Source organism: Microbacterium sp. SWDP-B6 (assembly GCF_059803615.1).
This window is the reverse complement of sequence record NZ_JAPFGV010000001.1, coordinates 339,985-568,276: the sequence shown is the minus strand read 5'-3', so window position 1 is coordinate 568,276 and position 228,292 is coordinate 339,985. Positions and strand designations below refer to the sequence as shown.

Genomic DNA, 228,292 nt, shown 5'->3' with positions numbered 1-228,292 from the left:
TCGCTGGTGCCTGCGGCGATGGTGGCATCGGCCCAGACGTCCGCGCGCGTGGGCTCACGGTTGATGATGATGAGCGGGATGCTCCGTCGTCGTGCGCGTTCGACGAGCCGCACGCCGGAGTTGACGACGAGAGACGAGCCGGCGACGATCAGAGCGTCGCTGGCACGGAGCAGGGACTCGGCAGCCTTGAAGCGGTCTTGCGGGACGTACTCGCCGAAGAACACGACGTCAGGCTTCAGCATCCCTTCGCAGACGGTGCACACGGGGACGATGAAGCCGTCGGTGCTCTCCGGGAGCACATCGCCGTCGGGGTTCAATGCCACGTTCTCGGGGACGGTGATCCAGGGGTTGCGCTCTTCGATCTGCACCGCGACGTCGCGGCGATCGAACACCTGACCGCATTTCAGGCAGAGGACCCTGCGCATCGTTCCGTGCACTTCGATCACATGAGAGCTGCCTGCACGCAGATGCAGGCCGTCGACGTTCTGGGTGATGACGCCGCTGACGTGACCTGACGACTCCATGTCGGCGAGCGACAGATGACCCGGATTCGGCTCGGCCCGAGCGAACGCCCGCCACCCGAGATGGCCGCCGACCCAGTAGCGGCGCCGTGCAGCCTCGTCGGCGAGGTACCGCTGGATCGTCATCGGATCGGACCGGTTGCGGGATCCTTCGCCGCGGTAGGCGGGGATTCCCGAGTCCGTGGAGATGCCGGCGCCCGTGAGCAGTGCGATCTTGCGACCACGCAGGAGTTCAGCGGTGCGAGCGATGTTGGCCGACAGTTCGACCGGACTCGATGCGCTCACAGGACCTCCCTGTGCGAGTCTACGACGTGCGCAGCGTGGTCGACGCGTCGCGGCTGACCGCGGAGCCGGTGGACCAAGCGATGGCAGACTGGGCCGCGTGGAACTGCTGAGTGTGACCGATCCGGACGACCGACGACTCGACGACTACCGCGGGCTCACCGACACCGCGCTCCGGACCGTGAGAGAACCGGCGGGTGGGCTCTACATCGCCGAATCGACGAAGGTGATCGCTCGGGCGGTCGGGGCGGGTCATCGTCCGCGTTCCGTGCTGGTGCAGGAGCGGCGGGTGGACGACATTCGGGGGATCGTCGGCGACCTCGACGTGCCGGTGTACGTCGTCCCCGACGAGGTGGCCGAATCGGTGACCGGTTTCGCCGTTCACCGGGGCACGATCGCGTCGATGCATCGCCCCGTGCTTCCGACCGTGCGCGAGGTCCTCGACGCCGCGAACCTCGTGCTGATCCTCGAGAACGTCGGCGATCACACCAACGTCGGTGCGGCGTTCCGTGCGGCCGCGGGCCTCGGGGCGGACGCGGTGCTGGTGTCGCCCGGGGGAGCGGACCCGCTGTACCGACGCAGCGTGCGCGTGAGCATGGGCACGGTGTTCCAGGTGCCATGGACTCGCATCACGGATTGGGAGTCTGCCGTGGCGGACCTCCACGCGGCGCGGTTCGACATCGCAGCTCTCGCTCTCAGCGATGACGCCGTGACGCTCGATGCCTATGTCGCGAACCGCCCCGAGCGAGTCGCCATCGTCATGGGTTCGGAGGGCGACGGGCTCTCCCGCACGGCCCTCGACCACGCCGACACGGTCGTGACGATTCCGATGTCCGGTGGCGTGGATTCCTTGAACGTCGCGTCTGCCGCCGCAGTGGCGCTGTGGGCGCTCACCTCGCCCTGACCGCTGGCCGTCGTCAGTCTGACTTCGGGAGGATGATCGGGGAGGGCTCGGGGCGCTTGGCCACGATGTGATCGCCGGATGACTGGTGGCGCAGACGACGCAGGACCCAGGGCACGAGATGCTCTCGTGCCCAGCCGAAGTCCTCGGTGCGGGCCTCGCGCCAGGTGCGGAGCGGGATCGTCTCGGGCTGCATGGCCTCGAGGTCGTTGGGCACGTTGAGCGCGCGCAGAACCATGCGGGCGACCTCGTGGTGGCCCAGCGAGTTGTAGTGCAGGCGGTCGTCGTCGAAGAACCGCATGTCCTGCACGACCTTGAGCGCCCACTGATCGGCGACGATGCAGTCGTGTCGCTCGGCGATCGCGCGCACGTTCTCGTTGTAGATGGCGACCTTGCCGCGGAAGGCCCGGAAGACCGGGGTGAAGGCCGTGTCGACTCCGGTGAAGAGCAGAATCGCGGCGCCCGTCGACGACAGACGCGCGACGGCGTCCTCGAGCTGGGCGGCGATCGCGTCGGGGTCGGTTCCCGGTCGGATCACATCGTTGCCCCCGGCGCAGATCGAGATGAGGTCGGGATGCAGCGCCACGGCGGGCTCGATCTGATCGCGCACGATCTGGGAGATCAGCTTGCCCCGCACGGCGAGGTTCGCATAGGCGAAGTCGTCGACCTGGCGCGAGAGCACCTCGGCGACACGGTCTGCCCAGCCACGGTGGCTGCCCGGCTGCGACGGGTCCGGGTCGCCGATGCCCTCGGTGAACGAGTCGCCGATCGCGACGAATCTCCGCCAGGGATGGGGATTCTCGTTGTCGAGCTCCGGGGTTCGGATCGAATCCTGATCTGTCATCCAGCTCTCCTTCACGACGAGCGCAGCCGTGCGGTGGAGGCCGCGCAGTGACCGAGCCTACCCGGGTACGAGCGTCCGGGCGAGACGCGCGCGGCGGAACTCGTGAGCGTGCCGAGTGTCGGCGGCAGCGATTATCGTTGTCTCGATGCTCTCTCCGTCCTTTCCTCAGCGTGCCCCTTGGGGAACCGCGAACAAGCTGCGTGCCTGGCAACAGGAAGCGCTGGAGCAGTACTTCCAGGCCGATCAGCGAGACTTCCTCGTGGCGGCGACACCGGGTGCAGGAAAGACCACGTTCGCCCTCACGCTCGCGGTCGAGCTCATGCGCATGGGCGAGGTCAACCGCATCATCGTGGTCGCCCCGACCGAGCATCTGAAGACGCAGTGGGCCGATGCCGCCGCTCGCGTGCACATCCGTCTGGACCCCCGGTTCCGCAACAGTCATTGGGCGCCGGCACGGCATTACCACGGCGCCGTGGTCACCTACGCGCAGGTGGCGGCGAAGTCGTCGGTCCACCGTCATCTGACCGAAGACGCGAAGACGCTCGTCGTGCTCGACGAGGTGCATCACGGTGGCGACGCGCTCAGCTGGGGCGACGCGATCCGCGACGCCTACGGACCGGCGAAGCGCCGACTGCTGCTCTCCGGCACCCCGTTCCGCAGCGACACCGCACCGATCCCGTTCGTCGAGTACCACCCTGACGAGTCCGGCGCGCGCATCTCCCGCACCGACTACAACTACGGCTACGGCCGGGCGCTGGCAGACGGCGTCGTCAGGCCCGTGCTCTTCCACATGTACGCGGGCAAGATGCGCTGGCGCACGAGCAGCGGCGACGAGCTCGAGACGCATCTCGGTCAGGACAACACGAAAGACGTCACGTCGCAGGCCTGGCGCACGGCGCTCGACCCCGAGGGCGAGTGGATGCCTGCGGTGCTCTCCGCCGCGGACCGTCGTCTGACCGAGATCAGGCACCACGTGCCCGATGCCGGAGGACTGGTGCTCGCGACCGACCAGACGGTGGCACGCGCCTACGCCAAGATCCTGCACAGCATCACGGGACAGCAGCCGACGATCGTCCTGTCCGACGACGCGACAGCCTCGGAGCGGATCGAGAAGTTCAGCAACAGCGAGGATCGCTGGATGGTCGCGGTGCGCATGGTGTCGGAAGGCGTCGATGTGCCCCGACTCGCCGTCGGGGTCTACGCGACGTCGTCGTCGACGCCGCTCTTCTTCGCCCAGGCGATCGGTCGCTTCGTGCGGGCGCGTCGACGGGGTGAAGCGGCGAGTGTCTTCCTTCCGCAGGTTCCGGTGCTCATGGGACTCGCGAACGAGATGGACAAGCAGCGCGACCACGCTCTCGATCGTCAGTCGAAGGACGACGACGGGCTCGAGGACTCGCTGCTCGAGTCGGCGAACCGCGAAGACGACGCCTCGGATGCGTTGACACAGGAGTTCAGCTATCAGGCGCTCTCGTCTGTTGCGCACTTCGACCGGGTCGTGTTCGAGGGTCAGGAGTTCGGCCAGCTCGCCGAGCCGGGCACCCCCGAGGAGGAGGAGTTCATCGGGTTCCCCGGTCTTCTCGAGCCCGAGCACGTGCACGAGCTGCTGATGCAACGCCAGGCACGTCAGACTCGCCTGCGAGAGACACGGGAGGCCGAGGCAGGGCCGACCGAGACGACCACGCTCCCGGCGCCGCTGCACCGCACGCTTCGCGAGCAGCGCCAGCTGCTGAACAGCCTCGTCGGCCTGTACGCCCGCCAGAAGGGCGAGCCGCACGGGGCCGTGCACGCGGAGCTGCGCCGGATCTGTGGCGGGCCTGCTGTCGCGCAGGCGACCGTCACGCAGCTGCAGTCGCGCATCGACGTGCTCCGCAAGCGCGTCCGATCCTGAATCGCGCCTTCGGTTCGGAGGCCCGAAAAGCTGGCAATCCTGCTCCCAGTGCCGCCGAGAGAGTGGCTCGAAGCTAGCGTTGAACGGTTGCCCCGTTCCCGGGGATCGTCGATCAGGAGACTTCATGACAGCCCCCGCTGCCGCCGAGCCGACCGCCGCAGACCGTCGCCGCTGGGCGCGCTACCTCGTGGAAGAACGCGCCGAAGGGCTCGTCTACCAGAAGCTCGCGAACCGTCGCACGGGCGAGGAGCGCGAGATCCTGCTCAGCCTCGCCGATGCCGAGCGTCGCCACGAGCAGCACTGGCTCGATCTGCTGGGCGCAGAACCGGCGCGACTGCCGCGAGCCGGCATCCGGTCTCGCCTGCTGGGCTGGATGGCCGGGCGGTTCGGATCCATCTTCGTCCTCGCACTCGCGCAGAGCGCCGAGGACAGATCTCCGTACGATTCCGAGCAGTACGCGACTCCTGCCATGCGCGCAGACGAGAAGGTGCACTCCGAAGTCGTCCGAGGTCTCGCCGCTCGTGGGAGGCGCCGTCTGTCCGGGTCGTTCCGTGCTGCCGTCTTCGGAGCGAACGACGGCCTGGTGAGCAACCTCGCACTCGTGCTCGGCATCGGTGCGACGGGTGTCAGCTCCGCCTTTGTCCTGTTCAGCGGGATCGCGGGTCTGCTCGCCGGGGCTCTGTCGATGGGCGCGGGGGAGTTCGTCTCCGTGCGCTCCCAACGCGAGCTGCTGGCGTCGACGGAAGCCAACGAGGATGCGGCGGCATCCGCCGCCGATCTCGACATCGACGAGAACGAACTCGCTCTGGTCTACCGCGCGCGCGGAATCGGCCAGCAGGAGGCGCTCGAGCGCGCACGGCGGATAGTGGACGCCGCGCGTGCCGGAGTCGAGCGCACGACGACGGGGCCGATCCACCTCCACGCCGGGGACGACCACGAGATCGTCGGCAGCGACTGGACGGCGGCCATCTCGAGCTTCCTGCTCTTCGCGTCCGGCGCGATCATCCCTGTGCTCCCGTGGATCTTCGGACTCGAGGGGACGACTGCGGTGGTCGTCGCGCTCGTGCTGGTGGGTGTCGCTCTGCTGTCGACCGGAGCGATGGTCGGCATCCTGTCGGGGGGACCGCCCCTGCGTCGCGCGCTGCGGCAGCTGGCGATCGGCTTCGGCGCTGCGGCCGTCACGTACGTGCTCGGGCTGGTGTTCGGCGTGAGCGCGCTCTGACGCGCGCGCCGGCCCGTGAGGCAGGGCTCGGGGAGTTCACCTCGGGTTCTGCCGGACGACACGTCGACACCGAAGGTACGAAGAAGGCCTCGGATATCGTATGGATATCCGAGGCCTGTCTGTGCGCGGAGGGGGACTTGAACCCCCACGCCCTTACGGGCACTACGACCTCAACGTAGCGCGTCTACCATTCCGCCACCCGCGCAGGTGTTGGATGTTCGTTGCCGAACGAAGATTTACATTAGCACGAGCTTCGAGGCACTCAGAAACCGGCGGTGACGCCCGGGCGCGCCACGACGTTTCGATAGCCTGGACCTCATGACTGACGTGGCTCTCCCCGAGGTGGTTCGCATCGCGAGCGACCTGATCCGATTCGACACCTCGAACTTCGGCGGAGGCAACGCGAAGGGTGAGCGTGAGGCAGCCGAATATGTCGGCGCCTATCTGCAGGACCTGGGTCTGGATGTCGAATACTACGAGCCGATCCCGCGGCGCACGAACGTGATGGCGCGCGTGCCGGGTCGCGATCGGAGCAAGCCGGCTCTCGTCGTGCACGGGCACCTCGACGTCGTCCCGGCGATGGCCGAGGACTGGAGCGTCGACCCGTTCGCGGGCATCGTCAAGGACGGCATGCTCTGGGGGCGTGGAGCGGTCGACATGAAGAACATGAACGCGATGATCCTCACGGCCGTCGCAGACCTCCTGCGTGCGCGGGAGCAGCCGGAGCGCGATCTGGTGCTCGCATTCTTCGCCGACGAGGAGAACGGCGGCGTCGAGGGCTCGGCGCTCGTCGTCCAGAACCGCCCGGAGTGGTTCGCGGGCGCGACCGAGGCCATCAGCGAGGTGGGCGGCTATTCGATCACTGTCGACGATCGCCGCGCCTACCTGCTGCAGGTGGGGGAGAAGGCGCTCATCTGGATCCGCCTCGTCGCACGGGGGCGTGCCGGCCACGGAAGCCGACTGCACGACGACAACGCCGTCACGAAGCTCGCAGAGGCTGTGGCGGCCCTCGGGCGCACTCGGTGGCCCCTTCGTCTCACTCCCACCACGGAGGCGCTGTTGCAGGGCCTGAGCGCTCTCACAGGCCGCTCCATCGACGACCCGGACGCCCTTGCTGCCGCCGCCGGCTCCGCTGAGGCGTTCCTCCGCTCATCGTTCCGCACGACGACGAACCCCACGGCGCTCACCGCGGGGTACAAGCACAATGTGATCCCCGAACGAGCCGAAGCGCTGATCGACGTGCGGGTCATCCCGGGAACCGAGGACGAGGTGCTCGCCGAGCTGCAGCAGATCGTCGGCGATGACATCGAGATCCAGACCGTCGTTCGCGACATCGGCATGGAGACGCCGTTCGAGGGCGAACTCGTCGAGGCGATGGTGGCGAGTCTGGGGCGGCACGACCCGGGAGTGCCGGTCATTCCGTATCTGCTCGGCGCCGGAACCGACAACAAGGCGCTGGCCTACCTGGGGATCACGGGGTACGGATTCGCGCCACTCCGCCTCCCTGCCGGCCTCGACTTCACGGGGATGTTCCACGGTGTCGACGAGCGAGTGCCCGTAGAATCGCTTGTCTTCGGTCAGCGGGTGCTGGCCGATCTGCTGCGCACGTATTGAGCTCTCTGCTCCACGTCCGCGCACCACGAATCAGAAAGCTCCTCCATGCACTTGATCGAAGCGCTCATCCTCGGCATCGTCCAGGGACTCACCGAGTTCCTCCCGATCTCCTCCAGCGCCCATCTGCGCATCCTCGGCACGTTCCTGCCGTCCGGCGAGGACCCTGGTGCCGCGTTCACCGCGATCACGCAGATCGGCACGGAAGCGGCGGTCGTGGTGTTCTTCTGGCGCGACATCGTCCGCATCATCGCGCAGTGGTTCCGCTCGCTGACAGGCAGAGTGCCGCGCAGCGATCCGGATGCCCGGATGGGCTGGATGATCATCATCGGCAGCATCCCGATCGTGGTGCTCGGCCTGCTCTTCCAGGATCAGATCGAGACCGTCTTCCGGTCGCTCTGGATCGTCGCGATCATGCTGATCGTGTTCGGCATCCTGCTCGGCGTCGCCGACCATGTGGGCGCGAAGCGACGCAAGCTCGATCAGCTCACCTATCCGCATGGCATCGCATACGGCTTCGCGCAGGCGCTCGCGCTGATCCCGGGTGTGTCGCGCTCGGGCGGGACGATCACGATGGGACTGTTCCTCGGTTATGAGCGCGCGGCAGCTGCGCGCTACGCGTTCCTTCTGGCGATCCCCGCGGTGTTCGGCAGTGGCTTCTATCAGCTGTTCAAGAGCTGGGACGAGCCTTCGTTCTTCTCGTTCGGCGACACGCTCGCAGCGACCGGCATCGCGTTCGTCGTGGCACTGGGCGTGATCGCGTTCTTCATGAATTACATCTCGAAGCGCAGTTTCCTGCCGTTCGTGATCTACCGCATCCTGTTGGGCACGGTGCTCCTGGTCCTTCTCGGCACCGGCGTCATCGCGGCATAGCAGCGCGGCACCGGAGACCTCCTGGCTCAGCGCTTGTGGTCTCCGGGGCCGTCGCCTCTGCGCTTCAGATAGCGCTCGAAGGCCTGAGCGATCGCATCGCCGGACGCATCGGGGGAGTCCCACGTGTCGCGGGTCTGCTCGAGCTGGCGGATGTACTCCGTCATGTCCTCGTCATCGGCGGCGGCGGCGTCGATCGACGCCTCCCACGCGGCGGCCTCGGTGCGAAGGTGATCGCGCGGGACGTCCACGCCGGTCAGCTCCTCGAGCCTGTCCAGAAGAGCGAGGGTGACCTTCGGTGACGGAGTGGCGGAGGCGACGTAGTGCGGCACGCTGGCCCACAGGCTCGCGGTCGGGATTCCGGCGCTCTCGGCGAAGTGCTCGAACACGCTGAGGATGCCGACGGGGCCCTCATAGAGAGACCGCTCGAGGCCATGCGCTGCGCGGACCTGCTCGTTCTGGCTCGACGCGAAGATCGAGATCGGTCGCGTGTGGGGCACATCCGAGAGCATCGCGCCGAGGGTCACGAACCCGGTGATGTCGTCGCGAAGAGCGACGTCGATGAACTCCGCAGCGAACGACTGCCAGGTGCGCGCGGGCTCGACTCCCGTCAGCACCCAGAACTCGGGACCGGGCCCCGGGTCGCGCGGGCGCCACAGACCGGCCTCGGGCCAGGTGAGCTGGCGGCGGCCTTCGGCGTCCGTCTTCGTGGCCGGGCGGGTGTACTGATAGTCGAAGTACAGCTCCGGGTCGATGGAGTGCACGAGGTCGTAGTCGTTCGCGGAACGCAGCGCGGCGATCGCACCGCTCGCGGCCTCACCCGCGTCGTTCCAGCCATCGAAGGCGACGATGACGATGCGTGAACCGAGGACATCCATCGTGGGCTCCCTTCGCCAATTCCGGATCGGTATCCCTCCAGGCTAGTCCGACCGCGCGGGGACCGGGCGGAGCCACGGGTAACATGGTTCGGTGAGCAGACAGCCCCGCGCGATCCTCTGGGACATGGACGGAACCCTCGTCGACACCGAGCCGTATTGGATGGCAGCCGAGACGGCGCTGGTCGAATCCTTCGGCGGGTCATGGACCCACGAGGACGCCCTTCAGCTGGTCGGCAACGGTCTCATCGACAGTGCGATCATCCTCCAGCAGGCGGGGGTGGATATGGACGCGGAGGCGATCATCTCGCTCCTCACCGATGGAGTGCAGGAGGCGCTGCGCACACAGGGAGTGCCTTTCCGCCCCGGTGCCCGCGAGCTGCTGCAGGACCTGAAGTCGGCGGGGATCCCCACCGGCCTCGTCACGATGTCGCTGCGCCGCATGGCGTTGAGCGTCGTCGACCTGATCGAGTTCGACGCCTTCGACATCGTCGTCGCGGGCGATGACGTGATCCACCCCAAGCCTCACCCCGAGCCGTACCTGCACGCGGCGTCGCTGCTCGAGATCGACATCGCCGAGGCGGTGGTCATCGAGGACTCGCCGACCGGACTCCGTGCAGGCATCGCCTCCGGCGCCGTCGCTCTCGGCGTGCCGCACATCGTCTCCCTCGACGACGTCGGCGCTCACGAGCTCTGGCCGACCCTCGAAGGCCGCACCGCCGCAGACCTGATCGAACTCTTCGACCGCAAGACCTCCATGACGGGAGCCACCCGATGACCGACATCACCTCACCGCGGCCGAGCGGGCCGTTCCGGGAGGGCGATCGGGTGCAGCTGACCGGCCCCAAGGGTCGTCTGCATACCGTGACCCTCCGCGAGGACGGCGAGCTGCACACCCATCAGGGAGTGCTGCGGCATCGTGACCTCATCGGTCTTCCCGACGGTTCGGTCGCCGCGAACAGCTCGGGGCACGAGTACCTCGCGCTGCGGCCGCTGCTGCGCGATTTCGCGATGTCGATGCCGCGCGGCGCGGCGATCGTCTACCCGAAGGATGCGGCGCAGATCGTGATGCAGGCCGACATCTTCCCCGGCGCGGTCGTCGTCGAGGCGGGCGTCGGTTCGGGCGCCCTCTCGCTCTCGCTGCTCCGGGCCATCGGTCCGGTCGGTCGACTGGTGTCGTTCGAACGTCGTGAGGACTTCGCCCAGGTCGCCCGCGGGAACGTCGAGACATTCTTCGGCGAGACGCCGGACACCTGGAACGTGGTCGTCGGGGATCTCGCCGAGGCGCTTCCAGCCGAGTTCCCGGCCGGCACGGTCGATCGCGTCGTGCTCGACATGCTCGCACCGTGGGAATGCATGGACGTCGTCGCCGACGCACTCACACCCGGCGGCGTCGTGCTCTGCTACGTCGCGACGGCCACACAGCTCTCGCGCGTCGCCGAGTACATCCGCGGTACCGGGCTGTTCACCGACCCCGAGGCGTCCGAGACGATGGTGCGAGGGTGGCACGTCGAAGGCCTCGCCGTCAGGCCCGATCACCGCATGGTGGCGCACACCGGCTTCCTCCTCACGGCGCGCCGGCTGGCACCGGGTGCCGTGGCGCCGCAGGTGAAGCGCAGGGCCTCGAAGAGCAGCTATGGCGATGCGGATGTCGACGCGTGGACGCCCGGCGCCGTAGGCGATCGGGAGATCAACGACAAGAACCTGCGCAAGCGTGCCAGGGAGGCCGCGAAGGCCGCCGAAGGGGCACGTCTCGCATCGGGTTCGCGCGAATCCGAGCCACCGACGGAATAGACTGGAGCGCGTGCGTAAAACGTCCGCCGTTCTGGCAACCCTCAGCCTCGCCGTCCTCACTCTGACCGGATGCGCTTCGGCGCCGTCGTTCGCCGGTGATGTCTGCGATCGTGCGGCCGCGTCTACCCCATCCATCAAGGATTCGGTGTCCGTGGAGGGCGATCTGGGTGAGGCGCCCGACGTCACGGTCTACAGCCCCGTGAAGGCGGACGAGACCTCATTCGCCGACGTGATCACCGGCGAGGGGAACACCCTCACCTCGACTTCTCAGCCCATGGTGCTCGACATCGCCTTCTACGGCGGAGAGAGCGGCGAGAAGCTGTACGAGTCCGAATTCAACGGCGACCCGAGCCGCGTGCACAGCATCTCGTACTGGGCCGAGCGGTCCGCCGGACTCGAGACGGTGCTCGAGTGCGCCACCGGCGGAAGCCGGATCATCGCCGTGCTGACCCCCGAGGACTTCGGTGAAGCCAATGCCGAGGCATTCGGACTCGCGAAGGACGAGAACGTCGTCGCGATCGTCGACCTGCAGGATGTCTACCTGGCCCACGCCGAAGGCGCATCCCAGTTCAACGACGCCCGTGGCCTGCCGACCGTGGTGCGCGCTCCTGACGGGACCCCTGGCGTGATCATCCCCGACAGCGATGCTCCGACGGAGGCTGTGACTCAGACGCTCATCAAGGGCGACGGTGCGAAGGTCGAGAAGGACTCGACGATCGTGACCAACATCATGGCCCTGGGCTGGGATGACAAGACCGTCACATCGAGCAGCTGGGGCGCGGAGCCCAACATCGGTCCGGCAGCGGAGGAGCTCGTCGGCGCGACCGTCGGGTCGCAGCTGCTCGTCGTCGTGCCCGAAGCCGACGGAAACCCGGCGACCGCCATCGTGGTCGACATCCTCGGCATCGTTCCCGTTCCGGAGCAGTGATGGCCGCCCGTATTCCCGCGGAAGAGCGTCTGACGAACCTCGTCGTGGCGCTCATGGCCACGGAGATCGGGCTCACCAAGCAGCAGATCCTCGACAACGTGTCGGGCTACCGTCAGCGTGCCGATGCGGGCGTGCGCTCGGATGCGCTCGAGAAGATGTTCGAGCGCGACAAGGACGAGCTGCGTACTCTCGGCGTCCCCGTCGAGACGATCGGCGACCAGGCTGATCCCAATGACCTCCGCGAAGCCCGCTATCGCATTCCGCAGGCGGAATACGACCTGCCCAGCGACATCGAATTCACCGCTGCTGAGCTCGCTGTGCTGCAATTGGCCGGCAGCGTCTGGAGTGCCGAATCCGCATCGGGCGACGCCAAGGCCGGCGTGCGCAAGATCCGGGCACTCGGGATCGACGGCGACGAGCCGATCATCGGCTTCGCGCCACGGATCACCGCTCGCGATGCGGCGTTCCCGCAGCTGCAGGACGCGATCGAGAAGAGCCGCGTCGTCGTCTTCGACTACCTCAAGCCGGGGGAGCACGCGCCGCGCCGCCGCAGCATCCGTCCGCTGGCTCTCGTCGACTACGAGGCGAGATGGCATGTCTTCGGCGTCGACGTGGACATCGAGGAGGACCGCATGTTCCTGCTCAGCAGGATCGTCGGGGACGTGAGGATCACGACGAGGGCCTTCGACTCCGCCCTGCGCGAGGGAGCGGGGGAGCGTGCACTGAGCGGTCTCGAGCGCGTCGCCTCTCAGAACTCGGCGCTGCTCGAGGTCACCCCTGGCACCGAGGCCTCGCTGCGTCTGGGCCGCCGTGCAACGCCTGCGGCGACCCAGGGAATCCTCGTGCCGTTCGTCGACCTGCATATCTTCGCCGACGAACTCGCCTCGTACGGCCCCGAGGTGCGGGTGGTCGAGCCGGTCGCGCTGCGCACCGCGGTCGTCGATCGCCTGAGCGCGGTCGTCGCGACCAACTCGGACGCAGGGGAGTCACGATGAGCGCTCAGACGAAGCCGCTGCTCGCCGCCGACCGCGTCCGCGTCTACCTGACGCTCGTGCCTTACCTTCTCGAGCACGGCCAGGTCTCGCTCGCTGAGGCGGCTGCGGAGTTCGGGGTGACTCCGGCAGAGATGCGACAGATGGTCGAGAAGCTGACCGTCATCGGCCTGCCCGGTGATTCCGGCTTCTGGCAGCAGCCGCAGGAGATGTTCGACATCAACTGGGACCTCCTCGACGAAGAGGACGTCATCGAGATCACCAACGATGTCGCCCTACGGCGGGTTCCGCGCTTCACCGCCCGCGAGGCCGCAGCTTTGCTCGCCGGTCTGCAGATGGTCGCCGCCGTGCCGGCGGTCTCCGACTCCGGACTCGTCAGCGGTCTCATCTCGAAGCTGTCGCGCGGTGCGGCAGACGCCCCGGCAGAGGTCGTCGTCGCGCCGAGCGCTGTCGACGAGGTGCGCCAGGTCGTGTCGCGCGGTGTGCAGAACGGTGTCGCCGTGTCGTTCACGTACCAGGCGCCCGATGCCGCACCCACCACGCGAACCGTGGATCCTGTGCAGGTGCTGATCACGAACGCACAGTGGTATCTGCAGGGGTGGTGCCACATGCGACAGGCGATGCGGACGTTCCACCTCGATCGGGTGAGCGATGCGCGTCTGACGGACATTCCGATCACACATGCCGGTGACCACGTCCCGGAGGCGTTCACCGCCGTCGAGGACGAGGGCGAGGTCAGAGTGCGTGTGCCCGAGCGGATGGCGCCTCTGCTCGGTGACTTCCTCACCGCGGACAACGCCGACGTCAGTGACGGGATCGTCACCGTGCGGCTGCACCTGGCCGACCCTCGGGGTGTGAAACGACTGGCGGCGAAGTTCGGCGGAGCCCTCGAAGTCGTGGATCCCGGCGTCGCCCGCACGGCTGCACGCGAGTGGGCCGCCGCAGGACTCGCGCTGTATCGCCGACCAGACGGCGACAACGCCGGTTAGACTGCTACTAAACGACGAAGGAGAATCATGGGCGCTTTCGGTTGGCCACATCTGCTGATCATCCTCGCCGTCATCCTGCTGCTCTTCGGTGCGGCGAAGCTGCCGGCACTCGCGAAGAGCCTCGGGCAGTCCGCCCGGGTTTTCAAGGGCGAGATGAAGGCGATGAAGAACGAGGACGCGACTGACGCCGCGGATCCGGCATCCCCGACTCCCGCGGCCACCACCGCGGACACCACGGTGACGGCTCGCGACACGGATCCGGGTCAGCCTCCTCGATCCGCATAGTTCGTGTCCGCTCTCGAATCCGCCGATCCGGGGACGCCGGGCCGCGACAGGCGGATGTCTCTCGGCGCGCATCTGATCGAGCTGCGTCGGCGACTGTTCATCGCGGCCGGCGCTCTCGTGGTCGGCATGATCATCGCGTTCATCATCACCGGACCGGTCATCGATCTCCTGTCGATTCCGATCGCTGCGATCGCCGAAGAAGAAGGTCGCGAGTACGTCGGCCTCAACTTCACGACCGTCACGAGCGGGTTCGATCTCCGGATGCGCATCGCGTTCGCGATCGGTCTGCTGATCTCAGCCCCGGTCTGGCTCTGGCAGGTCTGGGCGTTCGTGATGCCTGGACTCACGAAGAAGGAGACCCAGTACACCTGGGGATTTCTGGGAGCTGCCATCCCGCTGTTCTTCGGCGGATGCACTGTCGCATTCTTCGTCCTCCCGCACGTGATCGAGATCATGGCGGGCTTCGTGCCGACGGGAATGGCGCAGTTCTTCGACTACGCGACCTATTACGACTTCGTCTTCAAGTTCCTGCTCGTGCTCGGCATCGCCTTCGTGCTCCCGGTCTTCCTCGTCGCGCTCAACCTCGCGGGGGTCGTCTCGGGCAAGGAGATCCTCAAGGGATGGCGCGTCGCCATACTCGTGTGCACGATCTTCGCGGCCGTCACCACACCGCCCGCCGATGTCTTCTCGATGCTGCTGCTGATGGGGTCCATGATCGTGCTGTACTTCGCGGCCACATTGATCTCGATGCTCTTCGATCGGCGCAAGCGCAAGGCTGATGCGGCCGCGGGCATCGAACCCGTGAGCGCATGAGCTCGCCGGCAGAGCGATACGCCGCGGCTCGCGAAGCCGCAGGGCACCCGGCGACGGTCGCCTTCGCCGCGAATCAGAAGTTCGAGCTCGACCCGTTCCAGATCGAAGGGTGCCACGCGCTCGAAGACGGGAGCAGCGTGCTGGTCGCCGCTCCCACCGGGGCGGGAAAGACCATCGTCGGAGAGTTCGCGATCCATCTCGCGATGCAGACGCCGCGCGACAAGGCGTTCTACACGACGCCGATGAAGGCCCTCTCCAATCAGAAGTTCCGCGAGCTGGTCGACGTCTACGGCGCCGATGACGTGGGTCTGCTCACGGGTGACACCAACATCAACGGCAACGCTCGGATCGTCGTCATGACGACCGAAGTGCTGCGCAACATGATCTACGCCGATTCCGCAGCGCTGCGCGACCTTCGGTATGTGGTGATGGATGAGGTGCACTACCTCGCCGACCGATTCCGCGGGGCGGTGTGGGAAGAGGTGATCATCCACCTCCCGCAGCAGGTGCGGCTGGTGTCGCTGAGCGCCACGGTGTCGAACGCCGAGGAGTTCGGCGATTGGCTCGACACGGTGCGCGGAAACACCGAGGTGATCGTCTCGGAGATCCGACCGGTGCCGCTCGAGCAGCACGTGCTGGTGCGTGATGATCTGCTCCCGCTCTTCGACGACCGCGCGGGCATCGCGACGGCTCTGGTGAATCAGGAGCTGATGCGAATCCGCTCGTCCACCGGTTCGAACTACGACAACAACCGTGAGGCGCAGTCCTACCGCAGCAATCGTCATGCGGGACGGCAGGCGCAGCGTCCGCCACGCGGAGGACGCCGTGCGGTCCGCTCGGCGAACGTGCAGCGGATCGAGCGCATGGACCGCCCCGACGTGGTGCGGCTGCTCGAGGCGGCCAACCTGCTGCCGGCGATCTTCTTCATCTTCAGCAGGGTAGGCTGCGACGCTGCGGTGCAGCAGGTCCGCAGATCGGGTGTCCGTCTGACCTCGACCGAGGAGCGGGCCGAGATCCGCGCGATCGTCGAAGACAGGACGCGGACCCTGCAGGATGAGGATCTCGGTGTTCTCGGATACTGGGATTGGCTGGAGAACCTCGAACGCGGCGTGGCCGCCCACCACGCCGGGCTCCTGCCCGCCTTCAAAGAGGTCGTCGAGGAGCTCTACAAGCGCAAGCTCGTGAAGGTCGTGTTCGCGACCGAGACCCTGGCGCTCGGCATCAACATGCCCGCACGCACCGTGGTGCTCGAGAAGATGGAGAAGTTCAACGGTGAGGCCCGGGTGGCGATCACCTCGGGGGAGTACACCCAGCTCACCGGACGAGCCGGGCGACGGGGCATCGACGTCGAAGGCCACGCCGTGGTGCAGTGGACCGAGGGGATGGATCCGCAGGCGGTCGCCGCACTCGCCTCACGTCGCACCTACCCGCTCAACTCCAGTTTCCGTCCGACGTACAACATGGCGGTCAACCTGATCGACCTGTTCGGCAAACAGCGGGCGCGCGAGGTGCTCGAATCGTCCTTCGCTCAGTTCCAGGCCGATCGCGCGGTGGTCGGACTCGCCAGGCAGGTGCGTGAGGCCGAGGAATCCCTCGACGGCTACAAGGCGGCGATGGTCTGCGACCACGGCGACTTCTTGGACTATGCCTCGATCCGCCGAGAGCTCAGCGACCTCGAGAAGAAGAACCGTCAGGACTCGAGCGCTCCGCGGGCATCGCGCGACAAGCGCATGAAGCAGATCCAGAGCCTGCGCACCCGGATGCAGCGGCACGGCTGCCACCGCTGCCCCGATCGCGAGGCCCACGCCCGTTGGGCGGAGCGGTACTGGAAGCTCAAGAGGCAGAACGACCGCATCCGTCGTCAGATCGAGACGAGGACCGGAACGGTGGCTCGCGTCTTCGATCGTGTCGTCGAGGTGCTTGAGACGCTCGACTACCTCCACCGAGACGAGAACGACGAGACCACTCTCACCGAGGCCGGTCGGACGATGCGTCGCATCTACGGAGAGCGTGATCTCCTGGTCGCAGAATCCCTGCGGCAGGGTCTCTGGAGCGGCCTGGACGCTCCGTCGCTCGCCGCCATGGCCTGCTGCCTCGTCTACGAGCCGCGACGCGACGAGGCGAACGCGGGCGAGCGCGATCTGCCGAGAGGGGCTTTCCGCGCAGCCTACGAGAAGACCACGACTCTCTGGGCCGAGCTCGACGACCTCGAGAAGGATCACCATCTTCCGGGGTCCGAGCCCTTGGCTGCCGGTCTCGCGGGCGCAATGCACTCGTGGGCCCGGGGCGGGATGCTCGATCGCGTCCTGATCGACGCCGACATGGCCGCGGGCGACTTCGTCCGGTGGGCCAAGCAGACGATCGACCTGCTCGACCAGCTCTCGATCGTCGCGGAGGACGGCGCCCTGGCGCGCAATGCCCGCGTCGCTCTCGACGGCGTGCGCCGCGGCATCGTCGCCTACTCCTCGATGTGAGAACGGGACCGATGCCTGATTCCCCAGCGCGACAGCGCCCTCTTCTGCCGCTTTCGCTCGCCCTTCCCGTTGCGGCCCTGGCTGCGCTCCTGATGAATCTCTCCTACCCGGATGCCGCGGTGTGGGCACTGGCGTTCCCGGCCACCGCGTTGCTGCTCGTCGCGCTCATCGGCCGTCGGGTCGGAGGCGCGCTCGCGGTGGGGCTGGTCTACGGGGTGATCTTCTTCGGACTGCTCGTGTCGTTCACCTCGCGCTACCTCGGCCCGCTGCCCTGGGCCGCACTGAGCGTCCTCGAAGGCGTCCTCACGGCGGTGGCGCTGATCCTGATCACGCTCGCCTATCGATGGATCCCCACAGCCTTCCCTGGCGCCTGGGCGCGCCTCCTGCTTCTTCCGGCCGTCGTGGCCGCGCTGTGGGTCGGGCGCGAGGTGTTCGTCGGCTCCTGGCCGTACGGAGGCTTCCCGTGGGCCCGTCTGGGCATGAGCCAGGCCGAGAGCCCGCTGGCCCCGGTCACCTCGTGGATCGGCGTCAGCGGTCTCAGCTTCCTGATGGTGTTCCTCGTCGCCCTCCTCATCCAGGTGATTCGCGAACGTGCCTGGCGACGCCCGACCGCGCTGATCGCACCGGTCATCGTGACGGTGGCCCTGCTCATCACGCCCCTGTTCCCCACGACCGTCACCGGGTCGATGCGCATCGCCGCGGTGCAGGGGAACGGGCCGAGCGGGTATTTCGACGAGCGCCAGCCCTACTCGCTCATCGACGCGCAGACGGACGCGACCGAACCGCTCTACGGCGAAGACGTCGATCTGCTGGTCTGGCCCGAGGGATCGCTCGACTTCGACCCGTTCCAGTCGGATTCATTGGCGCGGAGGATGAGCGCGATCACCTCGCGAATCGGCGCGCCGCTGCTTGCCAACGCCGCGACGGAGCGAGAGGGCCTGTTCTACAACACCTCACTGCTGTGGACGGAAGACGGCGGGGACGGGCAGCTGCACGACAAGCGGCACCCGGTTCCCTTCGGCGAGTACGTGCCCGACCGTGCCTTCTTCAATGCACTCGCGCCCGATCTGATCGGACTCATCCAACGCGAATACACCCCGGGAACGAACCCGCCGGTCATCGATGTCGACGGCGTGAGGGTCGGATTGGCGATCTGCTTCGACGTCATCTACGACGACGTGATCAGCGAGGGAATGGCCGAAGGAGCCGAGGTTCTCGTCTTCCAGACCAACAACGCCGACTTCCGAGGCACCAACGAGAATCTGCAGCAGCTGGCATTCGCGAGGATGCGGGCGATCGAGACCGGCCGCAGCGTCGTGAACATCTCGACGGTGGGCACGAGCCAGATCATCCGCCCGGATGGGTCCACCGTATCGAGCCTCGACGCAGGAAAGGCCGGAGCGCTGCTCGAGGATGTCGAGCTTCGCTCCGGCCTGACAGCCGGTGTCGTCACCGGCCCCTGGATCCAGATGCTGCTGCTGTGGGGCGGGCTGGGCGCGCTGGCCTTCGGGCGGTTGCGCGCCCGTCGGCGCTAGGCGCCGATCTTCTCGCGGGTCGGGTCTTCACCTGCACCGCGGCGCGCGCGGATGAAGGCGAGTCGCTCTTCGAGCAGTTCTTCGAGTTCTGCGCGTGTACGACGCTCGAGAAGCATGTCCCAGTGCGTCCGGGCTGCCTTCTCGTCGGTCGCGTCGAGCGTGACGGCCTGGCCGTCGACGTTCAGGCGGGCGTCCGCTCCGCAGGCACGGCATTCCCAGGTCTGGGGCGGTTCTGCGTCCGCCGAGAACATCAGGTTCGTGACATGGCCGCAGGTGTCACAGATGTAGGTGGTTTCACGGCGCTCCATGAAAACGACGCCCTCTTCGCTCTGTAGGCTCTGGGCGCCGAGTCGGATGCCGCGTAGGCTGCGATCTGCCATTGTGTGGTCCTCTCGTCGCTGTCAGGTATAACGCTCCAGCCTGTGCGCTTCATCCACGCGGGCGGAATCTCGGCGCGATTCACAGCGGAATCCCAGCGCCACAGCGTAGAGGCGGCGTGGCGCGATCAGCGGCCGATCGTCGCCAGCGCGAGGTCCGCGCGGTCCGTGACGATCCCGTCGACACCTGCATCGACCAGCCGTCGCATGGAGTCGGCGTCGTTCACCGTCCACACGTGAACTTCGACGCCGCGTCGGTGCGCGGCGCTGATCAGAGGGGGAGTGAGAACCTTCACACCGCGGTGACGCTCGGGGATCTGGAGGACGTCGATGTCGCGCAGCGCGCGGCCGGGGGAGACGCGGACAGCCGAGAGGGCGCGAACTGCGGCGATGGTGCGACTGCCACCCGATGCGGCCGGTCTGAGAGCGGCACCGGCACGGAGCACCGATGCGATCGTGGCGCGACGGTCGGAATCCGAGAAGCTGGTGACGAGCACACGGTGCGTGTGATCTTCGAGAATCGGGCCGAGGGGCTCGGCGGCCTCGGTGGTCTTCACATCGATGTTGAAGCGCGTCGTCGGGAATGCCGACAGGGCCTCGGCGACGGTGAGGAGACCGCCGTGATCGGCGAAGATCGCGGCGAGCTCACGGGTGCGTACATCCCGCACGGGTCGGGGGTCGCCGGCAAGGCGCTGCAGCGTCGCATCGTGGAAGAGAACGACGTCACCGTCGGCCGTCATCCGGCAGTCCGTCTCGATGTACTCGGCGCCGGCGGCGTGAGCCGCGGCGAAGGCCGCTGCCGAGTTCTCCCAGACGCCGGAGTCCTCGCCCGCCGTGGTGATCAGACCGCGGTGAGCGAGGACTCGGGGGTGGGCTGCCTTCTCGAAGTAGGGGTGCGTCACGCGCCCGGGTGGTTCGTCGGAGGCTGTCCGGGCTTCGGCGTGAACGCGGTGCCGATGCCCTTGAGCGCCTCGGTCAGCTCGCTCGGGATGATCCAGAGCTTGTTCGACTGTCCCTCGCTGATCTTCGGCAGCATCTGCAGGTACTGGTAGGCCAGCAGCTTGTCATCCGGCTCACCCTGGTGGATGGCGGTGAAGACATTCTGGATCGCCTCGGCCTCACCCTGGGCGCGCAGCACAGCCGCCTGCTTGTCACCCTCTGCGCGGAGAATCTCCGCCTGCCGTGCGCCCTCCGCCTCGAGGATCGCGGACTGCTTGGTTCCCTCGGCCGTGAGGATGGCCGCACGGCGGTCACGCTCGGCGCGCATCTGCTTCTCCATCGAATCCTGGATGGAGATGGGCGGGTCGATCGCCTTCAGCTCCACTCGCCCGACGCGGATGCCCCATTTGCCGGTCGCCTCGTCGAGAACGACGCGGAGCTGGCCGTTGATGTTGTCGCGGCTCGTCAGAGCCTCTTCGAGGTTGAGGCCACCGACCACGTTTCGGAGGGTCGTCGTCGTGAGCTGCTCGACCGCACCGAGGTAGTTCGCGATCTCGTATGTCGCGGCGCGAGCGTCGGTCACCTGGAAGTAGACGACGGTGTCGATCGAGACCACGAGGTTGTCCTCGGTGATCACAGGCTGCGGCGGGAACGAGACCACCTGTTCGCGCATGTCGATGAGGGGCCGGAGGCGATCGATGAAGGGCACCAGGATGTTGAGTCCGGGCATCAACGTCTTGTGATAGCGGCCCAGGCGCTCGACCACGCCGGCTGTGGCCTGCGGGATGATGCGGATGGAGCGAGCCAGCGTGACCACCACGAAGATGATGATCGCGATGACGAGTATCCACCCGATCGCGGCGGGGATGAACGATGCATCGTCCAAGAGGTTCTCCTAGTCGTTGACGGGACGGACGGTCGCGGTCGCGCCGTTGATCGCGATCACTGCGATCGGTGAGCCCTGGGGGATCGGCACGGCACCTGCGGTGCGGGCGGTCCAGGTGTCGCCGTTGCTCAGCTTCACCTGTCCGGAGATCTGGGTGATGTCCTGCAGGGCCGTGCCTCGCAGATTCAGCAGGGCCTCGACGTTGGACTTGGTCGGGTCTTCGCCGCGATGCAGACGCTTGATCAGCGGCGGACGCAGGAAGAGGATGAACAGTGCGGCCGCCGCCGCGGCGATCAGCACCTGGACCCACACCGGGATGCCGAGGAAATCGGTGACGAGGCCGACTGCGCTGCCGAAGCTCAGCATCAGGAAGGTGAAGTCGAGAGTGAGCATCTCGATCACGAGGAAGATGGCGATCAGGATCAGCCACCCGATCCATGCCCATTGGTCGATGAACTGTACGAATGTCGCGAAGTTGTCCATGCGGCCTCCTTTGCGGTCAACCTATCACGCGGCACGAGCCGGTTCCCGGTTCGAAGGGGCCGGCTTGATAGTCTGAAAGCGCCGTGTCATCACGGCGATTCACGCATCAGAGGAGTCACCGTGACCGACGTTCTTCCCGCAGGTTCTCTAGAGGGCAAGGTCGCCCTCGTCACCGGCTCGTCTCGAGGAATCGGGGCGGACACCGTGCGCTACCTCGCCGAGGCGGGGGCGGACGTGGTCATCAACTTCCGCAACAAGGCGCCGCGCGCCGAGAAGCTCGCCGCTCAGCTGCGCGAGCTGGGGCGACGCGTGCTCGTCGTCGGCGCCGACCTCACCGACCCCTCGTCGGTCGGCGAGATGTTCGATGCGGTGAAGGCCGAGTTCGGTCGCCTCGATGTGCTCGTGCTGAACGCATCAGGGGGCATGGAATCCGGGATGGCTGAGGACTACGCGCTGACGCTCAACCGCGACGCGCAGCTGAACGTCCTCGACGCCGCTGCCCCTCTGCTCGGCGATGGGTCGCGGGTCGTCTTCGTGACGAGCCACCAGGCCCACTTCATCCGCACCACGCCGACGATGCCGGAGTACGAGCCGGTCGCGCTGTCGAAGCGTGCAGGTGAGGATGCGCTCCGCGAGCGCATCCCCGGTCTCGCCGAGAAGGGCATCGGGTTCACCGTCGTCTCCGGCGACATGATCGAGGGCACCATCACGGCGACGCTTCTCGAGCGCGCCAACCCCGGCGCGATCGCCGAGCGCCGCGAGTCCGCAGGCAAGCTCTACAACGTGTCGGAGTTCGCAGCGGAGATCGCACGTGCGGCAGTCGACGCCGTTCCTGCCGACAACACCCGGTTGGTCGGCGACGTCAGCGCCTTCGAGGCCGAGTGAGTCTCTGAGACCAACAGAGAGAGCCCCGTCCGGATGGACGGGGCTCTCTGCGTTTGGAGGCGAGTCAGATCGCGGAGTCGGCCTTCGCCGAGGCCACGAAGTCCTTCGCGTCCTTGCCGAGGGTGATCGCGCGGACGATCTGCACGATTCCGAGAACGACGAGCGAGATGCCGAGCACCAGCCAGAGCACCGCCGCCGCGTACAGCGGGGAGAAGAGCACGACGATACCGGCGATGATGCTGAGCAGTGCGTAGAGCAGCGTCCAGACCCGCGAGCCGTCCTGTCCGAGGAGGGACAGCGCCACCACTCCGTCGACGATCCAGCTGATGCCGATGAAGATCACGACGACGAGCGCGAGGGTCGCCGCGGCGACTCCGAGGTTCGCGAACGCGATCACGCCGGCGACGATGTAGACGAGGCCCAGCACGATGTGGCCGACTCGAGCCCATCCGCCCTTGACCTTGGAGAAGATGCCCAGGCCGATGTAGACGAGACCTGCGATCACGAGGTAAGTGGCGAAGATGCCTGTGACGATCACGGCGGACTTGAGCGGCCAGACGAGCAGGACGATGCCGGCGATGAGGGCGATGGCGCCCGAGACCGCCAGCACCACGCGAATGGACTTGAACAGTGACTTCGCTTCGGTTGCGAGTGGATCAGACATGGTGGGGGACCCCTTTCTGAGAAAATCCTGTGAGGGATGGTCACAGAGTAGCGCTGTCCGGGGCGGGATGGGGGGAGGTCGATATCGATATGTCGCGGACGTTCACACGCTGTTACGCGAGGTCATGCGAAAATCGGGGGGTGACCCCGGACGACGATGCGCGGCTCCGCGAGCTCGTCGTGATGCGCAGAGTGCGGGATCGCATCGATCGCGAGTACGCGACGCCTCTCGATGTCGAGGCTCTGGCGCGCGGCGCGCACATGTCGGCGGGGCATCTGAGCAGGCAGTTCAAAGAGACCTACGGCGAATCGCCGTACTCCTATCTGATGACGCGGCGGATCGAGCGGGCCATGGCATTGCTGCGCCGCGGCGACCTCAGCGTCACCGAGGTGTGCTTCGAAGTGGGGTGCTCATCGCTCGGCACCTTCAGCACACGATTCACCGAGCTCGTCGGTGTCTCACCCCGCGTGTATCGTGAGCGCGCAGCGGATGTCGACGGCATCCCCACCTTCCAGGCGAAGCACGTGATCAGACCGATCAGGAATCAAGAAGCGCCGCGCACGGGCGCGCACCTAACGTGAATCCCATGAGAATCAGCATCCACTACGCATTCCTTCCGCACACCGACGCCGATGCGGCCCTCGGCTTCTATCGTGACGCCCTCGGGTTCGAGGTGCGCAACGACGTCGGCTACGACGGTCTCCGATGGCTCACGGTCGGTCCGCAAGGGCAACCGGAGACGTCGATCGTGCTGCACCCGCCGGCCACAGACCCCGGGATCACCGACGCCGAGCGACAGACGATCCTCGAACTCATCGCCAAGGGCAGCTACGGCGCGCTGACGCTTGCGAGCGACGATCTCGACGCCGTGTTCGAGCGGCTCGTCGAGAGCGGCGCGGACGTGGTCCAGGAGCCCATGGACCAGCCGTACGGCGTGCGCGACTGCGCGTTCCGCGACCCTGCGGGCAACCTTCTCCGAATCAACCAGGCCGGCTGACCCCGGTCGCTACTCGAGGATCCTCATGACGACGCACCCCGCTGACGGCCACGACATCATCCGCGTGCAGGGTGCGCGCGAGAACAATCTGAAAGAGGTGAGCGTCGACATCCCGAAGCGTCGTCTCACGGTGTTCACCGGTGTCTCGGGGTCGGGCAAGAGCTCGCTGGTCTTCGACACGATCGCCGCCGAGTCGCGGCGCATGATCGATGAGACCTACAGCGCGTTCGTGCAGGGATTCATGCCGTCGGTGCCTCGCCCCGACGTCGATGTGCTCGAGGGACTCACGACCTCGATCATCGTCGATCAGGAGCGCCTCGGGGCGAATCCGCGGTCGACGGTCGGCACGGTCACCGATGCGAACGCGATGCTGCGGATCCTCTTCAGCAAACTGGGTCAGCCCTACATCGGGGGCCCCACAGCCTTCTCCTTCAACATCCCCACCCAGAGGGCCAGCGGGGTGATGACAGGTCCGGGGGGCGAGAAGAAGATCGTCAAGGACGCGATCTACCTCGGTGGCATGTGCCCTCGGTGCGAGGGCAGGGGAGCGGTGTCCGACCTCGACCTCACTCAGATCGTCGACGAGTCGAAGTCCCTCGACGAGGGGGCCATCATGGTCCCGGGGTACACCGCGGACGGCTGGATGGTGAAGGGCTTCTCCACGTCGGGGTTCTACCCGGCCGACAAGCCGGTCGCCGAGTTCACCGAGAAGCAGCGCCACCTGTTCCTCTACGGCGAGGTCACCAAGGTCAAGATCTCGGGAATCAACATGACCTACGAGGGGCTCATCCCCAAGATCACGAAGTCGATGCTGTCGAAGGACCTCGACGCCCTGCAGCCGCACATCCGCGCCTTCGTCGAGCGCGTGGCGACGTTCGCGACCTGCCCGGAGTGCGACGGCACCCGTCTCACCGAGGGTGCTCGGTCGTCGAAGATCGACGGCATCAGCATCGCGGATGCGTGCCGCATGCAGGTCACGGATCTGGCCGAATGGGTGCGCGGTCTGGAGCTCCCTGGCGCAGCTCCGCTCCTCGAGGCGCTGCGTGCCAACCTCGACGCATTCGTCACGCTCGGCCTGGGGTACCTGAGCCTCGAACGGCCCTCAGGTACGTTGTCCGGCGGAGAGGCGCAGCGCATCAAGATGCTGCGCCATCTGGGGTCGTCTCTCACCGACGTCACCTATGTGTTCGACGAGCCGACCATCGGCCTGCATCCGCATGACATCCAGCGCATGAACACGCTGCTTCTGCGCCTGCGCGACAAGGGCAACACGGTGCTGGTCGTGGAGCACAAGCCCGAGACCATCGTGATCGGTGATCATGTGGTCGACCTCGGTCCCGGCGCGGGAAGCGCGGGAGGCGAGATCTGCTTCGAGGGAACCGTAGAAGGCTTGAAGGCCAGTGGCACGCGCACGGGTGATCATCTCGACGATCGAGCAGTGCTCAAGGAATCGGTGCGCAGCAGCACCGGTGCGATCGAGATCCGCGGTGCCAACGCCAACAACCTGCAGGACGTCGACGTCGACATCCCCACCGGCATTCTCACTGTGGTCACCGGGGTCGCCGGTTCGGGCAAGAGCTCGCTGATCCACGGATCGGTGTCGAAGCTCGAGGGCGTCGTCGCGATCGACCAGGGGGCGATCAAGGGATCACGACGGAGCAACCCCGCCACATACACCGGCATGCTCGAGCCCATTCGGAAGGCGTTCGCGAAAGCCAACGGCGTCAAGCCCGCGCTGTTCAGTGCGAACTCCGAAGGAGCGTGCCCGACATGCAAGGGCGCCGGGGTGATCATCACCGAGCTCGGGTTCATGGACACGATCGAGACGCCGTGCGAGGACTGCGGCGGCAAGCGGTTCCAGGCTGCCGTCCTCGAGTACAAGCTCGCAGGCAAGGACATCACCGAGGTGCTGGATCTGCCTGTCGCCGAGGCGAGGGCGTTCTTCTCCGAAGGGGACGCGAAGCTGCCCGCCGCCGCCACGATCCTCGGTCGCCTCGAAGACGTCGGTCTGGGGTATCTCTCCCTCGGGCAGCCGTTGTCGACGCTGTCGGGCGGCGAGCGTCAGCGCATCAAGCTGGCCATCCAGATGGGGGAGAAGGGCGACACGTACGTGCTCGACGAACCGACCACGGGCCTGCACCTCGCGGACGTCCAGAACATCCTCGGCCTTCTCGATCGACTCGTCGAATCCGGCAAGACCGTCATCGTGATCGAGCACCACCAGGCGGTGATGGCTCACGCCGACTGGATCATCGACATCGGACCGGGCGCGGGCCATGACGGAGGTCGGGTCGTCTTCGAGGGAAGCCCGGCGGATCTCGTCGCGGCCAAGTCGACGGTCACGGGGGAGCACCTGGCGGAATACGTCGGCGCGTAGGGGAGGGGACGCTCAGGCCATGTCGGGGCGCGTCATGAGCGGCGACTTCAGGTGCAGGGTCAGATCTGAGGTCGTGAGAGGCACCGTCACCCAGACCGGGTGTGCCGTGCTTTTTCGGACAGTCAGCCGTACGCGGTGCGGCGAGGTGACCAGGTGCAGATCAGCGACGAAGGTGTCGCGTTGCCAGGCGCCGCTTGACACCACCGGTCGTCCCAGCGGGCGGCTCTCCCGCCACGAGTCGAAGCCCACCGCGATCTCGATGTCCAGCCCCAGGCGGATGATCCATCCGTGAGCCCGCTGTTCGACCACCACCGGCGTGCCCTCGGCGAGTGCCGAGCCCGATGGGGAGGCATCCAGCGTCGCGCAGATCGCTGACGATGCACCCCCGAGCGTGCCTTCCACCATCGGAAGAGAGAGGTCACTCATCCGCCGAGCCAGTGCTGCATCCTGGTCGTCGTCTCGTGCGCCACCGACCCCGGGCACGACGAAGCGTCTGACCGCGTCGAGCACATCCTGCGCATGGCGGACCTCGCTGTGCGCGGCTGTCAGCACGACCACGAGCTCCTGGTCGGGGACCACGATGCACTGCTGCCCAAAGGCGCCGTTGCCGTGGAAGCCATAGGTCGATGACCAGATCTGATACCCGTATCCGGCATGGAAGTCCACACCCGGGGCGCCGGGGGAGTAGTGGCGGCTGTCAACCTGCTTCCGGGTGGCTTCCGCCATCCAGTCCTGCGACAGGATCGGGCGTCCCTGCCATGCCCCGCCGCGCAGCATCAGCTCGCCGAACGCCGCGACAGACTCGGTCGTCAGATGCAAACCGTGAAACCCGTATACCGCACCGTCGCCTACGCGATCCCACTCGATGTCAGTGATCCCGAGCGGAGCGAACAGTCGCTCATCCAGAAGCGTCGGGAGAGGCGTTCCTGTGACACGTTCGACCATTCGCGCCAGAACGAAGGTCGACGAGTTGTCGTAGGTGTGGTGTGAACCCGACGCGGCAGTTACCGGCATCCTGAGGAACCCTCGCACCAGATCCGTCGGTTCGAGTGCCCAGGCGTCGCCCAGAGTGTCTTCGGCATGACCGGTGGTCATGGTCAGCAGGTGCTGAACGGTGAGTGCACGCGCCTGCTCGGACGCGTCGTCGGGAACGTGATCCGGCAGAATGTCGACGACGCGGTCATCGAGTCGCAACAGCCCGTCGTTCACCGCGATGCCGACCGCGACTGACGTGAAGGACTTCGTCAGCGAGTACAGCAGGTGCGGTTGATCAGCGGAGTACGGCGCCCACCACCCTTCCGCGACGATGCGGCCTCGGTGCACCACCATGAGCGAATGGCACTCGATACCCCGTTCCTCCAGGTGGTCGAGCAACGAACTGATCGCCGATGCTGAGAATTGCATCGACGAAGGAGTGGCGCGGGGCAGAAGCACGCGGTCACCCTACAGGTCGCACTGTTCACGCAGCACCGCTGCAGAAAAGCCTCAGTCCCGGCGCGCGACGATGGTGAAGGTGCAGGGGATGAGGTTGCGTTCCGCCTCTGGCCACGCGTAGCCGCCGGACACCTCGACCATCCGCGGGCTGAACTGCCAGGGGAGTGTTCGTCCCTCATCGAAGTGCAGGAGGCGGAGACCGGCTCTCAACAGCGATCCGAGGATCTCGGAGAGGGGGTGAGGCCACTCGTAGGTGCGCGGGTGAGCGACCTTGCCGTCTCCGGCGTAGGTCGACTCGTCGTCCCATTGCTGCGCACGGCCGTCGCCGAAGTACGGGTAGCGGGTCGTGAGTTCTTGGGCGCCCTCGTCGAGAGCCAGCAGCGCAGGATGGCCGTCGCGGATGAAGAACGTCCCACCCGGACGCAGCAGAGCGACGATCTGGGCCGCCCATCGGTCGAGATCCTCGAGCCAGCAGATCGTCCCGATGCTCGTGTAGACGATGTCGAAGTCGCCTGACACCACGTTGCTCGCATCGAGGACGTCGGTCTGGACCCACGTGGCCGAGACCCCGACGCGGTTCGCGAGTGCCTCTGCGGCTTGCAGCGCCGGCTCCGAGAAATCGACGCCGGTCACGATCGCCCCGGCACGCGCCAAGGAGATCGTGTCCGTGCCGATGTGGCACTGGAGGTGGCACACGTCCAATTCCGCGAGCGTTCCGCCGCGCACGAAACGGTTGAGCACCGGCAGGTCGTCGCTCACGACGTCGCTGATGTGAGTCGGCTCGTCGTACGCGTCCAGACCGTATGCCGCTTCGTGCAACGGGACGCGATCATCCCAGTTCTGTCGGTTGGCGTTTCGCGCCGCTTCCCAGTCGATCTCGACGTTGCTTCCGTTCACGTCACGAGCCTATCGAGCGCTCCGATCGCGGCAATGCAGTAACGCCGATAATGCACATTATGTCAGAACACGTCAGAATCGGCCTCCCCGTCGCTTATGGACCCGCGGTGTCGAAGCCAGTCACACTCCCATAGCTGTCACGACCAAACCCGCGCCCGCAGCGGTGAAGGCGCCTCCGAGCGCGCCCCGCAACGGAGCCGGCTGTCTGCGGACTGCATCTGGCTGTGGAACACGTGTCCGCCTCGTTACGGTCACCATGGAGTGCCTCGCAGGTCGATGTCACCCTCCGGCCATAGATCTGCGTCAGCGCCCGAGCCGGCCGAGAAGACGAGTATCGGCCCCGCCGAAGATGTCACCGTCTCGTTCGAGTCGATCATCGAGACATGACGTTCTACGGCGTTCACCCGTGACCAGCCGGTGCGCTCGTAGAACGGCACGACCTCCTCTCGGCACCCGAGGTAGCCGAAACTCACACGATCGTCGTCGCGCATCGCCTGCTGCGCGTGCGACATCACGAGGCGACCGAGTCCGTCGGAGCGGCAGTCCGGATGGACGAGGACTCCCCCGGTTCCGGCGACCGCGACCTCGCGTGCGCCGACGCGTATGAGGCGCCGTTGAAACCCGACGTGCGCGACAGCGATGGTGCCACGGAACACGATCGCGTGCACATCTGCGGGCGAATACCCGTACGGGCGATCGGGGTTCCACTCTCCATGCTCCGCTCGGTACTCACGATCGAAGAGTTCTCTCAGTGCCGCCGATTGCGATTCGGACAGGGCATCATGCTCGACGATGTCGACTTGGTGAGTCATTCAGAGCCCCCGTGCGTCGGATCGACGGCGGTGGGGGTCGCAGGCAGCGCCGTCTCGAGAGTCAGGTCGAGTCGCGGGTCGAGTGCGGTGCGGGTCATCGGTTCTCCTCCGGATCGGCCATCAGGGCGTCAAGGCGGTCAGTGCGGTCTTCCCAGACTCGCCGTTGCTCGTCGAGCCAGTGCCCCACGACCGCGAGGCGGTCGCGATCGAGTGTGCAGGTGCGCACGCGACCGCTCTTGGATGTGCGGATGAGTCCGCTGTCCTCCAACGCGTGGATGTGCTTCATGAACGACGGAAGCGTCATCGCGAAGGGCTGCGCGAGCTCGCCCACGCTCGCCGGGCCGCGACCTAGTGTGCGAACGACCTCGCGGCGAGTCGGATCCGCGAGAGCAAGGAAAACCGCGTTCTCGTCCTGATCGTTAGCCATGAAGATGAGTATTGATCACGGGAACAGTTAGCGCAAGGGCAAAGTTTCTGCGGGTCTCTCCATGCAGATGAGCCCCTCTCGGTCGTCCCACGACGCGACGCGTTCGAAACCGCGCGATTCGTAGAGCCTGATCGCCGGCGCCCGCCACTCCCAGACGGACAGCCGGACGCGTCCTGTTGTCAGCGCCAGTGCAGCATCCAGCAACGCGGATCCGAGACCGCGTCCACGGAGGTTCGGATCTGCCCAGAGTCGCTTGATCTCGGCCTCTCCCCCATCGACCCGTACGATCACCACACCGACGGGCCCCTGCTTGGTCATTGCGAGCAGAGTGGTGCAGTGCGCGTAGGCGGCGACCGGATCGGCCACCTCGCGCTCGTAACTCGGCGGCAACGCTGCCAGCCCTGCAGGCGATGCCTCGGCATACTCGAGCTTCTCCGCCTCGGTCTGCAGCAGATACGTGCGGACGAGTTCACTCACCGCGGTCGTGTCCGCGTCATCCCACGTCGATGCACGGACGCGGAGCGACCGACGGAGCTCGTCATACGGAGGATGAGGATGAGGATGAGACGTCACACACTCATTCTGGCGTCACCGCGCAGCCCAGACCCCGAGCTCGTTGCCACTCGGGTCGATGAAGTGCAGTCGCCGTCCACCGGGGAACTCGTACGGCCCCTGGACCACTGCGCCGCCCGCGTCGGTGATCGACTTCTGCGTGGCGTCGAGATCGTCGGAGTACAGCAGCACGAGCGGCCCGCCGGGCGGACGCCCCTGGTCGGAGAGAAGCAGACCGCCCACCTCCGTGCCGTCTCCGGTCAGTGAGGCGATACCCGCGTAGGCGGGACCGTAGTCCACGAAGACCCAGCCGAACGCGTCTCGGTAGAACCGCTTCGCCGTCTCGAGATCATTGACGACGAGCTCGACGTAGTTGATGGAGTGGTGCACGGGTACAGGTGTCATGCGGCCACGGTAGCGAGAGCGTCGGACATCCGGCACCCCCTGCTCGAGTGTCCTCGCGTCGGGAGACTCTCCCACGAGGAGTACCGTGGGAGGAGTGCAACAGGTTCCCCGCTCCCCCGTGACCACCCCGGGTTGGAGGGCCTGGCTCATCTGGGGCGTGGGTGTCGCAGCCTACGTTCTCGCCATCACCAACCGCACGTCGCTCGGCGCCGTCGGCGTGGAGGCCGCTGATCGGTTCCAGGCCGATGCGTCGACCCTCGCGCTGTTCGCCGTGGTGCAGCTCGCCGTCTACGGCGGGATGCAGATCCCCGTCGGAATCCTGCTCGACCGCTTCGGCTCCCGCCCCATCATGACGATCGGCATGCTGCTCATGGCAGCGGGCCAGCTCACGATGGCCCTCTCCCCCGGCATCGGGATCGCGATCTTCGCCCGCATTCTTCTCGGCGCAGGTGACGCGGCGATTTTCCCCGCCGTGCTGCGATTGGTGGCGACCTGGTTCCCGGCGCAGCGGGGACCGATCATGGTGCAGTTCACCGGCATCATCGGTCAGGCGGGCCAGTTGATCGCACTCGTACCGCTCGCAGCTCTTCTGCACGCCACCACGTGGACGGTCACCTTCGGCAGCATCGCGGGACTCGGCGTCCTGTTCACGATCCTCGTCGCGCTCGTCATCCGCAATCACCCCGCCGAGCGCGGCGCTGACGTGACGATCGACACCGACACGGGCGTGATCCGCGTCGTCACCTCGGCCATCGATACGGGCGTCGGCATCCGCGCGGCCTGGGCCCACCCCGGCACGCGTCTCGCGTTCTGGTCGCACTTCACGACGCCGTTCGCCGGCACCGCCTTCATCCTGCTGTGGGGAATGCCGTTCCTCACAGCGGCTCAGGGACTCGACACCGCGCACGCCGCGGGGATCATCTCGGTGTATGTGGTGGCCGGAATGGCGCTGGGTCCCATCATCGGCGACCTCTCTCGTCGTCTGCCCAACCAGCGCTCGCTCGCACTCGTCCTGCCTGCCGTCGGTGTGCAGGTCGTCGCATGGGTGGCCGTCCTCGCTCTGCCCGAGCCGGCTCCGCTCTGGCTGCTCTACCTTCTCGCCGTGGCTCTCGCGACGGGAGGCCCGGCGAGCATGATCGCCTTCGACCACGCACGCACGCACAATCCCTCGCACCGCCTGAGCACCGCGACCGGAGTGACGAATGCGGGCGGGTTCATCGCTGCTCTGATCGCGATCTTCCTCATCGGGCTCGCTCTCGACCTGCAAGGGGCGGGAACGCCGGAGACCTACTCACTCGAGGCATTCCGGGTCGCGTTCCTCATGCCCATCCCGCTCTGGATCCTCGGCGTCACCTTCATCCTGATCGAGCGCAAGCGCACACGCATCAGGATGGGCTTGGATCCCGAGAGGCGACGCTGACTGCTTCTAGGATGAGGCTCATGCCCACGAGCTTCACCTTCTCGAACGACCGCGCCCTGATCGATCGCGACCTGGTGCACCGCTGGCTGAGCGAGGAGTCGTACTGGGCGAAGGGCCGCAGCCGCGCGACCCAGGATGCCGCGATAGACGCGTCACGCAACTACTCGATCCGCGACGACGCTGAGCGGCAGGTCGGGTACGCCCGCGTCGTGACCGATGGAGTCACCTTCGCGTGGCTGTGCGATGTGTTCGTCGACGAGAGAGCCCGAGGGCACGGAATCGGACGGATGCTGGTCGAGGGGGTGCTGGAGGACCTCCGCGAATCCTCGACCGTCAAGCGCATCATGCTCGCCACCAGCACTGCCGGCGGTCTGTACGCACAATACGGCTTCGCACCGTCGGCCGACCCCGACCACTACATGGTGAAGCTGATCGACCGAGGGTGATGTCAGCGCCCCGGTCGCCTCAACGGTGTCCATCCGAAGGGCACGGGGCCGTCGACCGCTGCACGCTCACGATCTGCTCGCGCTGACCAGCCCTGGGCGTCATCCGATGAGTCGAAGCCTCCTCGGGCGACACGCATGCCGACGTCCTCGTGATGCACGCGGGGTCCTCCCCCGCGGCGCACCGACGCCCGGACGCTCCAGGAGTCGTCGGCGAATCCGCCGCCTCGGAACACCCGATAGTCGTCGTAGCGGGCCGGATCCAGAAGATCCCAGCACCACTCCCAGACGTTCCCGAGAGTGTCGAAGAGGCCGTGCAGGTTCGGCAGCTTGCCACCGACATCCTGAGGAGAGGAGACCGCGTCGGCGCTCGTCCAGGCGGCGTCGGCGAGCGGCGCGTAATGAGGACCGACCGAGCCCGCCCTGCAGGCGTACTCCCATTCGGCCTCAGTGGGCAGCCGATACCCGTCACCTGTCGCATCCCAGCTGACGTCTTCGCCGTTGAAGCGATAGACCGGATCGAGCCCCTCCCATTCGGAGGCGGCATTGCAGAAATGGATCGCCCGGAGCCAGCTCACGTCGACTGCAGGACGCCGCGGATGCCGTGATGCGATGGGGAGGATCTCCGCGAGCTGGTCCTCGGTGATCGGGAACACGCCGATCTCGAAGTCCTCGACCGCGACGGTGCGCTCGACCTTGCGACGCGCATCATGCAGAGTGACCGAGCCGCCTGTGATGCGGCGCATCTCGATGTCGGTCACGCGTGCGGAACCCTCTCGACCCAGTCCGGGTACTTCGCGGCGCGGCCGTCTCCGGAAGAGGTGCGTGTGACGCGCCGTCGGACCCAGGGGCCGACGAACTCACGGTAGTAGGCGAGACCGGCCGGGCCGCCTGCGGTGAGAGCGGTCGGAGACCACCACGTCGACGGCGGCTCGAACCCCAGGCCGTGGAGCACTCGCGCGGCGACACGATGGTGACCGGCGGAGTTCATGTGGAGCCGGTCCGCAGACCAGTACTTCGCATCGGCGAGTTCTCGGTCTGGCCAGTTGAGTGCCCGCACGACGTCGTCGCGACCCTCGACCCGGCGCAGCACTGCGTCGGAGAGCAGGTCGCCGCGCCGTTGCACGAGCGACCCCATCGGAAGCTGACCACTCGGATTCGCCCCGGAGAGCAGGATCAGGGTGACGCCCTCTTCGTCACACCGGCGCAGAACCCGGCTGAACGCGTCGGCGATGTGCTCGAGGTCGGTCCTCGGTCGGAGCATGTCGTTTCCTCCGCCGTTGAACGACAGATGCGTCGGACGCAGCGCGAGCGCGGGTTCGAGCTGCTGCTCGACGATCGGCCAGGCGAGCTTGCCGCGGATCGCGAGGTTCGCGTAGCTGATCGGGTGTCCGGCGGCATCGGCCCATCCCTGAGCCACGAGGTCCGCCCACCCTCGCTCACGGCCGTCGGGGAGATCATCACCCACTCCCTCGGTGAAGGAATCTCCGATGGCCACATAACGTACTTCTGTCACCTCGACAGCCTATTCCCGCGCGCGGACACTGAGGCGCTCACCGGTCGTCGAGCGCCATTCCCCCGCGATCGACCAAGCCCCACGCCGCTCCTGCCGCAACGATGAAGCACGCGCCGAACACCGCGAACAGCACCGGCGCCCCGCCCGCGACGAGCAGGATCGGCACGGCCAGCGGAGCGACGATCGACGCGATGCGTCCCACTCCCGCCGCCCAGCCCGCTCCTGTGCCCCGCAACGAGGTCGGGTAGATCTCGGGAGTCACGGCGTACAGCGCGCCCCAGGCGCCGAGGTTGAAGAACGAGAGGGCCATGCCCGAGGCGATGATGGCGGTCTCGGTCGTCGATGTCCCGAAGAAGACAGCCGACACCGCCGAGCCGACGAGGAAGACCGAGAGCGTCGTGCGCCTGCCCCACACCTCGATCAGCCACGCGGCGACCGCATATCCCGGCAGCTGAGCGAGAGTGATGATGAGCGTGAACCCGAAGGACCGTACGAGATCGAATCCCGCATCGACCAGGATGCTGGGGATCCAGATGAACGCGCCGTAGTACGCGAAGTTCACGCAGAGCCAGACGAGCCAGAGGCACATGGTGCGAACCCGGAACTCCGCGTTCCACAGTGTGGTCAATCGCGCGCGGGTGGTGACGGCGATCGCGCGCGACGCCGGCTCTCTCCTGATCGCAGGCACTGGTTCGACACCCGCGTCAGCCTCGAAGGTCGCCACGATCCGATCGGCCTCGGCGATGCGGCCGCGCGAGGCGAGCCACCGCGGCGACTCCGGGAGCCCCCACCGGACGATCAGGGCGTACACGGCGGGGATCGCGCCGAGTGCGAAGGCCCAGCGCCAGCCGTCGTCGGATGCGGGGATCACGAAGAAGCCGATCAGGGCGGCCGCCGTCCACCCCAGCGCCCAGAAGGCCTCGAGGATGACGATGAGCCGGCCTCGGATGCGAGCGGGCGCGAACTCGCTCACATACGTGGAAGCGACGGGAAGCTCGGCGCCGAGACCCAGTCCGACGAGGAACCGCAGCACGAGGAGCGCGGCGAGACCGCTCACGAGCGCGCTTGCTCCCGTGGCGACGCCGTAGATCAGCAGCGTCAATGCGAAGACCTGGCGCCGCCCGAGCCTGTCGGCGAGGAGGCCGCCGAGGGTCGCGCCGATCGCCATTCCGATGAAGCCGACCGATGCGATCCATCCGGCATCCGTCTTCGTCAGACCCCACTGCTGGGTGAGAGCCGCGAGGATGAACGAGATGAGTCCGACGTCCATCGCGTCCAGAGCCCAGCCGACCCCTGAGCCGGTGAGAAGACGCAGGTGACGGCGCGTGAACGGGAGCTCATCGAGACGTCCGGCGATCGACGCCCGGCTCGGCAGCGCGGTGTTGGCCATGGCTACATCGTAGATGTGACGCGCGCGCCGCCGAGCACGTGCGTCAGTCGCGGTCGGCGAGCAGCCGACGTACCCGAGGGATGACCTCTGAGCCGTAGAGCTCGATGCTGCGCATCATCGCGTCGTGAGACAGCGTGCCGGTGGCGTACTTCAAGTCGAAGCGGCCGAGTCCGAGCGTCGTGACGGTGTCGGCGATCTTGGCCGCGACCCGATCGGGCGAGCCGACATACAGAGCACCCGCAGGTCCCACGTCGTTCTGGAAGCGTGCCCGGCTGTACGGGGGCCATCCGCGCTCGCGACCGATGGTGTTGTTCATCGCCTCGAAACCGGAGTACGCGGCCTCCCATGCCTCCTCATCGGTGTCTGCGATGTGGCCCGGCGAGTGCACGGCGATCGGGTGCGAGGTCGTGCCGAAGGATGCCACCGAACGGTGATAGAGATCCACGAACTGACGGAAGCGACCGGCAGGGCCTCCGATGATCGCGAGCATGAGACCGAGACCGTGACGTGCCACCCTCACGACGGACTCAGGGCTGCCGCCCACCCCGACCCAGGTGCGCAGACCGTTCTCCGTCTTCGGGAAGACGTTCGCGTTCTCGAGCGAGGCGCGCATCGATCCCGACCAGGTCACCGGTTGCTCTTTGAGGAGTTCGACGAAGAGTTCGAGCTTCTGCTCGAAGAGGGCGTCGTAGTCGCGGAGATCGTAGCCGAAGAGCGGGAAGGACTCGATGAAAGAGCCCCGGCCGAGCACGACCTCGGCTCGTCCGTTCGAGAGGGCATCGAGGGTGGAGAAGCGTTCGAACACGCGAACAGGGTCATCCGAGGACAGCACGGTGACGGCGGTTCCGAGACGGATGCTCTTCGTGCGACCCGCGATGGTGGCGAGCACCATCTCCGGTGCCGACACGGCGAACTCCGTGCGGTGGTGCTCCCCCACGCCGAAGAAGTCGACACCGACGCTGTCGGCGCGCTCCGCCTGCTCGACGATGTTGCGGATCGTCTGCGCGCCGGTGAGCAGCTCGCCGTCGTCGCCTCTCGTGATGTCGCCGAAGGTGTCCAGCCCGAACTCGATGCTCATGTCAGCCCTTTCTATTCAGCTGAATGAACAGCGGATCCGGTCGGCGCATTCCCTCAGCGCGACAGAAGCGCGGTTCGGAGTGTGTCGAGTCCGACCCCGCCCATGTCGAGAGCACGCTTGTGGAAGTCCTTCACATCGAAGTCCGCGCCCCGCTCTGCCTGATACGCGTCTCGCACCTGCTCCCAGATGCGCTGACCCACCTTGTAGGAGGGCGCCTGGCCCGGCCAGCCGAGATAGCGGTTGACCTCGAACTGCACGAACTGATCGGACATGTTCACGTTCTTGCGCATGAAGTCGAGTGCGTAGTCGGCGTCCCAGGTGCCGTCGCCGTCGAGACGCGGCTTGCCGAGGTGCACTCCGATGTCGAGCACGACACGGGCCGCGCGCATCCGCTGGCCGTCGAGCATGCCCAACCGGTCGGCCGGATCGTCGAGGTAGCCGAGTTGCTGCATCAGACGCTCGGCGTACAGCGCCCAACCCTCTGCATGGCCCGAGGTGCCGGCAAGCAGTCGCCGCCACGAGTTGAGCTCGGCGCGGTTGTAGACGGCCTGCGCGATCTGCAGGTGATGCCCCGGGACACCCTCGTGATAGACCGTCGTCAGTTCGCGCCATGTGTCGAACTCGGTGACGCCCTCGGGAACCGACCACCACATGCGCCCCGGACGCGAGAAGTCGTCAGTCGGACCGGTGTAGTAGATGCCGCCCTCTTGCGTCGGCGCGATCATGCATTCGAGAGTGCGAATCGCCTCGGGGATGTCGAAGTGCGTGGCGCCGAGCTCTGCGACGGCGCGGTCGCTCGTCTCCTGCATCCACTTCTGGAGAGCGTCTGTTCCGACGAGCTTGCGAGCGGGATCGGCCTCGAGGTGGGCGACGGCCTCTTCGACCGAGGCGCCGGGGAGGATCTCGTTCGCGATCGCGGTCTGCTCGGCGACCATCCGGGCCAGTTCCTCGCGGCCCCATTCATAGGTCTCATCGAGGTCGATCGTGGCACCGAGGAAGCGACGGGAGTTCAGCGCATAGAGCTCTCGTCCGACGGCATCGACCTCCGTCGCGACGGGAGCGAGCTCCTCGGCCAGGAAGCTGCGAAGTTCGTCGTACGCGACCCGCGCCGCAGCGGAGTTGTCGGCCAGAGTGCGAGCGAGGGATGCGGGGAGGTTGCCCTCTTGAGGAGTCGCTTCGGCCACGAATGCGGCGAAGAACCCGTCGTCGGCCGTGTAGCGGTCGATCTGCGTGGCGACCTCCACCACGTGGCGCCGAGCGGGGGTGACTCCGGCGGCGATGCCCGCGCGGAGCGTCTCGGTGTATCCGCGGAGCGCATCGGGTACCGCGGCGAGACGCGTCGCGATGACGCTCCAGTCGTCCGCTGTGGCCGTCGGCATCAGATCGAAGGCCGACCGCACGTCCTGCGGCGCTGAAGCGATGACGTTCAGGTCTCGCAGGTGCCACTTCGCGTCGTGCAGCTCGAGATCCAGGCTGAGCTCTGCCGAGAGATCGGTCTTCGTGACTTCGTCGATCGCGTCGACCGGGTCGAGTGCCTGCAGCTTCGCGAGCGTCGATCGCGTTGCAGATGCGATCTGCTCGTGCCCCTCGGGGCTCAGATCGCCGAAACGGTCGTTGACCTCGTCTCTGCCGATGTAGGTGCCGAGCGTCGGGGCGAGCACCGCGATGGTGTCGACCCACTCATCGGCGACTTTGTCGATGGCAGACGGAGTGCGGGGAGCTGAAGTCATCCCTCCAGCGTAGCCCCGCACCCCCGGCGCAGGATATCGGTGTGCCGCGCAGCCGTGCTCTGCACCGTGGAAGTCACGACGCGTCGGCCAGCCTCAGTGCGCGGCCTCGTTCCAGTCGTGTCCGCGGCCGACCTGAACGTCGAGAGGCACGGTGAGGTCCGCTGCGTCGCCCATGCGGGTCCGCACGATCCGCTCCGCCGCATCCCACTCCCCCGGTGCCACTTCGACGACGAGTTCGTCGTGGATCTGCAGCAGTGCGCGCGAGCTGAGACCTTCTGACCTCAGGTCCTCGTGGATGTGCAGGAGCGCGATCTTCATGATGTCTGCCGCGCTTCCCTGGATCGGGGCGTTGAGCGCTGCGCGCTCGGCGTTCTCGCGAAGCACGCGGTTCGGGCTCGCAAGGTCGGGGAACGGGCGGCGGCGGCCGAAGATGGTCTCGGTGTAGCCGACCTCCTTGGCCTTCATGACGGATGCCCGCAGGTAGTCGCGAACCGCTCCGAACCGAGCGAAGTACTCGACCATCAGCTGCTTCGCCTCGGACTGCTCGATGCGGAGCTGCTTCGACAGCCCGAACGCCGACAGGCCGTAGACGAGCCCGTACGACATCGCCTTCACCTTCGTGCGCATCGCCGAGGTCACGTCGCTCGGCTCGACACCGAACACCCGCGCACCGACGAACCGATGCAGGTCCTCACCGCTGTTGAACGCCTCGATGAGACCTTCGTCGCCCGAGAGATGTGCCATGATCCGCATCTCGATCTGGGAGTAGTCGGCGGTGAGCAGAGACTCGTAGCCCTCTCCCACCTGGAAGGCGCTGCGGATGCGACGTGATTCCTCGGTGCGCACCGGGATGTTCTGGAGGTTCGGATCGGTGCTCGACAGGCGTCCGGTCTGGCTGCCGGTCTGCACGTACGTCGTGTGCACGCGGTGATCGTCCTGGATGGCGGTGTCGAGCGACTCGATGATCTGGCGCAGCTTCGTCGCCTCGCGGTGCTGCAGCAGCAGGCCCAGGAACGGATGCGGGTGGGACTCCTGCAGGTCGGCGAGCACTGCGGCATCCGTCGAGTACCCGGTCTTCGTCTTGCGGGTCTTGGGCAGCTGCAGGTCGTCGAACAGCACCTCCTGGAGCTGCTTCGGAGAGCCGAGATTGAACTCGCGACCGACGATGCCGAACGCCTCCTGAGCGAGACCCTCGGCGCGCGTCGCCAGCTCGCCGGAGAAGGTCGACAGTACGTCGTGCGACACCGCGACACCGGCGACCTCCATGTCGGCCAGAGTCAGCAGCGTCGGGAGCTCGATGTCGGTGAGCACGGCGGCGACGGATTCGGGAATGTCCTCACGCAGCGCGGCGGCGACACGGAGCGCGAACCAGGCCTCCTGCGAGGGAGTTGCGCCCTCGGTCTCCGGAACGAGCTGCGTCGGGTCTGCCTCCGGCAGCTTCTCGCCGAGGTAGCGCTCGACGAGGTCGCCGAGCGTCTTGTCAGGGAAGCTCGGGCGCAGCAGCCATCCCGCCAGACTCGTGTCATAGGCCAGGCCGCTCATTCGCACCCCCAGGCGGAGCAGAGCCTTCACCTGGGGCTTCGCGTCATGGAGCACTTTGGGGCTCGCGGACTCGAGCCACGGCCGCAGGACTTCGACGACCTCGTCGTTCCAGTCGAGTTCACGGAGCTCGTCCCCGGAGGCGGCACCGAGTCTCGTCGGAGCCCCGCCCTGCACGACGATCCGCACGGCGACGTCGTCGGTCTGCGCCCCGGCCCAGCTGATGAAGTCCGCCGCGGTGACCTCGGTCGGCTCGGGCAGCACCACTGTCGTCGTCGGATCATCGGCGACTTCGCCCGCGCCGACGGCCTCGAAGACGCGAGGCAGCAGGGTGCGGAACTCGAGGCGGGCGAAGATGTCTCGCACGGCCTGGGCATCGATCGGTGCGACGGCGAGGTCGTCAGGCGCGACAGGAAGTTCGACGTCACGCAGCAGTCGGTTGAGGCGGCGGTTGCGACGCACGTCTTCGATGTGATCGCGCAGATTGCCGCCCACGACGCCCTTGATCTCGTCTGAGCGCTCGAGCAGGTCGTCGAGCGAGCCGAACTGGGTCAGCCACTTCACGGCCGTCTTCTCGCCCACCTTGGGCACACCGGGAAGGTTGTCGCTCGTCTCGCCGACGAGAGCCGCGATGTCGGGGTACTGCTCGGGTCGGACCCCGTAGCGCTCCTGCACGGTCACCGGGTCGTACCTCTTGAGCTGCGAGACGCCCTGCACCGACGGGTACAACAGCGTGACGTCGTCGGTGACCAGCTGGATCGTGTCGCGGTCTCCCGAGACCACCAGCACGTCGTATCCCTGCTCCGCTCCCTGCGCCGCGAGCGTCGCGAGGATATCGTCGGCTTCGACCCCCTCTTTGGTGAGCACCGGGATGGACATCGCGGCGAGACAGTCCTGCAGGAGTGGGATCTGCCCCTTGAACTCCTGCGGGGACTCGGAGCGGGTCGCCTTGTACTCCGGGTAGACATCCGTGCGGAACGAGTGGCGCGAAGTGTCGAAAGCGATCGCCATGTGCGTCGGCTGCTCGGCCTTGATGAGGTTGACCAGCATCGACAGGAAGCCGTAGATGGCGTTCGTGTGCTGATTGTCTTTGGTCGTGAAGTTCTCGACCGGCAGGGCGAAGAAGGCACGATAGGCGAGCGAATGGCCGTCTACGACCATGAGGGTAGGCTTTGCGGAGTCCGTCACCCTGTCAGCCTAACGAGGACGACAGACACCCGCTGAGGAGGAACCATGAGCGACACCGCGACCAGTGCAGGACTCGACTGGGCGACAGCCCGGGGAATGGGTGCGCTCGCTCAGAAGATGGGCATGGAGTTCCTCGAGTTCACCACCGAGCGCTGCGTCGCGACGCTGCCCGTCGAAGGCAACACTCAGCCCGTCGGCCTCATGCACGGCGGCGCCTATGTCGTGCTCGGCGAGTCGCTGGGATCCATGGCCGCCAACCTGCACGCGGGTCCAGGGCGACTGGCCGTCGGGGTCGACATCAACGCGACGCACACGCGATCGGCGACGTCCGGCGTGGTGACCGGCGTGTGCACGCCCGTGCACCTCGGGCGCAGCATCACGGTGCACGAGATCGTCGTCTCCGACGATCAGGGCCGCCGATGCTCGACGATCCGCATCACCAACATGATCAAGGACGCTCCCGAGGCTCGCTGAGAGGTTCGTCCAGCAGCAGCTGGAACAGCAGGTGGTCCTGCCACTCCCCCGCGATCCGCAGATACTGCGGTGCGATGCCGATGCGCTCGAAGCCGTTGTCCGCGAGAACACGCTGAGAACCGGAGTTGTGCAGCAGTGTCGCTGCCTGCAGGCGATGCAGTCGCACCTCGTCGCGCGCGTAGGCCGCGACGAGGCGCACCCCGCGGGAGGCGAGACCGCGACGGAGCCGCGTGTGATCGACCCAGTAACCCAGATCGGCGTTCCAGAACGCGCCGCGCACGATGTTGTTGAGGTTGATCCGTCCGCGGATCTCGCCGTCGGACGACTCGATCACGAAGCGGATGTTCCGGCCTGCAGAGGCTTCGATCACGCACTGCTCGGCGTGGAACTCCTGCCACTCCGAGGTGAAGAACTCCGGTGACCTGAGTGGCTCCCACGGTGCGAGGTGCTCTCGGTTGGCCGAATACGCCCTGGCGAGTGCAGGACCGTCGCCGACCTGCACAGGACGCAGCAGATGCTCCGCGTCGAGCGGGAGCAAAGGCTACTTCTTCGGAGCGAGCTGCTCGATGATCGCCTTGGCGACATCCTGCATCGTGAGGCGGCGGTCCATCGATGCCTTCTGGATCCAGCGGAACGCCTCGGGCTCGGACAGGCCCATCTTCTCGTTCAGCAGGCCCTTGGCCCGATCGACGAGCTTGCGGGTCTCGAAGCGCTCGACCATATCGGCGACCTCGGCCTCGAGCGTGATGATCTGCTCGTGACGCGCAAGGGCGATCTCGATGGCGGGCAACAGGTCGTTCGGGGTGAAGGGCTTGACGACGTAGGCCAGTGCTCCGGCCTCGCTCGCGCGCTCGACGAGCTCCTTCTGGCTGAACGCCGTGAGAAGGACGACGGGTGCGATGTTGCCCTTGTGCAGCTTCTCGGCTGCGCTGATGCCATCGAGCTGCGGCATCTTGACATCCATGATGACGAGGTCGGGGCGGAGCTCGGTCGCGAGTGCCACGGCCGTCTCGCCGTCACCTGCCTCACCGACGACATCGAAGCCGTTGTCGCGGAGGATCTCGACGATGTCGAGACGGATCAGCGACTCGTCCTCGGCGACGACGACGCGTCTGGGTGCGGATGACGTGGGCTGTTCTGCTGCCTGTTCTTGCTCGGTCACAGACCCATCCTAGTGGAGACCACCTCTGAGGTCCCCCGATGGTGTGGCGGGTGACGGTGAGCACGGATCGCCTGCGCTAAAGTCGAAGACGCTACACACGAGCCGGCGTGGCGGAATGGCAGACGCGGAGCACTCAAAATGCTTTGTCCGAGAGGGCGTGTGGGTTCGAGTCCCACCGCCGGCACATCAGTTCAGATGCTGATCCATACCTGACCGTCGATCAACAGATATCGATCGAGGGCGGGGCTCATCGCCTCGAGGATCATCCGCTCAGCGACCGCAGGGTGGTCGGCGGTGACGACGTCTCGCGGAACCACGGACCGGATGATCGCGTCGAGGTTCTCATCGGTTGCATCGACGTGAAGTCCGCCGACCAGCACCGGTTCATATGCCTGCCCGTCGTGCACCCGGTGTCCGTCGGAGTCGAGGACGGTGTCGCATGCATGACTCTGCGCAAGATAGGCGGGGACGCACGCGACGGCCTCGTGGGTGCGGAAGCGACCTTTGAGGCGGAACCTGACGCCGATGCTTCCCGGCTTCCTCGAGAGGAGGGGCGTGTCGTCGGGCTCCGGGAGCGCGCCGGCGGGATACCGCTGAGGTGCGGATGGCGCTCCGACCAGCGGGCGGGAGCGGTCGGGTCGCTCGGCCACGGCGGGGTCGATGGTCAGGTCATCCATGTGTGCGGGTGCGGGCCTGCCGCCGTGCGGGCGGCCTGCGCCTGACCAGAGTACTAGTCCGCGGCTGAGAAGCCGCGGAGCCGTGGACGACGGGTAGGTGAGACCCGAGGGGTGACACGTCGTTCACCGCTCGGACAGCGCAGCGACCTCTGCGAGAACCCGGGGGTCCGCGAGAACCCGGAAGTGCCCGCCGGAATCGAGACGCACGTTCTTCATCGCGCCGCTGAGCTCGCTTCCCTCGGGGATGTGCGGGTCGAAAGCCGCGTAGATCGACACGATCCGTCGGTTGACGTCCACCTGGCGCGCGAGCTGCATGATCGAGGGGTCCGAGGGTGAGAACGCGCGGAGAGAGCGGCCGGGGAGCATCCGCGCATAACGGGAGCCGCCGAAGGGCGTGGCCACCGCCACCATGGCGCGCACGCGGAAGCCCGAGGGACCAGCCATCGCCATCTTGCCGGCGAGTCCGCCCTTGCTGTGCGCGACGATGAGCGCATCGGTGAGTTGCGCCGACTCGAGGAAGTCGGTCATGAGCTGGGCCGATTCGATGACGGGGCGGCGGTTGTGCCTGAGCGAATCGAGGACATGCACGGGGTGCCCCCGGGCGTGCAGAGCTGTGATGAGGGGCTGCATGAACCGCCACGTCTCGTACACGCCCGGAAGGATCACGATCGGAGCCTCGGAGCCGCTCGCGAAGGAAGCGGCGTCGCGTCGGTCGACGGCAGCGCGCACCTGCCAGTACACGGCATAGGTGTAGTCGGCGATCCACCAGGCGGCTCGTCTCAGCGTGCGGATGGCGCCCATCCTTCGATCGCTTCGGCGACTGCCTGCGGCGCCGAGAAGTGCACGTTGTGCTGCTGTCCGGGGATCTCGACGACCACACCGTCATGCGCCGCGGCGCCGAGAGCGTGGCTCCATTCCGACCCCGCGACCGGGTCGTCGCCTCCGCGGATGACCAGCACCGGCATCTGCAATGCCGGAACCGTCGACGCCGTCGAGTACTCGATCATCCGCCGTGCCTGCTTCAGATACCGGCGGATGCCGCAGCGCAGGTAGTCGACCAGGACGACGGCGTTCGCTGCCGGGGTCTCCCCCAGCGTGTCGACGACCAGAGCACGCGCCTGCGCTGCGAGCGTGCGGTGCCGCTCATCGACGACCGCGCCGATCAACACGACTCCCTCGACAGGCTCCGGACGCGCACGCGCAGCTTCGAGCACCCACTGGGCTCCCATCGAATGCCCGACGTAGACGACGCGTCCGAGCCCCAACACCGCGACGAGCTCTGCCAGCAGGCGCCCCATGTCCTCGACCTCGAGATCGCGCTCGGGCTGCGGCAGCCCGGCGAAACCGGGGAGGTCGATCGAGATCACCCGTGCACATCTCGGCAGGGCCGCGTGCAGAGGAGCGAAATACCGATGGGACATGCCGATGCCGTGGACCAGCACATATGTGACGACGCCTGGCGCGTGCGTCTCGGTGCTTTCGTGCAGACGGAAGGCGTGGCCCGCCACGACGATGCGCCGAGAGAGAAGGGTCATCCGCTCACCGTAGGTGCGACGCGCTCTCCCGCACCAGACGCTTGACATGGCCGCCCTGGAACACCGCCGAACGGACGACGAAGGGGCGGAACAATCGTTCCGCCCCTTCGCTGTGCGACCTGGATCAGATCGTGGCTTCCTTGTAGATCGGCGCTGCCCCGTTGACGGCGTCCCCGACCTTGTGGACGCGGATGTCGTTGGTCGAGCCCACGATTCCGGGAGGGGAACCCGAGATCACGACGACCTTGTCTCCCTCGACGGCGAGTCCGCTCGAGAGCAGATAGTCGTCGACCTGCAGATACATCAGGTCGGTGTGCTGCACCATGTCGACGAGCTTCGAGCGGATGCCCCAGGTGAGGGCCATGCGCCGACGGATGCTCGGCTCGGGGGTGAACGCGATCATCGGGATGCGCGAGCGCAGACGCGAGAGGCGGCGAGCCGAGTCACCCGACTGCGTGAACACGCAGAGGTACTTCGCGTCGACGAACTCTGCGACCTCGAGAGCGGCGAGGGTGATCGCACCTCCCTGGGTGCGCGGCTTGGTCGTGAGCGGAGCGATGCGCTCCAGACCGTGCTCCTCGGTGGACTCGATGATGCGAGCCATCGTCTCGACGACGACCACGGGGTAGTCGCCCACGCTGGTCTCGCCCGAGAGCATCACGGCGTCTGCACCGTCGAGCACGGCGTTCGCGACGTCCGAGGTCTCGGCGCGCGTGGGCACCGGGCTGTTGATCATCGACTCGAGCATCTGCGTCGCGACGATGACCGGCTTCGCCATGCGGCGCGCCAGTTCGACGGCGCGCTTCTGCACGATCGGCACGGCCTCGAGCGGAAGCTCGACGCCGAGGTCACCACGGGCGACCATGATCGCGTCGAACGCGTCGACGATCTCTTCGAGCGCATCGACGGCCTGAGGCTTCTCGACCTTGGCGATCACGGGGACCTTGACGCCCTCTTCGGCCATGATCTCGTGCACGCGGCTGATGTCCTCCGCGTTGCGGACGAACGACAGGGCGATGAGGTCGGCGCCGATGCGAAGGCCCCAGCGGAGGTCCTCCTCGTCCTTCTCGCTCAGAGCGGGGACGTTGACTGCGACACCGGGCAGGTTGATGCCCTTGTTGTTCGACACGGCACCGGCGACGATCACGCGGGTCGTGACGGTGACGCCGTCGGTCTCGACGACCTCGACGCGGACCTTGCCGTCGTCGATGAGCAGGAAGTCTCCCGGCTTGACGTCGTTGGGCAGGCCCTTGAACGTCGTGCCGGAGATCTCCTTGTTGCCGATGATGTCCTCGGTCGTGATCTTGAAGATGTCGCCGGCGGCGAGCTCGTAGGGGCCGTTCTCGAACTTGCCGAGGCGGATCTTCGGTCCCTGCAGGTCGACGAGGATGGCGACGGCGCGGCCCGCGTCGTCGGCCGCCTTGCGCACGTTGGCGTAGTTGTTCTCGTGCACGGAGTAGTCACCGTGGCTGAGGTTCAGGCGCGCGACGTCCACGCCGGCGTCGATCAGTGCACGCACGGTTTCATAGGTGGAGGTGGCGGGGCCCAGGGTGGCGACGATTTTCGCGCGTCTCAACAGATTGCTCCAGGGTAGTGGGGGATGGAAATCAGGCGACGGTGCCGCGGCTCAGCCTACGCGGGCTGGAGACCGATAGCGACTTCATGCGGTCGCACAGGCTCGGGCAGAACGGTCGTGCCCATGAGGAAGCGATCGACGTTGGCCGCGGCTGCACGGCCCTCCGCGATCGCCCACACGATGAGGGACTGCCCACGCCCGGCGTCGCCGGCGACGAAGACACCGGGCACGGTCGACTCGTAGGTGTCATCACGACGGAAGGCACCGCGGTCGGTGACCTGGGGAAGCGTGTCCTCGGTGTAGCCGTCCTGCTCAGGACCGGTGAAGCCCATGGCGATCAGCACGAGGTCTGCGGGGATCTCGCGCTCGGTGCCGCTCTTGGGCACGCGGCGGCCGTCGATGTACTCGGTCTCCGCGACGCGCAGAGCACGAACCTCGCCGACGTCGTTGGAGAGGAACTCGACCGTCGAGGCGAGGAAGACGCGCTCACCGCCTTCTTCATGAGCCGAGGAGACCTCGAAGAGCGTCGGCATCATCGGCCATGGCTGGTGTCCCGGACGCTCGGTGCCGGGCTGCTTGCCGATCGCGAGGTTGGTGACGCTGATCGCACCCTGACGGTGTGCGGTTCCGATGCAGTCCGCACCGGTGTCGCCGCCGCCGATCACGATGACGTGCTTGCCTTCGGCGCTGATCTGCTCGGGGACCTTGTCTCCGGCGACCGCATGGTTGGACTCGACCAGGTACTCCATCGCGAAGTGCACTCCGTCGAGGTCACGTCCCGGGATCGACAGGTCGCGCGGAACCGTCGATCCGGTGGCGATCACGACGGCGTCGTAGCGGGCGCGGAGATCGGACCACGAGATGTCCTTGCCGATCTCGACTCCGGCACGGAACCTCGTCCCCTCCTCCTGCATCTGGCGCAGGCGGGACTCGAGCTGCCCCTTCTCCATCTTGAAGTCGGGAATGCCGTAGCGCAGCAGACCCCCGATGCGATCGTCTCGCTCGAAGACAGCGACCGTGTGACCTGCACGGGTCAGCTGCTGTGCTGCCGCGAGCCCCGCGGGGCCGGAGCCCACGACGGCGACCGTCTTGCCGGTCAGACGAGCGGGAGGCTGCGGCTCGACCCAGCCCTTGGCGAACGCCTCGTCGATGATCGAGACCTCGATCTGCTTGATCGTGACCGCGGGCTGGTTGATGCCCAGGACGCAGGAGCTCTCGCACGGCGCAGGGCACAGCCGACCGGTGAATTCCGGGAAGTTGTTGGTCGCGTGCAGACGGTCGATCGCCGCCCGCCCTTCTCCGCGCCAGGTCAGGTCGTTCCATTCGGGGATCAGGTTGCCCAGCGGGCAGCCCTGATGGCAGAACGGCACACCGCAGTCCATGCATCGCCCGGCCTGACGCTTCAGGACCGCCTGATCGCCTGCCTCGTAGACCTCTTTCCAGTCCATGATGCGCACGGGCACAGGACGACGCTTCGGAAGCTCACGCTCAGTGACCTTCAGAAAACCTTTGGGATCAGCCACCGGTCACCTCCAGGATGCGGTTCCAGACGATGTCGCCGTCGGGGTCGATGCCCTCGGCGACTGCTTCTTCGCGCATGCTGCGCACTGCGGCGTAGTCCCGCGGAAGCACCTTCGTGAACTGGCCTGCGGTCTCATCGAACCGCGCCAGGATGTCGGAGCCGAGCGGCGAGGCCGTGCGCTCCACGTGTGCGACGATCAGGCTGCGCAGCACTTCGAGGTCGGCACGGTCGAGCGGCTCGAGCCTGAGCTCTCCGCTGCCGAGCGACTGGGCGTTGATCTTGGCGCTGTCGAGCGAGTGGATGTAAGCGACTCCCCCGGACATGCCGGCGCCGAGGTTGCGACCCGTCGAGCCGAGGATCACAGCGACTCCACCGGTCATGTACTCGAGCGCGTGGTCGCCCACGCCCTCGACGACCGCCGTGGCACCGGAGTTGCGGACGAGGAATCGCTCGCCCACGACGCCGGAGAGGAACATGGTTCCCGACGTGGCTCCGTATCCGATGACGTTGCCGGCGATCACGTTCTCGTGCGGCGCGATGGCAGAGCCCCGAGCCGGACGGATCGAGATGTCGCCGCCCGAGAGCCCCTTGCCGACGTAGTCGTTCGCGTCGCCTTCGAGGCGCAGCACGATGCCGGAGGGAAGGAACGCTCCCAGCGACTGACCCGCCGTTCCGTGCAGCGTGACGTCGATGGTGCCGCTGGGAAGGCCCGCGGCGCCGTGGCGCGACGTGACCTGGTGACCCAGCATCGTGCCGACGGCCCGCTCGGTGTTGGCGATGGGCAGCTCGACCACGACCGGCTCTCCGTTGAGGAGGGCGGGCTTCGCGATGTCGATGAGCTGCACGTCGAAGTGCTTCTCGAGCTCGTGATCCTGGGTGCGGCGGCTGCGACGCGGCTCGCTCGCGGGGAACGCGGGGCCCTCGAGCACAGGGCTCAGGTCGAGACCCTCCGCCTTCCAGTGCTGCAGGGCCGCGTTCGCCTCGATGAGCTCTGCACGCCCCACGATCTCGTCGATCGAGCGGAACCCGAGCTCCGCCAGGATCTCGCGGACCTCCTCGGCGATGAACTCCATGAAGTTCACCACGAACTCCGGCTTGCCCGTGAAGCGCTCGCGCAGCACCGGGTTCTGCGTCGCGACGCCCACCGGGCAGGTGTCGAGGTGGCAGACCCGCATCATGATGCACCCGCTCACGACCAGCGGGGCGGTGGCGAAACCGAACTCCTCGGCGCCGAGCAGGGCGCCGATGATGACATCGCGTCCGGTCTTCAGCTGGCCGTCGACCTGCACCACCACGCGGTCGCGCATGCCGTTCAGCATGAGCGTCTGCTGCGTCTCGGCGAGGCCGAGTTCCCAGGGCGTTCCCGCGTGCTTGAGGGAGTTCATCGGGCTCGCGCCCGTGCCGCCGTCATGGCCGGACACCAGGATGACGTCGCTGAGCGCCTTCGCGACACCCGCGGACACTGCGCCGATACCCGACTGGCTGACCAGCTTCGTGTGGATCCGCGCCTCGGGGTTGGCCCGCTTCAGGTCGAAGATGAGCTGCTTCAGATCTTCGATCGAGTAGATGTCGTGATGCGGCGGCGGCGAGATGAGGCCGACGCCGGGCGTGCCGCCGCGTGTGCGCGCGACCCAGGGGTAGACCTTCTGCGGAGGCAGCTGACCGCCCTCGCCGGGCTTGGCGCCCTGGGCGAGCTTGATCTGGATGTCGTCGGCTTCGGTGAGGTACAGGCTCGTGACTCCGAAGCGTCCTGACGCGACCTGCTTGATCGCACTGCGGCGTTCGGGGTCGAGCAGCCGGTCGGTGTCCTCGCCGCCCTCGCCGGTGTTCGACTTGCCGCCGAGTCGGTTCATCGCGATCGCGAGAGTCTCGTGCGCCTCTTTCGAGATCGAGCCGTAGCTCATGGCGCCCGTCGAGAAGCGCTTCACGATCGCGGAGACCGGTTCGACCTCATCGAGCGGCACGGGCTTGCGGGTGCCGGTGCGCAGCGTGAACATCCCGCGGAGCGTCTTGAGCTCCGCCGCCTGGTCGTCGACCATCTTCGTGTACTCGCGGAAGATGTCGTAGCGGCGCTCGCGCGTCGCGTGCTGCAGCTTGAACACCGTCTCGGGGTTGAAGAGATGCGGTGAGCCGTCGCGGCGCCACTGGTATTCACCACCGGTCCACAGTCGCTCGTGCGCACGAGCGGCTTCGTCCTCGGGATAGGCGTAGTCGTGGCGAGCCTGGTTCTCGATGAAGATCTCTTGGATGCCGATTCCGCCGAGCTTCGACTCGGTGCGCGTGAAGTACTTGTCGATGAACTCCTCGCTCAGGCCGACGGCCTCGAAGACCTGGGCCCCGGCGTACGACGACACGGTCGAGATGCCCATCTTCGACATGATCTTCAGGACGCCCTTGCCGAGCGCGTAGATCAGATTGCGGACGGCCTTCTCGGGGCTGATGCCCGTGATGTATCCGGTGCGCACGAGATGCTCGACCGTCTCCATCGCGAGATACGGGTTGACCGCCGAGGCGCCGTATCCGATCAGGGTCGCGACGTGGTGCACCTCGCGCACATCGCCGGCTTCGACGATCAGTCCGACCTTCATGCGGTTCTCGCGGCGGATCAGGTGGTGATGGATCGCCGAGACCATGAGCAGCGACGGGATCGGGGTCAGATCCTTGTTCGAGTCGCGGTCCGACAGGATGACGAACTCGGCACCCTGTTCGATGGCCTCGTCGACCTCGTCGCACATCTCGGTGAGACGCTTCTCGAGCGTGTTCGACCCGGCGTCGAAGTGGTAGAGACCCTTGATCGTCACGCTCGAGCGATCCGGAAGCGCCTTGTCGATGTGGCGGATCTTCGCGAGCTCGTCGTTGTCGATGACGGGGAAGTCAAGCGACACGGTGCGCGTGTGGTCCGGGCCCCACGTGAGCAGGTTGCTCTCGGGGCCGAGACCCAGCTTGAGGCTCGTGACGACCTCTTCGCGGATCGAGTCGAGCGGCGGGTTGGTGACCTGCGCGAACTGCTGCGTGAAGTAGTCGAAGAGCAGACGCGGGCGCTTGCTGAGCACCGCGATCGGAGTGTCCGATCCCATGGCACCGAGGGGCTCGACGCCGGTCTGACCCATCGGGGTCAGCAGCAGACGCACCTCTTCTTCGGTGTAGCCGAAGGTGCGCTGACGCCGGGTGATGGACGCCGGCGGGTGCACGATGTGCTCACGCTCGGGAAGGTCGGCGAGACGGACGGATCCGGCATCCAGCCATTCCTGCCACGGGTGCAGGGTCGCGAGATCGCGCTTGATCTCCTCGTCCTCGATGATGCGCTGCTGCGAGGTGTCGACGAGGAACATCTTGCCCGGCTGCAGGCGTCCTCGACGCTTGATCCGCTCGGGCTCGAAGGTGAGCACGCCGGTCTCCGAACCGATGACGATCAGGCCGTCGGTCGTCTCGGTCCAGCGCCCTGGGCGCAGACCGTTGCGGTCGAGGGTCGCTCCGACCACGGTGCCGTCGGTGAAGATGAGGGCGGCCGGGCCGTCCCACGGCTCCATCTGGTTCGAGTGGTACTCGTAGAACGAGCGCAGCTCTGGCGAGATGTCCGACTGCTTCTCGTAGGCCTCCGGCACCATCATCATGATGGCGTGCGGCAGGCTGCGACCCGTGAGCGTGAGCAGCTCGAGCACTTCGTCGAACGATGCGGAGTCGCTTGCGCCGTCGGTGCAGATAGGCAGCAGAGGTGCCATGTCCCCGAGCAGCTCGGACTCGAGCTGCGACTGACGCGCACGCATCCAGTTGCGGTTTCCGCCGACCGTGTTGATCTCACCGTTGTGCGCGAGCATGCGCAGCGGTTGAGCCAGCGGCCAGGACGGGAACGTGTTGGTCGAGTAGCGCGAGTGCACGACGGCGAGCTCCGACATGAAGCGCTCGTCCTGCAGGTCGGGGTAGAAGGGCTCGAGCTGGAGCGTCGTGACCATTCCCTTGTAGCCGAGCGTGCGCGCGGACAGCGAGACGAAGTACGCCCCCAGCTCGTGGCCGGCGCGCTTGCGCAGGCGGTAGGCGACGCGGTCGAGCGCGATCCCGGTGAGCGGCGCGTCGGAGTGGGTCGCTCCCCCGGCGCTCACGAAGAGCTGCTCGAAGGCGGGGCGGGCTTCGTCGGCGAGCTTGCCGAGGTTGTCGTTGACCGTCGGCACCTCGCGCCAGCCGAGGACGCGCAGGCCCTCGGCGCGGGCGATCTTCTCGATACCGGCCTTCTGCTGACGGCGCTCGCTGGAATCGCGCGGGAGGAATGCCAGACCCGCGGCGTACTCGCCGACCGGGGGCAGTTCGAAATCTGTGACCGCGCGCAGGAACGCGTCCGGCATCTGGGTCAGGATGCCTGCGCCGTCACCCGTGCCGGCATCCGAGCCGATGGCGCCGCGGTGCTCGAGGTTGCGCAGCGCCTCGAGCGCCAACGCGATGATGTCGTGGCCGGCTTCGCCACGAAGTGTCGCGACCATGGCGAGACCGCAGGCGTCCTTCTCGAACGCCGGGTTGTACATGCCCTGCTTCGGGGGGTAAGCGCCGGAAGCGCCGTAGGGAGGCTGAAAATACACCAGTACCGTCCTCAGATCTGCAGCTGACCCGGGGGCGTCATTGGCCGGGTGGATGTGATGGGGTCCGCACGGACCGGTCGGCTATCGAGCGCCTTCCGTGTCCGTGGGAGCGGTGCTTGTGGCGCTGGCTCCTGCGGCGACTTCTTCGGACGGAGGCTCACTCAGGTCCACGAAGTCGGAGGGATTGTTCTGCGATTCTACATCAGCGTCCAGGTCGGTCCGGCCGCGACCGGGCTGGTACGGCGACGGCTCGAGTCCGGGGTGACGGCGCGACTGCACGATGAGGATCGCAAGGCCGACGACGATGCCGAAGATCGCAGCCCAGACGTTGCTGCGCAGGCCGAGGAAGATCTCGCTCGGATCGATGCGGATCGACTCCCAGACCACACGGCCGGCGCTGTACCAGATGAGGTAGATCGCGAAGAGCCTGCCCCACTGGAACGCGGTCGCCTTGCGGCTCAGCCACAGCAGAACGATGACGCCGAGACCGTTCCACAGCACCTCGTAGAGGAAGGTCGGGTGGAAGAGCGTGCCCTCGGGAAGCCCCGGGGGGAATGCGGAGTTGTCGGCGGGGATCTCGAGACCCCACGGCAGGTCGGTGGGGAGTCCGTAGAGCTCCTTGTTGAACCAGTTGCCGAAGCGGCCCATGGCCTGCGCGAGCAGGAGTCCGGGCGCCAGCGCGTCGGCGAAGGTCCAGAAGCGGATGCCGGTCCAGCGGCAGCCGAGGTATGCACCGACGGCTCCACCGATGAGGGCGCCGAAGATGGCGATGCCACCCTCCCAGATAGCCCAGACGGAGCCGGACTCGAACGGGTTCCAGGTGTTCCTGCCCTCGCCGAAGTAGAAGTTCGGGTGCGTGAGCACGTGGAAGATGCGCGCGCCGATGATCGCCAGCGGAACGGCGAGGATCGAGATGTCGATCACGACCCACGGCTCTGCCCCGCGCCTCGTGAGGCGGTGGTTGGTCAGCAGCACCGCGGCGATGATGCCGGCGATGATGCAGAGCGCGTAGAAGTGGATCCGTAGCGGCCCGAGGTCGATGTAGGAGACCGGGGGGCTCGGGATGCTGGCGAGCACGCCGCCGAAGGTGCTGTGAAGCGCGAGGGACATGAGTGCGATTCTAGTTCTCGTGTGTGGGGCGTGCCGACGACGTGCCGACTGCCAGGTTTCGGGTGACCTCTGCGAGCGCGGGGATGCCGCCGTCGCGGAGAGCGCGGACCAGCGCGGTGCCGACGATCGCGCCGTCCGCGTATTCGGAGACCCCGGCGATCTGCTCGGCGGTCGAGATGCCGATGCCGACGCAGGCGCGGACATCGCCGTGCTCGCGCAGGCGGCCGACCAGGGTGCGCGCAGCCCGGTCGAGCTCGGTGCGCTCACCGGTGATCCCCATGGTCGAGACGGTGTAGACGAAGCCGGTCGATGACTTCACGACCAGCTCGAGGCGTTCGTCCGACGAGGTGGGAGCTGCGAGGAAGACACGGTCGAGACCGGTGCGCTCACTCGCTGCTATCCACTCCCCCGCGACCTCCGGGGTGATGTCGGGGGTGATGAGTCCGGCGCCGCCGGCTGCGAGCAGGTCGTCGGCGTATCGATCGACGCCGTACTGGAACACCGGGTTCCAGTACGTCATGACCAGCACAGGCACGTCTGTGGCTGCGGTGATCGCGCGCACAGCGGTGAAGAGGTCCTTCATCTTGAACCCGTTCGCGAGCGCCGCGGTGGTCGCCTCCTGGATCACCGCGCCGTCCATCACCGGGTCGCTGTAGGGCGGGCCCAGCTCGATGATGTCGACGCCGTTCTCAGCGAGTGCGATGGCCGCCTGGATGCTGGTCTCGAGGTCGGGGAACCCGACCGGGAGGTATCCGACGAACGCGCTGCGGCCGGCCTCATGGGCTGCGGCTATCGCCTGTTCCACGCGGCTCACAGTTCCGGCTCCCCCTTCGACGCGGCTGCCTCGGCGTCGCTCTCGTCCTCGACGTCGTGCGCGAGCGCCTCGGCGTCGTAGAGGTCGAAGTACCGAGCAGCCGTGTCCATGTCCTTGTCGCCGCGGCCGGAGAGGCAGATGGCGAGCACGGCGTCAGGTCCCAGCTCACGGCCCAGGCGCAGAGCCCCCGCGAGGGCGTGAGCCGACTCGATCGCCGGGATGATGCCCTCGGTGCGGCTCAGCAGGCGCAGTGCCTGCATGGCCTCGTCGTCGGTCGCAGGGATGTACTCGGCGCGGCCGATGTCGGCGAGCCAGGAGTGCTCAGGACCGACGCCCGGGTAGTCGAGGCCGGCGGAGATCGAGTGGGATTCGACCGTCTGACCGTCTTCGTCCTGCAGCACGTAGGTCTTGGCGCCGTGCAGGATGCCGGGGCGCCCACGCTCGATCGATGCGGCATGCCGCGGAGTGTCGACGCCGTCTCCGGCGGCCTCGACGCCGTAGAGCTTCACGCCCTCGTCGTCGAGGAAGGCATCGAACATGCCGATCGCGTTCGAGCCGCCTCCGACGCAGGCGATGACCGCGTCGGGCAGACGTCCGACCTCGTCGAGGAGCTGCTGTCGAGCCTCCTCGCCGATGATCTTCTGGAAGTCCCGGACCATCGCGGGGAAAGGATGCGGGCCTGCAGCGGTGCCGAAGATGTAGTTGGTGGTCTCGACCGACGCGACCCAGTCGCGGTAGGCGTCGTTGATCGCATCCTTCAGGGTGCGCGAACCCGAGGTGACGGCGACGACCTCTGCGCCGAGCAGTCGCATCCGAGCGACGTTCAGCGCCTGGCGCTCCGTGTCGACCTCACCCATGTAGATCGTGCACTCGAGACCGAAGAGGGCGGCAGCCGTCGCCGTGGCGACGCCGTGCTGACCCGCGCCCGTCTCGGCGATCACGCGCTTCTTGCCGAGACGTTTCGTCAGCAGCGCCTGACCGAGCACGTTGTTGATCTTGTGCGAGCCGGTGTGGTTGAGATCCTCGCGCTTGAGGAAGACGCGCGCACCACCGGCGTGCTCGGCGAACCGCGCGACCTCGGTGAGCGGAGACGGGCGGCCGGCGTACGAGCTGAGCAGAGACGCCAGCTCGGCGCGGAACGCCGGGTCGACGATCGCATCGGCGTACGCCGCTGAGAGCTCGTCGATCGCGGCGATCAGCGACTCGGGCATGTATCGCCCGCCGTACTCGCCGAACAGGGGACCATGCTGATCTCGCAGGCTCATCACGCCTCCAGGAAGCTCTTGAGAGTGGCGACCGGGTCGCCCGTGACGAGCGCCTCCCCGATCAGGACGACATCAGCACCCGCGGAGCGGTAGTGCGTGACGTCTGCAGGTGTGAGGACCGCGGACTCGGCGATCTTGACGGCTGAGTCCGGGATGCGGTCGACGAGACGGCCGAAGAGGTCGCGGTCGAGCTCGAGTGTCGTCAGATCGCGGGCGTTGACGCCGATCAGCGGCGCACCGAGATCGATCGCGACCTCGAGCTCGTCGGCCGAGTGGGTCTCGACGAGCGGAGTCATGCCGAGCTCCGTGATGAAGCCGAACAGATCACGGAGCACGTGCGGATCGAGTCCGGCGACGATGAGCAGCACGAGGTCGGCACCGGCTGCTCGGGCTTCGAGCACCTGGTAGCGGTTCGCGATGAAGTCCTTGCGCAGCACAGGCAGCGACACCCGGGCCGTGACGGCCTCGAGATCGGCGAGACTGCCGCCGAATCGACGCTCCTCGGTCAGGACGCTGATCGCAGACGCACCGCCCGTCTCATACAGGGAAGCCTGCAGTGCCGGGTCGGGGATCTCGGCGAGAGCACCCCGCGACGGACTCGCGCGCTTCACCTCGGCGATGATCTTCACGCGCTCGGCGGGAGCGAGGAACGCGAGCGCGTCCTTGGCGGCGGGGCGTGCTAGAGCGTCGCGCTCGACGTCGGCCAGAGGCCGGGTCAGAGCACGACGTTCAGCGTCTGCGACTGCGCCGGCCGTGAGGTCGGCGAGCACCATTAGTGCGCCTTCGGCGAGTACTTGGGGCCCTTCACGCCGTAGCCGGCCCTCGACAGCAGCCAGCCCACCAGCGCACCGATCGGGATGATCGCGGCGCCCACCCAGATCAGCGCGACCCAGACGGGGCTGAACTCGGCGAGGCAGAACGCCAGCGTGCCGATCGTGAAGCCGGCGAGCATGATGATGACGCCCGTCCATGCGGCAGGCGAGTGTCCGTGGCCGGGGTCAGCGATCGGGTTGGTCATGGTCTCCTCCGGGGGACGACGTGCTGGTTCGGATCAAGTCTATCGGGGTCATCGTGTCGGGTCGGTTCCGCGCGAGAGGTCGTCCCACGAATCGATCGCGTCCACGGGCCCGGCGGTCGAGTCGACATGTGCGGCATCGGTGCGGTAGCGGCGTCCGCCGCGCTTCCATCGCCGCCACGTGAGGAGCACGACGAGGGATGCCGCCAGCAGGATCACCCAGCCGATGAGCGTCATCACGGGCCACGCCGAGAGCTCGATACCGGCGACGACGTCGGCGATCGCCGTGCTGCCTGCGAGCCCGGTCGTCTCGGTGACGGTGGGACCGACAGCGCTCAGCGGCTCGGTCAGGAGCAGCTGCAGGGTCGTCCAGCCGAGGAACAGCGCTGCTGCGGTGGAGAGAACGCCGAACACGAGTCGCATCACCGGGCCGACGATCGAAAGGGCGATGCCGAGCGCCAGGACCGCGAGGCTCAGAGGAGCGAGCAGCGGCAGCGCGGACGCGCCTGGCACGAGGATGGCCGCCCCGGCATCCGCGCGCTCGACGGTGAGCCACGTCTGGGTCGACGAGATGATCCCGACCGCTCCCGCAAGGAGGAAGCCGGAGACGGCGATCGAGCGACCTCTGCGCGCGAGAGTCACTCGGCCGAGCTCCCCTCGACGGCGTGCAGGTCCGTCGTGTCGAAGCAGGTGCGGGTGCCGGTGTGGCAGGCAGGGCCAGTCTGGTCGACCCGCAGCAGGATTGCGTCGCCGTCGCAGTCGAGTCTCGCCTCGTGCACCACCTGGATGTGTCCGGAGGTGTCTCCCTTGCGCCAGTACTCCTGACGCGAGCGCGACCAGTACACCGCGCGACCGGTGGTGAGCGTGCGGCGCAGGGCCTCGGCATCGACCCACGCGAGCATGAGGACCTCTGCCGTGTCCCACTGCTGGACGATCACCGGCGCGAGGCCGTCGTCGTTGAAGGCGACCTGAGCGATGCGCTCCTCGATATCGTTCATCGGACGAGCACTCCCTCCGCGCGCAGCGCGTCCTTGACGTCGCCGACCGTGAGCGCGCCCGTGTGGAACACGCTGGCTGCCAGCACCGCATCCGCTCCGGCCTTGATCGCGGGAGCGAAGTCGGATGCCTTGCCCGCGCCACCTGAGGCGATCACCGGCACTGAGGCGGCCTCACGCATGAGCTTCACCAGTTCGAGGTCGAAGCCGTCTCGCGTGCCGTCGGCGTCGATCGAGTTGACCAGCAACTCGCCTGCCCCGCGCTCCGCCGCCTCACGCGCCCAGTCGAGCGCATCGAGGGTCGTCTGGGTGCGTCCGCCATGGGTGGTGACGACGAAACCGGAGGGAGTGCCGGGTGCCCGCTTGACGTCGAGCGACAGCACCAGCACCTGTGCGCCGAAGCGGTCCGCGATCTCGCCGATCAGCTCAGGGCGAGCGATGGCCGCCGAGTTGACCCCGACCTTGTCGGCGCCGACCGAGAGGAGCCGCGCCACGTCGTCGACGCTGCGCACTCCCCCGCCGACCGTCAGCGGCACGAACACCTGCTCAGCCGTGCGCTGCACCACGTCGTACGTCGTCGCGCGAGCATCGACGGTCGCCGTGACGTCGAGGAAGGTGATCTCGTCTGCGCCCTGCGCCGCGTAGTGGCGCGCGAGCTCGACGGGGTCGCCCATGTCGCGCAGGTTCTCGAAGTTGACGCCTTTGACGACGCGACCCGCGGCGACGTCGAGGCACGGGATGACGCGACTCGCGAGCGCCATCAGAGCCTCGCGTTGTGGATCGCCGTGACGAGGATCGCGCGAGCGCCGAGCGCATACAGCGCGTCCATCACGGGGTTGACCCGCGCACGCGCCACCATGACGCGGACGGCGACCCACTCCGGATCGCGGAGCGGTGAGACCGTGGGCGACTCGATGCCACCCGCGATCTTGACGGCGTCGTCGAGCAGAGCCAGCGGCAGGTCGTAATCGATCATCACGAACCGCCGAGCGACCATGACTCCGCGCAGGCGGCGAAGAAGCGTCTCGGACCCCTCGGCATCATGCGGGCCGGCGATCAGCACGGCCTCGGACTGCAGGATCACAGGGCCGAAGACGTCGAGCCCCGCCTGACGCAGCGTCGTTCCCGTCTCGACGACATCGGCGACGGCGTCGGCGACGCCGAGGCGCACGGCGGACTCCACCGCGCCGTCGAGCGGCACGAGGTCGACGGCGATGCCCCGCTCGTCGAGGAACGCGTCGACGAGGCCGGGGTACGACGTCGCGACGCGCAGCCCGTCGAGCTCTGAGACGTCGGTGTAGCGCCCCGATGGCGCGGCGAAGCGGAACGTCGACCCGGCGAAGCCGAGCGCCTCGATCTCGCGCGCGCCCGGCATGCGGGCGTCGAGGAGCAGATCGCGTCCTGTGATGCCGACGTCGATGGCGCCGGACCCGACGTAGGTCGCGATGTCCTTCGGGCGGAGATAGAAGAACTCGACGTCGTTGTCGGCATCGACGACGTGAAGCGTCTTGGGGTCACGACGACCGGCGTAGCCGGCCTCCGCGAGCATGTCGGCGGCCGTCTCGGAGAGAGAGCCCTTGTTGGGAACAGCAATGCGCAGCATGGGAAGCCTTCAGATCGAAGCGAGTGGGGCGGAGCGCTTCACAGATGTCGGTAGACGTCCTGCAGGCTCAGGCCCTTCGCGATCATCATCACCTGGACGTGGTAGAGCAGCTGCGAGATCTCCTCCGCAGCGGCCTCGTCGGATTCGTACTCGGAGGCCATCCAGACTTCGGCGGCCTCCTCGACGATCTTCTTGCCGATCGTGTGCACGCCGCCGTCGAGCTCCGCGACCGTCCCCGATCCCTCTGGACGGGTCTCGGCCTTGACGCTGAGCTCGGCGAACAGCTCGTCGAAAGTCTTCACGATTCCAGGCTAGCGGCTCTGGCGCGGTCTCTGAGCCGGGTGACGGCCGTCTCGACGTCGTCGGCGCCGTAGACCGCCGACCCGGCGACGAACGTGTCGGCGCCCGCAGCGGCTGCCGCCTCGATGGTCGCGTCCGAGATGCCGCCGTCGACCTGCAACCAGACGTTCGATCCGCGACGCTTGGCCTCGTCGGCGAGAGCGCGCAGCTTGGGCATGGTCTCGTGCATGAACCCCTGCCCGCCGAACCCGGGTTCGACCGTCATCACGAGGATCTGGTCGAACTCCTCGAGCACGCTGTAGAGCCCCTCAGCGGGGGTGTCCGGCTTGATCGCGACGCCGGCCCTCGCCCCGATGCTGCGCAGGGTGCGAGCGAGCGAGATCGGATCCGCCGCCGCTTCGAGGTGGAACGTGACGCTGGCGGCGCCCAGCTCTGCATAGGCGGGTGCCCAGCGCTCGGGCTCGGTGATCATCAGGTGCACGTCGAGCGGTATGGGGCTGGTCGCCTGGATCCGTTCGACCATCTGCGGCCCGAACGTGAGGTTCGGCACGAAGTGGTTGTCCATCACATCGACGTGAGCGAAATCAGCGGTCGCGATCTTGGCGAGATCGCGCTGCATGTTCACGAAGTCGGCAGCGAGAATGCTGGGGTTGATGCGCGGTGCGCTGGGGAGTTCCACGTCTCTAGTCTCTCTCTTCGGAGTTCGCGTCGCCCTGCTCGGTGGCGGTGCGCTGGAGCAGCGCGAGGAACATGGCATCGGTGCCGTGGCGGTGCGGCCACAGCTGCACGCGACCGGAGCCGTCGCCGGCGAGGTCGATCGGTGACGCGGAGACGCCCTGGAGCACGCCACGCGCATCGAGCTCGGTGATGTCTGTGCGGCCGCGGAGGACCTCCTGGACGACGCCCGTCGTCTCGGCGAGATGCGGCGAGCAGGTGACGTACGCGACGATCCCACCCGGCGCGAGTGCGTCGAGCGCGGAGCTGAGGAGCTCGACCTGCAGCGGCACGAGCTCTGCGACGTCGGCGGGGGTCTTGCGCCAGCGCGCTTCCGGCCGCCGTCTGAGCGCGCCGAGGCCCGTGCACGGCGCGTCGACGAGGATGCGATCGAATGCACCGGGATGGGACGCACCGAACGAGCGCCCGTCCTCCTCGTGCACCACGACCTCGCCAGGCACCGCACGCAGGGCGTTGCGCACGAGACGTGCGCGTGTCGGGATGACCTCGTTCGCCTCGAGCGTGACGTCGTGCTCGCGGGCGATAGCTGCGAGCAGCGCGGTCTTGCCGCCCGGGCCGGCGCACAGGTCGAGCCACCGCTCGCCCGACGTGATGGGCGCGGCGGCCGCCAGTGCGAGCGCGACGAGCTGCGAACCCTCGTCCTGCACGCGGACGGTGCCGCCTGTCGCGGCGATCACGCGATGCGGGTCTCCCCCGGGCGAGCCGAAGGCGGTCGGCGCGTACGGACGCCGTGGCTCACCCGGGTCTGCGAGACCGGGGAGCGCGACGAGCGTCACCTCCGGCGAGGCGTTGTCGGCGTCGAGGAGATCATCGAGCTCGTCTGCCCGGCCCTCGGCCGCCAGCGCACGTCGCAATGCCCTGATGACCCACACGGGATGCGCGGAGCGCAGTGCGAGACGCTCGTCATCGGACCGTGCCGAGCTCTCGATGCGGTCCTCCCACTCCCCCGGTGTCTCTCGGGCGATCCGGCGCAGCACGGCGTTCGCGAAGCTCGAAGCGCCTCGCCCCTGCGTCGAGGCGACCAGATTCACGGATTCGTTGACGGCCGCGTGCGAGGCGACCCGTGTGGCGAGCAGCTGGTGCGTGGCCAGACGCAGCGCATCGAGCACAGCCGGGTCGATCTTCTCCGCCGGACGATCGGCGGCGGAGGCGATGATCGCGTCGTAGGTGCCACGTCGACGGAGCGTCCCGTATGCGAGTTCAGTGGCCAGGGCCGCATCCTGCGGGCCGAGGCCCGCCTCGGCGATGGCTGAAGGCAGGATGAGGTTGGCGTAGGCATCCGACTCGGAGACCGCTCGCAACACGTCGTACGCCACCCGACGCGCGGGCTGCACCGTGCGCTGCGGCCCGCGAGGCTCGTCGCCACGACGGCCCCGTGGCTGACCACCGGCCTGCTGACTGCCACGCTGCCCGTGCGATCGCCCCTGCGGCCGGTTCTGCGGACCGCCCGGACGGCCGTCGCGACGCCTCGCGTCTCCCTGGCCGCTCATGCTCCGGCTCTCAGACCGTCGGTGTCGCGTTGGCCCCGCCACCAGTCGACCGCGTTCATGGCTCCCTTGCCCGCCGGCTGCACACGAGCGACCGAGAGGGGCGTCGAGCCCGTTCCGATGAGGAGGGCCGACTTCGTGGCGATGATCTCTCCCGGTTCCAGGGTGACGACGTCGCTCGATGGCGCCGCCTCGAGGATCTTCAGTCGGAGCCCGTCGACGGTGGTGTGCGCCCCGGGTTCGGGAGTGACTCCGCGGAAGCGCGCGAACACCTGAGCGAGGGGCTGGCTCCAATCGAGCAGGCCGTCGTCGAGCGTCAGCTTCGGCGCCAGTGTCGGCTCCCCGTGCTGCGGCACGGCGCGCGCAGTGCCGTCGGCGATGGCCTGCACGACCTCGGCCGTCAGCTGCGCCCCGTCGACGGCAAGGGTCGCGAGCGCCGCGTCGGCCGTCGCCCCTGCTGCCACATCGACGACGCGGGTCGCGAAGACGTCTCCCGCGTCGAGTGCCGGCACGAGCTGGAAGACGCTTGCTCCGAGCTGGGCGTCGCCGGCGATCAGCGCGCGCTGCACGGGAGCAGCACCTCGCCACTGGGGCAGAAGCGAGAAGTGGAGGTTGATCCACCCCTTCGCCGGGGTGGAGAGCAGCGGCTCTCGCACGAGGCCGCCATACGCGACGATCACGCCGAGCTCGACCTGCAGGGCAGCGATCGCCTCTGTCGCCTCGTCACCGAGCCGCGCAGCCTTGATGATCGGCAGACCGAGGTCGGCGGCTGCCTGAGCGACGGGTGACGGTGTCAGCACCCTCTTGCGCCCCAGTGGCGCATCAGGACGCGTGACCACAGCCGCGATGTCGTGTTCGTCCGCGAGGCGGAGGAGGGTGGGAACGGCTGCCGATGGTGTGCCGGCGAAGACGAGACGCATGAAGGTGCTCCGGAGGGATGCGGGGTGAGGATCCGGGAGGATCGGGGTGATCGGATCGGTGCGGACTGATCAGAGCTCTGGGTCGAGGATATCGAGCCGAACCGAGAGCGTGCTCCGAGTCGACTTGCCCTTGCCCCGGCGATTGCTGACGGCTTCGGCGACGACGGCCGCTCGCAGCGTCGCCGCGACCTTGACTCCGGCGCCGTACTCGAACCGGACGAGGGCGCGGACGCGCGGCGGGTAGTCGTCGGACTCGATGGGCACAGGACCCAGGACCGCGTCGGACGGGAGGGCGAGCTCCTGCAGCGCCGCCAGCGCACGGCCGACGGCCGCGGCTGACCCCTCGACCAGGGCCACGCGCGCGGCCGGCGGCATGTGGAGCGGCGCGCGCTCTGCGAGCTCAGCGCGTGCGTAACCCGACTGGTTCCACGTCGCGAGCGCTCGCGCGATCGTGCCGTCGACTCCGACGAGGTGGATCGGCGCCCCCGGGGCCGCGAGCGCTGCCGCGTTCGACCACCACCGCAGGCAGGCCTCGCCGATCCGCAGATCCGGGGCCTGGAGCATCCGCGGACCGTCGAGCAGCACCACTGCGCGATAACCGCCCTCGGCAAGCGGCTCGGCGCCGCGCGTCGCGACCACCAGTGCGGGCTTGTCCGCGACGTGCTCGACCGGGTGCGCGCTGTCGGCCACGATCACGCGGACGCCGGGGAACGCCTTGCCCAGCTCGTCGGCGGTCCGCTCGCTTCCCGACGACGCCAGGCGCAGCTTGGTCGACGCACACGTCGGGCAGGTCCAGGCTCGCGCGCCCCGGCCGCACCACGCGCACACCGGCACGGCGCCGCGATGCTTGGCGCCCAGGGGTCCGCCGCAGTGCGCGCATCGGGCGGGGGCCCGGCACTCCGCGCATACGAGGGACGGTGCGAATCCCGGGCGCGAGACCTGCACGAGCACCGGCCCCTCGGACGCGGCGTTGCGGGCCGACAGGAACGCCGACGACGGCATCCGCTGGGCTGTCGGCGCATCCATCTCCTGCGGGGTGCTCAGGATCACCCTCGGCATCACCCGCCGCGCGGCTCGCACGTCCTGCAGGTAGCCGTGCGCGACGAGGCGCTCCACGTCCGTCGTACGGGTGTGGCCGACGAAGAGCAGGGCGGAGTCCTCCTGCTCCTGCCGGAGCAGGGCCGCATCGCGCGCGTTGATGTAGGGCGCGAGAGGTTCGCCGAGCAGCGGATCGCCGTCGTCCCAGACGGCGACGAGCCCGGCGCGGACCGGCGCGTACACGGCGGAGCGGTTGCCGACGACGATGCACGGAGCATCCTCGAGCGATCTGAGGAACGAGCGGTATCGATCGGGGTTCGTCTGACGTGAGTCGTATCGCACGACAGCCTCGGGCGGAACCAGCGAACCGAGCGCTGCGAGCAGCAGATCGAGGTCGCGATGGTCCGGCACGATCAGGATGCTGGAGCGTCCGGCAGCGAGCATCCGCGTCGCCGTCGACGCGAGCAGAGCCGTCCAGCCAGGCTCGCCCCTGTGCTGCACCGGGATCGCCTCCACTGCGGCTCTGCCTGCGCCTTCGAGCACCTCCTCGAGGTGGTCGTACGTGGCGATGAGCGAAGATGCGGAGGTGACGGCGTCATCGGCGGGCACGGGCGTCGGCGCGTCTGAGGTCCACGCCTTCTCGACCCGCACCTGACGCTTGGGGATGACGAGACGCAGCACGTCCGACGCCGAACCCGCCGCACGGTCGGCTGCACGACGAGCCAGCCGGTAGGTGCGTTCGGGGAGCACGGGAACCTGTGAGACGACGCTCTCGACCTCGGAGAGGGGCCTGTCGGCGTCGTCCTCGGTGTCGATCTCGACCACGTACCCGTCGATGACCCGACCGGCGGTACGGAGCGGCACGCGCACGCGCACCCCGATGGGCACGTCTCCGAGTTCTGCCGGCAGGGCGTAGTCGAAGAGCCGGTCGAGCTGCGGAAGCGGCGAGTCGAGCAGCACGCGCGCGATACGACGGCTCTCGGCCGTCATGAGCGGATCGCCATCAGGCTCGCGCTCCGTCAGAGGCCTGCAGCGCGCCGCAGCTCCTCAGCGCGGTCGGTGCGCTCCCAGGTGAACTCCGGCAGCTCGCGACCGAAATGCCCATAGGCGGCTGTCTGCGCATAGATCGGGCGCAGCAGATCGAGCTCCTCGATGATCGCCTGCGGACGGAGATCGAAGACGTCGTTGATCGCGCGGATGATCGCCTCGTCCGACACCTTGCCGGTGCCGAAGGTCTCGACGTAGAGCCCCACCGGACGTGCGACTCCGATCGCGTACGCGACCTGGACTTCGAGCCGGTCGGCGAGACCCGCCGCCACGGCGTTCTTGGCGACCCAGCGCGTCGCGTAGGCGCCCGAGCGGTCGACCTTGGACGGGTCCTTGCCGCTGAAGGCACCGCCACCGTGGCGCGCCGCACCCCCGTACGTGTCGATGATGATCTTGCGGCCGGTGAGCCCGGCGTCGCCCTTGGGACCGCCGGTCACGAAGGGACCGGCGGGGTTGATGTAGTAGGTGATGTCGTCGAGGTCGAGCCCTGTGGTCTCGAGGACCGGGTCGATCACGTGCTCCCGCACCTGTGCCTTGAGCTCTTCCTGCGAGATCTCGGGGTGATGCTGGGTCGACAGCACGACGGCATCGACGGTCTTGGGCGTGAAGCCGTCGTATCCGAGCGTGACCTGCGTCTTGCCGTCGGGGCGGAGGAACGGCAGCGCGCCGGAGCGGCGAACCTCGGCGAGACGCTCGGCGATGCGGTGCGCGGTCCACGCGGCCATCGGCATCAACTGCGGCGTCTCGTTCGTGGCGAACCCGAACATGATGCCCTGGTCTCCGGCACCGAGTCCGTCGAGCGGATCGACGGATGACCCGTCGCGGTGCTCCTGGGCGTTGTCGACACCGTGGGCGATGTCCGTCGACTGCTCGCCCACCGAGATGCTCACACCGCAGGAGTCCCCGTCGAAGCCGGTGTCGCTCGACGTGTAGCCGATCCCATTGACGACCTGTCGGACGATGGTCGGGATGTCGACGTAGGCCTCGGTGCGGATCTCACCGGCGACGTGCACGAGACCGGTGGTCACCAGCGTCTCGACCGCGACCCGCGAGCCGGGGTCTTTCGCGATGAGTCCGTCGAGGATGCTGTCTGAGATCTGGTCGCAGATCTTGTCCGGGTGCCCCTCGGTGACGGACTCGGACGTGAACAGACGCAGCGCGCTCATCGGGGCTCCAGGACGGAATCGGACAGCAGGAAGGGGGTGGCTCCCATGATGGACCGCACCGCCGACATCAGTCGGCGGTGCGGTCATCGGACGTCACTCGGCGTGACGGAGGCGGAGCTTGTCCTCGTTGATCTCGTGCAGAGCGATGGTCAGCGGCTTGTCCTCGACGGAGGAGTCGACGAGCGGACCGACGTTGTCGAACAGGTTGCCCTCGTGGAGATCGGAGTAGTAGTCGTTGATCTGACGGGCACGCTTGGCGGCGTAGATCACGAGCTCGTACTTCGAGTCGACGCGGTCGAGCAGGTTGTCGATGGGGGGATCGATGATTCCGTTGGTGTGGTGTCCGGCCATGGTGGGACCTCCTGATCAGGCGACGGGATCGTCGCGAAGACTGTGCTGCGGCGCGCGAAGAAGCTCAGCGCGCAGAGCTTGAAGACAATTCTACGACCTCTGCGGCCGCGGCGGCGACGTCCTCGTTCACGATGAGGTGATCGAACTCGTTCTGCGCGGCGAGCTCCACCTTCGCGGTGCGCAGTCTGCGAGCGCGTTCCTCGGCACCCTCGGTGCCTCGACCGACCAGTCTCTGAACCAGTTCGTCCCAGGTCGGCGGCAGCAGGAAGATGAGCGTCGCCGCAGGCTCGGCCTTGCGCACCTGGCGCGCACCCTGCAGGTCGATCTCGAGCAGAACGGTCTTGCCGGCGGCCAGCGCGGCATCGATCGGGGCACGCGGAGTTCCGTATCGCGACCTGTTGTGCACGACCGCGTACTCGAGAAGCTCGTCCTCGGCGATCAGCCGATCGAACTCCGCGTCGTCGACGAAGTAGTAGTGCACGCCGTCGATCTCGCCCGGGCGCGGTGCGCGGGTCGTCGCCGAGACCGACAGATGGATCTCGGGATTGTGCTCGCGGATGTGGGCAGCGACCGTGCCCTTGCCCACAGCCGTCGGGCCGGCGAGCACCAGCAGACGGCTGCGTGCGCCCCGCGGCTGCAGGAGCGGGAAGCGCGTGTCGAGCCACTGCGTGAGCGCCAGCCGTTGCCTGACGCCGAGACCGCCCAGTCGCTTGACCGGCGAGATGTGCAGTTCTGCGAGGATCCGGTCGCGCTTGCCCGCCCCGATGGCAGGGAGGGCGAGCAGGAAGTCCGTGATGCGCATCGATCCCTCGACCGAGTCGGGGTCGGCGGTGGCGCGCTCGAGCACCGACTGCGGGGTGACGACACGCGTCGTCAGATCGCGCTTGAGCGACGCACGGGCGCGGCGCCGCTCGACCGCCTTGCGTGCGGCGGCGGCACGATCGACCTCGGGGACGGGACGGGACTCAGCCACGGCCGGCCTCCCTGTACTCTGCGACGCGGGCGTCGATGGCGGCGGCGAGACCAGCGGGTCCGGCCGAGAGGATGCTGCGGCTCTCGCTCGCGATCACCGCGGGGCTCATCGAGCCGAACCGCCGGTGCAGGTCTGCCGGAGTCGCGCCCTGCGTGCCGAAACCGGGGGCGAGGACGGGTGCCACCGGCGCGAACGCGGCGATGCCGGCATCCGTCCAGTCCACCGTCGCTCCGATGACGAAGCCGAAGCTTCCCCACTCGCCTGCCTCCGAGTGCTCCGCATTGCGTGCCGAGACGACCGAGATGATGTCCGCAGACACGGCGCGGCCGGTCTCGGAGACCGAGCGCTGCAGAGTCTGCGCCTCAGGGTTGCTCGTCGCCGCGAGCACGAAGAGGCCCTTGTCGTGCTCGCCGGCGAGGGCGAAGGCGCCGTCGAGCGCACCGACCCCGAGGAACGGGTTGACGGTCAGGGCGTCGGCCTCGAGCGGAGACCCCGGTGTGAGCCACGCCGCCGCATACGCATCCATGGTCGAGCCGATGTCGCCGCGCTTGGCATCCGCGATCACGATGAGTCCGGCCGCGCGCGCAGCCGCGAGCACCCCTTCGAGGGCCGCGAACCCCGCAGAGCCGAAGCGCTCGAAGAACGACACCTGCGGTTTCACGATCGCGGCACGGCCAGCGGCGGCATCGACCGTGCGCAGCCCGAACTCGCGGACGCCGGAGGCGTCGTCGCCGAGCCCCCAGTCCGCGAGCAGCGCCGCATGCGGGTCGATACCCACGCACAGCGGGCCGTGCGCCGCGAGGGCGGCACGGACCCGTTCGCCGAAGCGTGCGCTCACAGAGCGGCCTTCCGGTCGAGTGCGTACTCCTGAAGGCTCTTCACCTGGAAGCCCTCGTGGGCTGCATCCATGCCGCTCACCGCTGCGCCGAGCACTGCCATCGTGGTGAACAGCGCCTTGTCGGCCGCGACGGCCGCCGCACGGATCTCGTAGCCGTCAGCACGCGCCGCTCCACCCGAAGGCGTGTTCACGACGATGTCGATCGACCCGTCGTTGATGAGGTCGACGATGTTGGTCGCGCCCGACTCCTGGGTCTCGCTGTACTTCTCGACCACGGTCACCGCGATGCCGTTGCGCGAGAGGATCTCGGCCGTGCCCTCGGTGGCCACGATCGTGAACCCGAGCTGCTGCAGACGGTGGGCCGGCAGGATCACCGCGCGCTTGTCGGAGTCGGCCACCGAGATGAACACGGTGCCCGAGGTCGGCATCCCGCCGTACGCGGCCGCCTGGCTCTTCGCGAACGCGGTCGGGAAGTCGCGGTCGATGCCCATGACCTCGCCGGTCGAGCGCATCTCCGGGCCGAGGATCGAGTCGACGGTCTTGCCGTCGGCCGTGCGGAACCGCTTGAAGGGAAGCACGGCCTCCTTCACCGAGACGGGGGCGTCGAGCGGCACACGAGAGCCGTCCTGCTCGGGGAGCATGCCCTCGGCGCGGAGCTCGGCGATGGTCGAGCCGACCATGATGCGGCTCGCGGCCTTCGCCATCGGGATGCCCAGCGCCTTCGAGACGAACGGCACCGTGCGGCTCGCGCGCGGGTTCGCCTCGATGACGTAGAGCACGCCGGCGCTGATCGCGAACTGCACGTTGAGCAGACCGCGCACGCCGACACCCTTCGCGATCGCGAGGGTCGCCTCGCGCACCCGGTCGATGTCGGTGCGGCCGAGCGAGACCGGCGGCAGCGTGCAGCTGGAGTCGCCCGAGTGGATGCCGGCCTCCTCGAGGTGCTCCATCACGCCGCCGATGTACAGATCGGTGCCGTCGTACAGCGCGTCGACATCGAGCTCGATCGCATCGTCGAGGAATCGGTCGACGAGCAGGGGCTTGCCCTCCTCGATGATGACTTCGCCCGCCGTGCGCACGAAGTACTCGCGCAGCGACTCCGCGCTGTAGACGATCTCCATTCCCCGGCCGCCGAGCACGAAGCTCGGACGCACGAGCACGGGGTAGCCGATCTCGTCGGCCACGGCCACCGCGGCGTCAGCGTTCACAGCGGTGCCGTGACGCGGTGCGATGAGACCCGCCGCGTCGAGCAGCTGGGAGAACAGCTCGCGCTCTTCGGCGATGTCGATGGCCTCGGGGCTCGTGCCGAGCACGGTGTAGCCCGCGGCCTCGATGCCCTTGGCGAGACCCAGCGGCGTCTGGCCGCCGAGCTGGCAGACGACGCCGAGGATGGTGCCGCTGGCGGCTTCCGCGTCGAGCACCTCGAGCACGTCCTCGAGCGTCAGCGGCTCGAAGTAGAGCCGGTCGGACGTGTCGTAGTCGGTGGACACGGTCTCGGGGTTGCAGTTGACCATGATGGTCTCGAAGCCGGCATCCGACAGCGCGAACGACGCGTGCACGCAGGAGTAGTCGAACTCGACGCCCTGGCCGATGCGGTTGGGACCGGATCCGATGATCACGACCTTGGTGCGATCCGATGGCATGACCTCGGTCTCGAAGTCGTAGCTCGAGTAGTGATACGGCGTGAGAGCCGGGAACTCGCCGGCGCAGGTGTCGACCGTCTTGTACACGGGGCGGATGCCCAAGCCGTGGCGCACACCGCGGATCTCGGCCTCGTCGTCACCCCGGAGCTGTGCGATCTGCGCGTCGGAGAATCCGTGCTCCTTGGCATAGCGGAGCGTGGCCGCATCGAGCTCGGGCGCCGTGCGCACGGTCTCGGCGACCTCGTTGATCAGCACGATCTGGTCGATGAACCACGGGTCGATCGCGGTCGCCTCGAACGCCTGCTCGACTGTCGCACCCTTGCGCAGCGCCTGCTGCAGGGTGACGATGCGACCGTCGGTCGGGATCTTCGAGATCTCGAGCAGCTCGTCTGCCGAGCGGTTCTCCTCGCCCCAGTGGAAGCTCGAGCCGCGCTTCTCGAGCGAGCGCAGCGCCTTCTGCAACGCGGTCGCGTAGTTGCGGCCGATCGCCATGGCCTCACCCACCGACTTCATGGTGGTCGTCAGCGTCGCATCGGCGGCCGGGAACTTCTCGAACGCGAATCGCGGCACCTTGACGACGACGTAGTCGAGCGTGGGCTCGAAGCTCGCCGGGGTGACACCCGTGATGTCGTTGGGGATCTCGTCGAGACGGTAGCCGAGTGCGAGCTTGGCCGCGAGCTTGGCGATCGGGAACCCGGTGGCCTTCGAGGCGAGGGCGCTCGAGCGCGAGACGCGCGGATTCATCTCGATGACGATGATGCGGCCGTTGCTGGGGTCGACGGCGAACTGGATGTTGCAGCCACCGGTGTCGACGCCGACGGCGCGGATGATGTCGATGCCGATGTCGCGGAGCTTCTGGTACTCGCGGTCGGTGAGCGTCAGAGCGGGGGCGACCGTGATCGAGTCGCCCGTGTGCACGCCGACCGGGTCGACGTTCTCGATCGAGCAGACGACCACCGTGTTGTCGGCGGTGTCGCGCATGAGCTCGAGCTCGTACTCCTTCCAGCCGAGGATCGACTCCTCCAGGAGCACCTCGGTGGTCGGCGAATCGCGCAGACCGGCCCCGCCGATGCGGCGCAGGTCCTCTTCGTCGTATGCGAAGCCCGAGCCGAGACCGCCCATCGTGAACGAAGGGCGCACGACGAGCGGATAGCCCAGCACGGCCGCACCCTCGAGCAGGTCGTCCATCGAGTGCGCGATGATGCTGCGGGCGACGTCGGCTCCGGCGTCGAGCACGAGCTGCTTGAAGATCTGGCGGTCCTCGCCCTTGTTGATCGCCTCGAAGCTCGCGCCGATCAGCTCGACGTCGTACTTCTCGAGGATGCCGTGGTTGTGCAGCTCGATCGCGGCGTTCAGGGCGGTCTGTCCACCGAGAGTCGGAAGGATCGCGTCAGGGCGCTCCTTCGCGATGATCGTCTCGATGACCTGCCACGTGATCGGCTCGATGTACGTCGCGTCGGCGAAGTCGGGGTCGGTCATGATCGTGGCCGGGTTGGAGTTGACCAGGATGACCCTGACGCCCTCTTCGCGGAGCACACGGCACGCCTGGGTGCCGGAGTAGTCGAACTCGCAGGCCTGACCGATGACGATCGGGCCGGAGCCGATGACGAGAACGGAGTTGATGTCGTCGCGCTTGGGCATTACTTGGCGTCCTTCTTGCTGGCGATGACCATGTCACGGAACCGGTCGAAGAGATAGTTGGCGTCGTGCGGGCCGGCGGCGGCCTCCGGGTGGTACTGCACCGAGAACGCCGGGATGTCGAGGGCGCGGAGGCCCTCCACGACGTTGTCGTTCAGACCGACGTGGCTGACTTCGACCTTGCCGTAGCCGTGGGGACTGTCGAACGAACCCTCCAGCGGCGCTTCCACGGCGAAACCGTGGTTGTGCGCGGTGATCTCGACGCGTCCGGTGGACTTGTCGAGCACCGGCTGATTGATGCCGCGGTGGCCGAAGGGCAGCTTGTAGGTGCCGAGCCCCAGCGCCCTGCCGAGCAGCTGGTTTCCGAAGCAGATCCCGAAGAACGGCAGCCCGTCGTCGAGCACCGAGCGCAGCAGCTCGACATGGTCGCCCGACGCCGCGGGGTCTCCGGGGCCGTTCGAGTAGAAGACGGCGACGGGGTCGATCGAGCGGATGTCGTCGATCGTGACGTCCTGGGGCAGCACGTGCACCTCGAAGCCGCGGGCTGCCAGATTGTCGATCGTCGCCTGCTTGACTCCGAGGTCGAGGACGGCGAGATTGCCGACCCGCTCCCCCATCGCCGTCGTCACCGTGGCGACGTCGACAGAGACCTGCGACGAGAGGTTCTGACCGGCCATCTCGGGGGCTTCGCGCACGAGCCGCAGCTGCTCTTCGGGGTCGATCTTCGCGGCGTCGCCCGAGAACACGCCGCCGCGCATCGAGCCGGCCGAGCGGATGTGTCGGGTGATCGAGCGGGTGTCGATGCCGCTGATGCCCACGATGCCGTCTCGCTCGAGGATCTCGTCGAGCGAGGCGTTGGCTCGCCAGTTCGAGACGACGCGCGAAGGGTCGCGGACGATGTAGCCGGCCACCCAGATGCGACGGGACTCGCGGTCTTCGTCGTTCATGCCGGTGTTGCCGATGTGCGGTGCCGTCTGCAAGACGATCTGGCCTGCGTACGAGGGATCGGTGAGGGTCTCCTGGTAGCCGGACATGCCGGTGGCGAAGACGACCTCGCCGAAAGTGGTGCCCCGCGCGCCGTATGCACGGCCCGTGTGGCGGGTCCCGTCTTCGAGGACGAGGACGGCGGGTTCGGGGAGGGCTGTCATGACGTTGCTCCTGTGTCGGGGGCGGCGGCGTCGTCCGTGGCCGGGACGAGGCGCTGCAGTTCTGAGATGAAGTTCTGGGGGTCGCCGTCTGTGAGGCGGAGGTACGAGTCGACGATCGTGTCGTCGTCTGCGCTCCAGGCGACGCGGACGAGTCCGCCCGGTTCCACGACGCGGTCGATCGTCACGGTCGCACGATCGACGCTCGCGAGCCGTGCGGAGGCGAGGAAGACCGTCGGCGCCCCGTCGAGGCAGAGCGCGAGGCCGCGATCAGTGACGGCGACCTCTCCCCTGGCTCGGTAGGCGAGCGGGTGCAGGGTCAGCCGCTCCAGCGGCTGGTCGTGCTTGGTCGTCGAGACGTAGAGCACCTCACGACGGGCGATCACCTCGGCGTGCTCCGGCACTCCGAGGGGCGCCGAGAGACCAGAGTCGCGTCGGAGTCGTCGTCGCCACGCGGTGAACATGACGACGAGCACGAGCGCCGCCACGGCGATGGTGATCGCGATGGCGGTGTCGCGTGCGCTCATGCGTTCAGCTCCTCGACGACGTCTGCGCCGTCGACCGTCAGGACTCCGCGGTGCACCGTGAATTCGACGCGACCGGAGAGGTCGCGGCCGAGGTAGGGCGAGTTCACGCTGCGACCGTGCAGGTCCGATTCGGTGAAGACGCCGGCGACGGACGGGTCGTAGAGGGTGATCTGCGCGGGAGCACCCGCCTTGAGAGGCAGCCCGTGGCCCGAGAGACGGCCGATCCGCGCGGGCGCGGCGCTCATCACCCGAGCGACGTCCTCCCAGCCGATCAGGCCGGTCTGCACCATCGACTGGTGCACGACGCGCAGCGCGCTCTCGAGTCCGACCATGCCGTTGGCGGCGGCCTGCCACTCGCACGACTTGTGCTCGCTCGGGTGCGGCGCGTGGTCGGTCGCGACGATGTCGATGGTGCCATCGGCGAGGCCTTCGCGCACCGCCAGGACGTCCTCCTCGCGACGCAGCGGCGGATTGACCTTGTAGCGCGCGTCGTACCCGCGCACGAGCTCATCGGTGAGGAGCAGATGATGCGGAGTGACCTCGGCCGTGACGTCGATGCCCCGCTTCTTGGCCCAGCGGATGATGTCCACGGAGCCGGCCGTCGACAGGTGGCAGACGTGCAGACGCGATCCGACGTGCTCGGCGAGGAGCACATCGCGGGCGATGATCGACTCCTCGGCGACGGCCGGCCATCCGGCGAGGCCGAGCTCGGCCGAGACGGTGCCCTCGTTCATCTGGGCGCCCTCGGTGAGGCGGGGGTCCTGCGCGTGCTGCGCGATGACGCCGCCGAAGGACTTCACGTACTCGAGCGCGCGACGCATGATCAGCGGGTCGAAGACGCAGAATCCGTCATCGCTGAAGACGCGCACCTGCGCACGGGATGTCGCCATCGCACCGAGCTCGGCGAGTCGCTCGCCCTTCTGCCCCACGGTCACGGCGCCGATGGGCTGCACGGTCGCGTACCCGGCCGCTTCACCGAGCGCGAGCTCCTGCTCCACGACGCCCGCGGTGTCGGCCACCGGAGACGTGTTCGGCATGGCGAACACGGCGGTGAACCCACCGGCCGCGGCCGCCCTGGTGCCGGTGAGGATCGTCTCGGATGCTTCGTAGCCGGGTTCGCGCAGATGGGTGTGCAGATCGACGAGTCCGGGAAGTGCCACCAGGCCGTCGGCGTCGATGACCCGCGCACCCCCACGGCTCAGCCCGGTGCCGATCTCGGTGATCAGACCGTTCTCCACGATGATGTCGGCGCGCTCGGCACCGAGAAGCTGTGCGCCGGTGATGACGAGGGTCTCGCTCACTGGTCTCCCCCTCGTTCGTCGTCTCGTTCTCCTGCAAGGAGCAGGTACAGCACCGCCATGCGGATGGACACCCCGTTCGTCACCTGTTCCAGCACGGTCGAGCGCGGGGAATCGGCGGCTTCGGAGGAGATCTCCAACCCTCGGTTCATGGGTCCGGGGTGCATGACAATGCTACCGTCCGGAAGGCCGGCCACACGCAGTGCGTCAAGACCCCATCGTCTGGAATACTCCCGCTCAGTGGGGAAATATGCGGCGTTCATGCGCTCGAGCTGGATGCGGAGCATCATCACGGCGTCGGGCCCCTCGGCCAGGGCCTGGTCGAGGTCGTAGACGACCCTGGCGGGCCAGAGCGAGACGTTCTGCGGCACCAGGGTGGGCGGAGCGACCAGGGTGACCTCGGCGCCGAGTGTGGCGAGCAGCCAGACGTTCGATCGCGCGACCCGCGAGTGCAGCACGTCGCCGACGATCACGACCCGAATGCCGGCGAGATCGCGACCGCGGCTGTCGGCGCCGAAGCGCCGTTTGCGGATCGTGAACGCGTCGAGGAGCGCCTGGGTCGGGTGCTCGTGTGTGCCGTCGCCGGCGTTGACCACCCCGGCCGAGATCCAGCCGCTGGTGGCGAGTGTCTGCGGCGCACCTGATGCGGGGTGGCGGATGACGACCGCATCCGCGCCCATCGCCTGCAGCGTCTGGGCGGTGTCCTTCAGGCTCTCCCCCTTGGAGACGCTCGAGCCCTTGGCCGCGAAGTTGATGACGTCGGCCGACAGACGCTTCGCTGCGGCCTCGAACGAGATGCGGGTTCGCGTCGAGTCCTCGAAGAAGAGGTTCACGACGGTCTTGCCGCGGAGGGTCGGGAGTTTCTTGACCTCGCGTGACTGCGTGTCGGACATGTCCTCGGCGACGTCGAGGATGCGCAGAGCCGTCTCGCGGTCGAGGGTGCGGGTGTCGAGGAGGTGTCTCATGCTTCGATCGTCACCTCCTCGGCGCCGTCATGTTCGGCGAGCCGCACGTTGACGCGCTCCTGACGGGACGACGGGATGTTCTTGCCGACGAAGTCGGGCCGGATCGGCAGTTCGCGGTGACCCCGATCGACCAGGATCGCGAGGCGCACGATCGAGGGACGTCCGATCGACTGCAGCGCATCGAGCGCAGCGCGGATGCTGCGACCGGAGAAGAGCACGTCGTCGACGAGGACGACCGTCTTGCCGTCGATGCCGCCGGCGGGGATGTCGGTCGGACGAGGGGACCGCGTCGGCTGCTTCGCGAGATCGTCCCGGAAGAGTGTGACGTCGAGCGCTCCCACCGGAACGGCGGTCTGTGCGATCTCACCGATCACAGCGGACAGGCGATGGGCGAGAGTGACTCCGCGGGTCGGAATTCCCAGCAGGACGAGGTTCTCAGCCCCCCGATTGGATTCGAGGATCTCATGTGCGATGCGGGTCAATGCCCGCGAGATATCGGCTTCGTGCAGCACAGTTCGTGCACTCATCGGCCGCTCCCTTCTCCGCCTCACAGGACGGTGTTAAAGGTTGCTTGATTGACCCAGTCTAGCGCGACTCAGCGCCACTCCAGGACTTCACGCACGACCGCCTGCGAGGCGGGCGAGCCGTCGTTCGCTATGCCGGAGAGCGACTCGTGCGAGAGCATCGCGCCCTCGGCCCCGGCGGCGGCGGTGATCTGTTCCAGGGCGGATGTGACGCGTGGTGCCGCTGCGCGCGCATGCGTCGCATCTCCACGTGCCGAAGTGTGCGGGAAGACGACGAGCTCGGCCACGCCGACGGCGACGGGGCGTGCTGCGGCCACGACGAGCGTCGGGGGCAGCACGGGCTGCAGCGCGTGGGGCAACGGGAAGGGCAGTTCGTCGGTCAGCAGACCTCGCCACCAGCTGCGCTTCGAGCCCTTCTCATCGCCGATCTCGAGCGCGGTCGCCGTCCACTCCGAGCCTCGCGCGCGGAGCCTGCCGTCGAAGTCGTCGTCGCGGCGCTCGAAGCCCACGCCGGTCAAGAAGTCCGCGGCGATGCGCACGAGTCGCTCGGAGTCGGATCGCACGATCCATCGCGCACCGCGCAACGGCCCCTTGTACTCGAGCCGCGTCGTTCGGGCATCACGACCCGATCCCTGCGGATGCGGGGTTCGTGACACGTCAGCTGGCCTCGCTGAGCACAGCGTCGCTGACCTCGTCGATCTTCGTGGAACGGATCGGGTGACCGCTCGTCGACAGGCAGCGGCCGGTCTTGAGGTCCCACTTCCAGTCGTGCATGCTGCAGGTCAGGATGCCGTCTTCGTCGACCTTGCCGGTCTTGGTCAGGTCGGCACGCAGGTGCGGGCAGCGGCGCTGCACGACCCAGTCGCCGATCTCGGCGTCCTCGGTCTGATCCGTCTGCTCCTGGTACCAGTTCTCGACGTACTCGATGCGGTCGACCGAGAGGCACTTGAGGAACGTCGTCAGGAACTCGTTGAACTTGCCGCTGCGTCCCACCTGGAACTGCATGGAGAGGAAGATCGAGTTCGACCAGTCGATCTCATGATCGCGGATGTTCGTCGAGACGAGATCAGCGGGGATCGTGTACCAGTAAATGCACTCCTCGCCCGCATACTCGCGGACCTTCGCCCGAGGGAAGTCCACGACCATGTCGATGTCGCCGATCCTGAATCGCACGCAGCCACCGACTCCGAGACGGATGGTGCGCGACTTCTTCAGCAGCGGCTCCCACCAGGTCTTCAGCTCCTCGAGCATCTCGGCGGCAGGAAGGACCTCTGCGCGAGAGGCCTCCTCATCGAGGATCTCCTGCTGGCGGGACGCCCGCTGCTCTTCGAGGTAGTCCCACTTCTCATCGAAGATGTGGGCGAGCTCCGCCTCGGAGTACAGCGTCTGCTCGGTCGACACCTGACCGGCGTCGACGGTCACGACCGTCCCCGGAACGAACAGATGCCCGTCGTACTGCGGCGAGAGCTCCTTCATGTGGGCGAGGAACTGCTTCTGGTCCGTGAAGATGGACTCACCGTTGCGGCCGACCCCGTTGAAGTCGAAGAGATCGTCGCGCAGGAACATGGGCGGCCCTGCCATCGGGAAGACGTGCGGAGCGTCCACCTTGTCGATGTAGTACATCGCTCGCTTGTTCTGCGCGTCTCGCTTGAGCTTCGCGAAGTTCTGCTTCGCGTCCATCGGCAGGTCGTAGACCATGGGCCACCAGATCGCACCCGAGACCTGTGTGAAGTACGCGTCGGGCTTGCCGAAGTGCAGCAGTGTGTCGAGGTCGAGGGGGTGGGAGTCGTTCTGGTTGAGCACCGATCCGGTGCCGTCGTCGACGCTCAGCGACGAGTCGCCGATGGGGCCGTCACTCGGCGCTCGCAACGGCGTGATCATGATCTTGAGATCGCCGCGCTCGATGATCCTGCCCGCCGGGGCGTAGGTGATGTTCGTGTATCCCAGTGCCCTGATGTCCTGTTCGAGGTCATCGATGGGGTACTCGGGCAGCAGCACCTCGATGTCCTTGCGGATGTAGCGCTCGAGCAGCGTCGGGTCGAAGTGGTCGCGGTGCCGGTGAGAGATGTAGAGGAAGTCCGCCTCGCGGCCGAACCGCTCCCAGTCGAGCGCACGGTTGTCGGGGAACGGGAACCACGAGCCGAAGAACGAGGGCCCGAGAACCGGGTCGCAGATGATGTTCCCGCCGACTGTCTCGATGAACATCCCGGCGTGGCCGAGTCCCGTGATCCGCATGCATTCCTCCTGAAGTGAACCGTTCGATTCTACCGACGGGGTGCTGGACGGATGCGGTGACCCGGCCGGAACAAATCAGGCCTCGTCGAACAGGCCCTTGATGTCGTCGGCCGTGAGCGACTGCGCGAAGAGCTCGTCGTCGTCCATCACCGCGGTGAAGAGCCTGGCCTTGCGGCGCTGAAGCTCGAGGACCTTCTCCTCGATCGTGCCGGTCGAGATCATCCGATAGACAAACACCTGATTCGTCTGCCCGATGCGGTGCGTGCGGTCGATCGCCTGCTCTTCGGCGGCCGGGTTCCACCAGGGATCGAGCAGGAAGACATAGTCGGCTTCGGTCAGCGTGAGTCCGAACCCACCGGCCTTCAGGCTGATCAGGAACACCGGCTGCTCCCCCGCCTTGAACCCGTCGATCACCTGCTCTCTGCGCCGCGTCGAGCCGTCGAGATGCGCATACGGGATGCCGGCGGCCTCGAGACGAGCAGCTGCGAGATCGAGGAACGAGGTGAACTGGCTGAAGACGAGCGCGCGGTGCCCCTCGGCCTGCAGCTCGACCACTCGCTCGAGAAGCGTGTCGAGCTTGCTCGAGCCGATGTCCGCATCGGATTCGTCGACCAACGCAGGTGCGAGGCTCAGCATCCGCAGCAGCGTGAGAGAGCGGAACACGATGAAGCGGTTGCGATCGAGATCGTCGATCAGCCCCAGGACCTTCTGACGCTCGCGCTGCAGCACGACGTCGTAGAGCGCCTTGTGCTCCGGGCTCATCTCGACCTCGAGAAGCTGCTCCTGCTTGGCAGGGAGATCGGGCGCCACGAGCTCCTTCGTGCGCCGCAGCATCAGCGGCCTGACGCGACGACGGAGCTGGGCGAGGCGCCGAGCGCGATACTCGCCGCCCTCCTCGTTCTCGGGGACCTTCCCCTTCTCGATCGGCTGGATGTACCGGTCCTTGAACTTCCGCGCCGAGGGGAAGAGCCCCGGCGCGGCGAGTTTGAGAAGCGACCACAGCTCGGAGAGGCTGTTCTCCATCGGCGTGCCGGTCACGGCGTACGTGACGTCGGCACGGAACGTCGAGATGGCGCGGTGGAGTCTCGTCTTGGGGTTCTTGACGAACTGGGCCTCGTCGAGGATCAGCCCGGCCCACTCGACCTCGCGGAACTCCTCTTCGTCGAGTCGTGCGACCGTGTACGAGCTGACGACGAGATCGCTCGACCGTGCCGCCGCCCTCAGCACGTCAGCGCGTTTTCCGCTCGTGCTGTCGACGATCGACACGCGAAGCCCCGGAGTGAATCGCGCGGCCTCCGACCGCCAGGTGCTCAGCACCGACGTGGGCGCGAGCACGAGGAACGGCCGCGTCTCGCCGGCATCCCTCGTGTGCTGCACGAACGTCAGGAGCTGCAGGGTCTTGCCGAGACCCATGTCGTCGGCGAGGATTCCGCCCAGCCGATGACGCCACAGGAAGACCAGCCAGTCGAAGCCGGTCTTCTGATAGGGGCGCAACTCCGCCTGAACCCCCTCGGGCACGGGCGTCGGGGGGACACCGGTGGCCTGACGAAGCCCGTCAGCCGTGGCGCGCCAGCTGACGGCAGGCTCGGCCTCGTCTGCGAGATCCTCGAACTCCTCCCAGAGATCGGTCTGGTAGCGACTGATCCGGGGGCCCGTCTCCCACTCGTCGAGCTCGCCCGCCTCCTCGATGAGGTCACGGAGACGATCCAGCGACGGGTGGTTGAGTGAGAAGTACCCGCCATCGGAGAGGAGCAGCTTCTTGCGCCCCTTGCTCAGTGCCGTGAACAGCGGCCCGAAGGGGATCGTCCGGCCGTCGATCGTCACCAGGATGCCGAGATCGAACCAGTCGGAATCCGTCGACTCGACGGTCGTGACCTTGACCTGCGGATCACCGGTCAGCTCGCGGTACGCCTTGCGCTCTCCGCTCGATTCGACGCGCACTCCCACCGCCTCGAGCGAGGGAACCCCCTCCGCGACGAACGCCGCCGCGTCGATGTCATGGAAGGAACCGCTCGGCCTGAAGCTCGTCGTACGGAACTCCTGCCACGCAGCCTCGATCGCCGCCCTCTTGGCGGTCTCGACGGCGGCGTCGCGCACTGCTGCGTCGTTCCAGGCGAACGGCACGCGCCCGAACTGACCGTATGACCATTCGAACGTGTAGCTCACGACATCGCCGCGCTCGTAGCCGACGGTCAACACGGGCTCCGGCTCGGGAACGTCGGGAAGCGCGACCGCACCGACCGTGCGCACGGTGCTTCGTCTCGCCAGCAGCGGATACGCGTCGGCGATGAACGCCTTCTCGTCGTCGGAGGGCACGACGATCGGATCGGGTGCCGCGAGCAGTGCGCGCGTCTGCTCGCTCAGCGACACCTCGGCGAGGACGATCTCGATCCGTGCGCCCACGAGGCCGACCGAGTACACCCCCGTGCGGCCGATCGGATGCACCTCCCGGTCAGGAACCTCTCGATCGTCGATGCGCACGTCCGCGGACACCGCCAGAGAGCCGTCGTCCGTTCGAGTGATGCGTGTCGAGACCTCTGCGCCGGCAGCGATGCGCACCGAGGCGCTCTTCTGACTCGCGACGAGCGGGATGCCGAGCTCGGCTCCCGCTCGGAGGTGCCGCCAGAGCAGAGGGGACTCGACCTGGTCGAGGACGAGCCATTCGCCGGCGTTGCCGGAGAGCAGCGAATCCCGCGAGATGCTGAGCAGGTCGCCGAACCAGCGGTTCTGATCGCGGCCGAACTGTGAGGCGTCGCGCCGGACGGCATCCCAGCCTGCGCCTCCCTGAATCCAGGCGCCGGTCTGCGCACTGCGCATCATCGGACGGATCGCCAGCAGCAGCTCCCCGTTCGGGCGTGCCAGATCGCGTGCCGTCGCAGCACGAACGGGGCGTGGTCCCCAGTGGTTCTCGCTGCGGGACTCGCGATGCCGCAGCTCGATCCCGAGCGCGAGGCGCTGGGGGTGCCGAGAGACCGACGGGTCGAGCAGGCTGCGCCACGACGTCGCCGCAGCGCTGCGGGGCGCGGCCGACTCCGGTTGAGCGTCTGGCTGACGCTGAAGAGCCGCGGCCTGCTGGGAGTACTCGTGCACGTTGGACGCGAGCAGCGTCGCGACGACGTGCTTGCAGCCGCTGCCCACCGGGCACGAGCAGCGAGTCGTCCTCGGACGCCTCGTCCCGTTCGACGAGTGGAAGAGGATCTCGGTCACATACTGGGCATCGGAGCTGCCGCGAACATGCCCCTCGAGTTCGAGGAGATCCTCATGCCAGACCACGTCGAGCACGTTGCCCTCGCGGAAATAGGCGAGACCGCGTTGATAACCACCCGCATCGGTGATCTGCATGAGATCCCGAAGATCGACGTGCGGCGCGGGCATGACCCCATCCTTCCCAGGGCCTCCGACATCTCGGAGACCGCGTCCTGAGTCGTCGCTCAGGCCGCGCGAGAGACGCGGGCGAGCACGCCGTGCACGAATGCGCCCGAATCGTCGGTGGAGAACTCCTTGGCGAGTTCGACCGCCTCATCGATGGCGACGGCCGTCGGCACCTCGGCGTTGAACAGGATCTCCCAGACACCGATGCGCAGCAGCGCGCGGTCGACCGCGGGCATCCGCTCGAGCTTCCAGTCTCGACTGTGCGTCGTGATGAGCTCGTCGATCTCGTCGCGGTGGTCGATGATGCCGTCTACGACTTCGCGCGCGTACAGCCAGGAGGCCTCGCGGGCGGGTTCGCTCGCGGCGCGCTTGGCTTCGGCGGCCAGGGCCACCGCGACCTCGTCGCCACGGACGTCGGCGGAGAACAGGATGTCGAGTGCGCGCTTGCGCGCCTTCGTACGGGCGCTCACGCCTTACTTCTCGCGACCGAGGTAGTCGCCGGTGCGCGTGTCGACCTTGACCTTGGTGCCGGTCTCCACGAACAGCGGCACCTGGATCTCGTAACCCGTCTCGAGCGTGGCGGGCTTGGTGCCGGCCGACGAGCGGTCGCCCTGCACGCCCGGCTCGGAGTAGGTGATCTCGAGGATCACGGACGCCGGCAGATCGATGTACAGCGGGTTGCCGTTGTTGAGCGCGATCGTGACCTGCTGGTTCTCGAGCAGGAAGTTCTTCGCGTCGCCGACGGTCGCCGCGGGGACAGTGATCTGGTCGTAGTCGGTCTGGTCCATGAAGACGTAGCCGTCACCATCGGTGTACAGGTAGGTGTAGTCGCGACGGTCGACGTTCTCGATCTCGATCTTCGCGCCGGCGTTGAACGTCTTGTCGACGACCTTGCCGCTCATCACGTTCTTGAGCTTCGTGCGGACGAACGCGCCGCCCTTGCCGGGCTTGACGTGCTGGAACTCGACGACGCTCCAGAGCTGCCGCTCGATGTTGAGGACGACGCCGTTCTTGATGTCTGCGGTAGATGCCATGCGCTGGACTTTCCGTTTCTAGAGTCTGGGGGCCGCTCGCGTCCGAGGTGGACTGGGGTGGGCCGAGAGTCGATTCTACGCGATGAGCGCTGCGAGCTGCCGCACAGCGCTCGCGTAGCCGTCGACGCCCTCGCCGATCACACGCACCGCTGCCACATCGTGGAGGTAGGAATGGTGCCGGAATTCCTCCCGCGCGTACACGTCGGAGATGTGCACCTCGGCGAACGGCAGAGCGACGCCGGTCAGGGCGTCGCGCAGCGCCACACTCGTGTGCGTGAGCCCGCCCGGGTTGATGATGATCGCAGTGCAGTCCTCCCTCGCGGCGTGGATGGCATCGATCAGCACCCCCTCGTGATTGCTCTGCAGCGCCCGGAGCTCGAAGCCCTCCGCCTCGGCGGCCGCAGCGGTGAGCTTCTCGACATCGGCGAGTGTCGCCGTGCCGTAGACCTCGGGCTCGCGGCTGCCGAGCAGGTTGAGGTTCGGACCGTTGACGAGCAGGATGCGACGGGTCATTCGCCGATCTCCTGGTAGGCGGCGAAGAGCAGCGACTCGTCCGGCGCCTGCAGCACGGTGGGCTTGGCGATGTCGTCGAGGAGGATGAACCGCAGCATGCCACCCCGGCTCTTCTTGTCGCGCTGCATCGTCGCGAGCAGCTGTGGCCATGCACCGGCACGATAGCCGGTCGGCAGCCCGAGCGAGTCGAGGATCGTGCGGTGACGCTCGGCGGCGGAGTCCGACAGTCGGCCGGCGAGTCGCGACAGCTCAGCCGCGTACAGCATGCCGATCGAGACGGCCGCACCGTGTCGCCAGCGGTATCGCTCGGCATGCTCGATCGCGTGGCCGAGGGTGTGGCCGTAGTTGAGGATCTCGCGCTGGCCCGCTTCGCGGAAGTCGTCGGAGACGACCTGCGCCTTCATGTCGATGGCGAGTTCGATCGCCCGACGGAACTCGGGTGTCGTCGAGTCGACGGCGCGCGCGGGGTCCGCTTCGATGATGTCGAGGATCTCGGGGGCCCAGATGAATCCGGCCTTCACGACCTCGGCGAAGCCCGCGGTCGCCTCGTTCGGGCTGAGGCTGGCGAGCTCGTCGAGGTCGCCGATCACCGCGCGAGGTGCCCAGAAAGCGCCGACGAGGTTCTTGCCCTCGGCGGTGTTGATCCCGGTCTTGCCGCCCACCGATGCGTCCACGAGGCCGAGCACGGTGGTGGGCACCTGGACGAGCTGCACCCCCCGCAGCCAGGTCGCCGCGACGAAGCCGGCGAGATCCGTCACGGCGCCGCCGCCGTATCCGACGACGGCGTCCGAACGGGTGAAGTCGGCCTGTCCCATCACCTGCCAGCAGAAGGCGGCCACCTCGATGCGCTTGCCCTGCTCGGCATCAGGCACCTCTGCGAGCAGAACCTCGCGCTGACCGTTCTCGACGTCGGCGAGCAGCCGATCCCGCAGCTCCGCCGCACGGGCGGCGAGCGTGGGCGGGTGGACGACGAGGACCTTGCGCACTCCGGGATCGAGCGCCTCTGACACCCGGTCGAGGATGCCGCGGCCGATGGCGATGTCGTAGGGGTTCTCCCCCGTCACGCTGATGGTTGTCGTACTCATCCCAGTTCTCTCCTCCATGCCACGATGTCGTCGGCTATGCGCTGCATGGGGCGCCGTGACGTGTCGAACGTCACGGATGCCACCTCGTCATACCAGTCTCGACGTTCTTCGAAGATCTGTGTCCAACGCCCGACGGGGTCATCGCCCGCGAGCAGGGGGCGTCCGCCGCTGTGGATCCGATCGGCGACCGCCGCAGGGGTCACGGTCAGGAACACGACCGGGTGCTCGATCAGCAGCGTGCGGGTGGCCGCGTCCGTCACGGCCCCACCGCCGAGGGAGATCACACCGCCCGTCCCCAGAGCCTCTGCGACCGCGGCGCGCTCGAGCGCGCGGAAGTGCGCCTCACCGTGCTGCTCGAAGATCGCCGGTATCGGGCCGTGTGCTGCGACCACGCGCTTGTCGGTGTCGACGAACGGCACGCCGAGCTTGCGCGCGACGCGACGCCCGACGCTGGTCTTGCCGGCGGCCATCGGACCGACGAGCACCAGCGTCAGCGGATCAGCCTCGCTCGTCATGCGCGATGAGCGCCGCCTCGGACGCGGGCGTCGTGCGCAGCTCGGCCGGGATCGCCGCGAGGTAACCCTCGAGGTTGCGGCGGGTCTCGCCGATGCTGTCGCCCCCGAACTTCTCGAGCACGGCATTGGCGAGTTCGACGGCCACCATGGCTTCGGCCACCACTCCGGCCGCCGGCACGGCGCACACGTCAGAGCGCTGATGGTGTGCGGTGGCGTCCTCGCCCGAGGCGACGTCGATCGTGCGAAGAGCATGCGGCACGGTGGCGATCGGCTTCATTCCCGCGCGCACGCGCAGCACCGTTCCGGTCGACATCCCGCCCTCGGTGCCTCCCGCGCGGTCCGAGCCGCGCGAGATGCCGTCTGCGGTCGCGAACAGCTCGTCGTGAGCGGCGGAGCCGCGTCGGCGCGTGGTCTCGAAGCCGTCGCCGACCTCGACGCCCTTGATCGCCTGGATGCTCATGAGGGCCTGCGCGAGACGTGCATCCAGACGGCGATCCCAGTGAACGTGCGAGCCCAGTCCGGGCGGAAGACCGTATGCGAGCACCTCGACGATCCCACCGAGGGTGTCGCCGTCCTTCTTCGCGTCATCGACTTCCTCCACCATGAGGGCGGAGGTCGTCGCGTCGAAGCAGCGCAGCGGATCGGCATCGAGCGTGTCGACGTCTTCGGGGGTCGGAAGCGGAGCGCCGTCCGGCACGCGTACCGGCCCGATCGACAGCGTGTGGCTGACGAGGCGGATGCCCAGCTCGCCGAGGAACGAGCGGGCGATGGCGCCGAGGGCGACCCTGGCAGCCGTCTCTCGCGCGCTGGCACGCTCGAGGATGGGCCGTGCTTCGTCGAAGTCATACTTCTGCATGCCCACGAGATCGGCGTGTCCTGGCCGCGGGCGGGTCAGCGGTGCGCTCCGGCCACGGGACTTGTCTGTCAGCTCGACCGGTTCGGGGTTCATGACCTCGATCCACTTCGGCCACTCCGTGTTGCCGATGCGGAGAGCGATCGGGCTGCCGAGGGTCTTGCCGTGGCGGACGCCGCCCGAGATCGTCAGCTCGTCCTGCTCGAACTTCATGCGCGAGCCGCGCCCATAGCCGAGCTTGCGACGTGCGAGATCGGCCTGGATCGCCTCGGAGGACACAGGGACGCCTGAAGGCAGACCCTCCATGACGGCAATGAGTTCTGGGCCGTGCGATTCGCCGGCCGTGAGCACGCGGAGCATTGCTCTAGTCTCCCACGCCTTTCGACTCGGATCGTGCCGCGTGACGACCGGTGACTACAGAACGGCCTTCATCGCAGCGACCACGGCCTCCTCGGAGGGCAGCGGAACGCTCTGGTCGCCGTGCAGGAAGATCCGGACCTGCCGCACGGCCTGGCGCAGCAGCATCCCCTCACCGGAGACGGCGCGGCCGTCGCTCCAAGCCGATGCGAGAGCCGACGGCCACGGCGAATAGGCGACGTCGAACAGCACTCCCCCGCTCGCAGACAGCCGCGCAGAGGTCGAGGGGTCGAGCGCCGTGCCACCGGGCAGCGTCGCCACGGTGAGCCCGACGTCGGGCAGGTCGGCATCGAAGGGAGACGCCGAGATCGTGACACCGAGCCGATGCCCGAGGGCCACGAGCGCGGCGGCGCGTTCAGGTCGGCGTGCCCGCACATCGATCGAGCGGGCTCCCGCCTCGACGCACGCGACCAGAGCGGATGAGGCCGTGGCACCGGCGCCGAGGATGCGGACCCGGTCGATGTCGAGCAGCCCCTGCTCGCCCAGGGCATCGACGATCCCGCCGACATCGGTGTTGAACCCGCTGATCCCACCGGTCAGCAGGAGCGTGTTGACCGCTCCGGTGAGGTCCGCGTAGCGATCGTGCGTTCGCGCGGCTCGATGCGCCTTCTCTTTGAGGGGCATCGTGAGCGAGAGCCCGCACCACGAATCGTCCAGAGTCTCCAGCGCCTCGATGAACGCCGCCTCGTCGACTCGGCGACGCGTGTACTCCCAGTCGAGACCGAGTGCGGCGTATGCCGCGGCGTGCAGCTGGGGTGACTTGGAATGCGCGATCGGGTCTCCCCACACCGCGAGGCGCCGCTGGGTCATCCGGCCGAGCATCCCCCGTCAGGATTCTCCTGGCACCACTGCTCCCACTTCTCGACGCCCTGAAGGTGCTCCTCATAGGTGACCGAGAACTGGGTCTCGCCGGTGGCGAGGTTCGTCGTCACGAAGTACAGCCACGGACCGTCGGCGGGGTGCATCGCTGCGTCGATCGCCGCAAAGCTCGGGCTGGCGATCGGTGTGACCGGCAGGCCGGTGTGCACGTAGGTGTTCCACAGGTTGTCGTCCTCGAGCGCCTCGGCGGAGCTCGAGACGACCCCCTCGTGGAGCGAGCCGTATCCGTATTGCGCCGTCGAGTCCATCTGCAGCTTCATGTCGATGTCGAGACGGTTCTCGATCACGCGAGACACCTTCGGGAAGTCTGCGGTGAGGCCCTCGCGCTGGATGATCGACGCGATCGTCAGCACGCGCTGCGCATCCTCGGCCGGCACCCCGGCCTCCGTCAGCGCTTCCTTCGTGCGATCGACCATGCGCTGGATCACCTGCGTGGCCGTCACCTCCGGATCGAACGTGTAGACGGCAGGGAAGAGCCACCCCTCGAGGCTCTGCGCGCTGACACCGTAGGTCGCAGGATCCGCGTCGACCGCAGCCTGAAGCTCTTCGACGGGCATGCCCAGAGACTCGGCCATGTCGGGCAGCGAGGATTCGATGGTCGCGCCCTCGCCGACGCTGGCGGAGTTCTCGCGCTTGTTCTCGGGGTTCTGCAGCGCCTCGAGCGCCGCTTCGGCCGTCATCTTCTCCTTCAGGGAATAGATGCCCGGATAGAAGGTGACCGCGATGTTCTCGGTGACGAGGTAGTCGTAGAAGACATCCTCCGTGCGCGTGACGCCGGCTTCGTGCAGCGCCGCCGACACGGGTGCGCCGGTGTCGCCCTCATGGATCGTGACGAGCACCTCGCCGGTGGCCATCCCCGGCTCCCAGTCCTTCGGATCGCCCCAGCCGAGGGCATCGCTGATCTTGTCGCCGTACGCGTTCCACGCCCAGACGCCTGCGCCGACGATGCCGCCGATCACCGCGAGGACGATGACGAGGGCGACGAGGCACCCTGTGCGACGCTTCTTCTTCGCCGGCGGTCGGTTGCCGGTGTGGTCCTCGGGATGTCCGTGGAAGAGGTCCTCCAGACGGCCGCCTGCCGCGGAGCCGTCGCCGGCCCGGGCCGGAGCACCGTCGCCGGTAGGCCCGCCCGACGGGGCGTCGGAGGCTCGCTCCGCGGAGGCCGTCGGATCCGCCGAAGGCGACGACACGGCGGGGTCCTCGGCAGCGGCCGTCGGCATCGCTCGGGGCGACACGTCCTCACCCGTCGGCGTGTCCGCGGACGGGCGTGCGGGGTCAGTGGACGACTGCGCGGCGGCGGCTTCGCGTGCCGCTCGACGAGACCCGGGCGCGGGTGGCGTGTTGTCCACCGTCGGGATCTGCTGCGCCGGGTCGGGAAGGTTCTCGAACAGGTCACCCAAGCGGGCGTCCGGATCGTGCTGGGGCGAAGCACTCTCACGTTCGGGCATTATCGGGGGGACTCCTCGTCGAGCGGAATCGTGGCACCGGTCGGGTTTCCGGTGCTCTTCTCCGTGTCGATCGCCTGCTGCAGCAGGACCACCGCGGCGATCTGATCCACAATGCTACGAGAGTTCTTCTGTGTTCTGCCCGAAGAACGCAACGCGGCGTGTGCAGTGACCGTGCTGAGCCGCTCGTCCACGAGCCGCACAGGAGTGCCTGTGCGAGCCTGCAGGGCGACCGCGAACTCACGGGAATCCGTCGTCGATGCCGTGTCGGCACCCATCAGGTTGACGGGCAGTCCGACGACGAACTCGAGCACGTCGTAGTCCTCGGCGATCGTGGCGATCCGGTCGATCGCCTGCTCGTTCCGCTGCACCGTCTCGACGGGCACCGCGAGCATGCCGTCCGGATCGCAGCGAGCGACCCCGACGCGCGCCCGCCCGACATCGATGCCGATGCGCACCCCGCGGCGGAATCCGCTCACGCTGACTGCAGCTCCTGCGACACGGCCTCCAGCGCCGACTGCAGAGCTGCGACATCGGTGCCACCGCCCTGAGCGACGTCATCACGACCGCCGCCACCTCCACCGAGCACCGAAGCGGCACGCTTCGCGAGCGCTCCGGCCTTGGCGCCGGCCGCACGGGCGGCGTCGTTCGTCGCGACGACCACCACAGGGCGACCGTTGACCGAGGCCCCGAGCGCGACGACGGCGGCGTCGGAACCGAGGCGGTCCCGGACAGCGAGGACGAGCTCGCGCACGTCATCGGCCGAAGCCACCTCGCCGAGCGACTGCGCAGCGACCCGGAAGGCGCCGACGCGGCTCGCCGCATCGGCGATGGCCGGAACACGCCCCGCGCGCTCCTTGGACTCGAACTGCGCGATGCGCTTCTCGGCCGCCTTGAGGCTCGCGGAGAGATCGGCGATGCGCTCGGCGAGCTGATCGCGAGGGGTCTTGAGCGAGGTCGTCAGCTGCGACACGAGCGCACGCTCTGCCGCGAGCTCGCGGAACGCATCCTGACCGACCAGCGCTTCGATGCGTCGGTTCGACGCACCGACGGACGATTCGCCGACGACGCTGACGAGACCGATCTCCGCGCTCGTGCTGACGTGGGTTCCCGCGCACAGCTCGCGAGACCACGGCCCTCCGATGTCGACCATGCGCACGACATCGCCGTACTTCTCGCCGAAGAGAGCCATGGCTCCGGCATCCTTCGCCTCATCGAGCGTCACGATGCGGGTCGTGACCTCGAGGGCGTCGTTGACGGCGCGGTTGGTGATCTCCTCGATCTCGGTGCGCGTGTCAGCCGAGAGCGCCTGCGACCACGAGAAGTCGAACCGCATGTAGCCCGCACGGTTGAGCGACCCGGCCTGCGTCGCCGTCGGACCGAGGGTGTCGCGGAGCGCGGCGTGCACGAGGTGCGTCGCGGAGTGAGCCTGGCGAGCCGCGCGTCGATTCGCCGCATCGACGACGGTGGTGGCCGCATCGTCGACGGCGACGACACCGCGGGTGACCTCGACGGTGTGACTGATGAGTCCGGGCACCGGGCGCTGCACGTCGAGCACCTCGAGCTCGTACCCGGGGCCGACGATCACGCCCTTGTCGGCGACCTGCCCACCGGATTCGGCGTACAGCGTGGTCTCGGCGAGCACGACCTCGGCGATCTGCCCCTCTGCGGCGCTGCGAACGGTGTGGCCGTCGACGAGGATTCCGAGGATGCGCGAGTCGACCTCGAGCTCGGAGTATCCGTCGAAGCCCGTCTCACCCAGAGCCCGGAGATCGCGGTACACAGAGACGTCCGCGAGCTGACGCTTGCGATTGCGTGCATCGGCCTTGGCGCGCGAGCGCTGCTCCTGCATGAGGGTGTCGAACGCCTCGCGGTCGACCGCCAGACCCGCTTCTTCGGCGACCTCGAGCGTGAGATCGATCGGGAAGCCGTAGGTGTCGTGCAGCAGGAACGCCTCGGAGCCGCTCAGCGAGGCTCCGCCGCTCTTCTTCGTCTCATCGAGCGCGAGGTCGAGGATCGTGGATCCCGATGCCAGCGTGCGGCGGAAGGTCTCCTCCTCGGCGATCGCCGAGGCGGAGAGAGTCGACCACTCCTTCTCGAGCACGGGGTAGGCGGACTTCATCGCGTCGCGCGAGGTGGCGAAGAGCTCGGGGAACACCGGCTCGTCGACACCGAGCAGACGCATCGAGCGCACAGTGCGACGCATCAGGCGTCGGAGGATGTAGCCGCGGCCCTCGTTGGACGGGCGAACGCCGTCCGACAGCAGCATGAGCGACGAGCGCACGTGGTCGGCGACCACCCGGAAGCGGACGTCGTCTTCGTGCACGGCCCCGTAGCGCCGACCCGAGAGCTCGACAGCACGGTCGAGCACCGGGCGCACCTGATCGGTCTCGTACATGTTCTCGACGCCCTGCTTGAGGAAGGCGACGCGCTCGAGTCCCATGCCGGTGTCGATGTTCTTCTGGGGCAGCTCCCCCACGATGTCGAACTCGGTCTTGCCCCGGATGTTCTCGATGAAGTCCTGCATGAACACGAGGTTCCAGATCTCGAGGAACCTCGAATCGTCGGCGGCCGGGCCGCCGTCCTTGCCGTATGCGGGGCCGCGATCGAAGAAGATCTCGGAGTCCGGTCCACCGGGGCCGGGCTGACCGGTGTTCCAGTAGTTGTCGGCGCGCCCCAGACGCTGGATGCGCTCGGGCTTGAGGCCGATGATGTCACGCCAGATCGCCTCGGCCTCGTCATCCGTCTCATAGACGGTGACCCAGAGGTCCTTCTCGTCGAAGCCGAGGCCGCCGTCGGCCTCGGAGCTGGTCAGGAGCTCCCACGCGTAGCGGATCGCACCCTCTTTGAAGTAGTCGCCGAACGACCAGTTGCCCATCATCTGGAAGAAGGTGCCGTGACGCGCGGTCTTGCCGACCTCTTCGATGTCGTTGGTGCGGATGCACTTCTGCAGATCGGCGATGCGCGGATGCGGTGCGGGCACGACCCCGGTGAGGTACGGGATCATCGGCACCATTCCGGCGACGGTGAACAGGAGCGACGGGTCGTCGCTGACCAGCGAGGCCGAGGGGACGATGAGGTGGTCGTTCTTCTCGAAGAAGTCGAGATACCGCTCCGCGATCTCCGCAGTTTTCATAGGGGTGCCAGGTGTCCTTGCGTACAGGGTGTGGAAGGGCGTGACGGCTGACGTGATGTCGCGGCGAGGGTGCCGCGACGGTCAGTCGTCAGAGGGGTCGGTGAGACGAGCCTGCTCCGCGCGGAAGGCATCGCCGACGATCCCCGTGAACTCGTTGAAGCGGGCGTCGACCTCGGCGAGGATCTCATGACCGCGCGGGTCGTTGTTCATGAGATGCGCCGCGACGAAGCCGCCGATCACACCGATCAGGAACCACTGCACGTTCTTCATGTCGCCATCCTTGCCTTTGGCCCGCGTGGGCGCGGTGCTTCCATCGTATGCGGAAACGACAGAAGGCGTCGGGTGACCCCGACGCCTTCTGCGGAAAAGCTGAACTCAGCGAGCTGCGTAGTACTCGACGACGAGCTGCACTTCACAGGTCACGGGGACCTCGGCGCGCTTCGGGCGACGAACCAGGCGAGCCTGGAGCTTGTCGAGCTCTACCTCGAGGTAGCCGGGAACGGGAGGCAGGACCTCGGCGTGACCGCCGGCTGCTGCGACCTGGAAGGGCTCGGTGCCCTCGCTCTTGGCCTTGACGTGGATGAGCTGACCCGGCTTCACGCGGAAGGACGGGCGGTCGACGAGCTGGCCGTCGACGAGGATGTGACGGTGCACGACGAGCTGACGAGCCTGCGCAGTGGTGCGGGCGAAGCCCGAACGCACGACCAGGGCGTCGAGACGCATCTCGAGCAGCTCGACCAGGTTCTCACCGGTCAGGCCCTCCTGACGGCGAGCCTCGTTGAACGTGTTGCGCATCTGCTTCTCGCGGATGCCGTACTGCTCGCGCAGACGCTGCTTCTCACGAAGACGGACGGCGTAGTCGCTGTCAGCCTTGCGCTTGGTGCGGCCGTGCTCGCCCGGAGCGTAGGGACGCTTCTCGAGGTAGCGGGCGGCCTTCGGGGTGAGCGGGATGCCGAGTGCACGGCTCAGACGCACCTTGCGGCGGTCCTGGGACTTCGTGGTCACGAAGTTATCCTTCCGATGACGTGGTCGCGTCTTTCACGACTCACGGACGTATCGTCCGCGTTCTGCCTTGGAGCGCACGCCGGGGCGCCAGCAAGGTGGGGTGTGAACGAGGAGATGCCCGAAAACTTGGTTTCGAGCCGATCCAGTCTAACAGATTCGTGTCACCGGCCGTCGAGGATGCGACGGATGCGCTCCAGGCGGGCCGAGATGTCTCGCTCAGCGCCCAAGTTCTTGGGCTCGTAGTACCGCTTCCCGCGCAGCTCGTCGGGCAGATACTGCTGCGGAAGGATGCCGAACTCGCCGTCGTGCGGGTAGACGTAGCCGCGTCCGTGGCCGAGCCGCTTGGCACCGGGATAGTGGGCGTCGCGCAGGTGCAGCGGCACCCGACCGAACCCGCCGGAGCGGATGTCGGCGATCGCCGCGTCGATTCCCACGTACGCCGCGTTCGACTTGGCGGTCGTGGCGAGGTAGACGGTCGCCTCGGCGAGCGGGATCCGCCCCTCGGGCATGCCGATGAAGGCGACCGCATCGGCGGCGGCGACCGCGATCGAGAGCGCCTGAGGATCGGCGAGACCCACGTCTTCGGACGCCGAGATCACCAGACGCCGCGCGATGAAACGGGGGTCCTCCCCCGCCTCGATCATCCTTGCGAGGTAGTGAAGTGCGGCGTCGGGGTCGGAGCCGCGGATCGACTTGATGAACGCGCTGATGACGTCGTAATGCTCGTCACCCTGACGGTCGTACCGCAGCAGGGCCTTGTCGACGGCCTGAGCGACATCGTCGGCGGTCGCGGCCGGCACCGCGCCCTCCTTGCCCTTCGACAGAGCGACGGCCGCAGCCGCCTCGAGCCCCGTGAGCGCGCGTCGCGCATCGCCGGACGCCAGTCGGATGAGGGCGGCACGCGCGTCATCGGCGAGAGTGACCGCGCCGTTGAGTCCGCGCGCATCGGTCACCGCCCGATCGACGAGCAGCCCGACGTCGTCGTCTGTCAGCGGCTGCAGCGTCAGGAGCAGCGACCGCGACATCAGCGGCGAGATCACCGAGAACGAGGGGTTCTCGGTGGTCGCGGCGATCAGCAGGACCCACCCGTTCTCGACGCCGGGCAGCAGCGCGTCCTGCTGCGCCTTGGTGAATCGATGGATCTCGTCGAGGAACAGGATCGTGGTCTGGCCGTAGAGGTCCCGCTGGGTGATCGCCTCCTGCATGACCTCGCGCACGTCTTTGACGCCGGCGGTGATCGCCGAGAGCTCGACGAACCTGCGCCCGGATGAGCGCGCGATCGCCTGAGCGAGGGTGGTCTTGCCGGTGCCGGGCGGCCCCCACAGGATGATCGAGACGGCACCCGGGGAGGAGGCAGCGGGATCGGCCAGGGCGACGATGGGAGAACCGGCGCGCAGCAGGTGCTTCTGGCCCGCCACCTCATCGAGCGACACGGGGCGCATGCGCACGGCGAGGGGCGTCTGCCCGGAGAGCAGTGCGGCTGCGGAGGTCATCCGTCCAGGCTAACGCGGGGCACCGACACTTCGGGCAGAACAGGGCGGCGCGATCTCGACGGTAGGCTCTCAGGCGACGTTGCACATTCACGTCGAGTAAGGGAGCACGCAATGGCCGGACGCGGGAAGAGCACGCAGCAGTCGCGCACCGAAGCGGAGCGCGCGCGCCTGCACACAGCCCGCAAGACGTGGCACGAGGGGCAGATCCGCCGCCGTACCCGCGACAACGCGATCGCCGTCGTCGTCGGCGTGCTGATCATCGCCGGCGCCATCGTGAGTCAGGTCGTGCATGCTCAGGTGAACCCGCCAGCGCCCTCCCCTACGCCGACCGTCGAACCGACCGACGCTCCGCTGCCGTCGGACCAGGCGACCCCTGAGCCCGCGCCCACGGACGCCCCTGCCGAGTGACCCGCTGAGCGGCTACCCGGCCACCCTCCCGCGCGTCGTGCGATCCGGAGCGCCCGGTGTTCCGGTCGCTGCTGCGACGCCGCTCAGTACTCGGTGACCGCGAGACGATAGCCCCGCTTCACCACGGTGTGCACGAGCTCGTTACCGCCGAGCGCCTCCCGCAGCCGTGCGACGGCGACCTCGACCGCGTGTCCGTTGCGCTCCGCCCCCGGAAGCACCCCGCCGAGTTCGGCTCGCGAGAGCACGCGGCCCCCTGCCGAGGCCAGTGCCTCGATCAGCGCTGCCGCCGACCGGGAGAGCGGGATGAACGCACCGTCCACGAGGACTCCGCCGCTGCGCACCTCGACGAGTCCGGCATCGGTCGGCAGAGACGGCGCCTTCCCCCCTCCGAAGTGCGCGATGACGGTCCGGGCGAGCGATCCGAGACGCCCCCGGTCGGCGATCGTGGTGCGAAGGTTCGCGGTGTGCAGAGGCGCGGCGGTGATCGGCCCCACGCAGGCGAGCAGGAGGCGCCCCGACTCGGCGCGCCTCCTGACGCTCTCCAGCGCGCCGGATTCCTCGGCGAACGCGATCCACGATGCCGCTCCCGGGGCCGACGTGAACAGCACGGCGTCTGCCTCCCCGCCGGCCGCTTGAAGCGCCGAGCGTCGCACCACGTCCGGGTCCGGAGGAGGGCCCCAGCGGTAGACGGTGATGCTCAGCACCTCTGCGCCGGCATCCGTCAGCAACTCGTCGAGTCCGTCCGCGCCGGCGCCGTGATGCTGCACGAGGATCCGCTTCCCCGCCACTCCGGAGGCGAGGAGGTACTCGCCGACCTCGGCCGATGTCTCGGACTCGGCGACCCAGTCGGCCGTGAAGCCCGCCTGCTGGATCGCACCGTGCGCCTTCGGGCCCCGAGCGACGAAGTGCGCACCCTGCAGGGCTCGGTCGAGCTGCCCGTAGAGGCCGTTCTCGTGCGCGGCATCCATCCATCCGCGGAACCCGACCCCGGTGGTGACGATCACGATGTCCGGTGGAGAAGCGATCACTCGCTCGGTGCGAGCGAGCAGTTCGGCGTCGTCGGAGTTGGTGACGATGCTCAGCGCGGGTGCTCGATGGACGACCGCGCCCCGCCGCTCGAGAGCGGTCGCCAGATCGACCGAGCGACGGTCGGCGGCGACGATGATCGTGCACCCGGCCAGCGCGGAGTCGAGTGCGCGCGCAGTGGTCATGTCATGCTCTCCGCGATCATCGCCGGTGTCGGCAGCAGCAGCCCTGCCCGGGCGACTTCGCCGATCACGATCACGGCCGGATTCACCACCTGGGCCGAGGCCGCATCCGTGGCCGCCTGCGCGAGGGTGCTGCGGATCGTCCGCTGCCTCTCGGTGTGCCCGTTCTCGACGATCGCCACGGGGATGTCCCCCGGCACGCCGTGCGAGACGGCTGAAGCGGCCAGGCGAGGCAGCGACGCCACCCCCATCAGGATCACGGTGGTGACGGACGGATCGGACATGGACGCGATCGCGCTCGCGGTGAGGTCGCCGTGGCCGTTGAGGATGTGCACGGCCGACGCGACGCCGCGGTGGGTCACGGGGATGCCCGCGGACTGAGGCACGGAGATCGCACTGCTGACACCCGGTGTGACACTGACCGGCACGCCGGCGGCCTCGCACGCGAGCACCTCCTCGCCCCCGCGCCCGAGAACGAACGGGTCCCCACCCTTGAGGCGAACCACCCGATGCCCTGCGAGAGCGCGGTCCACCAGGAGAGCGTCGATCTCGTGCTGCGGCACCGGATGATGTCCCGGGCGTTTGCCGACGTCGATGATCTCGACATGCGGTGGCAGCTCGTGCCTGAGCTCCTCGAACGGACCGAGGCGATCGGCGATCACGACATCCGCCGCCATGAGCAGTCGGTACGCGCGCACCGTCATGAGATCAGCCGGACCCGGCCCTCCGCCGATCAGGTCGACCCTGCCCACTCGTGCGCGTCTCATGGGCCCGTGCTCTCCGGTGGCCCGACGTACACGGTGCCGTCGTCGATCGCGACCGGCCACACCCGCAGCGCCGCAGGCGGCTTGCCGTGGGTCTCGAGGCACTCGCCTGTGCGCAGATCGAAGACCTGCTTGTGCAGTGGAGAGGCGACGGTGGGAGTGTCCCCCCGGCTGCCCACGATCCCGCGTGAGATGACGTGCGCACCCGAGAAGGGGTCGAGGTTGTCGACGCCGAGCACCGTCCCGTCGGGAAGGAGGAACAGCGCCACCTGCTGTCCGTCGATGAGAGCCGCGCGACCCCTCTCGACCTCGAGGTCGCCGATCGTGCAGACCCGCACGTGCGTCGCGGCGTCGATCGCGAGGCTCATCGACGCACCTCCAGCGCGGTCCCGGCGATGAGGACCCCGCCGGTGCGGCGCTCTTCCGCGGTGGCCGGACGGATCTGGCCGCGCTCCGAGACATAGGCGAGCGAAGGATCAGGTGTGTCGGCGGCATTCACGAATGACCGGAACCTCTCGAGCTTGAGGGGGTCGGCGAGGGTCGCCGCCCACTCGTCCTCGTAGCGATCGACGTGCTGCGCCATCGCCTCGTCGAGATCGGCGCAGATACCGAGGCTGTCGTCGAAGATCACGCTTCGGAGGCCGTCGAGACCCCCTTCGAGATCCTCGCACCACGGAGCCGTCCGCTGCAGACGATCGGCCGTGCGGATGTAGTACATGAAGAACCGATCGATGGCCGTGATCAGCCCCTCGTCGTCGAGATCGGAGGCCAGCAGCTGGGCGTGCCGCGGAGTGAATCCGCCGTTCCCGCCCACGTACATGTTCCATCCGGTCTCGGTGGCGATCACGCCGACGTCTTTGCCCCGCGCCTCGGCGCACTCGCGAGCGCACCCGGACACGCCGAGCTTGAGCTTGTGCGGCGCGCGAAGGCCTCGATAGCGGAGCTCGAGCTTGACCGCCATGCCGACGGCGTCGAGCACTCCGTATCGACACCACGTCGAGCCGACGCACGACTTCACCGTGCGCAGCGATTTGCCGTACGCCTGGCCCGATTCGAAGCCGGCGTCGACCAGACGCTGCCAGATCAGCGGCAGCTGCTCCAGCCGCGCCCCGAACATGTCGATGCGCTGACCCCCGGTGATCTTCGTGTACAGCGCGAAGTCCTTGGCGATCTGCCCGATCGCGATCAGTCCCTCCGGAGTGACCTCTCCACCGGCCATCCTCGGCACGACGGAGTACGTGCCGTCCTTCTGCATGTTGGCCATCACATGGTCGTTGGTGTCCTGCAGCGTGGCGTTCTCTCCGTCGAGCACGTGGGCTCCGACGAGGACGGACAGGATGCTGGCGATCGCCGGCTTGCAGATGTCGCACCCGCGCCCGCGCCCGAACCGGTCGACGATCGCACTGAACGTCGTGAGCTGCGCGACCCGCACCGCGTCGAACAGCTGGCGGCGCGAGAGATCGAAGTGCTCGCACAGCGCGTGCGACACGGTCTGACCGAGCTTCGTCAGCTCCTGACCGACGACCTTCTTGACCATCAGGACGCAGGACCCACAGGTGGCGCCTGCCTTCGTGCACCCCTTCACTGCGGCGGCATCGGTGCAGCCCTCCTCGTGCACCGCCTGGCGGATGCGTCCAGCCGTCACGTTGGAGCACGAGCAGACGACGGCCTCGTCCGGCAGCTCGCCGCCGGGCGCCTCGTTGCCACCTTCCGGCAGCAGGTACGCGGCAGGGTCCGCCCCGAGCTTCGCGCCCACCAGGGGGCGCAGGGCGCCGTAGGCTGCCGCGTCTCCGACGAGGATCCCACCGAGCAGCGTCTGCGCGTCGTCCGACAGCACGAGCTTCTTGTAGACCCCGGCCACCGGATCGGCATAGACGACGTCGAGAGCGTTCGGAGTGGTCGCCATCGCATCGCCGAAGCTCGCGACGTCGACGCCCGAGAGCTTGAGCTTCGAGGAGTCGTCGTATCCGGGGAACGCCGCGTCACCGCCGAGGAGTCGGGTGGCTGCGACCTCCGCCATCGCGTAGCCGGGTGCCACGAGTCCGACGCAGCGACCCTCGAAGCTGGCGACCTCGCCGATCGCCAGGATGTGCGGGTCGGAGGTCGAGCACCGGTCGTCGATGATGATGCCACCCCGCGGATCCACGAGCATCTCCGCGTTGCGTGCGAGCTCGTCGCGCGGGCGGACACCCACCGTGAAGACGACGACGTCGGCTCTCTCGACCGAGCCGTCCTGGAACTCGAGTGCGGTGACCGCACCCGACTCGTCAGGGTCGAGACGCGTCGTGCGCGACTGAGTGCGCACCGAGATCCCTCGCGCCTCGAGCAGTCGCTTGAGCATTCCTCCCCCTGCGGAGTCCAGCTGCGCCGACATCAGGCGATCGGAGTACTGCACGACGGTCGCCTCCACGTCCATCCCCTGCAGTGCGCCGGCGGCCTCGAGACCGAGGAGACCTCCGCCGATGACGGCGCCGCGCAGCGGACGGCCGAGCATCCGGCTCCGCGCCGAGACGAACTCCTTGAGCGAGTGCACATCTTCGAGGGTGCGGTAGACGAAGCACCCTGGCAGGTCGGCCCCGTCGACGGCGACCTTGGCGGCGTAGGAGCCTGTGGCGAGCACGAGCGTGTCGTACGGGATGCTCCTGCGCGATCTGGTCGTGACGGTGCGAGCCGAACGGTCGATCCGCAGCACCCTGTCATCGGCCATGAACCGCACGCGGAAGTCGTCGAAGACCGAGGGATCGAGCTCGAGATCCTCCGGCGTCGCCCCCGAGAAGAATCCGGTGAGACCGACCCGGTCGTAGGGCCGGCGCGCCTCGTCGCCGATGACCGTCACATGCATCGGCGTGTCAGCCCGGCTGATCAGGCTCTCGACGAACCGGTGGGCGACCATACCGGCACCCACGACGACGATCTCCTTGGGGGTGAGGAAGACCTCGTTCATACTGCTCCAATCGCCGGGGGACGTCGTGAAGGCGACGATAGGAGCCTGGTGTTTCCCGCATGTGACGCCCGGTGTTTCGTGCGTCGAACGATTCGCTCACAGATCGGTAACGGCCATTGTGAGATCCGACCACCACATTGCAACCTCGCTCTCGTACTAGGCTGAAGCTCGTCCTTTCCGCCTCCCGCGGGCCCTACCGCGCAAGGAGAATCACCGTGTCTGCCACAGAGCCGTCGAAGCCGACTCCCCCCGTTCCCGCTCCCCCGGCTGCGCCCCTGCCGCGAAAGGTGCCGACGCCGGCTGCCGTCGCGCCGGCTGCTGCCGCCGCCAGCGCCGCGTCGTCGTCCGACGCCGCCAAGTGGGGTCGCGTCACAGACGACGGCACCGTCGAGGTGCGCGAGGGCGAGGACTGGCGCGTCGTCGGACAGTACCCTGACGGCACGCCCGACGAGGCGCTCGCCTACTTCGTGCGCAAGTACGAGGACATCGCTTTCAAGGTGCACACGCTCGAGCAGCGCCACCAGGCCGGGGGCGCCTCCGCCGCCGACCTCGTCAAGCAGGCGGGCCACCTTCTCGCCGAGGCGACGGATGCGGCCGCCGTCGGCGACCTCGCCGGACTCCGCGAGCGACTGAACGCCCTGACCTCCTCGCTCTCCGAGGCGACGGCTCAGGAGGCCCAGCAGGCGAAGGAACTGGTCGACAAGGCCATCGCCGATCGCACGGCCCTCGTCGAGCGTGCCGAGGAGATCGCCGCCCGCGACCTGTCGAAGGTGCAGTGGAAGCAGGTCACCGCTGAGCTCGGCGAGCTCTTCGACGCCTGGCAGGCACAGCAGCAGAACGGTCCGCGCCTGTCGAAGGGCGTCTCGCAGCAGCTCTGGAAGCGGTTCCGCGATGCACGCGGCACGGTCGACAAGGCACGCCGCGCGTTCTACTCCGAGCTCGACGACACGCACAAGACCGCCCGCGACGCGAAGACTCGTCTGGTCGAGCGCGCAGAGGCACTCGCACCGCGCGGCGTCGACGGCATCCCTGCGTACCGCACCCTGCTCGACGAATGGAAGGCCGCCGGCCGCGCCGGACGCAAGGCAGACGACGCGCTGTGGGCACGGTTCAAGGCGGCGGGAGACGCGCTGTACTCGGCACGGGCCGAGCAGTCGGCTGCGGAAGAGGCAGACTCCGCTCCGAAGATCGAGGCTCGCCAGGCTCTGCTCGAAGAGGCGAAGGCCGTGGCCGATGAGCCCAACATCAAGCGCGCCCGCGCGCTGCTCACCGGCATCCAGCGCCAGTGGGACGAGATCGGTCGCATCTTCCCCCGAGACAAGGAGCGGGCGCTCGACGATCGCCTCCGCGTGATCGAGCAGGCTCTCAAGGCTCGTGAAGAAGTCGACTGGAAGAAGAACAACCCCGAGACCAAGGCGCGCGCCAACGACATGAGCTCGCAGCTCCTCGAGGCGATCGAGAAGCTCGAGGCCGAGCTCGCCGCCGCAGAGAAGTCGGGAGACAAGAAGGCCGCCAAGGCCGCAGCGGATGCTCTCGAAGCGCGCCGCGCCTGGCTGAACGCGCTCGGCGGCTGACCTTCTCCACAGATCCTCCGATCGACACGGAACGCGGGGTGCACCGCGCCAGACTGGCGTGATGCACCCCGCGTTCCTGTATCTGCCCGGTGAACGGCTCACGATCCCCGAGCTCAGCGCGGCGAGGATCGACGGGCACCTGGTCGATCTCGGCGAGGGCTACATTCCCGCCGATCTCATCGAGAGCCCGAGCGCGAGGGCGGCTGCGATCGCGGCCCTCGTCCCCGCCGACACAGCTGCCTCCGGTCCATCGGCCGCATGGATTCACGGGGCCGGTGATGCTCCGCCCGCTCGCCACCATGTCCGACGTACGGTCGGCCACCGCATCCGCGCAGCGCTGCCCCCTCGGGTGATCCTGCACGACACCGCGCTGTCTCGCACGCACATCGAGCTGATCGGCGGGGTGCCCGTCATGACGCCCCAGCGCACGATGGTCGATCTCGCCCTCGGCCTGCACCGCGACGAGTCGCTGCGGCGATGGATGCTGCTGCTGGCCGACACCGAGCCGGCCCTCGTCTCGGTCGCACTCAGCGAGATCGACACCATGATCCGCGTGCCGGGAAAGCGGGCCGGTCGCGGTGCACTCGAAAGGCTCCTCGTCAGGACGAGGTGACGCGGTAGACGTCGTACACCGCATCGATGCGACGCACGGCGTTCAGCACGCGGTCGAGGTGCACGGCATCGCCCATCTCGAACACGAAGCGGCTGATCGCGAGGCGCTCGTCCGTGGTGCTGACCGTCGCCGACAGGATGTTGACGTGGTGCTCACTGAGCACACGGGTCACATCCGAGAGAAGACCCGAACGGTCGAGAGCCTCGACCTGGATCTGCACGCGGAACACGCTCTTGGTCGTCGGCGCCCAGGACACCTCGACGAATCGGTCCTCGTCGCTCTCGAGCGCCTTGACGTTCGGGCAATCCGTGCGGTGCACCGACACGCCACTGCCACGGGTGACGAACCCGACGATCGCGTCGCCGGGCACCGGGGTGCAGCACTTCGCGACCTTGACCAGGATGTCGGATGCACCACGCACGAGCACTCCGGAATCGCCGGAGCGGGGCTCGCGCGAGGGCATGCTGCCGGGGAGGTCGATCGGACCTGTGGCGGGGTCGGTCGCCGCGACCAGCGCGGTGACCTTCTCGAGCACCGACTGCGTCGAGACATGCCCCTCGCCCACAGCGGCATACAGGGCCGAGACGTCCTCGTAGCGGAGCTGGTGGGCTACCTCGGCGAACGAGTCCTGGCTCATCAACCGCTGCAGCGGCATGTTCTGGCGGCGCATCGCGCGAGCGATGGCCTCCTTGCCCTGCTCGATGGCCTCTTCACGACGTTCCTTCGTGAACCATCCGCGGATCTTGTTACGCGCGCGAGTGCTCTTGACGAAGCCGAGCCAATCCTGACTCGGACCGGCGTCGGGGTTCTTCGAGGTGAAGACCTCGACCACATCGCCGCTCTTGAGCTCCGACTCCAGCGGCACGAGACGACCGTTGACCTTCGAGCCCATCGTGCGGTGACCGATCTCGGTGTGCACGGCATAGGCGAAGTCGACGGGTGTCGCACCGGCCGGGAGACCGACCACGCGACCCTTGGGAGTGAAGACGTAGACCTCTTTGGCGCCGATCTCGAACCGCAGGGAGTCGAGGAACTCCCCCGGGTCGGCCGTCTCGGCCTGCCAGTCGGAGATGTGGGCGAGCCAGGCCATGTCGCTGTCCGACGCGCGGACCTCGGCCTTCCCGCCGTTCATCCGCTCCTTGTACATCCAGTGTGCGGCGACACCGTACTCCGCCTGCTGGTGCATCTCATGCGTGCGGATCTGGATCTCGACCGTGCGTCCGGACGGACCGATCACCGTGGTGTGCAGCGACTGGTACAGGTTGAACTTCGGGGTCGCGATGTAGTCCTTGAAGCGCCCGGGAAGAGGGGTCCACCGCGCGTGGATCGCCCCGAGCACGGCGTAGCAGTCGCGAACGGAGGCGACGAGCACCCGGATGCCGATGAGGTCGTAGATGTCGTCGAACTCGCGGCCTCGCACCACCATCTTCTGGTAGACGGAGTACAGCTGCTTCGGGCGTCCGACGACCTTGCCGCGGATGCGCAGATCGCGCAGATCCTCGTCGATCTCCTCGACGACCTGAGCGAGATACTTCTCGCGCTGCGGCGTGCGCTGCGCGATGAGGTTGTGGATCTCGTTGTAGATCTTCGGATGCAGCACGGCGAACGAGAGGTCTTCGAGCTCCGACTTGATCGCCTGGATGCCGAGGCGGTTGGCGAGAGGCGCGTAGATCTCGAGCGTCTCCTTCGCCTTCTTCGCGGCCTTCTCAGGAGGGACGAAGCCCCAGGTGCGGGCGTTGTGCAGCCGGTCGGCGAGCTTGATCAGCAGAACGCGGATGTCCTTCGACATCGCGACGATCATCTTGCGGACGGTCTCGGCCTGCGCGCTCTCGCCGTACTTGACCTTGTCGAGCTTGGTGACGCCGTCGACGAGCATCGCGACCTCGTCGCCGAACTCCGCGGTGAGGTCGGTGAGGGCGTAGCCGGTGTCCTCGACGGTGTCGTGCAGCAGCGCTGCGGCGATCGCTCGAGGGCCGAGGCCCATCTCGGCGAGGATCTGTGCGACAGCGAGCGGGTGCGTGATGTACGGCTCACCGCTCTGCCGCTGCTGCCCTGCGTGCTTCTCCTTCGCGACGGCGTAGGCGCGTTCGATGACGGCCAGATCGCCCTTGGGGTGATTCGCACGCACCGTGCGGATCAGATTGTCGAGGTCGTTGATCCTGGGCGCGCGGGAGAAGATGCGGGGAACCAGTCGTCTCAGGCTGGAGCCCTGCGACGCCGTCTGCGGTTCCGCCATCCGCTCACCTCCGAATCACAACAGTTTACGCGTGCCCTGCGGGGTGCGGCCCCGAGGAGCGGGGACGATCAGGCTTCTGCGGCTGCGAGGCTTCGCGCCTCGCGGATCTTCGCGTCGCGCGCCGCGATCTGCGGCTCGTTCTCGCGGAACAGCGAGTAGAGCGGAGCAGCCACGAACAGCGTCGAGTAGGTCGCGACCAGGATGCCGACGAAGATCGAGAGCGAGATGTCCGTGAGCGACTCGGCACCGAGCCAGAAGGCGCCGATGAAGAGCACCGCTCCCACCGGCAGAGCGGCCACGACCGAGGTGTTGATCGATCGGACCAGCGTCTGGTTCACCGCGAGGTTGACCGACTCGCCGAACGTCCGAGACGAGTTCTCGCCGTCCTCCGTCGTGTTCTCCCTGATCTTGTCGAACACCACCGTCGTGTCGTACAGCGAATAGGCGAGGATCGTGAGGAAACCGATCACCGCCGGGGGCGAGATCTCGAAACCGGCGAGGGCGTAGACGCCGACGGTGATCACGAGCACATCCAGAAGGCCGACGATCGCAGCCGCGGACATCTTCCAGGTGCGGAAGTAGATGGCGAGGATCAGGAAGGTCAGTGCGAGGAAGATCGCAAGTCCCCACAACGACTGCCTGGTGACGTTCTCGCCCCATGCTGGGCCGATGAACGACGACGTCACGCTGTCGGGTTCGACTCCGAAGGCATCGGCCAGAGCGTTGGAGACCTGCTGGGTCTCATCCGCGCCCATCTGATCGGTCTGCACGCGGATGTCACTGCCGTTGATGACGACGACCTTGGTCGCTGCACCCGGCACGACGGACTGCACCGCGTCGGTCGCGGTCCGCTGGTCGGTGCTGTCGGGCGCCTGAACCGTGAACTGCGACCCGCCGGTGAACTCGATCGAGAACTGGATCGGGCGCAGGAGGGGCACCAGCGCCGAACCGACGACCAGGGCGATCGCGATGATGAACCACAGGCGGCGCTTGGCGACGAACGGGAAAGAGGTCTTTCCCGAGTACAGGTTGTTGCCGAACTCATTCATGGAAGCCATCAGGCGTCCCCCTCGCTTCCGGTGCGGCTGGATCTGTCACCGGCTAGTGCTTCGGCGCGCTTGCGCTCTGCGATGGTCTGACGGCGCTCGGCTTCACCCTTGGCCCTGGCGTTCTTCGCACCGCGCCCCGCCGTGGCGGTCGGCACCTGACGGAACTGCGACCGGCTGCGGTACACCGCGCCCAGCGATTCGGGGTCGAGGCCGGAGAGCTTGTGTCCGCCGCCGAAGAACTTCGTGCGAGCGAGCAGCTGCATCACCGGGTGGGTGAAGATCACGAAGATGAACACGTCGATGAGGGTCGTCAGACCCAGTGTGAAGGCGAAGCCCTTCACCGTGGAGTCAGCGAGGATGTACAGCACGACGGCCGCGAGGATGTTGATCGACTTCGAGATGTAGATGGTCCGCTTGGCTCTGCCCCAGCCGTCTTCGACCGCCGAAGTGATGGACTTGCCGTCGCGCAGCTCGTCTCGGATCCTCTCGAAGTAGACGATGAAGGAGTCGGCCGTGAAGCCGATCGAGACGATGAGACCCGCGACGCCGGCGAGCGACAGGCGGAACCCGAGTCGCCACGCGAGGATGCAGATGATGACGTAGGTCAGCACCGCCATCACGGCGATCGAGGCGATGATCACGGTTCCGAGCGCGCGATACACGATCAGCGAGTAGATCGCCACGAGAGCGAGACCGATGAGTCCGGCGATGAGGCCGATCTGGAGCTGCTGTGTGCCCAGGGTCGCCGAGATCGTGTCGGAGCTCTGCACCTCGAAGCTGAGCGGCAGCGCGCCGAACTTGAGCTGGTCAGCCAGGGCGGTCGCGGATTCCTGGGTGAAGTCGCCCGAGATGCTGGGGCGGCCGTCGAGGATCTGCCCGTTCATGCGCGGTGCGCTGATGACGGACCCGTCGAGGACGAAGGCGAACTGGTCACGCGGCGAGAGCTCAGCCAGGCGGTTCTGGTTGAGGCGGGTGCTGACCTCGCCGAATGCCTCGGCGCCGTCTCCGTTCATGGTGAGCTGGACGAGCCATGCGCCCGTCCTCGGGTCACGGCCTGCCGAGGCGTCCGTGATCGCATCGCCCGTGAGCTCGGTCGGTCCCAGCAGGTACTTCGCCTGCCCGGAGGGATCGCACGCGATGAGCGGCTGATCCTTGGGCGCGTTCGAGGGGTCGTTGTCGGGGTTGGCGCAGTCGTAGGCCTGGAACTCTGCGGCCAGCCGGTCTGTCACCCATGCGAGGTCGCTCGCATCCGTCGGCTCGGCCGTCGGCGTCGCGTTCAGCGAGTCGTCCGGAGTCGGATAGGCCGTCTCATTGCCGTCTTCACCCACGTACTGGTTGGTGCCTGCGGTCGTGGCGAGCACCGGGCGGAACTCGAGCTGCGCGCTGGACTGGATCCGGGCACGCGTCTGCTCGTCGGCGACACCCGGGATCTGAACCACGATGTTGCGGCCGCCCTCCGTGGTGATGTCTGCCTCGGCCACGCCAGACGCGTCGACGCGCTGTCGGATGATCGCCGCCGCCTGATCGAGCTGCTCCGGCGAGGGCGCAGCTCCGTCTTCGGTCTCCGCGCTCAGCACGATCTGCGTGCCGCCCTGGAGGTCGAGCGCGAGCTCAGGAGACCAGGAGCTCTTCTCGAACACGTGGACGCCGAGGGCGTTGATGCCGAAGAGGACGCCCGTCGCCAGGAGCAGGCCCATGAGGACCCGCCAGGCATGACGGACCGGGGAAGAAGTGGCCACGTGTGATCAGCTTTCTAAGATGCCGGAGTGCCGAAGTCGTGCAGCGCGAAGACTACTTGTCGTCGGCGTCGCGCTCGAGACGACGACGGGTCTCTTCGGTGGTCTCGATCGCAGGAGCGTCATCGACGATGGGCGCCTCATCGACCACGACGACCGAGTCGTCAGCATCCTCGACGACGGCGTCCTTGGGCTCGACGATGCGGAGGATCGCCTGGCTGTGCACCTCGATGACCGTGCCGGGCGCGATCTCGACGAGCGCGGGCGAGTCGAGGTCATCGTGGTCGTACGCCACGATCGTGCCGTAGAGACCACCCTGCAGGAGCACCTTGACACCGGGAACCGTCTTGGTGGCCTTCTCCTCCTGCTCCGCCTTCATCTGCTTCTGGCGCTTGCGTCCGTTGACGAACATGAACACGACGAGCACGGCGAGAAGGCCGAAGAGGAGGATTTCCATGGGCATGGTGGCGAAGGGCCTTTCTCAGGTGCGCGCACCACAGACGGGCGCGCAGTTCTATCGGGGGAAGTCTTCAGTGATTATAGGTCATCAAGTCGAAGCGCCCCATCGGGGTGCGCGATCCCCAGGTGGGCGTAGGCCTCCGGCATGGCCACTCGACCACGCGGTGTCCGGCCGAGGAATCCGATGCGCACGAGGTACGGCTCGACCACGCTCTCGACGGTCTCCGCCTCCTCGCCGACAGCCACCGCGAGCGTGCTGAGGCCGACCGGCCCGCCGCGGAAGCGACGCACGAGAGCCTCGAGCACGGCGCGGTCGAGACGGTCGAGGCCGATCGGGTCGACGTCGTAGAGCTCGAGCGCGGCCCGGACCCCGTGCAACGAGGCCTCCCCGCCGCCGTGGACGAGCGCATAGTCGCGCACCCGTCGGAGCAGGCGGTTCGCGATTCGCGGTGTACCCCGCGACCGGCGGGCGATCTCAGAGAGCGAATCCCGCGGCAGATCGACGCGCAGCATGAGAGCGGAGCGATCGATGACGCGCTCGAGTTCCGGTTCGTCGTAGAACTCGAGGTGGCCGGTGAATCCGAAGCGGTCGCGCAGCGGGTTCGGGAGCAGGCCCGAGCGAGTGGTGGCGCCGACGAGCGTGAACGGGGCGAGGTCGAGCGGGATGCTGGTCGCTCCCGCGCCTTTGCCGACCATGATGTCGATGCGGAAGTCCTCCATCGCGAGGTACAGCATCTCCTCCGCAGAGCGAGCCATTCGATGGATCTCGTCGATGAACAGCACTTCGCCGGGCACGAGACTCGAGAGCAGGGCGGCGAGGTCGCCGGCATGCTGGATCGCGGGTCCGCTCGAGAGTCGCAGCGGGCGCTCGCTCTCATGCGCGACGATCATCGCCAGCGTGGTCTTGCCGAGTCCAGGAGGACCCGCGAGCAGGATGTGATCCGGCGGACGGTTCTGGATCCGCGCCGCATCGAGCAGGAGCTGGAGCTGCCCACGGACCTTCTGCTGACCGACGAACTCGCCCAGGCTCGTGGGGCGCAGAGCACCCTCGATGGCGAGCTCGGTGTCGTCCGCCGGCTCGGCGGCGTCGCGGACGTCAGACACGCGCCGGCCCCAGGAGAGCCAGAGTGCGGCGCAGGAGCGGCGCGACAGACGCTCGCTCTGCCTCGGATGCCTCGGCGGCCGTCTGCGCGGCGGCCTCGGCGGCGACCTTCTCGGACCACCCGAGGCCGACCAGCGCGGCGGTGACCTGATCGACGACGTCGACTGGGCCGGTCTTCACCGGCTTCGACCCGGCGCCGACGGGGTGCACCTTGCCTGCGAGCTGGAGGACGATGAGTTTGGCCGTCTTCGGTCCGATACCGGAGACACGCCGGAACGGCGCGTCGTCCTCGCCGGTCACGGCCTCGGCGATCTGGTCGACGGTGAGGTGCGAGAGCACCCCGAGCGCCGACTTCGGTCCGACGCCCGTGACGCTGATGAGCAGTCCGAAGATCTCCAGCTCGCTGCGATCGGCGAATCCGAACAGAGACAGGGAGTCCTCGCGGACGATCAGGCTCGTGTGCAGCAGCAGCTTCTCGCCGACCGTCGCGGTGTGCGCGACATCGGCGGGAACGGCGACCGAGAATCCGACGCCACCGACGTCGATGATGACCTGATCGGCGGTCGAGTGGAGAACAGCGCCGTGCAGCGAGGAGATCATCCGACCAGCCTACGCACCGGATCGTAGATATGTTCGAGCGACACGCTCCGCATCAGCCCACGCCTTCTGCGCCGGTGTCAGCGACTCCTGCCCTGGTGCGCCGGCAGCGCCGCGTCGCCATGCGTGGCAGAGGGCGATCGCCAGCGCGTCGGCGGCATCCGGCGGTTGCGGAGGAGCATCCAGGCGGAGGATGCGCGCGATCATCGCCTGCACCTGGCGCTTGTCGGCCGAACCATAGCCGGTCACCGCCGCCTTCACCTCGCTCGGAGTGTGCGTCGCTGCGGGAAGACCGGCCTCGGCCGCGAGCAGCAGCGCCACGCCGCTCGCCTGCGCCGTGCCCATCACTGTGTGGGTGTTCTGCTGTGCGAAGACCCGCTCGACGGCGACGGCGTCGGGCCGATGGGTCTCGATCACCTCGCGGATGCCGGCCGCGACCAGCGCGAGCCTCTCACCGATCGGCAGATCGGGCTCGGAGCGGATGACCCCGACGTGCACGAGCGTGCCCCGACGAGCCCGATCAACGTCGACCACACCGACACCGCACCGGGTGAGACCGGGGTCGATGCCGAGCACGCGAAGCGAGGAGGAGGTCACTCCCCCAGGCTATGCGTCGCCCCGGATCCCGGGGCGACGCCGCGCCTACGCGTCGTCGTTCTCGAGCTCGGCCTGCACCTCGGGCGTGAGGTCGAAGTTCGTGAAGACGTTCTGCACGTCCTCGCTGTCTTCGAGCGCATCGATGAGGCGGAAGATCTTGCGGGCCGTGTCTGCGTCGATCTCCACCTTGAGGTTCGGAACGAACTCGACGTCGGCGGACTCGTAGTCGATTCCCGCCTCCTGAAGGGCGCTGCGCACGGTGACGAGATCGGTGGCCTCGGTGATGATCTCGAAGCCTTCGGCGTGCGGCTCGATCTCTTCGGCGCCGGCCTCGAGAGCGGCCATCATCACGTCATCTTCGGTGGTCCCCTCGGATCCGACCACGATGACGCCCTTGCGGCTGAAGTTGTAGGCGACGCTGCCGGGGTCCGCGAGCGTTCCGCCGTTGCGGCTGAGCGCGGTGCGCACCTCGGCCGCCGCGCGGTTCTTGTTGTCGGTCAGACACTCGATCATCATGGCGACGCCGTTGGGGCCGTAGCCCTCGTACATGATCGAGGTGTATTCGACAGCCTCGCCACCGATGCCCGCTCCGCGCTTCACCGCGCGGTCGATGTTGTCCTTCGGGACCGAGGTCTTCTTCGCCTTCTGCACGGCGTCGAAAAGGGTCGGGTTGCCCTGCAGGTCAGCTCCGCCCAGCTTGGCGGCGACCTCGATGTTCTTGATGAGCTTGGCCCAGGACTTCGCGCGCCTGGAGTCGATGATGGCCTTCTTGTGCTTCGTGGTGGCCCACTTGGAATGCCCGGACATTATTCTCCGCTCGTCGTATCCGCCGTGGGCACTGCCCAGGGCGTCGTCCATTCTATCGAACCACGCCCGTGAGCTGTGGCGGACGTCCCACCCGTTTCGCAGGGAGGGCGGTCAGCACCCTCTGGCATCACGGGCAGCGCAGGTGTAGTCCTGACTCATGGACGAAAGAGCCGTCGATGACAGAACCCGCGGCCTCGAAGCCGCACACCGCGCAGCAATCGACTTTCTCGGGTCGCTCGACGAGAGACCCGTGTGGCCGCGGGCGAGCCTCGACGAGATGATGTCGGCGTTCGGGGGTCCGTTGCCCGAGGAGGGCACGGATGCCGCGAGCGTGATCGAGGAGATGGCACGACGGGGTGATCCGGGCCTCGTCGCGATTCCGGGAGGCCGCTTCTTCGGGTTCGTGATCGGAGGCACCCACCCCGCCGCTCTCGCCGCAGACTGGCTGGTGTCGACCTGGGACCAGAACTCGGGGTCGGCGACCCTCACCCCGACGACGGTCGCGATGGAGCGCATCGCCGGACAGTGGATGCTCGACCTGTTCGGACTGCCTGAGAGCGCGAGCGTCGGTTTCGTCACGGGCGGCCAGATGGCGAACTTCACGTGCTTGGCGACAGCGCGCAACGCCGTTCTCGCACGAAGCGGCTGGAATCTCTCGGAGAGGGGGCTTCGGCTCGCACCCGCCGTGAGATTCGTCGTCGGCGCCGATCGCCATGGCTCGATCGATCGGGCGGCTCGATTCCTCGGGATAGGAACCGACGAGCTGGTCGTGATCGAATCGGATGACCAGGGCCGCATGAGACCGGAGGCCCTGGAGCACGCCCTCGATCAGGCCACGGGGCCGCTCATCGTCTGCCTTCAGGCGGGCGAGGTGCACACCGGCGCGTTCGACGACTTCGCCGCGCTCATCCCGATCGCGCACGAGCACGGTGCGTGGGTGCATGTCGACGGCGCGTTCGGGCTGTGGGCCGCGGCGTCGCCCTCGCTTCGCCGCCTGACCGAGGGGATGGGTCTGGCTGATTCCTGGGCGACGGATGCGCACAAGACCCTCAATGCTCCGTACGACTGCGGAATGGCGATCGTCCGCGATCCTGCAGACTCGATCGCCGCGTTCCGCACCGGCGGTGACTATCTCGTCTTCACGAGCCTCGATCCCTGGGATGTCACTCCGGAGCTCTCCAGGCGGGCCAGAGGCGTGCCCGCCTGGGCGGCGATGCGCAGCCTCGGGCGCCAGGGAATCGCGCGTCTCATCGACGCACTGCATGAGAACGCCATCGCGATGGCATCCGGACTCGCCTCGATCGACCGCATCCGCATCCTCAACGACGTCGACTACACCCAGGTGATGTTCCGACTCGACTCCGACGACGCGACGCGAGCCCTCGGCGAGGCCGTGCTCGCCGAGGGCACAGCTGCCCTGACAGGCGCCGCGTGGCGTGGTCGCGCGGCGCTGCGATGCTCGATGTCGTCCTGGGCGACGACCCGAGACGACATCGATCGCACAGTCGGCGCGATCCGAACACTCGTGTCGGGCTGATCCGACTCGCCTCGATCACTCGCCCGCGATCACTCGCCCCCGGCCGGCAGGCCCACCTTCGGACGAGCCCAGGAGCGACCGCGGGTGTCCTTCAGGATGTCGTACTCCACGTCGACGTGCGGTTCGATCGCGCTGTACTTGTCGTTCGGCGCTCCGATCACGAGCTGGAAGCCGAGACCCCGCCACGCGCCGATCGCACGTTTCGTGAAGTGCGCATCCGCCTTGATCAGGGCCTCGTCCATGAACACCGGCGCGTAGCGGGGACGCTCGGCTCCCGCGTCGCCGAGTTGGTATCGCAGCGCGGCGCCCACGATGAACGCGACGAGCTCCTGCGACTCTCCACCTGATTTCTCACCGATGTGGTCGTAGAGCGCGACGTGCTCCCGGGTCGTGGCATGGATCCGCTCCGCACTCACCCGCACGTGGTTGCGCACGTCGATGAGCTCGGCGAAGTCCGGTGCCGTCCGCCGCATCCGAGCGATGAGACGACTCATCCTCCGGTAGACGCTCTCGCGATCGGCGTCCGTCCCCGCCGTGTCGATGAGGCCGCGCACCTCGCGCAGCTCCTTGCGGAATCGTCTGCGCGCTTCCGATTGATTCTCGCGCGGCGTGATCTGGAGGCGGTGCTCGTCGTCGTAGAACGGCAGCTCCTCCATGATCCGGTTGATCGGGTCGATGCGATTCTTGATCTCACGCAGCGCGCGCCCGAGCGTCGAGTCCAGACTCGTCAGATCGTTTCCGGAGAGCTTGAGAAGGCTGTCCCGCCACTCGGACTCCAGCTCGTGCAGGCCGTTGGTCTCCAGCGCATCGAGGATCCCCTCGAACTCCGCGACCGACTCGTCGGGGTCGGGCAGGATCGTGAGGGTGTCCCAGCGCTCGAGGAACCCGGTCATCAGGCGTCGCATCTGCTCGCGCTGCTCGGCGTGCGCCGTGGCCGCCGACGTGCGGTCCTCGAGCAGCCTGGTCGCGGCGGTGCGCAACGCGGAGTCGAGATGGGCGAGTCGCTCTGACGCCGTGACGCTGACGGAAGCCTCCGCACCGAGGAAGCGCGCGTCGAGGAAGGAACGGTGCCGCTCGTCGAGCGCGATCTCCGCGGCCTCCGCCGCATCGACGATCCGCTGAGAGGCGTCGACCTGGTCCGTCACTTCGACCCAACGGTCCTGGGCGAGCGTCAGGTCGCCCCCGAGACGGGCGCTCTCGTCACGCAGACGACCCGCCCGCTTCCTGAGTTCCTCGGCCTGCGAACGCAGCTCGGCAATCTTCGGGTTCTCGACGGTGACCTCCGCCTCGACAGCGAGCCAGCGCGCACGCTCCGCCTCGACGGCCTCGACGTCGATCTGCTCCCAGGTGAGATCCTCGATCTTCGCGTGCGCCTTCGCGGTGGCCTCGATCCGGTCCAGGTCCGCCTCCGCTTCGGCAGCCGCCGAGGACGCGGCATCCCGTCGGATCTCGAGCTCGCTGACCTGCTCGTCGAGTTCACGCAGACGGCGTGCGTTCGAGAATCCGAGCAGGTTCGCGCGGCCATGCCCGCCGTGGGACCCCCGGTCGCCCTGCGACACCTGTCCCGTGATCGTCAACGCGCGAGGATGCTCGGCGAGCTCGGCCGAGGAATCGACGCAGACGTAGTCGAACCGCTCGCGGAGTCGCTGCTGGAGCCACCCGGTGAAAGGCGTCGACCGATGCTCGAGTCGACCCGGAAGCGTTCTCGGGTCGGCCGGCCGCGACTCGGCGAGACCGGTGTGCATTCCCTCGTAGCTGATCCGCTCCGTGGTGCGCACCGAGTCGATGGCCGCGCGGAATCGTCCGAGGTTCGAGACGTCGATGAGCAGTGTCCGTGCGAACCCGCCGAGCGCCAGGTTGAATGCTTCCCGCCACGGCTCGAACTCGGTGCGCACCTCGATCAGCTCGCCGACGAACGGCAGATCCGTCGGGGCGAGCCCGGCGGCCTGAGCGAGCAGGACTCTCGATTCATGCAGATGTGCCGGGATGCTCCCCCGCAGGTCTCGGGAGCGGTCTCGCTCGGCGCGCACCTGCGCGAGTTCGGTCTCCACGGCTCTGCGAGCGGACTCGGCGTCGGCGAATGCGGCGCGGGCACCTCGGATCCCTGCCTGCGGGAGCTCCCGTCCGATACGGGTCAGCAGGCTCTCGAACGCGGCCGCGTCGTGCACCTCGATGCCGAGCTCGCCGGCGACGGCGTCGAAACGGGACCGCTCACGCCGGACATCTTCGAGACGGCGCTCGACGCCGCGCAGTTCGCGCTGGGCGGTCTCGAGGCGATCGCCTCCGGACTGCCGCAGGACGTCCAGAAGACCCTCCCGCTCGCTGTCCGCGGCGGCGATGAGGGCGTTCTTCTCGCGCACGGCCAGCTGGAGCGCGTGGGTTCGGTCGCGGAGATCCACCTCCACTTCGCGCAGCAGGTCGAGACGACGCTCTGCGCTCCAGAGAGCCGCGAGCGAGTTCGACTCGGAGAAGACCCCGACCTCGTCCACGACCCGCATCCGCTCCGATGCCTCCTCGATGCGCTGGGATATCCCGCGGATCGGCTCGAGAGCCGCCACCTGCTGCTTGGCGACCAGCATCCGGGTGCGTGTGCTCTCCAGCTCGTCGAAGTGAGCGACCACCGCGTCCGCGGTCGCCATCGTCTCGGGTTCCTCGAGCACGAGCTTCTTGTACAGATCGTCCACCGTGGTGATCTGCTGCCCCGCCTGGATGCGGGCGAGAAGACTGATCGCCTTCGCCCCGGAGCCGGCTGCGCCGATGCCGAGCACGGCGTGCAGCCGGGCCGAGAACTCGCGGTCGGTCGCGACGGGGTCGAGTCCGACGGCTCGCACCGACGTGTCGGTGAGGCGGTGAGACGCGGCGCGCTCCAGCTGCGCGAGGTCGAATGCGCCGTCGACCGTGGCTCGCACTCTCGTGGTGTCCTCGAGCGTTCGCGCGTCCGCAGGGATGTACCACGCGCGGACCGCCGTGAAGCGCGAGCCGTCGTGATCCAACCAGGTCATCGAGACGGCGCTCCAGGTGTCCTCGCCGTCACCGCGCAGCACCCGGAGCTTCGTGCCCTCGTCCGTTCGGGACTCGTCGATCTTGCCGCGCCCGTACGACAGGATGTTGCGCTGCTCATCGCCCCGCGGACGCCCCGTGACACCGCCGTTCGAGGCGCCGTTGAACGGCGTCGTGTGCGGCATCATCAGGGCGATGTAGCCGTCCATGAGCGTGGATTTTCCAGACCCTGACCCACCGCACAGCAGGGTCGCATCCGGCGAGAACCGCACCCGGTGCGGCCCCCCGTCGTATCCGCCCCAGTTGATGAGCTGCAGCTCCTCGGCCACCCACTGCTGGCCGCGGGAGCTCGCGGGGATCATCCCGAAGAGCGTGTCCATCATCGTCATCGCGCCACCACCGCCTGGGCTCGCAGCCACTCCCGCAGCTCCTTGAGCGTCTCGGCGCTGAGCACCACCTCGACGAGCGCGGTGATCCGATACCGCCCGCTGGTCTCCTCCTGCACGATGCCCTCTCGGTCCAGCCGGTCCAGTGCGCTGCGGATCGCCCTCTGCTGCTTCGCGGTTCCGCCGTCGGTGTCGGCGAAGTAGCTGAGGACGGTCTGCTCGACGTCCTCGATGTCGATCCGCACGGATCCCTCGCCGGACGCCGACTCGCGCTGGTAGACGGTTCGCAGGTGCACCAGCACCAGCGTCTCGGCCCGCGAGTACGGCGAATCCTTCAGCAGGACCGGCATCTCGACCTCATCGGAGCGCAGCTGCTGCTTGTAGGCGAATCCGCGTGCGTGATCGATGATCAGCCGCAGGTAGATGTCGTTGAGCCGCGACTCGATGACGTGCTGGTGCTCGATCAGCAGCGTCCACTCGCGCCGGTTGCGCTCCATCGAGATGAAGCGGCGCTGCAGAAGGTGCACGAGCACACGTCTGATCTCGGGGTCGAGCGTGCCGCGGTCACCCGGGAAGTGCGCCTCGAGGTCGTCCTCCATCGCCGTAGGGGCTATGAACCCCTCGTCGGCGACCGCCGTGGTGAGGTCGTCGTCACTCATCTGCATCCTCTTTCGTGCTGCGGGCGATCACGGCGCCGAAGGCGAAGCGGCGAGTCGTCCCGTCAGGCCTCAGCGCTTCCACCGTCGAGATCCCGTCGCCGTCCGCGAGGCCGTTGCGGTGGGCGATCTCGAGCAGGCCGAGGAGGTCGACCGGGCGTCGAGCCGCGTCGGGCACCGCCCGGAACGCCTCGGCGAGATCGAACTGCGCGCCGAGACCGGCGACGTACTCCTCGAGCTCGGCATACCTCGGACCACCCCAGGCACGCGTGTCGTGATCGAGGAAGTCGACGTCGTCGGCATCCGTGAGCGGGGCCGGAGCTCGCGGCGGGCGGATGTCGCTGGTCGTCTGACGGAGATGCCCGAGGTCGGCGAGCGGCATGCTGCGCACAGGATCGACCACCGCGGCCGGACCCGACCACCCGTGGAGTCCTGCGATGACGTCGCGGAGGAGGTCGTCGATCTGACGGTCACGCAACGGGTCGTGGGTCTTCACCTGACCGGTGATGACATGCGAGGCGCGGCGCTGTGCGGCCAGCACCTCCTCCACCCCCAGCTCCACGCGTCGCGCGATCGCATCGAGCTCGGCACGCTGCGTGCCGTCGAGCATGCGCGCGAACGGCTGGTCGAGGAGTCCGCGGAGCTGCTCAGTGAGGGCGTCGATGCGCTCGGGGTCGCCGATCAGACGCAGGGCACCTGCGAAGGCACGCCCCTCCGGGGTCGACTGCATCACGTCCTGGGCGCGCTGGAGATACTCGCGCAGCACCTCGCTCGTCGGCCGCTCGTCCCTCCGGAGGTGGGCGACGACGTCGCGCTGCATCGCTCTGAGCGACTCGGCGACCCTCGTGAAGTCGGCGGGGAGCTCGCGCGCCAGATGAAGGACGTTCTCCGCCTCCTCGAGGAGTTCCTCGTCATCCGCAGGCTCCGCGCGTCCGGAGTCCTGGATGCGAGCGATCTCCGCATCGATGACGTCGCGCTCCGCCTGCAGCCGGGAGAGGCGACGAACCGGGTCGACCTCCGCGCTCACCGAGAGATGCTCCACGGCATCGAGCAGGGTGCGCACACGCGAGTTCGACACTCGCGTTCGCCCGCCGCCGGTGCGGCCGGATATCTCGAGCGCGGCGACGGCGTGCGCCGACAGGCGATAGACCTCGATGTCGTCGTCGATCTGCTGGATCAGCCAGCCCAGGCGCACCCAGTTGCGGCAGACGTCACGTCCGCTGCCGGACGGCAGTCTTCTGTCGTCTTCGTCGTACCCCGCCGCGCGGAGCTCATCCAGCACCTCGGCCAGCTCGGCATGCGCATCCGCCACCGCGACCGATGCCCGGTCGGCGTTGAACAGAAGGGTGAGCGACGCGACGACGAACGGAGCGAATCGGCCGTGGAGAAGATCGAGTGTCGGGGTGCTGAATGCGGTGATGGCACGCGCGTACGCGGTCTCAGCCCTGGATCCAGTCACTCGAAAGAGACTAGTCCGACCTGGGACCACGGCCTGTCATGCTCTGGTGCATGGCGGGTCGCCATGGATCGATGTCATCGACCGCTGCGATCTCGGACCCGCTCGAGGAACATCTCGTGGAAGCGCGTCTCACCGTCGACCTCGGGATGAAAACTGGTGCCGAGCAGCGACCCATGCTGCACCGCGACGATCCCGCCGTCGGGCAGCGTGGCGAGTACTTCCACATCAGGACCGACCCGCTCCACGATCGGAGCGCGGATGAAGGTCGCGTGCACAGGGGGCTCGCCGAGCACCGGAACCTCGAGCGACATCTCGAACGACTCCGTCTGACGCCCGAAGGCATTGCGGCGGACGGCGATGTCCATACCGCCGAACGACTGCTGTCCGTCGATGCCGTCGAGCACCTCGTCTGCGAGGAGGATCAGCCCCGCACATGTTCCATACGCGGGAAGCCCGGCGCTGATCGCGGCACGGATCGGCTCCTGCATCCCGAAGGTGCGCGAGAGCTTGTCGATCACGCTGGACTCGCCACCGGGGATCACGAGGCCGCTCACGGCGGCGAGCTCCTCGGGGCGCCGCACGAGGACGACGTCGGCACCGAGCCCGGCCAGCAGGGCGGCGTGCTCACGCACGTCGCCCTGCAGGGCCAGCACGCCGACTGCGGGTCTACCAGCCACGCTCGGCCAGGCGGTGCGGTGCGGGGAGGTCGGAGACGTTGATGCCGACCATCGCCTCTCCGAGGCCGCGCGAGGCCTCGGCGATGACCTTCGCGTCATCGAAGAACGTGGTCGCCTTGACGATCGCCTTCGCGCGCTCGACGGGGTTGCCCGACTTGAAGATCCCGGAGCCGACGAACACGCCGTCCGCGCCCAGCTGCATCATCATGGCGGCATCCGCAGGCGTGGCCACGCCGCCGGCGACGAAGAGCACGACGGGGAGCTTGCCCGTCTCGGCGATCTCGGCGACGAGCTCGTACGGCGCCTGCAGCTCCTTGGCGGCGACGAACAGCTCGTCCTTGGGCAGCGCGGTGAGCGCGGCGATCTCGCCGCGGATCTTGCGGATGTGCTTCATCGCCTCGGAGACATCGCCGGTGCCGGCCTCGCCCTTGGAACGGATCATGGCCGCACCCTCGTTGATCCGGCGGAGTGCCTCACCGAGGTTCGTGGCACCGCAGACGAACGGCACGTCGAAGCCGTGCTTGTCGATGTGGTTCACGTAGTCGGCGGGCGACAGCACCTCGGACTCGTCGATGTAGTCGACGCCGAGCTCCTGCAGCACCTGCGCCTCGACGAAGTGACCGATCCGGGCCTTGGCCATCACGGGGATCGAGACCGAGGCGATGATGCTGTCGATCATGTCGGGGTCGCTCATCCGCGACACTCCGCCCTGGGCGCGGATGTCGGCGGGAACCCGTTCGAGGGCCATCACGGCGACGGCGCCGGCGTCCTCGGCGATCTTCGCCTGATCTGCGGTGACGACGTCCATGATCACCCCGCCCTTGAGCATCTCGGCGAGACCGCGCTTGACGCGCGAGGATCCGGTGGTGGGCTGTTCGGTCATGAGAGCTCCTGTCGGGGAAGCACGATGTGCATGGGTGTCGAACGATGTCTCGTTTGATCTAGGCCAAACAGTAGCACTGTCCGGAACGACCTAGAATCGGAGGTGAGGACACATGAGCGACCAGATCACGGGAACCACCGCAGCGGACATCGCCGACAGCGTGCGCGGGCTGCGCGACCGCGGAGTCCTGCGTGCAGGCAGCCCTCTTCCGCCTGTCCGCGAGCTGGCGGCGACTCTCGGCGTCAACCGCAACACCGCCGTCGCCGCCTACCGACAGCTCGCCCAGGCGGGGATCGTCATCTCGCGCGGTCGCGCCGGCACGGTCATCACGGGTCTCGAGGCCGTCGCCCAGGAGGGATACGCGTCCGACACGGTGCTGCGCGACGTCGGCACCGGCAACCCCGATCCCCGGCTGATCCCCGATCCGTCGCAGGCGCTCGCCACGGTCGCCGGGCGACCCGTGCTCTATGGAGAACCCGTCATCGACCGCGGTCTCGACGAATGGGCGCGCGAGTGGATCGCCGGCGACATCGGCCACCTCGACTTCGGCATCACCGTGACCAGCGGGGCTGTCGACGCCGTGGAGCGCCTTCTCGCTCAAGCGCTGATGCGCGACGACGCCGTCGCGCTCGAGGACCCCTGCTTCCTCGCCAGCATCCACACGGTGCGCCTCGGGGGGTACCGTGCGATCCCCGTGCCCGTCGATGACCAGGGCATGACGGTCCAGGGGCTGCGTGAGGCGCTGGATGCCGGCGTCCGCGCAGTGATCTGCACTCCCCGTGCACAGAACCCGACCGGTGCGAGCCTCACTGCCGCCCGGGCCGCCGAGTTGCGCGCCGTGCTCGCTGACCACCCGTATGTGCTGATCATCGAAGACGACCATTTCTCGATGCTGTCCCATCGGCCGTACGAGTCCCTCATCGGACCCGAGCACCGCCGGTTCGCCCTTGTGCGCTCGGTCTCGAAATTCCTCGGACCCGACATGTGCCTCGCGATCGCCGCGACGGACGCGACGACGGCCGAGCGCCTCGCCATGCGGCTCAGCCCGGGCACCACGTGGGTCAGCCACCTGCTGCAGCGCCTCACTCTGACCCAGCTCACCGATGACGCTGTCGTCTCACGGATCGCCGAGGCCCGAGAGCATTACGCCGCGAGGAACGCGGCCTTCGCGGATCGTCTGCGGGAACAGGGACTCGACTCCCCCGCCACCGACGGACTGAGCCTGTGGGTGCGGCTGCCGAAACCGGCGAGGGTCGTCGCCGAGCGACTGATGCGACGTGGCTGGCTGGCGCGCACGGGAGACGACTTCGCCCTCGACGAGCGGGCCGAGCCCTCACACCACCTGCGCCTCACCGTTCATGACCTGTCAGAAGACGACGCGGAGACGCTCGTCGCCGACCTCGTCGCAGCCGTGCGATGAACACCCGCCGCGGGACCCCTCCCGCCCTCACTGAAAGGATCGGAGAATGAAGATCCTCTCCATCCAGTCCGCCGTCGCGTACGGCCATGTCGGAAACTCCGCCGCAGTCTTCCCTCTGCAGCGGATCGGCGTCGAGGTGCTCCCGGTCTACACGGTGAACTTCTCGAACCACACCGGCTACGGCGCCTGGCGCGGCCCGTTGATCGATCCGAACGACGTGCGTGAGGTCATCACAGGCATCGAGGAACGCGGGGTCTTCGGGGAGATCGATGCGGTGCTCAGCGGGTATCAGGGCGGCGAGGGCATCGGAGACGTGATCATCGACGCCGTCGCGCGGGTCAAGGCCGCCAACCCCGACGCCGTGTACGCGTGCGACCCGGTCATGGGCAACGCGAAGTCCGGATGCTTCGTCGCACCGGCCATCCCGATCCTCCTGCGCGAGAAGGTCGTGCCGGCTGCCGACATCATCACGCCGAACCAGTTCGAGCTCGGCTTCCTCACTGACACCGAGCCCGACACGCTGGAGTCCACTCTGACGTCGGTCGACCTGGCGATGGCGATGGGACCGCGCACGGTGCTCGTCACGAGCGTCGAGCGCCCCGACCGCGAAGAGGGCACCATCGAGATGCTCGTCGCCGACCCGACCGGCGCCTGGATCGTGCAGACGCCACGCCTGCCGATGAAGGCCAACGGCTCGGGTGACGTGACCGCGGCCCTGTTCACGGCGCACTACGTCGCGACGGGCGATGCCAAGACGGCGCTCGAGCGCACGGCATCGAGTGTGTTCGACCTGCTCGCGGCGACCCTCGAGTCCGGTGCGCGCGAACTGCAGCTCGTCGAGGCGCAGGAGTTCTACGCGAACCCGCGCATGCAGTTCACCGCGCGTCAGGTGCGCTGACCCGCGCTAGGCCTTCGGCCAGGCGTCTGCCACAGCCTCGCGTACCTCGCCGAGCAGCTGTGGCAGCGCCTTGGTCTTCGCGATGATCGGGAAGAAGTTGGCGTCCGACGTCCACCGCGGCACGATGTGCTGGTGCAGGTGTCCGTCGACGCCGGCGCCCGCGACGGCGCCCTGGTTCATCCCGAGGTTGAAGCCGTCGCAGCGAGACACCTCTCGGAGTACGCGCATGCCCATCTGGGTCAGCGCACCGATCTCGGCGACCTCTTCGGGCGTCGCCTGGTCGTAGGTCGCGATGTGGCGATACGGGCAGACCAGAAGGTGCCCCGAGTTGTAGGGGAACAGGTTGAGAAGCACGTAGGCCGTCTCGCCCCGTGCCACGATGAGCCGCTCGGCATCCGGGAACTTCGGAGCCTCGCAGAACGGGCACTCCTCGCGCAGCGGCTCCGGGCCCGCCTGGATGTACGCCATCCGGTGCGGGGTCCACAGCCGCTGGAACTCGTCGGGGGCGCCGGCGAATTCGCCGGCGTCCTCCCACGGCTCGGAGGGCGTCGTCACGCCAGGTCCCCTGCTGTCTGCACGAGAGCGTGCGCGTCGATCGCGGCACGGATGCGAGAGACGGCGTCGGCGATCGGCACGCCGTTCTCCTGCGTGCCGTCGCGATAGCGGAACGAGACGGTGCCCGCCTCGCGGTCCTTCTCCCCCGCGATCAGCAGCAGCGGAACCTTGCCGGTCGTGTGCGTGCGGATTTTCTTCTGCATCCGGTCGTCGGAGGTGTCGAGCTCAGCCCGCACTCCCTGCGTCCGGAGGGTGTCGACGACCTCGCCGAGGTAGTCGGCGAACTCGTCTGCGACGGGGATGCCGACGACCTGCACCGGCGACAGCCACACCGGGAAGTCACCGGCGTAGTGCTCGAGAAGGATCGCGAAGAACCGCTCGATCGACCCGAACAGCGCACGGTGGATCATGATCGGCCGCTTCTTCTGGCCGTCCTTGTCCATGTACTCGAGCTCGAAGCGCTCGGGCAGGTTGGGGTCGACCTGCACGGTCGACAGCTGCCAGGTGCGGCCGATCGCGTCGCGCGTCTTGAGGTCGATCTTGGGGCCGTAGAAGGCAGCCTCGCCCGGAACCTCGGTGAGCTTCAGACCGGATGCCACAGCGACGCGACGCAGAGCATCGGTCGACGACTCCCAGAACTCGTCCGAGCCGATCCACTTGGACTTCTCGTCGTCCTTCATCGACAGCTCGAGCTCGAAGTCGGTCAGGCCGAAGTCGCGGAGCATCGACAGGATGAACTCGAGGACCTTGGAGACCTCGCCCTCGAGCTGGTCCGGCGTCACGAAGAGGTGCGAATCGTCCTGGGTGAAGCCGCGCACGCGAGTGAGGCCGTGCAGTGCACCGGACAGCTCGTTGCGATACACGGTGCCGTTCTCGGCGAAGCGCAGCGGCAGGTCGCGGTAGCTGCGTGCCCGCTCCTTGTAGATGAGGATGTGCATCGGGCAGTTCATGGGCTTCAGGTAGTAGTCCTGGCCCTGCTTGGTGATGTTTCCCTCGTCGTCGCGCTCCTCGTCCATCACGATCGGCGGGTACATGCCCTCCTTGTACGTGACGAGGTGGTTCGAGGTGAGGAAGAGGTCTTCCTTCGAGATGTGCGGGGTGTACACGTACGTGTAGCCGCCCTCGATGTGCCGCCTGCGCGCGTGCTGCTCCATCTCGCCGCGGACGATGCCACCGCGAGGGTGCCAGACCGAGAGGCCCGAGCCGATCTCCTCGGGGAACGAGAACAGGTCGAGCTCCTTGCCCAGTCGACGGTGGTCGCGCTTCGCGGCCTCCTCGAGACGGTGCTGGTACTCGCGCAGCTCGTCCTTCGACGGCCACGCCGTGCCGTAGATGCGCTGCAGCTGCGGGTTCTTCTCACTGCCGCGCCAGTAGGCGGCGGCGATGCGGGTGAGGTCCCAGCCGTTCCCGATCATGCGGGTGTTGGGCAGGTGCGGCCCGCGGCACAGGTCCTTCCAGACGACCTCGCCGTCGCGGGTCGTGTTGTCGTAGATCGTGAGTTCGCCCTCGCCGACTTCGACGGACGCGCCCTCTGCCGCCTCCTTGCCGCCCTTGAGACCGATGAGCTCCAGCTTGAAGGGCTCGTCGGCGAGCTCGGCTCGTGCCTCGTCGTCGGTGACGACACGGCGCACGAAACGCTGGCCCTCACGCACGATGCGCTGCATCTCTTTCGTGATCGCCTTGATGTCCTCGGGGGTGAACGGCGTCTCGACGCCGAAGTCGTAGTAGAAGCCGTCGGTGATGGGCGGACCGATGCCGAGGTTCGCCTGCGGGTTGATCCGCTGCACCGCCTGCGCGAGAACATGCGCCGCTGAGTGTCGGAGGATGTTGAGTCCGTCAGGGCTGTCGATCGTGACCGGCTCGACCTCGTCGGCATCCGTCACTGTCGCGGCGAGGTCCTTGAGGGTTCCGTTGACGCGCATCGCGACGACTGAACGGTCAGAGAACAGGGCGAAGCCGTCTTTCGGCTGAGCATTTTCAGGCACTGCACACTCCATCTGGGTCTGGATCTAGGCTACTCGCATGCCCGGGGCCGATTGACCGCTACAGTCCCGTCTCCGACGAGGTGTCCGCCGCCGCCGGCGCGAGGATGATGATCGCCGCGCCGACCAGCGCGATCGCGGATCCGACCCAGTCCCAGAGCGTCGGCTTGAAGCCGTCGACGATGATCCCCCACGCCAGGGATCCGGCGATGAACACGCCGCCGTATGACGCCAGCACACGCCCGAAGTTCGCGTCGGGCTGGAGCGCCGCGATGAACCCGTATGCGCCGAGGGCCATGACCCCGAGAACCGCGAACACCCAGCCTCTGTTCTCCTTCACAGCCTGCCAGATCAGCCAGGCTCCCCCGATCTCGGCGACGGCGGCGAGCACGAACAGGATGCTGATGCGCAGGACGGTCATGATCCCAGTGTGGCGCAGGGCTTGTCACGCCTGACGATGCGGATCAGGCACCGGCCACGACGAGTCCGGTCTCGTAGGCGAGGATGACGAGCTGCGCCCTGTCGCGTGCTCCCGCCTTCGACATGATCCGGTTCACGTGGGTCTTCGCGGTGTGCGGCGAGATCGTGAGCCCCGCGGCGATCTCGTGATTGGCGAGGCCTTCGGCGACAAGCACGAGCACCTCGCGCTCGCGCGGAGTCAGGAGAGCGAGGGCGGTGGTCCATCGTGCGGCGGGGTCTGATCCGCCGCGTCGGATGGAGCGCTCGATCAGTGCACGCGTGGCCATCGACGACAGCAGGGCTTCCCCGTCGTGGACGGTGCGCACAGCCCGGACGATCTCGTCGGGTTCCGCGCCTTTGCCGATGAAGCCGCTCGCCCCCGCGCGAAGTGCGGCGACGACGTTCTCGTCCTCTTCGAACGTCGTCAGGATCAGCACTCGCGGCTGAGCCGCCGAGTCGTTCTGGACGGCTGAGTCGTTCTGAGCGCAGATGAGCGCGGTGGCGGCGATTCCGTCGAGCTCCGGCATCCTGATGTCCATCAGCACGACGTCCGGTGCGGCCGTCTTCGCCAGACGCACGGCGTCGTGTCCGTTCGATGCCTCCCCCGCGACCACGAGGCCACCGTCGATGAGGATGTCCCGCACGGCATGTCGCACGAGAGGCTGGTCGTCGACCACGAGCACCGAGACGGTCATGGCGTATCGACGCCCTCGACCGGGATCCACGCCTCCAGCGAGAAGACACCTCGGTCGCTGCCGAAGTGTGCCGCTCCACGCACCGCTGCGAGCCGCTCCTGGATGCCACGGAGTCCGTTGCCGGGGGCCGGCGACGCAGGTGCGACGTTTCTGGTCGGGTTCACGATCGTCAGGTGCAGGGCCGCGCTCTCGATGCGCAGTGCCACGGTGGCTGTGCCTCCGAGGCCGTGCTTGTGGGCGTTCGTGAGTGCCTCCTGCAGCACGAGATACGCCGCGTGGTCGCTCGCGGGCGAGAGCACGAACCCGTCGTCCTGGCGCCGCAGATCGACTCGGAGCCCACCTCGTCGAAAACCGTCGATCAGGGTGTCCAGCTGGGCCAGCCCGCTCTGCGGCCGGCGGTCTTCGGGGTCGTCGAGAGCATCGGAGCGAAGCAGCGACATGAGGCCGCCGATGTCGCTGAGCACAGTGCGAGATGCACTGCGCACCGTGGTGAGAGCCTCCCTGGCGCGCTCCGGCCTGCTGTCGAGCGCCGACGAGGCGACACCGGCGTTCAGGCTGATCACCGCGATCTGATGCGCGACGACATCGTGGAGGTCTCGGGCGATGCGCACCCGCTCCTCAGCGACGCGTCTGCGCGCCTCGTCATCGCGGTTCCGCTCGGCGCGCTCCGCGCGCTCGATCATCGCGGCGGCGAATTCCCGCCGAGATCTGGCCGCGTCTCCGAGTGCACCGCCGAGGACGACGAGCAGGACGAACTGCAGCGCGGTCGAGTCGAGAAGATCCCCCGCAAGGGCCCAGCCGTTCGAGAGGAAGACCACCACGACCGAGACTGCGACCGCGATCAGTCCGATGCCGCGTCCGCGTCGATCCATGGCGGAGTAGCAGCCGATCGCTGCGGCGAGGAGCGCGCTCGGTGAGATGGTGCCTGCGGCGGCAGACGCGACGGCGCACAGCAGACTGATCGCCAGCACCACGAGCGGCCAACGACGACGGAAGGGCATGACCGCAGCGGCGACGAGCGCCGGCACGAAGAGGAGTCCTCGCGCGCGGAAGGTGTCGTCGGGGAACGGCAGCAGTGCGAAGATCACGATCAGTGCGACGACGACGACATCGTTCAGTCGAATCCCGCCACGGGGTTCACGGGTCGTCGGCATGCATCCAGTATTTCGCGTCTCCGCGACGCCCGGATCCTCCCGCCGGATGACATCCGCATACCGCGAACGCGGTATGCGGATGTCCGTCGAGGGCTGACGCGCGGGTGTCCCGCGTTCGTCAGGCTGGAGAGCAGGCGCGCGCTCCTCCCGATCTCCGCGTGTGCCGGGAAGGCCACCGTGCGCAGATCCATCAAGAGAACCCTCGTCGTCCTGACCGCGATCGGCGGCGTTCTCGCGGTCGGTCTCACGACCACGACGATCGTGAATGCGGTAGCCACAGCCACCGAGCGCGACCGTGTCGAACCCTACGGTCAGACGGTGGTGGTCGACGGCCGCGAGATGAACGTCCTCGTCGCAGGAGAGGGCGCGACCGACATCGTGCTTCTCCCGGGCTTCGGCACGGCCTCGCCTGTGCTCGACTTCGCGCCGCTGGTGTCCGATCTGGCGGAAGATCACCGGGTGATCGTCGTCGAACCGTTCGGCTATGGTCTGAGCGACGGCACCGACACCGAGCGGACGACCGAGAACATCGTCGGCGAGATCCACGAGGCACTCCGGGTGCTGCAGGTCGACGAGTACGTGCTCATGGGGCACTCGATCGCCGGGATCTATGCGATCGAGTACGCCGAACGATACCCGGATGAGGTGACGGCCTTCGTCGGCATCGACACGAGCGTGCCGGGGCAGCCGAACATGGACACGGAGTTCCCCGTCGGGCTGTTGGGCGCGGCGAAGAGTCTGGGCCTGGTCCGAGTCATCACGAGCCTGACGGGCGATGACCTGGGCGGCCTCGACTACGGCGACGACGCGCGCGAGCAGATGGCGCTCCTCAGCAATCGGAACTCGCTCTCCCCCACCTATCTCGACGAGATGACGCACATCAGGACCAACTTCGCGGATGCCGCGGGCACCGGCTTTCCCGACCGACTCCCGCTCCTGCTGTTCGTGGTCGCCGACAACGCGGTCACTCCGAACTGGCTCGACCTGCACGAGCGCCAGGCCGCGGCCGTGGACGACGGAACCGTCATCCCCGTCGACGGCGAGCATTATCTGCATCACACGCACGCACCCGAGATCGCCGACGGGTTTCGCGAATGGGAGGGCGCCCGAATGCTCGGTTCCGGATGACCGGGCGTGGCGGCGCCCCGACGAACCGCATGCCCTCCGGAGCCGTCGGGGTAGCGTGAGCAGATGATCAGAGCACTGGCGCGTTGGATCCTCGCACTCGCACTCGGGGCGATAGGCATCGTCCATTTCGTGAGCACCCGGGGCTTCCGCGTCGTCGTGCCGGACTGGGCCACGAAGGCCACGCGCCTCGACAAGGACGCGATCGTGATCGCCTCGGGAGCAGCTGAGGTCGCTCTCGCCGTCGGGCTGCTCGCCCTCCCGAAGGAGAGACGCCGCATGGGCTTCGCGACTGCCGCGTTCTTCGTCGCCGTCTTCCCCGGGAACGTGCACCAGTGGCGAACCCGACGGTCGACGCCGGGTCTCGACACCGAGGCTCGTCGTTTCGGACGCCTCTTCCTCCAGCCGCTCCTGGTGCTGTGGGCTGTATGGTCGACCGCCGAGCCCGCTCCCGCGCGCAGGCGACCGGCGCGCCGTAGCCGCTGAGGTCCCAGGCGCGCAACCCCGCCCACCGGTTCGGACGCTCGGGTGAGAATGGTGCCATGGCCTCTCCCTCACTCGTCTGGCTCCGCGACGACCTTCGGCTCGCCGACAATCCGGCACTGAGGGCGGCGATCGATCGCGGCGAACCCCTGGTCATGCTGTACGTCCTCGACGAGGAGTCCCCCGGCATACGACCGCTGGGCGGTGCTGCGCGCTGGTGGCTGCACCATTCCCTCGCGTCGCTGAGCGAACGGGTGCAGGACCTCGGCGCATCGCTCATCCTCCGGCGTGGTCCGGCCGAGCGCGTCGTGCGCGAGACGGTCACCGACACCGGAGCCACAGCCGTGTTCTGGAACCGGCGCTACGGCGGTGCCGAACGTGACATCGACACGACCCTGAAGACGTCATTGCGCGACGACGGACTCGAGGTGACGTCCTTCCAGGCATCGCTGCTGCACGAGCCGTGGACGGTGAAGACCGGCAGCGGCACCCACTTCTCGGTGTTCACCCCTTTCTGGCGCGCCTGCCTCGCGCTTCCCACGCCCCGAGCGCCGCTCCCCGCACCGCGAAGCCTCGACGGGGTCGCCAGCGCGCCGGCCTCAGACGACCTCGACGACTGGAACCTGCTGCCCACCCGCCCTGACTGGGCCGGCGGACTGCGCGAGACCTGGGAGCCCGGCGAGCCCGCCGCGCGCGCCCGGCTGCGCTCCTTCCTGCACGAGGACATCGGGTCATATGACCGCGCCCGTGACGAGCCGTCGGCCGGTGCCACCTCTCTGCTTTCGCCTCGTCTCCGCTGGGGCGAGCTCAGCCCGTTCACCGTCTGGCAGGAGGCGGTCGACGCCGACGGCGCCGCAGGTTTTCTCTCGGAGCTCGGCTGGCGCGAGTTCGCCTGGCACACGACGTTCCACTCCCCCGACCTGGCGACCGTCAATCTGCGCCGTCAGTACGACGCGTTCCCGTGGCCGCCGCTCGATCCGGCGCAGCTCGAGGCGTGGCAGCATGGCGACACCGGCATCCCGCTGGTGGATGCGGGCATGCGGGAACTCTGGCACACCGGCTTCATGCACAATCGGGTGCGCATGGTCACGGCATCGTTCCTCGTGAAGAACCTGCTGATCGACTGGCGTCGCGGCGAGGAGTGGTTCTGGGACACGCTGGTCGATGCTGACGGCGCGAGCAACCCGTTCAACTGGCAGTGGGTGGCAGGGTCCGGCGCTGACGCCGCACCGTACTTCCGTGTCTTCAACCCCGAACTGCAGGCGAAGAAGTTCGACCCGAACGGTCTCTACATCTCGCAGTGGGCATCGGATGCTCCGTCGGAGCCGATCGTCGATCTCGCTGCGACACGCAAGGCTGCGCTCGCCGCCTACGACGTGGTCAAGCGGTCGTCACAGCCGACCTGATCGCAGTGTGAGCGGGCAGTTGCCCCGCTCCCGTCGCGTGGACACGGGTCGAGCTACGAAGCGGGCTGGAGGACCCTGCTCCGACGCTCATCACCGCCGAGTGAACGATCTCCTCGTCGGCTCGTTCGGCGAAAGATCACCCCGGAGAAACAAAAAACCCCCGGAAAACCGGGGGTTTCTCTGTGCGCGATACTGGGATCGAACCAGTGACCTCTTCCGTGTCAGGGAAGCGCGCTACCGCTGCGCCAATCGCGCCCGTTCGGGCTATTCAGTTACTGAGGTGGCGACGGGATTCGAACCCGTGTAAACGGCTTTGCAGGCCGGTGCCTAGCCGCTCGGCCACGCCACCGTGTGGATTGACCCCACGTGCGGAAGGCCTTCCGAAGAAGGCCCCTGCACTTGAGCGGATGACGAGACTCGAACTCGCGACCCCAACCTTGGCAAGGTTGTGCGCTACCAACTGCGCTACATCCGCGTTGTTCCCGGTTGTTGTCCCGGGCACTTATGAAACATTAGCCGATGATCGGCGACTGTCAAAACTCAAACCGAATCTCGCGCGTGTCTCCCAGCATGGTCAACTTCGCCTCCGACCGTCGGGTAGTATCGGTTGACGTACCCCACAGGTATGGGCGATTGGCGCAGTTGGTAGCGCGCTTCCTTCACACGGAAGAGGTCATCGGTTCGAGTCCGGTATCGCCCACCACAACCCCGCACACTCAGGTGTCGCGCGGTTTTTTCGCACCCATGAGCGGATCGTCGCCCGGCACAGGATGACCACTCTGCTCGACGACTTACTCTCGGGCGACCGCAGCCGCGGGATGCCGGCGGTGTGGGAGACCATCCACTCCCGGGATCTCGACCCGCTCGTCGCAGCGCTTCCAAGACTCCGGCTCGCTGCGGCGCAGCTAGGCGAGGTTCGACGTCGGTGGCTGCCGGTAGCGTGCCGACCGTGTCGGCCATCCAGCTACCCAGCCCCTGCTCGCTGTGCGGCCACGCGGAGGCAGTGCGCGTGGCAGCGGCGCTGATGTGCGCCTGGTGCGGATGGCGATACGGGGACTCGCCGGATCCCGGTCTGCCCAGGCCCGTGATCGAGGTGGTCTACTACATCCGCTATGACCGCCGAGTGAAGATCGGAACCAGCCGTCGCCCTCGGCAACGCCTCGCCAGCATCCGGCACGAAGAGCTCCTGGCCTTCGAGCGTGGCGGTCGGGAAGTCGAACAGGCGAAACATCGGGAGTTCGCGGAAGCCCGCGAGGGGGGCGAGTGGTTCACGCTCACCCCGATCCTGTCGGCGCACATTGCGGGGCTGCGCACTGAGGGCGAACCCTGGCAGCAGTACGCACGCTGGGTGAGCTCGGCGTTGCAGAACTGAAGCCCCGCACGGGGCCGACGTTCCGTGCGGGGCTTCAGAGTGCAGATGGATCAGGCGCGTGCTGTGGCCTTGACGCTCGCAGGCTGGGGCTGTGAGAACAGGACGACCAGGATCACGGCGACACCGACGACCACGTGCGGGAGCCACACGTTGGGCGCCTCGGTCGAGAAGCCGAAGATCCAGGGCGAGAGCGCCAGGAACAGGCTCGCGACGATGTCGAAGACGAGGTGGACGGGCATCGGGATGAAGCCGAAGGGGCCCCATTCGTACTTCGTGAACAGGCTGTAGACGATGAGGCCGACGCCGAGCACGATCGGGATGATCACGGCGGGACCGCCGACGTTTGCGAAGCCGAACAGCCACGGAGCAGCGATCAGCGCCACTCCGACGACGTAGTCGAGGATGCCATGGACCTTGGTGGGGATGAAACGCATGATGCCTCCTGTGATGTCGTCGCGTGCTGCGACTCACAGATGGTTCGCAGCGCTTCGCCGAACGGATTGCAGGAGTCCCGCTCGTACCCTGAACGGATGACGTCATTGCCGCCTGCCTCTCCTGGGATCGGAATCCTCCGTGTGCTCGTGGGCGGAGTGGTGGTCGAGATCCTGGTGTTCACGTATGTGATCGGAATTCCCCGTCAGGGAGCGAGTCTGGTCGACTACTTCGGCTACTTCACGAATCTGACGAGTCTGCTGACCGCTGGTGTCCTGATAGCGACGGGGCTGCTGACGATTCGCCGTCGCTCGATACCTGTACCGCTCACCAGCGCTCGTGCCGTGGCCGTTGCGTGCATGATCGTCGTGGGCGTCGTGTACAACGTGCTGGTACCGGGAACCGGAAGCGCGCCGGCCTGGGTGAGCCTCGCACTCCACACCCTGTTCCCCGTGCTGCTGGTATTCGACTGGGTGCTCATCGGCGATCGTGCTCCGATGCCGTGGCGACGCCTCTGGCTCGTGCTCCCGTACCCGGTCGCATGGCTGGGCGTCGTCTTGCTCAGGGGCATCACGGACGGCTGGGTGCCCTACGGATTCCTGCTGCCCGAGCGGGGCGGCATGTCTCTGACACTGCACGTCGCGGGACTCGTGGCGGCTCTCGTCGCATCCGGCTCGCTGGTGTGGACGCTCAGCAGAGTGCGCAGCTTCGGGACCCCGAGACGCTCGAAAGAGTCAGATGCTCACGCGCTCGCCCAGCCGTACCGACGCGCCAGCGCCGATGCGACCCGACCGTAACGAGAACGGTCGAGCACGGCCGCCTCGCGGCGCAGACCGCTCTCGTGCACGCTGTAGAGCTGCTCGATATCGACCCACGACTCGCGTCCTTGCGAGTCCCAGTCTCCGGAACCGATCGACAGATAGTCGCGGTCGCCGTCGTGGGCCTTGCTCGTCATTCGCACCGCGTAGACCCGATCCGCCGATTCGCGCCCGATCACGAGCACCGGACGGTCCTTGCCCCTGCCGTCGTTCTCCTCGTACGGCACCCAGGTCCAGATGATCTCTCCCGCGTCCGGTGCGCCGTCGCGGTCGGGCGCGTAGCCGATGCGGAGCTGCTCGATCCGGTCGGGGTCGACGCGCACCGTCTCCTTTCCCCGCGCGGGATTTCTCGAGCCGGATGCTGCGGAGCGCACCTCCTCGGACGTGCGCACACGCGAGACCGGGCGTCCCGGACGAGTGTTCGTCCGAGACGCCCGGTCAGATCCCAGTGCTGTGAAGAGGATCTCCGCGAGTCTTGCCAGGATGCCGTTCGAGTTGCTCACACGGTCACCCTAACGGGAGTTCAGGCGTCGGCCAGTGCGTATCCCTCCTCGCCGTGCACGACCTGGTCGACACCGGCGATCTCGTCTTCACTGGTGACGCGGAAGCCGATCGTCTTCTCGATCGCGAAGCCGATGATGAAGGCGACGACGAAGGAGTAGACCAGCACACCGAGAGCTGCGATCGCCTGGACGGCGAGCTGGCGTGCGTCGCCACCGACGAAGAGACCGGTTCCGGAGGCGAAGAAGCCGAGGTAGAGCGTTCCGATCAGGCCACCGACGAGGTGGATGCCGACGACGTCGAGCGAGTCATCGAAACCGAGGCGGAACTTCATCTCCACCGCGAGTGCGCACACGATGCCGGCGACGGCACCGAGCAGCAGCGACCACCCGGGGGTCAGGTTGGCGCAGGCGGGGGTGATGGCGACCAGACCGGCGACGGCACCCGACGCTGCACCCACCGACGTGGGCTTCCCGTCCTTGATCTTCTCGATCAGGATCCAGCCGAGGATCGCGGCCGCCGTAGCGCCGAGGGTGTTCAGACCGATGAGTCCGACGCCGCCCATGTCCTCTGCGAGCCACTCGGCACCGGCGTTGAAGCCGAACCAGCCGAACCACAGCAGAGCAGCACCGAGGAGGGTCAGCGGAACGTTGTGCGGCTTGAGGATGCCCTTCTGGAAGCCGATGCGCTTGCCGAGGACGATTGCGAGCGCGAGCGCGGCAGCACCCGCGTTGATGTGCACAGCGGTACCGCCGGCGTAGTCGATCACGCCGATGCCGCTGTCCTCACCGAAGAGCGTGGTGCCGAGGTTCATGATCCAACCGCCGCCCCAGACCCATGCGGCGACGGGGAAGTATCCGACCGTGGCGAAGACGCCGGCGAAGATCAGCCAGCTGCCGAACTTCGCACGGTCGGCGATGGCACCCGAGATGAGTGCGACGGTGATGATCGCGAAGGTCGCACCGTATGCGACTCCGAGAAGTGCGACGTTCGACCCCTCACCGGCCGCGAGGCTGGAGAGGCCGATGTCGGCGAAGGGGTTGCCTGCGAAGGCGGTGGGGCTGTCGACGGCGCTCATCGAGAACCCGAAGAGGATCCACAGAACGGCGACGAGGCCGATCGAGCCGAAGCTCATCATCATCATGCTGACGACGCTCTTGGCCTTGACGAGACCGCCGTAGAAGAAGGCGACGCCGGGCGTCATGAGCAGTACGAGGGCGGTCGCGGTGATCGCCCAGGAGATGTTGCCTGGAGCATCCATAGTCAAACCTCACATTCGGGAAACTGAGAGCTTCAGTGTGAGGCCGCCCGATTTCCGGAATGCGTGAGGTTTGTTGCGGCGGCGTTACAGAGACGCCGCGTGTGTGAACATCGCGTTACGCGACACTGCGATCCGCGTGTGTAAGTGCATTGAGTCTGGAGATAGCACGCAGGTATTTCTTGCGGTATCCGCCGCTCAGCATCTCCTCCGCGAACACCTGGTCGAGGCTCACACCGGTGGCGACGATCGGGATCTGCGCGTCGTACACACGGTCGACGAACGCGACGAAGCGCAGAGCCTCGGACTGGTCCGTCAGAACTCGCACGTCCTTCAGGCCCACGAGGTCGAGTCCTGCGATGATCCGGAGGTAGCGCGAGGGGTGCACGCGAGCCAGGTGACGGATCACATCGGCGAACGAGTCGTCTGATGCGATGCCCCGGCCGGCCCCATCCTCGATCGCGCGGTCGTACGCATCGTCATCGCTGACGACGGCGTGCCCGTCGAGAGCGCGCTGGCGGAAGTCCACGCCGTCGATGCGGATCGTCTGGAAGCTGTCCGACATCGCGTGGATCTCACGCAGGAAGTCCTGCGCGGCGAAGCGTCCCTCTCCCAGCGCGTTCGGCGGCGTGTTCGAGGTTGCGGCGAGCTTGGTGCCTGTCGGCACGAGTTCGCCGATCAGGCGCGTCATCACCATGGTGTCGCCCGGGTCGTCGAGCTCGAACTCGTCGATGCACAGCAGATCGGCGCCCTTGAGCAGGTCGACGGTGTTCTTGTATCCCAGCGCGCCGACCAGAGCCGTGTACTCGATGAACGAGCCGAAGTACTTCCTGCGCGCGGGCATCGCGTGATAGATCGAGGCCAGCAGGTGGGTCTTTCCGACGCCGAAGCCGCCGTCGAGATAGACGCCCGGCTTCGTCTCGGGCTCCTTCTTGGCTCGGCCGAAGAATCCACCGCGCTTCACAGGAGCGCCTCGTCCGGCGAAGCGGATCAGTGTCTCCTTCGCCTCTTCCTGAGACGGGTACGCCTCGTCGGCGCGATAGCTCTCGAACGTGGCGCCGTCGAACTGCGGCGGCGGCACGAGGCTGGCCAGCATCTCGGGACCGGTGACGGTCGGCTGTCGATCTGTCAGGTGCACGATGCCCGTGCGGGTGGGCGTGTCGGTCATCACGGTCCTGTATCGGGGGCGCACCTGTGTCGAAGTCTTACGAATCCGGTGCAGGGCGCGCGGCGTGGATCTATCGTCGAAGTATCGGCTCCACATTACGCCGTCACCCCTGCATCATCGCCGCTCACCGTCTGAGGAGATCCCTGTGGCCATCGAGTTCGACACCACTTCGTCCAAGTTCGCCGAGTATGCCGAGCCCGGCCGGCTCGTGACCACCGAGTGGCTGGCCGAGCGCCTCGGCACGCCCGGCCTTGTCGTCGTCGAATCCGACGAGGATGTGCTCCTCTACGAGACCGGTCACATCCCGGGCGCCGTGAAGGTCGACTGGCACACCGAGCTCAACGACCCGGTCGTCCGCGACTACGTCGATGGCGAGGGGTTCGCGAAGCTGCTCAGCAGCAAGGGCATCTCCCGCGACGACACGGTCGTGATCTACGGCGACAAGAACAACTGGTGGGCCGCCTACGCGCTCTGGGTCTTCTCGCTCTTCGGCCACGAGGACGTTCGACTGCTCGATGGCGGTCGCGATCGCTGGATCGCGGAGGGTCGAGAGATCACCCGCGACGCACCGCAGATCACACCGACGGAGTACCCCGTCGTCGAGCGCGATGACTCTGTGATCCGCGCCTACAAGGAAGATGTTCTCGCACACATCGGCAGCCCCCTGATCGACGTCCGCTCCCCCGAGGAGTACAGCGGTGAGCGCACCACCGCACCGGCGTACCCCGACGAGGGCGCTCTGCGCGCAGGCCACATCCCGACTGCTCAGAGCGTGCCGTGGGCCAAGGCGGTCGCAGAGGACGGCGGCTTCAAGTCGCGTGCCGAACTCGATGCGATCTACCGCGACGGCGCCGGGCTCACGGACGGCGACGACGTCGTCGCGTACTGCCGCATCGGTGAGCGCTCCAGCCACACCTGGTTCGTGCTCAGGCACCTGCTCGGCTTCGAGAACGTCCGCAACTACGACGGCTCGTGGACCGAGTGGGGCAGCGCGGTGCGCGTCCCGATCGTCACCGGATCGGAGCCCGGATCCCTCTGACCGTGGGAGGATGGCGGGGATGAGCAAGAGCGAACTTCCTGACACCCTCGCTGAGATCCGCGACGGATTCCTCGAGACCCCCGAAGCGGATCGTCTGCTGCTCCTGCTGGAGTACTCGGACGAGCTGCCCGAGGTCTCCGAGGAGGTCGCGAACCACCCGGAGATGTGCGAGCGCGTCGCGGAGTGCCAATCCCCCGTCTACATCTACGTCGAGGTGAATGACGGCGTGGTCACGATGCACGCGACGGCTCCGCCCGAGGCACCGACCACGCGCGGTTTCGCGAGCATTCTCGTGCAGGGCATCACCGGCCTCACTGCTGACGAGGTCCTGGCGATCCCCGACGACTACCCGCAGTCGATCGGGCTCACCAGAGCCGTGTCGCCCCTGCGCATCGGCGGCATGACGGGAATGCTCATGCGCGCGAAGAAGCAGGTCAGGCAGAAGCGCTGAAGCCCTGAGCGGCGAGCCATCCGGTGATGGCGTCGCTCCACCCGGTCTGGTCGTAGTTCCAGATCTTGGTGTGCCGAGCGCCCGAGAATGCCGGCATGGTGACGAGATCCGGGCGGGCCTGCTGCAGCGCGTGCGACGCGTCGGCCGGCACGAATCCGTCGTCATCGCTGTGCAGGATGAGAATGGGCACTTTCAGCTCATCCGCGCGCGCCACTATGTCAAGGCTGTCGAACGAGATCGCGTTCTCAGCGCCGCTGAGCCGCGCGGTCAGCGGAACGGACAGCGCGCTCATAGCCAGATCCGGCAGCGGCGCGCGCATTCCCGCCGCTCGCGCCTGGAAGCGCAGCACGCTGCGCCAGTCGATCACGGGCGACTCGAGGATCAGTCCGGCGATGCGGTCGCGGTTGCCCGAGTTCAGTGCGGTCTGCAGAGCGACCGCACCCCCCATCGACCATCCCATCAGGATCACGCGCTCAGCGCCGTGGCGCAGCGCGTACGAGACAGCGGCGTCCACATCGCGCCACTCGGCGGCCCCCAGCGCGTAGGAGCCGCTTCGGCTGCGTGGAGCCTCGCCGTCGTTCCGGTACGAGACGACGAGGTTCGGGAAGCCCGCCGCGTGCAGCACGGGGACTGCGCGAAGGCACTCGGCACGGGTGACTCCGCGGCCGTGCACCTGGACCACCCACGTCGACGACTCGCCGCGGAAGAGCCACGCGGGGCACGGACCCGCCGGTGACCCGATGAGCACGTTCTGCCATGGCAGGTGCAGCTCGCTGGGCGTCGAGTAGTACCAGCCGCTGAATCCCGCACTCCTGTCGACGCGGGCGCCGGGCTCGATCTGCGTGAGCAGCTTGCGCCGCACGGTCGTCGCGTCGGCGCTGAGCACCGCACCGAGCTTGACGTACCCATACGTGCCCGAGGTGAAGAGACCGTAACGCCCCGGCAGCTCGGTGTCTCGTGTTCGAGTGAGCTCGATCGTCTGCGCGCCGGTGTCGACCGCGAGGATCTCGACGTCGGCCGGTCGTTTCTTCGGAATCACGACCCGGCGGGCCACGCTGAAGACGAGCAGGGCCAGTGCCGTCCCGAGAGCGAGCAGTGCAGGGACAAGGAGCGCAACGGCGTGCCTGAGACTCTTCATCGCTTCCTGACTCTAGCCTGTTGCCGTGACCGCTCACCCCGATGCCGGGACGATCTTCGACGCCGCCGTGGCCGAACTGCGCGATATCGCCTTCCGCGCAGACATCACCATCCGCGAGATACCCACACCACAGGGCCTGGCTCCGCACGCCCTCGCGCTCGCCGCAGACGTCCGCCCAGACGACAGCGGAGAGTCCGCCTACGGCACCGGACGCTTCGTGCTGCTGCATGATCCCGACAACCCGGCAGCATGGGACGGCGACTGGCGAATCGTGATCTTCGCCCAGGCTCCGCTGGAGACGGAGATCGGCACCGATCCCCTGCTCGCCGATGTCACCTGGTCGTGGCTCGTCGACGCGCTCGACTCCAGGGGCGCCGGCTATCACTCCGAGTCCGGCACGTCGACCAAGACCCTCTCGAAGGGCTTCGGTGGCCTCGCCGTCGAAGGAGACGGCGCACAGATAGAGTTGAGGGCGTCCTGGACACCCGAGGGCCCCTTCGCACCCCATGTCGAGGCCTGGGTCGAACTGGTCGGGATGCTGGCGGGTCTTCCGCCGGGTTCCGAGGGCATCGCCGTTATCGGCGCGCGAAAGGCAGCACGTGACTGAATACTCCGTGATCTCCGACGTCTCGGAGTTCCGTGCAGCGTGCGCTGCACTGGCCGCAGGCACAGGCCCTGTCGCCGTCGACGTCGAGAGGGCATCCGGATTCCGCTATTCCCAGCGGGCGTATCTCGTGCAGGTCTTCCGCCGAGACGCGGGGGTCTTCCTCTTCGACCCCCCGGCGCTCGGCGACTTCAGCCCGCTGCAGGAGGCGATCGGCGATGTGCTCTGGGTCTTCCATGCAGCCAGCCAGGATCTCCCTTCGCTTCGCGAACTCGATCTGCTGCCACAGGAGATCTTCGACACCGAGCTCGCATCGCGTCTGCTGGGTCACGAACGAGTCGGTCTCGCTGCCGTCGTGGAGAACACGCTCGGCATCACCCTCAAGAAGGAGCACTCTGCGGCGGACTGGTCGACCAGACCGCTCCCCGCTGCCTGGCTCGAGTATGCGGCGCTCGATGTGCTGTACCTGATCGACGTCTATGAGGCGCTGAAGGCGGAGCTCGAAGAGCAGGGCAAGACCGCGTATGCCGCCGAGGAGTTCGCCGCCACGCTCACCCGACTCCCGAAGCCTCCGCGCGAAGACCCCTGGCGTCGCCTGAGCGGGCTCCACCAGGTGCGCGGTGCGCGCAACCTGGCCGTCGCGCGCTCGCTGTGGCAGGCTCGCGAGGCCTTCGCGCAGGATCAGGATGTCTCTCCGGGACGTCTGGTGCCGGATCGCTCACTGATCGCTGCGGTGCTCGCGAACCCGCAGAGCAAGCAGGCGCTGGCAGGCATCAAGGACTTCCAAGGTCGAGCGAGCCGTACGCAACTCGATCGCTGGTGGCAGGCGATGGTCGATGGACGCACCACGGAGGAGCTGCCCCGTGAGCGGGTTCCGAGCGACACGCTGCCGCCGCCTCGGGCATGGTCGGACCGCAATCCGGAGGCCGATGCGCGCCTCAAGGCCGCGCGCCCCGTCGTCGAGGCCACGGCTGAGGAGCTCGGAATGCCGACGGAGAACCTGCTCACCCCCGATCACCTCCGCCGGGTGGCCTGGGACGTGCCGGGAACGACGCCGGAAGCCATCGGCGACGCGCTCGCGGAGCTCGGTGCCCGCCCCTGGCAGATTGCACAGACTGCACAGAAGATCGCCGACGCCTTTGTAGAAGCCGCGCAAACACCCGACGAGCCCCCGTCGGACGCTTCGTAGGTTCGATCCAACCGATTCCTCCCCGTTTCCGGCCCTCCATAGACTGAGGCCACCGCACAAACTTGGAGGCAGAGTGGCCGAAATATCGGACGTCTTCTTCGTCGATGGAGTGCGCACCCCCTTCGGGCGCGCCGGCGAAAAAGGCATGTACTGGAACACCCGCGCTGATGACCTCGCTGTCAAGGCGACCATCGGCCTCATGGAGCGGAACGCAGCCGTCCCGGCCGACCGCATCGACGATGTCGCCATCGCCGCGACCAGTCAGACCGGAGACCAGGGTCTGACCCTCGGCCGTTCCGTGGCGATTCTCGCGGGGCTTCCGCAGACTGTGCCAGGACTTGCCGTCGAGCGCATGTGCGCCGGCGCGATGACCAGCGTCACGACCATGGGCGCGTCGATCGGCGTCGGCATGTACGACTTCGCTCTCGCCGGCGGTGTCGAGCACATGGGCCACCACCCGATCGGCGGCAACGCCGACCCCAACCCGCGATTCGTCGCCGAGCGCATGGTCGACCCCGGTGCCCTGAACATGGGCGTCACGGCGGAGCGCATCTTCGACCGCTTCCCGCACCTGACGAAGGAGCGCTCCGACCGGTTCGGCATGCTCAGCCAGCACAAGGTGCAGGCGGCCTACGACGCCGGAAAGATCCAGCCCGATCTCGTGTCGGTCGCGACCAAGGGCGCCGACGGCGCCTGGGGTCTCGCCACCGAGGACGAGGGTCGTCGTCCGCAGACCACGATGGACGACCTCGCCGCCCTGAAGACGCCCTTCCGCCCGCACGGTCGGGTGACGGCAGGAACCTCGTCGCCGCTCACCGACGGCGCGACGATGTCGCTGCTCGCCGGCGGCGGAGCCGTGAAGGAGTTCGGCCTCGCGCCGAAGATGCGCATGGTCTCGTTCGCCTTCGCCGGCGTTCAGCCCGAGATCATGGGAATCGGACCGATCCCCTCGACGGAGAAGGCCCTGAAGAAGGCCGGACTGACGATCGCCGACATCGGCCTGTTCGAGCTCAATGAGGCCTTCGCGATCCAGGTCATCTCGCTGCTCGATCACTTCGGCATCGCCGATGACGACCCCCGTGTCAACCAGTGGGGCGGCGCCATCGCACTCGGTCACCCCCTCGCGGCATCCGGTGCGCGTCTGATGATCCAGCTCGCGGCGCAGTTCGCCGAGCGCCCCGACGTGCGTTACGGCCTGACGGCCATGTGCGTCGGTCTCGGGCAGGGCGGCTCCGTCATCTGGGAGAACCCGCACTACGACGGCAAGAAGAGGAAGTAAGCCCGATGGCCAACTCGATTTCCGAGCAGTACGCGAATGTCGACTTCTCCCCCATCCAGGCTCTCACCGACGGCGAGGTGATCACGCACTCCCCCGTGCGTGACATCCGCCTCGCGTCGGGCAAGGTCCTCGCGTTGATCACCCTCGACAACGGACGCGACCACAACCGCCCGAACACTCTGGGACCCGCCACGCTCACCGCTCTCGGCGAGACCCTCGACGGGCTCGCCGTCCGCGCCGCTGCTGGAGAGATCCAGGCGGTCGGCATCACCGGCAAGCAGTACATCCTCGCCGCCGGCGCCGACCTCTCCGACATCAGCAAGGTCGGCTCGCGTGACAACGCCCGCCTGATCGCGCAGCTCGGTCACAAGGTGTTGGGCAAGCTCGGCGAGCTCGGAGTGCCGTCGTTCGCGTTCGTGAACGGCCTCGCGCTCGGCGGCGGTCTGGAGATCGCGCTGAACTCCAGCTACCGCACGGTCGACGCCTCCGCAGCGGCGATCGCGCTCCCCGAGGTCTTCCTCGGGATCATCCCCGGGTGGGGTGGGGCGTATCTTCTGCCCAACCTGATCGGAATCGAGAACGCTCTCGAGGTCGTCATCTCGAACCCGCTCAAGCAGAACCGGATGCTGAAGCCGCAGCAGGCCTTCGATCTCGGCATCGTCGATGCGATCTTCCCCGCGGCCAACTACCTCGAGAACTCTCTCGCCTGGGCAGATGCGGTCCTCGGGGGCAAGAAGGTCGAGCGCAAGAACGAGCCGGGCAAGATCGAACGACTCACCAAGTGGCCGATCGCGATCAAGATGGCCCGAGGCATGCTCGAGTCGAAGATCGGCACGGTTCCGAAGTCTCCGTATGCCGCACTCGACCTGCTCGACAAGGCGAAGAGCGGAACGAAGGCCGAGGGCTTCGCCCGAGAAGACGAGGCCCTCGCCGATCTCGTGACGGGTGACCAGTTCGCCGCCTCGATGTATGCCTTCGATCTGGTGCAGAAGCGCGCGAAGCGCCCGGTCGGCGCTCCCGACAAGGCCCTGGCCAAGAAGGTGAGCAAGGTCGGCATCATCGGCGCCGGCCTGATGGCCAGCCAGTTCGCGCTGCTGTTCGTGCGCAAGCTGCAGGTGCCCGTGCTGATCACCGATCTCGACCAGGCGCGCGTCGACAAGGGAGTCGCCTACATCCACGAGGAGATCGGCAAGCTCGAGGCGAAGGGTCGCCTCGACGCGGACTCCGCCAACAAGCTCCGGGCGCTCGTGACCGGCACCACCGACAAGAGCCTCTACGCCGACTGCGACTTCGTCATCGAGGCCGTCTTCGAAGAGGTCGGCGTCAAGCAGCAGGTGTTCGGCGAGATCGAGAAGGTCATCGCCGAAGACGCCATCCTCGCGACGAACACCTCGTCGCTGTCTGTGGAAGAGATCGGCGCGAAGCTCGCTCACCCCGAGCGCCTCGTCGGGTTCCACTTCTTCAACCCGGTCGCGGTGATGCCGCTGATCGAGATCGTGAAGACACCGGGCACCTCCGAGGCCGCGCTGTCGACGGCGTTCGTCGTCGCCAAGAACCTGGGCAAGAACGCGGTGCTCACCGCCGACGCCCCGGGCTTCGTGGTGAACCGGCTGCTGGCGAAGGTCATGGGCGAAGCAGCTCGCGCGGTCTACGAGGGCACCCCGATCACGGACGTCGAGAAGGCCTTCGCGCCGCTCGGCCTTCCGATGGGTCCGTTCCAGCTGATCGACCTGGTCGGCTGGAAGGTCGCCGCTCACGTGCAGGACACGATGGCGCACGCGTTCCCCGACCGCTTCTATGCGAACGAGAACTTCCATGCGCTCGCGGAGCTCGATGCGGTCGTCGAGAAGGACAAGGGCGGTCGCGTCACCGGCTGGACGAAGCAGGCAGAGAAGCTGCTGAAGCCCGCCGTCGGCAAGACGCCGGCGTCGGCAGAGACGATTCTGCAGCGCGTGCAGGACGGCCTTGCGAGCGAGATCAAGCTGATGCTCGACGAGGGCGTCGTGCCCGAGGTCGAGGACATCGATCTGTGCCTCATCCTCGGAGCCGGCTGGCCGTTCATCGACGGCGGCGCATCGCCGTACCTCGACCGTGAGGGCGCCTCGCAGCGGGCGTTCGGCGGCGAGTTCCACACGCCGCAGATCCGCGGCATCGAGAACCGCTGATCTGAACATCGGAGGGGGGCGCCATCAGGCGCCCCCCTCCGTCGTGTCTACAGCGGCGGGCGCTGATCGGCCTCGCCGCGGCGGGGCCAGTGCGACAGAGCGCGCTCGGCGAGCGCGGTGATCGTCAGCGACGGGTTGACCCCGGGGTTCGCCGGCACGGCGGCGCCATCCACGACGTGCAACCCCGGGTGACCCCATACCCGATGGTAGAGATCGACCACGCCGGTCTCGGGGGTGGACGAGATCACGGCGCCTCCGAGGAAGTGAGCAGTCAGCGGGATGCCGAAGACCTCGGGCCACGAGCCTCGGGCCGCAGCCGGAACGCCGCCTTCCTCCTCGACCCGCGCTGCGATCGCCGCGGCCGCGCGGTGCGCCTGCGGCAGATGACTGGGGTTCGGTTCGCCGTGTCCCTGTGCACTGGTCATGACCAGCCGCCCGAACCGTCGCCGGAGTGACAGCGAGAGGGAGTTGTCGACCGTCTGCATCACGAGCGCGATGATGCCGCGTTCACTCCAGCGTCGAAGTGAGCCCAGACGCAGCTGACGGATCGGCGCACGCACGAATTGAGCGATCAGACTCGCCAGTCGTCGTCCGAGACCGCGATCACCGGGCACCATGATCGACGCGAGCGCCCCCATGAGGTTCGATCCCGGCCCATACCGCACATTCTCGACGTGCGTACTCGCATCGATGTGGAACGAGGTCGTGATCGCGACGCCGCGCGCGAGCTCGAGGGAAGCCGGGACAGCAACGGCGACGGCGCCGTCGAGAGCCTCCGAGTTGGTCCTGGTGAGGCGGCCGACCGCGTCCGACACCCGTGGGAGGGCTCCGGCGCGTTTCATCCGATGCAGCAGCTGCTGCGTGCCCCAGGTCCCCGCTGCCAGCACCACCTGGCGTGCGCGGACGGTGCGGCGCTCGCTCCGGAACCATGCCCCGCTTCGCTCCGTCGTCACCGAGAAGCCACCGCCGGGGAGTTCGCGCACCTCGGTGACGGTGCGCAACGCCTCGATGACGACACCGCGCTTCTCTGCGAGGGCGAGATAGTTCTTCATCAGTGTGTTCTTGGCGCCGACGCGGCATCCGACCATGCAGTTGCCGCAGAGCGTGCAGCCTGTGCGGTCCGGACCCTCCCCTCCGAAGAAGGGGTCCGCTGTGCGCTCGCCGGGCTTGCCGAACCAGACCCCGACAGGTGCGTTGCGGAATGTGCTGCCCACTCCGAGGTCGTCGGCTGCGCCCGCCATGATGCGCTCGACGGGGCCCGTGTGCGGATAGCGTTCCACCACTCCGAGCATCCGCTTCGCTGTCGCATAGTGCGGCGCGAGGTCGGTCTCCCAATCCGCGAGAGCACTCCATTGCGGGTCATCGAAGAACGCGCCGCCGGGCTGATACAGCGTGTTGGCGTAGTTGAGGGAGCCCCCGCCCACCCCTGCTCCCGCGAGGATCATCACATGAGGCAGACGATGGATGCGTTGGATGCCGAAGCATCCGAGCTTCGGCGCCCACAGATAGCGGCGGACGTTCCAGTTGGTCTTCGGGAAGTCCTCGTCCTCGAAGCGACGACCCGCCTCGTACACGCGCACGCGATAGCCCTTTTCCACCAGCCGCAATGCGGCCACCGAGCCGCCGAACCCCGAGCCGATGACGACGACCTCGTCGTCGAAGGCCCCGCTGTCCTGCGCATCGCGCGAGGTATCGTTCATCGCTGCTCCTGCGCAGTCGTGGGCACCAGGATCGTCAGAGCCGACCGGCGGATTCCGATGGTGCACTCGCTCTCGGCGATGCGCTCTCCGTCGGCGTAGACGACGAGCCCCGGGGCGCTCACCGTCACGGAACGAGCCTGGCGACGGGTCACCTCGGGTCTGGTCAGATGCGCTCCGCGCAACAGCAGCGGGAACAGGTGCAGCAGCCGAAGCCGAGTCAGCGGCGCGACCTGCACGATGTCGAGCAGCCCGTCGTCGGCGGCGGCGCCGACGCACAACGGCATGCCCCCGCCGTAGCTCTCGGTGTTGCCCACAGCGACGAGCGTGCCGGGCGCGTGGATGGGCGCGGCGCCGTCGACGGAGACCGTGAACTCCATCGGCCGGAGGCGCACGAGCTCCACGATCAGGGCGAGGTAGTAGCGCAGCACACCGTGCGGCCAGCGCAGCCGGTTGGTGCGATCACTGACCTTCGCATCGAACCCGAGCGCGGCGATCGTCAGGAATGGATCGACGCGACCCGCCGCGCGTATCTCACCGATGTCGATCGCTCGGGGAACGCCGGTCAGCACGAGCTCCGCCGCGGCGACCGGGTCGCGGCGGGGCAGACCCAGAGCTCGAGCGAGGTCGTTGCCGGTGCCGGCCGGCACCAGGACGACCGGCACCCCGGCTGCGCACACCGCGTCGAGGATGGCGGAGAGCGTGCCGTCTCCTCCGACGACGACGAGCACGCGAGGACTCTCACGGAGCGCCTGTGCCACCAGGATCCGGCTGGACGCGGCCGACTCTCCCGTGTAGACGCGCACGTCCAGACCTCGGGCGCGGAGGTGGGCGAGCGCGGCTTCGGCCTGATGCGCTCCGCGCCCCTTGCCGGCGAACGGGTTCGACAGCACGGCGATGTGCTCAGCCATGTCAGGCCGACCGATCCGACATGATGACCGCCCCCGGGTTGAGTATCCACGTCGGGTCGAGCTCGCGCTTGATGGCCGCGAGGATCCGCACGCCCGTCTCGCCGATCTCCTTCTCGAGCCATGGGGCATGATCGCGACCGACGGCGTGGTGATGGCTGATCGTGCCACCCGCCGCGATGATCGAGTCGTTCACCCGTCGCTTGATCTCCGCCCACGCCTCCAGGGGGTCGGACCGAAGGTTCGCGAGCACCGTGAAGTACAGGGAGGCTCCGGTCGGATAGACGTGTGAGATGTGGCACATCACATAGGACTTGGCACCGGCCGCCGCGAAGCCGCTGCGAAGAGCGGCCGTGATCTCCGCTCGGAGGTGGTGCAGGTTCGACCACGTGGTCGCCGTCTCCAGCGTCTCGCAGAACACCCCCGCATCCAGCAGGGAATCACGCAGATAGGGGCCGTCGAATCGGCCGTCGAGCCATCCCTCCGCGCCGCTCGCTCCGGATGACACGCCACCTGCCGCCGTCAGGATCTCGGAGGTCCGCGCCCGACGCTCGGCGATGCCGTCGCCCTCGTACACGGTGACGATGCTCGCGCCCTTCGCGAGCGCCTTCCCGATCCGGCCCACCTGGGCGAGGCTGACGGCGGTCTCGGCCTCATCGGAGAGACGAATGACCGTGGGGCCGCCTCCGTTCTGGGCCACCTGTCGCAGCCCGTCGACACCATGCGAGAAGTCCGCGAAGCTCCACGACTCGAGGACGCGCTCTCGGGGGACAGGATGGACTCGAACACGCACCTCGGTGATCACCCCGAAGATGCCCTCCGACCCCAGAAAGACTCGGATGAGATCGGGACCGGCAGCGGAGCCCGGTGATCGACCGAGATCGATGTCCCCGGTCGGGGTTGCGACTCTGAGGCCGGTGACCATGGTGTCGAATCGCCCATGCCCCGCCGAGTTCTGCCCCGATGAACGCGCAGCGGCGAACCCGCCGATCGTGGCGTAGCGAAAGCTCTGCGGATAGTGGCCGAGTTCGAAGCCCTGAGCAGCGAGCAGCGCCTCAGCTTCCGGACCGGTGGTCCCCGCGGCGAGACAGGCCTCGCCGCTCACCTCATCGAGACGGATGAGGCCCGAGAGCCGCCGCAGGTCCAGACTGATGACCGCGCGGTGCGCGCCTCGATCGGGGTCGAGAGCGCCGACCACGCTCGTTCCGCCCCCGAACGGAATCACGGCGATCCCCCGGTCGGCGCACACGCGGAGCAGCGCCGCGACCTCATCGTGGCTTCCTGGCAGCACGACGGCATCCGGAGACGCCTGTTCCCGCTGCCGCCGTCTGAGCAGATCCGGTGTCGAGCGGCCCCCTGCATGGCGGATCCGCGACTCATCCGCCGTGTCGATGTGCTCTGCCCCGACCACCGCCCTCAGCGCCTCAAGATCGCCGTCGAGCAGTGCGGACGGCTCGACCCGCACCTCGGCGAGGTTCACCGCCGTCGCGGGCTTCTGCGGGCGTCCGAGCAGCAAGGGCAGAAGCATGCGCACGGCACGCGGCAGATCTGATGCCCGAGCGGGATCGCCCCAGCCGTTCCAGCGCATCTCCGACCGCACGGCGACCCTGCCGTTCTCTCCGCTCATGCGTTACAGTGTGACACATCATGGAAGAACGTCAAGTACTGGCCGACGTCGGCACCTCAGCGCCCGAATGGGATGCCACGCAATCGCGCATCCTCGACGCCGCAGATGAGCTGATCGTTCGCCGAGGAGTGCACGGCCTGACGATCGCAGAGCTCGCTCGCCGTGCCGGTCACAGTCGGCCCACCATCTATCGCAGTTGGAGCGATGCCGACGATGTCGTCCGCGCAGCGCTGCTGCGCAGAGTCGCAGTGATCCTCGACCGGTTCCCGGCTCATGCAACCACCCGAAGCGAGCTGGTCGACGACGTCCTGCGCTTCACCGCGCTCTTCCGGGCAGACGCCGTGTACGGGCGGCTTCTCGCTGAAGAGCCCGAAGCATTCACCCGATACACGCTGCAGCGGGTGGGGTCGAGCCAGCGACTGATCCTGGGCTGGCTGGCCACGGCGATCGGATCGGCGCAGCGGGGCGGATCAGTCCGCTGGGGTGATCCGAATGAGATCGCCGTCATGCTGCTGCTCATCGCCCAGTCTGCGGTGCTCTCGCACGGGACGGTCTCAGAGCTCCTCTCCGAGGACTCGTGGGAGCGCGAGTTGCGCGCCGCACTCGACGGGCTGCTCCGGCCATGACCTCTCACTCCCCCGACCTCAACGTCGCGCGTCGGGACGCAGAACTCCGCCGGACGGGCGACGAGACGGTCGATGTCCTCGTGATCGGCGGGGGCATCACGGGTGTCGGCGTCGCGCTCGATGCCGCAGCACGGGGTCTGAGCGTCACTCTTCTCGAGGCCGAGGACCTCGCGTTCGGCACCAGCCGTTTCAGCTCGAAACTCGTGCATGGCGGACTTCGCTATCTCGCCACCGGCGATGTGGCCACCGCCAAGGAGAGCGCTGTCGAGCGACACCTCCTGATGACGCGGATCGCACCGCACCTCATCCGTCCGCTCGGCCAGCTCCTGCCCTTCACGACCGGGGTGACCGCGCGCCAGCGTGCGGCCGGGACTGTCGGGATGGCGATGGGAGACCTGCTGCGCATACGAGCCCGCACGCCGAGCCGGTTCCTGCCACCGCCGCGCCTCGTCTCGGCTCGAACGGCTCAGCGCCTCGTCCCTTCGCTCTCCCGAGCGGGCCTGCGAGGAGGGATGCTCTCGTACGACGGTCAGCTCGTCGACGATGCGCGCCTGGTCGTCACGGTAGCCAGGACTGCGGCGAGTCACGGCGCTCGCATCCTCACACGGGTGCGGGCGCTCGAGCTGCGCCGCGACGGCGCCATCGCTCAGGACGTGCTGACGGACGAGCGCCTGGATATCCGGGCGCGAGCGGTCGTCAACGCCACCGGTGTCTGGGCCGGGAGTCTCGATGAGTCGATCACGGTGCGGCCCAGTCGCGGGACGCATATCGTGCTCGATGCCGCCGATCTCGGCGACCCGTCGGCCGCGCTGACGATTCCGCACGAGGGTTCGATCAGCCGCTACGTCTTCGCGCTGCCGCAGCAGCACGGAAGCGTGATCGTCGGACTCACCGACGAGGACGCGCCGGGGCCGGTGCCGCGCGTTCCTGTGGCGACCGAGGGCGACATCGCGTTCCTGCTCACGAACCTCAACCGAGTGCTGTCCGTGCCGATCACTCGGGACCAGGTACGCGGATCATTCGCCGGGCTGCGCCCACTCGTCGACACCGGCGCGACCTCGACGGCGGATATCTCCCGTCGTCATCTCGTCGAGGTCTCGGAGAAGGGCTTCGTCAACGTGCTCGGCGGCAAGCTGACCACCTACCGACGGATGGCCGAGGACGCGGTCGACCTGGCCGTGGAGACGGCAGGACTCGGCGCGGGCCCCAGCAACACGGCGACCCTGCGGCTCACCGACACCGCCGTCGCCGTTCCCGCCGGCGACAGCGTGGGCCGCGGGCCTGTGTCGCGCGCCACCATCGAGTTCGCCGTCCGCGCCGAGGGCGCGATGACCGCGGATGATGTGCTCGACCGGCGCACGCGCGTCGGCCTCGTGGACGCGGACCGCGAGCGGCAGCGTACAGCCGTCGAATCCGCCGTCGCCGAAATACTCGCCGCCCTCTCCTGACAGGGCCGCACCACCGCGGCCGACCCGCCCCCTATCCGCCTCGCGGCAGGCCGGGTAACGAGCGCGGAACAGCGCATGAACACCTTCGCGTGCGCCTCGAAGATGGCGATCCGCCCGCGCTCGAGGGGGCACAGTGGTGGCATGGACATGCTCCTCTCGATGCTGGGCGGCAAGGGAATGTCGGGTCTCTTCAAGACCGGCACTGCGATCCTCACGATCCTGCTGGTCGTGCCGGCGCTGTTGAAGATCTTCATCGTCACGGTCGATGAGGGGTGGGCTGCGATCCGCACGCGGAACGGCAAGCCGATCATCCGCAACCGACCGCAGCGTCGCCCGTCATCCCGAGGCGGAGCGGTCGGAGAGGTCGTCGTGCTCGACCCGGGATCCCACGGCGCATTCCCACTCTTCTACTGGTACCGCCTCATCGACGTGCGGTGCCGTGCCACCGATCTGCCCGCGCGCGAGATGACCGGGGCGAACGGACATCAGCACCGCGTGCATGCCTCGTTCGAGTGGCGTCCGATCCCGACCGGGCGAGATCTCCGGGTCTTCGAACTCGATGTCGTCAACGTCAAGGAGCGCGCCTCGAACATCGTCGGTGCGGCGCTGCGAGACGTCATCCGAGGACTCGACGGCGCCGAGCTGCCGCACAACGACGAGATCAACACCCGCGTGATCGCTGCCAGCGCCGAAGAGGTGCGCCGGGCGTGCGGAGTCGAGCTCGTGCGCGTCATGGTCACCGGCGATGCCCTGACCGACGGCTACCTGCTCTCGACCGCTCTCCGTGACTCCGATCGCGGGGCCCAGGCGGTCGCCGCCCTCCACGCATTGAACTGATCGTCGGGTTCGCTGACTCCTCGGCCATTCTCGGCCGGGACCGGAATGCGACGTCGATCAGCTCCGCTCGTGCAGCGGCAGGTCGATCGATCCGTTCGCGCCCGCATCCCGTGCAACGGGGATTCGCGTTCCGAGCACCTGAGAGACGACGTCCTGCGCGATCTTCGACGCGGTGAGGCCGGCATCCGCGAGGATCTGGTCCCTCGATGCATGATCGATGAACTCGTCCGGCAGCCCCAGCTCGTCGACGGCCGTGTCGATGCCGGCTTCGCGAAGGACCTGACGAACGCGAGTGCCGATGCCGCCGACGCGGATGCCGTCTTCGATGGTGATCACGAGGCGATGCCGCGCGGCCATGCTCACGATCGAGGGCTGCACGGGAATCGCCCACCGGGGGTCGATGACCGTCGCGCCGATGCCCTGGGCACGAAGCCGCTCGGCGACATCCATCGCGAGAGCTGCGAACGGGCCGATGGCCACCAGCAGGACATCCTCCGACTCACCCCTGGCCAGCACGTCCACGCCGTCGTGCAGGCGCTCGATCGCCGGCAGCTCGGGCGCGACGTCGCCCTTGGGGAAGCGGATCACCGTCGGGGCGTCGTCCACGAGGACGGCCTCGTCGAGAGCCTCCGTCAGCCGCGCGGCGTCTCGTGGTGCCGCGATGCGGATGTGCGGGACGATCTGCAGCATCGCGAGGTCCCACATGCCGTGGTGACTGGGCCCGTCGGGTCCGGTGACACCCGCACGATCGAGAACGAAGGTGACGCCCGCGCGGTGCAGCGCGACGTCCATGAGCACCTGGTCGAACGCGCGTCCCATGAAGGTCGCATAGAGGGCCACGACGGGATGCAGTCCGCCGAACGCGAGGCCAGCGGCGGAGGCCACCGCATGCTGCTCGGCGATGCCCACGTCGTACACACGGTCGGGGAAGCGCTCGGCGAACGGAGCGAGCCCCGTCGGGCGCAGCATGGCTGCCGTCATGGCGATGACGTCGTCGCGACGCTCGCCGACCGAGACCAGGGCGTCGGAGAACACGTCGGTCCAGCCGGTGCCGCCCGACGAGAGCGTCTCGCCCGTGGTCGGATCGATGCGCCCGACAGCGTGGAACTGGTCGGCCTCGTCGTCTCGGGCGGGCTGGTATCCGCGGCCCTTCTCCGTGATGGCGTGCACGATGACCGGTGCACCATAGGACTTCGCGAGCTCGAGGGTCTCGAGGAGTGCCGGGAGGTCGTGCCCGTCGACGGGACCGAGGTATTTGATGTCGAGGTTGGAGTACAGCGCCTCGTTGTTGGTGAAACGCGACAGGAAGCCGTGGGTGCCACCACGCACGCCGCGGAAGACCGCGCGACCGACGGGCCCGAACGCCCGGAAGAGCCGGTCCGACTTGTGATGCAGGTCCTTGTAGGCCGCGGCGGTGCGCACGCGGTTGAGGTACCGCGACATCCCGCCGATCGTCGGAGCGTACGAGCGCCCGTTGTCGTTGACGACGATCACGAGATTGCGGTCGTTGTCGTCGGAGATGTTGTTGAGGGCTTCCCACGTCATGCCGCCCGTGAGCGCACCGTCGCCGACCACCGCGACCACGTGACGATCGCCGCGACCGGTCGCGGTCAGCGCACGGGAGACTCCGTCGGCCCAGCTGAGAGAGCTCGACGCGTGGGAGGACTCGACCACGTCGTGCAGGCTCTCGCCGCGCTGGGGGTAGCCCGCGAGTCCACCGCGGACGCGGAGGGACGAGAAGTCCTGGCGTCCCGTGAGCAGCTTGTGCACGTAGGACTGGTGGCCGGTGTCGAAGATGAACGGATCGTCGGGCGACGAGAAGGTCCGGTGCAGAGCGATCGTCAGCTCCACCACTCCGAGGTTGGGGCCCAGATGTCCGCCGGTACGGGACACGTTCTCGACGAGGAACTCGCGGACCTCGCCGGCGAGTTCGATGAGCTGCTCCGTCGAGAGGGAGTCGAGATCACGGGGTCCTGAGATGCTCGGAAGAATGGGCATCTGCACCTCCTCTTAGGCACCGTTGGCGGCATCCGATTCCGGTTCGAAAGCCTGATCGATCCTACCGCGGCCATCCGTGAAAGCTCGGAGAACGCCTCGCCCCTTGACACGGACCCGCACACGCGAAAGGGCCCGGTTCAGAAGAACCGGGCCCTCGTCGTCGCTGTGATCAGACCAGCGAACGCAGCACGTACTGCAGGATTCCGCCGTTGCGGTAGTAGTCCGCCTCACCGGGGGTGTCGATGCGGACGACCGCGTCGAACTCCACGACCTGCTTGCCCTCGGGCGAGTCTTCGGTCGGGGTGGCGGTCACACGGACCGTCTTCGGAGTGGTGCCGTTGTTGAGCTCCTCGAGACCCGTGATCGAGACGACCTCGGTGCCGTCGAGACCCAGCGACTCCCAGCTCTCGCCTGCGGGGAACTGCAGCGGGACGACGCCCATTCCGATGAGGTTCGAGCGGTGGATGCGCTCGAAGCTCTCGGTGATGACGGCCTTGACGCCCAGCAGGCTCGTGCCCTTGGCCGCCCAGTCTCGCGACGAGCCGGAGCCGTATTCCTTGCCACCGAAGATGACGAGGGGCGTGCCCTGCTCCTGGTAGTTCATGCTCGCGTCGTAGATGTACGACTGCGGTCCACCGGGCTTCGTGAAGTCACGGGTGAAGCCACCCTCGACGACCTGGCCGTCGTTGACGGCCGAGACCATGACGTTCTTCAGGCGGATGTTCGCGAACGTTCCGCGGATCATGACCTCGTGGTTGCCGCGGCGCGATCCGAAGGAGTTGAAGTCCTTGCGGTCGACGCCGTGCTCGGTGAGGTACTGAGCCGCAGGGGTGCCGGGCTTGATGTTGCCGGCAGGCGAGATGTGGTCGGTCGTCACCGAGTCACCCAGCGTCGCCATGACGCGCGCTCCCTCGATGTCGCGCACCGGGGTGAGCTCCATCGTCATGCCGTCGAAGTACGGCGCCTTGCGCACGTAGGTCGAGTTCTCGTCCCACTGGAAGATGTCGTCGTCCGGGGTGGGCAGGCTGCGCCAGCGCTCGTCGCCGTCGAAGACGGTGGAGTACTGCTTGATGAACTGCTCACGCGAGATCGACGAGTCGACGAGCTCCTGGACCTCGGCCGGGCTGGGCCAGATGTCCCTGAGGAAGACGTCTTCGCCGTCGGTTCCCTTGCCGAGCGCATCGTTCTCGAAGTCGAAGTGCATCGACCCTGCCAGCGCATAGGCGATGACCAGCGGCGGGCTGGCGAGGTAGTTCATCTTCACGTCGGGGCTGATGCGTCCCTCGAAGTTGCGGTTTCCGGAGAGCACGGCGGTCACGGCGAGATCGTGATCGTTGATGGCCGCGGAGACCTCCTCGATCAGCGGGCCCGAGTTGCCGATGCAGATCGTGCAGCCGTAGCCGACGGTGTAGAAGCCGAGGCCCTCGAGGTCCTTGTCGAGACCGGACTTCTCGTAGTAGTCGGTGACGACCTTGGATCCGGGGCCGAGTGTGGTCTTGACCCACGGCTTCTGCTTGAGCCCCTTCTCGAGCGCCTTGCGGGCGACCAGACCCGCGGCGATCATCACCGAGGGGTTCGAGGTGTTGGTGCACGAGGTGATCGCCGCGAGAGTGACCGCGCCGTTGTCGAGGATGTACTTCTCACCGGACGGAGTCGTGACCGGCACGGGCTTCGACGCGTGCGCCGGAGCTCCGCTGTTGATGTGCACGGGACGAGTCGTGGTGGGCTCCTCCTCGCCGGGGACCGAACCGGGGTCGGATGCCGGGAAGGAGTGCTTCGACTCGAGATCGACGACGGAGTCCGACGTCGATGCCGAGGCGTACGCGAGGATGTCCTGCTCGAACTGCGACTTGGCGTCGGAGAGGAGGATGCGGTCCTGCGGGCGCTTCGGGCCGGCGATCGACGGCACCACGGTGCCGAGGTCGAGCTCGAGGTACTCGCTGAAGACGGGCTCCTGAGAGGCGTCATGCCAGAGCTTCTGCTCCTTGGCGTAGGCCTCGACCAGCGCGACGGCCTCTTCGCTGCGACCCGTCAGGCGCAGGTAGTCGAGGGTGACGTCGTCGATCGGGAAGATCGCCGCGGTCGAACCGAATTCGGGCGACATGTTGCCGATGGTGGCGCGGTTCGCGAGCGGCACCGAGGCGACGCCCTCGCCGTAGAACTCGACGAACTTGCCGACGACGCCGTGCTTGCGCAGCAGGTCGGTGATCGTGAGGACGACGTCGGTCGCCGTGACACCGGCCGGGATCTCGCCCGAGAGCTTGAAGCCGACCACGCGCGGGATGAGCATCGACACGGGCTGGCCGAGCATCGCGGCCTCGGCCTCGATGCCGCCGACGCCCCAGCCGAGCACGCCCAGACCGTTGACCATGGTGGTGTGCGAGTCGGTACCGACGCAGGTGTCGGGGTATGCGCGCAGCACGCCGTCGACGTCGCGGTCGTAGATGACCTTGGCCAGGTGCTCGATGTTCACCTGGTGCACGATGCCGGTCCCCGGGGGAACGACCTTGAAGTCGCTGAAGGCCGTCTGGCCCCAGCGCAGGAACTGGTAGCGCTCGCCGTTGCGCTCGTACTCGATCTCGACGTTGCGCTCGAGAGCGTTCTCCGAGCCGAAGAGGTCGGCGATCACCGAGTGGTCGATGACCATCTCGGCGGGCGAGAGCGGGTTGATCTTGTTCGCGTCGCCACCCAGCGCCGTGACGGCCTCGCGCATGGTGGCGAGGTCGACGATGCAGGGAACACCGGTGAAGTCCTGCATGACCACACGGGCCGGCGTGAACTGGATCTCGGTGCTCGGCTCAGCCGCGGCATCCCAGGAGCCCAGGGCTTCGATCTGCGCCTTCGTCACGTTCGCGCCGTCTTCGGTGCGAAGCAGGTTCTCGAGGAGGACCTTGAGACTGAAAGGGAGCTTGTCGAAACCGGGCACCGTGTCGATGCGGAAGATCTCGTAGTCGGTGCTGCCGACCGTCAGGGTGCTCTTGGCACCGAAGCTGTTCACCGTGGACACGATTCCGTCTCCTTCTATTCGGATGGGAGCGACAGGCGCCTCCATCTTGCTCGCCAGCGAGCCCCTGCGGCTAGCAAGGCAGTCCTAACCAGTCTGCTCTGCTCGACCTCCGGGCGAAAGCCTGCAATTTATCTTGATGTCAAGATAAATCTATCACGACCGTTGCGGTGTTCCGGCATCCGGGGTTCGCGGATACAGGGCGCGCACGACGAGCCAGGTGACCGCGATCAACGGCGCGAACAGCGGCAGGCCCATGATGAGCTTCAGTGTGCCGAGAGCCGTGACGTCCCCCGCCAGGTACAGCGGCAGCTGCACCGCGAGACGTGCGAAGAACAGCGCAGCCCAGGCGATGCCGAGCCACAGGAACGCACGACGCTTTCGACGATCGCGCCTCCACGCGGTGCCCTCTCCCATCAGGAAGCCCACGGCGAGACCGATCAGCGACCAGCCGATCAGGGCCGAGACGAGCATCCCCGTGCCGTAGACGGCGTTGGTGATGAGCCCGGGGACGAAATTGTCTTCGCCTCGCCCCGTCCACAGCGCCAGCGCGGCGGCAGCCGCCGCGGCCACGAGGCCACCGATGGCGGCCGAGGGCGGGGACTTCTGGAGCAGTCTGACGATCGTGAAGACCGCCGCGAGTCCGACCGACACGCCCAGAGGCAGGATCAGGGGTTCGGGCCGGATCGTGAAGAGGATGACGAACGCGAGGCTGGGAAGCACCGATTCGAGGATGCCGCGCCATCCGCCCATCGCGGACCACACCACCTTGTGCGTCGCGTCGCTCTCGGTCGGGTCGAGACCGGCGCGGCGGGCAGCGCCGCCGAGCGCGGCCCCGACGATGTCGGATGCGCTCTGCTCGCGCTCGGGCTCGGAAGCGGGGGTGGTCACGCGGAGCCGGGAGTGGCGGGCATCTTCAGCGGGATCAGGTCGCGCGGAGGCATCGGAGCTCCCCCGCGGACGACGACGATCGACCGGAAGAGATCCTCGACCTTGGCGGCGGCCTCGAGGTCAGACGCTGCAGCGCCGCCGATGACGCCGCGGAGGAACCATCGAGGGCCGTCGATGCCGATGAACCGGGCGAGCCGCAGCTCGGAGCCCTCGTTGGCCGCGGCAGGGACCTCTGCGAGAAGCTCCTTGCCGAGCGGCCCCTCGCGCTCCTCGACCCGCCCGCCCTGGGTGCGGACCTGATCGCGCAGCTGCACGCGGGTCTCGTCCCAGAGCCCACCGGATCGGGGCGCGGCGAACGGCTGCACCTGGAGGGAGGAGTCCGCGTAGTCGAGTCCGACGGCGACGATGCGCTTGGACTGCTCCTCGACCTCGAGCCGGAGGTTCAGCCCCTCACGCGGGAGGATCTTGATTCCACCGAGGTCGATGTACGGACGAACGGGGTTCGCCTCGGAGTCGTCGAAGGGCCCCTGTGTCGCCCGGTCGTCCGGTGCCGACTTCGAAGGAGTCGCGTTGTTGTCAGTCATTGATCTGTCCTGCCGAAGATGAATGGAGTCCTGCCTGGTAGCCGGTCGAGCCGAAGCCACCCTCGCCGCGGACGCTGCCTGGCAGCTCCTCGACCGGGATGAAGGTGGCACGAGTCACGGGCATCACGATCAGCTGCGCGATGCGATCGCCGACGGCCACATCGTACGCCGTGTGGATGTCGGTGTTGATCAGACTCACCTTGATCTCACCGCGGTATCCGGCATCCACGGTTCCCGGCGAGTTCACGATCGAGATGCCGTGCTTGGCCGCGAGACCGCTGCGGGGCACGACGAATGCCGCGTACCCCTCCGGCAACGCGATGCGCACCCCGGTCGCGACGAGCGCCCGCTCCCCCGGGGCCAGATGAACGGCCTCGGCCGCCACCAGATCGGCTCCGGCATCGCCGGGGTGGGCGTAGCCGGGCACGACAGAGGCGATAATGGGGACATCAACGGATTCAGTCACCCCACGAGGCTAATGCAGAACATCGCTCCCGACGCGCGGACCCGCTACCGCGAGAGACTGTCCCCCAGCCTGTGGCTGCTGGTGACGGTCGCTCTCGCCGGCCCCATGGTGGCGCTCATCTTCGTGCCCATCGGCTCGACCGTCGCCCTGATCGTCGGCGCCGCCGTCTCGGCTGTGCTGGTGGTCGCGTTCATCGCGCTCGCGCCGGTCGTGTCGGTCGACGGCGACGTGCTTCGTGCCGGTCGAGCGCACATCGAGGTCCAGCACCTCGGCACGCCCCGAGCGCTGAGCGCCGAAGAGGCGCGCCAGGCGCGGGGCCCAGGCCTGCCGGCACGGGGCTGGCATCTCATCCGCGGTGGTGTCGACGGGGTGGTCGTCGTTCCGAACGATGACCCTGACGACCCGGTGGACACCTGGACCATCTCGACCCGAACTCCCGATCGGCTCGCCGCGGCGATCATCGCCGCCCAGCGCTGACCTGACCAGAACCGGCGCTGACCTGACCGGAACCAGCGCTCCCCTGACCAGAACCAGCGCTGCCCGACCAGCGCCAGCCCGACCGCGACGAGCGCTGACCTGACCACAAGACGACGCGCCCCTGACCGTGAGGTCGGGGGCGCGTGGGATCTTGTTCTCTGGTGCGCTCAGGCAGCGCACTCCTTGCAGATGGGGCCGGAAGCCCCCTCGTGGTCGAGCTGCGAACGGTGCTTCACGAGGAAGCAGTTCATGCAGGTGAACTCGTCCTGCTGCGCGGGCAGCACGACGACATCAAGTTCGAGGTCGGAAAGATCGGCTCCAGGAAGATCGAAGCTGGACGGGTTGTCCGCGTCCTCGTCTCCTGACGAGCCGGAGAGCTTGTCCGGCACACGCTCCTTGAGGGCTTCGATCGACTCGGAGTCGTCTTCACTCTTGCGGGGAGCGTCGTAGTCGGTTGCCATGTGGTGAATCTCCACTTTCATGCGAGTGGGTGGTGCGCCGTCGGGGTAATCGGCGGCCATAGTTTGCATGACCGCGGAGGAATAAGCAAATGCCCGCGGCTGCGACAGACCAAACTCACGGCACGCCCAGAGTATTCCCGGTTCTGGGCGGCCCCGCGTGACACCATGAACGCACACCCATCAGAGGGGCATTCGCATGGAAAACGTCACCATCGTCGGCACAGAGGCAGGAGTGCTCGTACTCGCGACCGAGTCGGGCGAGCGCTTCGCGCTGCCCATCGACGACGTCCTGCACCGCGAGATCCGGCGCGCGACGCGACAGAGCGAGCCGACTGCTCAGCGGCTCGCCGCGAGTCCGCGCGACATCCAGGCGCAGATCCGCGCCGGCCTCACGGCACCGGAGGTCGCCGCACTCCTCGGCATCAGCGTCGACGACGTCATCCGCTTCGAAGGACCCGTTCTCGCCGAGCGTGAGCACGTCATCGGTCAGGCGCTCGCCGTTCCCGTGCTGATCGGCAGCGATGTCGAGCCCGACGCTCAGCCCACCTTCGGCACCGCGATCCGCGCCAAACTGTCTGAGGTCGAGGCCTCGGCCGAGCGCTGGGCGAGCTGGAAGGACGACACCGGCTGGATCATCAAGCTCGAGTTCACCGCCAACGAGGTCGAGCACGATGCACGCTGGAGCTTCGACCCCCGACGCAGTGCGCTGGCACCCCTCAATGCCGACGCCACACAGCTGTCCCGCCAGGGCTCGCTGCCCGACGGTCTCATCCCCCGTCTGCGCGCCGTCGAGGCTGAACGGCAGGCGTCGCCCTACAAGGACGACAGCCGCTTCGACTCCGGCGCCTTCGGACCCCGCCTGCTCCCCGCGCCCGAGGCTGATGTCGATGACAGCATCGCGCCCGAGCGCTCGACCGCCGCGGTGCAGGATGCCGCCATCAAGCGCGCACCCGAGTCGGCGACGACGAGCCCCGAGACGGCCGACCTGCTCGAGGCTCTGCGACGCCGACGCGGCCAGCGCGAGACCGCGCCGATCCTCGACCACTCGGACGACAGCGACACGGACCAGAATCCGATCGCACTGTTCGACGCCTTCGAGAGCAACGAGCCCGGCGAAGACGAGCCGGAGGTCACCCCCGAGCCGTCGAACGAGGGCAACGGACGCCGCAAGCGCCGCAACGCGATGCCGTCGTGGGACGAGATCGTGTTCGGAGCACGCACCGACGAATAGGGCGCCTTCAGGCGGGTGGATGCCGACGCTCAGCGAGCGAACGCGCCGAACCTGAGCAGTGGGACCTGACGCTCCTCCGGGGTTAGACCACCATGCTGGCCGACCATCCCCCTGCTGCGTTGATCCGCGGCCGTGCCGTCGTACACCGCCCCGTTTCCTCTCGCCACGACGAGCACATCGCCGATCCTCGACGCGGCGGCCGATGTCACCTCGGGGCCGAAGAACCCGGATGCGATCGCCTCCTGCCCGGTGCCGACGTCGGCGAGGCCTTCGAGATCGCGACGCCACCGCTCGGCGACGACCGCCGCATCGGCGTCCGGTTCGACATAGACGTGCAGCATCCTCGGTTCACCTCCGATGTGCCGGACCCCGTCGAGGTGCTCGGCCTCGAGCACGACCTGCCGGTGCACCGGCACGTCGACCATGCCGTGGTCCGAGGTCACGAGGACGCCGACGCCCGGAGGCACGCGTCGAGACAGTGCGGCATCGATCTCTTCGAGCGCCGACACCCATTGCACCGAGTCGAGGCCGTGCCGGTGCCCGGCCTTGTCGGCCTCGGGCAGGTAGCAGTAGATCAGCGAGCCCGGGTGACGCTCGGCGAGGTCGTATGCCACCTCGACGCGCTCTGCGGGTGTCTGGGCGGCGACGAACTCGGCCCCGCGCAGCGTGGCCCGGGTGAACCCGCTCGCCGCGTAGGCGGCGACGCCCACCGCGAAGGTCGGGCGCCCCTCTGCACGAGCGCGCTCGAAGACCGTCGGAGCCGCCTGCCAGGTCGCCGGATCCAGCCCTTCCGACTCCCAGCCGGTCAACTGATTGACCAGGATGCCCCGAGCAGGGTCGAGAACGCGATAACCGACCAGGCCGTGCTGCCCCGGCCAGACCCCGGTGAGGATGCTGGTCAGCGCCGCCGCGGTGGTCGAGGGGAAGACCGAGTGGGCGACGTCCTTCTTCGCCATTCCGGACGTGAGCGCCCTGGCATGGCCGGCGTGGGCGCGCAGGCTGATGGCGCCGAGCCCGTCGATGATGGCGAGGACGACGGATTCGGCCCGCGGCAGGCTCGCCGATTCGCCGCGGAGAGCGGCGAACACGTCGTCCGCCACCCCGACGACGCTGCGGGCGGCGAGCGACTCGGACGGTAGAATGAGGGACATCCGAGCCAGTCTGACACAGGCTCCCGTACGCCCTCAGCCTCGCACCATTTCAGGATGCCCATGCCGAAGACCCCGCCTGCCGAGCTCGCCCCCGAGCGAATCCAGGACATCGATCTCGAAACAGAGATGCAGGGTTCATTCCTCGAGTACGCCTATTCGGTGATCTACTCGCGGGCTCTGCCTGACGCTCGCGACGGATTGAAGCCCGTGCAGCGTCGCATCCTCTATCAGATGGCCGAGATGGGGCTTCGCCCGGACCGCGGTCACGTCAAGAGCGCCCGCGTCGTGGGCGAGGTCATGGGAAAGCTGCACCCGCACGGCGACTCGGCGATCTACGACGCCCTCGTACGACTCGCCCAGGAATGGGCTCTGCGTGTGCCGCTGATCGACGGCCACGGCAACTTCGGCTCGCTCGATGACGGGCCCGCAGCGGCCCGCTACACCGAGGCACGACTGGCCTCCCCTGCGATGGCTCTCACCGAGAACCTCGACGAGGACGTCGTCGACTTCATCCCGAACTACGACGGTCAGTTCCAGCAGCCCTCCGTGCTCCCTGCTGCGTTCCCGAACCTCCTGGTCAACGGCGCGAGCGGCATCGCCGTCGGCATGGCGACCAACATGGCACCGCACAACCTGATCGAGGTCGTCGCCGCCGCCACCCATCTGCTCGAGAACCCCGACGCCACGACCGAAGAGCTCATGGAGTTCGTGCCCGGCCCCGACTTCCCCTCGGGTGGCATCCTGATGGGGCTCGACGGTGTCAGAGACGCATATGCCACCGGCCGCGGCGCCCTGAAGGTGCGCGGCAAGGTCTCGGTCGAACCGCTCGGGCCGCGGCGCACCGGCATCATCGTGTCCGAACTCCCATACATGGTCGGCCCCGAGCGTCTGATCGAGAAGATCCGTGACGCGGTGCAGTCGAAGAAGCTGCAGGGCATCAGCGACGTGACCGATCTCACCGATCGCAATCACGGGTTGCGCGTCGCGATCGGCATCAAGACCGGCTTCGACCCCAATGCCGTGCTCGAGCAGCTCTACCGGCTCACCCCGCTCGAGGACTCCTTCAGCATCAACAACGTCGCCCTTGTCGACGGACAGCCGCGCACGCTCGGGCTCAAGGAGATGCTGCGCGTCTATGTCGCGCACCGGCTGGAGGTCATCACCCGCCGCAGTCGATACCGTCTCGCCCGCCGAGAGGAGCGTCTGCACCTCGTCGAGGGCCTGCTCATCGCGATCCTCGACATCGACGAGGTCATCCAGGTCATCCGTTCGTCGGACGACTCCGAGCAGGCGCGGGCGCGACTGCGCTCGGTGTTCGACCTCAGCGAGCTTCAAGCCGAGTACATCCTCGAACTGCGCCTGCGGCGCCTGACGAAGTTCTCGCGCATCGAGCTCGAGACCGAGCGCGACGCCCTGCTCGCCGAGATCGCCAGGCTGCGGGACCTGCTCGGGAGCGACGTGCTCCTGCGAGCAGTGGTCGCCGAGGAGCTCGACGCAGCGGCTGACGCATACGGGACTCCTCGCCGCACCCTGCTGATGAACGCCGCGCCCCCGAAGCCGCGCGCCACGAAGGGCGCGGTCGACCTGCAGATCGCCGACGCTCCGACCGTGCTCGTGCTCTCCACCACAGGGCGTGCCGTGCGGGTGGACCTCGCCGAGGGCCAGGAGCTGACGCTTCCGGCACGGCGAAGCAAGCACGACGCGATCCTGACGACTCTCGAGACGACGGTGCGCGCAGAGATAGGTGCGCTGACCTCTGAGGGGCGCGTGCTGCGTTTCTCCCCCGTCGATCTGCCGTCCGTGCCGTCGTCCTCCGTGCAGCTCGCGGCGGGAGCTCCGCTGCGCGACTATCTCGGCATCACCATCCGCGGAGAGCGGATCCTCGGTTTCGTGCGCTTCGACAGCGACGTCCCGATCGCCATGGGCACGGCGCAGGGGACGGTCAAGCGCATCGTCCCGTCGACGCTTCCCGTGCGTCCGGATCTGGAGGTCATCGGCATGAAGCCCGGTGACACGGTCGTCGGCGCGGTCGAAGCGCAGGACGACGCCGACCTCGTGTTCGTGACGACCGACGCCCAACTGCTGCGGTTCTCCGCCTCGGCCGTCCGCCCGCAGGGTGCGCCCGCAGGCGGCATGGCCGGCATCAAGCTCGGCGCCGGTTCATCGGTGCTGTTCTTCGGAGCGGTCTCGCCGGATGCCGATGCCGTGGTCGCCACCGTCTCGGGTTCCGACAGCAGCCTTCCGGGCACCGAGCCAGGACGCGCCAAGGTGACGCCCTTCGCCGAGTACCCGTCGAAGGGTCGGGCGACCGGCGGAGTGCGCGCGCATTCGTTCCTGAAGGGCGAGGACCACCTCACGGTCGCCTGGGTCGGGCCGAGCCCCGCGCAGGCCGTCGACCCGACAGGTGCGGTGCGCAAGCTCCCCGAGCCCGGCGCCCGACGCGATGCGTCGGGTCAGCCGATCGACGGCGTGATCGGGAGCATCGGTCGCACTCTGGTCTGAGCGCGCGCGCCAGTGCGACCTGACCCGCAGCGGCGTCTGAGGCGGCGGCCGGTGAGCCGGATCAGAGTCGGAGAGCGAGGATGTTGGCGGTGAGCCCGGCGGCCGTGCCGCAGAGGATCACGGTGTCGCCTGCCCCGACGCGACCGCTCTCGAGCGAGCGGGCGAGCATGAACGGCACGGACGACGAGACCATGTTGCCGAAGTCCCGCACCTCATCGATCCGACGGTCGGCAGGGATTCCGAGGCGGTCGAGCATCGGCCCGAGCGCGGCAGACGCCTGGTGGGGAACCCAGAGGGCGACATCGTCGTGCGCGATCCCCGATCCTCGGTGGAACGCCTCGAAGAACTCGGGAAGCACGCGCATCATCCCCAACAGCGCCCGGCGCCCGTTCATGTCGAACAGGTAGTCAGCGGAGTCTCCCGCCGCATAGGCCTGCGCGGGCGATCCCGACAGCCCGCCCCTGATCTCCGTGTCGTGCGCATACGCGGGCCAGGTGCGCTGAGCGCTGGCGATCACTCCTCGGTCGCCGTCAGCGGAGCGGCGCAGCACGACGGCCGCACCGGCGTCGCTGAAGAGCTCGAAGCTCTCGCGCTGCTCCGGATTCAGGAACCGCGTCCCCACATCTCCTGCGAACACGAGGATCGTCTCATGATCCCCGGCATCGAGATACCGCGAGGCGATGTCGAGCGCCGTGATGAAACTCGTGCAGGTCGAGTTCACGTCGAAGGCCGCCGCATGCCCGGTGAGCGTGAGTCTCTCCAGCACGAGCGCGGCCGTGCACGGGATCGGCTGGATCCCCGCGGCAGACGCACCGAGAACGAGGTCGACGTCGTCCGCCGTGATGTCCGCGTGCGCCAGTGCCCGCTCGCACGCCTCAGCCAGCATGTCGAGATGAGACACGTCGTCGTCGATGCGGTACCGCGTCTCCTCCCCGAATCGGACGACACGCGAAGGCAGAGAAGTCCCCCAGCCCACGATCTCGCAGTTCCTCACCATCTCCGGTCCCCCCATTCCTGCACCACGCGTCGCAGCTTCACGGCCCCGTCGTTCACGTAGTCGACGAACGTGATGTCCGGCCGCTCGCACCCCAGCCGGTCGGCCAGCGCATGCACCTCGTCTTCGACGAGACGCCGAGATCGATCGTCGAGGGTGTCGAGCGCGATCTGCAGCCGCGACTCGCCGATCTGGGTGATGCGGTATTCGTCGAACCCTTCGGCATAGAGCAATGCGCGCGCGATCACGTCTGCGAAGACTGGCAGATCCCGGCCGTCGAGGGAACGGAACACCAGGGTGTCGCCCTCTCGTCCTTCGATGCGCTCGATCGCGGTGAGCGCGCTGCCGCAGGGGCACGGTCGCGTGCGCTCGCGGAGCACGTCGCCGAGCCGATACCGCACGATCGGCTGCGCGCGACGGCGCAGGTCCGTCACGATCGGCGTGAACCGCTCGGCATCCAGCGCCTCGCGTTCGACCAGGATGTTGTCCTCGTTCAGATGGATCACCCCGTGCTCGCAGGTGTGCGCGAGGAATCCCTCGGTGCACTGGTAGAGCTGGTGCAGGACGGGCTGTCCGAGGGAGGCGGTGATGCGCCGCTCGTCAGAGAGCTCGAGCACCTCCGCCACCGAATACACCCGCTGCGGCACGACGTCGAATCCACCGGCGTCGGCCGCACGTGCGATCAGCCTCAGCACCGACGGCGGAGCCACGAGGATGGTCGGTCGGTACTCGCGCAGCCGGGCGATGTTGTCGTCCATGTCGGTGTAGACGTCGAAGTAGCGGAACGAGACCGCCCGCGAGCCGACCGACTCGTACAGGCTGTTGTCCGCCCGGAGGAACAGCGCGATCCGATGCCCGAGGAGCCTGCCCCGAGGCAGGGTGCGGGCGAGCACGGTTCCCACCCAGGCATCGCGTTCGGCGCTGCTGACCACGAAGAGGCCGCGGTGGCCGCTGGTGCCGCTCGACAGGCCCACCGAGTTCGAGCCCAGATCCGCGTCGAAGTCACGGGAGCGCTCGTTCGCGATCGCCAGTGCGAGGGCCTCGTCCTTGCCCACGCCGACGGTGTTGATCTCGTCGAAGCGGCTCATCATGACGCTCTTGTCCATGAGCGGCAGTTCCGAGAACGAGCGCGTCGCGAGAAGGTCGCGGAAGTAGGGCGACCGCCGTCGCAGGAATCTCAGGTGCGAGCGCAGCAGGCGCCTCTGACGCCGTTCGACCGCAGCCCGAGTGCGCAACGGGCGGAGCCAGCGTGCCGCGACGAACTCGCGCAGGATCCTGAGCTTCGACATCAGCTCAACAGCTCCTTCGCGTCGAGCGGATCATGGCTGCAGACCACGCGGATGCCGGCCGCTGCGAGCTCGCCGAGAATCCGTGCCGTGGCGGCGTATCGATCAGCATCGTGCTGGACGGCCCGGGGCAGGGCCTTCAGCGTGCCGGAGGCGTCGATCAGATCGCTCCCCCATGCCGCATCGCCGGCGAGCAGGACGCGGCGCTCGATCAGCGCGCCGAGGTGTCCGTCGGCATGGCCGGGCAGATCGACGACGAGGTACGAACCGTCGCCCAGAAGGTCGTGAGTTCGCAGTGCGGTGCCGCCGACCTCGACGGTGGCGAAGGCTCCCTCGTCGATCACGATCCGCTCGGCATCCGAGAACCAGCTCGGGAGCAGGCCGGTGAGCACCCCCGCGCGCAGTCGCGGAGCCGACAGCGTCCGCTCGTGCCCCGCGCTCAGCACGAAAGTGGCATGCGGGAACCGACGGACTCCCCCGACGTGGTCCGGATGCAGATGAGACAGCACGACGTGCGTCACGGACGCGGGGTCGACGCCGTCTGCGCGGAGCCGGGCGGCCACATCATCCGCGTCCCCGACGATCGGAGGAAGCAGACGACGGTAGACGGCACCGCGCCAGCCGGTGTGCCACCGCCCCGTCGCATAACCGGTGTCGAACAGCACGCGCCGGCCGTCCGCGGTGTCGTACAGGAACACGCCGGAGGGGAACTCGCGGACACCATGCGGTGCGCCGCGGAACATCGCGCCGACGTCATGTGAGGTGCTGCCGCAGACGTAGTGGCGGAGGCGGCCGGTCACGCATTCTCCCTCAGGTGTGCGGCCACGCCGGCGAGAGCGTCATCGAGCGACACCTCGGGGCGGTATCCGAGTTCCGCCTTCGCGCGCGTGATGTCGAGCGTCTGAGAGTACGCGATCGTGCTGAGCGTGTAGCGAGTGAGCGGCGGCTCCGGCCGCCACGGCAGCATCGAGCAGACGCCCTCCGACGCGGATGCCAGCACCCAGGCCGCTCTTCGGTGCATCGGGCGGAACCGCGGGGTCTCCCCCATCCGCTCGAGAAGGATCGTCAGCAGTTCGCGGAACCGCCGCGGGTCGTCGTTGGTGATGTTGTACACCCCGCCCGCGGCGTCTCCGTGGGTCAGAGCGAGGCGCAGCGCCAAGGCCACGTTCTCGACCGCCGTGACGTCGATGAGATTGTCGCCGCCGTCGAAGACCGGCACGCCGATGCGTGCGTGGACGTCGAGAAGGCGGGGCACGAGGCTCGGGTCGCCCACGCCGATCAGGCCGCGGGGGCGCACGATCACGAGCTCTGCGATCTTCCCGCTGTCCACGGCGTCGAGCAGCAGATCCTCGGCGGCGATCTTCGAGCGGATGTACCCGTTCAGTCGATTGGAGCGATCGACGTCGGGTTCGCGGATGCCGATGCGGTCCCGAGGTGCGGCATACACGCTGGGAGACGACACATGCACCACCCGGCGCACACGGTTGCGACGGGCGAACTCGACGACATGATCGGTGCCGTCGACGTTCGCCTCGCGGAAGTCCCTCCAGCGCCCCCAGGGAGCCGACAGCGCGGCGCAATGGATCACGGCGTCCACGGGGAGGTCCTGCGTGCGGAGAGAGGCCAGATCGCCGAGAACTCGGTGGCCGTCGTCGGCGACCAGCTCGAGCGCGTGCTCGTTGCGGCCCGCGGCGAAGACCTCGTATCCGTGTCTCCGCAGCTCGGGCACGACGTGACCGCCGAGGAACCCGCTCGCCCCCGTCACCAGCACACGGGCTCCGGACATGCTCATCACGATAGTCGTCCTATTGTGGTCGAGTGCGCATCGCCATGGTCACCGACTACTACCTGCCCACGCTCGGCGGCGTGCAGACGGTCATCAAGGCGCACAGAGAGGCTCTCGAGCAGGCCGGGCACGAGGTCTTCGTGTTCGCGCCCCTGGCCGAGTCCGGCGACGACCCGCATGTCGTGCGCCTGCCGACCGCCCGTCGCTTCGCACCGGACGGATACCCGTTCGCCTGGACCCCCTCGGCCGTTGCGGCGTCGCTCACCGAGGGCCTGCGCTCCCGCCGAGTCGACATCGTCCACGTGCACACCGAGATGTTCGCGGCGCTGGGCGGTTTCGAGGCGGCGAAGACTCTCGGACTACCGGTCGTGCAGACCATGCACGGACGCATCGACGTCTACACGCGCTCTGTGTTGCCGCTGCCCTCGATCACGACGGCGCTGCTCGCGACCATGCACCGGCGCCGCATGAGCCACGACAGCACGGTGGTCGACAGCAGCGCGCCATATGCGCAGACACGTGCGGCGCGGCTCATGTGGCGGCTCATGGTCAGCCAGGCGAATCATGCCGACCAGGTCATCGTGCCCTCCGCCCATTTCGCCGCGAAGCTCTCGGCTCAGGGCGTGCGGACGCCGCTCACCGTGCTCTCGAACGGCCTGGAGGCGACGGTGCTCCACGAGGTCGGCGCTCCCCCGCCGCGCATCCTCGACCCCGCAGAGCCGCTTCGAGTGGTGTGGTGCGGAAGGCTCTCGCCCGAGAAGCGTCCTGAGGTCTTCGTCGACGCCGTGAGTCAGCTCTCGGGCATCCGAGCCGAGATGTTCGGCGACGGTGTGGCCAGACATCGCGTCGCCGCGGCATCAGACGGCATGGCTGCCGGCAAGCTCACGGTGCACGGCGGGGTCGCCCAATCGCGCGTGCTCGAGGCGATGCGCGGTGCGCACGTCCTGGTCTCGAGTTCCCTCGATTTCGACAATCAGCCGATGGTGATCCTCGAGGGGATCGCCTCCGGTCTGCCGGTGATCGTCACGGATCCCGATCTCCTCGAGATGCTGCCCGACGGCGGTGGGCTCGTCACTCGGACACCGGATGCCGAGGGCCTGGCGGCCGCGATCCGAGAGCTGCGCGACGATCCCGCGCGGCTCACTCGGATGAGCGCAGCTGCGATCGCTCACCGAGAGCGAGTCTCTCAGGACACCCACCGAGACGCGCTGCTGGACGTCTACCGGGCCGCCATGGCTCTGAAGCGATGATGCTCAGGCATCGATCGATTCACGCGAGAGCCGGTCGGACGACTCGATGATGAACTCGCGACGAGGAGCGACCTCGTTGCCCATCAGCAGTTCGAAGACTCGGCCGGCCGCTTCGGCATCCTCCATGCGCACGCGGCGCAACAGGCGTCCGCCACGATCCATGGTGGTCGTGGCGAGCTGCTCCGCGTCCATCTCGCCGAGACCCTTGTACCGCTGGATCGGCTCATGCCAACGTTTACCCGACTTGCGGAGCTTTGCAAGCAGCGCGTGCATCTCCTGCTCGCTGTAGGTGTAGATCGTCTCGTTGGGCTTGGAACCCGGGTTCATCACGATCACACGGTGCAGCGGTGGCACTGCGGCGAACACGCGACCGTGCTCGATGAGAGGACGCATGTACCGGTAGAACAGCGTGAGCAGCAGCGTGCGGATGTGAGCGCCGTCGACGTCGGCATCGCTCATCAGGATCACCTTGCCGTACCGTGCGGCGTCGATGTCGAAGCTGCGGCCCGAACCCGCGCCGATCACCTGGATGATCGAGGCGCACTCGGCGTTGGAGAGCATGTCGCCCACCGACGCCTTCTGCACGTTGAGGATCTTGCCGCGAATGGGCAGCAGCGCCTGGAACTCGCTGTTGCGGGCGTTCTTCGCGGTGCCGAGAGCGGAGTCGCCCTCGACGATGAACAGCTCGCTGCGCTCGACCTCGTTGGTGCGGCAGTCGACCAGCTTGGTCGGCAGCGTCGACGACTCGAGGGCGTTCTTGCGCCGCTGGGTCTCTTTATGGGCTCGCGCAGAGACGCGAGCCTTCATCTCGGCGACGACCTTGTCGAGCAGCTGCGTCGCCTGACTCTTGTCGTCGCGCTTGGTCGAGCTGAACCGCGCCGCGAGATCCTTGCGAAGCACCTGGGCGACGATCTGGCGCACGGCGGGCGTGCCGAGGATCTCCTTCGTCTGACCTTCGAATTGCGGTTCGGGGACGTTCACCGTCAGCACAGCGGTGAGCCCGGCGAGGACGTCGTCCTTCTCGAGCTTGTCGTTGCTGCCGACCTTCAGTCGGCGTGCGTTCTGATCGACCTGCGAACGCAGCACCTTGAGCAGCTCCTGCTCGAAGCCCTGCTGGTGCGTGCCGCCCTTGGGCGTGGCGATGATGTTGACGAAGGACCGCGTGGTCGTGTCGTAGCCGGTGCCCCAGCGCATCGCGATGTCGACGGCGCAGACGCGCTCGACCTCGGTGGCGATCATGTGGCCATCGGCCTGCAGAACCGGAACGGTCTCCTTGAACGTGCCTTCGCCCTGAATGCGCCAGGTGTCGGTGACGGGCGCGTCGTTCGCGAGGTACTCGACGAACTCCGAGATGCCGCCGTCGTACCGGTACGACGTCTCGATCGGCTGCCCCTCGACCTCCGAGCCGTTGGCCGCGCGCTCATCGCGGATCACGAGTTCCAGCCCCGGAACGAGGAAGGCCGTCTGACGCGCGCGGGTCACCAGGTCGTTGAGCTGGAACGCAGCATCCTTCGTGAAGATCTGGTGATCCGCCCAGTAGCGGATGCGCGTGCCGCTCGTGCCGCGCGGCGCCTTGCCGACGACCCGGAGCTCGCTCTTGTCCTGGAACGGCGTGAACTTCGCGTCCGGTCGCTTCTCGCCGCTGTCGGCGAAGAGTCCGGGCTCGCCACGGTGGAACGACATCGCGTAGGTCTTGCCGCCGCGGTCGACCTCGACGTCGAGGCGCTCGGAGAGGGCATTGACGACGGAAGCTCCGACGCCGTGCAGACCGCCGGAAGCCGCATAGGACCCGCCGCCGAACTTGCCGCCGGCGTGCAGCTTCGTGAAGACGACCTCGACGCCGGTCAAGCCCGTGCGCGGCTCGACGTCCACGGGGATGCCCCGGCCACGGTCGTGCACCTCGACGCTGCCGTCATCGTGCAGGATGATGTCGATCTTCGAGCCGTTGCCCGCGACGGCCTCGTCGACGGCGTTGTCGATGATCTCCCAGAGGCAGTGCATCAGGCCCGGGGATCCGTTCGAACCGATGTACATACCGGGACGCTTGCGGACGGCCTCGAGCCCTTCGAGCACCTGGAGATGATGGGCGGAATACTCGGCGGTCACAATCTCCGAGTCTATTCGCGATGCCCCTGCTGCAGCCGCAGACACTCCCCGCTAACCCCTACGAGGCGTCCCGCGCGTACGCGCTGAGCGAAACACGCCGCAAACCGGGCATGTGTACACCGTCAGCGTGGTTGTATTGAACACGCCCAACCAGCGAACCCGACACTCAAGGAGGCACCATGATGAACGCAACGACCGAACGTGAGACCTCCGCCGTCGAGTTCCGCCTGACCGCCATGGATCGCTGTGATTCATGTGGCGCTCAGGCCTACATCGCCGCCGAGGTCAACGGCTCCGAACTCCTCTTCTGCGCACACCACGGACGCAAGTACGAAGAGAAGCTCCGCAGCATCGCAACGAGCTGGCACGACGAGACCGCTCGCCTGATCGACTGATCAGCTGCGGTCACATCCGCCTCGGAGCCCGTCATCTGACGGGCTCCGCATTCGTTAAGGGGTGCTCACCCGTCGGATGCGAGCGGTGAGTCGGGTGAGGATCTCCTCACCGACGGTGTCGATGCGCTCGGCGAGGGTCGTCGCGCTCGACTCGCCATGATCTCCTGCACCGAACATCCAGACCGAGTCGCCGATCCGCATTCCCGGCCACCCCTCGACCACCGAGGTCACCGCGTCGATGCGCAGAAGCTCGCGAGCCCCCGCGAGGGTGCCGACTCGGGCCCCTGCCAGCGTCGACGGGATGCCGTCGAATGCGCCGATGCCCACCACGGCGTCACCGTCGACGATGTCGACGACCGTCGCAGTGAGCTCCGCGACCGGTGCCACCCCGGCAAGATCGGGGCCATCCGCCGAACGGACGCCGTAGCAGAACGCTCCGATCCGCGACACCGAGCCGCGAAGCTCGGGGCGCCACCAGGACGCGGCGGATGCCGTCAGGTGCAGCGCCTCGGGTGTCGCGCCCGACTGCTCCGCCACGCGCACGGCGTCGAGGAAAAGGGTCTGAGCCTCGTCGTCCTCGTCATCGCTCGCCTCGGCGAGATGGCTCCAGATTCCCACGAGCTCCAGGTGCCCTGCGGCCTCACCGGCGCGCACCTCGGCGATGGTGCGTTCCCACTCGGCCGGAAGCAGCCCGTTGCGATGCAGACCGGTGTCGATCTTCAGATGGATCCGCGCCCGCAGTCCCCGTCGCGCAGCCAGCGCCGTGATGCGCGACAGGTACTCCGCTGATCCGACTCCCAGGTCGATGCGTGCGCGCAACGCTTCGTCGACCTCGTCATCGGTCGAGGTGGCCCATGCGAAGATCCGCCCCGTGTCACCCAGCACGCGTCTTGCCTCGACACCACTGCGGACGTCGTACGCCCCGTACCAGTGGACGCCCATTCCTCTCGCGGCCTCCACGGCCCAGCGCAGACCGTGACCGTAGGCGTCGTCTTTGAGCACGATCATCAGCGCCGACGGAGCGATGCGATCGCGCACGGCACGGATGTTCGACCTGAATCTCTCTGTGTCCACGCGCAGTTCCGGACGGCTCATGCCTCCCACCCCCGCTCCGCGTGGGAGCCTGCGACGGCGACGAGCTCGGCGATCGTGAGTCCTGTCACCGCGCCCCATCTCGCGAGGGAGGGAGCGGCAGGTCCGCGCCCTCCGAAATAGGTGGCATCGGCTCCGGTGGCGACGGCGTCAGAGCCCTGCAGATCGATCACGCACACGTCCATCGCGACGCGCCCGATGATCGGCCGTTGCACGCCCTCGATCTCGACGTGGGCGGCGTTGCCGAGAGCACGGACGATTCCCTGCGCGTATCCGCCGGTGACCAGTGCGGCAGTCGTATCGCGCGTCACTCGATGTGTGTAGCCGTAGGAGACCGCGTCTCCGGCGGCCAGCGGCTTGGTGGAGAGCACTCTGCCGACCAGGCGCATCACCGGCCTCGTCCGCAGAGTTCCGTCAGGGTCAGGCAAACCGTAGAGCAGGAACGGGTCGATATCGGCATCGCCGTCCGTCACCGCGTCGATGCCCTCGAGCGCCAGCGCCTCCGCCTCTGTGGCGTAGTCGACCCGCACGGAGGCCGCTCCGGCCGCGACGACGGCGTGAGCGACAGCGAGCACTCCGTGCCCCCAGGCATCCCGGCGAAGGTCGGCCACGCGGCCCCCGGCGGCGACAGCGGCGGTCGATGCGGCCGCCAGCGCCGACCGCGAGATCATCGCGCGCGGACGAGAGCTCGAAGTCTTCTCACACACGTTTCCAGCCTAGCTCCGCCTTCTCAGGATGCCCTGCGCACCCACCGTAGACTGGAGGGGACCCCGAACTTGGAGATCCATGTCACGCTTTTCCCTCGCGCCCCGCGTCCGCTACCTGCTGGCGCGCGCCCGCCGCATCGACGTCGCCTCGGTCATTGAGAGGGCCAAAGAGGCGTCATCTCAGCACGGCAAGGCGGTGCCGCTCGTGGTCGTCGACATGCTGTGGTCCGCCGGGCGACACAACGTCGGGTTCCAGGACTACATCGACTACGACTTCGCGATCCTCACCAAGGCGGAGCGCGACACGTTCATGACCCACCCGGTGTCGAACGAGATCTCCCAGAAGTACGACCACCCGGACTACCGCCACCTGTTCCACGACAAGGCGGAGTTCAACGCCGTCTTCGACGCATTCCTCAAGCGCGAATGGATGCTCATCACCGAGGGCAACGCAGACGAGCTGCGTGACTTCACCGAGCGCCAGGGGACGATCGTCGTCAAGGAGACCCACGGGCAGGCGGGCACCGGTGTGCACCGCTATCACGCCGCCGACGTCACCGACTGGGACGCGTTCCATGCCGAGCTCCTGTCGAAGAAGCAGGTTCTCGTCGAAGAGGTCATCCGCCAGCACGCCGATCTCGCGGCCGTCTGCCCCGGAACCGTCAACACCACGCGCATCACCGCGTTCTTCGATGGCGAGAAGACGCACATCCTCGCGATGGCTCAGAAGTTCGGACGCGGCGCGGTGAGCGACCAGATGAGCTTCGGCGGCTTCTACACGATGCTCGACGAGAGCGGTCACTCCGTGGGCTCCGGATACGACTCCCACGGTCACGTGCACGTCACGCACCCGGACTCCGGCTTCCCCATCGCCGACTTCCAGCTGCCGTTGATGGATGAGGTCCGCGAGTTCGTGGATCAGGTCGCTCGTGTCGTGCCGCAGATCCAGTACGTCGGCTGGGATGTCGTGGTCACCCCCGACGGTCCGGTTCTGGTCGAGGGCAACTGGGGTGCCGGCGTGTACGAGAACAAGCCGAGCGTCACCGGCATCCGCACAGGACACAAGCCGCGCTATCAGGCCGCGATCGGATTCTGACCGCACGAAAGGCATGCAGAAGGCCCGGATGCTGAGCATCCGGGCCTTCTTGCTGCGACGTGCGACTCGAGGAGGTCAGACCTCGCGGACGATGCCCATGGGCGTCGACTGCGTGGCCTGTCCGAGCGGGTTGTCGCCCAGGATCTGAACGAGTCGACGCTCGCCTGCCTTGTCGAGCGTCGAACCGAGGATGTTGCCGCCGATGTCGTTGATGTCGACGACGGCCACTTCGAGGTTCCCACCGAGCATCTTCTTCAGGCGCACTGCGACCTCGCGCGGGTTCTTCGGGCCGAGCACGACTGCCTGGTTGTACGGCGGGATCGTGTTCTTCGTCGGGCCGTCGATCGCACGCGCCTTGTCGCCGGCGATGCGGTAGAAGTCGCCTCGGCGCCCGAAGGCCTTGGTGATGACCGAGACACCGGCAGCGAACAGGATCCGCAGGGTGCCGCACTCGCGCAGTGCCATCTCCATGGTCTCCGGCATTCCGAGACCGATGCCGTAGGAGGTGCGGACGACGTATCGCGAGAGGAAGCGTGCGAGAGGTCGCGGCGAGATCTCGTCGAGCCGGTACGACCGACCCTGCGTGATCGCCACGATCTTCTCGGTCACGAACAGCAGGTCGCCCGGCTGCACCGCATCCTTCGCGTACTCCATGACGACCGACTCGAGGTCGTCATCGGGCATGACGACGCGCGTCCGCAGAGGGATGCGCGCGTAGCTCTTGCCGTCGACGCTCGCCTCGAGCGACTTGCCCTCGTTCGCCTGCATTACTCGAGGTAGTCCCGCAGCGACTGCGAGCGGCTCGGGTGGCGCAGCTTCGCCATCGTCTTCGACTCGATCTGACGGATGCGCTCACGCGTCACGCCGAACGTGTCACCGATCTGGTCGAGCGTCTTGGGCTGCCCGTCACCGAGTCCGAAGCGCATCCGGATGACACCGGCCTCGCGCTCGGACAGCGAGTCGAGCAGCTGCTCGAGCTGACGCTGCAGCATCGTGAAGCCCACGGCGTCGGCCGGGACCACGGCCTCGGTGTCCTCGATGAGGTCGCCGAACTCGCTGTCGCCGTCTTCACCGAGCGGAGTGTGCAGCGAGATCGGCTCGCGGCCGTACTTCTGCACCTCGACGACCTTCTCGGGCGTCATGTCCAGCTCGCGGCTGAGCTCTTCGGGCGTGGGTTCGCGGCCCAGGTCCTGCAGCATCTGGCGCTGCACGCGGGCCAGCTTGTTGATGACCTCGACCATGTGCACCGGGATGCGGATCGTACGGGCCTGGTCGGCCATGGCACGCGTGATCGCCTGACGGATCCACCAGGTGGCGTATGTCGAGAACTTGAAGCCCTTGGTGTAGTCGAACTTCTCGACCGCGCGGATCAGGCCGAGGTTGCCCTCCTGGATCAGGTCCAGGAACTGCATGCCGCGACCGGTGTAGCGCTTGGCGAGAGACACGACGAGACGCAGGTTCGCACCCAGCAGGTGGCTCTTCGCGCGCTGGCCGTCGCGGGCGACCCACTGCAGGTCGAGTCCGAGCTGACTGGCCTTCTCGGCAGCAGTCATCGTGGAGAGCTTCTCCTCGGCGAACAGCCCGGCCTCGATGCGCATCGCGAGCTCGACCTCTTCGGCCGCGTTCAGCAGAGCGACCTTTCCGATCTGCTTCAGGTAGTCCTTGACAGGGTCGGCGGTCGCACCGGTGATCTGCGTCGAGTAGACGGGCACGTCTTCGTCGTCGTTCGACGAGATGACGATGGCACCTGTCGGCAGAGGCTCAGTGAACTTCGGCTTCGAGTCCTCGTCGTCCTCGTCGGGCTCTGCGGCGGGAGGAGTCTCGTCGTCTTCGACGATGTCTTCGGCCTTCTTCTTCTTCGCGGGCGCGCGCTTGGCGGCGGCCCGCTGCGCTGCCGTCTTGGGGGCCGGCTTCTCAGCCGCCTCCTCGACGGGAGCGTCGACCTCGGGAGCGTCGGCGGTCTTCTTCGTCCGGGTCTTCTTCGTCGTGGCAGGAGTCACGTTTCGCCTTTCACGGGGCCGCTCGCTGGCCCCGGAGCATTTCGGACACTAGTAAGACCCTTGTCAAGTCAGATCTCCGGAAAGATCGATTGACAACGGGTCAGACTCCTAGTATCGCACACGTGTGGGCATGCCGGTGCAATCGGCCGAAGTTCACGCCTTCGACGTCAGCCTCGACCCGGTTTGTCCTCGTCGCCGCTGGGGCGAGAGGCGAGATAGCGCTCGAGCTCTGCAGCCAGTTCGTCAGCGCTCGGCAGGTCGCGCTCGTTGAAACCACCCTCGTCGTACGACCCGTCCTCGGGGTCACGGCCGGCCATATAGGCGTCATACCGGCGCTCGAGCCCCTGCACCATCTGCTGCAGCTCGTCGTTGCCGATCACCTGATCATCGACGCGGGTGCGGTAGTCCTCTCGGCGTTCCTGCACCTCGTCGAGCAGGATCACCAGGCCGGTCGCGGCCATCAGCTTCTCGGCCGCCGCGATCACGGCGTCGGGGTTCTCGGTCTCGGCGAGGTAGTGGGGCACCAGCAGCACGAAGCCGACGACCCGCTCGCCGTGCTCGGCGAAGCGGAACTCGAGGAGGTGGCCCGCGGTCGCCGGCACCTGCGTGCGCGGACGCCACACGGAATGCGCCACGGTGAGCTCGCGCCTGTTGCCGCTCACAGTCGTGCCGATGGGGCGGGTGTGCGGCACGGGCATGGCGATCGAGTGCACCCAGTTGAGCCCTGACACCTCGAATTCGTCGGCGAGTTCGAGCACCGTGCGTGCGAACTCGTTCCACGCGAAATCAGGCTCGTACCCGGCGAGGAGGAGGAACTTCTGGCCGAGAGCATCGGTCGCGAGCGACAGTTCGAGCCGTGCGGGGCGGAACTCGGTCAGATGGTCCTGATCGAACGAGATCACCGGGCGACGCGCGCGGTAGTCGAGGAGCACATCGTTGTCGAAGACCACGACCGGCTGGGGAGAGGTCGTCTCGCGAAGGTGCTCGATGAGCCCCGAGACGGCGTTGCCTGCGTCGGTGAAACCCGTGAGGAGCAGGACAAGGGGCAGTCCGCGCGGCACGACCGGCGCGTTCGCTACACGTTCATGTATCTCTCCGGAGAAGGGCATGAGTCAATGCTACGAGCAGCGTCGGACGGCCGGGCGGTGACCTTCAAGCTGAGAGCGAACACCCGCTCGGCGACCGGACGCGCGGCCGACCTAGGATGGAGTCATGACGCTTCCCGCGCTCTCGCGCACCTCAGATCAGTTCCCCGGAAGCGCTGCAGACGCCGCAGTGCTGGTCATCCCCGAGATCTCGGACTCGACGGAGTCGCTGAACGGCTATCCCGGACTCACCGAATCGCTGCAGGGCATCGGCTTCACCGGTTCGGCGTCCGCCTTCACCCGTGCCTATGCCCCCGAGGTGACGACTCTGCCGCTCGCCGTCGTGGGTGTCGGGCGCGCGCCGGACGCCCAGGCAGTGCGCAACGCGGTGGGCGCCGCTCTCCGTTCACTGACCGGCTTCGAGACAGTGTCCGTGGCATTGGCGCCGGGCCTCGAGGAGTTCGCGGCAGCCGCCGCAGACGGTGCAGTGCTCGGCGCCTACCGGTTCGAGGGGTACCGCAAGGACTCGGGCAAGAGTCGCGCTTCCTCAGTCCTGCTGCACGCAGAACTCGACGACGCCGCCCTCTCCCGGTCGATCGCCGTCGGCGAGGCAGTGGCCCTGGTCAAGGACCTCGTCTTCGTCCCCGCCGAGTGGCAGAGCCCCACACAGCTCGCGCAGAGCGCGGCAGACAGTGTCTCGGGTCTGGCAGACGTCACCGTCGAGATCCTCGACGAGGACGCCCTCGCTGAGCAGGGATTCGGCGGCATCCTCGGCGTCGGTCAGGGCTCCGACAGGCCTCCGCGCCTCGTCCGCCTCGACTATGCGCCCGCGAAGGCGACACGCCACATCGCCCTCGTCGGCAAGGGCATCACATTCGACACCGGCGGACTCTCGCTCAAGCCGGCAGCCTCGATGGTCGGGATGAAGTTCGACATGGCGGGCGCAGCGACGAGTGTCGCCGCGCTGCGCGCGATCGCGACCCTCGGCCTGCCCGTGCACGTCACGGCCTGGCTCTGCATCACCGACAACATGCCCTCCGGGCGCGCACTGCGTCCCGGCGACGTCATCCGCATTCTCGACGGCACGACCGTCGAGGTCCCGAACACGGATGCCGAGGGCCGCCTGGTCATGGCTGACGGCCTCGTGGCCGCCAGCCGCGAGAACCCCGACGTCATCATCGACGTCGCTACTCTCACCGGCGCGATCGTCATGGCACTCGGACACCGTCACACGGGTGTGTTCGGTGACGACGCCGCGGTCGCGGAGTTCCTCACCGCCACCGACGCAGCCGACGAACTGGCCTGGCACATGCCGCTCCCGGCGTACATGGAGGACTCGCTCGACTCCCCCATCGCCGACATGCAGAACGCGAACATGAGCGATCGCATGGGCGGGGCCTCGTACGCCGGTCTCTTCCTGCGCCGCTTCGTCGGCCGCGTCTCGGAAGAGAAGGACGCCCCCCGCATCCCCTGGGTGCACCTCGACATCGCCGGTTCCGGCGAGCACAACGGGGCGCCGTACGGGTTCACCGACAAGGGCCCCACAGGAGCGATGGTCCGATCGATCATCGCGTTCGCCGAAGCATCCCACAAGGAGGCATGACCATGACCACGCACACCTTCGACATCGTCGTCCTGGGCGGAGGCAGCGGCGGATACGCCGCCGCCCTGCGTGCGAGCGAACTCGGCAAGTCCGTCGTGCTCATCGAGAAGGACAAGGTCGGCGGCACGTGCCTGCACCGCGGCTGCATCCCGACGAAAGCGCTGCTGCACGCGGCAGAGGTCGCCGAGCATGTGCGAGATGCCGCGCATGTCGGGATCTCGGCGACTCTGGAGGGAATCGATCCCGCAGGTGTCCGCGCCTACCGCGAGGGAATCGTCGCGAAGAAGTACAAGGGTCTCGAGGGCCTGGTGAAGGCTCGGGGCATCACGACCGTCGCGGGCTTCGGCCGTCTGAACGCCGACCGCTCGGTGAGCGTGGGCGATGACGTGTACGTCGGCACAGACGTGGTCCTCGCCACCGGCTCGTACAGCCGGACTCTTCCCGGGCTCGAGATCGGCGGCCGGATCCTCACCAGCGAGCAGGCGCTGTCGCTCGATGTGATCCCGGAGCGTGTGCTGGTGCTCGGCGGAGGCGTCATCGGCGTCGAGTTCGCCAGCGTGTGGCGCTCGTTCGGCACCGAGGTCACCATCATCGAGGCACTGCCCCACCTCGTCCCGAACGAGGACATCGCGATGAGCAAGGGACTCGAGCGGGCCTTCCGGCGCCGCGGAATCCAGTATTCGCTCGGCGTCCGCTTCCAGAATGCGACTCAGGACGACAGCTCGGTCACCGTCACACTCGAGGACGGCAAGGAGTTCACCGCCGACTACCTGCTCGTCGCTGTGGGGCGCGGACCCGTCACGGCCGACCTCGGCTTCGAAGAGGCGGGGGTGACCCTCGACCGCGGCTTCGTCGCCGTCGACGAGGATCTCCGGACCGGTGTCCCCGGAGTGTGGGCCGTCGGGGACATCACACCCGGGCTGCAGCTCGCGCACCGCGGGTTCCAGCAGGGCATCGCGGTCGCAGAACGCATCGCCGGGCTCTCCCCCGCACACGTTCCCGACATCCAGATCCCGAAGGTCACCTATTCGAGCCCCGAGGTCGCCTCCGTCGGCGTCACAGAAGAAGCGGCCGTCGCCGAGCACGGCGCGGATGCCGTGGTGGCGTACGAGTACAACCTCGCCGGGAACGGCAAGAGCGAGATCATCGGCACCGGCGGGCTCGTGAAGGTCGTCCGACGCAAAGACGGCCCGGTCATCGGCGTCCACCTGCTCGGCGACCGTGTGGGCGAGCTCATCGCCGAGGGCCAGCTGGCCGTCGCGTGGGAAGCCCACCCCGAGGACATCGCCCCCCTGATCCACGCGCATCCCACGCAGAGCGAGGCACTCGGAGAAGCCTTCCTCGCCCTCGCGGGAAAGCCGCTGCACGCCCTCTGAACACCAACCGGTGAACAGTTCACTAAGCTAGACACGCGTCATTTAACTTCCTGAAGGAGACTCAGTCATGAGCACATCCGTCGTCCTCCCCCCTCTCGGCGAGAGCGTCACAGAGGGCACCGTCACCCGCTGGCTCAAGCAGGTGGGAGACACCGTTCAGGCGGATGAGGGCCTGCTCGAGATCTCGACCGACAAGGTCGACACCGAGATCCCCTCTCCTGTCACCGGTGTGATCGAGGAGATCCTCGTCGCCGAGGACGAGACCATCGAGGTCGGCGCGCTGCTCGCGCGCATCGGCGACGGCAGCGCCTCCGCTCCGGCAGATGACGCCCCCGCGGCCGCTGCCCCCGCCGCTGAGGAGGTCCCCGAGCCGGCCGCGCCGCAGGCCGAGGCTCCCGCAGAGCCCGAAGCCGCTGCGCCCGCTGCCGCCGAGGCGGCTCCCGCGCCCGCACCCGCCGGCGACGCCACTGACATCGTCCTCCCGGAACTCGGCGAGAGCGTCACCGAGGGCACCGTCACGCGCTGGCTCAAGCAGATCGGCGACACGGTCGAGGTCGACGAGGCTCTGCTCGAGATCTCCACCGACAAGGTCGACACCGAGATCCCGTCGCCCGTCGCCGGTGTGCTGCAGGAGATCGTCGCAGCCGAAGACGAGACCGTCGAGGTGGGCGCTGTGCTCGCTCGTGTCGGCTCCGGAGCGGCCCCCGCGGCCGCACCGGCACAGGCACCCGCGCCCGCGGCAGAGGCCCCGGCTCCTGCCGGGCAGCCGTCTGCTGCCGAGGCGCCTGAGGCAAAGGAATCGGTCTCGGAGGCCCCCGTCGACAAGCCTGCAGAGCGGCCTGCCGCCGAGGCGCCCGTGGCGGCTCCCGCACAGGCGGCTCCGGAGCAGGCGACCGGCGGCGCCGCCGCGGCTCCGGCTCAGGCCGAGCAGAAGCTGTCACTCCCGACCGAGAGCGACAACCTGTACGTCACCCCGCTCGTGCGCCGCCTGGCCTCGCAGCAGGGCGTCGACCTCGCCAGCGTCACCGGCACCGGTGTCGGAGGACGCATCCGCAAGGAGGACGTCCTCAAGGCCGCCGAGAGCGCCTCGTTTGCACCCGCTGCAGCCGCCGCTCCTGCCGCACCGGCTCCGCTCGAGGTGTCGCCGCTGCGTGGCACCACGCAGCCGATGTCGCGTCTGCGCAAGGTGCTCGCAAAGCGCGCCGTCGAGTCGATGCAGCAGACGGCTCAGCTCACCACGGTGGTCGAGGTCGATGTGACCGCTCTCGCGGAGTACCGCGACAGCGTCAAGGGATCGTTCCTCGAGAAGACCGGCGACAAGCTGTCGTTCCTGCCGTTCTTCGCTCTGGCCGCCGCCGAGGCACTGCGCGCCTTCCCGATCGTGAACGCCACGGTCGACGGAGAGAACATCGTCTACCCGGAGTCCGAGAACGTGTCGATCGCCGTCGACACCGAGCGCGGTCTGCTCACGCCGGTCCTGCGCGATGCCGCGTCGAAGAACATCGCGGAGATCGCCCACGAGATCGCGGACCTCGCCGCGCGCACGCGTGACAACAAGCTGAAGCCCGACGAGCTCGCCGGCGGCACGTTCACGCTGACCAACACCGGTTCGCGTGGCGCGCTGTTCGACACCCCCGTCGTGTTCCTGCCGCAGTCCGCGATCCTCGGCACCGGAACGGTCGTCAAGCGTCCCGGTCTCGTCAAGGTCGGTGGAGCGGATGCGATCGCCGTGCGCTCGTACGTGTACCTCGCGCTCTCGTACGACCACCGCATCATCGACGGAGCCGACGCCGCCCGCTTCCTCGGCGCGGTGAAGGCCCGCCTCGAGTCGGCGCAGTTCGCCGCTCAGCTCGGAGCCTGACCACAGCATCACCCTGGCTGGTCCGCGACGTCATACACGTCGCGGACCAGCCATTTCTCTGCGATCCGTACGAGCACGACCATCCGTTCCCCACCTTCCGACGCCGCACCATCGCTGACGCCCTGAGACGGGGAGACCCGGATCACTGCGACGTCTCCGTACTCATCCACCGATTGAAGCTGCAGCGCTCCCTCGTTGCCGCCGCCCAACTCGTCGACGACACCGACAGATCCTTGAGCGACAGCACCGTCGCAGACCTTGTCCTCGTTCTCGCCGCAGATGCCGATCGCACTGATCAGCATCCGCGCCGCCTCCACGGGGTCCGTCGGGTCGGATCCGTCGCTCGGCGATCCCTCCCCCGGCGTCGGCGGATCCGGTGCGGGTGACATGGGCGTCGGCGATGAATCGGTGGAGACGCGGTGCACCTCCGTCGCGAGGGGAGTGCTCTTCGGCACGGCGGGGGCGCCTTCCCCGTCAGGCTCCCCCGTCGCCCCGCCGGGCCAGAGCAGCCCGCCGGCGAGCACCACTGCCGCCGCCGCAGCGGCGACGATCGTTCGTCGACCGCGTCTAACGGGAGCACGTCTGCCAGCTGCGGTGCCGACGTCTGCCGACTCGGTTCGACGGACCGAGCGTTCGACGATGCCGCGCCCAGGTCTGCGCCCGAGCCGGAGGGCGACGGCGTCTCGATACCCGTTGAGGCTATGCACGATCCCACCGACGAATCGAGACGACAGTGCCCCGACTCCGCTGCGGTCCCTCGGCAGCGGCGCGCGGGTTCTCAGATGCCGTCGCGCGACGGGCCGTGCCACGACCGCATGCCTCGCCGCATCGGTATGCCTTGTAAGCGCTGGCGCATGCACATCTCGCTTCAGAGGTTTCGGAGCCGCCGTGTCGAACAGCTCGGCCTCCCACTTCTCGAGCTGGCGAGCCGGCATCCCCGGCCTTGCGGTCTCGGCACCGAGCCCTTCCTCGATCACGACGAGCAGACGAGCGAGCGTGCGATCGGCACAATCCTCCCGCAACCGCGCCACGAGGGCAGCCGCCGCGGCTCGAGCAGTCTCGCCGGCACCGATCACGAACGTCGGTCGTCCGTCGTCCGTGAGCCACCACTCGCCGGTCTCATCGTGCCCCTCGGCTCTCGCGAGTTCGCCCAGACCGCGCAGGATGCTCGCCACGAGAGTGGTCATCTCTCCGGAGGCGAGCGAGGCATCGGCTGCGGCACGGCGTCCGACGAACGAGGAGACCCGCTCCGTGCACCACGGCAGAAGAACGTCATGCCCGTCGGATCGCCGCACGATGTCGAGCGGACCCGCGACGTGATCGTCTCCGGCGTGCTCCCACCCCGCCCACCCGCTGATCGACTCCGAGTCGACCTGCACGGCCACCGACCCGCCCCGGGTGACCAGCGTTCCCGCGTACGGTCCTTCGCCCGGGTCGATCCTCCTGATCGCGCGATGCGCACCCGGCACGAGCACCGCCCCTCGTGACCGCGCCTCTGTATCTGCCATCACCCCATGTCAGTGCATCGCACGGAGCCTGTGTGGGAGGGAGGCGGGATGTGGACGCTTCCGCGGGGATCGACGACCTGTGCAGAGGAGGATGGCGACCAGGAATCCGCCTGACGCGAACGACGCCATGAGCGCCTCCCGGAGTCGGTATTCTTATGCACATGGCAAACCGCACGTCCGCGCCCGAGAAGCGTCCGGGATTCTTCTCCCAGATCAAGTCCCTCTTCAAGTTCACGAGAGAGATCTACCCCTGGCTGCCCTGGGCTCAGATCGCGCTGCTGGTCCTCGGTGTGCTCGTCGGCCTCATCGTCGGTTACCTGATCCCGCCGTTCCAGGTGTGGACCCTCATCCTCTGGGGCATCTCGGGCCTGATGCTCGGTCTGCTCGGCGCGATGTTCCTGATGACGCGCCTGTCCACGTCGGCGATGTATCAGAAGATCGACGGAATGCCCGGTGCCACGGGCCACGTGCTCAGCACCAGCCTCGGTCGCCACTGGCAGGGCTCCGAGACGCCGGTGGGGATCAACCCCAAGACGCAGGACGCCGTCTACCGCACGGTCGGACGCGGCGGGGTCGTCGTCGTCGGAGAGGGCTCACGCGGACGCTTGACCCGCCTCGTGAACGACGAGCGCAGCAAGGCCGCCCGCGTCGCCCACGGCGTGCCTGTCACCGTGCTCTACGTCGGCCACGGCGATGACGACGTCGCCATCGCCGACCTCGCCAAGACGATCAAGAAGCTTCCGAAGGTCATCGACAAGGCCACCATGGGCGCCGTCATCCGACGCATCGAGTCCGTGTCGCAGTCGATCTCCTCGCTGCCGATCCCGAAGGGCATCGACCCCACGAAGGTCCGAGCGCAGCGCCCTCGTTGATCTGGCGTCTGCATACGACGAAGCGCGGCCGTCCTCTCTCGAGAGGCGGCCGCGCTTCGTCGTTTCACTCGGAGAGCGGCTGACGCGGGAGGCGGCGGACCTTGGCGCGGCGACGCCGGCGCTCCGGCACCATGGATCGCATCTCGTCGAGCTTGCCGAAGCAGAAGAGTCGATCCTCGGCCTCGAGGACGACGTGCTTTCGCGGGTTCGGGATGACGGAGACGCCGCGGTGCAGCGTGAGCACCGTGATGTCGCGCTCCCAGAGTCCGGCCTCGCCGAGCGTCTTGCCGACGAGATCGACCGCGCCGTGCACCATCAGCTCGGCGACGCCGTAGCCGGTCGACACCGTCAGGCGCTGGCGCACATCGATCTCGGGGAACGCCACCTGCCCTGCGATGTAGTCGATGATCGCCCCGGCGACGTCGAGCTTGGTGGCCGTCTCGATGCCCTGGAGCCCTGGCGAGGAGTTGACCTCCATCACCAGCGGGCCCTCATCGCCCTCGAGCATGTCGACTCCGGCGACGCGCAGGCCCATGATCTGAGCCGAGCGAACAGCCGCGCGTTCGTAGACGGGGTCGAGCTCGACGGCTTCGACGGAGCCCCCGCGATGCACGTTCGAGCGGAACTCGTCTCCGGCTGCGGACCGTCGCATCGCCGCCACCACCCTGTCTCCCACCACGAGCGCGCGGATGTCCCGACCGCGGCTCTCGGAGATGAACTTCTGGATGAGCACGTTCTGCTTGGTCGAGTGCAACGTCTCGATGATCGCCTCAGCGACCTTCACCTGCGGCGCGAGGATGACGCCGATCCCCTGCGTGCCCTCGAGGAGCTTGATGACGACAGGAGCGCCGCCGACGCGCTCGATGGCGGGCCGCACATCGGCGCGGTTGCGCACGAACGCCGTGGGCGGCATCGCGATGTTGTGGCGCGAGAGGATCTGGTTCGCGCGGAGCTTGTCGCGGGCACTCGAGATCCCGTTCGCCGTGTTCGGCGTGTACACGTCCATCTGCTCGAACTGGCGCACCACTGCTGTGCCGAAGTAGGTGATCGAGTTGCCGATTCGGGGCAGGATCGCGTCGTAGTCGCTGAGCTGACGTCCGCGGTAGTGCAGGTCGGGTTCGTCGGCCGTGAGATCGATCGCGAAGCGCAGCGTGTTCAGCACTTTGACGTTGTGACCTCGCTGGAGCGCGGCGGCGCGCAGCCGTTGGGTGGAGTACGCCTGCGGCGCGCGGGAGAGCACTGCGATCTTCACGGGGGATTTCCTGCCAGGATGGTCGGGTGAGTAAGTCATCCCATTCAAACACCCTTATCGGGTGGCGAGAATGGGTGAGCCTGCCCGATCTCGGTGTGGACTGGCTCAAAGCCAAGATCGACACGGGCGCCCGCACCTCTTCGCTGCACGCATTCGAGATCCAGGAGTTCGAGCGCGACGGCGTGTCGTGGGTCCGGTTCCGGGTGAAGCCCTGGCAGGACAGCCAGGAGGACGCGGTGATCGTCGAATCCCCGGTGCACGATCGCCGCGCGGTGCGCAGCTCTTCCGGCCATGCGCAGGAGCGACTCGTCGTCGAGATGCTCATTCGTCTGCATGACCGAGAGGTGCTCGCCGAGGTGACACTGAGCAACCGAGATGAGATGGGTTTCCGCATGCTCATCGGTCGTGAGGCGCTGCGACAGGGCTACGTCGTCGACCCCGCACGCTCGTTCCTCGGAGGTCGCGCACCGCGCGAGGCACGACGCCGCAACCGCGGCAAGGAGTGAGCCGCGTCAGGCGCGGATGAGAACGAGTCCCGTCACCTTGTCGTGAACACCTCGCTGGTCGGCATCCCAGATGACCGCCGGGATCACGATGACGATGAGCAGCGTGCGCACGATCGGCCGCCACACTCCCACCCAGCCACCGCCGAGGCGTACGACGCGCATGCCGAGGATGCGGTGTCCGGGGCTGCCACCCGCCGTCGGGATGAACAGGATCTGCAGCAGGGCGAACACGCCCATCGGCGCGAACATCGTCAGGCCTGCCTCTGCGGGCAGTGCGAACTGGTCGTATCCGAGGAAGCCGGTGGCGATGATCGTCGCGGCGATGTAGTCGATGAGGAGAGCCCCGATCCGCCGCCCAGGGCGGGCGATGCTGCCCGTCCCCGTCTGCGGCATTCCGAGTCGTTCTCCGGGGTACGTGTTCACAGCATCCGTCACGTCATCAGCCTACCGGCGCGTAACATGCTGGAAACAAAGCGGATACCGTGGAGTAACGCCCCGCACGTACTGTGCACAATGGCCGTGAAGCCATCGATCCGCAATCCAGGAGTCGTACATGTTCAAAGATTCGTCCGAGGTGCTGACCTTCATCAAGGAGAACGACGTCAAGTTCCTTGACATCCGATTCACTGATCTCCCGGGTGTGCAGCAGCACTTCAACATCCCAGCGGCCACTGTCGACGAGGACTTCTTCGTGGACGGGCAGCTGTTCGACGGCTCCTCGATCCGCGGCTTCGCCAGCATCCACGAGTCCGACATGCAGCTCATCCCTGATGTCACCACGGCTTACATGGACCCCTTCCGCGAGGCGAGCACCCTCGTGATGATCTTCGACATCTACAACCCCCGCACCGGAGAGATCTACTCGAAGGACCCGCGCCAGGTCGCCAAGAAGGCCGAGAAGTACCTCGCATCGACCGGCATCGCCGACACCGCGTTCTTCGCCCCCGAGGCCGAGTTCTACATCTTCGACGACGTGCGCTACTCGGTCACCGCCGGCGAGAGCTTCTACAAGGTCGACTCCGAAGAGGCCGCGTGGAACACCGGTCGCGAGGAAGAAGGCGGAAACCTCGCCAACAAGACCCCGTACAAGGGCGGCTACTTCCCCGTCAGCCCGGTCGACAAGACCGCTGACCTGCGCGATGACATCACCCTGAAGCTGATCGAGGCCGGATTCATCCTCGAGCGCTCGCACCACGAGGTCGGCACCGCGGGCCAGCAGGAGATCAACTACCGCTTCGACACCATGGTGCACTCGGCGGACGACATCCTGAAGTTCAAGTACATCGTCAAGAACACCGCCGAGGAGTGGGGCAAGGTCGCCACCTTCATGCCGAAGCCGCTCTACGGCGACAACGGCTCGGGCATGCACACGCACCAGTCGCTCTGGAACGACGGCAAGCCGCTGTTCTACGACGAGGCCGGCTACGGCCAGCTCAGCGATGTCGCCCGCTGGTACATCGGCGGACTCCTGGCACACGCCCCGGCCGTGCTCGCGTTCACGAACCCGACCCTGAACAGCTACCACCGTCTGGTCAAGGGCTTCGAGGCGCCGGTCAACCTGGTCTACTCCGCAGGAAACCGCTCGGCTGCCATCCGCATCCCGATCACGGGCTCCAACCCGAAGGCCAAGCGCATCGAGTTCCGCGCTCCCGACGCCTCGGGCAACCCGTACCTGGCGTTCGCGGCACAGCTCATGGCAGGTCTCGACGGCATCAAGAACCGCATCGAGCCGCACGAGCCCGTCGACAAGGACCTCTACGAGCTTCCTCCCGAGGAGGCCAAGAACATCCCCCAGGTCCCGAACTCCCTGCTGGACTCGCTCGACGCCCTGAAGGCGGACCACCAGTTCCTCCTCGAGGGCGGCGTGTTCACCGAGGAGCTCATCGAGACCTGGATCTCGTACAAGTACGAGAACGAGATCCTGCCGATGGCTCAGCGTCCGCACCCGTTCGAGTACGAGCTGTACTTCGGAGTCTGATCCGCAGAATTCTCCGAGAACGCCCCCGAGCTGTGGCTCGGGGGCGTTCTCGTCTTCCTGCCCGCCGCAGACCGCACCGTGTCCGTCTTGCGGAGGATGTGGGTGCTCGCCCGACTACGTATCGTGCTGCGTATGACCGAATCAGACGAGAACTCCGAAGCAACCGAGAACTCGACGAAGAAGCCGGGTGTCGGCATCGCTCTCGGGATGGCGATCGGGCTTCCGATCGGTGCGGGGGCAGGGATGCTGCTGTTCGACAACGTGGGCGTCGGGGTTGCGTTCGGCCTGGCGTTGGGAGTCGCGTTCGGCGCAGCGTTCGAGTCGTCGCCGAAGAGCGAGAAGGGCGACAAGCCCGAGACGGCCGAGTAGCGCGCGCTCAGCCGACGAGATCCAGCACCCATTCGTTCATCGTCAGCTCTGCACCGCGGAACGTGTCGGTGAAGGTGCCCACCATCTCGAACCCGCTGCGACGGCAGACGCCGTTCGACCCCGCGTTCTCCACCGAGGGGAATGCCGTCAAAAACCTGCGCTCACCACGGTGCGCTCTCGCGTCATCGATCAGCAGGCCGAGAGCCCGGGAAGCCACGCCTCTCCCCTGCGCGTCAGGGATCACGAACCACCCCGTCTCGAACGCCGGCTCGTCACGCCACTCGGAGTTCCAGAACCCGATCGAACCCAGCGAACGACGATCCTCGTCCTCGATGACGAACATCCTGGCCTCTCCCGCCTCCCACAGGCGGAGGTAGCGGGCGTTGCGGTCGACCAGCTGCTGCTCGCTCTCGACGCCGTTCAGATGGGCCGTCATCTCCGGAGTGTTCGCCACACGCAGCAGCTCGAGATCACCCGCGGACCAGGGTCTGAGTGTCAGGGCATCCATGCGTGAACGATCGCACAGGCATCCGACATCCACCACGTCATACACCACAAAGAGCGTGGCCGTGTCGCGCTTGCTTTCCCCCGCATCGACTGTTCAACTGAGGGGTCCGAACGAACAAGAGCGAGGGGCCATCATGCGCCGCAAGAACGACAGGCTGCAGTCGAACAGGGTCCACACGACCGAGACTCCCCCGGCTCAGCCCAAGACCGCGGCGGCGGCGCTCGCTCGCATCAACCCGTTCACATACGGACTTCTGGGTGCGCTGGGCGTCCTGGTCGCCCTCCTGATCGGAGGCATCGTCGATCAGCTCGCGACGGTGCTCGTCTACATCGGGGTCGCCGTCTTCCTCGCCCTCGGCCTGGACCCCGTCGTCTCGTTCATCGAGCGCAAGCTCCCTCGCCCAGCGGCGGTCGCGATCGTCGTCTCCGTCGTGGTCCTGGCTTTCGTAGGGATCATCCTCGCCATCGTGCCGCTCCTCGTCGAGCAGGTGACAAACCTGATCCAGGACGGCCCGAAGATGGTCGAGGACTTCATGGCCAGCGCCTGGTTCAAGGACGTCAGCGAGCAGTTCGGCTCCACCTTCGACGACGCGGCCCAGGGCGTGCTGAGTTTCGTGCAGGACCCGGGCAACATCCTGAACATCAGCGGCGGCGTGTTCGCGGTCGGCGCCGGCATCGCCGGAGGGTTCACCGGAGTCACCATCGTGCTGATTCTGACGCTGTATTTCATGGCGTCCCTCCGCAGCATGAAGCGCGTCGCCGTGCGCTTCGTCCCGTCGTACCAGCGGGACACCTTCGGCGGGCTCCTGGAAGACGTCTCTGGTGCCGTCGGACGATATGTGATGGGACAGGCCAGCCTCGCGCTGATCAACGGCATCCTGAGCCTCATCGTTCTGAGCATCATCGGCGCGCCCGTGCCTGCCCTGCTCGCCCTGATCGCCTTCATCGGCTCGATGATCCCACTCGTCGGCACCCTGACTGCGTCGATCATCAATGCGCTGATCTGCCTGATCGTGAGCCCGGTCACCGCGCTCATCGCCTTCGGCTACTACCTCGTCTACATGCAGATCGAGGCATACGTCCTATCGCCTCGCATCATGAACAAGGCCGTCGCTGTACCCGGTGCGCTCGTCGTCATCGCTGCCGTCGCCGGAGGCGCGCTCGGCGGGATCCTGGGCGCGCTCGTCGCGATCCCGGTCGCCGCCAGCATCATCATCGTCGTCCAGAAGGTCGTGTTCCCGCTGCAGGACAGCAAGCTCGTCCCGCCGGGAACCCTCAGCGAACCGTGAGCGCTGCGGGCTGGACCCGCACAGTGAAGTCGGAGACCGCTCCGACCTCTTCGCCGTCGATCTCGAACGTCTGCGGTGACGCGAGCTCGACCCGGATGCGTTCTGCGGAGATGTGGGTCGTCGAGTCGGTGCTCACCGCGGTGTCGACATTGCCCATCATGCGGCGGATGCCGTTCTCCCAGACGAAGGCGCGGACCGTGTCGAGCCACTGCAGTGGCCCATCGGCGCTCACGAGCAGCATGTCGAGCAGCCCGTCATCGAGCACGGCGTCCGGCAGGAGACGGATGCCGCCCTGCACCATGCCGCAGTTGCCGATCAGCATCGTGTGACCGCGGAGGGCCTGCGGCTCCTGCTCGTCGAGCGTGAGGGTGATGTCGGTCATCTCGGTGCCGGCCAGGGCACGCCCCATCGCCTCCACATATGCGATCCATCCGGCACGGTTCTTCAGGTCCTCGTCGGTCTCCACCAGCATCTGAGCGTCGATGCCGAAGCCGACCATCACCACGAACGCATGCTCGGTGCCGTCGTGGTCGACCCAGCCCATGTCGATCCGCTGCGGCTCGCCGTCGCGGACCCGCTCCAGAGCGGCCGGGATGTCGTTCAACGGGATCTCGAGGTTGCGAGCGAGCAGGTTGCCGGTGCCCTGCGGCACGATGCCGAGCGCGGAGTCCGTGCCGGCCAACGATTCCGCGACCGCCCGGACGGTGCCGTCTCCACCGACGGCGATCACCACGTCGCAGCCTGCGGCCACCGCGTCGGCGGCCATACCGCGCCCCGGGTCCTCGATGCTGGTCTCCCACCACTCGACGGGCGTTTCGACCCCGTCGGAGACGAACGTCGCTGCGACGGATTCGCGCAACGACTCCCCGTCAGCCTTGGAGGGGTTCCAGATCACACCGAGCTTCGAGATCGTCATGCGCTCAGCCTGTGCGACCGGCGCAGAAAAGGCAAATGGCGCGCCAGCCCTTGACGCGATGTGGGACCGTCTAACCGTAGAAGAGCTGCTCGAACGCCCGGCGCGCACGCCGGGTCACCCCCAGGTAGTCATCGTCGAGCACGCTCGCTGAACGATCGGGATAACCGAGCAGTCGACCGATCGCATCGAGGTCGCGCGGATCCGTCGGCAGCACGTCGCTCGTCTTGCCGGTGTACAGGGTGATCGCCGAGCGCAGGCGACTGGACAGCAACCACGCGGCGCGGAGCAGATCGGCGGCATCGGCCGGGACGAACCCCGCGTCGACGGCAGCCCCGAGGGCGGTGAGAGTCGACGTGGTCTGCAGTGCAGGCACGTCGTGGGCGTGCTGCAACTGCAGAAGCTGCACCAGCCACTCGACATCGCTGAGCGTGCCTGGGCCGAGTTTCAGATGACGACGCGGGTCCACCCCCTGCGGCAGCCGCTCGCCCTCGACCCGAGCCTTGATCCGCTTGATCTCGCGGGTGCCCTGCAGATCGACCTCGGCGGGGTACCGGATGCTGTCGGCGAGGGCAGTGAACTTCGCGATGAGAGTGGCGCTGCCTGCGACCCCTCGCGCTCGGAGCAGAGCCTGGGCTTCCCACGACAGCGACCAGCGTCGGTAGTACTCGGCATACGCCTCGATCGACCGCACCACCGGGCCGTTGCGTCCCTCCGGCCGGAGGTCCGCATCCAGATCGAGCGGCACCCGATGATCGGTCAGGTGCTCCCGGAGTCCTGCGACGATCCGCGTTGCGAGCGACTGCGCCCGCTGAGGGTCGACGCCGTTCGCGTCGTACACATAGAGGATGTCGGCATCGGAGCCGAACCCCAGCTCCGCTCCCCCGAATCGGCCCATGCCGATGACCGCGAAATCGAACGCCTCGTCATCGGCGGTGACGATCTCACGCCGGACCGCGCGCAGCGCCGCCTGGATCGTGGCGTCGGTGATCTCGGTGAGCGAGGTCGCGATCTGCTCGATCGAGAGCACATCGAGGACGCCGCCCATCGCCGTGCGCAGCAGTTCGCGACGTCGCAGCGCTCGAACGGCCTGCAGTGCGTCACCCACGTTCCTGTGACGCGTCTGGATGGCCCTGGCCTCCTCGTCGAGCGCCGCGCCGCTGCGCGGACGCAGGAGCTCGCTGCTGTCGAGCCAGGCCACGGACTCGGGGATCCATTCCATGAGCTCGCCGACGTACCGTGACGACGACAGCAGCCTCGTCAGGCTCTCAGCGGCGCCGGACGAATCCCGCAGCATCCGGAGGAACCAGGGGGTGTCGCCGAGACGCTCGCTGATGCGGCGGAACGCGATCAGCGCATAGTCCGGGTCACTCCCGTCGGCGAACCAGCGGACCATCACCGGCATGAGATGCCGCTGGATGGTCGCCTTGCGACTCAACCCCGTCGTGAGCGCGCCGATATGCCGTAGAGCGCCCGCCGGGTCGCGGAAGCCGATGGCCATGAGGCGATCGTGCGCTTGAGCGGTCGAAAGGGTGCGCTCCTCTTCGGGCAGGGAGGCCACGGCGCTCAGCAGCGGACGGTAGAACAGCCGTGTGTGGATGTCGCGCACCTCACGCCGGACGCTCTCCCATCGAGCCCAGATCGCCTCGCCGGACTCTCCGAGCCCCGTGCTGCGAGCCAGAACGCGCAGGCCGGCGGGCGTGCGAGGCATCAGGTGCGTGCGGCTGAGCTCTTTGAGCTGCAGCCTGTGCTCCATCAACCGCAGCACGCAGTAGTCGTCCGCGAACGACGCAGCCTCCGCCCGACCGATGTAGCCGCCTTCGACCAGCGCGTCGAGGCTCTCCAACGTGCCGCGGGTGCGCAGGCTCGGGTCGGTGAGGCCATGCACGAGCTGCAGGAGCTGCACGGTGAACTCGATGTCCCGCAGTCCACCGGAGCCCAACTTGAGCTGGTACGGCGCATCCTCGGGGTCGATGTGCTCCATGACCCGCTCGCGCATGCGCTGGACGCTGTCGACGAAGTTCTCCCGCGCGGCGCTGGAGAACACCTTGGGCTGCACCGCGGCGATGTACTCGGCGCCGAGCTCGGGATCGCCTGCGAGAGGCCGCGCCTTCAGCAGCGCCTGGAACTCCCAGCTCTTGGCCCAACGGTCGTAATACGCCAGGTGCGAGCCGAGTGATCGCACCAGCGCCCCCTGCTTGCCTTCTGGACGGAGCGCCGCGTCGACCTCCCAGAGCGGCGGTTCGACCTCGATGCCGCTCAGGCCGCGCATCGTCTCCCTCGCAAGGCGCGTCGCGATGTCGATCGCCCGCGATTCCGAGACGACATCCTCGTCTGCGGTTCCCCCGACGAAGATCACGTCGACGTCGCTGACGTAGTTCAGCTCGCGTGCGCCCGCCTTGCCCATGCCGATGATGGCGAGCTGCGTGGCAGCGACCTGGTCGCGACTCATCGTGTCGACGAGCCGTCGACGGGCGATGGCCAGCGACGCCTCCAACGCAGCGCCGGCGATATCGGCCAGCGCCGCTGCGACATCGGCGACGATCCGCACCGGGTTGTACGCCGTCAGATCGATCGCGGCGATCAGCGCGAGGTTGCGCCGGTAGGCCACGCGCAGCGTGACCACTGCACTGTCGTCGCCCGAATCGGCGAAGCCGTCACGCGCGCCGACCGCGTCGAGCATGCGCTCGCGCAGCTCGTCTGCCGACGGCAGCCCCGTCGATCGGTCGGCCAGCACCGATACTTCGGTCGGATGCCTGAGGAAGAAGTCGGCGAAGCCCTGTGACGAGCCGAACACCCGCCATGCGCGTCTGCGCGCCCGCTGGTCTGCGAACACAGCTGCGAGCGGTGCCGCATCGCGCCGCGCCACGCGCAGCATTCCCTCGACCGCCGCGTCGGGATCAGCAGCATCCGCCTCAGCGAGCAGAAGCGACCGGTCGACACCGATCAGCGTCGCGAGCTCGGTGAGGTTCGCCGCTGCTTCGCTGAGCTCGGCGAACCCCAGCCTGGCCAGCGCGGAGAGCGAGACAGAGTCGTCCGAACGGGCCATGGACGACGCTCAGAGCAGCTCGAGGTTGTTCTTCAGCTCGAGCGGTGTGACCTGGCCACGGTAGGCCTCCCACTCCTTGCGCTTGTTCAGAAGCACGTAGTTGAAGACCGATTCGCCGAGGGTCTCGGCGACCAGCTCGGAGCTCTCCATGTACTCGAGCGCGTGGTCGAGGCTCGCTGGCAACGCGGAGTAGCCGAGCGCACGACGCTCGGCGTCGCTGAGCGACCACACGTTGTCCTCGGCCTCCGGCGGCAGCTCGTACTCCTCCTCGATGCCCTTGAGCCCCGCCGCGAGCATGAGCGCGTAGGCGAGATAAGGGTTCGCTGCGGAGTCGAGCGCACGGTATTCGACGCGCGACGATCCGCCCTTGTTGGGCTTGTACATCGGCACCCGGACGAGCGCGGAGCGATTGTTGTGACCCCACGTGACGAAGCTCGGAGCCTCGTCGCCGCCCCAGAGCCGCTTGTACGAATTGACGAACTGGTTGGTCACCGCGGCCATCTCGTTCGCGTGCCGCAGGAGCCCGGCGATGAAGTGGCGTCCGGTCTTGGACAGCTGGTACTTGGCGCCCTCTTCGTAGAACGCGTTGCGCTCCCCTTCGAAGAGCGACATGTGCGTGTGCATGCCGCTTCCCGGGTGACCGCTGAGAGGCTTCGGCATGAACGTCGCGTAGACGCCCTGTTCGATCGCGACCTCCTTGATGACCGTGCGGAACGTCATCACGTTGTCGGCCATGGTCAGCGCATCCGCATAGCGGAGGTCGATCTCGTTCTGCCCGGGCCCGCCCTCGTGATGGCTGAACTCCACCGAGATGCCGAGGTCTTCGAGCATCCGCACCGAACGGCGCCGGAAGTCGTGCGCGGTGCCGCCGGGCACGTTGTCGAAGTAGCCGGCCGAGTCCACCGGCACCGGACCCTCAGGACCGAACGACGACGACTTGAGCAGGTAGAACTCGATCTCGGGATGCGTGTAGAAGGTGAACCCGGCATCGGCGGCCTTCGCGAGCGTGCGCTTGAGCACGTGGCGCGGGTCGGACACAGCCGGACGCCCGTCGGGCGTCGTGATGTCGCAGAACATGCGCGCAGTCGGATCGATCTCGCCACGCCACGGCAGGGTCTGGAACGTGGTGGGGTCGGGCTGCGCGAGCAGGTCGGACTCGTAGCTGCGGGTCAGACCCTCGATGGCAGAGCCGTCGAACCCGATCCCCTCGGCGAACGCGCCCTCCACCTCGGCCGGCGCGATCGCCACAGACTTGAGGGTGCCGATGACATCGGTGAACCACAGGCGGACGAACTTGACGCCGCGCTCTTCGATCGTCCGGAGGACGAAATCTCTCTGCTTGTCCACGGTCACTCAGCGCCCTTGCCGGTGCCGGCGTCCCAGCCGCTCTCGGCCGCTTCCTCCTCGGCCCAGGCGCGCGAGCGCTCTTTGAGCTTCTCGGGAGCCCGAGACGCCTCGGCCTCGGTGTCGAAGGGCCCGACGCGATCGGCCGACGCGGAGATCATCCCGAACTCCACCTGACCGGTCTCCAGGTTGTACCAGTACTTCTCATCGCCGTTCGACATGGCCGATCCCCTTCTTCACGTGGTGTCATCGATCCTATCGGCGCTGACGTCGGTCGCTAAGCTATCGACCATGGCAAAAGCGATCGGCGTCGACATCGGCGGCACGGGTATCAAGGCAGGTCTCGTCGACCTGGAGCACGGCATCATGGCCTCGGACAGGGTGCGCGTGCCCACTCCCAAGGGCGCATCTCCGCAGGATGTCCTCGAGGCGGTGCAGACGGTGCTGAAGACCCTCGACGTGAAGGACTCGACCCTCCCCCTCGGCGTGGCCTTCCCCGCCATCGTCAAGCGCGGCAAGACGCTTTCCGCCGCCAACGTCTCGAAGGAGTGGGTCGACTTCGACGCCGAGCGCTTCTTCCGTGACGGACTCGGACGCAACATCGTCTTCGTGAACGACGCGGATGCTGCCGGTGTCGCAGAGGCGCGCCACGGTGCGGCCCGCGACGTGCGCGGCTTCACGCTGCTCACCACCCTCGGCACGGGAATCGGGTCGGCGTTCCTCTACGACGGCGTTCTGCTGCCGAACACCGAGCTCGGACACCTGAACTTCGGCGAGTACGAGTCGGTCGAGACCTATGCGGCGACGTCCGCGCGCGAGCGCGAGGGCTTGAGCTGGTCGGAGTGGGCCGAGCGTCTGCAGAGGTTCTACTCGCACATCGAGTTCCTCTTCAGCCCTGACCTGTTCGTGGTCGGCGGCGGGGTGTCGAAGAACGCCGGAGACTTCCTGCCGCTGCTCGACCTCAAGACCCCGATCGTGCCGGCGATCCACCGCAACAACTCGGGCATCATCGGCGCTGCATCCCTCGCCGGCGACTGACACGCATACACACACACGTACCGAGCACAGAAGGCCTCGCCGATCCGGCGGGGCCTTTCTGCATGTCCAGCCGAACGCCGGATGCACGCCGCAGAAAATACTGCGCGGGGTCGCAGAGCCGTGACAACATAGCCTCTCCGTGTGCTTCTCGGTCGGCGAGACGACCCGGATGGCCGGCCTGGCTGTGAGGGCCGCGCCGTGAAGAAAGGCAGCTTCGAGATGAACGAACCCTCAGAATCGTCCTGGAGGAAGCCGGTTTCGCCGGCGACGTCAGCCGGTCTCGTACCGGTCGAGAGACCTCAGGCGAAGAAGCTGCGGTCGCGCCATGTCACCATGATCACCCTGGGCGGAATCATCGGGGCGAGTCTGTTCGTCGGATCGGGCAACGTCATCCGCGCCGTCGGGCCGGCCGCGGTGCTGTCGTACCTCATCGGCGGGCTGCTCGTGTTCCTCGCCATGCGCATGCTCGGCGAGATGGCGGCGTCCCGTCCGGCCATCGGCTCGTTCATGGAGTACGCACGAGTGGGCCTCGGCAACTGGGCCGCGTATCTCGTCGGATGGCTGTACTGGTACTTCTGGGTCGGCGTGCTCGCCTACGAGGCGGTGCTGGGCGGCGAGACCATGGCGAGCTGGTTCCCCGCGGTCCCGTCGTGGGCCTGGTCGCTGATCCTGATCGGCATCTTCGTCGGCACGAACATCATCTCCGTCCGCGCCTTCGGCGAGGTCGAGTTCTGGCTCGCCAGCGTCAAGGTGCTCGCGATCGTCGTCTTCCTCGGCGCCGGTCTGCTGTTCGCCTTCGGACTGTGGCCGAACTCCGAGGTCTCGATCTCGAACCTGTGGGAGCACGGCGGCTTCGCGCCGAACGGCTTCGGCGTCGCCTTCACAGGGGTGGCGCTGGTGATCTTCTCGTACTTCGGCACGGAGATCGCCGTGATGGCCTCCGCCGAGTCGGAGGACCCTGCCAAGGGCATCCGTCAGGCGACGAGCACGATCATCTGGCGCATCCTGCTGTTCTTCGTCGGCTCCGTGCTCATCATCGTCACCGTCGTTCCCTGGAACGAGCTGCCGGTTCCGACCGATGTGGCCAATGCGCCGTTCACCTACGCTCTCGAGCAGTTCGGCATTCCCGGCGCGAGCATCATCATGCAGCTCGTGATCTTCACCGCGGTCATCTCGGTGCTGAACTCGGGTCTCTACTCGGCATCGCGCATGTTCGCGGCCCTCGCCGAGCAGGGCTTCGCGCCGAAGATCGTGGCGAAGAAGTCGAAGAACGGCGTGCCGGTGATGGCTCTGCTGGCCTCGACCAGCGGAGGACTCATCGCCACCCTGGTGAACTTCCTGACGCCGGGATCGGGGATCTTCGACTTCATCATGAACTCGGCCGGACTCGTCGCCCTGTTCGTCTACGTCTTCATCGCCCTCACGCAGTGGCGGCTCCGTCAGAAGATGACGCCCGAAGAGGTCGCGAACCTCAAGCTCAAGATGTGGCTGCACCCCTGGCTCAACATCCTACTGATCGCATGCATCGCGGCGGTGATCGCCGTGATGATGTTCAGCGAGGGCGGACGAACCCAGGTCTGGACGAGCCTCATCGCCACAGGGGTGCTCATTCTGTTCTGGCCGCTCGTGCGACGCAACCTCAAACGACGGAAGGCGTCGGATGCGGGGAGCAGCGCCCCGGATACTGTCAACGGCGCTGAGGCTCCCAGATGAACGTTTCCGTCGCGAGCGGCTCCATGGCTCCCGGTCCCAGCGTCAGCACATCGCCCGGGTACAGCATCGACCCCAGACGGCTATAGCTCATCGCCGCGTAGACATCGCTGCACAGCCGCTCCCTGATGGCGGACGGCGCATCGCCAGCGGCGACCGTGTACGTCGCGATGGTGCCGTCCGCTGTCTTCGTGACCGTGCCGCGCGCGAAATCGGTCATTCCGTTGTCCACCGGCAGTACGCCGTTCCACGTCGCGTAGTAGGTCGGCTCTTCATCGCCCTCGCTGTAGCCGGTCAACGAGATCATGGACAGCACGTCGCAGCGGCTCACCTCAGCCGTCGCGGTCGGAGTCGGCACGGGCGTAGCGCTCGGCGTCGGCTTCACCGCGGGCTGAACTGCCGCGGGAGTCTCGGTGCCCTCCGGCGCCGGCGCGGTGCAGCCGGTGAGCGCTGCGGCAACCAAGGCGGCGAGGAACGCCACGGTGGGGGCGGCTGTGCGGTTCGACATGAACGAACGCTACCGAGCATCCTGCCCCGAAGCCAACGGTGATGATGCGAATGGGCCGACCTGTACGCCGGGTTCTGTTCCGGGGTTCTTCGCCCCTTCGACGGCCATCTCTCTCGGCGACACGTTGCCGTGGCACTCTAGCGGTCTACCCGAGGACTCGGCGAGCCGCGTCAACATCCTCTGTCTGACCTTGCTCCGGACGAGGTTTACCTGGCGGGCCATGTCACCATGGCCCCCGGTGGTCTCTTACACCACCCTTTCACCCTTACCCCTTGCGGGGCGGTCTGCTCTCTGTGGCACTTTCTCGCGGATTGCTCCGGGTGGGCGTTACCCACCGTCCTGCCCTGAGGAGCCCGGACGTTCCTCGGTGCGGTTGCCCGCCACGCGACCGTCCAGTCGACCCATTCGCAAGTCCAGTCTACGACCAGAGCGTCCTACTTCTCAGCCGACTCCGCGATCCGCAGATCGAGCGGGACCTCGATCGGGAAACCCCCGAAGAGTCGGCGCGTGGCCACCGCCGCCGCTTCGCGTACGGCATCCGCGGCGGCATCCGCCTGCTCCTGAGGAACGTGCAGGATCACCTCATCGTGCAGGAAGAAGGCGAGGTGGGCACGCGAGCCGAAGATCCCGGATGCCGGAGCCTCTCGCTCTGCCTCGGGAAACTGCTGCAGGCGGTGCCTGATCTCAGCGAGCCAGATCAACGACCACTCTGCCGCGGTGCCCTGCACCACGAAGTTGCGGGTGAAGCGTCCCCAGTCGCGCGCGCGGCGGCGGGCGAGTGCCACCTCGGCGGGGTCGGCGTCGGCATCGGTGGCGGCGGCCTGCATCGTCTCCCACTCGATCGACGGACGCGGAGACGACCGACCCAGCCACGTCGACACGACTCCCCCGTCCTCGCCGAACCGTGCAGCCTTGTCGACGAGCGCCATAGCGCGCGGATACACCTTGCGCAGGCGGGGAACCAGACGACCGCTGTCACCGGTCGTCGCTCCGTACATCGCCCCGAGAACGGCGTACTTCGCCTCTTCGCGCGTCGCCACGGCACCCGATTCCACCACCCCGGCGTAGAGGTCCTTTCCTTGCGCGGCCCGGGCCATCGCACGGTCGCCCGCCATGCCTGCGAGCATCCGCGGCTCCAGCTGAGCGACGTCGGCGACGACCAGCGTCCACCCTTCATCCGCGCGCACCGCGGCGCGCAGGTTGCGCGGCAGCTGCAGGGCGCCGCCTCCCGCCGACGCCCACCGCCCCGTCACGACCCCGCCCGTGATGTAGATCGGCCGGAAACGCCCGTCATGCACCCACTCGGCGAGCCACGCCCATCCGTTGGCGCTCAGCAGACGCGACAGCTTCTTGTACGCCAGCAGCGGCTCGACCACGGCATGGCTGTGCTGGACGAGCTCCCACCGGCCCGTCGACTCGACCTGCACGCCGACACGGTGCAGAGCGCGGAGCAGCTTCGGCTGGCTCTCGAGGTTGAGATGGGGGTCTCCGAGGATCGAACGCACCCGCTCGGCCTGCGCCACCATGCGACTGGGCAGGCCTCCCGCGATCGGTCGGGTGCCGAGGATCTCGGTGAGGATGCCATCGTGCACCGACTCGTTCCAGGGCAGGCCGGCCGCGCGCATCTCTTCGGCGATCAGTCCTCCGGCCGATTCGGCCGAGGTGAGCAGCGTCAGGCGACCGTCCTTGCTGTCCGTGAGAACGCGACGTTGCTCGCGGTACTGGTCGAGGGCGTCGCCGACAGGGTCATCCGGCGCGTCATGCGCGACGACGTCGAACAGCGCCGGGGCTTCGTCGACGGGCTCACGTCGCACCCAGGACGACGACGGAGCGAGCGGGCGCGGGACCTTGTCCGTGTCGCGAAGAATCGCGTGGCAGAGCAGCAGATCGTGAGAGCGGGCGAGCATGACCCCCGCGTCGAGCAGGACGGGGTAGATCTCGCGGGCGCTGCGGATCACCCAGCGCGGCGAATTCTCGCGCTCCTGAGCCACGACCCACGCAGGCATCTCAGACGCGGAGAGGTCGAACCGATGTGCCTCGGCATCATCCGCATCGAGTTCCACCGCCGTGTAGCCGCCCGAGCGAGCCGCCACCAGGACGACGCGACGTTCGGTCTGCTGCCGCGAGTTCACCGCTGGCGTGCTCGCGGCGCAGAGATCACAGCCCGGATTCCTCGGTGCGCACCAGGATGCAGCCGCACTCGGGGCAGAAGACCACGAGGTCGTCCGGCGCGTTGCGGATGTCGTTGAGGTCGGTGCCCGGGAGCAGCATCCGGCAGCCTTCGCAAGTGCCACGGCTCAGCACCGCGGCGCCGGCGCTGTTCGCGGCGCGGCGTGCGTACTCGGCCAGGAGCGGCGCCGGAAGGGATGCCGTCACCGCCTCGCGATCGCGCGTCAACTGGGCGATGAGGTCGGTCGCGGCCGCGACGTCGGCCTTGGCCTGAGCGGTGAGCGCGGTTCCTTCTGCGGTCGTGGTGCCGAGCAGAGCCTGCTGCGCGGCGACCGCCGCGTCGGCATCCTCGACACGACCCATGACATCGAGCTCGATGTCCTCGAGGTCGCTCTGGCGCTTGGCGAGGCTGGCGATCTCGTGCTCGAGCGCCTGGGCCTCCTTCGAGTTCGTGGCGGTGGCGAGGCGATCGGCATCGCGGGCCCGGCGCTGCTCGACGAGCTTCACATCGGACTCGAGCCGCTTGAGCTCGGTGCGCACGTCGTCACGCGTGCCGGTCAGCGCGGTCAGCTCGCGGAGCTGATCCTGACGGATCGCGACGAGCTCGGTGATGCGGGCGGCCTGCGGGGGCTTGGTGCGCGCGCGCTCCGCCTGCGCGATGCGCCGGTCCAGGTCGGCGACGTCGAGCAGGATGCGCTGGTGTTCTGGGCTGGCGTTCACGCTCTCAAATCTAGTCGCTGCGCGGTCACGTCCATCACCCGACCTGTCCGTCGAGGTAGAGCCACCTGCGGTCCTCGCGCACGAAGCGGCTCCGCTCGCGGAGCGAACCGCGCTCGGCGCCCTGCTGCCAGAAGGCCTCGAACTCGACCTCGCCGTCGCGATCGAAAGGGCCGCCGCCGGCGCGATCGATGATCACGAGGCGCCGCCAGACCACGTCGTCGTCGAGGTCGATCTCGGCGGGGCGGGTCGACGGATGCCAGGTCTCCAGGAGGTACGCGGCATCCTTGATCGAGAACGCCGTGAAGCGCGAGCGCATCAGGCGCTCGGCCGTGGGTGCGAGTGCCCCGTCGAGCAGAGGCCCGCAGCATCCGCCGAAGACATCTCCGGAGCCACACGGACAACGCGCCGCATTATCCGGGACGCCGTCATCTGGCGCCATCCTCTGCAGTCCGCTCATCGCTCCAGCGTACGCTGGCGCCATGACGGCTCTCCCTCACTTCACGGCCCATAACGGCTTCGCCCTCCCCGCTCTCGGGCTCGGCACCTACGCCCTCAACGGGGATGCAGGCGCGGATGCCGTGGCCTCGGCGATCGGCGCCGGGTACCGGCTGATCGACTCGGCATTCAACTACGAGAACGAGGGGTCGGTCGGCCGCGGGGTGCGCGCATCCGACGTGGACGCGTCCGAGCTCATCGTCACGACCAAGCTGCCCGGCCGTCATCACCCGCGCGCGAAGGCGCGGACGAGCATCGAGGAGAGCCGGTCACGGCTGGGCGTCGACGCGATCGACCTGCACCTCATCCACTGGCCGAACCCGCACCAGGACGAGTACGTGCAGGCATGGGAGGCGCTGGTGGAGGCTCAGCAGCGCGGAGTCGTGAGACAGATCGGCGTCTCGAACTTCCTCCCCGAGCACCTCGAACGCATCGAGCGCGAGACCGGCGTCCGCCCCGTCGTCAACCAGATCGAGGTGCACCCGTACTTCCCGCAGGACGAGCAGCTCGCCTATCACCGCGAGAACGGCATCCTCACCGAGGCGTGGAGTCCACTGGGACGCGCGAAGCAGCTGATCGAGGAACAGGTGATCGGTGAGGTCGCCGCGGCGCACGACATCTCCCCCGCCCAGACCGTGCTCGCCTGGCACATCGCACGGGAGACGGTGGCGATTCCGAAGGCATCCTCTCTCGAACACCAGGTCTCGAACCTCGCCGCAGCAGAGATCGTGCTGACCACCGCCGAGGTCGAGGCGATCACCGCGCTCGGACGCGCAGACGGACGGCTGTTCGACGCAGATCCCGGGTCGCACGAGGAGTCCTGAGGCGGCGTCCTGAGCGGGCGTCGGCAGAGGGCGCTCATAGACTGGCGGCATGCCGGTCATCGCAGGGATCCCGATCACACCGGTGACCGCTCGGCTGTATTTCGCTGTGCAGGCTCTGGCGGGAGTGGCCTGGTGGATCGCGGCGGCGCTGTCGGACGACGTGCGTCGTCTCACCCTCGGAGACCTGCCGGCGGGACTCGTGGCGGTGTTCGACATCCCGCTCTTCGTCATCGGTTCGGCTGTCATCGCAGCGGGTTTCCGGTGGGCTGTCTGGGTCGCTGTTCCGTGGACGGCCATCGTCGCCGCCGGTATGGCCGTCTACGCCACGGCGACGGGCCTCGCCGGATGGGGCGCCCTGGTCATGGTGATCGCTGCCGGGGCGAGCGCAGCGGCGGGAATCGTCCTGCTCTGCGGGCGAGCACCCGTGGAATGGCTGGTCACCGGTCCGCTCGCTTTCCGGCCGGCTGCGAGCATCCGCACGCGAGCGCTGCTCGCCCGCACCGGACTGCAGACGCTGTTCTTCTGGGGCACCTTCCTGGTGGTCATCCCCATCGTGGTGTCGCTCGTCGAGGCCCGGTGGTCGCTGCGCATCGAGGTTCCGTTCGTCGTCCACCTGGCCGGCGGTGTGCTTCTCGTCGCCGCGACCGCCCTCGGAATCTGGTCGGCCGTGTCGATGTCGGTCGAGGGCGAGGGCACCCCGCTCCCGTCGCAGATGGCGCGGCGACTCGTGATCTCCGGCCCCTATCGATACGTGCGCAACCCGATGGCGGTCGCCGGCATCGCGCAGGGCATCAGCGTGGGCCTCATCATGGGCTCCTGGCTCGTCGTCGCGTATTCGCTCTTTGGATCGCTGTTGTGGAACTCGGTCGTGCGACCGCTCGAGGAGGCGGATCTCGAAGCGAGATTCGGGTCGGAATTCGTGGAGTACAGCAGCAGGGTGTCGTGCTGGCTGCCGGTCAGACCCGCTGTGTCCCGAGCACTCTGAGCAGTTCGAGCTTGCTCGCCGCATCGCTTCCCGGCGCTGCTGTCAGCACGATGAGCGCCTGGGATTCGTCCTCGGTGAACAGCGCCTGGCAGTCGACCTCGATCGGACCGATCTCCGGATGGATGAGGACCTTGTGGTCTTCGAAACGCCGCCGCACCTCGTGCACGTTCCACAGCTCGGCGAACTCCGGGCTGCGGACGATGAGCTCGCGCACGATCTCGCCGGCTCGTGAGCGCTCGCCGAGCGCGCCGTATGCGGACCGGAGCGACGCCACGAGCACACGACTGTGCCTCAGGTGATCCTGCTCCGGGTAGCGCCCGCGCTCGTCATGCGGGTGCGCGAACCAGCGGTAGATCCCGCTGCGCTCGATACCCTCCAGACCGCTGACGTCGCCGAGCAGCGCCCGTGCGGCGTCATTCTGGATCAGGACCTCGTCGAGCATCGAGACGACGAAGGCGGGCGTGTCATCGAGGCGGTCGAGAACACGGAGCATGCCCGGATGCACGTAGTCGGTGAAGGTCGTGCGGTCCGGGGCGCTGTGCCCGCAGATGCGATGCAGGTAGTCGCGCTCGTCGGGAGTCAGCCGCAGCGCCCGTGCGAGCGAGGCGAGGATCTGCACGCTGGGCTGCGGACCGCGCTGCTGTTCGAGGCGCGCGTAGTAGTCGGTCGACATGGCTGCGAGCTGCGCGACCTCCTCGCGACGGAGACCGGGAGTGCGGCGGCGCGCTCCCGCGCCGAGCCCGACGTCTGACGGCTTCAGCTGCTCCCTGCGTCGCACGAGGAACTCGGCCAGTGCTTCTCTGTCCACCCGTGAAGTATCTCGTGCTCGGCGTCGTGCATCCAGGGATCGGGGATCCCTGGATGCGTGGTCTCTGGTGCGCCGCTGCGACACTCCGAAGAGTGGATGCATGAACATCACCGGAAACACCATCTTCATCCCCGGCGCCACGAGCGGCATCGGCCTCGCGCTCGCCCGGCGACTCAGCGAACGAGGCAACACCGTGATCGTGGGCGGACGTCGTGTCGAACTGCTCGACGAGATCGCGGCGGCGAACCCGGGCATCGACACCGTCCAGATCGACACGACGGATGCCGGCAGCATCCACAGTGCGGCGCAGACGGTGCTGGCCACGCATCCTTCGCTCAACGTCGTCATCGCGATGGCCGGCATCATGCGCCCCGAGGACTGGACGTCGCCCGCAGGGTTCCTCGAGACGGCCGAGGCGACGGTCACCACGAACCTGCTCGGCCCGATCCGACTGATCGCGGCGTTCATCGAGCACCTGCGCACCATGCCGGATGCCACGATCATGACCGTGTCGTCCGGGCTGGCCTTCGCCCCGCTGCGCGTCACCCCCTCGTACAACGCCACGAAGGCGGCCATCCACATGCTCAGCGAATCGCTGCGCCTGCAGCTCGCCGACACGAGCGTGAGCGTGCTCGAGCTCGAACCGCCCGCTGTGCGCACGTCCCTGATGCCCGGTCAGGAGACCAGCGACTTCGCGATGCCGCTCGACGAGTTCGTCACCGAGGTCGTCGAACTCATCGAGGCCCAGCCGGACGCGACCGAGATCCAGGTCGAGAACGTCAAGTTCCTGCGCTACGGCGAGGCGCGGGGCGACTACGCGCAGGTGGTCGAGACCCTCAACCGGCGCGACCCCCACGCCCGCTGAGCATGCGGCCGTCGACCACCGCGATCAGATCGCTGCGTCGACGGCCTGCGCAGCGGTCTTGTGGGTGAACTCGAACCCGGAGTCCTCCAGCGCCGCCGGCCTCACATCGGCATCCGAGACGAGCAGCGATTCGGCGGCGTCACGGCTCAGCGCGAGTCTCAGCGCCCAGGTCGGAGCCGGAATCCAGAACGGTCGCCGCATCTTCTTCGCGAGTGCACGGCCGATGTCGTTCGCCGAGGCGCGCGTCGGGCCGGTGAAGTTCACGGGACCCTCGAGACGCTGATCGATCACGTGTCGGATGCCGCGAATCTCGTCCTCCAGAGAGATCCACGGCCAGATCTGGGTGCCGGGCCCGATGGGACCCGCGACGCCGAATCGCGTCAGCTGGATGAGCGGTTTGAGCACACCCTGGCGGTGGATGATCGGGGCCGTGCGCAGCAGCGCCACTCTCGTCTGCTCCCCGGCACGCAGCGCCTCCTGCTCCCAGCGGACGCAGAGCTGCGCGAGGAACGTGTCGCCTGCAAGAGACGCCTCGGTCAGGATCTCGCCGGGTGCCGAGCCGTAGTAGCCGACGGCGGACGCCGAGACGAGCGACGGAGCATCGTCACGCAGTGTGCGCACGGCAGTGGCCAGCGTGCGAGTGGTCGTCAGCCGAGACTCGACCAGCTCACGGCGGTAGCGCGGGGTCCACGGCAGGCGGCCGACGCTCGCCCCGCCCAGAGCCACCACGGCGTCAGCACCTGCCAGCACGTCGGGGTCGAGTTCACGCTCCCCCGGTGTCCACTGCACCTCGGAGGCGTCGCGCGGAGGACGACGCACGAGGGTCGTCACCTCCACGCCGTCCGAGCGCAAGGACGACGCGAGGGCCGTGCCGATCAGACCCGATGCGCCACTGATCACGATCCGCTGCGGCATGATGACTCCCTCTGTCCGTCCACCGGACTCGTTCTCCCTCGCGAGTCTGTCACGTCCGACGCCCTCTGGCGATGTCGGCGGCGCCCGGTAGGTTGCCCGACGTGGCCGAACCAGTGCAGTCGTGGTGGGCGAGACGCCAGTTCTCGCGAGGCCGAGACGTGCCATACGAGGTCGGCACCTATCGCTCGCAATGGGCCGCCTACCCCGAGTTGATCCGTCAGTACCATCCCGAGCTCAATCACGGCATCGCGCTCTCGCAGGTGCCGCTGGCCGCAGACGTGCTGCTGTGCTGGGAATGCCGGGTCGGCCATCGTTTCGCCGCGACGCCGTCGGAACAGCGTGAGCGTCCGGGACGGGTGCGTCGCCAATCGGCATGGTGCCCCGAGTGCTCGACGCTCGCCAGGCCCCAGCCCGTGGTGCTGGGAGAGGCCCGCGCGATTCCGCGGCGTCCGAGACCGCAGCTCACGCTGTGCGACAAGACTCCCGATCTGCCGACCGGCGAGGCATTTTCGAGCGTGTGCGCTCCTGCGCCGGCATCCGCCGCCGAAGCCCGACTCCGCGCAGCGCTCGCGTCTCGCATCACCTTCACGTCGGGTGTCAACGCGGTCAAGGTGACACGGCCGTTCTTCCGTCACACCGAGGTCTGGCCCGACATCCTGCTTCCGGAGCTTCACGTCGCGATCGAGTACGACACCGTCGGGCGCCACGGACTCGAGCATGTCGGCAAGCGACAGGAGACGGATCTGCGCAAGGATCGTGCCCTGCGCGCCGCCGGCTGGGAGGTCATCCGCATCCGCACAGGGCGGCTCGAGCCGCTGGGCCCCCACGACCTGCAGATGCCGTCGGTCTCTGCCCGCGGCGTCGATCGCATCATCGACGAGCTCCGTCAGATCCGCGGCCCGCTCATCGTCGACGCGTACCTGATTCCCGGCTGACGGCGATGTGGCGTGCTCGGATGACAGAGTTCGAGCTCAGCTCTCGGGTCGGTCGTCGGCCCGCCTGACGACCGCATCCCATTCGGACCTCAGGAAGGTGGCTTCTCCGGCGGCGACGATCTGTGCATTGTCGTTCGGGCCCAGCTCGGGGCGCATGGTCAGGCCGCCGACCTCGAGGCTCGGGATGCTCTGCCTGATGCACTCGACGCTTCCGCGCACCAGCAGTTCCGCCGTCTGCTCGGGCGTGGTCACGGCTCCCATCACGGCGTCGTCGTGAGCGACGAGCACCGCCTGCCATGCGGGCTGTCGGTCGTCGGGATCCAGTGTGTACTGCATCAGCCCCTGCGGCGCGGCCTCGACCACGATGACGATCGCACCTGCGACCGGCTGCTCGTCCCCTGCATACTCGCCCATGATGGATCCCCTGACCCGGGCGTCCCCACGCCCACTGTCCGCTCAGGGTACTGCGAAAAGTTTCTTTCCGAACGCCTTACGGCGATCGGATCTCAACCGATATATGAGTACGGGGAGCAAAGGAGAAGGATCTTGACCAGCACCTACATCGAGACGGGCGGACATGTCCGCGTGTACGACGCGGCCGTCCGCACGCATCACGAGTTCCCTCTCGGCACTTATCGGGTGCATTTCACCTCGAAAGAGGGCTTCAGCCTGATCAAGATCGACGACCTGACAGTGGGCACCGAACGCGTCTACGGCGGCCGCGACAGGAAGGTCGACAAGATCTTCCGCTCCTATGCCCTCACGGATCGCAGTCTCGGTGTGATGCTGTCCGGCGACAAAGGGATCGGCAAGACGCTGTTCCTGCGCATGGTCGCCGAGGAGGCCCGCGAGCAGTGCCTGCCCGTGGTGATCGTCTCAGAGGACAACGACGGCATCGTGGAGTTCCTCGACACCCTCGACGAGTGCCTGATCATCTTCGACGAGTTCGAGAAGGTCTTCCCTGCGGGGCGCCGCGGCGGAGAGGGAGACAACCGGCAGAACCAGTTCCTGTCGCTGTTCGACGGCCTCTCGTCCGTGAAGCGCATCTACTGCCTGACGGTGAACGACATCAGCGATGTCAGCACCTACATCGTCAACCGCCCTGGGCGGTTCCACTACCACATGCGATTCGAGTACCCGGGCCCTGACGAGGTGCGGCAGTATCTGATCGACCAGGCACCGCACGCCGATCCTGACGAGATCGAGAACGTCGCCCTGTTCTCGCGCCGGGCCCGCCTCAATTACGACCACCTGCGTGCCATCGCGTTCGAGCTCGAGCAGCCGGACGCGCTGTTCGCAGACGTCGTGGAGGACCTCAACATCAAGTCTGTCGAGCCGAGCACGTATCGCATCGAGGCCCGCTTCCCCGACGGCAAGGTCTGGTCGGACGAGGTGGAGATGAACCTCTTCGAGCGGGGCGACGTCGGGCGCACCTTCGAACTGCGCAACGCGACGCGGTCGATCTTCGCGTCGTTCGTGCCGAAGGATCTCATCTTCGAACCGGACGGCAGCATCTTCGTGCCGATCCACAAGCTCGAGCTTCTCGACGACGAGGACGAGGAGCCCGAGGTCTACCCGACGACGGTCAACCTCATCCTGGTAGGTCAGGCGAACTACGGCTTCAGTCTCTGAGCGACCTCGCCGACGCGTCGGACGGCGGGCTCCTGATCAGACGCCGACGGCGTGCGAGAGTATCGCCCGTGTGAACCGCTGGCCGCTGGCTGCGAGGCGCTCGAGATACGCGTCCAGCCCGGACGCGGATGAGCGCGCGGCCGGCGCGGACTCGGTCGTCGGGGCGTCGGCGTAATGGCGGTCGAGCGCATCCCGGAGCATGCGCACCGCCGCGGCTCGCTGCTGTGAGACGGCGGCGTGCGATACTCCCAGCTCGTCCGCGAGCTCGGTCACCGTGCGGTCGTCGAAGTAGATCGCCGTGATGATCCATCGCTTGCGTTCCGGCAGCGCAGCGACGGCCCGTCGCAGGAACTCATCGCGCTCGGATGCGATCGCGAGTTCTTCCGGCAGATACCCGGTCCACACGATCTCCGGCGCATCCGGCGCGTCAAGACTGGTGAGCAGACGTTCGGCGTCATCCAGGCCCTCTCGCGCGACTGCGGTGTCGACGCCCATGGCCGCGGCGATCTCCGTCACTGTGGGCGTGCGGCCGAGCGCCGCCGACAGGGTCTGCCTGACCTTGATCGTCTGCTTCGCCCGCACTCGTACGTCTCGAGGCGCCCAGTCCATCGACCGCAGCTCGTCTTTCAAGGCCCAGTTGACGCGTGCCCGGGCGAACGCCCCGAACGGCACACCGAGGCTCGCATCGAACTTCTCGGCCGCACGGACCAGCGCGAACGCACCGGCGGAGGCGAGATCGTCGCGGGAGACATGGGTGATGCGCGAGGCCACATACGCCGTTGCCGCGCCGACGATGTGCAGATGATCGACCACGAGCTGGTCGCGCGAGCGCATAGGCATCGAATTCGCCTCTTTCACTGTAAGTGCAAGCCCTCCCCAGCGACTCACAGTGTGGTCTCTCCCCAGCGACCGGAACTGCTTTCACCTACATGCTAGAGGTGAGACGGGCATGAAAGATCCCCGGAGGCCAAAACCTCCGGGGATTCTCGTTTACGTTCAGATAACGATGACTAATCGTTCACCTTCACTCGACGGTTCACCTCTCGAGTCGCAGAGAACTTCAGCACCGTGTAGTCGTTGACCTCGGCGTCTCCGTCGTCCTTCGCGAACTGCACACGATGCCCCTTGTGCGTCTGCGGATAGAACTTGCCGAAATTGGTGAGCGTCACCGTGTTGCCCCTGCCGACGAGGTCGAGAAGCTCGTCGATCATCGCCGTGTACGCAGTCTGTGCCGCCTGAACCGAGATGCCGCCGCGTCGTGCGAACCTCTGCACGAACTCCCGCTTGCTGACCCGATTCGTCTCGAGCGTCCTTGAAGTGCTCATGTTGTCTTCCGTCCCATGGAATGTCGCTCGTCGCCGAGCGCCGTGCGCTGTACCCCTACCAACCGCATCCGTGACGTGCCCCAGGCCCCGATCTCCTGCGACGACGCCGGGATCCCGCCAGTACCCCAGCCTGTGCTCTTCAGAGGATAGTTCCTCTTCCTTGGTATATGCGGTGAATCTCAGAATCCTCTGCATGCCGAGAGTCCGCGCCGCCGGAAGAGCCGTCGATCAGGACGCCCGCTCACCCGCCCAGAAGCGCGCGGATCGGGTACCGCTGATCCTCGAGGATCGCCTGCACCGCACGGCCGGAGGTGGCATGGATGAGGATCGGAGCTCGGAGATTGATGTAGACACCGTCTGCAGAAGGGTTGGCCACGACGAACACACGGATCTCGGAGTCATCGGCGGCGCCGACCTGCGCTCGCACCTCGGCGGGGATGGTCGGCTCGTAGCCGTAGTCCCCGGAGAGCGGATCGAGGAGGAACAACCGCACATCGGCGTCCGTGGCTCGCAGCGCGTGCAACCCCTCCGCGCCGTCGATCTGCTCGAGAGTGAACCCCGTGTGCGGGCTCAGGCCCGGCATGGGCGATGCGAACTCGACGTCCAGCGTCGCGGTCCTCTGGTCGGTCGACGCACTCATCGCAGGAACTCCATCAGATTGGTCTGCAGCGATCGCGCCGTCACCTGCAGTGCGGACTGGAAGACGAGCTCGGCAGACTGCAGTCGAACGAGCACCTCGAGGCTGTCGACGTTCTCGACCTCGGTGCGACGGGCCTCGAGGTCGATCGACGCCGAGAGGTTCTGGGCCGAGGCGCGCTCGATCTGCACCTGACGCGCCCCCGTCGTTCCTCGCGCGGCGTTGACATCCTTCAATCGTGCATCGAGGTCGCCGAGACGCGCGCCCACCTCCACGCCGCTGCGCAGGTCCGCCGCGATGTCGTTCAGCAGGGCGAACGCGCTGTCAGCACCCTCGCCGAACGCCTGTGAGCCGTCGAAGTCGACGCGCACCGTCTCGTTGTCGCTGATGCGGCGATGCACTCCGTCACCCGTGCCGCCGTTGAACGTGAACGTGGTGGCGTCGAAGGCGCCTCCCGCATCGCTCGTGCCGGCGAAGACGCTGCGACCGAGCACCCTCGTGTTCGCCTTGGCGAGCAGCTCCGCGCTGATCGACTCGAGCTCCTGCGCGATCGACTCGCGCGCTGTCGGGCTGAGCGCCCCCGAGTTGGCTCCCTGCGCGGTGAGATCCCGCGCGCGGTTGAGCAGGTCTGCGCTGGCCCCGAGAGCAGTGTCGACGGTCGTCACCCACGCCATCCCGTCGCTGAGGTTGCGGGCGAACTGGGCGACGCGCGACTGGTCGCCGTGCACGCCGAGCGCTGTGGCCGCTGCGGCAGGGTCTTCGCTCGGCGAGCGGAAGGCACGCTGCGAGGCAGCCTGATTCTGCAGGCGCTCGCGGTCCGCGAGGTTGGTCTGCAACGTCCGCAGCGACTGCTGCGTCATGGTGTTGCTCGTGATACGGCCGATCATGTTCGCTCTCCCCAGAGTCAGCGGCCGACGAGGCCGGTGCGGTTGATCAACAGATCCAGGGCCTCGTCGACAGCGGTCAGCACGCGGGCCGCTGCCTGATAGGCGGTCTGGTAGGTCAGGAGGTTGATCGTCTCCTCGTCGCCGTCGACCGAAGAGTTCGACTGCTGTGCAGTGACCGCCGCGACAGCTCCCATGTCGGCGATGTCGGCGCGCTGCAGGTCGCCTGCGACGGTGACCGCGAACCCGGTGACGAAGGTCGACCAGGTCTTGGTGGGCCCAGTCGCCGATGCACTGAGCGCGCTGATGCGGTCGGCGATCGTGGTGTCCTTCGCTCCGGCTCCCGGCGCTGCCAGAGCCAGCTCGTCGAGACCGGTGGGAACCACGCTGAGCCCGAGAGCAGCAGGGCCCGCGCCGTTGAGCGTGAAGAAGTCGCCCCCGGCTGCACCGGACGATGTGACGCCCGTGCGGTGCACGTCGTTCACGGCGGTCGCGAGCGCTGTCGCCGTCTCGTTGTAGGCCGCAGCGACTCCCGCCAGCGTGCCGCCGTCGGATGCGGGGGCGAGCGCACTGACGGTGCCGCCGACGATGCCGCCCGTGATCGGCACTGCCAGGCCCGGCCGATCGGCCCACGCGACGGTGATGCGACCGGCATCGGCGATGTCACGCGGCCCGCTCGCCACGAGCGCTCGACTGCTGTCGCCCGACACGAGCGCGTTGCCGTCGACGCGAAGGGTGAGGGTTCCGTCTGCCTCCACATTGCCCTTGGCTCCGACTGCGGTCGAGAGCTGCTGGGCGAGGACGTTGCGCTGGTCGATCAGCTCGTTGGCGTTGCGCCCGGACTGCAGTGCATCCCTGATCTGACCGTTGAGCGAGGCCACCTGGCCTGCGACGGCATTGACGTCAGCGAGCTGACTGTCGACCTGTCCACGCAGGTCGCTCCACTGCCCGGCGATCGTCTGGTATCCCGCGGCGATCTGTCCGATGAGCACGTTGGCATTCGTGAGCACGACCTGGGCCGCAGCCGGATCCGGCGTGTTGGCGAGGTCGGACCAGCCCGCCCAGAAGCGGTCGAGATTCGCCGCGAGACCGTCCTTCGTCGGTTCGGCCATCACGCCCTCTGCGCTGCTGGCGGCCGTCGCGCGGGCGCTCCAGAAGCCCGACGTCGACAGGGCATCACGGACGCGAGCGTCGAGGATGTCGTCGCCCAGCCGCGCGATCCCGGTCACGCCGACACCGCCGCCGATGCCGAGTCCCGACGGCCAGAGTCCCGTCTGCCCCGGCGCTGAGAACGAGGTCTGCTCCACCCGCTGGCGCGTGTAGCCGGGGGTGGCCTGATTGGCGATGTTCTGACCGGTCACGGTCATCCCCGCTCGTGCCGCGGAGAGCGCGGATTCTGCGAGGCGGAGCCCTGCGAATGACGACATCGTTACCTCACACCCTTGTGTCGAGAAGTCGGGCGTCCGCGCCGCGGACGACATCGCCGTGCGTGTCGTACTCGCCGGTCGGAACGCCGAGACCCGCGATGGTCTCCTGTGTGACCCGGATGGCCGTGCGCAGGCGCTGCTCGTTGACCTTCTTCATGTCGCCGATCTCGTCGGCCAGGGTCGTCATCGCGTCGAGGTGCCCCGTCAGGATCTCGCGCCACGCGTCGGTCGGTGCGGCCTCGATCAGATCGCGGAGCGTCGTCGCCTCCGGCACGCCCCACTCGTCAGCCACAGCGATGACCAGCGTGTCACGCGAGAGGGCGACTGTCGGCATGGCCGCGATGACCCGCTCGATCTCGTTCGCCGCATGGTGGATCCAACGGTTGCGTCCGGTCGCGAGCAGCATCTGCTGCTCGTCGAGCTTGAAGAGCAGCACCTCGAGAAGGTCGCGCTCTCGCATCAGTTGCATGCTCAGGTCGTGAGCGGCCACGGTTCGTCACCTCGTCATGTCACGGTTTCCATGACGGGATCGCCCGTCACATCCACGACTATCGCGACAAGGAGCGGGCCAGTAACTCGGCGCGCGTCGAGATGACGCTCCTGCGACCGGATCAGGGTGCCGGGGTCGTTCTTCCCAGGATGCCGAGGAGAACCGATTCGGCGGACTCATCGGAGGATGTCTGGACGGCTTCCTGGTTCGCGTCGCTCACCGCGAGGACGATCTCGGCGCGGTTGATGCGCTTGTCGCGAGGCGCATCGATGCCGACGCGGACGCCGCTGGGCGTCACCGCGAGAATGGTGACGGTGATGTCGTCGCCGATCACGATGCTCTCGTTGGCGCGTCTCGTGAGTACCAGCATGCGTCGTCTGCCTTCCATGGCGTGAGCGCTGTTGCGCCCTCTGCCCACAAACGTATCGCACTCAGCTCGTAAATGAGCAGATCCAGGCCCTACACTGCCGCGCTCGGAAGAGCCGACTGCGTCATGCGCACCACTCCGACGACGTCGGTCGCGAGGCCGCCTGCCGCCGCCTCGTCGTACGACAGCACGGGGAGGCCGCTGACCTGCGACGAGACCATCCGACGCACGGCCTGACGCAGAGACGGAGCACACACGAGCACGGGTTCCGGACCCACCTGCTCGAGCTCGGCGACGGTGCGACGCACGTTCTCGAGCACCTGCATGGTCGACTCCGGCGTCAGCACGATCTGCGGATGGCCGTCGACGACCCGCATCCCCTCGAGCATCTGCTGTTCGAGCATCGGCTCGAACATGACGACCCGGATCCGTCCGTCTTCGGCGAAGCGCGAGGCGATCGCCGGCCCGAGCGCCGCCCTGGCCGCGTCGATCAGCCCCGCGGTCTCGGTCGAGGTCTTGCCTCGCAGTGCGAGCGCCTCGTAGATGCGGGAGAGGTCGTTGATCGGCACCCGCTCGGCGAGAAGCCCCGCCAGGACGCGCTGGATCGCGGCGAGCGACAGCACGGCCGGAGTGAGCTCCTCGACCGTCGCGGGGCTGGACTGCTTCAGGTGCTCGGTCAGCTGGCGTACGTCTTCGAGCGAGAGCAGCCGATCGGCCTGGCTCTGCACGATGTCGGAGAGGTGGGTGATGATCACGCTCGCCCGATCGATCACCGTCGCACCCGCCATGTCAGCGGCGTGCGACATCTCGGCGGGCACCCATTTGCCCTCGAGGCCGAACACGGGGTCGACCACGGCCGTGCCGGGAAGCTGTTCGAGACCCGTGCCGATCGCGAGCACGTGTCCGCGCGGCACGGATCCGCGCCCGGCCTCGACCCCGGCGATGAGGATCGAGTAGGTCTGCGCCGGCAGGTCGATGTTGTCACGGGTGCGCACCGGCGGCATCAGGATGCCGATGTCCAGAGCGAGCTTGCGACGAAGGGACTTCACCCGGGTGAGCAGATCCCCCGCTCCCCCGGATGCCAGATCGACGATGTCAGGTGACAGCGAGATCTCCAGCGCGTGCACGCGCATCCTGTCCATGAGCTCTTCCGGTCCCTCGGCCCCGGCCTCGACGGCCTCCTGCTGCAGCGCATCGGCCTCGAGTGCGGCATCGCGGTCTTCGTTGGCCTTGACGCGGGATGCCGCGAACAGCAGCACCGCTCCGATCGCCAGGAAGATCACGAGGGGCATCCCGGGGATGAAGCCCATGGCGATGGCTGCGAGGCCCGTGATCACGAGCGCGTTGCGCGACTGCATGAGCTGACGACCGGCCGCCTGTCCCATCTCGGACTCGGCGTTCTCGCGAGTCACGATCATGCCGGTCGACACGGCCATCAGCAGCGCGGGGATCTGGGTGACCAGTCCGTCGCCGATGGTGAGGATGCTATAGGTCTCGAGGGCGTCGCCGACCTCCATGCCGTGCTGCACCATGCCGATGATGATGCCACCGACGAAGTTGATGACGACGATCACGATGCCCGCGATCGCGTCACCCTTGACGAACTTCGACGCGCCGTCCATCGCGCCGTAGAAGTCGGCCTCCGCCGCGACCTCGGCTCGACGCCTGCGCGCCTCGGTGTCGGTGATCAGCCCGGCGTTCAGATCCGCGTCGATCGCCATCTGCTTGCCGGGCATGGCATCGAGGGTGAATCGTGCTCCGACCTCGGCGACGCGCTCTGCACCCTTGGTGACGACGACGAACTGGATGACGGTGAGGATGAGGAAGATCACCGCACCGATCACGAGCGACCCGCTGATCGTGATCTCCCCGAACGCCTGGATCACCTCGCCTGCGTGCGCCTCGCTGAGCACGAGACGCGTCGACGCGACGTTCAGACCGAGCCGGAAGAGCGTCGCGACGAGCAACAGGCTGGGAAAGACCGAGAAGTCGAGCGGCTTCTTGATGAACATCGCGGTGAGGAGGATCAGGAGCGCGAACGAGATGTTCAGGACGATGAGGACGTCGAGGAGCCCGGTCGGGATGGGCACGATGAGCAGGAGGATGATGCCCACCACTCCTACGGGCACCGTCGCCTTGGACAACAGCTGACCGATCATGCGTCTCGCCTTCGTTCTCTCTCGTCGTTCGAAATCTGTTCGTGACCGGCTCAGAGGCCGCGGTCCCTGGTGCTCGCGAAGGGCATCGTGTGCGTCCCCCTGGCCGACCCTCGGCGCTTGAGATGCTCGATGAAGGCGAGCACCTGGGCGACGGCGGTGTAGAGCTCTTCGGGGATCTCCCGCCCGATCTCGCAGGCCGAGTGCAGCGCACGCGCGAGCGGGACGTCCTTGATCATCGGCACGCCGGCCTCCTCCGCCCTCTCGCGGATCTTCTGCGCCACGATCCCCGCCCCCTTCGCCACGACCCGAGGGGCCGACTTGCCCGGCTCGTACCTCAGCGCGACCGCGACGTGGGTGGGGTTCACCAGGACGACATCGCTGTCGCCGACCGCGGCGATCATCCGGTTGCGGCTCATGGCGAGCTGCCGCGAACGGCGCTGCGAGCGCACGAGCGGATCGCCCTCGCTCTTCTTGTGCTCGTCCTTGGCCTCGTTCTTCGTCATATGGGTGTGCTTGCGGTTGCGTCGCATCACGACCGCCACGTCGATCGCGGCCAGCAGGATGCCCACCGCGACGGCGACCTGCAGGAGCGCGATCGCTCCCCCGGCCGCCTGCTCGAGCAGCCAGGTGATGTTGTGGCTGCCGCTGGCCATGAGCACAGGCACGAGACCTGAGACGACGATCCAGAGCGCGAGCCCGATCGCCAGCGTCTTCAGCAGCGCTTTGGCACCCTCCCAGAGCGCCTGCTGCCCGAAGACCCGCTTCATGCCGGACACGATGTTGAACTGCTCGGTGCGCATCGTCACCCCTCGCAGATGGATGCCGCCCTGAGCGACTGCGGTGGCCGTCGTCGCGAGCAGCACCACCACCAGCATCGGGAGCAGGATGCCGCCGAGCGATGCGATCGCCGAGCCGAGCACGTCGAGGGCCGCGCCGTCGGTGGGGTTCATCGCGACGGGTGTCACGGCGAGGAAGAGCTCGGTGACGACCTGCGTGCCGGAGGCGATCGTCGGCACCATCATCACGGCGGCGGCCGCTATGCAGACCCAGGCGGTGAAGTCCTGGCTGCGGCCGATCTGCCCCTTCTTCCGCGCTTCCTTCAGGCGACGCTCGGTCGCCTTCTCGGTGCGTTCGCCGCTGTCGGACTCACTCATCGCGTCACCCCCAGGAGCAGCCTCGCGGCTTCCTCGGCGATGACTGCGACGACACCGGGCAGCGCCGCGTAGACGAATCCGACCAGCAGCAGCGTGAGACCGATCTTGATCGGGAAGCCCATGGCGAACGCGTTCAGTGCCGGCGCGACGCGACTGACCAGTCCGAGCCCGACGTCTGCGAGGAAGAGCACGATGAGCAGCGGGCCCGCGATCTGCACGGCGCTGAGCATCATCTGCCCCGCAGCCCCCACGAGTGCCTCCGCCGGCTTGGCGAGATCGATCATGCCGGTGACGGGCACGGCGTCGAACGAGCGGAACAGGCCGCCGAGCACGAGCTGGTATCCGTCCGAGGCGAACAGCAGCATGATCGCGGTCGTCTGGAACAGACGCGTGAACTGCGCACCGTTGATCGCCATCCCGGGGTCGAACGCCTGCGCCAGCTGGAACCCGCCGAACGTGTCGACGAGATGGCCCGCCCCCTGGATCGCGCTGAAGAGCACCATCACCAGAAAGCCGAGGAGCGCGCCCGTCAGCGCCTGACCGGCCAGGGCGAGCATGAAGGCTCCGGTGTCGAGACGTTCGTAGCCTGCTGTCACCACCGGCGATACGGCGAGAGCGAGACCCACGCCGAGCATCGCGCGGATCCGCATCGGGATCGTGCCGTGGCTGAACGGCGGCGCCAGCACCAGGAAGGCGGTGATCCGCACGCAGGCGAGGGAGGTCGCCTCGAGCCACGTGAAGTCGATGGGGATGTTCATCAGCCGCCGTTCAGCAGCGACGGGATCCGCGCGAACATCTCGTTCGTGAAGGCGATCATCTCGGCGATCATCCAATGCCCCGTCACGAGCAGGGCGATGCCGACGGCGACGAGCTTCGGCACGAACGAGATCGTCATCTCCTGCACCTGAGTGATGGACTGCAGCAGCGAGATGGCGAATCCCACCACGAGCGCGGTGATGAGCAGCGGCGCGCAGAGCTTCGCGCCCACGATGAGCGCCGCCTGCCCGATGTCGATGACGGCCTCCGGGTTCATCAGCCACCCCCGTTGTACGACTGGACGAGCGCCGTGATGACCATGCCCCAGCCGTCGATGAGCAGGAACAGGAGGATCTTGAACGGCAGCGAGATCATGACGGGAGGCAGCATCATCATGCCCATCGACATCAGTGCGCTGGCGACGACGAGATCGATCACGAGGAAGGGGACGAAGATGATGAACCCGATCAGGAAGGCAGCGCGCAGCTCGCTGATCATGAACGCCGGCACGAGCGTCTGCAGCGGGATGCTGGCGGCGTCCGTGGGGTTCTCCATCTGCGCCGCCCGGTGCATCAGCGCGATGTCCTCTTCGCGGGTGTAGGTGAGCATCCACTCGCGCAGCGGCTCCTGGGCGAGCTCGAACGCCCTGCCGAAGTCGATCTGACCATCGGTGAACGGTGCGACCGCGACGGCATTGATGTCGGTGAGCACCGGCCACATGATGAACAGCGTCAGAAAGAGGCTCAGCCCCGCGAGCACCTGGTTCGGCGGGATCGACGGCAGCGAGAGCGCATTGCGGGTGAGGGCGAGCACCACGAAGATCTTGGTGAAGCTCGACATCATCAGCAGCAGGGCCGGAGCGACGCTGAGAACGGTGATGCCGAGCAGCGTCATGATGCTGTCGGACGGGGTCCCGTTGATGCCGTTGATCGTCACGCCGTCGCCATCACCGGTCTCCGTCGGCATGAGCGACGCGGCGGCGTGCGCACCGGTGGTCTGCAGGAGCACCAGAACCGCCGCGATGCCGAACGCGACGCTGAGGAGCACCCAGGCACGCCGCGGCAGTCGCGGTGCGCGCGCAGACGGCGACGCGGCGACTGCGGCGGATACGGGCACGGCGGCACTCCGAAGATGGGTGACGTGGCCGATCCGTAGCCAGAGGGTCGAGCGATCCGTGCTCGCAGTCGACTATCGCGACACGACGAGGTGCACGTAACCGCGTCGATCGATGAGCTGAATGCCGTCAGGCGACGGAGCGCAGTGCGCGGTCGACGATGTCGTCGGGCATCTCGGAGACAGCGGGGCGCTCGTCCTCCGCGAGGACATCCTCGGCGAGCGGAGGCGCCTCCTGGGTGTCGACGACGTTGATCCCGTGCTCGGTCACGCCGAGCACGTAGCGGATGCCGCCGAACTCGGCGACCACGAGCTGCGCCTTGCCCCCGATGCCCGACCGCGCCACCACGGTGATCTTCTCCGGGCGCGGGCGCGGGCGCGTGGCTGCCGCCGGACGCGACGGCACGAGCTCGGTCAGCTTGGCGAGCTTCTTCGGCATCAGCCCGGCCAGCGGGCTCACTCCCTTCGCCTGTGACTTCTGCAGGCGACGGCTCAGGAAGAGGAGCAGACCGAGCACCGCTCCCAGCGCCACGATCGCTCGGAGCGCGACGAGGATGTCGTCCATCGTCAGACCGTCTCGGCGCCGTCGAGGATACGCTCGACGCGGATCGCGAAGTCGCCCTCCGCGACCACGACGGTGCCGTGCCCGATCAGGCGGCCGTTCAGCTTGATGTCCGCGGGAGACCCGGCCGCGCGGTCGAGCTCGACCACACGCCCCGGTTCGAGCGAGAGCACGTCGCGCACCGGCATCCGTGTGCGCCCGATCTCGACCACGAGCTCCATCTCGACGCCCGCGATGCGATTCAGTCGCTGAGGACCCGCCGCGGCTGCGGACCTCGCCCCGTCGATGCGCACGGATGCGCGGGCCACGACGCTGCCGTCGGCGTCGACCATATCAAATACCTGCGTGCCCGAGTCGGTGAAGACATCAGTGGCCGCGACCACGGCTCCGTCGCCGAGCGAACCGCTGCCGAGCACGGCTGTGGCCGCCTCGAAGATCGGATGCAGTCGATCGGTCAGCGGTGCGGTCTTCGAACCGTCCTCCAGTTGCGACGGATCGACGACCTGGATCGCGATACGAGCACCGGGGCTGCCCGTGAAGGTGACGACGACCGCGTCGCCCGACGCGCCCGGGTCGGTCGAGGGCGCCGGGATGACGGGGTATCCGAACGGCAGCTTGCCGGCGATCGCCGCGGCGATGGCGGTCTCATGGAAGGTGCTCATCAGTGGGTCTCCTCATGGGTGGTCGTGATCTTGCATGTGAGGCGCGAGCCCCTGCTGCCGGGTGTCGCGAGGGCGATCCGCGTCTGTCCGGCCATCAGCTCGTAAGGTCGAGTCTCCGGGTGCGGCAGGCGCAGCAGGTCTCCCGGCGCGAGGTCGAGGATTTCACCGGTGCCGATCGTGATGGGGGCGAGACGCAGCGTCAGCTCCAACGGGGTGCTGCGCACCTGTTCGAGGGTCTGCTCGGTCGTGTGAGCCGATGCAGCATCGGATCCTGAGGCCGCAAGGCGGTCGACGACCGCCGACGCGGGCAGCATGACGGTCGCCGTCGACTCCGAGTCGCCCAGCCGCATCGTGTAGCGGGCGACGATCACCGCGGCGGTGGCGGAGATGACCTGCATGTACTGGGGGTTGTAGTGCACGGCGCTGAACCTCGGTGCGCCCGGGAGCAGAGCATCGAGGCTGGCGTGGAGGTGCTCGAACGTGCCCTCCATCAGGTTGCGGACGAGAGCCAGTTCGATCGGAGTGAACGTACGGGCTGCGGGAAGCGATGTGCTCCTGCCCCCCATCATCTGCACGACCCACAGCAGGGCGCTGTCGAGTCCGAACTGCACGACGCACGGCTCATCACGGTCGGCGAAGGAGCCGGCGACCATCGCCGTCGTGCCGGGGAGCGTGTCGGAGTACTCCTCATACGAGACCAGGTCGACGCTCTCGAGCGCCAGATGCGCCCGCACGCGGATCTTGTCGGTCAGCTGCGACGACCACAGCCGGGCGAACGACTCGAACGCCGCCTCGAGATGCCGGGTGCTCTCGCGCCCGAGCTGGGCCGGGCGTCCGAAATCGTACGCCGGGTAGCGCACGACCGGGTCATCGAGCACGGCGGATGCGGTCATGACGGTCTCCTCGACGGTGGTGTTCACGTGAGTGCTCACTTGTTCGCAGCAGCCGCGAGAGCGGGTATCAGCGCTCTCACCTGCTCTTCTTCGTTCGACTCGACGACGATGTCGACGCGTCTGTTGCTGGCCAGCGCCTGTGGGCTGTCGCCCGGCACGATGGGGCGGGTGTCGGAGAACGCGGTGGCCTTCACGCGTGGACCTCCCAAGCCTTCGTGCTCGACGAGGAATCGAGCCACCTGGGTCGCGCGCCCTCCCGAGAGCTCCCAGTTGGTCGGGAAGGGAGCGGCCGAGACCCGGTGATCGGCGTGCCCCTCGACGCTCACCTGATTGTCGACCGTGGCCAGGACGTCTCCGATGGTGTCGAGCACCGCATCGGCCTTCGCCGAGAGGTCGGTGCTGTTGTCGGCGAAGAAGGTCTCGGCGCCGACCAGCCCGACCTGGAGCCCTCGATCGTCGATCACGAACTGCACGGTGTCCTGCAGTCCCTGAGCCGCCAGGGACGTACTCATGCGGTCACGCAGGCCCACGAGCGACTCGAACTCGGTCTCCGCGCGGGCGGCGAGGTCGACCACGCCGTCGTCGTCCTGCAGCTCGGGCGGCACGATCACGCCCTCTGCGGTGTCGGCGCCACCCTCGGTGCTCTCCTGCCCGAACCCCGTCGCCAGGCTGTTCGCGAGCAACTCGAACTTCGTCTTGTCGACATTCGACACGGCGAACAGCACGATGAACAGGCACATGAGAACGGTGACCATATCGGCATACGAGACGGCCCAGCGCTCGTCCGGCTCGTCATGCGAGTCGTCCTCATGCCCGCGACCGCGAGCTCGACGGGCTGTGCTCACTGGACGCCCTCGACCGACTCAGGCTCCCGCTTCTGCTTGCCGGCCTTGGGCTTCACGGTCGACAGCGCCTCGAGTCGCTCCTGCAGGAGGTGGGGCGCGCTGCCGGCCTGGATGGCGAGCATCCCCTCGGAGACGAGGGTCATCCTCTCGAGTTCGACGGCCCCGATCCGACCCAGGCGGCCGGCGATCGGGTTCCAGATGAAGTTGGCAGAGAGGAGGCCCCAGAGGGTGGCGACGAAGGCTGCGGCGATCATCGGACCGAGGTGATCGGGTTCGTCGAGCTTCTCGAGCACGTGCGTCAGGGAGACGACGGTGCCGACGATGCCGATCGTCGGCGCATATCCGCCCAGAGAGCCGAAGAACTTCGATGCGACGCGGTTGCGCGACGATGTCGCCGCGATCTCGTCATCCATGAGGGTCCGCAGATCCTCGGCATCCGTGCCGTCCGCGAGCGCCTGAAGCGCCTGCCTGGTGAACTCGTCAGGCGCGGAGTCGAGTTCCTGTTCGAGGGCGAGGAGCCCTTCACCCCGAGCCTTCTCGGCATACCCGACGAGGAACGGGATCACCGCCTCCGGTGTCATCTTGGGGCCACGGACCATGCGCCCGAGGCTCTTCACCGCGAGGATCGTGTCGCGGAGCGTGTGGCTCGCGATGCCGACGCCGATCGTCGAGCCGAGCACCAGGATCATCGGCGCGGGGATGAGCAGAGCCTCGAAGCTCGCCCCCTCCATCGTGATCATCGCGACGAGCGCGCCGAACGCCAGGACCACTCCGATGATGAACGCGGGATCCATGATCACGCGCCCGTCTGCGAGGTCAGAGCCTGGGCTGCGCCGAGGACGCGCGCACGGTAGGCGACGATCAGGTCGATCAGGGCGTCGAGGTCCTCCTCGACCACGTACACATGCCCGTCGACCATGTGCAGAGTCGTGTCCGGCGACGCATGGATTCGTTCGATCAGGTCGGGGTTCACCGCGAACCGGGTGCGGTCGAGGCGGGTGACGATGATCATCGAGGGGGTCTCCGGGCTTCGGATGAGAGGGGGAAGTCTGCCCCGACTATCGCGACGCGGCCCTCCCCCGGTAACCAGTCGGCGCACCGGCGGGTCTCGACATCACGACGCGCGAGGGGCGACGAGTCCGGTGGCTGGACCGCCCAGTGCGCGGAGGGCATAGAGGATCGTCGCGAGGTCGACCGCTTCCTGGACGAGAGCACCCGCGACCGCCGGGATGATCCCCGTCATCGCGACGAGCATGAGCCCCACGCTCAGCCCGATGCCGATCCAGATCGCGGTGAGCGCAACACGCAGTGTGTGCCGTCCGATGGCGACCGCATCGACGACCTTGGCCAGTGAATCGACCAGGATCACGACGTCGGCAGCGTCGCCCGCGGCCGTCGCCCCACGGGCGCCCATCGCGACACCGATGTCGGCGGCCGCCAGTACAGGCGCGTCGTTGACACCGTCGCCCACCATCATCATCGGTCTCGGACGGAGGTCGGCGGCGAGCCCGACCTTCTCCGGCGGGAGGAGTTCTGCGTGGACATCGTCGATCCCGGCCTCGCGAGCGACGGATTCCGCGGTCGATCGAGCATCTCCCGTGAGCATCGTGATGCGCTCGATGCCGTGCGAGCGGAGCCAGGACACGACCGAGGTCGCTTCAGGTCGCGGCGCATCCGCGAGGATGAGGACGCCTCCGAACCGCCCGTCGATCGCCACGTAGGCCGCAGCCTCGCCTGTCCCGAGAGTTGCGCGCACGGTGTCGGCGGCGAGCGATGCGACGAAAGCGGGCTTGCCGACGACGACGGTGCGGCCGTCGATGACCGCCACCACACCGTTGGTCGCGACTTCACTCGCGTCATCGGATCGACGGAGTTCGAGGCGACGCTCTGCGGCGGCGCGACGGATTCCTTCGGCGAGCACGTGCGACGAGTACTGCTCGGCGGACGCCGCGAGCATCAGCAGTTCGTCAGCATCGATCCCCGTGGCGGGTCGCACATCGACGAGGTCGGGGCGTCCCTGGGTGAGGGTGCCCGTCTTGTCGAAGGCCGCGGACCGCACCCGAGCCAGCTGCTCGATCACCGCACCGCCCTTCATGATCACTCCGGTCTTGGCCGCCCGGGAGAGTCCGCCGAGGAATGCCACGGGAGCCGCGATGAGGAGAGGACACGGAGTCGCGAGCACGAGCACCTCGGCGAACCGTGTCGAGTCACCGGAGATCGCCCATGCGGCGCCGGCCAGCACGAGAGCGACGGCGGTGAACGGAATCGCGAATCGATCGGCGAGACGCACGACCGGGGCGTGCGACTCCTCAGCCTCGTGCACGAGCGCGACGATCTGCTGGTATTGGCTGTCTGCGCTCGATCGCAGTGCGCGGATGCGGACGGCCCGTGCTCCGTTGATCGCCCCGGACAGCACCTCGCCCCCGGCCTCGCGAGCGACGGGCATGCTCTCGCCGGTGAGCGATGATTCGTCGAACTCACCTGACGCCGAAAGCAGCACGCCGTCGATCGGCACGATCTCGGCCGGACGCACCAGCAGCGCGTCGCCGACCGCGACATCGTCGACTGCGACATCCCGAACCTCTTCCGAGTCCGGTGCCAGCGGATGCACGAGGACATGTGCGATCCGCGGAGACCTGTCCAGCAGTGCCGAGAGGTCCCGTTTCGCACGTCGGCCCGCGAACTGCTCCAGGGCTTCGCCGCCCGCGAGCATCAGGACGATGATGAGTGCCGCGATGTACTCTCCGACGGCGAGAGTGGCGACCATCGCGACGACTGCGAGGATGTCGAGCCCGACGTGCCCGCGAAGCACATCCCGCACCATTCCGACGAGCGTCCAGACGACGAACGCTCCGACATAGGCAGTGGCGATCCATCGTCCGACGGCGGGTATGCCGACCATGTGCAGAGCGAGCACCCCCGCGAGAACCACGACCGTGATGATGATCACGGGGTACCGCCGGACGAAGCGCATTCCCTCAGCCTCTCTCCCCGCTGCCCCTGGCGCCAGGGGCAGTGTTCGACAGAGCCCCCGGCCGCTTCTCGGCAGCGGGCACCCCGGGTCACCGGATCGCTCCGCAGGCGGACCCGGCGCCATGAGACGGCGCCGGGTCCGTTCGCATCAGCGCTTCAGCTGGGTGAGCTCCTGGAGGACCTCGTCGCTGGTCGTGATGATGCGCGCGTTGGCCTGGAAGCCGCGCTGCGCGACGATCAGGTTGGTGAACTCCTGCGAGAGGTCGACGTTGCTCATCTCCAGAGCGCCCGAGACCAGGCTGCCGAAGCCTGCCTGGCCCGGCTCGCCCATGCGCACCGCACCGGAGTTGACGGATGCGCGGTATGCCGTTCCGCCGGCCTTCTCTAGTCCCTCGGGGTTGGCGAACGTGGCCATCGCGATCTTGCCGAGAGTCTGCGTCGCACCGTTGCTGAACGTGCCGACGATGGATCCGTCGCCGGTGATGCTGTACGACTTCAGGGTGCCGGCTGCCGCACCGTCCTGCTCGGACACGGCGACCGTCGACAGTTCCGCATAGCCGGTGACCGCTCCGAGGTCGACGCTCACAGCCCCTGCGGTGAGCGTGAGGCCAGCCCCGGCCTGCTTGCCGTCGGTGAACGCCAGCGACCCGGTCGCACCGCTGGTCGGCTCGGTGACGTCCCATCCGGTCGCCGTCTTCGTGAAGGTGAGACTGAGAGTCGAGGGCGTGCCCTGCGCGTCGTAGACAGTGACGTCGCGCACCAGCTCGTCGCCGGTCGCAGCCGTCGACGGGAGGTTGCCGGTGACGGTGGCTTCGGTCGTCGCCTTCGCGGGAGACACGGCGTCGAGCGGGAGCACGATGTTGCCCGTCGCCTGGCCGGTGTTGACGACGCCGTCCTGTGCCGACCAGCCCTGCACGATCGAGCCGTCGGCGGTGACCATCTTGCCGGTGGGGTCGAACGAGAATCCACCTGCTCGGGTGTACAGGGTCTCTCCGCCGGATCGGACCGCGAAGAAACCGTCGCCCGAGATCATCAGGTCGCCTCCTCGGCCGGTCGCCTGGGCCGAGCCCTGTGCGAAGTTGGTGCGCACCCCGGCGACCTGCACGCCGAGACCGACCTGGGCGGGGTTGCGACCGCCGACCTCGTCGTCGGGGATTCCCGGGTTGCCGACCAGCTGCGACAGGGAGTCCTGGAACAGCACGGACGAGCCCTTGAACCCGGCCGTGTTGACGTTCGCGATGTTGTTGCCCGTGACATCGAGCATGGTCTGGTGCGAGCGGAGGCCGGAGATTCCGGAGTAGAGCGAGCGGAGCATGGGGTTCTCTCTTCCTGGGTGAGACGGAGGTCAGACTGCGGCGGGGGTGGGCGCAGCGGGGGTGGTCGGTGCGGGGGCGGTCGGTGCGGGGGCGGTCGGTGCGGTGGTGACGCCCGTGATGACGTCGAGCGCGACGGTCTTGTCGCCGATCGTCACCTGCGGGATCGGTCCGTCGAACGAGACCTTGGTCACGAGGCCGGAGACGGTCTTGCCGTCGGCATCCTTGTAGGTCGCCTCCTGGCCGATGAGGGCGCTCGCGGCCTGACGCATGTTCAGGGCGAAGGCCTCGGCGCCGCTGTCGGCGAGAGCCGTCAGCTGCTCCATCATGGCGAGCTGGGTGGTCTGCGAGATCATCTCGTTGGTGTCCATCGGACTCGAGGGATCCTGGTGCGTCAGCTGGGTGACCAGGAGCTTGAGGAACACTTCTCCGTCGAGCACCTGCTTCCGGGCTGCGGGGTCGGTGGTGCTTCCCGTATGGATCGAACTCGGGGCGCTCACTGCGTCGACAGTCATTCGGTCGTCCTCTCAGGCGAAGATGTCGAGCCCCGCGCCGGAGGTGGCAGAGGGCGTTGTCTGGATGGTGCGGGGAAGATCCCGCGCCTGCTCGATCCCGCGGGGGTGGTCGGGGCGCCCGCGGTTCGCCTCGCGATCGCCTGCCCCCTGCCCTGTCGGCGCATCGCCCGCGGCCTGCTGGCCGCGGTCGCTGGAGGCATCAGCGGAAGAGCCGTGGGTGACGCTCAGCGAGGCGTGCGGCATCACTGCGGCGAGGTCACGGCGCAGCTCGACGAGCATGGTGCGCAGCGCGTCGCGCCCGGCGTCGGTCGCACCGCTGAGTTCGACCTGCACGTCTCCGGATGCGGAGATGTGCGCGCGCACCGTGACGGGGCCGAGGCTGTCGGGGTTCACCGTCATCGTGAGCTGGTGCGTCCCCATCGGACGCTGGGCGATGCTCACGACCACCGGCGCGACCTGGGCGGCCACCGCACGATTCGCGGTTGTGGCCGCATCGGGCGACGACACGGGTGTCGCCGTCGGCAGGGGGGCAGCGACCGGCACGGTCGAGGCCGTCGCGGGAGCGGGCTGCGACCCCTGCGCCTGATCCCCCGCATCGCTCGTCACCTGCTGATTCGGAGCGGCCACGGTCGCGGCCAGAGGGGCACCGACCATGGACGGGATCGCGGGCGTCGATTGCCTCGGGAGTGACTCCGGCCGGGGCACGACGGCGACCGGCTCGGACAGCGACGGATCGGCGCCGCCACCGGCAGGCTCCAGCGGAGTCGCCGGAGCGTCGACGTCGACTTCTCGGACGTCGCCCAGCGTCCCGCCCTGCATCGATCGGGGGTCGCCGCGTCCACCGGCGACGACTGCCGCGCTCACCGAAGCGGGTGCCGAGATCGACGCCGAAGCCGACGTCGTCGGCGACGCCGCGGCAACCGGAACCACGTGCATTCCATCCGTCGTGGCGGCGCCGCTCACGGGATCGACAGGTGTCGCCTCCGTCCCGGCCGTCCCGGGTACGGTCTCCACCACCGCGTCCGGAGCCGTCTCACCCGGAACGGTGCTCTGGGACGTCGTCACCTGGGACGTCGTCACCTGCGGGGCTGCCACGGAGGGCCCTGCGGTCTCCGGAGCCGACCACGCGACCAGATGGGTCATGGCCGCGATCGCCGCCTGCGGGTCGATCGTGCGATCTGCTGCCGATGATGCTTCCGCCGTCGATCCGCTCGGCCGATCTGCGGCGAGCATCGCCGTGCCCGAGTCCGACGCGCCGTCAAGCGCCTGACCTGCCGCGGTGAGCGCGTTGCCGAACAGCGAACCGGAGTCACCCGACGCTCGTCCCCCGGTGTCCGCCTCACTCGGGCCGGCGCCGGAGATCATCGCGAGCAGTGCCACCCCGGTCATCCGAGCATCTCGATGATCTTCTGCATCGACGGAGTCGATCCGCCTGTCCCCGAGGCGCTCGCCGAGAACAAGGTCTGCAGTGCTGCGATGACGTCTGCGTTCTCTCCGCCGGATGCCGCAGTGCTGGCGGCCGCTGACCCCTCGGCCGGGGCAGGGGCGGTGGTCTCGGTGGCCGAGGCCGCCTTGGCCGCCTCCAGCACTCCGGCGAACGTCGTCGAGCTGGCCGCCGATGTCTCGGTGGTCGCCTCGGTCGCAGCTGCGGCGGCCGCACGCCCCGCTGGATCCAGCGACACGATCTGGGTCTCGATCGCGTCGACGCGGGCGATCACCGCTGCGAGCCCGGTCATGCCGCGCTCCCCTCACGTCGCGAGGTGCGCACCACGGCGATCTCATCGAGCGCGGTCTGCTCGGCGGCGAGCTCGGCCTTGGCGGTCTCGACCCGGTGGGTGCTCTCGAGTCGCTCGAGCCCCTTCAGATCGCGTCGCGCTTCGACATGCGCAGACCTGGCCTCCGACTCCGCGCTGCGTCTCATGTCGACGAGCGCCTGGAGGTCGCTGAGAGTGCTGCGCCCCGCGGCGCGGGCCGCGGCCATGGCCATCAGCGCCCGAGGATCATCGATCTGAGCGCTGATGTCGGCGAGGCTCGTGATC

At 67.7% G+C, this 228,292-nt stretch carries 216 protein-coding genes, 6 tRNA genes and 1 other RNA gene (2 of these 223 running past the window's edge); 64 read left to right on the top strand and 159 right to left on the bottom strand.

Going from position 1 to position 228,292, the window contains the following annotated elements; genetic code table 11:
- Positions 1–806, bottom strand: partial view of a Sir2 family NAD-dependent protein deacetylase gene (locus OPU70_RS02850; protein WP_498557103.1) — the 5' portion only. It extends 34 nt beyond the left edge of the window; 806 of the gene's 840 nt are visible here — the first part of the coding sequence; it begins with the start codon at positions 804–806; its stop codon lies beyond the left edge, outside the window.
- A 97-nt stretch (positions 807–903) separates the two neighbouring features.
- Here OPU70_RS02850 and OPU70_RS02845 point away from each other — a divergent pair, with 97 nt between their 5' ends.
- Positions 904–1,707, top strand: coding sequence for a TrmH family RNA methyltransferase (locus OPU70_RS02845; protein ID WP_455904887.1), 804 nt, complete (start codon positions 904–906; stop codon positions 1,705–1,707).
- A 13-nt stretch (positions 1,708–1,720) separates the two neighbouring features.
- Here the strand turns inward: OPU70_RS02845 and OPU70_RS02840 are convergent, their stop codons facing one another.
- Positions 1,721–2,548: an SGNH/GDSL hydrolase family protein gene (locus tag OPU70_RS02840; protein ID WP_079112780.1), complete on the bottom strand. Its 828-nt coding sequence runs from the start codon at positions 2,546–2,548 to the stop codon at positions 1,721–1,723.
- A gap of 145 nt (positions 2,549–2,693) precedes the next feature.
- Here OPU70_RS02840 and OPU70_RS02835 point away from each other — a divergent pair, with 145 nt between their 5' ends.
- Together OPU70_RS02835 and OPU70_RS02830 are read left to right on the top strand one after the other, a co-directional pair.
- A complete protein-coding gene (locus tag OPU70_RS02835; protein ID WP_042536686.1) occupies positions 2,694–4,436 on the top strand; it encodes a DEAD/DEAH box helicase in 1,743 nt (580 codons plus the stop codon).
- A 124-nt stretch (positions 4,437–4,560) separates the two neighbouring features.
- On the top strand, positions 4,561–5,658 hold the full coding sequence (locus tag OPU70_RS02830; RefSeq protein ID WP_367820270.1) for a VIT1/CCC1 transporter family protein: 1,098 nt from the start codon (positions 4,561–4,563) through the stop codon (positions 5,656–5,658).
- Positions 5,659–5,780: 122 nt separating this feature from the next.
- On the opposite strand, the gene OPU70_RS02825 is transcribed toward OPU70_RS02830, so the two are convergent.
- Positions 5,781–5,863 (bottom strand) — tRNA-Leu (locus OPU70_RS02825).
- A gap of 113 nt (positions 5,864–5,976) precedes the next feature.
- On the opposite strand from OPU70_RS02825, the gene OPU70_RS02820 reads away from it, so the two are divergent.
- Both OPU70_RS02820 and OPU70_RS02815 read left to right on the top strand, forming a co-directional pair.
- Positions 5,977–7,272, top strand: coding sequence for a M20/M25/M40 family metallo-hydrolase (locus OPU70_RS02820; RefSeq protein WP_498557102.1), 1,296 nt, complete (start codon positions 5,977–5,979; stop codon positions 7,270–7,272).
- Positions 7,273–7,317: 45 nt separating this feature from the next.
- Positions 7,318–8,142 carry an undecaprenyl-diphosphate phosphatase gene (locus OPU70_RS02815; RefSeq protein ID WP_498557101.1) on the top strand — a complete coding sequence of 275 codons (825 nt, stop codon included), beginning with the start codon at positions 7,318–7,320 and terminating at the stop codon, positions 8,140–8,142.
- Between the two features lie 26 nt (positions 8,143–8,168).
- On the opposite strand, the gene OPU70_RS02810 is transcribed toward OPU70_RS02815, so the two are convergent.
- Complete coding sequence (locus OPU70_RS02810; RefSeq protein ID WP_042536682.1) at positions 8,169–9,017, bottom strand: PAC2 family protein; 849 nt, start codon at positions 9,015–9,017, stop codon at positions 8,169–8,171.
- Between the two features lie 124 nt (positions 9,018–9,141).
- On the opposite strand from OPU70_RS02810, the gene OPU70_RS02805 reads away from it, so the two are divergent.
- Genes OPU70_RS02805 through lnt form a run of 9 tightly spaced genes read left to right on the top strand, consistent with a single transcriptional unit; the run spans position 9,142 to position 18,824 of the window.
- Positions 9,142–9,792: an HAD family hydrolase gene (locus OPU70_RS02805; RefSeq protein WP_498557233.1), complete on the top strand. Its 651-nt coding sequence runs from the start codon at positions 9,142–9,144 to the stop codon at positions 9,790–9,792.
- Positions 9,789–10,808, top strand: a complete 1,020-nt coding sequence (locus tag OPU70_RS02800) for a tRNA (adenine-N1)-methyltransferase (protein ID WP_042536680.1) — start codon at positions 9,789–9,791, stop codon at positions 10,806–10,808. The genes OPU70_RS02805 and OPU70_RS02800 overlap by 4 nt, the downstream gene beginning before the upstream one ends.
- Positions 10,809–10,818: 10 nt before the next feature.
- On the top strand, positions 10,819–11,736 hold the full coding sequence (locus OPU70_RS02795) for a hypothetical protein (protein ID WP_475434898.1): 918 nt from the start codon (positions 10,819–10,821) through the stop codon (positions 11,734–11,736).
- The gene (locus OPU70_RS02790) at positions 11,736–12,731 is read left to right on the top strand and encodes a helix-turn-helix transcriptional regulator (protein ID WP_042536678.1); all 996 of its coding nucleotides are present in this window, start codon (positions 11,736–11,738) and stop codon (positions 12,729–12,731) included. Before OPU70_RS02795 ends, OPU70_RS02790 begins: the two co-directional genes overlap by 1 nt.
- Positions 12,728–13,717, top strand: coding sequence for a helix-turn-helix transcriptional regulator (locus OPU70_RS02785; RefSeq protein WP_042536677.1), 990 nt, complete (start codon positions 12,728–12,730; stop codon positions 13,715–13,717). The genes OPU70_RS02790 and OPU70_RS02785 overlap by 4 nt, the downstream gene beginning before the upstream one ends.
- 27 nt (positions 13,718–13,744) lie before the next feature.
- Positions 13,745–14,002, top strand: a complete 258-nt coding sequence (gene tatA, locus OPU70_RS02780; protein WP_042536676.1) for a Sec-independent protein translocase subunit TatA — start codon at positions 13,745–13,747, stop codon at positions 14,000–14,002.
- Positions 14,003–14,056: 54 nt separating this feature from the next.
- Complete coding sequence (gene tatC / locus OPU70_RS02775; protein WP_042536675.1) at positions 14,057–14,815, top strand: twin-arginine translocase subunit TatC; 759 nt, start codon at positions 14,057–14,059, stop codon at positions 14,813–14,815.
- Positions 14,812–17,289, top strand: a complete 2,478-nt coding sequence (locus OPU70_RS02770; protein WP_042536674.1) for a DEAD/DEAH box helicase — start codon at positions 14,812–14,814, stop codon at positions 17,287–17,289. The genes tatC and OPU70_RS02770 overlap by 4 nt, the downstream gene beginning before the upstream one ends.
- An 11-nt stretch (positions 17,290–17,300) precedes the next feature.
- The gene (gene lnt / locus OPU70_RS02765) at positions 17,301–18,824 is read left to right on the top strand and encodes an apolipoprotein N-acyltransferase (protein WP_079112787.1); all 1,524 of its coding nucleotides are present in this window, start codon (positions 17,301–17,303) and stop codon (positions 18,822–18,824) included.
- Here the strand turns inward: lnt and OPU70_RS02760 are convergent.
- The 4 genes from OPU70_RS02760 to OPU70_RS02745 form a co-directional block, all read right to left on the bottom strand.
- On the bottom strand, positions 18,821–19,204 hold the full coding sequence (locus tag OPU70_RS02760; protein ID WP_042536672.1) for an RNA polymerase-binding protein RbpA: 384 nt from the start codon (positions 19,202–19,204) through the stop codon (positions 18,821–18,823). The two genes, lnt and OPU70_RS02760, sit on opposite strands and share 4 nt — an antisense overlap.
- A gap of 125 nt (positions 19,205–19,329) precedes the next feature.
- The gene (locus OPU70_RS02755) at positions 19,330–20,103 is read right to left on the bottom strand and encodes a glycerophosphodiester phosphodiesterase family protein (RefSeq protein WP_498557100.1); all 774 of its coding nucleotides are present in this window, start codon (positions 20,101–20,103) and stop codon (positions 19,330–19,332) included.
- Entirely contained in the window at positions 20,100–21,026 is a 927-nt protein-coding gene (locus tag OPU70_RS02750; protein WP_042536670.1) for an SPFH domain-containing protein, read from the bottom strand. The genes OPU70_RS02755 and OPU70_RS02750 overlap by 4 nt, the downstream gene beginning before the upstream one ends.
- A gap of 9 nt (positions 21,027–21,035) precedes the next feature.
- Positions 21,036–21,509, bottom strand: coding sequence for an NfeD family protein (locus OPU70_RS02745; RefSeq protein WP_056376841.1), 474 nt, complete (start codon positions 21,507–21,509; stop codon positions 21,036–21,038).
- 120 nt (positions 21,510–21,629) lie between these two features.
- Between OPU70_RS02745 and OPU70_RS02740 the strand changes: the two genes are divergently transcribed.
- Positions 21,630–22,394, top strand: coding sequence for an SDR family oxidoreductase (locus tag OPU70_RS02740; RefSeq protein ID WP_042536668.1), 765 nt, complete (start codon positions 21,630–21,632; stop codon positions 22,392–22,394).
- Between the two features lie 64 nt (positions 22,395–22,458).
- Here OPU70_RS02740 and OPU70_RS02735 read toward each other — a convergent pair whose 3' ends face one another.
- Positions 22,459–23,058, bottom strand: a complete 600-nt coding sequence (locus tag OPU70_RS02735; RefSeq protein WP_042536667.1) for an HdeD family acid-resistance protein — start codon at positions 23,056–23,058, stop codon at positions 22,459–22,461.
- A 182-nt stretch (positions 23,059–23,240) separates the two neighbouring features.
- Between OPU70_RS02735 and OPU70_RS02730 the strand changes: the two genes are divergently transcribed.
- The 3 genes from OPU70_RS02730 to OPU70_RS02720 are packed head-to-tail and all read left to right on the top strand — an operon-like array spanning position 23,241 to position 26,432.
- Positions 23,241–23,639, top strand: a complete 399-nt coding sequence (locus OPU70_RS02730; RefSeq protein ID WP_228385702.1) for a helix-turn-helix transcriptional regulator — start codon at positions 23,241–23,243, stop codon at positions 23,637–23,639.
- Between the two features lie 5 nt (positions 23,640–23,644).
- Entirely contained in the window at positions 23,645–24,055 is a 411-nt protein-coding gene (locus OPU70_RS02725; protein WP_079113976.1) for a VOC family protein, read from the top strand.
- A 25-nt stretch (positions 24,056–24,080) separates the two neighbouring features.
- The gene (locus OPU70_RS02720) at positions 24,081–26,432 is read left to right on the top strand and encodes an ATP-binding cassette domain-containing protein (RefSeq protein ID WP_498557099.1); all 2,352 of its coding nucleotides are present in this window, start codon (positions 24,081–24,083) and stop codon (positions 26,430–26,432) included.
- Positions 26,433–26,444: 12 nt separating this feature from the next.
- Here the strand turns inward: OPU70_RS02720 and OPU70_RS02715 are convergent, their stop codons facing one another.
- From OPU70_RS02715 to OPU70_RS02690, 6 genes are all read right to left on the bottom strand, one after another.
- The gene (locus tag OPU70_RS02715; protein WP_498557098.1) at positions 26,445–27,866 is read right to left on the bottom strand and encodes a serine hydrolase domain-containing protein; all 1,422 of its coding nucleotides are present in this window, start codon (positions 27,864–27,866) and stop codon (positions 26,445–26,447) included.
- A gap of 51 nt (positions 27,867–27,917) precedes the next feature.
- The gene (locus OPU70_RS02710; RefSeq protein ID WP_079112788.1) at positions 27,918–28,763 is read right to left on the bottom strand and encodes a class I SAM-dependent methyltransferase; all 846 of its coding nucleotides are present in this window, start codon (positions 28,761–28,763) and stop codon (positions 27,918–27,920) included.
- Between the two features lie 251 nt (positions 28,764–29,014).
- Positions 29,015–29,575, bottom strand: a complete 561-nt coding sequence (locus OPU70_RS02705) for a GNAT family N-acetyltransferase (protein WP_042536662.1) — start codon at positions 29,573–29,575, stop codon at positions 29,015–29,017.
- A 94-nt stretch (positions 29,576–29,669) separates the two neighbouring features.
- Positions 29,670–30,002 (bottom strand): ArsR/SmtB family transcription factor, encoded by a 333-nt coding sequence (locus OPU70_RS02700; RefSeq protein ID WP_079112789.1) that lies wholly within the window; start codon positions 30,000–30,002, stop codon positions 29,670–29,672.
- Between the two features lie 27 nt (positions 30,003–30,029).
- Positions 30,030–30,479 (bottom strand): GNAT family N-acetyltransferase, encoded by a 450-nt coding sequence (locus OPU70_RS02695; RefSeq protein WP_498557097.1) that lies wholly within the window; start codon positions 30,477–30,479, stop codon positions 30,030–30,032.
- Positions 30,480–30,590: 111 nt separating this feature from the next.
- Positions 30,591–30,959 (bottom strand): VOC family protein, encoded by a 369-nt coding sequence (locus OPU70_RS02690; protein WP_042536660.1) that lies wholly within the window; start codon positions 30,957–30,959, stop codon positions 30,591–30,593.
- Positions 30,960–31,053: 94 nt separating this feature from the next.
- On the opposite strand from OPU70_RS02690, the gene OPU70_RS02685 reads away from it, so the two are divergent.
- A complete protein-coding gene (locus tag OPU70_RS02685) occupies positions 31,054–32,379 on the top strand; it encodes an MFS transporter (protein WP_079112790.1) in 1,326 nt (441 codons plus the stop codon).
- A 20-nt stretch (positions 32,380–32,399) separates the two neighbouring features.
- Positions 32,400–32,825, top strand: a complete 426-nt coding sequence (locus tag OPU70_RS02680) for a GNAT family N-acetyltransferase (RefSeq protein WP_498557096.1) — start codon at positions 32,400–32,402, stop codon at positions 32,823–32,825.
- A gap of 2 nt (positions 32,826–32,827) precedes the next feature.
- On the opposite strand, the gene OPU70_RS02675 is transcribed toward OPU70_RS02680, so the two are convergent.
- The 6 genes from OPU70_RS02675 to polA form a co-directional block, all read right to left on the bottom strand.
- Entirely contained in the window at positions 32,828–33,568 is a 741-nt protein-coding gene (locus OPU70_RS02675) for a formylglycine-generating enzyme family protein (protein ID WP_498557232.1), read from the bottom strand.
- A gap of 11 nt (positions 33,569–33,579) precedes the next feature.
- Positions 33,580–34,338 (bottom strand): SGNH/GDSL hydrolase family protein, encoded by a 759-nt coding sequence (locus OPU70_RS02670; RefSeq protein WP_042536658.1) that lies wholly within the window; start codon positions 34,336–34,338, stop codon positions 33,580–33,582.
- Positions 34,339–34,375: 37 nt separating this feature from the next.
- The gene (locus OPU70_RS02665) at positions 34,376–35,728 is read right to left on the bottom strand and encodes an MFS transporter (RefSeq protein ID WP_498557095.1); all 1,353 of its coding nucleotides are present in this window, start codon (positions 35,726–35,728) and stop codon (positions 34,376–34,378) included.
- Between the two features lie 43 nt (positions 35,729–35,771).
- Complete coding sequence (locus OPU70_RS02660; RefSeq protein WP_309688551.1) at positions 35,772–36,806, bottom strand: LLM class flavin-dependent oxidoreductase; 1,035 nt, start codon at positions 36,804–36,806, stop codon at positions 35,772–35,774.
- A 53-nt stretch (positions 36,807–36,859) separates the two neighbouring features.
- Positions 36,860–38,536 (bottom strand): DUF885 domain-containing protein, encoded by a 1,677-nt coding sequence (locus OPU70_RS02655; RefSeq protein WP_498557094.1) that lies wholly within the window; start codon positions 38,534–38,536, stop codon positions 36,860–36,862.
- Positions 38,537–38,629: 93 nt separating this feature from the next.
- Positions 38,630–41,263 carry a DNA polymerase I gene (gene polA / locus OPU70_RS02650; RefSeq protein ID WP_498557093.1) on the bottom strand — a complete coding sequence of 878 codons (2,634 nt, stop codon included), beginning with the start codon at positions 41,261–41,263 and terminating at the stop codon, positions 38,630–38,632.
- 45 nt (positions 41,264–41,308) lie between these two features.
- On the opposite strand from polA, the gene OPU70_RS02645 reads away from it, so the two are divergent.
- Entirely contained in the window at positions 41,309–41,737 is a 429-nt protein-coding gene (locus OPU70_RS02645; protein ID WP_079112796.1) for a hotdog fold thioesterase, read from the top strand.
- Here the strand turns inward: OPU70_RS02645 and OPU70_RS02640 are convergent.
- Both OPU70_RS02640 and OPU70_RS02635 read right to left on the bottom strand, forming a co-directional pair.
- Positions 41,712–42,275: a GNAT family N-acetyltransferase gene (locus tag OPU70_RS02640; protein WP_367820219.1), complete on the bottom strand. Its 564-nt coding sequence runs from the start codon at positions 42,273–42,275 to the stop codon at positions 41,712–41,714. The two genes, OPU70_RS02645 and OPU70_RS02640, sit on opposite strands and share 26 nt — an antisense overlap.
- 3 nt (positions 42,276–42,278) lie before the next feature.
- Positions 42,279–42,899, bottom strand: a complete 621-nt coding sequence (locus OPU70_RS02635) for an ANTAR domain-containing response regulator (RefSeq protein WP_042536652.1) — start codon at positions 42,897–42,899, stop codon at positions 42,279–42,281.
- A 101-nt stretch (positions 42,900–43,000) separates the two neighbouring features.
- On the opposite strand from OPU70_RS02635, the gene OPU70_RS02630 reads away from it, so the two are divergent.
- Positions 43,001–43,083: transfer RNA gene (locus OPU70_RS02630), tRNA-Leu, on the top strand.
- A gap of 7 nt (positions 43,084–43,090) precedes the next feature.
- Here OPU70_RS02630 and OPU70_RS02625 read toward each other — a convergent pair.
- The 46 genes from OPU70_RS02625 to OPU70_RS02400 all read right to left on the bottom strand — a co-directional run bounded on the left by OPU70_RS02625 (position 43,091) and on the right by OPU70_RS02400 (position 94,159).
- Complete coding sequence (locus OPU70_RS02625; protein WP_498557092.1) at positions 43,091–43,576, bottom strand: hypothetical protein; 486 nt, start codon at positions 43,574–43,576, stop codon at positions 43,091–43,093.
- Positions 43,577–43,699: 123 nt separating this feature from the next.
- The gene (locus tag OPU70_RS02620) at positions 43,700–44,377 is read right to left on the bottom strand and encodes an esterase/lipase family protein (protein ID WP_498557091.1); all 678 of its coding nucleotides are present in this window, start codon (positions 44,375–44,377) and stop codon (positions 43,700–43,702) included.
- Positions 44,356–45,111 carry an alpha/beta fold hydrolase gene (locus tag OPU70_RS02615; RefSeq protein ID WP_498557090.1) on the bottom strand — a complete coding sequence of 252 codons (756 nt, stop codon included), beginning with the start codon at positions 45,109–45,111 and terminating at the stop codon, positions 44,356–44,358. The genes OPU70_RS02620 and OPU70_RS02615 overlap by 22 nt, the downstream gene beginning before the upstream one ends.
- A gap of 124 nt (positions 45,112–45,235) precedes the next feature.
- Positions 45,236–46,687, bottom strand: a complete 1,452-nt coding sequence (pyk, locus tag OPU70_RS02610) for a pyruvate kinase (RefSeq protein ID WP_042536648.1) — start codon at positions 46,685–46,687, stop codon at positions 45,236–45,238.
- A gap of 56 nt (positions 46,688–46,743) precedes the next feature.
- Entirely contained in the window at positions 46,744–48,210 is a 1,467-nt protein-coding gene (locus OPU70_RS02605; protein WP_079112801.1) for a glutamate synthase subunit beta, read from the bottom strand.
- Positions 48,203–52,726 (bottom strand): glutamate synthase large subunit, encoded by a 4,524-nt coding sequence (gene gltB / locus OPU70_RS02600; RefSeq protein ID WP_153302177.1) that lies wholly within the window; start codon positions 52,724–52,726, stop codon positions 48,203–48,205. Before gltB ends, OPU70_RS02605 begins: the two co-directional genes overlap by 8 nt.
- Positions 52,727–52,861: 135 nt before the next feature.
- Positions 52,862–53,890, bottom strand: coding sequence for a prolipoprotein diacylglyceryl transferase (lgt, locus tag OPU70_RS02595; protein ID WP_498557089.1), 1,029 nt, complete (start codon positions 53,888–53,890; stop codon positions 52,862–52,864).
- A gap of 10 nt (positions 53,891–53,900) precedes the next feature.
- Positions 53,901–54,704, bottom strand: coding sequence for a tryptophan synthase subunit alpha (gene trpA / locus OPU70_RS02590; protein WP_498557088.1), 804 nt, complete (start codon positions 54,702–54,704; stop codon positions 53,901–53,903).
- A complete protein-coding gene (trpB, locus tag OPU70_RS02585; protein ID WP_042536643.1) occupies positions 54,701–55,969 on the bottom strand; it encodes a tryptophan synthase subunit beta in 1,269 nt (422 codons plus the stop codon). The genes trpA and trpB overlap by 4 nt, the downstream gene beginning before the upstream one ends.
- Complete coding sequence (gene trpC, locus OPU70_RS02580; protein WP_042536776.1) at positions 55,969–56,739, bottom strand: indole-3-glycerol phosphate synthase TrpC; 771 nt, start codon at positions 56,737–56,739, stop codon at positions 55,969–55,971. The genes trpB and trpC overlap by 1 nt, the downstream gene beginning before the upstream one ends.
- Positions 56,740–56,741: 2 nt before the next feature.
- On the bottom strand, positions 56,742–56,987 hold the full coding sequence (locus tag OPU70_RS02575) for an HGxxPAAW family protein (protein WP_042536642.1): 246 nt from the start codon (positions 56,985–56,987) through the stop codon (positions 56,742–56,744).
- Positions 56,988–57,035: 48 nt separating this feature from the next.
- Positions 57,036–57,626: a Trp biosynthesis-associated membrane protein gene (locus OPU70_RS02570; protein WP_498557087.1), complete on the bottom strand. Its 591-nt coding sequence runs from the start codon at positions 57,624–57,626 to the stop codon at positions 57,036–57,038.
- Positions 57,623–57,982 carry a phosphoribosyl-AMP cyclohydrolase gene (gene hisI, locus OPU70_RS02565; RefSeq protein WP_042536640.1) on the bottom strand — a complete coding sequence of 120 codons (360 nt, stop codon included), beginning with the start codon at positions 57,980–57,982 and terminating at the stop codon, positions 57,623–57,625. Before hisI ends, OPU70_RS02570 begins: the two co-directional genes overlap by 4 nt.
- Entirely contained in the window at positions 57,979–58,740 is a 762-nt protein-coding gene (gene hisF / locus OPU70_RS02560) for an imidazole glycerol phosphate synthase subunit HisF (protein ID WP_056376891.1), read from the bottom strand. The genes hisI and hisF overlap by 4 nt, the downstream gene beginning before the upstream one ends.
- Positions 58,740–59,582, bottom strand: a complete 843-nt coding sequence (gene hisG, locus OPU70_RS02555; protein ID WP_042536638.1) for an ATP phosphoribosyltransferase — start codon at positions 59,580–59,582, stop codon at positions 58,740–58,742. Before hisG ends, hisF begins: the two co-directional genes overlap by 1 nt.
- A gap of 38 nt (positions 59,583–59,620) precedes the next feature.
- Positions 59,621–59,884, bottom strand: a complete 264-nt coding sequence (locus OPU70_RS02550) for a phosphoribosyl-ATP diphosphatase (protein WP_042536637.1) — start codon at positions 59,882–59,884, stop codon at positions 59,621–59,623.
- The gene (gene rpe, locus OPU70_RS02545; protein WP_498557086.1) at positions 59,881–60,561 is read right to left on the bottom strand and encodes a ribulose-phosphate 3-epimerase; all 681 of its coding nucleotides are present in this window, start codon (positions 60,559–60,561) and stop codon (positions 59,881–59,883) included. The genes OPU70_RS02550 and rpe overlap by 4 nt, the downstream gene beginning before the upstream one ends.
- Before the next feature lie 4 nt (positions 60,562–60,565).
- Positions 60,566–62,107, bottom strand: coding sequence for an RsmB/NOP family class I SAM-dependent RNA methyltransferase (locus OPU70_RS02540; RefSeq protein WP_498557085.1), 1,542 nt, complete (start codon positions 62,105–62,107; stop codon positions 60,566–60,568).
- Positions 62,104–63,024, bottom strand: a complete 921-nt coding sequence (gene fmt, locus OPU70_RS02535; protein ID WP_056376898.1) for a methionyl-tRNA formyltransferase — start codon at positions 63,022–63,024, stop codon at positions 62,104–62,106. The genes OPU70_RS02540 and fmt overlap by 4 nt, the downstream gene beginning before the upstream one ends.
- Before the next feature lie 69 nt (positions 63,025–63,093).
- On the bottom strand, positions 63,094–65,052 hold the full coding sequence (locus OPU70_RS02530; protein ID WP_455904931.1) for a primosomal protein N' family DNA-binding protein: 1,959 nt from the start codon (positions 65,050–65,052) through the stop codon (positions 63,094–63,096).
- A 29-nt stretch (positions 65,053–65,081) separates the two neighbouring features.
- Positions 65,082–66,275, bottom strand: a complete 1,194-nt coding sequence (metK, locus tag OPU70_RS02525; protein ID WP_498557084.1) for a methionine adenosyltransferase — start codon at positions 66,273–66,275, stop codon at positions 65,082–65,084.
- Between the two features lie 93 nt (positions 66,276–66,368).
- Positions 66,369–66,626: a DNA-directed RNA polymerase subunit omega gene (gene rpoZ / locus OPU70_RS02520; RefSeq protein ID WP_042536631.1), complete on the bottom strand. Its 258-nt coding sequence runs from the start codon at positions 66,624–66,626 to the stop codon at positions 66,369–66,371.
- Positions 66,627–66,690: 64 nt separating this feature from the next.
- Positions 66,691–67,599 (bottom strand): guanylate kinase, encoded by a 909-nt coding sequence (gmk, locus tag OPU70_RS02515; RefSeq protein WP_042536630.1) that lies wholly within the window; start codon positions 67,597–67,599, stop codon positions 66,691–66,693.
- On the bottom strand, positions 67,592–68,437 hold the full coding sequence (gene pyrF, locus OPU70_RS02510) for an orotidine-5'-phosphate decarboxylase (RefSeq protein WP_498557083.1): 846 nt from the start codon (positions 68,435–68,437) through the stop codon (positions 67,592–67,594). Before pyrF ends, gmk begins: the two co-directional genes overlap by 8 nt.
- Complete coding sequence (gene carB, locus OPU70_RS02505; RefSeq protein ID WP_498557082.1) at positions 68,434–71,721, bottom strand: carbamoyl-phosphate synthase large subunit; 3,288 nt, start codon at positions 71,719–71,721, stop codon at positions 68,434–68,436. Before carB ends, pyrF begins: the two co-directional genes overlap by 4 nt.
- Positions 71,721–72,866, bottom strand: a complete 1,146-nt coding sequence (gene carA, locus OPU70_RS02500; RefSeq protein WP_056376910.1) for a glutamine-hydrolyzing carbamoyl-phosphate synthase small subunit — start codon at positions 72,864–72,866, stop codon at positions 71,721–71,723. The genes carB and carA overlap by 1 nt, the downstream gene beginning before the upstream one ends.
- Positions 72,863–73,390, bottom strand: coding sequence for a PH-like domain-containing protein (locus tag OPU70_RS02495; RefSeq protein WP_498557081.1), 528 nt, complete (start codon positions 73,388–73,390; stop codon positions 72,863–72,865). The genes carA and OPU70_RS02495 overlap by 4 nt, the downstream gene beginning before the upstream one ends.
- Positions 73,387–74,691 (bottom strand): dihydroorotase, encoded by a 1,305-nt coding sequence (locus OPU70_RS02490; protein WP_498557080.1) that lies wholly within the window; start codon positions 74,689–74,691, stop codon positions 73,387–73,389. The genes OPU70_RS02495 and OPU70_RS02490 overlap by 4 nt, the downstream gene beginning before the upstream one ends.
- Positions 74,688–75,653, bottom strand: coding sequence for an aspartate carbamoyltransferase catalytic subunit (locus OPU70_RS02485; RefSeq protein WP_042536624.1), 966 nt, complete (start codon positions 75,651–75,653; stop codon positions 74,688–74,690). The genes OPU70_RS02490 and OPU70_RS02485 overlap by 4 nt, the downstream gene beginning before the upstream one ends.
- On the bottom strand, positions 75,650–76,180 hold the full coding sequence (gene pyrR / locus OPU70_RS02480) for a bifunctional pyr operon transcriptional regulator/uracil phosphoribosyltransferase PyrR (protein ID WP_042536623.1): 531 nt from the start codon (positions 76,178–76,180) through the stop codon (positions 75,650–75,652). Before pyrR ends, OPU70_RS02485 begins: the two co-directional genes overlap by 4 nt.
- A 68-nt stretch (positions 76,181–76,248) precedes the next feature.
- Positions 76,249–76,833, bottom strand: a complete 585-nt coding sequence (locus tag OPU70_RS02475; RefSeq protein ID WP_042536622.1) for a hypothetical protein — start codon at positions 76,831–76,833, stop codon at positions 76,249–76,251.
- 1 nt (position 76,834) lies between these two features.
- Complete coding sequence (locus OPU70_RS02470) at positions 76,835–78,412, bottom strand: Rieske 2Fe-2S domain-containing protein (RefSeq protein WP_498557079.1); 1,578 nt, start codon at positions 78,410–78,412, stop codon at positions 76,835–76,837.
- A gap of 75 nt (positions 78,413–78,487) precedes the next feature.
- Complete coding sequence (locus OPU70_RS02465) at positions 78,488–81,787, bottom strand: DEAD/DEAH box helicase (protein ID WP_498557078.1); 3,300 nt, start codon at positions 81,785–81,787, stop codon at positions 78,488–78,490.
- 56 nt (positions 81,788–81,843) lie between these two features.
- Complete coding sequence (nusB, locus tag OPU70_RS02460) at positions 81,844–82,254, bottom strand: transcription antitermination factor NusB (RefSeq protein ID WP_042536620.1); 411 nt, start codon at positions 82,252–82,254, stop codon at positions 81,844–81,846.
- A gap of 3 nt (positions 82,255–82,257) precedes the next feature.
- Complete coding sequence (gene efp / locus OPU70_RS02455; RefSeq protein ID WP_042536619.1) at positions 82,258–82,818, bottom strand: elongation factor P; 561 nt, start codon at positions 82,816–82,818, stop codon at positions 82,258–82,260.
- A gap of 75 nt (positions 82,819–82,893) precedes the next feature.
- Positions 82,894–83,331 carry a type II 3-dehydroquinate dehydratase gene (gene aroQ, locus OPU70_RS02450; RefSeq protein ID WP_056376921.1) on the bottom strand — a complete coding sequence of 146 codons (438 nt, stop codon included), beginning with the start codon at positions 83,329–83,331 and terminating at the stop codon, positions 82,894–82,896.
- Entirely contained in the window at positions 83,328–84,416 is a 1,089-nt protein-coding gene (gene aroB / locus OPU70_RS02445; protein ID WP_079112815.1) for a 3-dehydroquinate synthase, read from the bottom strand. Before aroB ends, aroQ begins: the two co-directional genes overlap by 4 nt.
- Positions 84,413–84,931 (bottom strand): shikimate kinase, encoded by a 519-nt coding sequence (locus OPU70_RS02440; RefSeq protein ID WP_042536616.1) that lies wholly within the window; start codon positions 84,929–84,931, stop codon positions 84,413–84,415. The genes aroB and OPU70_RS02440 overlap by 4 nt, the downstream gene beginning before the upstream one ends.
- Positions 84,915–86,144, bottom strand: a complete 1,230-nt coding sequence (gene aroC, locus OPU70_RS02435; RefSeq protein ID WP_042536615.1) for a chorismate synthase — start codon at positions 86,142–86,144, stop codon at positions 84,915–84,917. The genes OPU70_RS02440 and aroC overlap by 17 nt, the downstream gene beginning before the upstream one ends.
- 54 nt (positions 86,145–86,198) lie before the next feature.
- A complete protein-coding gene (locus OPU70_RS02430; RefSeq protein ID WP_498557077.1) occupies positions 86,199–87,011 on the bottom strand; it encodes a shikimate dehydrogenase in 813 nt (270 codons plus the stop codon).
- Positions 87,008–88,528, bottom strand: a complete 1,521-nt coding sequence (gene mltG, locus OPU70_RS02425; RefSeq protein ID WP_498557076.1) for an endolytic transglycosylase MltG — start codon at positions 88,526–88,528, stop codon at positions 87,008–87,010. Before mltG ends, OPU70_RS02430 begins: the two co-directional genes overlap by 4 nt.
- Positions 88,528–89,004 (bottom strand): Holliday junction resolvase RuvX, encoded by a 477-nt coding sequence (ruvX, locus tag OPU70_RS02420; protein ID WP_056376932.1) that lies wholly within the window; start codon positions 89,002–89,004, stop codon positions 88,528–88,530. The genes mltG and ruvX overlap by 1 nt, the downstream gene beginning before the upstream one ends.
- Positions 89,001–91,661: an alanine--tRNA ligase gene (alaS, locus tag OPU70_RS02415; protein WP_056376934.1), complete on the bottom strand. Its 2,661-nt coding sequence runs from the start codon at positions 91,659–91,661 to the stop codon at positions 89,001–89,003. Before alaS ends, ruvX begins: the two co-directional genes overlap by 4 nt.
- A gap of 81 nt (positions 91,662–91,742) precedes the next feature.
- Positions 91,743–91,931 (bottom strand): hypothetical protein, encoded by a 189-nt coding sequence (locus OPU70_RS02410; RefSeq protein WP_056376937.1) that lies wholly within the window; start codon positions 91,929–91,931, stop codon positions 91,743–91,745.
- A gap of 105 nt (positions 91,932–92,036) precedes the next feature.
- Positions 92,037–92,666, bottom strand: coding sequence for a 30S ribosomal protein S4 (gene rpsD, locus OPU70_RS02405; protein WP_052492801.1), 630 nt, complete (start codon positions 92,664–92,666; stop codon positions 92,037–92,039).
- A gap of 161 nt (positions 92,667–92,827) precedes the next feature.
- Positions 92,828–94,159: a replication-associated recombination protein A gene (locus tag OPU70_RS02400; protein WP_311878896.1), complete on the bottom strand. Its 1,332-nt coding sequence runs from the start codon at positions 94,157–94,159 to the stop codon at positions 92,828–92,830.
- 111 nt (positions 94,160–94,270) lie between these two features.
- On the opposite strand from OPU70_RS02400, the gene OPU70_RS02395 reads away from it, so the two are divergent.
- Positions 94,271–94,567, top strand: a complete 297-nt coding sequence (locus tag OPU70_RS02395; protein ID WP_042540565.1) for a hypothetical protein — start codon at positions 94,271–94,273, stop codon at positions 94,565–94,567.
- A gap of 83 nt (positions 94,568–94,650) precedes the next feature.
- Here OPU70_RS02395 and OPU70_RS02390 read toward each other — a convergent pair whose 3' ends face one another.
- From OPU70_RS02390 to nirB, 4 genes are read right to left on the bottom strand one after another with little or no spacing between them, the layout of a single operon-like run.
- The gene (locus OPU70_RS02390; protein ID WP_498557075.1) at positions 94,651–95,778 is read right to left on the bottom strand and encodes a uroporphyrinogen-III synthase; all 1,128 of its coding nucleotides are present in this window, start codon (positions 95,776–95,778) and stop codon (positions 94,651–94,653) included.
- Entirely contained in the window at positions 95,775–96,542 is a 768-nt protein-coding gene (gene cobA, locus OPU70_RS02385; protein ID WP_042540568.1) for a uroporphyrinogen-III C-methyltransferase, read from the bottom strand. Before cobA ends, OPU70_RS02390 begins: the two co-directional genes overlap by 4 nt.
- Positions 96,539–96,907 carry a nitrite reductase small subunit NirD gene (gene nirD, locus OPU70_RS02380; protein ID WP_079112824.1) on the bottom strand — a complete coding sequence of 123 codons (369 nt, stop codon included), beginning with the start codon at positions 96,905–96,907 and terminating at the stop codon, positions 96,539–96,541. The genes cobA and nirD overlap by 4 nt, the downstream gene beginning before the upstream one ends.
- A complete protein-coding gene (nirB, locus tag OPU70_RS02375; RefSeq protein WP_309688690.1) occupies positions 96,904–99,483 on the bottom strand; it encodes a nitrite reductase large subunit NirB in 2,580 nt (859 codons plus the stop codon). The genes nirD and nirB overlap by 4 nt, the downstream gene beginning before the upstream one ends.
- A gap of 215 nt (positions 99,484–99,698) precedes the next feature.
- On the opposite strand from nirB, the gene OPU70_RS02370 reads away from it, so the two are divergent.
- Both OPU70_RS02370 and OPU70_RS02365 read left to right on the top strand, forming a co-directional pair.
- Positions 99,699–101,057, top strand: coding sequence for a DUF349 domain-containing protein (locus OPU70_RS02370; RefSeq protein WP_079112825.1), 1,359 nt, complete (start codon positions 99,699–99,701; stop codon positions 101,055–101,057).
- Between the two features lie 61 nt (positions 101,058–101,118).
- Positions 101,119–101,670, top strand: a complete 552-nt coding sequence (locus tag OPU70_RS02365) for a type IV toxin-antitoxin system AbiEi family antitoxin (protein ID WP_498557074.1) — start codon at positions 101,119–101,121, stop codon at positions 101,668–101,670.
- Here OPU70_RS02365 and OPU70_RS02360 read toward each other — a convergent pair.
- The 8 genes from OPU70_RS02360 to OPU70_RS02325 all read right to left on the bottom strand — a co-directional run bounded on the left by OPU70_RS02360 (position 101,657) and on the right by OPU70_RS02325 (position 110,253).
- Positions 101,657–103,906: a RelA/SpoT family protein gene (locus tag OPU70_RS02360; protein WP_042540575.1), complete on the bottom strand. Its 2,250-nt coding sequence runs from the start codon at positions 103,904–103,906 to the stop codon at positions 101,657–101,659. The two genes, OPU70_RS02365 and OPU70_RS02360, sit on opposite strands and share 14 nt — an antisense overlap.
- Positions 103,907–103,974: 68 nt before the next feature.
- On the bottom strand, positions 103,975–104,964 hold the full coding sequence (secF, locus tag OPU70_RS02355) for a protein translocase subunit SecF (RefSeq protein WP_042540578.1): 990 nt from the start codon (positions 104,962–104,964) through the stop codon (positions 103,975–103,977).
- On the bottom strand, positions 104,964–106,694 hold the full coding sequence (gene secD / locus OPU70_RS02350) for a protein translocase subunit SecD (RefSeq protein ID WP_498557073.1): 1,731 nt from the start codon (positions 106,692–106,694) through the stop codon (positions 104,964–104,966). Before secD ends, secF begins: the two co-directional genes overlap by 1 nt.
- A 52-nt stretch (positions 106,695–106,746) precedes the next feature.
- Positions 106,747–107,148, bottom strand: coding sequence for a preprotein translocase subunit YajC (locus OPU70_RS02345; protein ID WP_042540582.1), 402 nt, complete (start codon positions 107,146–107,148; stop codon positions 106,747–106,749).
- Between the two features lie 80 nt (positions 107,149–107,228).
- Entirely contained in the window at positions 107,229–108,254 is a 1,026-nt protein-coding gene (gene ruvB / locus OPU70_RS02340) for a Holliday junction branch migration DNA helicase RuvB (protein ID WP_042540584.1), read from the bottom strand.
- Positions 108,247–108,852, bottom strand: coding sequence for a Holliday junction branch migration protein RuvA (gene ruvA, locus OPU70_RS02335; protein ID WP_042540586.1), 606 nt, complete (start codon positions 108,850–108,852; stop codon positions 108,247–108,249). Before ruvA ends, ruvB begins: the two co-directional genes overlap by 8 nt.
- Before the next feature lie 9 nt (positions 108,853–108,861).
- The gene (gene ruvC / locus OPU70_RS02330) at positions 108,862–109,446 is read right to left on the bottom strand and encodes a crossover junction endodeoxyribonuclease RuvC (protein ID WP_056376957.1); all 585 of its coding nucleotides are present in this window, start codon (positions 109,444–109,446) and stop codon (positions 108,862–108,864) included.
- 45 nt (positions 109,447–109,491) lie between these two features.
- The gene (locus OPU70_RS02325; RefSeq protein ID WP_042540590.1) at positions 109,492–110,253 is read right to left on the bottom strand and encodes a YebC/PmpR family DNA-binding transcriptional regulator; all 762 of its coding nucleotides are present in this window, start codon (positions 110,251–110,253) and stop codon (positions 109,492–109,494) included.
- A 157-nt stretch (positions 110,254–110,410) separates the two neighbouring features.
- Between OPU70_RS02325 and OPU70_RS02320 the strand changes: the two genes are divergently transcribed.
- Positions 110,411–111,790 carry a pyridoxal phosphate-dependent decarboxylase family protein gene (locus OPU70_RS02320; protein WP_498557072.1) on the top strand — a complete coding sequence of 460 codons (1,380 nt, stop codon included), beginning with the start codon at positions 110,411–110,413 and terminating at the stop codon, positions 111,788–111,790.
- Between the two features lie 29 nt (positions 111,791–111,819).
- Here the strand turns inward: OPU70_RS02320 and OPU70_RS02315 are convergent, their stop codons facing one another.
- The 5 genes from OPU70_RS02315 to pdxS form a co-directional block, all read right to left on the bottom strand.
- Entirely contained in the window at positions 111,820–115,179 is a 3,360-nt protein-coding gene (locus tag OPU70_RS02315) for an ATP-binding protein (protein WP_475435054.1), read from the bottom strand.
- Positions 115,176–115,835 (bottom strand): DUF4194 domain-containing protein, encoded by a 660-nt coding sequence (locus tag OPU70_RS02310; RefSeq protein WP_079113980.1) that lies wholly within the window; start codon positions 115,833–115,835, stop codon positions 115,176–115,178. Before OPU70_RS02310 ends, OPU70_RS02315 begins: the two co-directional genes overlap by 4 nt.
- Entirely contained in the window at positions 115,828–117,291 is a 1,464-nt protein-coding gene (locus OPU70_RS02305) for a DUF3375 domain-containing protein (protein WP_042540277.1), read from the bottom strand. Before OPU70_RS02305 ends, OPU70_RS02310 begins: the two co-directional genes overlap by 8 nt.
- A gap of 74 nt (positions 117,292–117,365) precedes the next feature.
- Entirely contained in the window at positions 117,366–117,968 is a 603-nt protein-coding gene (gene pdxT / locus OPU70_RS02300) for a pyridoxal 5'-phosphate synthase glutaminase subunit PdxT (protein ID WP_042540275.1), read from the bottom strand.
- On the bottom strand, positions 117,958–118,851 hold the full coding sequence (gene pdxS / locus OPU70_RS02295; RefSeq protein WP_311878870.1) for a pyridoxal 5'-phosphate synthase lyase subunit PdxS: 894 nt from the start codon (positions 118,849–118,851) through the stop codon (positions 117,958–117,960). Before pdxS ends, pdxT begins: the two co-directional genes overlap by 11 nt.
- A 112-nt stretch (positions 118,852–118,963) precedes the next feature.
- Here pdxS and OPU70_RS02290 point away from each other — a divergent pair, with 112 nt between their 5' ends.
- Together OPU70_RS02290 and pdxY are read left to right on the top strand one after the other, a co-directional pair.
- Positions 118,964–120,271 carry an aminotransferase class I/II-fold pyridoxal phosphate-dependent enzyme gene (locus tag OPU70_RS02290; protein ID WP_042540271.1) on the top strand — a complete coding sequence of 436 codons (1,308 nt, stop codon included), beginning with the start codon at positions 118,964–118,966 and terminating at the stop codon, positions 120,269–120,271.
- A gap of 46 nt (positions 120,272–120,317) precedes the next feature.
- Positions 120,318–121,169 (top strand): pyridoxal kinase PdxY, encoded by an 852-nt coding sequence (gene pdxY / locus OPU70_RS02285; RefSeq protein WP_042540269.1) that lies wholly within the window; start codon positions 120,318–120,320, stop codon positions 121,167–121,169.
- A gap of 6 nt (positions 121,170–121,175) precedes the next feature.
- Here pdxY and OPU70_RS02280 read toward each other — a convergent pair whose 3' ends face one another.
- From OPU70_RS02280 to OPU70_RS02260, 5 genes are read right to left on the bottom strand one after another with little or no spacing between them, the layout of a single operon-like run.
- Entirely contained in the window at positions 121,176–121,724 is a 549-nt protein-coding gene (locus OPU70_RS02280; protein ID WP_498557071.1) for an HIT family protein, read from the bottom strand.
- The gene (gene thrS / locus OPU70_RS02275) at positions 121,721–123,721 is read right to left on the bottom strand and encodes a threonine--tRNA ligase (protein ID WP_367820140.1); all 2,001 of its coding nucleotides are present in this window, start codon (positions 123,719–123,721) and stop codon (positions 121,721–121,723) included. The genes OPU70_RS02280 and thrS overlap by 4 nt, the downstream gene beginning before the upstream one ends.
- A 46-nt stretch (positions 123,722–123,767) precedes the next feature.
- Positions 123,768–124,127, bottom strand: a complete 360-nt coding sequence (locus OPU70_RS02270; protein WP_498557070.1) for a YnfA family protein — start codon at positions 124,125–124,127, stop codon at positions 123,768–123,770.
- A gap of 43 nt (positions 124,128–124,170) precedes the next feature.
- Positions 124,171–124,860, bottom strand: a complete 690-nt coding sequence (locus OPU70_RS02265) for a response regulator transcription factor (protein ID WP_079112834.1) — start codon at positions 124,858–124,860, stop codon at positions 124,171–124,173.
- Complete coding sequence (locus OPU70_RS02260; RefSeq protein ID WP_498557069.1) at positions 124,857–126,014, bottom strand: sensor histidine kinase; 1,158 nt, start codon at positions 126,012–126,014, stop codon at positions 124,857–124,859. Before OPU70_RS02260 ends, OPU70_RS02265 begins: the two co-directional genes overlap by 4 nt.
- A gap of 177 nt (positions 126,015–126,191) precedes the next feature.
- Here OPU70_RS02260 and OPU70_RS02255 point away from each other — a divergent pair, with 177 nt between their 5' ends.
- The 3 genes from OPU70_RS02255 (at position 126,192) to OPU70_RS02245 (ending at position 129,028) form a co-directional block, all read left to right on the top strand.
- Positions 126,192–127,142, top strand: a complete 951-nt coding sequence (locus OPU70_RS02255) for an alpha/beta hydrolase (RefSeq protein WP_498557068.1) — start codon at positions 126,192–126,194, stop codon at positions 127,140–127,142.
- A gap of 63 nt (positions 127,143–127,205) precedes the next feature.
- Positions 127,206–127,625 carry a DoxX family protein gene (locus OPU70_RS02250; protein ID WP_052492931.1) on the top strand — a complete coding sequence of 140 codons (420 nt, stop codon included), beginning with the start codon at positions 127,206–127,208 and terminating at the stop codon, positions 127,623–127,625.
- A gap of 56 nt (positions 127,626–127,681) precedes the next feature.
- Positions 127,682–129,028: a cryptochrome/photolyase family protein gene (locus OPU70_RS02245; protein ID WP_079112837.1), complete on the top strand. Its 1,347-nt coding sequence runs from the start codon at positions 127,682–127,684 to the stop codon at positions 129,026–129,028.
- Between the two features lie 183 nt (positions 129,029–129,211).
- On the opposite strand, the gene OPU70_RS02240 is transcribed toward OPU70_RS02245, so the two are convergent.
- From OPU70_RS02240 to OPU70_RS02230, 3 genes are all read right to left on the bottom strand, one after another.
- Positions 129,212–129,283, bottom strand: a tRNA-Val gene (locus OPU70_RS02240).
- A gap of 23 nt (positions 129,284–129,306) precedes the next feature.
- Positions 129,307–129,377 (bottom strand) — tRNA-Cys (locus OPU70_RS02235).
- 53 nt (positions 129,378–129,430) lie between these two features.
- Positions 129,431–129,503: transfer RNA gene (locus OPU70_RS02230), tRNA-Gly, on the bottom strand.
- 152 nt (positions 129,504–129,655) lie between these two features.
- On the opposite strand from OPU70_RS02230, the gene OPU70_RS02225 reads away from it, so the two are divergent.
- Both OPU70_RS02225 and OPU70_RS02220 read left to right on the top strand, forming a co-directional pair.
- Positions 129,656–129,731, top strand: a tRNA-Val gene (locus tag OPU70_RS02225).
- A 246-nt stretch (positions 129,732–129,977) separates the two neighbouring features.
- Positions 129,978–130,400 carry a GIY-YIG nuclease family protein gene (locus OPU70_RS02220; RefSeq protein ID WP_498557067.1) on the top strand — a complete coding sequence of 141 codons (423 nt, stop codon included), beginning with the start codon at positions 129,978–129,980 and terminating at the stop codon, positions 130,398–130,400.
- A 50-nt stretch (positions 130,401–130,450) separates the two neighbouring features.
- On the opposite strand, the gene OPU70_RS02215 is transcribed toward OPU70_RS02220, so the two are convergent.
- Entirely contained in the window at positions 130,451–130,834 is a 384-nt protein-coding gene (locus tag OPU70_RS02215; protein ID WP_042540254.1) for an SPW repeat domain-containing protein, read from the bottom strand.
- A gap of 96 nt (positions 130,835–130,930) precedes the next feature.
- Between OPU70_RS02215 and OPU70_RS02210 the strand changes: the two genes are divergently transcribed.
- Positions 130,931–131,629, top strand: a complete 699-nt coding sequence (locus OPU70_RS02210; RefSeq protein ID WP_197066001.1) for a Pr6Pr family membrane protein — start codon at positions 130,931–130,933, stop codon at positions 131,627–131,629.
- Here the strand turns inward: OPU70_RS02210 and OPU70_RS02205 are convergent.
- The 3 genes from OPU70_RS02205 to zapE form a co-directional block, all read right to left on the bottom strand.
- Positions 131,575–132,153 carry a type II toxin-antitoxin system PemK/MazF family toxin gene (locus tag OPU70_RS02205; RefSeq protein ID WP_079112860.1) on the bottom strand — a complete coding sequence of 193 codons (579 nt, stop codon included), beginning with the start codon at positions 132,151–132,153 and terminating at the stop codon, positions 131,575–131,577. The genes OPU70_RS02210 and OPU70_RS02205 overlap by 55 nt on opposite strands.
- Positions 132,154–132,173: 20 nt before the next feature.
- Positions 132,174–133,412, bottom strand: a complete 1,239-nt coding sequence (locus tag OPU70_RS02200) for an ammonium transporter (RefSeq protein WP_042540252.1) — start codon at positions 133,410–133,412, stop codon at positions 132,174–132,176.
- 115 nt (positions 133,413–133,527) lie between these two features.
- The gene (zapE, locus tag OPU70_RS02195; protein ID WP_079112861.1) at positions 133,528–134,577 is read right to left on the bottom strand and encodes a cell division protein ZapE; all 1,050 of its coding nucleotides are present in this window, start codon (positions 134,575–134,577) and stop codon (positions 133,528–133,530) included.
- Between the two features lie 145 nt (positions 134,578–134,722).
- Here zapE and OPU70_RS02190 point away from each other — a divergent pair, with 145 nt between their 5' ends.
- Both OPU70_RS02190 and OPU70_RS02185 read left to right on the top strand, forming a co-directional pair.
- Positions 134,723–135,616: a sulfurtransferase gene (locus OPU70_RS02190; protein ID WP_042540247.1), complete on the top strand. Its 894-nt coding sequence runs from the start codon at positions 134,723–134,725 to the stop codon at positions 135,614–135,616.
- Positions 135,617–135,635: 19 nt separating this feature from the next.
- Complete coding sequence (locus OPU70_RS02185; RefSeq protein ID WP_056377665.1) at positions 135,636–136,067, top strand: SufE family protein; 432 nt, start codon at positions 135,636–135,638, stop codon at positions 136,065–136,067.
- On the opposite strand, the gene OPU70_RS02180 is transcribed toward OPU70_RS02185, so the two are convergent.
- Positions 136,051–137,205 carry an alpha/beta hydrolase family protein gene (locus tag OPU70_RS02180; RefSeq protein ID WP_498557066.1) on the bottom strand — a complete coding sequence of 385 codons (1,155 nt, stop codon included), beginning with the start codon at positions 137,203–137,205 and terminating at the stop codon, positions 136,051–136,053. The two genes, OPU70_RS02185 and OPU70_RS02180, sit on opposite strands and share 17 nt — an antisense overlap.
- A gap of 25 nt (positions 137,206–137,230) precedes the next feature.
- Between OPU70_RS02180 and OPU70_RS02175 the strand changes: the two genes are divergently transcribed.
- From OPU70_RS02175 to OPU70_RS02160, 4 genes are all read left to right on the top strand, one after another.
- Positions 137,231–137,812: a DUF3000 domain-containing protein gene (locus OPU70_RS02175; protein ID WP_042540241.1), complete on the top strand. Its 582-nt coding sequence runs from the start codon at positions 137,231–137,233 to the stop codon at positions 137,810–137,812.
- The gene (locus tag OPU70_RS02170) at positions 137,805–138,998 is read left to right on the top strand and encodes a ribonuclease D (protein WP_042540239.1); all 1,194 of its coding nucleotides are present in this window, start codon (positions 137,805–137,807) and stop codon (positions 138,996–138,998) included. The genes OPU70_RS02175 and OPU70_RS02170 overlap by 8 nt, the downstream gene beginning before the upstream one ends.
- A gap of 73 nt (positions 138,999–139,071) precedes the next feature.
- The gene (locus OPU70_RS02165; protein WP_498557065.1) at positions 139,072–140,277 is read left to right on the top strand and encodes a thiolase family protein; all 1,206 of its coding nucleotides are present in this window, start codon (positions 139,072–139,074) and stop codon (positions 140,275–140,277) included.
- Positions 140,278–140,282: 5 nt separating this feature from the next.
- Positions 140,283–142,442 carry a 3-hydroxyacyl-CoA dehydrogenase NAD-binding domain-containing protein gene (locus OPU70_RS02160; protein ID WP_309688793.1) on the top strand — a complete coding sequence of 720 codons (2,160 nt, stop codon included), beginning with the start codon at positions 140,283–140,285 and terminating at the stop codon, positions 142,440–142,442.
- A gap of 47 nt (positions 142,443–142,489) precedes the next feature.
- On the opposite strand, the gene OPU70_RS02155 is transcribed toward OPU70_RS02160, so the two are convergent.
- The 3 genes from OPU70_RS02155 to OPU70_RS02145 are packed head-to-tail and all read right to left on the bottom strand — an operon-like array spanning position 142,490 to position 146,674.
- Complete coding sequence (locus tag OPU70_RS02155; protein ID WP_498557064.1) at positions 142,490–144,142, bottom strand: GMC oxidoreductase; 1,653 nt, start codon at positions 144,140–144,142, stop codon at positions 142,490–142,492.
- Positions 144,139–145,050, bottom strand: coding sequence for a YegS/Rv2252/BmrU family lipid kinase (locus tag OPU70_RS02150; protein ID WP_042540231.1), 912 nt, complete (start codon positions 145,048–145,050; stop codon positions 144,139–144,141). Before OPU70_RS02150 ends, OPU70_RS02155 begins: the two co-directional genes overlap by 4 nt.
- Before the next feature lies 1 nt (position 145,051).
- Positions 145,052–146,674, bottom strand: coding sequence for an FAD-binding oxidoreductase (locus tag OPU70_RS02145; protein ID WP_498557063.1), 1,623 nt, complete (start codon positions 146,672–146,674; stop codon positions 145,052–145,054).
- 20 nt (positions 146,675–146,694) lie between these two features.
- Between OPU70_RS02145 and OPU70_RS02140 the strand changes: the two genes are divergently transcribed.
- The 3 genes from OPU70_RS02140 (at position 146,695) to OPU70_RS02130 (ending at position 149,585) form a co-directional block, all read left to right on the top strand.
- Complete coding sequence (locus tag OPU70_RS02140; RefSeq protein ID WP_498557062.1) at positions 146,695–147,300, top strand: TetR/AcrR family transcriptional regulator; 606 nt, start codon at positions 146,695–146,697, stop codon at positions 147,298–147,300.
- Positions 147,297–148,748 (top strand): glycerol-3-phosphate dehydrogenase/oxidase, encoded by a 1,452-nt coding sequence (locus OPU70_RS02135; protein WP_498557061.1) that lies wholly within the window; start codon positions 147,297–147,299, stop codon positions 148,746–148,748. Before OPU70_RS02140 ends, OPU70_RS02135 begins: the two co-directional genes overlap by 4 nt.
- A gap of 141 nt (positions 148,749–148,889) precedes the next feature.
- Positions 148,890–149,585, top strand: a complete 696-nt coding sequence (locus OPU70_RS02130; RefSeq protein ID WP_042540289.1) for an SPFH domain-containing protein — start codon at positions 148,890–148,892, stop codon at positions 149,583–149,585.
- A 57-nt stretch (positions 149,586–149,642) separates the two neighbouring features.
- Here the strand turns inward: OPU70_RS02130 and dxs are convergent, their stop codons facing one another.
- From dxs to dut, 5 genes are all read right to left on the bottom strand, one after another.
- Positions 149,643–151,583, bottom strand: coding sequence for a 1-deoxy-D-xylulose-5-phosphate synthase (gene dxs / locus OPU70_RS02125; RefSeq protein ID WP_042540225.1), 1,941 nt, complete (start codon positions 151,581–151,583; stop codon positions 149,643–149,645).
- Between the two features lie 169 nt (positions 151,584–151,752).
- Complete coding sequence (locus OPU70_RS02120; RefSeq protein WP_042540223.1) at positions 151,753–154,590, bottom strand: aconitate hydratase; 2,838 nt, start codon at positions 154,588–154,590, stop codon at positions 151,753–151,755.
- Positions 154,591–154,743: 153 nt separating this feature from the next.
- Positions 154,744–155,478, bottom strand: a complete 735-nt coding sequence (locus tag OPU70_RS02115) for a DUF3159 domain-containing protein (RefSeq protein ID WP_498557060.1) — start codon at positions 155,476–155,478, stop codon at positions 154,744–154,746.
- A complete protein-coding gene (locus tag OPU70_RS02110; protein ID WP_042540219.1) occupies positions 155,475–156,062 on the bottom strand; it encodes a DUF3710 domain-containing protein in 588 nt (195 codons plus the stop codon). The genes OPU70_RS02115 and OPU70_RS02110 overlap by 4 nt, the downstream gene beginning before the upstream one ends.
- Positions 156,055–156,528, bottom strand: coding sequence for a dUTP diphosphatase (dut, locus tag OPU70_RS02105; protein WP_042540218.1), 474 nt, complete (start codon positions 156,526–156,528; stop codon positions 156,055–156,057). The genes OPU70_RS02110 and dut overlap by 8 nt, the downstream gene beginning before the upstream one ends.
- Before the next feature lie 12 nt (positions 156,529–156,540).
- Between dut and OPU70_RS02100 the strand changes: the two genes are divergently transcribed.
- Positions 156,541–157,005 (top strand): DUF3093 family protein, encoded by a 465-nt coding sequence (locus tag OPU70_RS02100; RefSeq protein WP_056377643.1) that lies wholly within the window; start codon positions 156,541–156,543, stop codon positions 157,003–157,005.
- Positions 157,006–157,172: 167 nt separating this feature from the next.
- Here OPU70_RS02100 and OPU70_RS02095 read toward each other — a convergent pair whose 3' ends face one another.
- A complete protein-coding gene (locus tag OPU70_RS02095) occupies positions 157,173–157,466 on the bottom strand; it encodes a DUF4193 domain-containing protein (protein WP_042540214.1) in 294 nt (97 codons plus the stop codon).
- Positions 157,467–157,662: 196 nt separating this feature from the next.
- Between OPU70_RS02095 and sepH the strand changes: the two genes are divergently transcribed.
- Complete coding sequence (sepH, locus tag OPU70_RS02090; protein WP_042540212.1) at positions 157,663–158,697, top strand: septation protein SepH; 1,035 nt, start codon at positions 157,663–157,665, stop codon at positions 158,695–158,697.
- Between the two features lie 29 nt (positions 158,698–158,726).
- Here sepH and OPU70_RS02085 read toward each other — a convergent pair whose 3' ends face one another.
- Complete coding sequence (locus tag OPU70_RS02085; protein WP_498557059.1) at positions 158,727–159,848, bottom strand: alkaline phosphatase family protein; 1,122 nt, start codon at positions 159,846–159,848, stop codon at positions 158,727–158,729.
- 60 nt (positions 159,849–159,908) lie between these two features.
- Between OPU70_RS02085 and OPU70_RS02080 the strand changes: the two genes are divergently transcribed.
- Complete coding sequence (locus OPU70_RS02080; protein ID WP_082508973.1) at positions 159,909–162,350, top strand: DNA gyrase/topoisomerase IV subunit A; 2,442 nt, start codon at positions 159,909–159,911, stop codon at positions 162,348–162,350.
- Between the two features lie 61 nt (positions 162,351–162,411).
- Here the strand turns inward: OPU70_RS02080 and OPU70_RS02075 are convergent, their stop codons facing one another.
- The 4 genes from OPU70_RS02075 to OPU70_RS02060 are packed head-to-tail and all read right to left on the bottom strand — an operon-like array spanning position 162,412 to position 166,416.
- A complete protein-coding gene (locus OPU70_RS02075) occupies positions 162,412–163,326 on the bottom strand; it encodes a 3-oxoacyl-ACP synthase III family protein (protein WP_475435024.1) in 915 nt (304 codons plus the stop codon).
- Positions 163,327–163,340: 14 nt separating this feature from the next.
- Positions 163,341–164,633 carry a F390 synthetase-related protein gene (locus tag OPU70_RS02070; RefSeq protein ID WP_498557058.1) on the bottom strand — a complete coding sequence of 431 codons (1,293 nt, stop codon included), beginning with the start codon at positions 164,631–164,633 and terminating at the stop codon, positions 163,341–163,343.
- Positions 164,633–165,430, bottom strand: coding sequence for an MBL fold metallo-hydrolase (locus tag OPU70_RS02065; RefSeq protein ID WP_079112875.1), 798 nt, complete (start codon positions 165,428–165,430; stop codon positions 164,633–164,635). The genes OPU70_RS02070 and OPU70_RS02065 overlap by 1 nt, the downstream gene beginning before the upstream one ends.
- Positions 165,427–166,416, bottom strand: a complete 990-nt coding sequence (locus OPU70_RS02060) for an NAD-dependent epimerase/dehydratase family protein (RefSeq protein WP_042540285.1) — start codon at positions 166,414–166,416, stop codon at positions 165,427–165,429. Before OPU70_RS02060 ends, OPU70_RS02065 begins: the two co-directional genes overlap by 4 nt.
- A gap of 32 nt (positions 166,417–166,448) precedes the next feature.
- Between OPU70_RS02060 and OPU70_RS02055 the strand changes: the two genes are divergently transcribed.
- Positions 166,449–167,666 (top strand): glycosyltransferase, encoded by a 1,218-nt coding sequence (locus OPU70_RS02055; protein WP_042540202.1) that lies wholly within the window; start codon positions 166,449–166,451, stop codon positions 167,664–167,666.
- Positions 167,667–167,669: 3 nt separating this feature from the next.
- On the opposite strand, the gene OPU70_RS02050 is transcribed toward OPU70_RS02055, so the two are convergent.
- Entirely contained in the window at positions 167,670–169,772 is a 2,103-nt protein-coding gene (locus tag OPU70_RS02050) for a DNA gyrase/topoisomerase IV subunit B (RefSeq protein WP_082041087.1), read from the bottom strand.
- Positions 169,773–169,954: 182 nt separating this feature from the next.
- Between OPU70_RS02050 and OPU70_RS02045 the strand changes: the two genes are divergently transcribed.
- Entirely contained in the window at positions 169,955–170,167 is a 213-nt protein-coding gene (locus tag OPU70_RS02045; RefSeq protein WP_042540282.1) for a DUF7455 domain-containing protein, read from the top strand.
- A 54-nt stretch (positions 170,168–170,221) separates the two neighbouring features.
- Here the strand turns inward: OPU70_RS02045 and OPU70_RS02040 are convergent, their stop codons facing one another.
- A complete protein-coding gene (locus tag OPU70_RS02040; RefSeq protein WP_498557057.1) occupies positions 170,222–171,262 on the bottom strand; it encodes an alanine racemase in 1,041 nt (346 codons plus the stop codon).
- The gene (locus OPU70_RS02035; RefSeq protein ID WP_498557056.1) at positions 171,259–171,966 is read right to left on the bottom strand and encodes an alanine racemase; all 708 of its coding nucleotides are present in this window, start codon (positions 171,964–171,966) and stop codon (positions 171,259–171,261) included. The genes OPU70_RS02040 and OPU70_RS02035 overlap by 4 nt, the downstream gene beginning before the upstream one ends.
- Before the next feature lie 79 nt (positions 171,967–172,045).
- Here OPU70_RS02035 and OPU70_RS02030 point away from each other — a divergent pair, with 79 nt between their 5' ends.
- The gene (locus tag OPU70_RS02030; protein WP_042540198.1) at positions 172,046–173,062 is read left to right on the top strand and encodes a sugar-transfer associated ATP-grasp domain-containing protein; all 1,017 of its coding nucleotides are present in this window, start codon (positions 172,046–172,048) and stop codon (positions 173,060–173,062) included.
- Between the two features lie 75 nt (positions 173,063–173,137).
- Here the strand turns inward: OPU70_RS02030 and OPU70_RS02025 are convergent, their stop codons facing one another.
- The 3 genes from OPU70_RS02025 to OPU70_RS02015 all read right to left on the bottom strand — a co-directional run bounded on the left by OPU70_RS02025 (position 173,138) and on the right by OPU70_RS02015 (position 176,171).
- Complete coding sequence (locus tag OPU70_RS02025) at positions 173,138–173,830, bottom strand: coenzyme F420-0:L-glutamate ligase (RefSeq protein ID WP_498557055.1); 693 nt, start codon at positions 173,828–173,830, stop codon at positions 173,138–173,140.
- Positions 173,830–175,062: an RNA polymerase sigma factor gene (locus OPU70_RS02020; protein WP_042540194.1), complete on the bottom strand. Its 1,233-nt coding sequence runs from the start codon at positions 175,060–175,062 to the stop codon at positions 173,830–173,832. The genes OPU70_RS02025 and OPU70_RS02020 overlap by 1 nt, the downstream gene beginning before the upstream one ends.
- 167 nt (positions 175,063–175,229) lie before the next feature.
- Positions 175,230–176,171, bottom strand: coding sequence for a proteasome assembly chaperone family protein (locus OPU70_RS02015; RefSeq protein ID WP_079112880.1), 942 nt, complete (start codon positions 176,169–176,171; stop codon positions 175,230–175,232).
- 103 nt (positions 176,172–176,274) lie between these two features.
- On the opposite strand from OPU70_RS02015, the gene OPU70_RS02010 reads away from it, so the two are divergent.
- From OPU70_RS02010 to sucB, 3 genes are all read left to right on the top strand, one after another.
- Positions 176,275–177,750 (top strand): leucyl aminopeptidase, encoded by a 1,476-nt coding sequence (locus OPU70_RS02010; protein WP_498557054.1) that lies wholly within the window; start codon positions 176,275–176,277, stop codon positions 177,748–177,750.
- A 2-nt stretch (positions 177,751–177,752) separates the two neighbouring features.
- Complete coding sequence (gene lpdA, locus OPU70_RS02005) at positions 177,753–179,126, top strand: dihydrolipoyl dehydrogenase (protein WP_498557053.1); 1,374 nt, start codon at positions 177,753–177,755, stop codon at positions 179,124–179,126.
- Between the two features lie 67 nt (positions 179,127–179,193).
- Positions 179,194–180,987: a 2-oxoglutarate dehydrogenase, E2 component, dihydrolipoamide succinyltransferase gene (gene sucB / locus OPU70_RS02000; RefSeq protein WP_498557052.1), complete on the top strand. Its 1,794-nt coding sequence runs from the start codon at positions 179,194–179,196 to the stop codon at positions 180,985–180,987.
- Positions 180,988–180,995: 8 nt separating this feature from the next.
- On the opposite strand, the gene OPU70_RS01995 is transcribed toward sucB, so the two are convergent.
- The gene (locus OPU70_RS01995) at positions 180,996–182,495 is read right to left on the bottom strand and encodes a hypothetical protein (protein WP_498557051.1); all 1,500 of its coding nucleotides are present in this window, start codon (positions 182,493–182,495) and stop codon (positions 180,996–180,998) included.
- A 161-nt stretch (positions 182,496–182,656) separates the two neighbouring features.
- On the opposite strand from OPU70_RS01995, the gene OPU70_RS01990 reads away from it, so the two are divergent.
- Positions 182,657–183,367 (top strand): DUF4191 family protein, encoded by a 711-nt coding sequence (locus tag OPU70_RS01990; protein WP_042541187.1) that lies wholly within the window; start codon positions 182,657–182,659, stop codon positions 183,365–183,367.
- Positions 183,368–183,431: 64 nt separating this feature from the next.
- On the opposite strand, the gene OPU70_RS01985 is transcribed toward OPU70_RS01990, so the two are convergent.
- The gene (locus OPU70_RS01985; RefSeq protein ID WP_367820056.1) at positions 183,432–184,619 is read right to left on the bottom strand and encodes a RimK family alpha-L-glutamate ligase; all 1,188 of its coding nucleotides are present in this window, start codon (positions 184,617–184,619) and stop codon (positions 183,432–183,434) included.
- A 26-nt stretch (positions 184,620–184,645) separates the two neighbouring features.
- Between OPU70_RS01985 and OPU70_RS01980 the strand changes: the two genes are divergently transcribed.
- Positions 184,646–185,125: an ATP-dependent zinc protease family protein gene (locus OPU70_RS01980; RefSeq protein ID WP_042541169.1), complete on the top strand. Its 480-nt coding sequence runs from the start codon at positions 184,646–184,648 to the stop codon at positions 185,123–185,125.
- Between the two features lie 6 nt (positions 185,126–185,131).
- On the opposite strand, the gene OPU70_RS01975 is transcribed toward OPU70_RS01980, so the two are convergent.
- On the bottom strand, positions 185,132–185,518 hold the full coding sequence (locus OPU70_RS01975; protein ID WP_153302300.1) for an RDD family protein: 387 nt from the start codon (positions 185,516–185,518) through the stop codon (positions 185,132–185,134).
- 160 nt (positions 185,519–185,678) lie between these two features.
- On the opposite strand from OPU70_RS01975, the gene glnA (OPU70_RS01970) reads away from it, so the two are divergent.
- On the top strand, positions 185,679–187,103 hold the full coding sequence (gene glnA, locus OPU70_RS01970) for a type I glutamate--ammonia ligase (protein ID WP_042541166.1): 1,425 nt from the start codon (positions 185,679–185,681) through the stop codon (positions 187,101–187,103).
- Positions 187,104–187,235: 132 nt separating this feature from the next.
- Complete coding sequence (locus OPU70_RS01965) at positions 187,236–187,472, top strand: glycine zipper domain-containing protein (RefSeq protein WP_042541163.1); 237 nt, start codon at positions 187,236–187,238, stop codon at positions 187,470–187,472.
- 7 nt (positions 187,473–187,479) lie between these two features.
- Here OPU70_RS01965 and OPU70_RS01960 read toward each other — a convergent pair whose 3' ends face one another.
- Positions 187,480–187,980: a GNAT family N-acetyltransferase gene (locus tag OPU70_RS01960; RefSeq protein WP_475123065.1), complete on the bottom strand. Its 501-nt coding sequence runs from the start codon at positions 187,978–187,980 to the stop codon at positions 187,480–187,482.
- 133 nt (positions 187,981–188,113) lie between these two features.
- Here OPU70_RS01960 and OPU70_RS01955 point away from each other — a divergent pair, with 133 nt between their 5' ends.
- Complete coding sequence (locus OPU70_RS01955) at positions 188,114–189,268, top strand: AI-2E family transporter (protein WP_079112885.1); 1,155 nt, start codon at positions 188,114–188,116, stop codon at positions 189,266–189,268.
- On the opposite strand, the gene OPU70_RS01950 is transcribed toward OPU70_RS01955, so the two are convergent.
- The 4 genes from OPU70_RS01950 to OPU70_RS01935 form a co-directional block, all read right to left on the bottom strand.
- A complete protein-coding gene (locus tag OPU70_RS01950) occupies positions 189,255–190,184 on the bottom strand; it encodes a diacylglycerol kinase family protein (RefSeq protein WP_475123066.1) in 930 nt (309 codons plus the stop codon). The two genes, OPU70_RS01955 and OPU70_RS01950, sit on opposite strands and share 14 nt — an antisense overlap.
- 70 nt (positions 190,185–190,254) lie before the next feature.
- Positions 190,255–193,230: a bifunctional [glutamine synthetase] adenylyltransferase/[glutamine synthetase]-adenylyl-L-tyrosine phosphorylase gene (locus OPU70_RS01945; RefSeq protein WP_498557050.1), complete on the bottom strand. Its 2,976-nt coding sequence runs from the start codon at positions 193,228–193,230 to the stop codon at positions 190,255–190,257.
- A 9-nt stretch (positions 193,231–193,239) separates the two neighbouring features.
- A complete protein-coding gene (gene glnA, locus OPU70_RS01940) occupies positions 193,240–194,577 on the bottom strand; it encodes a type I glutamate--ammonia ligase (RefSeq protein WP_042541155.1) in 1,338 nt (445 codons plus the stop codon).
- Positions 194,578–194,579: 2 nt separating this feature from the next.
- Positions 194,580–194,795 (bottom strand): hypothetical protein, encoded by a 216-nt coding sequence (locus tag OPU70_RS01935; RefSeq protein ID WP_042541153.1) that lies wholly within the window; start codon positions 194,793–194,795, stop codon positions 194,580–194,582.
- A 70-nt stretch (positions 194,796–194,865) separates the two neighbouring features.
- On the opposite strand from OPU70_RS01935, the gene ppgK reads away from it, so the two are divergent.
- Together ppgK and OPU70_RS01925 are read left to right on the top strand one after the other, a co-directional pair.
- On the top strand, positions 194,866–195,612 hold the full coding sequence (ppgK, locus tag OPU70_RS01930; RefSeq protein WP_042541151.1) for a polyphosphate--glucose phosphotransferase: 747 nt from the start codon (positions 194,866–194,868) through the stop codon (positions 195,610–195,612).
- 333 nt (positions 195,613–195,945) lie between these two features.
- Positions 195,946–197,325 carry an amino acid permease gene (locus tag OPU70_RS01925; protein WP_498557049.1) on the top strand — a complete coding sequence of 460 codons (1,380 nt, stop codon included), beginning with the start codon at positions 195,946–195,948 and terminating at the stop codon, positions 197,323–197,325.
- Here the strand turns inward: OPU70_RS01925 and OPU70_RS01920 are convergent.
- The 5 genes from OPU70_RS01920 to OPU70_RS01900 all read right to left on the bottom strand — a co-directional run bounded on the left by OPU70_RS01920 (position 197,300) and on the right by OPU70_RS01900 (position 201,176).
- The gene (locus OPU70_RS01920) at positions 197,300–197,830 is read right to left on the bottom strand and encodes a hypothetical protein (protein WP_498557048.1); all 531 of its coding nucleotides are present in this window, start codon (positions 197,828–197,830) and stop codon (positions 197,300–197,302) included. The two genes, OPU70_RS01925 and OPU70_RS01920, sit on opposite strands and share 26 nt — an antisense overlap.
- A 47-nt stretch (positions 197,831–197,877) precedes the next feature.
- An RNA gene (gene rnpB, locus OPU70_RS01915) (RNase P RNA component class A) lies at positions 197,878–198,234 on the bottom strand.
- A gap of 30 nt (positions 198,235–198,264) precedes the next feature.
- Positions 198,265–199,962 (bottom strand): bifunctional 3'-5' exonuclease/DNA polymerase, encoded by a 1,698-nt coding sequence (locus tag OPU70_RS01910; protein ID WP_498557047.1) that lies wholly within the window; start codon positions 199,960–199,962, stop codon positions 198,265–198,267.
- Between the two features lie 25 nt (positions 199,963–199,987).
- Positions 199,988–200,719 (bottom strand): zinc ribbon domain-containing protein, encoded by a 732-nt coding sequence (locus OPU70_RS01905; protein WP_042541147.1) that lies wholly within the window; start codon positions 200,717–200,719, stop codon positions 199,988–199,990.
- A 34-nt stretch (positions 200,720–200,753) separates the two neighbouring features.
- Complete coding sequence (locus OPU70_RS01900) at positions 200,754–201,176, bottom strand: YchJ family protein (RefSeq protein ID WP_498557046.1); 423 nt, start codon at positions 201,174–201,176, stop codon at positions 200,754–200,756.
- A gap of 22 nt (positions 201,177–201,198) precedes the next feature.
- Between OPU70_RS01900 and OPU70_RS01895 the strand changes: the two genes are divergently transcribed.
- Both OPU70_RS01895 and OPU70_RS01890 read left to right on the top strand, forming a co-directional pair.
- Positions 201,199–202,038 (top strand): aldo/keto reductase, encoded by an 840-nt coding sequence (locus OPU70_RS01895; protein WP_498557045.1) that lies wholly within the window; start codon positions 201,199–201,201, stop codon positions 202,036–202,038.
- Between the two features lie 49 nt (positions 202,039–202,087).
- A complete protein-coding gene (locus tag OPU70_RS01890) occupies positions 202,088–203,023 on the top strand; it encodes a methyltransferase family protein (protein ID WP_311878773.1) in 936 nt (311 codons plus the stop codon).
- On the opposite strand, the gene OPU70_RS01885 is transcribed toward OPU70_RS01890, so the two are convergent.
- Positions 202,995–203,831 (bottom strand): helix-turn-helix transcriptional regulator, encoded by an 837-nt coding sequence (locus OPU70_RS01885; protein WP_042541140.1) that lies wholly within the window; start codon positions 203,829–203,831, stop codon positions 202,995–202,997. The two genes, OPU70_RS01890 and OPU70_RS01885, sit on opposite strands and share 29 nt — an antisense overlap.
- A gap of 100 nt (positions 203,832–203,931) precedes the next feature.
- Here OPU70_RS01885 and OPU70_RS01880 point away from each other — a divergent pair, with 100 nt between their 5' ends.
- Positions 203,932–204,696, top strand: a complete 765-nt coding sequence (locus OPU70_RS01880) for an SDR family oxidoreductase (protein ID WP_042541138.1) — start codon at positions 203,932–203,934, stop codon at positions 204,694–204,696.
- 24 nt (positions 204,697–204,720) lie between these two features.
- Here OPU70_RS01880 and OPU70_RS01875 read toward each other — a convergent pair whose 3' ends face one another.
- Complete coding sequence (locus OPU70_RS01875; RefSeq protein ID WP_498557044.1) at positions 204,721–205,611, bottom strand: TIGR01777 family oxidoreductase; 891 nt, start codon at positions 205,609–205,611, stop codon at positions 204,721–204,723.
- 101 nt (positions 205,612–205,712) lie between these two features.
- Between OPU70_RS01875 and OPU70_RS01870 the strand changes: the two genes are divergently transcribed.
- The gene (locus tag OPU70_RS01870; protein ID WP_498557043.1) at positions 205,713–206,546 is read left to right on the top strand and encodes a zinc-ribbon domain-containing protein; all 834 of its coding nucleotides are present in this window, start codon (positions 205,713–205,715) and stop codon (positions 206,544–206,546) included.
- 36 nt (positions 206,547–206,582) lie between these two features.
- Here OPU70_RS01870 and OPU70_RS01865 read toward each other — a convergent pair whose 3' ends face one another.
- Positions 206,583–206,960, bottom strand: a complete 378-nt coding sequence (locus OPU70_RS01865) for a hypothetical protein (RefSeq protein WP_042541131.1) — start codon at positions 206,958–206,960, stop codon at positions 206,583–206,585.
- Between the two features lie 132 nt (positions 206,961–207,092).
- Between OPU70_RS01865 and OPU70_RS01860 the strand changes: the two genes are divergently transcribed.
- Complete coding sequence (locus tag OPU70_RS01860) at positions 207,093–208,178, top strand: AAA family ATPase (protein WP_052492967.1); 1,086 nt, start codon at positions 207,093–207,095, stop codon at positions 208,176–208,178.
- Between the two features lie 36 nt (positions 208,179–208,214).
- On the opposite strand, the gene OPU70_RS01855 is transcribed toward OPU70_RS01860, so the two are convergent.
- The 24 genes from OPU70_RS01855 to OPU70_RS01740 form a co-directional block, all read right to left on the bottom strand.
- A complete protein-coding gene (locus tag OPU70_RS01855) occupies positions 208,215–209,018 on the bottom strand; it encodes a sigma-70 family RNA polymerase sigma factor (protein ID WP_475123068.1) in 804 nt (267 codons plus the stop codon).
- 170 nt (positions 209,019–209,188) lie between these two features.
- Positions 209,189–209,503 carry an HU family DNA-binding protein gene (locus OPU70_RS01850; protein ID WP_042541126.1) on the bottom strand — a complete coding sequence of 105 codons (315 nt, stop codon included), beginning with the start codon at positions 209,501–209,503 and terminating at the stop codon, positions 209,189–209,191.
- Positions 209,504–209,744: 241 nt separating this feature from the next.
- Positions 209,745–210,143 carry a flagellar assembly protein FliW gene (locus OPU70_RS01845; protein WP_475123069.1) on the bottom strand — a complete coding sequence of 133 codons (399 nt, stop codon included), beginning with the start codon at positions 210,141–210,143 and terminating at the stop codon, positions 209,745–209,747.
- Positions 210,140–211,027 (bottom strand): flagellar hook-associated protein FlgL, encoded by an 888-nt coding sequence (gene flgL, locus OPU70_RS01840; RefSeq protein WP_042541122.1) that lies wholly within the window; start codon positions 211,025–211,027, stop codon positions 210,140–210,142. Before flgL ends, OPU70_RS01845 begins: the two co-directional genes overlap by 4 nt.
- Before the next feature lie 17 nt (positions 211,028–211,044).
- A complete protein-coding gene (gene flgK, locus OPU70_RS01835) occupies positions 211,045–212,451 on the bottom strand; it encodes a flagellar hook-associated protein FlgK (protein ID WP_498557042.1) in 1,407 nt (468 codons plus the stop codon).
- Positions 212,452–212,458: 7 nt separating this feature from the next.
- On the bottom strand, positions 212,459–212,941 hold the full coding sequence (flgN, locus tag OPU70_RS01830) for a flagellar export chaperone FlgN (RefSeq protein WP_042541118.1): 483 nt from the start codon (positions 212,939–212,941) through the stop codon (positions 212,459–212,461).
- Between the two features lie 121 nt (positions 212,942–213,062).
- Positions 213,063–213,311: a carbon storage regulator CsrA gene (gene csrA, locus OPU70_RS01825; RefSeq protein WP_056377568.1), complete on the bottom strand. Its 249-nt coding sequence runs from the start codon at positions 213,309–213,311 to the stop codon at positions 213,063–213,065.
- Positions 213,312–213,400: 89 nt separating this feature from the next.
- Complete coding sequence (locus OPU70_RS01820; protein WP_042541112.1) at positions 213,401–215,467, bottom strand: flagellar biosynthesis protein FlhA; 2,067 nt, start codon at positions 215,465–215,467, stop codon at positions 213,401–213,403.
- 50 nt (positions 215,468–215,517) lie between these two features.
- Positions 215,518–216,621, bottom strand: coding sequence for an EscU/YscU/HrcU family type III secretion system export apparatus switch protein (locus OPU70_RS01815; protein ID WP_079112897.1), 1,104 nt, complete (start codon positions 216,619–216,621; stop codon positions 215,518–215,520).
- Positions 216,618–217,379 (bottom strand): flagellar biosynthetic protein FliR, encoded by a 762-nt coding sequence (locus OPU70_RS01810; RefSeq protein WP_498557041.1) that lies wholly within the window; start codon positions 217,377–217,379, stop codon positions 216,618–216,620. Before OPU70_RS01810 ends, OPU70_RS01815 begins: the two co-directional genes overlap by 4 nt.
- On the bottom strand, positions 217,379–217,654 hold the full coding sequence (gene fliQ / locus OPU70_RS01805; protein WP_042541106.1) for a flagellar biosynthesis protein FliQ: 276 nt from the start codon (positions 217,652–217,654) through the stop codon (positions 217,379–217,381). The genes OPU70_RS01810 and fliQ overlap by 1 nt, the downstream gene beginning before the upstream one ends.
- Positions 217,654–218,493: a flagellar type III secretion system pore protein FliP gene (gene fliP / locus OPU70_RS01800; protein ID WP_498557040.1), complete on the bottom strand. Its 840-nt coding sequence runs from the start codon at positions 218,491–218,493 to the stop codon at positions 217,654–217,656. The genes fliQ and fliP overlap by 1 nt, the downstream gene beginning before the upstream one ends.
- Positions 218,494–218,620: 127 nt before the next feature.
- Positions 218,621–219,055 (bottom strand): flagellar biosynthetic protein FliO, encoded by a 435-nt coding sequence (locus OPU70_RS01795; RefSeq protein WP_042541104.1) that lies wholly within the window; start codon positions 219,053–219,055, stop codon positions 218,621–218,623.
- A gap of 2 nt (positions 219,056–219,057) precedes the next feature.
- A complete protein-coding gene (locus tag OPU70_RS01790) occupies positions 219,058–219,714 on the bottom strand; it encodes a FliM/FliN family flagellar motor switch protein (RefSeq protein WP_042541101.1) in 657 nt (218 codons plus the stop codon).
- Positions 219,714–220,607 (bottom strand): flagellar motor switch protein FliM, encoded by an 894-nt coding sequence (locus tag OPU70_RS01785; protein ID WP_042541177.1) that lies wholly within the window; start codon positions 220,605–220,607, stop codon positions 219,714–219,716. Before OPU70_RS01785 ends, OPU70_RS01790 begins: the two co-directional genes overlap by 1 nt.
- Before the next feature lie 35 nt (positions 220,608–220,642).
- A complete protein-coding gene (locus OPU70_RS01780) occupies positions 220,643–221,452 on the bottom strand; it encodes an OmpA/MotB family protein (RefSeq protein WP_042541099.1) in 810 nt (269 codons plus the stop codon).
- Positions 221,449–222,246, bottom strand: a complete 798-nt coding sequence (locus OPU70_RS01775; RefSeq protein WP_042541097.1) for a motility protein A — start codon at positions 222,244–222,246, stop codon at positions 221,449–221,451. The genes OPU70_RS01780 and OPU70_RS01775 overlap by 4 nt, the downstream gene beginning before the upstream one ends.
- A 2-nt stretch (positions 222,247–222,248) precedes the next feature.
- On the bottom strand, positions 222,249–222,464 hold the full coding sequence (locus tag OPU70_RS01770) for a flagellar FlbD family protein (protein ID WP_042541095.1): 216 nt from the start codon (positions 222,462–222,464) through the stop codon (positions 222,249–222,251).
- Between the two features lie 102 nt (positions 222,465–222,566).
- On the bottom strand, positions 222,567–224,426 hold the full coding sequence (locus OPU70_RS01765) for a heavy metal translocating P-type ATPase (RefSeq protein ID WP_498557039.1): 1,860 nt from the start codon (positions 224,424–224,426) through the stop codon (positions 222,567–222,569).
- A 147-nt stretch (positions 224,427–224,573) separates the two neighbouring features.
- Positions 224,574–225,740: a flagellar hook protein FlgE gene (locus OPU70_RS01760; RefSeq protein ID WP_498557038.1), complete on the bottom strand. Its 1,167-nt coding sequence runs from the start codon at positions 225,738–225,740 to the stop codon at positions 224,574–224,576.
- Positions 225,741–225,770: 30 nt separating this feature from the next.
- The gene (locus OPU70_RS01755) at positions 225,771–226,253 is read right to left on the bottom strand and encodes a flagellar hook capping FlgD N-terminal domain-containing protein (RefSeq protein WP_498557037.1); all 483 of its coding nucleotides are present in this window, start codon (positions 226,251–226,253) and stop codon (positions 225,771–225,773) included.
- 12 nt (positions 226,254–226,265) lie between these two features.
- Positions 226,266–227,642: a hypothetical protein gene (locus tag OPU70_RS01750; RefSeq protein WP_498557036.1), complete on the bottom strand. Its 1,377-nt coding sequence runs from the start codon at positions 227,640–227,642 to the stop codon at positions 226,266–226,268.
- Positions 227,639–227,989, bottom strand: coding sequence for a hypothetical protein (locus OPU70_RS01745; protein WP_079112905.1), 351 nt, complete (start codon positions 227,987–227,989; stop codon positions 227,639–227,641). Before OPU70_RS01745 ends, OPU70_RS01750 begins: the two co-directional genes overlap by 4 nt.
- On the bottom strand, positions 227,986–228,292 hold the 3' portion of the coding sequence (locus tag OPU70_RS01740; RefSeq protein WP_042537465.1) for a flagellar FliJ family protein. Its footprint extends 119 nt past the window's final position; only the last 307 of its 426 coding nucleotides appear in the window; its start codon lies beyond the right edge, outside the window — the gene reads right to left on this strand; it ends in the stop codon at positions 227,986–227,988. Before OPU70_RS01740 ends, OPU70_RS01745 begins: the two co-directional genes overlap by 4 nt.

Bases quoted from the DNA above. Each gene is read 5' to 3' on its own strand.
- OPU70_RS02680 (WP_498557096.1), top strand. From the start codon at position 32,400: ATGCCCACGAGCTTCACCTTCTCGAACGACCGCGCCCTGATCGATCGC.
- aroQ (WP_056376921.1), bottom strand. From the start codon at position 83,331: ATGACCCGTCGCATCCTGCTCGTCAACGGTCCGAACCTCAACCTGCTC.
- OPU70_RS02160 (WP_309688793.1), top strand. From the start codon at position 140,283: ATGGCCAACTCGATTTCCGAGCAGTACGCGAATGTCGACTTCTCCCCC.
- OPU70_RS02060 (WP_042540285.1), bottom strand. From the start codon at position 166,416: ATGTCCGGAGCCCGTGTGCTGGTGACGGGGGCGAGCGGGTTCCTCGGC.
- OPU70_RS02030 (WP_042540198.1), top strand. From the start codon at position 172,046: ATGTCACGCTTTTCCCTCGCGCCCCGCGTCCGCTACCTGCTGGCGCGC.
- OPU70_RS02660 (WP_309688551.1), bottom strand. From the start codon at position 36,806: ATGAGCATCGAGTTCGGGCTGGACACCTTCGGCGACATCACGAGAGGC.
- trpB (WP_042536643.1), bottom strand. From the start codon at position 55,969: ATGAGCCTGCGAGATCAGCATGGTCCCCTGTTCGGCGAGTACGGCGGG.
- OPU70_RS02645 (WP_079112796.1), top strand. From the start codon at position 41,309: ATGAGCGACACCGCGACCAGTGCAGGACTCGACTGGGCGACAGCCCGG.
- fliQ (WP_042541106.1), bottom strand. From the start codon at position 217,654: ATGAACCCGGAGGCCGTCATCGACATCGGGCAGGCGGCGCTCATCGTG.
- OPU70_RS02110 (WP_042540219.1), bottom strand. From the start codon at position 156,062: ATGACTGACAACAACGCGACTCCTTCGAAGTCGGCACCGGACGACCGG.
- OPU70_RS02080 (WP_082508973.1), top strand. From the start codon at position 159,909: ATGCCGAAGACCCCGCCTGCCGAGCTCGCCCCCGAGCGAATCCAGGAC.
- OPU70_RS01865 (WP_042541131.1), bottom strand. From the start codon at position 206,960: ATGGGCGAGTATGCAGGGGACGAGCAGCCGGTCGCAGGTGCGATCGTC.
- OPU70_RS02465 (WP_498557078.1), bottom strand. From the start codon at position 81,787: ATGCCCGCGCCGCACGTCGATCTTCGGGATCTCATGCAGATCACCGAT.
- nirD (WP_079112824.1), bottom strand. From the start codon at position 96,907: ATGAGCCTCGCGATCGACGCCGCGACGCACGTGCGGGTCTGCACGATC.
- OPU70_RS02070 (WP_498557058.1), bottom strand. From the start codon at position 164,633: ATGTCGAAGCTCAGGATCCTGCGCGAGTTCGTCGCGGCACGCTGGCTC.
- OPU70_RS02470 (WP_498557079.1), bottom strand. From the start codon at position 78,412: ATGCGGATCACGGGACTCGGCCACGCCGGGATGTTCATCGAGACAGTC.
- OPU70_RS02410 (WP_056376937.1), bottom strand. From the start codon at position 91,931: ATGAAGAACGTGCAGTGGTTCCTGATCGGTGTGATCGGCGGCTTCGTC.
- aroC (WP_042536615.1), bottom strand. From the start codon at position 86,144: ATGCTCCGCGTGCTCACGGCCGGCGAATCGCACGGCCCAGAACTCATT.
- lpdA (WP_498557053.1), top strand. From the start codon at position 177,753: ATGACCACGCACACCTTCGACATCGTCGTCCTGGGCGGAGGCAGCGGC.
- OPU70_RS02155 (WP_498557064.1), bottom strand. From the start codon at position 144,142: ATGAACGATACCTCGCGCGATGCGCAGGACAGCGGGGCCTTCGACGAC.
- OPU70_RS02615 (WP_498557090.1), bottom strand. From the start codon at position 45,111: ATGACCCTTCTCTCTCGGCGCATCGTCGTGGCGGGCCACGCCTTCCGT.
- OPU70_RS02760 (WP_042536672.1), bottom strand. From the start codon at position 19,204: ATGGCAGATCGCAGCCTACGCGGCATCCGACTCGGCGCCCAGAGCCTA.
- OPU70_RS02185 (WP_056377665.1), top strand. From the start codon at position 135,636: ATGAGCAAGAGCGAACTTCCTGACACCCTCGCTGAGATCCGCGACGGA.
- metK (WP_498557084.1), bottom strand. From the start codon at position 66,275: ATGAGCGCGCTGCGTCTGTTCACGTCCGAGTCCGTCACCGAGGGGCAC.
- OPU70_RS02015 (WP_079112880.1), bottom strand. From the start codon at position 176,171: ATGCCCTTCTCCGGAGAGATACATGAACGTGTAGCGAACGCGCCGGTC.
- OPU70_RS02315 (WP_475435054.1), bottom strand. From the start codon at position 115,179: ATGACGATGATGGACACGCTCTTCGGGATGATCCCCGCGAGCTCCCGC.
- fmt (WP_056376898.1), bottom strand. From the start codon at position 63,024: ATGCGTCTCGTCTTCGCCGGCACACCATCGGCAGCCGTTCCCACCCTC.
- OPU70_RS02725 (WP_079113976.1), top strand. From the start codon at position 23,645: ATGAGAATCAGCATCCACTACGCATTCCTTCCGCACACCGACGCCGAT.
- OPU70_RS02200 (WP_042540252.1), bottom strand. From the start codon at position 133,412: ATGGATGCTCCAGGCAACATCTCCTGGGCGATCACCGCGACCGCCCTC.
- OPU70_RS02735 (WP_042536667.1), bottom strand. From the start codon at position 23,058: ATGTCTGATCCACTCGCAACCGAAGCGAAGTCACTGTTCAAGTCCATT.
- OPU70_RS02325 (WP_042540590.1), bottom strand. From the start codon at position 110,253: ATGTCCGGGCATTCCAAGTGGGCCACCACGAAGCACAAGAAGGCCATC.
- OPU70_RS01745 (WP_079112905.1), bottom strand. From the start codon at position 227,989: ATGACCGGGCTCGCAGCGGTGATCGCCCGCGTCGACGCGATCGAGACC.
- OPU70_RS01790 (WP_042541101.1), bottom strand. From the start codon at position 219,714: ATGAGCACCTTCCATGAGACCGCCATCGCCGCGGCGATCGCCGGCAAG.
- OPU70_RS02100 (WP_056377643.1), top strand. From the start codon at position 156,541: ATGCAGAACATCGCTCCCGACGCGCGGACCCGCTACCGCGAGAGACTG.
- OPU70_RS02260 (WP_498557069.1), bottom strand. From the start codon at position 126,014: ATGCCGACGACCCGTGAACCCCGTGGCGGGATTCGACTGAACGATGTC.
- carA (WP_056376910.1), bottom strand. From the start codon at position 72,866: ATGACAGCCCTCCCCGAACCCGCCGTCCTCGTCCTCGAAGACGGGACC.
- OPU70_RS02785 (WP_042536677.1), top strand. From the start codon at position 12,728: ATGAGCGCTCAGACGAAGCCGCTGCTCGCCGCCGACCGCGTCCGCGTC.
- OPU70_RS02665 (WP_498557095.1), bottom strand. From the start codon at position 35,728: ATGGCCAACACCGCGCTGCCGAGCCGGGCGTCGATCGCCGGACGTCTC.
- secF (WP_042540578.1), bottom strand. From the start codon at position 104,964: ATGGCTTCCATGAATGAGTTCGGCAACAACCTGTACTCGGGAAAGACC.
- OPU70_RS01960 (WP_475123065.1), bottom strand. From the start codon at position 187,980: ATGGATGCCCTGACACTCAGACCCTGGTCCGCGGGTGATCTCGAGCTG.
- OPU70_RS02140 (WP_498557062.1), top strand. From the start codon at position 146,695: ATGGAAGAACGTCAAGTACTGGCCGACGTCGGCACCTCAGCGCCCGAA.
- OPU70_RS02625 (WP_498557092.1), bottom strand. From the start codon at position 43,576: ATGGATGACCTGACCATCGACCCCGCCGTGGCCGAGCGACCCGACCGC.
- OPU70_RS01820 (WP_042541112.1), bottom strand. From the start codon at position 215,467: ATGATCGGTCAGCTGTTGTCCAAGGCGACGGTGCCCGTAGGAGTGGTG.
- OPU70_RS02495 (WP_498557081.1), bottom strand. From the start codon at position 73,390: ATGAGCGCACGCGACACCGCCATCGCGATCACCATCGCCGTGGCGGCG.
- OPU70_RS02790 (WP_042536678.1), top strand. From the start codon at position 11,736: ATGGCCGCCCGTATTCCCGCGGAAGAGCGTCTGACGAACCTCGTCGTG.
- OPU70_RS01850 (WP_042541126.1), bottom strand. From the start codon at position 209,503: ATGAGCACTTCAAGGACGCTCGAGACGAATCGGGTCAGCAAGCGGGAG.
- OPU70_RS01775 (WP_042541097.1), bottom strand. From the start codon at position 222,246: ATGGATCCCGCGTTCATCATCGGAGTGGTCCTGGCGTTCGGCGCGCTC.
- OPU70_RS01875 (WP_498557044.1), bottom strand. From the start codon at position 205,611: ATGCCGCAGCGGATCGTGATCAGTGGCGCATCGGGTCTGATCGGCACG.
- tatC (WP_042536675.1), top strand. From the start codon at position 14,057: ATGTCTCTCGGCGCGCATCTGATCGAGCTGCGTCGGCGACTGTTCATC.
- OPU70_RS02040 (WP_498557057.1), bottom strand. From the start codon at position 171,262: ATGAGCCGTCCGGAACTGCGCGTGGACACAGAGAGATTCAGGTCGAAC.
- OPU70_RS01755 (WP_498557037.1), bottom strand. From the start codon at position 226,253: ATGACTGTCGACGCAGTGAGCGCCCCGAGTTCGATCCATACGGGAAGC.
- OPU70_RS02025 (WP_498557055.1), bottom strand. From the start codon at position 173,830: ATGCAGGCGAACGAGGGCAAGTCGCTCGAGGCGAGCGTCGACGGCAAG.
- OPU70_RS01785 (WP_042541177.1), bottom strand. From the start codon at position 220,607: ATGACCGCATCCGCCGTGCTCGATGACCCGGTCGTGCGCTACCCGGCG.
- dxs (WP_042540225.1), bottom strand. From the start codon at position 151,583: ATGCCCATTCTTCCGAGCATCTCAGGACCCCGTGATCTCGACTCCCTC.
- OPU70_RS02820 (WP_498557102.1), top strand. From the start codon at position 5,977: ATGACTGACGTGGCTCTCCCCGAGGTGGTTCGCATCGCGAGCGACCTG.
- OPU70_RS01950 (WP_475123066.1), bottom strand. From the start codon at position 190,184: ATGACGATCTCGAAGCTCGGTGTGATCTGGAACCCCTCCAAGGCTGAC.
- OPU70_RS02095 (WP_042540214.1), bottom strand. From the start codon at position 157,466: ATGGCAACCGACTACGACGCTCCCCGCAAGAGTGAAGACGACTCCGAG.
- lnt (WP_079112787.1), top strand. From the start codon at position 17,301: ATGCCTGATTCCCCAGCGCGACAGCGCCCTCTTCTGCCGCTTTCGCTC.
- OPU70_RS01760 (WP_498557038.1), bottom strand. From the start codon at position 225,740: ATGCTCCGCTCGCTCTACTCCGGAATCTCCGGCCTCCGCTCGCACCAG.
- OPU70_RS02395 (WP_042540565.1), top strand. From the start codon at position 94,271: ATGGCCGGACGCGGGAAGAGCACGCAGCAGTCGCGCACCGAAGCGGAG.
- OPU70_RS02690 (WP_042536660.1), bottom strand. From the start codon at position 30,959: ATGACACCTGTACCCGTGCACCACTCCATCAACTACGTCGAGCTCGTC.
- OPU70_RS02835 (WP_042536686.1), top strand. From the start codon at position 2,694: ATGCTCTCTCCGTCCTTTCCTCAGCGTGCCCCTTGGGGAACCGCGAAC.
- hisI (WP_042536640.1), bottom strand. From the start codon at position 57,982: ATGAACGATATCGAGGAGCGCATCGCTCAGGTCGCCTTCAACGACGAC.
- sepH (WP_042540212.1), top strand. From the start codon at position 157,663: ATGGAAAACGTCACCATCGTCGGCACAGAGGCAGGAGTGCTCGTACTC.
- OPU70_RS02390 (WP_498557075.1), bottom strand. From the start codon at position 95,778: ATGACCACTGCGCGCGCACTCGACTCCGCGCTGGCCGGGTGCACGATC.
- OPU70_RS02530 (WP_455904931.1), bottom strand. From the start codon at position 65,052: ATGACGGCCGAGAGCCGTCGTATCGCGCGCGTGCTGCTCGACTCGCCG.
- OPU70_RS02840 (WP_079112780.1), bottom strand. From the start codon at position 2,548: ATGACAGATCAGGATTCGATCCGAACCCCGGAGCTCGACAACGAGAAT.
- efp (WP_042536619.1), bottom strand. From the start codon at position 82,818: ATGGCATCTACCGCAGACATCAAGAACGGCGTCGTCCTCAACATCGAG.
- rpoZ (WP_042536631.1), bottom strand. From the start codon at position 66,626: ATGGCCGGACACCACACCAACGGAATCATCGATCCCCCCATCGACAAC.
- carB (WP_498557082.1), bottom strand. From the start codon at position 71,721: ATGCCCAAGCGCGACGACATCAACTCCGTTCTCGTCATCGGCTCCGGC.
- OPU70_RS02130 (WP_042540289.1), top strand. From the start codon at position 148,890: ATGGACATGCTCCTCTCGATGCTGGGCGGCAAGGGAATGTCGGGTCTC.
- OPU70_RS02400 (WP_311878896.1), bottom strand. From the start codon at position 94,159: ATGACCTCCGCAGCCGCACTGCTCTCCGGGCAGACGCCCCTCGCCGTG.
- lgt (WP_498557089.1), bottom strand. From the start codon at position 53,890: ATGTCCCTCGCGCTTCACAGCACCTTCGGCGGCGTGCTCGCCAGCATC.
- OPU70_RS02210 (WP_197066001.1), top strand. From the start codon at position 130,931: ATGACGTCATTGCCGCCTGCCTCTCCTGGGATCGGAATCCTCCGTGTG.
- OPU70_RS02700 (WP_079112789.1), bottom strand. From the start codon at position 30,002: ATGGCTAACGATCAGGACGAGAACGCGGTTTTCCTTGCTCTCGCGGAT.
- mltG (WP_498557076.1), bottom strand. From the start codon at position 88,528: ATGCCCGAACGTGAGAGTGCTTCGCCCCAGCACGATCCGGACGCCCGC.
- OPU70_RS02290 (WP_042540271.1), top strand. From the start codon at position 118,964: ATGAGCGACCAGATCACGGGAACCACCGCAGCGGACATCGCCGACAGC.
- pdxY (WP_042540269.1), top strand. From the start codon at position 120,318: ATGAAGATCCTCTCCATCCAGTCCGCCGTCGCGTACGGCCATGTCGGA.
- OPU70_RS02430 (WP_498557077.1), bottom strand. From the start codon at position 87,011: ATGACCCAGCGGCGCCTCGCGGTGTGGGGAGACCCGATCGCGCATTCC.
- alaS (WP_056376934.1), bottom strand. From the start codon at position 91,661: ATGAAAACTGCGGAGATCGCGGAGCGGTATCTCGACTTCTTCGAGAAG.
- flgK (WP_498557042.1), bottom strand. From the start codon at position 212,451: ATGTCGTCATTCGCAGGGCTCCGCCTCGCAGAATCCGCGCTCTCCGCG.
- OPU70_RS02720 (WP_498557099.1), top strand. From the start codon at position 24,081: ATGACGACGCACCCCGCTGACGGCCACGACATCATCCGCGTGCAGGGT.
- OPU70_RS02250 (WP_052492931.1), top strand. From the start codon at position 127,206: ATGATCAGAGCACTGGCGCGTTGGATCCTCGCACTCGCACTCGGGGCG.
- thrS (WP_367820140.1), bottom strand. From the start codon at position 123,721: ATGGAGTGTGCAGTGCCTGAAAATGCTCAGCCGAAAGACGGCTTCGCC.
- OPU70_RS02180 (WP_498557066.1), bottom strand. From the start codon at position 137,205: ATGAAGAGTCTCAGGCACGCCGTTGCGCTCCTTGTCCCTGCACTGCTC.
- OPU70_RS02800 (WP_042536680.1), top strand. From the start codon at position 9,789: ATGACCGACATCACCTCACCGCGGCCGAGCGGGCCGTTCCGGGAGGGC.
- OPU70_RS02270 (WP_498557070.1), bottom strand. From the start codon at position 124,127: ATGACCGTCCTGCGCATCAGCATCCTGTTCGTGCTCGCCGCCGTCGCC.
- OPU70_RS02245 (WP_079112837.1), top strand. From the start codon at position 127,682: ATGGCCTCTCCCTCACTCGTCTGGCTCCGCGACGACCTTCGGCTCGCC.
- OPU70_RS02745 (WP_056376841.1), bottom strand. From the start codon at position 21,509: ATGGACAACTTCGCGACATTCGTACAGTTCATCGACCAATGGGCATGG.
- OPU70_RS01955 (WP_079112885.1), top strand. From the start codon at position 188,114: ATGCGCCGCAAGAACGACAGGCTGCAGTCGAACAGGGTCCACACGACC.
- tatA (WP_042536676.1), top strand. From the start codon at position 13,745: ATGGGCGCTTTCGGTTGGCCACATCTGCTGATCATCCTCGCCGTCATC.
- OPU70_RS01990 (WP_042541187.1), top strand. From the start codon at position 182,657: ATGGCAAACCGCACGTCCGCGCCCGAGAAGCGTCCGGGATTCTTCTCC.
- OPU70_RS02345 (WP_042540582.1), bottom strand. From the start codon at position 107,148: ATGGAAATCCTCCTCTTCGGCCTTCTCGCCGTGCTCGTCGTGTTCATG.
- cobA (WP_042540568.1), bottom strand. From the start codon at position 96,542: ATGAGACGCGCACGAGTGGGCAGGGTCGACCTGATCGGCGGAGGGCCG.
- glnA (WP_042541166.1), top strand. From the start codon at position 185,679: ATGTTCAAAGATTCGTCCGAGGTGCTGACCTTCATCAAGGAGAACGAC.
- OPU70_RS02575 (WP_042536642.1), bottom strand. From the start codon at position 56,987: ATGACCAACCCGATCGCTGACCCCGGCCACGGACACTCGCCTGCCGCA.
- OPU70_RS02360 (WP_042540575.1), bottom strand. From the start codon at position 103,906: ATGGCGGAACCGCAGACGGCGTCGCAGGGCTCCAGCCTGAGACGACTG.
- OPU70_RS01925 (WP_498557049.1), top strand. From the start codon at position 195,946: ATGATCACCCTGGGCGGAATCATCGGGGCGAGTCTGTTCGTCGGATCG.
- OPU70_RS02620 (WP_498557091.1), bottom strand. From the start codon at position 44,377: ATGGGCGCCATCCGCACGCTGAGACGAGCCGCCTGGTGGATCGCCGAC.
- OPU70_RS02010 (WP_498557054.1), top strand. From the start codon at position 176,275: ATGACGCTTCCCGCGCTCTCGCGCACCTCAGATCAGTTCCCCGGAAGC.
- OPU70_RS02085 (WP_498557059.1), bottom strand. From the start codon at position 159,848: ATGTCCCTCATTCTACCGTCCGAGTCGCTCGCCGCCCGCAGCGTCGTC.
- OPU70_RS02045 (WP_042540282.1), top strand. From the start codon at position 169,955: ATGAACGCAACGACCGAACGTGAGACCTCCGCCGTCGAGTTCCGCCTG.
- zapE (WP_079112861.1), bottom strand. From the start codon at position 134,577: ATGACCGACACGCCCACCCGCACGGGCATCGTGCACCTGACAGATCGA.
- OPU70_RS02770 (WP_042536674.1), top strand. From the start codon at position 14,812: ATGAGCTCGCCGGCAGAGCGATACGCCGCGGCTCGCGAAGCCGCAGGG.
- OPU70_RS01890 (WP_311878773.1), top strand. From the start codon at position 202,088: ATGCCGGTCATCGCAGGGATCCCGATCACACCGGTGACCGCTCGGCTG.
- OPU70_RS01895 (WP_498557045.1), top strand. From the start codon at position 201,199: ATGACGGCTCTCCCTCACTTCACGGCCCATAACGGCTTCGCCCTCCCC.
- OPU70_RS01810 (WP_498557041.1), bottom strand. From the start codon at position 217,379: ATGAACATCCCCATCGACTTCACGTGGCTCGAGGCGACCTCCCTCGCC.
- OPU70_RS02730 (WP_228385702.1), top strand. From the start codon at position 23,241: ATGCGCAGAGTGCGGGATCGCATCGATCGCGAGTACGCGACGCCTCTC.
- OPU70_RS01770 (WP_042541095.1), bottom strand. From the start codon at position 222,464: ATGATCATCGTCACCCGCCTCGACCGCACCCGGTTCGCGGTGAACCCC.
- OPU70_RS01765 (WP_498557039.1), bottom strand. From the start codon at position 224,426: ATGCGCTTCGTCCGGCGGTACCCCGTGATCATCATCACGGTCGTGGTT.
- OPU70_RS02805 (WP_498557233.1), top strand. From the start codon at position 9,142: ATGGACGGAACCCTCGTCGACACCGAGCCGTATTGGATGGCAGCCGAG.
- OPU70_RS01945 (WP_498557050.1), bottom strand. From the start codon at position 193,230: ATGGCCCGTTCGGACGACTCTGTCTCGCTCTCCGCGCTGGCCAGGCTG.
- OPU70_RS02830 (WP_367820270.1), top strand. From the start codon at position 4,561: ATGACAGCCCCCGCTGCCGCCGAGCCGACCGCCGCAGACCGTCGCCGC.
- OPU70_RS02320 (WP_498557072.1), top strand. From the start codon at position 110,411: ATGGACGAAAGAGCCGTCGATGACAGAACCCGCGGCCTCGAAGCCGCA.
- OPU70_RS01975 (WP_153302300.1), bottom strand. From the start codon at position 185,518: ATGCCGCAGACGGGGACGGGCAGCATCGCCCGCCCTGGGCGGCGGATC.
- ppgK (WP_042541151.1), top strand. From the start codon at position 194,866: ATGGCAAAAGCGATCGGCGTCGACATCGGCGGCACGGGTATCAAGGCA.
- flgL (WP_042541122.1), bottom strand. From the start codon at position 211,027: ATGATCGGCCGTATCACGAGCAACACCATGACGCAGCAGTCGCTGCGG.
- OPU70_RS02265 (WP_079112834.1), bottom strand. From the start codon at position 124,860: ATGACCGTCTCGGTGCTCGTGGTCGACGACCAGCCTCTCGTGCGACAT.
- OPU70_RS02675 (WP_498557232.1), bottom strand. From the start codon at position 33,568: ATGCGCCGCATCACAGGCGGCTCGGTCACTCTGCATGATGCGCGTCGC.
- OPU70_RS02540 (WP_498557085.1), bottom strand. From the start codon at position 62,107: ATGAGCGGCCAGGGAGACGCGAGGCGTCGCGACGGCCGTCCGGGCGGT.
- OPU70_RS01795 (WP_042541104.1), bottom strand. From the start codon at position 219,055: ATGGACGACATCCTCGTCGCGCTCCGAGCGATCGTGGCGCTGGGAGCG.
- OPU70_RS02150 (WP_042540231.1), bottom strand. From the start codon at position 145,050: ATGGCTGAGCACATCGCCGTGCTGTCGAACCCGTTCGCCGGCAAGGGG.
- OPU70_RS01845 (WP_475123069.1), bottom strand. From the start codon at position 210,143: ATGAGTGCGTCGACCGACCAGAGGACCGCGACGCTGGACGTCGAGTTC.
- pdxS (WP_311878870.1), bottom strand. From the start codon at position 118,851: ATGACCGAACAGCCCACCACCGGATCCTCGCGCGTCAAGCGCGGTCTC.
- OPU70_RS01815 (WP_079112897.1), bottom strand. From the start codon at position 216,621: ATGAGTGAGTCCGACAGCGGCGAACGCACCGAGAAGGCGACCGAGCGT.
- OPU70_RS02705 (WP_042536662.1), bottom strand. From the start codon at position 29,575: ATGACTCACCAAGTCGACATCGTCGAGCATGATGCCCTGTCCGAATCG.
- OPU70_RS02655 (WP_498557094.1), bottom strand. From the start codon at position 38,536: ATGACTTCAGCTCCCCGCACTCCGTCTGCCATCGACAAAGTCGCCGAT.
- nirB (WP_309688690.1), bottom strand. From the start codon at position 99,483: ATGAACGAGGTCTTCCTCACCCCCAAGGAGATCGTCGTCGTGGGTGCC.
- OPU70_RS02810 (WP_042536682.1), bottom strand. From the start codon at position 9,017: ATGGATGTCCTCGGTTCACGCATCGTCATCGTCGCCTTCGATGGCTGG.
- OPU70_RS02485 (WP_042536624.1), bottom strand. From the start codon at position 75,653: ATGAGACACCTCCTCGACACCCGCACCCTCGACCGCGAGACGGCTCTG.
- OPU70_RS01855 (WP_475123068.1), bottom strand. From the start codon at position 209,018: ATGCCTATGCGCTCGCGCGACCAGCTCGTGGTCGATCATCTGCACATC.
- OPU70_RS01920 (WP_498557048.1), bottom strand. From the start codon at position 197,830: ATGTCGAACCGCACAGCCGCCCCCACCGTGGCGTTCCTCGCCGCCTTG.
- OPU70_RS02440 (WP_042536616.1), bottom strand. From the start codon at position 84,931: ATGACGAGCGAGGCTGATCCGCTGACGCTGGTGCTCGTCGGTCCGATG.
- pyrR (WP_042536623.1), bottom strand. From the start codon at position 76,180: ATGAGTGCACGAACTGTGCTGCACGAAGCCGATATCTCGCGGGCATTG.
- OPU70_RS01750 (WP_498557036.1), bottom strand. From the start codon at position 227,642: ATGACCGGGGTGGCACTGCTCGCGATGATCTCCGGCGCCGGCCCGAGT.
- ruvA (WP_042540586.1), bottom strand. From the start codon at position 108,852: ATGATCTCCTCGCTGCACGGCGCTGTTCTCCACTCGACCGCCGATCAG.
- OPU70_RS01995 (WP_498557051.1), bottom strand. From the start codon at position 182,495: ATGGCAGATACAGAGGCGCGGTCACGAGGGGCGGTGCTCGTGCCGGGT.
- OPU70_RS02215 (WP_042540254.1), bottom strand. From the start codon at position 130,834: ATGCGTTTCATCCCCACCAAGGTCCATGGCATCCTCGACTACGTCGTC.
- csrA (WP_056377568.1), bottom strand. From the start codon at position 213,311: ATGCTGGTACTCACGAGACGCGCCAACGAGAGCATCGTGATCGGCGAC.
- hisF (WP_056376891.1), bottom strand. From the start codon at position 58,740: ATGGCGCTCGCGAGTCGCGTCATCCCGTGCCTCGACGTCGCCGCGGGT.
- OPU70_RS02145 (WP_498557063.1), bottom strand. From the start codon at position 146,674: ATGAGCGGAGAGAACGGCAGGGTCGCCGTGCGGTCGGAGATGCGCTGG.
- hisG (WP_042536638.1), bottom strand. From the start codon at position 59,582: ATGCTGCGCATTGCTGTTCCCAACAAGGGCTCTCTCTCCGAGACGGCC.
- OPU70_RS01900 (WP_498557046.1), bottom strand. From the start codon at position 201,176: ATGAGCGGACTGCAGAGGATGGCGCCAGATGACGGCGTCCCGGATAAT.
- sucB (WP_498557052.1), top strand. From the start codon at position 179,194: ATGAGCACATCCGTCGTCCTCCCCCCTCTCGGCGAGAGCGTCACAGAG.
- OPU70_RS01880 (WP_042541138.1), top strand. From the start codon at position 203,932: ATGAACATCACCGGAAACACCATCTTCATCCCCGGCGCCACGAGCGGC.
- gltB (WP_153302177.1), bottom strand. From the start codon at position 52,726: ATGTACAACCCGGCGTTCGAGAAGGACGCCTGCGGTCTCGCCATGGTC.
- OPU70_RS02815 (WP_498557101.1), top strand. From the start codon at position 7,318: ATGCACTTGATCGAAGCGCTCATCCTCGGCATCGTCCAGGGACTCACC.
- OPU70_RS01965 (WP_042541163.1), top strand. From the start codon at position 187,236: ATGACCGAATCAGACGAGAACTCCGAAGCAACCGAGAACTCGACGAAG.
- OPU70_RS02365 (WP_498557074.1), top strand. From the start codon at position 101,119: ATGCACCCCGCGTTCCTGTATCTGCCCGGTGAACGGCTCACGATCCCC.
- OPU70_RS02135 (WP_498557061.1), top strand. From the start codon at position 147,297: ATGACCTCTCACTCCCCCGACCTCAACGTCGCGCGTCGGGACGCAGAA.
- aroB (WP_079112815.1), bottom strand. From the start codon at position 84,416: ATGAGTACGACAACCATCAGCGTGACGGGGGAGAACCCCTACGACATC.
- OPU70_RS01935 (WP_042541153.1), bottom strand. From the start codon at position 194,795: ATGTCGAACGGCGATGAGAAGTACTGGTACAACCTGGAGACCGGTCAG.
- OPU70_RS02310 (WP_079113980.1), bottom strand. From the start codon at position 115,835: ATGAGTGACGACGACCTCACCACGGCGGTCGCCGACGAGGGGTTCATA.